Origin of the sequence: Streptomyces curacoi (assembly GCF_001513975.1) — a bacterium.
Taxonomy (GTDB): domain Bacteria; phylum Actinomycetota; class Actinomycetes; order Streptomycetales; family Streptomycetaceae; genus Streptomyces; species Streptomyces curacoi.
In genome coordinates, this window is record NZ_KQ947987.1 from 57,672 (window position 1) to 243,245 (window position 185,574).

The 185,574-nt window shown below is 71.0% G+C and carries 147 protein-coding genes, 6 pseudogenes and 1 riboswitch (1 of these 154 cut by a window edge); of the genes and pseudogenes, 77 read left to right on the forward strand and 76 right to left on the reverse strand.

Features of this window, described 5'->3' with window-relative positions:
* A protein-coding gene (locus tag AQI70_RS13855) for a trypsin-like serine peptidase (RefSeq protein ID WP_062148495.1) crosses the window boundary here: on the reverse strand, positions 1-1,149 show its 5' portion. The gene continues 72 nt to the left of window position 1, outside the view; only the first 1,149 of its 1,221 coding nucleotides appear in the window; the start codon lies at positions 1,147-1,149; its stop codon lies beyond the left edge, outside the window.
* A 354-nt stretch (positions 1,150-1,503) separates the two neighbouring features.
* Here AQI70_RS13855 and AQI70_RS13860 point away from each other — a divergent pair, with 354 nt between their 5' ends.
* The 4 genes from AQI70_RS13860 to AQI70_RS13875 all read left to right on the forward strand — a co-directional run bounded on the left by AQI70_RS13860 (position 1,504) and on the right by AQI70_RS13875 (position 9,024).
* A complete protein-coding gene (locus AQI70_RS13860) occupies positions 1,504-3,183 on the forward strand; it encodes a diaminobutyrate--2-oxoglutarate transaminase family protein (protein ID WP_062148503.1) in 1,680 nt (559 codons plus the stop codon).
* 536 nt (positions 3,184-3,719) lie between these two features.
* On the forward strand, positions 3,720-5,639 hold the full coding sequence (locus tag AQI70_RS13865) for an IucA/IucC family protein (RefSeq protein ID WP_062148506.1): 1,920 nt from the start codon (positions 3,720-3,722) through the stop codon (positions 5,637-5,639).
* Between the two features lie 38 nt (positions 5,640-5,677).
* Positions 5,678-6,499, forward strand: coding sequence for a GNAT family N-acetyltransferase (locus AQI70_RS13870; RefSeq protein WP_062148509.1), 822 nt, complete (start codon positions 5,678-5,680; stop codon positions 6,497-6,499).
* A 542-nt stretch (positions 6,500-7,041) separates the two neighbouring features.
* Entirely contained in the window at positions 7,042-9,024 is a 1,983-nt protein-coding gene (locus AQI70_RS13875) for an ATP-dependent DNA helicase (RefSeq protein ID WP_062148512.1), read from the forward strand.
* A 215-nt stretch (positions 9,025-9,239) separates the two neighbouring features.
* On the opposite strand, the gene lexA is transcribed toward AQI70_RS13875, so the two are convergent.
* Positions 9,240-10,019 carry a transcriptional repressor LexA gene (lexA, locus tag AQI70_RS13880; protein ID WP_003997358.1) on the reverse strand — a complete coding sequence of 260 codons (780 nt, stop codon included), beginning with the start codon at positions 10,017-10,019 and terminating at the stop codon, positions 9,240-9,242.
* 564 nt (positions 10,020-10,583) lie between these two features.
* Between lexA and nrdR the strand changes: the two genes are divergently transcribed.
* From nrdR to AQI70_RS38505, 6 genes are all read left to right on the forward strand, one after another.
* Positions 10,584-11,153 (forward strand): transcriptional regulator NrdR, encoded by a 570-nt coding sequence (gene nrdR, locus AQI70_RS13885; protein WP_003997357.1) that lies wholly within the window; start codon positions 10,584-10,586, stop codon positions 11,151-11,153.
* 164 nt (positions 11,154-11,317) lie between these two features.
* Positions 11,318-14,200 carry a vitamin B12-dependent ribonucleotide reductase gene (locus AQI70_RS13890; RefSeq protein WP_062148515.1) on the forward strand — a complete coding sequence of 961 codons (2,883 nt, stop codon included), beginning with the start codon at positions 11,318-11,320 and terminating at the stop codon, positions 14,198-14,200.
* 327 nt (positions 14,201-14,527) lie between these two features.
* On the forward strand, positions 14,528-14,671 hold the full coding sequence (locus AQI70_RS39615) for a hypothetical protein (RefSeq protein WP_167358901.1): 144 nt from the start codon (positions 14,528-14,530) through the stop codon (positions 14,669-14,671).
* A 138-nt stretch (positions 14,672-14,809) separates the two neighbouring features.
* On the forward strand, positions 14,810-15,898 hold the full coding sequence (locus AQI70_RS13895) for a tyrosine-type recombinase/integrase (protein ID WP_208607362.1): 1,089 nt from the start codon (positions 14,810-14,812) through the stop codon (positions 15,896-15,898).
* Positions 15,895-16,221 carry a helix-turn-helix domain-containing protein gene (locus tag AQI70_RS13900; protein WP_062148521.1) on the forward strand — a complete coding sequence of 109 codons (327 nt, stop codon included), beginning with the start codon at positions 15,895-15,897 and terminating at the stop codon, positions 16,219-16,221. The genes AQI70_RS13895 and AQI70_RS13900 overlap by 4 nt, the downstream gene beginning before the upstream one ends.
* Positions 16,218-18,542 carry a hypothetical protein gene (locus AQI70_RS38505; protein WP_062148525.1) on the forward strand — a complete coding sequence of 775 codons (2,325 nt, stop codon included), beginning with the start codon at positions 16,218-16,220 and terminating at the stop codon, positions 18,540-18,542. Before AQI70_RS13900 ends, AQI70_RS38505 begins: the two co-directional genes overlap by 4 nt.
* A gap of 146 nt (positions 18,543-18,688) precedes the next feature.
* Here AQI70_RS38505 and AQI70_RS13910 read toward each other — a convergent pair whose 3' ends face one another.
* Positions 18,689-19,219 carry a TerD family protein gene (locus tag AQI70_RS13910; protein ID WP_062148528.1) on the reverse strand — a complete coding sequence of 177 codons (531 nt, stop codon included), beginning with the start codon at positions 19,217-19,219 and terminating at the stop codon, positions 18,689-18,691.
* A 155-nt stretch (positions 19,220-19,374) separates the two neighbouring features.
* Here AQI70_RS13910 and AQI70_RS13915 point away from each other — a divergent pair, with 155 nt between their 5' ends.
* The 3 genes from AQI70_RS13915 (at position 19,375) to AQI70_RS13925 (ending at position 21,677) form a co-directional block, all read left to right on the forward strand.
* Positions 19,375-19,980 (forward strand): YdbC family protein, encoded by a 606-nt coding sequence (locus tag AQI70_RS13915; RefSeq protein WP_062148531.1) that lies wholly within the window; start codon positions 19,375-19,377, stop codon positions 19,978-19,980.
* Positions 19,981-20,099: 119 nt separating this feature from the next.
* On the forward strand, positions 20,100-20,759 hold the full coding sequence (locus tag AQI70_RS13920; RefSeq protein ID WP_037886324.1) for a histidine phosphatase family protein: 660 nt from the start codon (positions 20,100-20,102) through the stop codon (positions 20,757-20,759).
* A gap of 12 nt (positions 20,760-20,771) precedes the next feature.
* Entirely contained in the window at positions 20,772-21,677 is a 906-nt protein-coding gene (locus AQI70_RS13925; RefSeq protein WP_062148534.1) for an ADP-ribosylglycohydrolase family protein, read from the forward strand.
* A 369-nt stretch (positions 21,678-22,046) separates the two neighbouring features.
* On the opposite strand, the gene AQI70_RS13930 is transcribed toward AQI70_RS13925, so the two are convergent.
* Positions 22,047-23,594 (reverse strand): MFS transporter, encoded by a 1,548-nt coding sequence (locus tag AQI70_RS13930; RefSeq protein WP_062148537.1) that lies wholly within the window; start codon positions 23,592-23,594, stop codon positions 22,047-22,049.
* A 184-nt stretch (positions 23,595-23,778) separates the two neighbouring features.
* Between AQI70_RS13930 and AQI70_RS13935 the strand changes: the two genes are divergently transcribed.
* The 3 genes from AQI70_RS13935 (at position 23,779) to AQI70_RS13945 (ending at position 25,896) form a co-directional block, all read left to right on the forward strand.
* Positions 23,779-24,402: a TetR/AcrR family transcriptional regulator gene (locus AQI70_RS13935; protein ID WP_062148540.1), complete on the forward strand. Its 624-nt coding sequence runs from the start codon at positions 23,779-23,781 to the stop codon at positions 24,400-24,402.
* Between the two features lie 82 nt (positions 24,403-24,484).
* On the forward strand, positions 24,485-25,186 hold the full coding sequence (locus tag AQI70_RS13940; protein WP_062148543.1) for a ribonuclease HII: 702 nt from the start codon (positions 24,485-24,487) through the stop codon (positions 25,184-25,186).
* A gap of 68 nt (positions 25,187-25,254) precedes the next feature.
* Entirely contained in the window at positions 25,255-25,896 is a 642-nt protein-coding gene (locus tag AQI70_RS13945; protein WP_079051292.1) for a hypothetical protein, read from the forward strand.
* Positions 25,897-26,407: 511 nt separating this feature from the next.
* Here the strand turns inward: AQI70_RS13945 and AQI70_RS13950 are convergent.
* Together AQI70_RS13950 and AQI70_RS13955 are read right to left on the reverse strand one after the other, a co-directional pair.
* Positions 26,408-27,043 carry a hypothetical protein gene (locus AQI70_RS13950; protein WP_062148549.1) on the reverse strand — a complete coding sequence of 212 codons (636 nt, stop codon included), beginning with the start codon at positions 27,041-27,043 and terminating at the stop codon, positions 26,408-26,410.
* Positions 27,044-27,299: 256 nt separating this feature from the next.
* Complete coding sequence (locus AQI70_RS13955) at positions 27,300-29,465, reverse strand: RecQ family ATP-dependent DNA helicase (protein ID WP_062148552.1); 2,166 nt, start codon at positions 29,463-29,465, stop codon at positions 27,300-27,302.
* A gap of 268 nt (positions 29,466-29,733) precedes the next feature.
* Here AQI70_RS13955 and AQI70_RS13960 point away from each other — a divergent pair, with 268 nt between their 5' ends.
* The 7 genes from AQI70_RS13960 (at position 29,734) to AQI70_RS13990 (ending at position 41,302) form a co-directional block, all read left to right on the forward strand.
* On the forward strand, positions 29,734-31,479 hold the full coding sequence (locus AQI70_RS13960) for a DUF4192 domain-containing protein (protein WP_062148556.1): 1,746 nt from the start codon (positions 29,734-29,736) through the stop codon (positions 31,477-31,479).
* Between the two features lie 980 nt (positions 31,480-32,459).
* Positions 32,460-34,376 (forward strand): glycogen debranching N-terminal domain-containing protein, encoded by a 1,917-nt coding sequence (locus tag AQI70_RS13965; RefSeq protein ID WP_062148559.1) that lies wholly within the window; start codon positions 32,460-32,462, stop codon positions 34,374-34,376.
* A gap of 130 nt (positions 34,377-34,506) precedes the next feature.
* Positions 34,507-35,265: an NUDIX hydrolase gene (locus AQI70_RS13970; RefSeq protein ID WP_003997341.1), complete on the forward strand. Its 759-nt coding sequence runs from the start codon at positions 34,507-34,509 to the stop codon at positions 35,263-35,265.
* A 153-nt stretch (positions 35,266-35,418) separates the two neighbouring features.
* Positions 35,419-37,308, forward strand: a complete 1,890-nt coding sequence (locus AQI70_RS13975; RefSeq protein ID WP_062148561.1) for an ABC transporter ATP-binding protein — start codon at positions 35,419-35,421, stop codon at positions 37,306-37,308.
* A 164-nt stretch (positions 37,309-37,472) separates the two neighbouring features.
* The gene (locus tag AQI70_RS13980) at positions 37,473-38,360 is read left to right on the forward strand and encodes a FadR/GntR family transcriptional regulator (protein ID WP_079051293.1); all 888 of its coding nucleotides are present in this window, start codon (positions 37,473-37,475) and stop codon (positions 38,358-38,360) included.
* A gap of 419 nt (positions 38,361-38,779) precedes the next feature.
* The gene (locus AQI70_RS13985) at positions 38,780-40,309 is read left to right on the forward strand and encodes an RNA polymerase sigma factor (protein WP_062150012.1); all 1,530 of its coding nucleotides are present in this window, start codon (positions 38,780-38,782) and stop codon (positions 40,307-40,309) included.
* Between the two features lie 135 nt (positions 40,310-40,444).
* Positions 40,445-41,302: a serine protease gene (locus AQI70_RS13990; RefSeq protein WP_062148567.1), complete on the forward strand. Its 858-nt coding sequence runs from the start codon at positions 40,445-40,447 to the stop codon at positions 41,300-41,302.
* A 111-nt stretch (positions 41,303-41,413) separates the two neighbouring features.
* Here the strand turns inward: AQI70_RS13990 and AQI70_RS13995 are convergent, their stop codons facing one another.
* Complete coding sequence (locus AQI70_RS13995; protein ID WP_062148570.1) at positions 41,414-41,644, reverse strand: DUF7455 domain-containing protein; 231 nt, start codon at positions 41,642-41,644, stop codon at positions 41,414-41,416.
* A 444-nt stretch (positions 41,645-42,088) separates the two neighbouring features.
* Here AQI70_RS13995 and AQI70_RS14000 point away from each other — a divergent pair, with 444 nt between their 5' ends.
* The 3 genes from AQI70_RS14000 (at position 42,089) to AQI70_RS14010 (ending at position 46,612) form a co-directional block, all read left to right on the forward strand.
* Entirely contained in the window at positions 42,089-44,212 is a 2,124-nt protein-coding gene (locus AQI70_RS14000) for a DNA gyrase/topoisomerase IV subunit B (RefSeq protein ID WP_062148573.1), read from the forward strand.
* Between the two features lie 223 nt (positions 44,213-44,435).
* The gene (locus AQI70_RS14005; protein ID WP_062148576.1) at positions 44,436-44,897 is read left to right on the forward strand and encodes a DUF485 domain-containing protein; all 462 of its coding nucleotides are present in this window, start codon (positions 44,436-44,438) and stop codon (positions 44,895-44,897) included.
* Positions 44,894-46,612 carry a solute symporter family protein gene (locus tag AQI70_RS14010; protein WP_062148579.1) on the forward strand — a complete coding sequence of 573 codons (1,719 nt, stop codon included), beginning with the start codon at positions 44,894-44,896 and terminating at the stop codon, positions 46,610-46,612. Before AQI70_RS14005 ends, AQI70_RS14010 begins: the two co-directional genes overlap by 4 nt.
* A 169-nt stretch (positions 46,613-46,781) precedes the next feature.
* Here the strand turns inward: AQI70_RS14010 and AQI70_RS14015 are convergent, their stop codons facing one another.
* The 4 genes from AQI70_RS14015 to AQI70_RS14030 form a co-directional block, all read right to left on the reverse strand.
* Complete coding sequence (locus tag AQI70_RS14015; protein WP_062148582.1) at positions 46,782-47,462, reverse strand: response regulator; 681 nt, start codon at positions 47,460-47,462, stop codon at positions 46,782-46,784.
* Positions 47,459-49,135, reverse strand: a complete 1,677-nt coding sequence (locus tag AQI70_RS14020) for an ATP-binding protein (RefSeq protein ID WP_062148585.1) — start codon at positions 49,133-49,135, stop codon at positions 47,459-47,461. The genes AQI70_RS14015 and AQI70_RS14020 overlap by 4 nt, the downstream gene beginning before the upstream one ends.
* A 109-nt stretch (positions 49,136-49,244) precedes the next feature.
* A complete protein-coding gene (locus AQI70_RS14025; RefSeq protein WP_062148588.1) occupies positions 49,245-50,189 on the reverse strand; it encodes a sucrase ferredoxin in 945 nt (314 codons plus the stop codon).
* Positions 50,190-50,245: 56 nt separating this feature from the next.
* Positions 50,246-51,502 (reverse strand): citrate synthase, encoded by a 1,257-nt coding sequence (locus AQI70_RS14030; protein WP_062148591.1) that lies wholly within the window; start codon positions 51,500-51,502, stop codon positions 50,246-50,248.
* A 532-nt stretch (positions 51,503-52,034) separates the two neighbouring features.
* Here AQI70_RS14030 and AQI70_RS37390 point away from each other — a divergent pair.
* Together AQI70_RS37390 and AQI70_RS14035 are read left to right on the forward strand one after the other, a co-directional pair.
* A pseudogene (locus tag AQI70_RS37390) lies at positions 52,035-52,250 on the forward strand (citrate/2-methylcitrate synthase); the annotation flags it as partial.
* 58 nt (positions 52,251-52,308) lie between these two features.
* A pseudogene (locus AQI70_RS14035) lies at positions 52,309-52,512 on the forward strand (relaxase domain-containing protein); the annotation flags it as partial.
* A 55-nt stretch (positions 52,513-52,567) separates the two neighbouring features.
* On the opposite strand, the gene AQI70_RS14040 reads toward AQI70_RS14035, so the two are convergent.
* The 3 genes from AQI70_RS14040 to AQI70_RS14050 form a co-directional block, all read right to left on the reverse strand.
* Positions 52,568-53,236, reverse strand: coding sequence for an HNH endonuclease family protein (locus AQI70_RS14040; RefSeq protein WP_244181629.1), 669 nt, complete (start codon positions 53,234-53,236; stop codon positions 52,568-52,570).
* Between the two features lie 169 nt (positions 53,237-53,405).
* Positions 53,406-53,705, reverse strand: a complete 300-nt coding sequence (locus AQI70_RS14045) for a hypothetical protein (protein WP_062148597.1) — start codon at positions 53,703-53,705, stop codon at positions 53,406-53,408.
* Between the two features lie 205 nt (positions 53,706-53,910).
* Positions 53,911-55,152, reverse strand: a complete 1,242-nt coding sequence (locus AQI70_RS14050; protein WP_079051294.1) for a PucR family transcriptional regulator — start codon at positions 55,150-55,152, stop codon at positions 53,911-53,913.
* 436 nt (positions 55,153-55,588) lie between these two features.
* Here AQI70_RS14050 and AQI70_RS14055 point away from each other — a divergent pair, with 436 nt between their 5' ends.
* From AQI70_RS14055 to AQI70_RS37395, 4 genes and pseudogenes are all read left to right on the forward strand, one after another.
* Positions 55,589-56,893: a hypothetical protein gene (locus tag AQI70_RS14055; protein WP_062148604.1), complete on the forward strand. Its 1,305-nt coding sequence runs from the start codon at positions 55,589-55,591 to the stop codon at positions 56,891-56,893.
* Between the two features lie 287 nt (positions 56,894-57,180).
* A complete protein-coding gene (locus tag AQI70_RS14060) occupies positions 57,181-58,128 on the forward strand; it encodes a glycosyltransferase family 4 protein (RefSeq protein WP_244181630.1) in 948 nt (315 codons plus the stop codon).
* A 175-nt stretch (positions 58,129-58,303) separates the two neighbouring features.
* A complete protein-coding gene (locus tag AQI70_RS14065; RefSeq protein WP_062148606.1) occupies positions 58,304-58,858 on the forward strand; it encodes a class I SAM-dependent methyltransferase in 555 nt (184 codons plus the stop codon).
* 40 nt (positions 58,859-58,898) lie between these two features.
* Positions 58,899-59,293, forward strand: a pseudogene (locus AQI70_RS37395) (citrate/2-methylcitrate synthase); the annotation flags it as partial.
* A 175-nt stretch (positions 59,294-59,468) separates the two neighbouring features.
* Here AQI70_RS37395 and AQI70_RS14075 read toward each other — a convergent pair.
* Together AQI70_RS14075 and AQI70_RS14080 are read right to left on the reverse strand one after the other, a co-directional pair.
* On the reverse strand, positions 59,469-59,705 hold the full coding sequence (locus tag AQI70_RS14075; protein ID WP_086025935.1) for a hypothetical protein: 237 nt from the start codon (positions 59,703-59,705) through the stop codon (positions 59,469-59,471).
* Between the two features lie 151 nt (positions 59,706-59,856).
* Positions 59,857-60,336 (reverse strand): DUF6082 family protein, encoded by a 480-nt coding sequence (locus AQI70_RS14080; RefSeq protein ID WP_244181631.1) that lies wholly within the window; start codon positions 60,334-60,336, stop codon positions 59,857-59,859.
* A gap of 389 nt (positions 60,337-60,725) precedes the next feature.
* Here AQI70_RS14080 and AQI70_RS14085 point away from each other — a divergent pair, with 389 nt between their 5' ends.
* Entirely contained in the window at positions 60,726-61,802 is a 1,077-nt protein-coding gene (locus AQI70_RS14085; RefSeq protein ID WP_062148615.1) for a CobW family GTP-binding protein, read from the forward strand.
* On the opposite strand, the gene AQI70_RS14090 is transcribed toward AQI70_RS14085, so the two are convergent.
* The gene (locus AQI70_RS14090) at positions 61,799-64,255 is read right to left on the reverse strand and encodes a DNA gyrase/topoisomerase IV subunit A (protein ID WP_062148618.1); all 2,457 of its coding nucleotides are present in this window, start codon (positions 64,253-64,255) and stop codon (positions 61,799-61,801) included. The two genes, AQI70_RS14085 and AQI70_RS14090, sit on opposite strands and share 4 nt — an antisense overlap.
* A 1,039-nt stretch (positions 64,256-65,294) precedes the next feature.
* Here AQI70_RS14090 and AQI70_RS14095 point away from each other — a divergent pair.
* From AQI70_RS14095 to AQI70_RS14110, 4 genes are all read left to right on the forward strand, one after another.
* Complete coding sequence (locus AQI70_RS14095) at positions 65,295-66,671, forward strand: M16 family metallopeptidase (RefSeq protein ID WP_208607374.1); 1,377 nt, start codon at positions 65,295-65,297, stop codon at positions 66,669-66,671.
* Positions 66,668-68,056: a M16 family metallopeptidase gene (locus AQI70_RS14100; RefSeq protein WP_062148624.1), complete on the forward strand. Its 1,389-nt coding sequence runs from the start codon at positions 66,668-66,670 to the stop codon at positions 68,054-68,056. Before AQI70_RS14095 ends, AQI70_RS14100 begins: the two co-directional genes overlap by 4 nt.
* A 204-nt stretch (positions 68,057-68,260) precedes the next feature.
* Positions 68,261-68,427, forward strand: a riboswitch (cyclic di-AMP (ydaO/yuaA leader).
* Positions 68,428-68,439: 12 nt separating this feature from the next.
* A complete protein-coding gene (locus AQI70_RS14105; RefSeq protein ID WP_062148627.1) occupies positions 68,440-69,225 on the forward strand; it encodes a M23 family metallopeptidase in 786 nt (261 codons plus the stop codon).
* 200 nt (positions 69,226-69,425) lie between these two features.
* Entirely contained in the window at positions 69,426-70,121 is a 696-nt protein-coding gene (locus AQI70_RS14110) for a GntR family transcriptional regulator (RefSeq protein ID WP_062148631.1), read from the forward strand.
* 169 nt (positions 70,122-70,290) lie between these two features.
* Here AQI70_RS14110 and AQI70_RS14115 read toward each other — a convergent pair whose 3' ends face one another.
* Complete coding sequence (locus tag AQI70_RS14115) at positions 70,291-70,572, reverse strand: HPr family phosphocarrier protein (RefSeq protein WP_016432192.1); 282 nt, start codon at positions 70,570-70,572, stop codon at positions 70,291-70,293.
* Between the two features lie 178 nt (positions 70,573-70,750).
* On the opposite strand from AQI70_RS14115, the gene AQI70_RS14120 reads away from it, so the two are divergent.
* From AQI70_RS14120 to AQI70_RS14135, 4 genes are all read left to right on the forward strand, one after another.
* The gene (locus tag AQI70_RS14120) at positions 70,751-73,597 is read left to right on the forward strand and encodes a bifunctional acetate--CoA ligase family protein/GNAT family N-acetyltransferase (protein WP_062148634.1); all 2,847 of its coding nucleotides are present in this window, start codon (positions 70,751-70,753) and stop codon (positions 73,595-73,597) included.
* A 43-nt stretch (positions 73,598-73,640) separates the two neighbouring features.
* Positions 73,641-74,237: a DUF5998 family protein gene (locus AQI70_RS14125; protein WP_062148637.1), complete on the forward strand. Its 597-nt coding sequence runs from the start codon at positions 73,641-73,643 to the stop codon at positions 74,235-74,237.
* A 1-nt stretch (position 74,238) separates the two neighbouring features.
* Positions 74,239-75,432 carry an alkaline phosphatase family protein gene (locus AQI70_RS14130; RefSeq protein ID WP_062148639.1) on the forward strand — a complete coding sequence of 398 codons (1,194 nt, stop codon included), beginning with the start codon at positions 74,239-74,241 and terminating at the stop codon, positions 75,430-75,432.
* A gap of 66 nt (positions 75,433-75,498) precedes the next feature.
* The gene (locus AQI70_RS14135; RefSeq protein ID WP_003997313.1) at positions 75,499-76,146 is read left to right on the forward strand and encodes a thymidine kinase; all 648 of its coding nucleotides are present in this window, start codon (positions 75,499-75,501) and stop codon (positions 76,144-76,146) included.
* A 38-nt stretch (positions 76,147-76,184) separates the two neighbouring features.
* Here AQI70_RS14135 and AQI70_RS14140 read toward each other — a convergent pair whose 3' ends face one another.
* A complete protein-coding gene (locus AQI70_RS14140) occupies positions 76,185-76,985 on the reverse strand; it encodes a VOC family protein (RefSeq protein ID WP_062148641.1) in 801 nt (266 codons plus the stop codon).
* A 297-nt stretch (positions 76,986-77,282) separates the two neighbouring features.
* Here AQI70_RS14140 and AQI70_RS14145 point away from each other — a divergent pair, with 297 nt between their 5' ends.
* On the forward strand, positions 77,283-78,134 hold the full coding sequence (locus AQI70_RS14145; protein WP_107116985.1) for a sulfurtransferase: 852 nt from the start codon (positions 77,283-77,285) through the stop codon (positions 78,132-78,134).
* Positions 78,135-78,224: 90 nt separating this feature from the next.
* On the opposite strand, the gene sepH is transcribed toward AQI70_RS14145, so the two are convergent.
* From sepH to AQI70_RS14160, 3 genes are all read right to left on the reverse strand, one after another.
* Complete coding sequence (gene sepH, locus AQI70_RS14150; protein ID WP_062148647.1) at positions 78,225-79,262, reverse strand: septation protein SepH; 1,038 nt, start codon at positions 79,260-79,262, stop codon at positions 78,225-78,227.
* 424 nt (positions 79,263-79,686) lie between these two features.
* Complete coding sequence (locus AQI70_RS14155) at positions 79,687-81,006, reverse strand: D-arabinono-1,4-lactone oxidase (RefSeq protein WP_062148650.1); 1,320 nt, start codon at positions 81,004-81,006, stop codon at positions 79,687-79,689.
* Positions 80,966-82,204: an MFS transporter gene (locus tag AQI70_RS14160; RefSeq protein ID WP_062148653.1), complete on the reverse strand. Its 1,239-nt coding sequence runs from the start codon at positions 82,202-82,204 to the stop codon at positions 80,966-80,968. Before AQI70_RS14160 ends, AQI70_RS14155 begins: the two co-directional genes overlap by 41 nt.
* 205 nt (positions 82,205-82,409) lie before the next feature.
* Between AQI70_RS14160 and AQI70_RS14165 the strand changes: the two genes are divergently transcribed.
* Entirely contained in the window at positions 82,410-83,537 is a 1,128-nt protein-coding gene (locus tag AQI70_RS14165; RefSeq protein ID WP_062148657.1) for a ferrochelatase, read from the forward strand.
* A gap of 8 nt (positions 83,538-83,545) precedes the next feature.
* Entirely contained in the window at positions 83,546-84,370 is an 825-nt protein-coding gene (locus tag AQI70_RS14170) for an inositol monophosphatase family protein (RefSeq protein WP_062148660.1), read from the forward strand.
* 226 nt (positions 84,371-84,596) lie between these two features.
* Here AQI70_RS14170 and AQI70_RS39620 read toward each other — a convergent pair whose 3' ends face one another.
* Positions 84,597-84,770 (reverse strand): hypothetical protein, encoded by a 174-nt coding sequence (locus AQI70_RS39620; protein ID WP_167358903.1) that lies wholly within the window; start codon positions 84,768-84,770, stop codon positions 84,597-84,599.
* A gap of 416 nt (positions 84,771-85,186) precedes the next feature.
* Here AQI70_RS39620 and AQI70_RS14175 point away from each other — a divergent pair, with 416 nt between their 5' ends.
* The 4 genes from AQI70_RS14175 to AQI70_RS14190 all read left to right on the forward strand — a co-directional run bounded on the left by AQI70_RS14175 (position 85,187) and on the right by AQI70_RS14190 (position 88,772).
* Positions 85,187-85,840: a response regulator transcription factor gene (locus AQI70_RS14175; RefSeq protein WP_003997304.1), complete on the forward strand. Its 654-nt coding sequence runs from the start codon at positions 85,187-85,189 to the stop codon at positions 85,838-85,840.
* 6 nt (positions 85,841-85,846) lie between these two features.
* A complete protein-coding gene (locus AQI70_RS14180; protein WP_062148663.1) occupies positions 85,847-87,094 on the forward strand; it encodes a sensor histidine kinase in 1,248 nt (415 codons plus the stop codon).
* 405 nt (positions 87,095-87,499) lie between these two features.
* Positions 87,500-87,796, forward strand: coding sequence for a DUF4193 domain-containing protein (locus tag AQI70_RS14185; protein ID WP_003997302.1), 297 nt, complete (start codon positions 87,500-87,502; stop codon positions 87,794-87,796).
* A gap of 13 nt (positions 87,797-87,809) precedes the next feature.
* Positions 87,810-88,772, forward strand: a complete 963-nt coding sequence (locus tag AQI70_RS14190) for a hypothetical protein (protein WP_079051295.1) — start codon at positions 87,810-87,812, stop codon at positions 88,770-88,772.
* Between the two features lie 59 nt (positions 88,773-88,831).
* On the opposite strand, the gene AQI70_RS14195 is transcribed toward AQI70_RS14190, so the two are convergent.
* Positions 88,832-89,293: a DUF3093 domain-containing protein gene (locus AQI70_RS14195; RefSeq protein ID WP_062148668.1), complete on the reverse strand. Its 462-nt coding sequence runs from the start codon at positions 89,291-89,293 to the stop codon at positions 88,832-88,834.
* A gap of 58 nt (positions 89,294-89,351) precedes the next feature.
* On the opposite strand from AQI70_RS14195, the gene AQI70_RS14200 reads away from it, so the two are divergent.
* The 8 genes from AQI70_RS14200 (at position 89,352) to AQI70_RS14235 (ending at position 97,227) form a co-directional block, all read left to right on the forward strand.
* Positions 89,352-89,936, forward strand: coding sequence for a PaaI family thioesterase (locus tag AQI70_RS14200; RefSeq protein ID WP_062148671.1), 585 nt, complete (start codon positions 89,352-89,354; stop codon positions 89,934-89,936).
* Positions 89,933-90,484, forward strand: a complete 552-nt coding sequence (gene dut / locus AQI70_RS14205) for a dUTP diphosphatase (protein ID WP_062148674.1) — start codon at positions 89,933-89,935, stop codon at positions 90,482-90,484. The genes AQI70_RS14200 and dut overlap by 4 nt, the downstream gene beginning before the upstream one ends.
* Position 90,485: 1 nt before the next feature.
* Positions 90,486-91,244: a DUF3710 domain-containing protein gene (locus tag AQI70_RS14210; RefSeq protein ID WP_062148677.1), complete on the forward strand. Its 759-nt coding sequence runs from the start codon at positions 90,486-90,488 to the stop codon at positions 91,242-91,244.
* A 167-nt stretch (positions 91,245-91,411) separates the two neighbouring features.
* Entirely contained in the window at positions 91,412-92,623 is a 1,212-nt protein-coding gene (locus AQI70_RS14215; protein ID WP_062148679.1) for an alginate lyase family protein, read from the forward strand.
* 135 nt (positions 92,624-92,758) lie between these two features.
* Entirely contained in the window at positions 92,759-95,332 is a 2,574-nt protein-coding gene (locus AQI70_RS14220; protein ID WP_062148681.1) for a sensor histidine kinase, read from the forward strand.
* Complete coding sequence (locus tag AQI70_RS14225) at positions 95,329-96,012, forward strand: response regulator (protein ID WP_062148683.1); 684 nt, start codon at positions 95,329-95,331, stop codon at positions 96,010-96,012. The genes AQI70_RS14220 and AQI70_RS14225 overlap by 4 nt, the downstream gene beginning before the upstream one ends.
* Before the next feature lie 78 nt (positions 96,013-96,090).
* On the forward strand, positions 96,091-96,489 hold the full coding sequence (locus AQI70_RS14230) for an OB-fold nucleic acid binding domain-containing protein (protein WP_037642785.1): 399 nt from the start codon (positions 96,091-96,093) through the stop codon (positions 96,487-96,489).
* Between the two features lie 3 nt (positions 96,490-96,492).
* Positions 96,493-97,227: a DUF3159 domain-containing protein gene (locus AQI70_RS14235; protein WP_062148685.1), complete on the forward strand. Its 735-nt coding sequence runs from the start codon at positions 96,493-96,495 to the stop codon at positions 97,225-97,227.
* A 269-nt stretch (positions 97,228-97,496) separates the two neighbouring features.
* On the opposite strand, the gene AQI70_RS14240 is transcribed toward AQI70_RS14235, so the two are convergent.
* Both AQI70_RS14240 and AQI70_RS14245 read right to left on the reverse strand, forming a co-directional pair.
* The gene (locus AQI70_RS14240; RefSeq protein WP_062148687.1) at positions 97,497-98,174 is read right to left on the reverse strand and encodes a potassium channel family protein; all 678 of its coding nucleotides are present in this window, start codon (positions 98,172-98,174) and stop codon (positions 97,497-97,499) included.
* Positions 98,174-98,845, reverse strand: a complete 672-nt coding sequence (locus tag AQI70_RS14245) for a potassium channel family protein (RefSeq protein ID WP_062148689.1) — start codon at positions 98,843-98,845, stop codon at positions 98,174-98,176. The genes AQI70_RS14240 and AQI70_RS14245 overlap by 1 nt, the downstream gene beginning before the upstream one ends.
* 551 nt (positions 98,846-99,396) lie before the next feature.
* On the opposite strand from AQI70_RS14245, the gene AQI70_RS14250 reads away from it, so the two are divergent.
* Both AQI70_RS14250 and AQI70_RS14255 read left to right on the forward strand, forming a co-directional pair.
* Positions 99,397-101,445 (forward strand): APC family permease, encoded by a 2,049-nt coding sequence (locus AQI70_RS14250; protein ID WP_062148692.1) that lies wholly within the window; start codon positions 99,397-99,399, stop codon positions 101,443-101,445.
* 110 nt (positions 101,446-101,555) lie between these two features.
* Positions 101,556-102,884 (forward strand): class I SAM-dependent RNA methyltransferase, encoded by a 1,329-nt coding sequence (locus AQI70_RS14255; protein WP_062148694.1) that lies wholly within the window; start codon positions 101,556-101,558, stop codon positions 102,882-102,884.
* A gap of 24 nt (positions 102,885-102,908) precedes the next feature.
* Here the strand turns inward: AQI70_RS14255 and AQI70_RS14260 are convergent, their stop codons facing one another.
* Positions 102,909-103,460: a hypothetical protein gene (locus tag AQI70_RS14260; RefSeq protein WP_062148697.1), complete on the reverse strand. Its 552-nt coding sequence runs from the start codon at positions 103,458-103,460 to the stop codon at positions 102,909-102,911.
* Positions 103,461-103,729: 269 nt separating this feature from the next.
* Here AQI70_RS14260 and AQI70_RS14265 point away from each other — a divergent pair, with 269 nt between their 5' ends.
* On the forward strand, positions 103,730-104,452 hold the full coding sequence (locus AQI70_RS14265) for a dienelactone hydrolase family protein (RefSeq protein ID WP_062148700.1): 723 nt from the start codon (positions 103,730-103,732) through the stop codon (positions 104,450-104,452).
* Between the two features lie 170 nt (positions 104,453-104,622).
* Positions 104,623-105,282 (forward strand): phosphatase PAP2 family protein, encoded by a 660-nt coding sequence (locus AQI70_RS14270; protein ID WP_062148703.1) that lies wholly within the window; start codon positions 104,623-104,625, stop codon positions 105,280-105,282.
* Between the two features lie 52 nt (positions 105,283-105,334).
* Here AQI70_RS14270 and AQI70_RS14275 read toward each other — a convergent pair whose 3' ends face one another.
* The 22 genes and pseudogenes from AQI70_RS14275 to AQI70_RS14380 form a co-directional block, all read right to left on the reverse strand.
* Positions 105,335-106,666, reverse strand: coding sequence for a glutamate-1-semialdehyde 2,1-aminomutase (locus AQI70_RS14275; RefSeq protein ID WP_062148706.1), 1,332 nt, complete (start codon positions 106,664-106,666; stop codon positions 105,335-105,337).
* A gap of 7 nt (positions 106,667-106,673) precedes the next feature.
* A complete protein-coding gene (locus AQI70_RS14280; RefSeq protein WP_062148709.1) occupies positions 106,674-107,225 on the reverse strand; it encodes a dTDP-4-dehydrorhamnose 3,5-epimerase family protein in 552 nt (183 codons plus the stop codon).
* Positions 107,222-108,424 carry a polysaccharide pyruvyl transferase family protein gene (locus AQI70_RS14285; protein WP_062148711.1) on the reverse strand — a complete coding sequence of 401 codons (1,203 nt, stop codon included), beginning with the start codon at positions 108,422-108,424 and terminating at the stop codon, positions 107,222-107,224. The genes AQI70_RS14280 and AQI70_RS14285 overlap by 4 nt, the downstream gene beginning before the upstream one ends.
* Complete coding sequence (locus tag AQI70_RS14290) at positions 108,421-109,368, reverse strand: glycosyltransferase family 2 protein (protein WP_062148714.1); 948 nt, start codon at positions 109,366-109,368, stop codon at positions 108,421-108,423. Before AQI70_RS14290 ends, AQI70_RS14285 begins: the two co-directional genes overlap by 4 nt.
* Complete coding sequence (locus tag AQI70_RS14295; RefSeq protein ID WP_062148717.1) at positions 109,365-110,654, reverse strand: MATE family efflux transporter; 1,290 nt, start codon at positions 110,652-110,654, stop codon at positions 109,365-109,367. Before AQI70_RS14295 ends, AQI70_RS14290 begins: the two co-directional genes overlap by 4 nt.
* Positions 110,655-110,659: 5 nt before the next feature.
* Positions 110,660-111,967, reverse strand: a complete 1,308-nt coding sequence (locus AQI70_RS14300; protein ID WP_062148720.1) for a DUF4910 domain-containing protein — start codon at positions 111,965-111,967, stop codon at positions 110,660-110,662.
* Positions 111,955-112,980: an NAD-dependent epimerase/dehydratase family protein gene (locus AQI70_RS14305; RefSeq protein WP_062148724.1), complete on the reverse strand. Its 1,026-nt coding sequence runs from the start codon at positions 112,978-112,980 to the stop codon at positions 111,955-111,957. The genes AQI70_RS14300 and AQI70_RS14305 overlap by 13 nt, the downstream gene beginning before the upstream one ends.
* 3 nt (positions 112,981-112,983) lie before the next feature.
* Positions 112,984-113,631, reverse strand: coding sequence for a PIG-L deacetylase family protein (locus AQI70_RS14310; protein ID WP_003997149.1), 648 nt, complete (start codon positions 113,629-113,631; stop codon positions 112,984-112,986).
* Complete coding sequence (locus tag AQI70_RS14315) at positions 113,628-114,434, reverse strand: glycosyltransferase family protein (protein ID WP_062148727.1); 807 nt, start codon at positions 114,432-114,434, stop codon at positions 113,628-113,630. Before AQI70_RS14315 ends, AQI70_RS14310 begins: the two co-directional genes overlap by 4 nt.
* Entirely contained in the window at positions 114,431-115,666 is a 1,236-nt protein-coding gene (locus AQI70_RS14320) for a class I SAM-dependent methyltransferase (RefSeq protein ID WP_062148730.1), read from the reverse strand. Before AQI70_RS14320 ends, AQI70_RS14315 begins: the two co-directional genes overlap by 4 nt.
* Positions 115,663-116,874, reverse strand: coding sequence for a glycosyltransferase (locus tag AQI70_RS14325; protein ID WP_062148733.1), 1,212 nt, complete (start codon positions 116,872-116,874; stop codon positions 115,663-115,665). The genes AQI70_RS14320 and AQI70_RS14325 overlap by 4 nt, the downstream gene beginning before the upstream one ends.
* Before the next feature lie 2 nt (positions 116,875-116,876).
* The gene (locus AQI70_RS14330) at positions 116,877-118,184 is read right to left on the reverse strand and encodes a hypothetical protein (protein ID WP_062148736.1); all 1,308 of its coding nucleotides are present in this window, start codon (positions 118,182-118,184) and stop codon (positions 116,877-116,879) included.
* A 1-nt stretch (position 118,185) separates the two neighbouring features.
* Entirely contained in the window at positions 118,186-119,715 is a 1,530-nt protein-coding gene (locus AQI70_RS14335; protein WP_062148739.1) for a right-handed parallel beta-helix repeat-containing protein, read from the reverse strand.
* Between the two features lie 8 nt (positions 119,716-119,723).
* The gene (locus AQI70_RS14340) at positions 119,724-121,700 is read right to left on the reverse strand and encodes a heparinase II/III family protein (RefSeq protein WP_062148742.1); all 1,977 of its coding nucleotides are present in this window, start codon (positions 121,698-121,700) and stop codon (positions 119,724-119,726) included.
* Positions 121,697-123,868, reverse strand: a complete 2,172-nt coding sequence (locus AQI70_RS14345) for a bi-domain-containing oxidoreductase (RefSeq protein ID WP_062148744.1) — start codon at positions 123,866-123,868, stop codon at positions 121,697-121,699. The genes AQI70_RS14340 and AQI70_RS14345 overlap by 4 nt, the downstream gene beginning before the upstream one ends.
* Before the next feature lie 18 nt (positions 123,869-123,886).
* Positions 123,887-125,821: an asparagine synthase (glutamine-hydrolyzing) gene (gene asnB / locus AQI70_RS14350; RefSeq protein ID WP_062148747.1), complete on the reverse strand. Its 1,935-nt coding sequence runs from the start codon at positions 125,819-125,821 to the stop codon at positions 123,887-123,889.
* Between the two features lie 3 nt (positions 125,822-125,824).
* A complete protein-coding gene (locus AQI70_RS14355) occupies positions 125,825-127,354 on the reverse strand; it encodes a Wzz/FepE/Etk N-terminal domain-containing protein (protein ID WP_062148749.1) in 1,530 nt (509 codons plus the stop codon).
* Positions 127,351-128,748: a Wzz/FepE/Etk N-terminal domain-containing protein gene (locus AQI70_RS14360; protein WP_062148752.1), complete on the reverse strand. Its 1,398-nt coding sequence runs from the start codon at positions 128,746-128,748 to the stop codon at positions 127,351-127,353. Before AQI70_RS14360 ends, AQI70_RS14355 begins: the two co-directional genes overlap by 4 nt.
* Positions 128,745-129,968: a glycosyltransferase family 4 protein gene (locus tag AQI70_RS14365; RefSeq protein WP_425264615.1), complete on the reverse strand. Its 1,224-nt coding sequence runs from the start codon at positions 129,966-129,968 to the stop codon at positions 128,745-128,747. The genes AQI70_RS14360 and AQI70_RS14365 overlap by 4 nt, the downstream gene beginning before the upstream one ends.
* A gap of 70 nt (positions 129,969-130,038) precedes the next feature.
* On the reverse strand, positions 130,039-131,364 hold the full coding sequence (locus tag AQI70_RS14370; protein WP_062148755.1) for a nucleotide sugar dehydrogenase: 1,326 nt from the start codon (positions 131,362-131,364) through the stop codon (positions 130,039-130,041).
* A 133-nt stretch (positions 131,365-131,497) separates the two neighbouring features.
* Positions 131,498-132,976: a sugar transferase gene (locus tag AQI70_RS14375; protein ID WP_062148759.1), complete on the reverse strand. Its 1,479-nt coding sequence runs from the start codon at positions 132,974-132,976 to the stop codon at positions 131,498-131,500.
* Positions 132,977-134,148: 1,172 nt separating this feature from the next.
* Positions 134,149-134,710 (reverse strand): annotated as a pseudogene (locus AQI70_RS14380) (O-methyltransferase).
* A 283-nt stretch (positions 134,711-134,993) separates the two neighbouring features.
* Here AQI70_RS14380 and AQI70_RS40170 point away from each other — a divergent pair.
* Positions 134,994-135,191, forward strand: a pseudogene (locus AQI70_RS40170) (LacI family transcriptional regulator); the annotation flags it as partial.
* Between the two features lie 33 nt (positions 135,192-135,224).
* Here AQI70_RS40170 and AQI70_RS14385 read toward each other — a convergent pair.
* The 4 genes from AQI70_RS14385 to AQI70_RS14400 are packed head-to-tail and all read right to left on the reverse strand — an operon-like array spanning position 135,225 to position 140,153.
* On the reverse strand, positions 135,225-136,748 hold the full coding sequence (locus AQI70_RS14385) for an ABC transporter ATP-binding protein (protein WP_062148762.1): 1,524 nt from the start codon (positions 136,746-136,748) through the stop codon (positions 135,225-135,227).
* Positions 136,745-137,605 carry an ABC transporter permease gene (locus AQI70_RS14390; RefSeq protein ID WP_062148765.1) on the reverse strand — a complete coding sequence of 287 codons (861 nt, stop codon included), beginning with the start codon at positions 137,603-137,605 and terminating at the stop codon, positions 136,745-136,747. Before AQI70_RS14390 ends, AQI70_RS14385 begins: the two co-directional genes overlap by 4 nt.
* Positions 137,602-138,615, reverse strand: a complete 1,014-nt coding sequence (locus tag AQI70_RS14395; RefSeq protein ID WP_062148768.1) for an ABC transporter permease — start codon at positions 138,613-138,615, stop codon at positions 137,602-137,604. The genes AQI70_RS14390 and AQI70_RS14395 overlap by 4 nt, the downstream gene beginning before the upstream one ends.
* The gene (locus AQI70_RS14400) at positions 138,600-140,153 is read right to left on the reverse strand and encodes an ABC transporter substrate-binding protein (RefSeq protein ID WP_062148771.1); all 1,554 of its coding nucleotides are present in this window, start codon (positions 140,151-140,153) and stop codon (positions 138,600-138,602) included. The genes AQI70_RS14395 and AQI70_RS14400 overlap by 16 nt, the downstream gene beginning before the upstream one ends.
* Before the next feature lie 293 nt (positions 140,154-140,446).
* Between AQI70_RS14400 and AQI70_RS14405 the strand changes: the two genes are divergently transcribed.
* From AQI70_RS14405 to AQI70_RS14425, 5 genes are read left to right on the forward strand one after another with little or no spacing between them, the layout of a single operon-like run.
* A complete protein-coding gene (locus AQI70_RS14405) occupies positions 140,447-141,436 on the forward strand; it encodes a TauD/TfdA family dioxygenase (protein WP_062148774.1) in 990 nt (329 codons plus the stop codon).
* A 34-nt stretch (positions 141,437-141,470) separates the two neighbouring features.
* Positions 141,471-142,502 (forward strand): ornithine cyclodeaminase, encoded by a 1,032-nt coding sequence (locus AQI70_RS14410; RefSeq protein WP_063801588.1) that lies wholly within the window; start codon positions 141,471-141,473, stop codon positions 142,500-142,502.
* Positions 142,499-143,851: a Y4yA family PLP-dependent enzyme gene (locus tag AQI70_RS14415; RefSeq protein WP_107116986.1), complete on the forward strand. Its 1,353-nt coding sequence runs from the start codon at positions 142,499-142,501 to the stop codon at positions 143,849-143,851. The genes AQI70_RS14410 and AQI70_RS14415 overlap by 4 nt, the downstream gene beginning before the upstream one ends.
* Before the next feature lie 28 nt (positions 143,852-143,879).
* On the forward strand, positions 143,880-144,908 hold the full coding sequence (locus AQI70_RS14420; protein WP_062148780.1) for a cysteine synthase family protein: 1,029 nt from the start codon (positions 143,880-143,882) through the stop codon (positions 144,906-144,908).
* Positions 144,909-144,913: 5 nt separating this feature from the next.
* On the forward strand, positions 144,914-146,317 hold the full coding sequence (locus AQI70_RS14425; RefSeq protein ID WP_062148783.1) for an MATE family efflux transporter: 1,404 nt from the start codon (positions 144,914-144,916) through the stop codon (positions 146,315-146,317).
* Positions 146,318-146,647: 330 nt separating this feature from the next.
* Here the strand turns inward: AQI70_RS14425 and AQI70_RS14430 are convergent, their stop codons facing one another.
* The 4 genes from AQI70_RS14430 to AQI70_RS14445 are packed head-to-tail and all read right to left on the reverse strand — an operon-like array spanning position 146,648 to position 151,214.
* Positions 146,648-148,006 carry a GH1 family beta-glucosidase gene (locus AQI70_RS14430; protein ID WP_062148786.1) on the reverse strand — a complete coding sequence of 453 codons (1,359 nt, stop codon included), beginning with the start codon at positions 148,004-148,006 and terminating at the stop codon, positions 146,648-146,650.
* A gap of 29 nt (positions 148,007-148,035) precedes the next feature.
* Positions 148,036-148,875 carry a carbohydrate ABC transporter permease gene (locus AQI70_RS14435; protein WP_062148789.1) on the reverse strand — a complete coding sequence of 280 codons (840 nt, stop codon included), beginning with the start codon at positions 148,873-148,875 and terminating at the stop codon, positions 148,036-148,038.
* Positions 148,876-148,900: 25 nt separating this feature from the next.
* Complete coding sequence (locus tag AQI70_RS14440; RefSeq protein ID WP_062148793.1) at positions 148,901-149,893, reverse strand: carbohydrate ABC transporter permease; 993 nt, start codon at positions 149,891-149,893, stop codon at positions 148,901-148,903.
* A 4-nt stretch (positions 149,894-149,897) separates the two neighbouring features.
* Positions 149,898-151,214, reverse strand: a complete 1,317-nt coding sequence (locus AQI70_RS14445; RefSeq protein ID WP_062148796.1) for an ABC transporter substrate-binding protein — start codon at positions 151,212-151,214, stop codon at positions 149,898-149,900.
* Positions 151,215-151,379: 165 nt separating this feature from the next.
* Here AQI70_RS14445 and AQI70_RS14450 point away from each other — a divergent pair, with 165 nt between their 5' ends.
* Together AQI70_RS14450 and AQI70_RS14455 are read left to right on the forward strand one after the other, a co-directional pair.
* Positions 151,380-152,621, forward strand: coding sequence for an ROK family transcriptional regulator (locus AQI70_RS14450; RefSeq protein WP_062148799.1), 1,242 nt, complete (start codon positions 151,380-151,382; stop codon positions 152,619-152,621).
* 14 nt (positions 152,622-152,635) lie between these two features.
* The gene (locus AQI70_RS14455) at positions 152,636-152,830 is read left to right on the forward strand and encodes a hypothetical protein (protein ID WP_062148802.1); all 195 of its coding nucleotides are present in this window, start codon (positions 152,636-152,638) and stop codon (positions 152,828-152,830) included.
* 35 nt (positions 152,831-152,865) lie between these two features.
* On the opposite strand, the gene meaB is transcribed toward AQI70_RS14455, so the two are convergent.
* From meaB to AQI70_RS14470, 3 genes are read right to left on the reverse strand one after another with little or no spacing between them, the layout of a single operon-like run.
* Positions 152,866-153,873 carry a methylmalonyl Co-A mutase-associated GTPase MeaB gene (meaB, locus tag AQI70_RS14460; RefSeq protein WP_062148817.1) on the reverse strand — a complete coding sequence of 336 codons (1,008 nt, stop codon included), beginning with the start codon at positions 153,871-153,873 and terminating at the stop codon, positions 152,866-152,868.
* Positions 153,874-153,878: 5 nt separating this feature from the next.
* Entirely contained in the window at positions 153,879-156,053 is a 2,175-nt protein-coding gene (gene scpA, locus AQI70_RS14465; RefSeq protein WP_003997129.1) for a methylmalonyl-CoA mutase, read from the reverse strand.
* Entirely contained in the window at positions 156,053-157,861 is a 1,809-nt protein-coding gene (locus AQI70_RS14470) for a methylmalonyl-CoA mutase family protein (RefSeq protein ID WP_062148820.1), read from the reverse strand. The genes scpA and AQI70_RS14470 overlap by 1 nt, the downstream gene beginning before the upstream one ends.
* Before the next feature lie 180 nt (positions 157,862-158,041).
* Between AQI70_RS14470 and AQI70_RS14475 the strand changes: the two genes are divergently transcribed.
* Positions 158,042-158,608 (forward strand): DM13 domain-containing protein, encoded by a 567-nt coding sequence (locus tag AQI70_RS14475; protein ID WP_062148823.1) that lies wholly within the window; start codon positions 158,042-158,044, stop codon positions 158,606-158,608.
* A 13-nt stretch (positions 158,609-158,621) separates the two neighbouring features.
* On the opposite strand, the gene AQI70_RS14480 is transcribed toward AQI70_RS14475, so the two are convergent.
* The 4 genes from AQI70_RS14480 to AQI70_RS14495 all read right to left on the reverse strand — a co-directional run bounded on the left by AQI70_RS14480 (position 158,622) and on the right by AQI70_RS14495 (position 161,364).
* Positions 158,622-159,383 (reverse strand): cation efflux transmembrane domain-containing protein, encoded by a 762-nt coding sequence (locus AQI70_RS14480; RefSeq protein WP_062150027.1) that lies wholly within the window; start codon positions 159,381-159,383, stop codon positions 158,622-158,624.
* Positions 159,383-159,718: an ArsR/SmtB family transcription factor gene (locus tag AQI70_RS14485; protein WP_062148826.1), complete on the reverse strand. Its 336-nt coding sequence runs from the start codon at positions 159,716-159,718 to the stop codon at positions 159,383-159,385. The genes AQI70_RS14480 and AQI70_RS14485 overlap by 1 nt, the downstream gene beginning before the upstream one ends.
* Positions 159,719-159,822: 104 nt before the next feature.
* Positions 159,823-160,728, reverse strand: coding sequence for an arsenite methyltransferase (arsM, locus tag AQI70_RS14490; protein WP_062148829.1), 906 nt, complete (start codon positions 160,726-160,728; stop codon positions 159,823-159,825).
* Between the two features lie 93 nt (positions 160,729-160,821).
* Entirely contained in the window at positions 160,822-161,364 is a 543-nt protein-coding gene (locus AQI70_RS14495; RefSeq protein ID WP_062148832.1) for a DUF6174 domain-containing protein, read from the reverse strand.
* Between the two features lie 236 nt (positions 161,365-161,600).
* Here AQI70_RS14495 and AQI70_RS14500 point away from each other — a divergent pair, with 236 nt between their 5' ends.
* Positions 161,601-162,371 (forward strand): carbonic anhydrase, encoded by a 771-nt coding sequence (locus AQI70_RS14500; RefSeq protein WP_062148834.1) that lies wholly within the window; start codon positions 161,601-161,603, stop codon positions 162,369-162,371.
* Between the two features lie 79 nt (positions 162,372-162,450).
* Here AQI70_RS14500 and AQI70_RS14505 read toward each other — a convergent pair whose 3' ends face one another.
* Both AQI70_RS14505 and AQI70_RS14510 read right to left on the reverse strand, forming a co-directional pair.
* On the reverse strand, positions 162,451-165,588 hold the full coding sequence (locus AQI70_RS14505; protein WP_062148838.1) for an FAD-binding and (Fe-S)-binding domain-containing protein: 3,138 nt from the start codon (positions 165,586-165,588) through the stop codon (positions 162,451-162,453).
* 58 nt (positions 165,589-165,646) lie between these two features.
* On the reverse strand, positions 165,647-166,129 hold the full coding sequence (locus tag AQI70_RS14510; protein WP_062148842.1) for a MarR family winged helix-turn-helix transcriptional regulator: 483 nt from the start codon (positions 166,127-166,129) through the stop codon (positions 165,647-165,649).
* 114 nt (positions 166,130-166,243) lie between these two features.
* On the opposite strand from AQI70_RS14510, the gene AQI70_RS14515 reads away from it, so the two are divergent.
* The gene (locus tag AQI70_RS14515) at positions 166,244-166,762 is read left to right on the forward strand and encodes a YceI family protein (RefSeq protein ID WP_062148845.1); all 519 of its coding nucleotides are present in this window, start codon (positions 166,244-166,246) and stop codon (positions 166,760-166,762) included.
* Here AQI70_RS14515 and AQI70_RS14520 read toward each other — a convergent pair.
* Together AQI70_RS14520 and AQI70_RS14525 are read right to left on the reverse strand one after the other, a co-directional pair.
* The gene (locus tag AQI70_RS14520) at positions 166,740-168,443 is read right to left on the reverse strand and encodes a hypothetical protein (protein ID WP_107116987.1); all 1,704 of its coding nucleotides are present in this window, start codon (positions 168,441-168,443) and stop codon (positions 166,740-166,742) included. The two genes, AQI70_RS14515 and AQI70_RS14520, sit on opposite strands and share 23 nt — an antisense overlap.
* Positions 168,444-168,585: 142 nt before the next feature.
* Entirely contained in the window at positions 168,586-172,599 is a 4,014-nt protein-coding gene (locus AQI70_RS14525) for a bifunctional nitrate reductase/sulfite reductase flavoprotein subunit alpha (RefSeq protein WP_062148848.1), read from the reverse strand.
* A gap of 243 nt (positions 172,600-172,842) precedes the next feature.
* On the opposite strand from AQI70_RS14525, the gene AQI70_RS14530 reads away from it, so the two are divergent.
* From AQI70_RS14530 to AQI70_RS14545, 4 genes are all read left to right on the forward strand, one after another.
* Complete coding sequence (locus AQI70_RS14530) at positions 172,843-173,232, forward strand: cell division protein SepF (RefSeq protein WP_003997118.1); 390 nt, start codon at positions 172,843-172,845, stop codon at positions 173,230-173,232.
* Positions 173,233-173,323: 91 nt separating this feature from the next.
* The gene (locus AQI70_RS14535; protein WP_208607363.1) at positions 173,324-174,508 is read left to right on the forward strand and encodes an AAA family ATPase; all 1,185 of its coding nucleotides are present in this window, start codon (positions 173,324-173,326) and stop codon (positions 174,506-174,508) included.
* Positions 174,505-174,849: a nucleotide pyrophosphohydrolase gene (locus tag AQI70_RS14540; RefSeq protein ID WP_062148853.1), complete on the forward strand. Its 345-nt coding sequence runs from the start codon at positions 174,505-174,507 to the stop codon at positions 174,847-174,849. Before AQI70_RS14535 ends, AQI70_RS14540 begins: the two co-directional genes overlap by 4 nt.
* A gap of 221 nt (positions 174,850-175,070) precedes the next feature.
* The gene (locus AQI70_RS14545; RefSeq protein WP_062148856.1) at positions 175,071-175,541 is read left to right on the forward strand and encodes a DUF6099 family protein; all 471 of its coding nucleotides are present in this window, start codon (positions 175,071-175,073) and stop codon (positions 175,539-175,541) included.
* Positions 175,542-175,877: 336 nt separating this feature from the next.
* On the opposite strand, the gene AQI70_RS14550 is transcribed toward AQI70_RS14545, so the two are convergent.
* Positions 175,878-176,078, reverse strand: coding sequence for a hypothetical protein (locus tag AQI70_RS14550; protein ID WP_062148859.1), 201 nt, complete (start codon positions 176,076-176,078; stop codon positions 175,878-175,880).
* 239 nt (positions 176,079-176,317) lie between these two features.
* Here AQI70_RS14550 and AQI70_RS14555 point away from each other — a divergent pair, with 239 nt between their 5' ends.
* Positions 176,318-177,241, forward strand: a complete 924-nt coding sequence (locus AQI70_RS14555) for an LLM class F420-dependent oxidoreductase (protein ID WP_062148861.1) — start codon at positions 176,318-176,320, stop codon at positions 177,239-177,241.
* A 175-nt stretch (positions 177,242-177,416) separates the two neighbouring features.
* On the forward strand, positions 177,417-177,833 hold the full coding sequence (locus AQI70_RS14560) for a helix-turn-helix domain-containing protein (RefSeq protein ID WP_062148863.1): 417 nt from the start codon (positions 177,417-177,419) through the stop codon (positions 177,831-177,833).
* A gap of 39 nt (positions 177,834-177,872) precedes the next feature.
* Here AQI70_RS14560 and AQI70_RS14565 read toward each other — a convergent pair whose 3' ends face one another.
* From AQI70_RS14565 to AQI70_RS14595, 7 genes and pseudogenes are all read right to left on the reverse strand, one after another.
* The gene (locus AQI70_RS14565) at positions 177,873-179,102 is read right to left on the reverse strand and encodes a serine hydrolase domain-containing protein (protein ID WP_062148866.1); all 1,230 of its coding nucleotides are present in this window, start codon (positions 179,100-179,102) and stop codon (positions 177,873-177,875) included.
* Positions 179,103-179,312: 210 nt separating this feature from the next.
* Positions 179,313-179,810: pseudogene (locus AQI70_RS14570) on the reverse strand (DUF6624 domain-containing protein); the annotation flags it as partial.
* 122 nt (positions 179,811-179,932) lie between these two features.
* A complete protein-coding gene (locus AQI70_RS37415) occupies positions 179,933-181,330 on the reverse strand; it encodes a SagB family peptide dehydrogenase (RefSeq protein WP_062148869.1) in 1,398 nt (465 codons plus the stop codon).
* A complete protein-coding gene (locus AQI70_RS14580) occupies positions 181,327-182,415 on the reverse strand; it encodes a hypothetical protein (RefSeq protein WP_062148872.1) in 1,089 nt (362 codons plus the stop codon). Before AQI70_RS14580 ends, AQI70_RS37415 begins: the two co-directional genes overlap by 4 nt.
* Positions 182,412-183,275 (reverse strand): hypothetical protein, encoded by an 864-nt coding sequence (locus AQI70_RS14585; protein ID WP_062148875.1) that lies wholly within the window; start codon positions 183,273-183,275, stop codon positions 182,412-182,414. The genes AQI70_RS14580 and AQI70_RS14585 overlap by 4 nt, the downstream gene beginning before the upstream one ends.
* Positions 183,272-184,057 (reverse strand): DUF5944 family protein, encoded by a 786-nt coding sequence (locus AQI70_RS14590; protein ID WP_062148878.1) that lies wholly within the window; start codon positions 184,055-184,057, stop codon positions 183,272-183,274. Before AQI70_RS14590 ends, AQI70_RS14585 begins: the two co-directional genes overlap by 4 nt.
* Complete coding sequence (locus tag AQI70_RS14595) at positions 184,054-185,463, reverse strand: cytochrome P450 (RefSeq protein ID WP_062148882.1); 1,410 nt, start codon at positions 185,461-185,463, stop codon at positions 184,054-184,056. Before AQI70_RS14595 ends, AQI70_RS14590 begins: the two co-directional genes overlap by 4 nt.
* Positions 185,464-185,574 lie beyond the last annotated feature (111 nt).

Here is a 185,574-nt window from a genome sequence, read left to right on the forward strand (position 1 = left end):
CAGCCAGCCCGCGTCTACCGGCCCGATCGAGGTGTTGGACACGAGCGCCGGCTTGCCGTCCGAGCCCGTCGCGACCCAGCCACCGCCGGACGAACCGCCGGTCATGGTGCAGCCGATGCGGTACATCGTCGGATCCGAGGTGTTGAGCGACAGCCGACCCGGCTTGTCCTGGCACTGGTACAGCTTCTGACCGTCGTACGGCGCAGCCGCCGGGTAACCGATCGCCTTGATGCCGTCCACCTCGGGTACGGCCGGGGCGTTGAAGTCGACGGGCAGAGCCGAACCGACCGTCTCCTCAAGCGACTTGCCGTTGCTGCCCCCCTCCGGCGTCACATGGATGACGGCGAAGTCGTACGAGGCGCCGTCGCCGCCCGTGGCACCGCCCTGCTCGATCCACTGGTCCGAGGTCTGCGCCCCGTCCGCCCACCAGACGCCGTACGGAGTGACCTGCTCCTTGGGAGCGTTCTTCAACTGGGCCGCGGACATGCCCGAGTTGTTGTACGAGGGCACGAACGCGATGTTGCGGTACCAGCCGCCGCGCTTTCCGGCGTGCACACAGTGGCCGGCCGTCCACACCAGGTTGGACTTGCCGGGGTGGGCCGGGTCCTGCACGACCGTCGCCGAGCAGACCATCGTGCCTTCGGGGGAGTCGAAGAACACCTTGCCCGCCTCGGGGGCGTTGGCGTGATAGGCGGGCGGCACGGCCTGTGCCTGCACCGGCGCCGGCGTCGGGTCGGTCACGCCCTGGTCACCGGAGAGGTCACTCTCGTCGACAGCATGGTCCGGTTCCTCCGCCTCCCGCATCCGGTCCGGGTCCCAAAGGCCCTCGATGATCGGGTTGATGAAGTCCTGGGCCTCGCGCAGCCAGTCCTCCTTGTCCCACTGCTTCCAGGCGCCGCCCTTCCACTTGTCGACGTCGATCCCGTGCTCTTTGAGCTTGTCCTTGATGTCGTCCGGGATCGTGATCTTTCCTTCACCCCCGGCCGCAGCGGACGCGGTGGGCTCGCCGCCCGCCTCGGCGTCGCCCGACTCGCAGGCCGAGACGGTGAGGGCCAGCGCCGCGGCCAGTGCGATCACGGGCAGTGGGGAGGTTCTGCGGCGCGCGTTCCCTCCTCGGCGAGCGGTGAACGACGGCCGTATCGATCGCATGATCTGACTCCCCCTGGGGTGACGGTACTTGGCGCCGTGGCCGTGAACTCCCTGATCACTCGCTGGTCCCGCGTGCTGTTCACGGCGCGTTGGGACGGCACCACACACTATGCGGTCGCTGTGGGGGACTTCCGACGGAACGGCAACGGTTCCGTCACGGCAAGGATCTTGAAGCAACCCGTAACCCGGTGAACGGTCCGGGGTTGGTAGCGGTGGGGGGCCTGCTGTCTGTGTGCGGTCTCCTGTGCCCAGTTCCCCGGAGTTTCGAGTGGACGCTCGCGGGGCTTCGTATGTCGGGTCGGGCGAGGATGCGACAGACCTGCTCGCCCCTGGACAGCGGGAGGACAGGGAGCCATGGTCGTGACCGAATCTGTGCGCGGGGGGACGTCCGAGTCGACGGGGGCGCGCGCCGTCCACGAGGGAATCCTGCGGCGGCAGTCGGCGCGCGAGTCGGCGGCGCGCACCTACGCGCGTGCCCTGCCGATCGTGCCGGTGCGAGCGCGTGGGCTGACCATCGAGGGAGCGGACGGCCGCCGCTATCTGGACTGTCTCTCCGGCGCCGGGACATTGGCACTCGGCCACAACCATCCGGTGGTCCTGGAAGCCATCCGCAGGGTTCTCGACTCCGGTGCGCCACTGCACGTCCTCGACCTGGCGACCCCAGTGAAGGACGCCTTCATCACCGAGCTGTTCCACACCTTGCCGCCCGGCCTCGCCGACCACGCGCGCGTGCAGTTCTGCGGACCGGCCGGCACGGACGCGGTGGAGGCGGCCTTCAAGCTCGTCCGGGCCGCCACCGGGCGAACCGGAATCCTCGCGTTCAGCGGTGCCTACCACGGGATGACCGCCGGAGCGCTCGAAGCATCCGGGGGCGCCTTCGACGTACGGGTCGCGCGCCTGCCCTACCCCCAGGACTACCGCTGCCCCTTCGGCGTCGGCGGTGAACGCGGCGCCGAACTCGCCGCCCGCTGGACCGAGTCCGTCCTCGACGACCCCAAGTCGGGCGTACCGCGCCCCGCGGGGATGATCCTCGAACCCGTCCAGGGCGAGGGCGGAGTGATCCCGGCGCCGGATGCCTGGCTTCGGCGCATGCGGCAGATCACGGCCGAGCGTTCCATCCCGCTGATCGCCGACGAGGTCCAGACGGGGGTCGGACGCACCGGCTCCTTCTGGGCGGTGGAGCACAGCGGCATCACGCCCGACGTGATGGTTCTTTCCAAGGCCATCGGGGGCAGCCTGCCTCTCGCCGTCGTCGTCTACCGCGACGAACTCGACGCCTGGCAACCCGGCGCCCACGCCGGCACCTTCCGCGGCAACCAGCTCGCCATGGCCGCCGGCACGGCGACGCTCGCCTACGTCCGCGAGAACCGGCTCGCCGAGCGGGCCGCGGAACTGGGCTCCCGCATGCTGACCCAACTCCGGGCTCTGGCAGGGGATTTCGCGTTCATCGGGGATGTGCGGGGGAAGGGACTGATGATCGGGGTCGAGGTGGTCGAGCCAGAGGCGGATCCGGGGCCTGACGAAGGGCGACCGACGGCCCTGGCGGCGATTGACGGGGCAGGAGGGGTGCCGGCTGGGCGGGAGGAGAACGCGCGCGCTCATGGCAAGGCCGAGAAGGGCGCTTCGGCTGCGCTCGGTCTGCCTGGCAGCGCGGCAGGCGCTCCGACGGGTTACGACGCTGCCCGGACTGCGCGCGGCTCCTCGGCGGAGCTCGGTCTTCCCGGCCGAGGAGCAGGGGCGCCGGCAGTGCAGGACTCGGACCGCCACCCTCGTCCCGCTGCCCCCGAACTCGCGGTCGCCATTCAACGTGAGTGCCTGCGCCGGGGCCTGATCGTCGAACTCGGCGGTCGCCACTCCAGCGTCGTGCGGCTGCTTCCGCCACTGACCATCAGCGACGAGCAGGCGGCCGCGGTGCTGGACCGGCTGGCCGACGCGGTGGACGCGGTGTCCCGCGGTCACACAGGTCCCGACCGGATGCACCAGTCGCACCCCGGCCACGGGCGGCACGGCGACCGCGCCGACCGGGCGGGCTAACACGGCGGCCGAGGAGGGCGCGACCGTACCCAGCGCGCCCGGTGCCCTCGCGTCGGTGTCCGTCGACCGAGCCGATCCCGAGTGACGGCTCCTTCCCGAGCGCCACAGCACGCCCCAACGGAACCTCGTCTCCAACAGACACACCTCCTTCCCTCGCACCTTCGTAACGCGGGCCCCTTCAAGCCCACGCCCACCCTCACCGCAGTACGGCGCCCGTCGCCGGACGAGCCAGAACCACTTCAAGAGGACCAGCCTTGACCACCACCTCCGCTCCCGAAGGCCGTCCCGACACCCGCGCGCGAGGCACCTCCGACGCACACATCTCCCAACGGGAGCCATCTGCGTCGACGACCACGCCGACTCCCCGCGGACCGGAGCGTGCCCCAGCACCGGCTGACCCCTCCCCGCAGAAGGGGCGCTTGCTGCGGGAGGAGCCCGCGCTCCACGAAGGAAGTGAGGTGCAGGGAGGCGGTGCGCGGCAGCGGAACGCGTCGGCGCGGGGAGTTGCCGGTGCGCCGGTGCCCCTACGCGCGCCGATGCAGGCAGGCGCCCCGGACGCCGAGCAGCTGGGCGGTGCCGCCTTCGACCTCCTGGAGCATCCCGACCCGCACACCGCTGCCCAGGCCGCCGCCGTGGAGAACCTGCTCCGCTGCTGGGTGCGCGAGACCAACGCTCCCGCACCGGGCAACGGGATTCTCCGCGTCCCCTTGCCTGCCACCGGCACGGCCCTACTGGTCCCGGTTCACTACTGGTCCCCGACGGGGTGGCACCGCTTCGGCCTCCCGCGCCTGGCTGACGCGCCCGCCCAGTCCCCGCCGATCGACGCGGTCACTCTCGCCGCACTGATCACCAGGGAGACCTCCGGGTGCGGCACACCTGCCGCCGCGGCTTCGGCAGCCGACCCGTCGGCGGCTGGCAGCGCCGCCGTATCCCCTTCCTCCGCCACTCTGACGCCCGCAACTCCGACCGTCCCGGCAAGCTCTGCGGCATCCGACCTCGTCGCCCGCGTCGCCGACTCCCTCCGACGAACCGTCACTTTCATCAGCGAGCGTCGTGAACACCCCGCCGATGGCCCTGACCTCTTCCTCGCAGCCGAGCAGGCGCTCATGCTCGGACACCCGCTCCATCCGACGCCGAAGAGCCGCGAAGGTCTCTCCGAGGGCGAAGCGCGTTCGTACTCACCGGAGTTGCGCGGTTCCTTCTCCTTGCACTGGCTGGCTGTCGCTCCCTCCCTACTCGCCACTGACTCGGCATGGACCGAACGCGGCCGTGTCATCCCCGCCGACCGGCTCACCGCTCGCCTGGCCGGTCCTGAACTGCCGTTGCCCGACGGGTACGCCGCCCTTCCCCTGCATCCCTGGCAGCTGCGCGAGGTCCGGCACCGTCCCGAGACCGCTGCCCTGCTCGATGACGGACTGCTCCAGGACCTCGGTGCCCACGGCGTCCCTTGGCATCCCACCTCCTCCGTACGAACCGTCCACAGGCCCGACACCAATGTCATGCTCAAACTGTCGCTGGGCCTGCGCATCACCAACTCCCGGCGCGAGAATCTCCGCAAGGAGCTGCACCGCGGCGTCGAGGTCCACCGACTCCTGCGGAGTGGCCTCGCCACGCAGTGGCAGGACGCCCATCCGGGATTCGACATCGTTCGCGACCCGGCCTGGCTCGCCGTCGACGGGCCGGACGGCGCTCCGATGTCTGGCCTCGACGTGATGATCCGGCACAACCCGTTCCGGCCTGCCGACGATGTCTCCTGTGTAGCCGGACTCGTCTCGCCCCGCCCCCACGCCCGACCCGGCGCCGTCACGGGCCGGCCCCGGTTGGACAGGCAGCCCCTGTCGTCCCGTCTGGTCGAGTTGGTCACGGGTCTCGCCGCCCGAACGGGCCGCCCCCGGGGTGCGGTTGCCGCCGAGTGGTTCCTGCGCTACCTCGAACAGGTCGTCCGCCCAGTGCTGTGGCTGGATGCCGAGGCGGGAATCGCTTTGGAGGCACACCAGCAGAACACCTTGCTCCTGCTGGACGGCGACGGCTGGCCTTCGGGTGGTCGTTACCGTGACAACCAGGGCTATTACTTCCGTGAGTCCCGGCGCGCGGAACTCGACGCCCGACTGCCCGGCATCGGCGAGCGCAGCGACACCTTCGTCTCGGACGAGGTCGCCGACGAGCGCTTCGCCTACTACCTCGCGATCAACAACGTGCTCGGCCTCATCGGTGCGCTCGGCTCGCAGCGTCTCGCGGACGAACAACTGCTGCTTGCCGCCTTCCGCCGCTTCCTCCGCGATGTGGCCTGCGGCCCGGCCCGGCTGCGCACGCCGCTCCCTGCCTACCTGCTCGACTCACCGGTCCTGCGCTGCAAGGCCAATCTTCTGACCCGGCTGCACGGCCTCGATGAACTCGTCGGCCCGGTCGACACCCAGTCCGTCTACGTCACCATCGCCAACCCCCTTCATCTCTGAGGAACATGCCCCACACCGCCTCCTGAGAGGAGCGTCGCGTGCCTCCCACCGACGCGAGCGCCAACGCCCCCACCGCCCCCGCTGTCGAAATCGGCACTGGCACTCGCCCGCGTGCTCGTGAGAGCCGTATCGACCGGGTAGCCGGCGCGGGAACAGACAGCGAGGACACGCTGGACCTGCGCCTGCCCGACGAACTCGTCGCGCTCTTCGCGGAGGACGCCGATGCCGGTGGAGAGCGCAGTCCGGGCTCAGGCCCGGCCGCACCGGTATCCGCCCTTCCCATCTACGACGATCTGCTGGACCACGTCGCCGACTGGGGGCCGATCAGCACCGCTGCGGGAGTGCTTCACCTCGTCCCCGTGCGCATCGAACGAGACCTGCCGATCATCAGTCGCTGGATGAACGACCCCGCCGTCGCCGCGTTCTGGGGGCTCGCCGGACCCCGGACCGCGACCGAGGAGCACCTGCGGTCCCAGCTCACCGGTGACGGACGCAGCCTCCCCTGTCTGGGCCTGCTGGAGGGCGTGCCGATGAGCTACTGGGAGATCTACCGAGCCGACCTCGACCCACTGGCCCGGCACTATCCGGCTCGGCCCCATGACACAGGACTCCATCTCCTCATCGGGCCCGTCGGCGATCGTGGGCAAAGACTCGGTGGCACCCTTCTCCGAGCCGTCGCCGACCTCGCCCTCCACAAACGGCCCGCCTGCGCTCGCATCGTCGCCGAACCCGACATTCGCAACACCCCTTCTGTCGCTGCCTTCCTCAGCGCCGGATTCCGGTTCGCCGCTGAGATCGACCTGCCTGCCAAGCGGGCTGCTCTCATGCTCAGAGAGCGGAGCCTGCGCCATCTGCTGTGACGCCGTGTCGTAGCGTCGTCACTTTTGGTACACCGCTCGGGTCGATCCGGTTCCCACTTCCGATGGATGCGAATTCAGGCCCAGTCGATCTCTCTTCCGCCTCTCTTCCGTGACCGCGTCGATGGCTGGAGGTACATGGGTGAGCAGGGCCGATCCCAGCCGTCCCCGCACAACCGGCCCGCTGTCCGCACTCGGCGACCCGGTCCAGACCCGGGGCGCGCCCTTCGCATCGGAATGGCCACGGCCTAGTCCGAAGCCCTCAGGTCCCGACTGCCCACGGCCCCGTCGAAGCACGCACTCAAGTCCCCGAATCGCCACGGCCCCCTCAGAGGCACTCAAGCACCCGAACCCTCCGACCACGTCCGAACCGGGCCTCGACCCCACCCGAATCGCACCTGACCTCAAATCGACCGATCTCGCACGCACTCGCACGCACCCGACCCGAACCGATCCACACCCGAGGAACCCCAGGTCTTGATCCCACCCCTCCTCCCCACCGTGATCGCCCGTTTGTCAGTGCCGGGCCGTAGGGTGGTCGCGCTATGACAGAGCCCTCACTCCCCGAACTCCTGCATGCTGCCGTCACTGCCGTCGGCGGTACGGAGCGCCCCGGCCAGGTGACCATGGCCGAGTCCGTCGCAGAGGCGATCGACGGCGGCTCCCATCTGCTGGTCCAGGCCGGCACCGGCACCGGTAAGTCGCTGGGTTACCTCGTGCCCGCACTCGCGCACGGGGAGCGGGTCGTCGTGGCGACGGCCACCCTGGCCCTGCAGCGCCAGCTCGTGGAGCGTGACCTGCCGCGCACCGTCGAGGCACTGCACCCGCTGCTGCGCCGTCGCCCCGAGTTCGCGATGCTCAAGGGCAGGTCGAACTACTTGTGCCTGCACCGCTTGCACGAGGGCATGCCGCAGGACGAGGAGGAGGGCCTCTTCGACCAGTTCGAGGCGGCGGCTCCCACCAGCAAGCTGGGGCAGGACCTGCTGCGCCTGCGTGACTGGGCGGACGAGACGGAGACGGGCGATCGCGACGGCCTGACGCCCGGTGTGTCCGACCGGGCCTGGGCCCAGGTCTCGGTGTCGTCCCGGGAATGCCTGGGCGCTTCGAAGTGTGCGTACGGTGCCGAATGCTTCGCCGAGATGGCCCGTGAGCGGGCCAAGCTCGCGGAGGTCGTCGTCACCAACCACGCGCTGCTCGCGATCGACGCCATCGAGGGCGCCCCCGTCCTCCCGCAACACGAGGTCCTGATCGTCGACGAGGCGCACGAACTTGTCTCCCGGGTCACCGGAGTCGCCACCGGCGAGCTCACTCCCGGCCAGGTCAACCGCGCGGTGCGGCGCGCCGCGAAGCTCGTCAACGAGAAGGCCGCCGACCAGCTACAGACCGCCGCCGAGGGCTTTGAACGGCTGATGGAGCTGGCCCTGCCGGGCCGCCTGGAGGAGATCCCGGAGGATCTCTCCTACGCGCTGATGGCGCTGCGCGACGCCTGCCGGACGGTCATCTCCGCGATCGGCGCGACCCGCGACAAGTCCGTCCAGGACGAGGACGCGGTCCGCAAGCAGGCACTGGCCTCGGTTGAGACGGTGCACGACGTGGCGGAGCGGATCACGAACGGCTCCGAGTGGGACGTCGTCTGGTACGAGCGTCACGACCGTTTCGGCGCCTCCCTGCGCGTCGCCCCCATGTCCGTGTCGGGCCTCTTGAGGGAGAAGCTCTTCGCGGACCGCTCCGTCGTCCTGACCTCCGCGACCCTGAAGCTGGGGGGCGACTTCAATGGCGTCGGCGCGTCCCTGGGACTCGCCCCCGAGGGCACGGAGGGCGACGATCTCCCGCAGTGGAAGGGGGTGGATGTCGGCTCGCCTTTCGATTACCGCAAGCAGGGCATCCTGTACGTCGCCAAGCATCTGTCGCGCCCCGCGCGGGACGGCGACCGCGTGGACATGCTCGACGAGCTGACCGAACTGATCCAGGCGGCCGGCGGCCGAACGCTCGGCCTGTTCTCCTCGATGCGGGCCGCCCAGCTGGCCGCCGAGGAGCTGCGCTCCCGCATCCCCGAGTTCCCGATCCTCCTGCAGGGCGAGGAGACACTCGGTGAGTTGATCAAGAACTTCGCGGCCGACCCGAAGACCTGCCTGTTCGGCACGTTGTCTCTCTGGCAGGGCGTCGATGTGCCCGGTCCCAGCTGTCAGCTGGTCGTCATGGACAAGATCCCGTTCCCTCGCCCGGACGATCCACTGATGAGCGCCCGCCAGAAGGCGGTGGAGGAAGCCGGCGGCAACGGCTTCATGGCGGTCGCAGCCACCCACGCCGCGCTGCTGATGGCCCAGGGCGCTGGCCGCCTCGTACGGGCGTCGGGGGACCGTGGCGTGGTCGCCGTACTGGACCAGCGGCTGGCCACGGCCCGGTACGGGAGCTATCTGAAGGCGTCACTGCCCGACTTCTGGTACACGACGGACCGTAACCAGGTGCGTAAGTCGCTGGCCGCGATCGATGCGGTGGCGAAGAAGGCAGAAGCGGAGCAGCCGTAGTGATCGAGGGTCGGCCTGTCGCGGTGCCGCGACAGGCCAACCCCCGACCTGGAAAACGATGACGTCGGGTCCCGCGAGGACGTTATGCGCCGCGCAATGCGGGACCCAGAACGGCACAGGGCCGGACCCAGAACAGCACAGGGCCCCGGAACCGGCGCAGGGGTCCCGGGGCCCGGTCAGGGGGCGACGCCTTGCGGCTTCGCCCGCCGCAGCCGTCACACGCGCCGCAGCACTGCCACCACCTTGCCCAGGATGGTTGCGTCGTCGCCGGGGATCGGCTCGTACGCAGAGTTGTGCGGGAGGAGCCAGACGTGGCCGTCCTCGCGCTTGAAGCGCTTGACGGTGGCCTCGCCGTCGAGCATCGCGGCGACGATGTCGCCGTTCTCGGCGACCGGCTGGCGACGGACCGTGACCCAGTCGCCGTCGCAGATCGCGGCCTCGATCATCGAGTCACCGACGACCTTCAGCACGAAGAGCTCGCCGTCGCCGACCAGCTGCCGGGGGAGAGGGAAGACATCCTCGACCGACTCCTCCGCGAGGATCGGGCCACCGGCGGCGATGCGGCCGACCAGCGGAACGTACGACGCGGCGGGCTTGCCGGTGGTGTCCGTGGGCTGCACCGAGGCGGCCTGGTCGGACCCGCGCACCTCGTACGCGCGCGGGCGGTGGGGGTCGCGACGGAGGAAGCCCTTGCGCTCCAGTGCCATCAGCTGGTGTGCGACGGAGGAGGTGCTGGACAGGCCGACAGCCTGGCCGATCTCCCGCATCGACGGCGGATAGCCACGCCGCTGGACGGAATCCCTAATGACCTCGATCACGCGGCGCTGCCGGTCGGTCAGCCCTGAACTGTCCGCCCGGATGCCCGGAGGTCGGCCCGGCAGGGAGCGCTTGTGTCCCTCGGGATTCATGGCTTCGTTCATCGCATGCACCGGCTCGAGTCGGCCCTGGGAGCGGTCCTGGGCAGTGATGGTGGCACTGTCTGCGGTGGTGGTCACGTCGGCCCCTCTCGATGGTCTCCCTGCTGCACAACGGTAGTTGCTTTCGAAAGGTTGCGCCAAACACACGTTCGAGTGAAAAATCGCGAATCGCCTACCGCGATCATGTGTCTGGGTGTATGGCTAACGCGCTCTCCGGCGGGCAAAAGGGCCCATTGTTGTACTCTTCACCGCCGGAGTGACGACCTCGTGGGTTGTTGCCCCAGTCTGCCATCCGGCATCACCGCAACCGGGAACCGACCCCCACTCTGTGCGGGAGTCCCACGTCGCCTCCGTGCGGCGCTCACGGTATCTCCGTATGTGCCGTAGCGATACGGCTGTGCGTCCATGGGTGCGCGGCGCCGACGTACGCGTAGGGCGCACGCCGATACCTGCGCGACACGCGCGTAAGGCGTGCGTGTATGAGCCAATCCCCACATCTAGTGGTTGGATTGCGGCAGCAGCCCAGAAGTTGTGGTCCCCCCGGTCTTCGGACGCTCGGAGATCGCCTATGCTTGGGGCTGCTTCGAGGGGCCCGTGAGGCCCAGCGAGGCTGTTGAGTCTGCTGTGAGGAGGTTGGGAGTAATGCACTGCCCCTTCTGCAGGCACCCCGACAGTCGCGTCGTCGACAGCCGTACGACCGACGACGGCACGTCGATCCGCAGGCGCCGCCAGTGTCCGGACTGCTCCCGTCGTTTCACGACCGTGGAGACGTGCTCACTGATGGTGGTCAAGCGGTCCGGAGTCACCGAGCCGTTCAGCCGTACCAAGGTCATCAATGGCGTGCGCAAGGCATGCCAGGGACGGCCTGTCACCGAGGACGCGCTCGCCCAGCTCGGCCAACGGGTCGAGGAGGCGGTGCGGGCCACCGGAAGCGCCGAGCTGACCACCCACGACGTGGGGCTGGCCATACTCGGCCCGTTGCAGGAGCTCGACCTCGTCGCCTATCTGCGATTCGCCTCCGTCTACCGGGCGTTCGACTCGCTCGAGGACTTCGAGGCCGCGATCGCGGAGCTCAGGGAGACGACGGGACACCCCGCCGCGGACGACGACGACCGCGAGGACGACGCAGGCGCAGTCGCGGGGAGCCAGGAAGACGACCGCGGGTCCGGAGGGACTGCACAAGTCCCCGTGCCCGCCAGCGCCGCCGACTGAGGGCGGGCCGGAACCGGTCTTCGGACTGCGGATCCGGCCGAGGGCGGCGACAGAAGACCTGTTGCGGGTGGCGATCAGAGGGTGCCCGCAGCACCAGACAGAACACCGTGCCACGGGGAACATCGGGGCACTTCAGGGCGTTTTAGCCCGTACAGGGAGGCGGCATGACAGAGACGGCGAGCGGTCCGGCACGGAGTTCCCGCGCCAAGGGCACCAAGGCGGCCAAGGGACTGCGTATCGAGCGCATCCACACCACCCCCGGCGTACACCCGTATGACGAGGTGGCCTGGGAGCGCCGTGACGTCGTCATGACCAACTGGCGCGACGGCTCGGTCAACTTCGAGCAGCGCGGCGTGGAGTTCCCCGACTTCTGGTCGGTGAACGCGGTCAACATCGTCACCAGCAAGTACTTCCGCGGTGCCGTCGGCACCCCGCAGCGCGAGGTGAGCCTGAAGCAGCTCATCGACCGCATCGTGAAGACGTACCGGAAGGCCGGCGAGGACTACAAGTACTTCGCCTCGCCCGCCGACGCCGAGATCTTCGAGCACGAGCTGGCCTACGCCCTCCTGCACCAGATCTTCAGCTTCAACAGCCCTGTCTGGTTCAACGTCGGCACGCCCCAGCCGCAGCAGGTCTCCGCCTGCTTCATCCTGTCCGTCGACGACTCCATGGAGTCGATCCTCGACTGGTACAAGGAAGAGGGCATGATCTTCAAGGGCGGCTCCGGCGCCGGCCTGAACCTCTCCCGCATCCGCTCCTCCAAGGAGCTGCTGTCCTCCGGCGGCAACGCCTCCGGCCCCGTCTCCTTCATGCGCGGCGCCGACGCCTCCGCAGGGACGATCAAGTCCGGCGGCGCCACCCGCCGGGCCGCCAAGATGGTCATCCTCGACGTCGACCACCCCGACATCGAGGACTTCATCGAGACCAAGGTCAAGGAAGAGGAGAAGATCCGCGCCCTGCGCGACGCGGGCTTCGACATGGACCTCGGCGGCGAGGACATCACTTCCGTCCAGTACCAGAACGCCAACAACTCGGTCCGCGTGAACGACGAGTTCATGAAGGCGGTCGAGTCCGGCGGCAAGTTCGGCCTGCGCGCGCGGATGACCGGCGAGGTCATCGAGGAGGTCGACGCCAAGGCCCTGTTCCGCAAGATGGCCGAGGCCGCCTGGGCCTGCGCCGACCCCGGCATCCAGTACGACGACACCATCAACCACTGGCACACCTGCCCGGAGTCCGGCCGTATCAACGGCTCGAACCCCTGCAGCGAGTACATGCACCTGGACAACACGTCCTGCAACCTCGCCTCGCTGAACCTGATGAAGTTCCTGAAGGACGACAGCAAGGGCAACCAGTCCTTCGACGTCGAGCGCTTCGCGAAGGTCGTCGAGCTCGTCATCACCGCGATGGACATCTCCATCTGCTTCGCGGACTTCCCGACGCAGAAGATCGGTGAGAACACGCGCGCGTTCCGCCAGCTCGGCATCGGCTACGCCAACCTCGGCGCCCTGCTGATGGCGACCGGCCACGCGTACGACTCGGACGGCGGCCGTGCCCTCGCCGGTGCCATCACCTCCCTGATGACCGGCACGTCGTACCGCCGCTCCGCCGAACTCGCCGCGGTCGTCGGCCCGTACGACGGCTACGCCCGCAACGCGCAGCCGCACCTTCGTGTGATGAAGCAGCACGCCGACGCCAACGACAAGGCCGTCCGCATGGACGACCTGGACACGCCGGTCTGGGCCGCCGCCACGGAGGCCTGGCAGGACGTTCTGCGCCTCGGTGAGAAGAACGGTTTCCGTAACTCCCAGGCGTCCGTCATCGCCCCGACCGGCACCATCGGTCTCGCGATGTCCTGCGACACCACCGGCCTGGAGCCCGACCTCGCCCTGGTCAAGTTCAAGAAGCTGGTCGGCGGCGGCTCGATGCAGATCGTCAACGGCACCGTTCCGCAGGCCCTGCGCCGCCTGGGCTACCAGGAGGAGCAGATCGAGGCGATCGTCGCCCACATCGCCGAGCACGGCAATGTGATCGACGCCCCCGGCCTCAAGCACGAGCACTACGAGGTGTTCGACTGCGCCATGGGCGAGCGCGCCATCTCCCCGATGGGCCACGTCCGCATGATGGCCGCGATCCAGCCGTGGATCTCCGGCGCCCTGTCCAAGACGGTCAACATGCCGGAGTCGGCGACCGTCGAGGAGGTCGAGGAGATCTACTTCGAGGCCTGGAAGATGGGCGTCAAGGCGCTCGCCATCTACCGCGACAACTGCAAGGTCGGCCAGCCGCTCTCCGCCAAGACCAAGGAGAAGGAGAAGGCCGAGGAGCCTGCGGCCGTCGAGCCCAAGGTCGAGAAGGTCGTCGAGTACCGCCCGGTCCGCAAGCGCCTCCCGAAGGGCCGCCCCGGCATCACCACGTCCTTCACGGTCGGTGGCGCCGAGGGCTACATGACCGCCAACTCCTACCCGGACGACGGTCTCGGCGAGGTCTTCCTGAAGATGTCCAAGCAGGGCTCGACGCTCGCGGGCATGATGGACGCCTTCTCGATCGCCGTCTCGGTGGGTCTGCAGTACGGCGTGCCGCTGGAGACGTACGTCTCGAAGTTCACGAACATGCGCTTCGAGCCGGCCGGCATGACGGACGACCCGGACGTGCGGATGGCCCAGTCGATCGTCGACTACATCTTCCGCCGCCTGGCGCTCGACTTCCTGCCCTTCGAGACGCGCTCCGCGCTCGGCATCCACTCCGCCGAGGAGCGCCAGCGTCACCTGGAGACGGGTTCGTACGAGCCCGCCGAGGACGAGGTCGACGTAGAGGGCCTGGCCCAGTCGGCGCCGCGCGCCCAGGAGCTGAAGGCCGTCGCCACTCCGAAGGCCGAGGCCGAGGCTGCCAAGCCCGCTCCGCAGCAGGCCCACACCAGCGCCGAACTGGTGGAGATGCAGCTCGGCATCCAGGCCGACGCCCCGCTGTGCTTCTCCTGCGGCACGAAGATGCAGCGGGCCGGCTCCTGCTACATCTGCGAGGGCTGCGGCTCGACCAGCGGCTGCAGCTGATACCGGGCGGAATTGCGTCGGATGCAACACCCGACGTAGCTGAACCTGAAGCGTGATCTCTGTGAGGGAGGGGCGTCAGCCCTGGGCTGACGCCCTCCCTTTCCGCAGTTGGTACACCACGATTGCGTTCTGAGAACACGCATCGCGCCGAAGGCGCGAGAAGAGATCGTTCCGGGGGTGCAAGCCCCTGGAATGACGAACGCCCAGCCTTGTAGGGGGCCGGGCGGTCGTTGCAGTCAGGAACGTAATGTCCTGCGCGTGTAGGAACCTGCATGACATCACGTCCTGGTCTGCGGTGCAAAAGCAACCAGGAAGGGAGTGATGAACATGACGAACAAGCGTCAGACCAGCAAGAAGGTCGCCGCGAAGGCCAGCAAGCAGCTGACCAGCCCGAAGTCGACCCCGGCGCAGAAGTCTGTGGCGGCCAGCGCCTTGTCGCAGACGAAGACCGGCAAGACCAAGAAGAAGTGATACTGGCCGTCCCGGGCCTACACCCGGGGCGGCCAGCCTCGTTTCCGCTGGCCAGGCACGCCGCCGTAACCGATTCAACGATGTTGCGTTGAATGCATCGTGAGTCGAGGGGTGGATCTGCCAGGTGCCGCGCACCTGATGCTGGCCGACGGCGTCGTGCATCTGGAACCGGAGCCAGCGGTTTTCGAGGCGATGCTGGACGGCTGGGCCCGGCAGCAAAGGACCCGGTTCCTGGACGAGGTCGGGACGATCAAGCCGCGGCTGTCCGTGGTGCGGCGGTTCGCGGAGTTCACTAACCAGTACCCCTGGCAGTGGGAGCCTGCCGAAGTCGAGGCGTTCATCGACCACCTAAGGTCGCGGCGCAAGAAGTTCGCCGTGTCCACCGGGCGGAACTACCAGAACGCGCTCCGGATGTTCTGCGAGTACGCCACCGACGCTCGCTACGGCTGGCCCGTGCGCTGTCTGGAACGCTTCGGCCAGGCGCCCGTGCAGATCCTGCACGAGTGGAACACGGTCACCCACAGCAGCGAATACGAGGGCGACGCCGGTCGGCGCCCACTGACCTACGACGAGGTTCAGGCTCTGTTCGACGCGGCTGACGCACGGGTCGCCGAGATCCGGGCCCGGCGTCGCAAGGGCTCACTTGCTGCCCTTCGGGACGCGATCCTCCTCAAAACCGTCTACGCCTACGGGCTCCGCCGTCAGGAAGCCTGCGGGCTGGACCTGGCTGACCTACGGCGGAATCCGAAGATGCCGCAGTACGGCCGGTTTGGCGGCCTGTTCGTACGCTACGGAAAGTCCTCCAAGGGAGGCCCGCCCAAGCGCCGCACCGTCTTGACCGTCCCCGAACTGGACTGGAGCGTCGACCTCCTTGACCAGTACCTGGAGGAGGTCCGCCCGGCCTTCTCCCCAGGAAAGCACCCCGCCCTCTGGATCACCGAACGCCGGGGCCGGATGTCCACCCGCCGCCTGGACGAAGCCTTCGAGACCGCCCGCAAAGCTGCAGACCTGCCCGAAGAACTCGACTTGCACGGGCTTCGCCACAGCTACGTCACGCATCTCGTTGAGTTCGGCTACCCCGAGCGGTTCGTCCAGGACCAGGTCGGCCACGCCTACGCCAGCACCACCGCGATCTACACCGGCGTCTCGGACGAGTACCGCAACCGGTTGCTTCAGCGGATGTTGAAGGAACGGCACGCCGAGCTCTGGGAGGACGACGACACGTGATCAAGAAGATGGGCTACCAGTGGCACCTGCGGCAGATCATGGCCACCCGGCAGATGTTCCAGACAACTGATTTGGTCGGCCCACTCGCCGAGCGAGGCATCACCCTGTCCCGGGAACAGGTATTCCGCCTGGTCACCCAGCCCCCACAGCGGCTGTCGATGGACACCCTCGCGGCCCTCTGCGACATCCTCAGCTGCCAGCCCGGCGACCTCATCGAGGTCCGGGTCGTCAACGAGGAGATCCGCAAGACCGCGGACGAAGCACCGGTCCGGCCGCTGCCGGCCGCCCGCCGGACCACGATTCGTCGCCCCGAGGGACTATGACCAAGGCTCGCGACCGCCGTCGAGCCGAACAGCGACAGGCCGCCCTGGACCGCGTGATCACCGTGCTCACCGCCTCGCTGCCCCACCTCGACCGGGCGGAAGCCGTCCAGGCCGTCTCCGAGGCACATGCCGCCCGGGGCATCCCGCTCCGCGACCTCGACCAGCACCTCACCGACCACCCCACGGCCCTGATCTCCGGCGAAGCCCACTGCCCGCCTGTCGTCGTCCGCCTCGCCAAGATCCTGCATACTGCGGGACACACAGCCGTAGTCCGACCGGCCTGCACCGACTGCGGAAGATCCAACCTGGACCTCCCACGGCTCGGCCCCAACGGGCGCCTCTGCATCAACTGCTCGGCCCGCAGCAGCAAGGGCACCTGCGACCGGTGCGGTCGCACCGACACCCGGCTCGCCGCCCGCCGAGCCGAGGGCCTCATCTGCTACTCCTGCTACCGCGTCGACGCGGACGTCGTCGAGGAATGCGCCGTCTGCGGCCAACTCCGCATGCCGGTTACCCGCCGCCCGGACAACTCCCCGCTCTGCGTGTCCTGCTGGGTCGGCCCCCAGCACACCTGCGTGAGCTGCGGCACCGTTGGACCGGCCAAGTCGAACGGCCCGGACGGGGCGCTCTGCGCGTCCTGCCACCACCGGCAGCAGAAGCCGGTCCGGGAATGCGGCCGTTGCGGACAAGTCCGACGCATCGCTCGTCGGGCCACCGGCTCGCGGCCGGACATCTGCGAAGACTGCTACAGCGGGCCCGTCAAAACCTGCTCCATCTGCGGGAAAGCCTGCCCCTGCCACCGCGGGACGGACGGCGCCTGGGCCTGCCGAAGCTGTCGCCCGAGGCTGACCCAGGAATGCTGCCGCTGCGGTCGGACCCGCCGAGTCCACACCCGCTGGCCGATCGGCCCGGTCTGCTCGACCTGCTACACCGTCGTGCTGGATGCGCCCGCGACCTGCACCGGCTGCGGCCGCCACCAGCCGCTGATCGGCATCGCCGAGGACGGCACCAGGATTTGCGGAGCCTGCTCGGGCACCGCCTTCGACTACACCTGTCGCACCTGCGGGCTCGGCGGCCGAACCTACGCCGACGCCCAATGCGCCCGCTGCGTCCTCACCGCCCGCCTCCAGCAGCTGCTGGCTGGCCCCGCCGGGCACATCCCAGCACCGCTACAGCCGCTGCGGGAGACTCTCGCCCTGGCCGAGCGGCCCCGCGGCATCCTGCACTGGCTCACGCACAGCCCGAACGCCGCCCTCTTCGCCAGCTTGGCCGCCTCGGGCGAACCGATCACCCACCAGCGGCTCGATCAGCTCCCGCCCAGCCGACACCTGCACTACGTCCGCCACACCCTCGTGCACCTCGGCGCCCTCCCATGGCGAGATGAGGAACTCGACCGAATCCCCGCCTGGCTGGACACCGTCCTGGCTGACCGTCCCGCCGGCCACGTCCAGCTGGTCCGCCCCTACGCGCACTGGCACTTGCTGCGACGGGCCCGACGACGCGCCACCCAGCGTCGCCGCCCGGCGGAGCCGGGCTCGTTCCTCCGAACCCGGGTCCTGGTCGCTCTGGAGTTCCTCGCCTGGCTGGACGAACATGGCCTCGACCTGGGCGGACTTCGGCAAGACCACCTCGACCGATGGCTGGACGCGGGCAACACCCGCACCTACGCGATCCGCTACTTCCTGTCCTGGACCACCGGCCGCGGCCTCACCTGCAAGCTCACGGTCCCTTCCATTCCGCGTCAGCAGCCCAGCCGGCTGATGGACGAAGACGGCCGCTGGCAGCTGCTGAAACGGTGCCTGACCGACTCCGCCATGGCTCTGGACATCCGGGCCGCCGGCGCACTGATCCTGCTCTTCGGGCTGCACGCGTCCCACGTCCGGCACCTCACTGCGACCCAACTCACCCGCCGCAACGGCAACAGCTACCTCACCGTCGACCGGCACCCGATCCTGCTGCCGCCCCGGCTCGCCAGACTCCTCCACCAGCTGGCCGAAGCACCCCACACCCGGGCCGCCCTCACCCGCACCAACCGCGGCGAGCCATGGCTCTTCCCCGGCCTCGTCCCCGGCCGCCCCACATCGCAGACAGGCCTCAGCTCGAAGCTTCTGTCCCAAGGCATCGACACAAGGCCCGCTCGAAACGCAGCTCTGGTCGCACTCGCCGGCGACCTGCCCGCACCAGTCCTCGCGAGCATCCTCGGTCTCCACCCCAACACCGCAGTTCGCTGGGCGGGGTTCGCCAAGACCTCCTGGGCCGACTACCTCGCCGCCCGTGCTGCGAGCCTTCGCCAGGAGAGGAATACGACGCCGCAGAAATAAGTGGTCTGCGCCAGTACGCCGGGCGGGGCTTGGCCCCGCCCGCGGACAGGCCTTGAAGGGCCTGACGGAAGGTCCACAAGGAGGGGCGCCGACCACATGTCGGCGCCCCTCCTTGCTGTATGTCCCCGCGAGCGTACGGGCGGCTCTCAGGGCCGGCGGCGCCTGCCCATGGTGGCCGTGAACGTCGCCGGGTCGTCCTCGAAACCGTGGATTCCGGGGTGGAAGTCCCACGTGGACCCTTCGCGTATGAACTCCGCGACGGTCGCCGCCGTCGATCCGAGGACGGCACCGAAGTCGTCCTCGGCCAGGACGGTGTAACCCTCGCGGATGCGCAGCGCCGGCTTGACGACGCTGACGAAGGTCCGTTGCGCGGGGCGTTGCTGGATCACGACTCCGACCACCACGCGCGCGTACCGGCTGTCGAGCCGGTCGAGCTCCGCGGTCAGGACCTCGTCCCAGCCGAAGCCCTTGCCGTCCTTGCTGTCCCGGTTCAGATAGATGGTTCCGTCCGGGGAACGGCTGTCGAAGTGCACAACGTAGGCGGGATCGCCGTACGGATCGTCGGCCAGGTACGTCGCGGCGACGAGGTCCAGGTCGGTGGGTGGCTGACCGGCGGGACTCGGGTCCCACTTGACCGAGATTTCGACTTTCCGGATCCCCTTGTTGATGGCGTTCACCAGGCTCCCCTTCCCCGTTCCGCGAATGCCCTCAGCCCGAACTGCCCAGCAGGCGAGGCCGGTTGTCCATCCTGCCACGCGAGCCGGCGCGTACGCCGGGGAGCTCTGCAGCCGAGCGTGACCGGCGCCACGCTCCGTGGCCTTACCATGGCGCGGTGCTGGTCAAGTGGATTCGCTGCACCGTGGTGGACCGCCGCGGCTTCGAGCGGGGGCAGCGAAAGTGGGCGGGGCTTCTGGGGGAGCCGGGATTTCGGGGGCAGGGTGGTGGCTGGAGTCGGGGGCGGCAGGGGGTGGTGCACGTCTTCTCGTTCTGGGAGAGCCGCTCCTTCTACGACTCCTTCATGGCCCGCTCCCACGACAGACTGGCGGCGGCCCAGTCGGGCACCTACAAGGACATGCAGGTCAAACTCTTCGACTACCGCTTCGATGTGAAGACCGGCTTCGAGCCGCGCTTCACCGACGCGGACCTAGTCCGGGTGGCGCACTGTCGTGTCCATGAGGATCGCGCCGAACACTTCACTCTGATGCAGGAGAAGGTCTGGAACCCCGCGATGGCCGGCTCTCCCGGGATGATCCGCGGGCTGTTCGGTGAGGCACCGGGCCATGAGTTCCTGGTGCTGTCGATGTGGCGGTCGGCCGCGGAGCACGGCAAGTACCGCACGGAGCGCGTGGAGCGCTTGGCGCTGCGAGCCCAGACAGAGGCGGACATCGCGGCTCTTACGGGTGACATCGTGGAGCTCGAACCGACCTGGACGGTTTGAATTCCGGACCGCTGAATCGTGCGCCCTGGTGTGGCCGGTGGTGCAGGAAGTGTGTGACCTACGCCGTATGGGGCCCGTCCGAGTGCTCGATCAGCCGTCACTCGATCTAGGGTCTTGGCATGGCACGACCACGGCGCATCGTCCTTGTCCGGCACGGCGAGTCAACGGGCAATGTTGATGACACCGTGTACGAGCGTGAGCCCGACCATGCTCTGGCCCTGACCGAGCGGGGCTGGCGGCAGGCCGAGGAGACGGGCAAAGGGCTGCGCGAGCTGTTCGGCCGTGAGCGGGTCAGCGTGTACGTCTCCCCTTACCGCCGTACGCACGAGACGCTGCGCGCCTTCCATCTGGATCCCGAGCTCATACGGGTGCGCGAGGAGCCCCGGCTGCGCGAGCAGGACTGGGGGAACTGGCAGGACCGCGACGACGTACGGCTCCAGAAGTCCTACCGGGACGCCTACGGCCACTTCTTCTACCGCTTCGCGCAGGGCGAGTCCGGCGCCGACGTGTACGACCGGGTCGGCGGCTTCCTGGAGAGCCTGTTCCGCAGTTTCGAGGCGCCCGACCACCCGCCGAACGTGCTGCTGGTCACCCATGGTCTGGCGATGCGGCTGTTCTGCATGCGCTGGTTCCACTGGACGGTCGCGGAATTCGAGTCGCTGTCGAACCCGGGGAACGGCGAGGTGCGGATGCTCGTTCTCGGGGAGGACGGCAAGTACACACTTGACCGGCCGTTCGAACGCTGGCGGGATCCGGAACCGTACGGGATCACCGGATAGAGTGGCAGGGCGATGACCGCTGACTCCTCTCCTCAAGGGCGCCTGGAGCGCGCCCTCGCCAGCCTGCGCGGACTCGCGGTGGGGGATGCGCTGGGCTCGCAGTTCTTCGTACCGGTGAACTATCCGCTGCTGAAGCGACGCGAGGTGCCGTCCGGCCCCTGGCAGTGGACGGACGACACGGAGATGGCCTGCTCCGTGGTCGCCGTTCTGGCCGCCCACCACCGCATCGACCAGGACGCGCTGGCCCGCTCCTTCGCCGAGCACCATGACTTCGACCGGGGCTACGGCCCTGCGGTCAACCGGCTGCTGCGCCTGGTCCGGGAGGGTGGCGACTGGCGCGAGCTGTCGGCCGCGCTCTTCAACGGACAGGGCTCCTGGGGCAACGGCGCCGCGATGCGCATCGCGCCGCTGGGTGCCTGGTACGCGGACGACCCGGAGCAGGCGACCCACCAGGCCGAGATCTCGGCCTACCCCACACACCAGCATCGCGAGGCCGTGGTCGGCGCCATGGCCGTCGCCGCGGCTGCCGCGCTGGCCGCCGCCCCCGGCGGCCCGCCCAGCCCTCCATCGCTCCTCGACGACGTCATCGCCCTCGTCCCGAAGAGTGCGGTCGGCGCGGGCCTGCGACGCGCCCGGGACATGCTCGACTACGGCGATGCGGCCACCGTCGCGGCCGTCCTGGGCTGCGGCCGGCGGACCACGGCCCACGACACGGTTCCCTTCGCGCTCTGGTCGGCCGCTCGGGCCCTCGGTGACTACGAGGAGGCCTTCTGGACGACCGCGCAGGTCGGCGGTGACGTGGACACCACGTGCGCCATTGTGGGCGGGGTGATCGGCTCCGGGAAGGCGGGCACGGCGCCCGCCGAGTGGGTGGAGCGGACAGAGGCACTTCCGCAGTGGGTGCCGACGGCCGCGTAGCGCGGTTCGCTGCGCTGCCCGAGCCCTCAATAACTTTCTGTGCCCGCCGGGAACTCTGCGTGACCGCTGGTCCGTTGTCGTGGCACTTGGTGTGTGGCCGCCGGGGCCGCGCACAGTGACGCGAGGCGCCCAGGGGGTGGAGACGTGGGGTTCCTGTCAGTGCTGGGCATGTTGTCGGTGGCAGCGGCTGCCGCGTGGGGCGGGCTTCGGCTGTCATGCGTCACCCGGGCCCGCCCGGCGTCGGTCGCCACGGGGTCAGTGCGGATGGCCGGCTCGGCGTCCTCGCAGGCGGTCCTCCGCTCGGAGTCCTCGCCGGCGGTCCCCCGGACGCGATCCGGCCATCCGCGGCTCCTCCCGGTCCCGGCCGGGTCAGCCGGCCATGGGACCCGCCGTCCCGGCGAGGGCTTCCAGGTCGCTCTTGCGGACCCGGATCACCAACCATGCGGAGGCCAGGGCGAGTACGGCCATCGCGGTGGCCGCCACGAAGCCCATCGAGATGCCCTGGGTGAGCACTTCGTGACCCCAGGGGCCGGGCAGTTGCTGGGTCTTGGCGAACTCCGCCTTCTGCTCGGCCGACCCCTCCGCCATGAACTTCGGCACCTGCTTCTCCGCCTCGTCCCTGCTGGCCGAGCCGAACACCGTCGTCAGGATGGACAGGCCGAGCGAACCGCCCACCTGTTGCGTGACGTTGAGCAGCCCGGACGCGGCACCGGCCTCGTGCTGGGCGACACCGGAAACCGCGGTGATCGTCAGCGTCACGAAGTTCAGACCCATGCCGAAGCCGAACAGCAGCATCGGCCCGAGCACTCCGCCGGCATACGAGCTGTCGGCGCTGATGAGGGTCTGCCAGGCCAGCCCGACCGCCACCAGGGCCGAGCCCACGAGCATGAACGGCTTGGGCCCGAGCACCGGCAGAAAACGCTGCGACAGGCCCGCGCCGAGCGCGATCACGACCGTCACGGGCAGAAAGGCGAGACCGGCCTCGATCGGGCTGTACTGCAGCACGTTCTGCACGAAGAGCACGATGTAGAAGAACATGCCGAACATCGCCGCGGCCAGGCTGAGCATGATCACATACGTGCCCGAGCGGTTGCGGTCGGCGAACATCCGGAGCGGGGTGATGGGCTCCTTGGCCCGCGACTCGATGAACGCGAAGGCCAGCAGCAGGACCACCGCGGCGACGAAGGAGCCGATGGTCAGGCTGTCCCGCCAGCCCTCGTCCGCCGCGCGGATGAAGCCGTAGACCAGGGACGCCATGCCCGCGGTCGAGGTGAGTGCGCCCGCTATGTCGAAGCGGCCGGTGTGCCGTTCGGACTCGCTGATGTACAGCGGCGTGAGTACGGCGATCACGATGCCGATCGGCACGTTGACGAAGAGCACCCACCGCCAGTCGAGCCACTCGGTGAGCATGCCGCCCGCGAGCAGACCGATGGCACCACCGCCCGCGGAGACGGCGGCGAAGACACCGAACGCGCGGTTGCGCTCCGGGCCTTCGGGGAACGTGGTGGTGATGAGAGCCAGGGAAGTGGGCGAGGCGATCGCGCCCCCCACGCCCTGGAGTACGCGTGCGGCCAGCAACTGCCAGGGTTCCTGGGCGAGTCCGCCCAGCAGCGAGGCGAGCGTGAACAACAGGATGCCGGTCATGAAGACCCGGCGGCGGCCCAGGATGTCACCGGCGCGGCCGCCGAGAAGCAGCAGACCGCCGAAGGTGAGTGTGTAGGCGCTGACGACCCAGGTGAGGTCGGTGGTGCTGAACTTGAGCGCGTCTTGAATGTGCGGAAGCGCGATGTTCACAATCGTCGCGTCGAGTACCACCATGAGTTGGCAGGCCGCGATGACGGTGAGCGCGATGCCGGGACGCCCTTCCCGGCGGGCCGCACCTGGTTTCTGGTCCTTGATCAACTGAGAGGTTGTCACTATGGGTCCCCCACAAGAGCGTTAGTGAACGCTCGCGTTCACTGTCGCGTCAACCGTAGTGAGTCCCCGCTAGTGAACGCAAGCGTTCACTGACGTCCGCACCCCGCGGTGTGTCCCCCTAGTTGCCGCGTGGTGCTCCCGCATCCCCGCACCCCCGCTTCCCTTGTCAGTTGGAGACGCTCAGATGGTTACCTCGCGCTGGAAGGCCGCCTCCGCTCAGACGGCCTCCCCCCGCCGGCGCGGCGCAGTGCTCGAACGTGCGATCCTCGATGCCGCGCTGGAGCAGCTCAGTACGGTCGGCTGGAACGGCCTCACCATGGAGGGCGTCGCCGCCGGTGCCCAGACCGGCAAGGCGGCCGTCTATCGTCGCTGGCCGTCCAAGGAGGACCTCGTCGCCGAGGCGTTGCGGGCCGGACTGCCGCGCTTCGAGTCGGCTCCCGACCTGGGAAGCGTGCGCGAGGATCTGCTCGCGCTGTGCCGCCAGGCGCGGGAGGCGATGTATTCACGCCCCGGTTTCGCGCTGCGGTCGGTCATTCACGAATGCGACACCATCCAGGCCGAACGCTTTCATGGTGTGATCTTCGAGGGGGTCGTCGAGCCGACCATCAAGTTGCTCCGGGAGGTCATCACCCGCGGAATTGAGCGGGGAGAGGTGCGGGGCGATGCGGCGAACGGCTATGTCTTCGACGTCATTCCGGCGATGATGATGTACCGATCAAAGATGTGCGCGAGCGAATGGGATGATCGGGACCTTGAGGAGATGATCGACCAGCTGATGGTTCCCCTGCTCCGTCCGACGGGCGTCTGAGCGGTCCCCGTACGAGCCTGGAGGTTGCTTCGGTGAACCAGGGTGTCGAAGCGGGTTCCGGGCGGCGTACGCTAAGGGCGCCATGCCGTACCAGCCACCCACTCACACCGTCGAGCGCTCCCTTCGAGCCACGACCGGAGCGAAGATCATTGCCGGTGTCGACGAGGTGGGGCGCGGCGCGTGGGCCGGCCCCGTCACCGTCTGTGCGGCGATCACCGGACTGCGTCGGCCCCCCGAAGGGCTCACCGACTCCAAGCTGCTCACCGTCAAACGGCGCACAGAGCTCGCCGAGGAGTTGCGCAAGTGGGTGACGTCGTACGCCCTCGGGCACGCCTCTCCGGAGGAGATCGACGGGCTGGGGATGACGGCCGCCCTGCGGCTCGCCGCGGTGCGTGCCCTGGAGGCCCTGCCGGTCCGCCCCGAAGCGGTGATCCTCGACGGAAAGCACAACTATCTCGGGGATCCCTGGAAGGTCCGCACGGTGATCAAGGGCGACCAGTCGTGCGTGGCGGTCGCGGCGGCCTCGGTGATCGCCAAGGTTCAGCGCGACAAAATGATGGCCGAACTGGGTATCGACCATGCAGACTTCGGTTTTGCGGACAACGCCGGGTATCCGTCGCCCGTGCACAAGGCCGCACTGGCGGAGCGGGGACCCACCCCGTACCACCGGTTGTCGTGGGCGTATCTTGATGCGCTGCCCCAGTGGCGGCACCTCAAGAAGGTCCGCAGCTGGGTGGAAGGAAGCGTTCCGGTGATCGAGGGGCAGCTCGGCTTCGATTTCTGACGATTCCGCTCGCACTTGTGTGCCACCCGCCGACGCGAGCCGTACCAGCGTTTGATAAATATCAGCTCATGCCTCTCATTCCCGAGGAGCCTCAGATTCACGAGAGTGCCCAGGGTCCCCGCGCCACTCCGGCCAGCGGCCGCACCGCGCCGACCCCCCGCCCCGTACCCGGCCCCCGCCCCGCGGCTCCGTCGCGTCCCGGTCGACCCGGTCCCCAGCGGCCGACGCCGCCGGTGCAACGCACGCCGCGGGACGTGGCCGTGGCCAAGCCCGCGCCGTCGGGCCCGGCTGCCCCTGCGGCCTCCACTCCGGCTGCGGCGACTCCGCAGATCCAGCTGGTCCCGGCCTCGCCGGACGGTGCGCTCGACGCCGCCGAGGAAGCCGTCGACCTGCTCCTGGAGTCGGGTCGCGCCCCCGGTGACGTGCTGGTGATCACCACGGGCGAGCAGCACCCGTGGGCCGCCCACGAGCTGTCCTTCGGCGAAGCGTCCTACTGGGCGCAGCACGACGCGGGCGACGACGTGTTCTACGCCGACGCGTCCGTGGCCGAGCGTGCCGCCGCGCGACCCGTGATCGTCGTTGCCGTCAACGGCGGCCCCGACACCGCTGCGGCCGACGCCCTGCCACTGGCCCTCAGCCGGGCCGGCGCCCTGCTGATCGTGTGCGGAGACCCGCAGCGGATCAACTCGGTGCTCGGCGCCGGCGTCTGAGCCGGTTCCGGCTCGCCGGGGGACACTCCGCGGGACACCGGGGGACAGGACGCCGCTGCGGCGGCGTCTGCACGGCCGGGCTTCGCCGATGTTGCCAGGCTGCGGGCCTGGCTCAGCCGGGCCTTCGGCGTGCGCGGACGAGTGGGGAGCTCGCCGTCCGTGGACGAGAGGGAGGTTCGCCGTCTGTGGACGAGTGGGAGGTTCGCCGTCTGTGGACGAGCGGGGAGTTCGCCGAGCGCAGGCCACCGTCGGTTCGGGACTTGGACTCATGCCGTACGGCTGAGTCGTCGTGGGGGCTCCAGACGCGCGGGCAGGCCAGTTCGCCGGGTGCATGACGCTGCGACGGGCCCGGGCGGGAGTTCTCGAATCGGTTCACCGAGTCAGCTGAGCGGACCCGTCGGGCGGCCGCTCGGCGACGCTCGGGGCGACCTGGTCGTCGCATTGCGGGCGTCGTATCGCGTCGGCCCTACAGCGCGCTCGTGCCGCTGGTCGAGAACTCCCGCCGGAGTCCTCAGCGAGCCGCCGCGCGTCGCAGCACCTCCGAGGCCGCGCCGCCGGTGCGGGGCGCCGGGAGCGGTGACTCGGAGGTGGCGAAGGGCTCCGGCGGCGAGTCGGCGTTGGGACGGCGGCCGCCGCGCCCCTCGCCGAGGACCTGCCAGCCATCACGGGTCAGCGTGATGTACGCCCCGCAGCGCAGACCGTGCAGAGTGCACGCGTCACGCAGACCCCACATCCACGCGCCGTCCTCCTCCGTCCAACGGGCGTCGCCCTCACGGCAGTAGAGCAGCACAGCGGTGCGCACAGGGGTGCGGCGCCGTAGATCGTGCGGGATGACCCGGCGCAACTGGGCGAGCAGCGCGTTGCGGAACATCCAGCCGTCGGCCGGGGCCGGACGACGGGTGAATGAGGCGCTCGCACGCAGCCTCTCGTCCGGGTCGAGTACGGCCACGATCGCGGTCGCCGGTCTGGGGCGGTGCCGTGAGTGCAGACCGCTGACGACCTCGCGGGGGTTGCGCAGCAGGGGGATGCCCGCGGCGGCCCACTCCGCGGGTTCGAGCATGCGGGCCAGAGGGTTGGCGGATGCGGCGGACAGGTCGGCTGACGTCGACATGGATGCCGCGGAGGACGGAGCGAATCCGAAGGTCACGGTCCTCCCTTCGGCTACGCGCCCACACTGCGGGCGAGGTCGGATTCGGGGGAGCGCGCACCGCAGCAGAGCCCTACCGGATCACGGACGAGCCGTGCGGGGAGCGGACTTCAATTCTTCCTGTCGAACTTGAATGCGGCAACGAGCAATTGGGACCACCGACCGATATCTGATGGTGCGCGGGTTATATCCCTACCCCGAGCGTCACTGCGCGACGCACGGGTTGACCGTGCATCACGGGCCGCGTCGGCCGCGATCACCCCTGCACGGCCAGGACCAATGGCATCACCGCATGTGCACCGGCACGTCGGAGCATGCGTGCCGCGACCGCCAGCGTCCAACCGGTCTCGGTGAAGTCGTCCACCAGAAGCACGGGTCCTGGGGTCTCCGCGAGAGCCGAGGCGAGGGCGGGCGGCACGCTCAGCGCGCCGTCGAGCGCCTTCAGGCGCTGGGCGCTGTTGCTCCGCGAGGCCTGTGGTGCCTCCCCGTTGTACTCCAGGGAACCCAGTAGCGGGAGTCTGCCGACCTCCGCGATGCGCGCGCCCAGTGAGTGGATCAGTTGCGGACGGGTGCGTGAAGCGACCGTGACCACACCGACAGGGCGCGGTGGCGCGTCCTGGGCGCCGGAGGCCCAGCCGCTCGGGCCCTTGGCCCAGTCGACCAGTACGCCCACGACAGCCTTGGCCACGTCGTCGGGCACGGGCCCGTCCGGGGCGTGGGGCGCGAGCATCGGACGCAGCCGGTTGCCCCAGCCGATGTCCGACAGCCGCCCCAACGCCCGCCCCGATGCGGCTTGTTCACCGGCCGGGATGCGTCCCTTGAGCTCGACACCGATCGCCGGAAGCCCGGTCGGCCACATACGGCGCGGCTCCACTTCCACTCCCGCCCGGCCGAGGTCGACGCGGGCGGCGTCCAGCGCGGCCGTCGACGTGTCGGCGGTGAACCGGGCCCCCGCGCAGTTGTCGCAGCGACCGCAGGGCTTGGCACCCTCGTCGTCCAGCTGACGCTGCAGGAACTCCATCCGGCAGCCCGTCGTCGAGGCGTACTCGCGCATCGCCTGCTGCTCGGCCTTGCGCTGCCGGGCGACCCAGTCGTACCGCTCGGTCTCGTACGTCCACGGCTGCCCGGTCGCGATCCAGCCGCCCTTGACCCGGCGCACGGCGCCGTCCACATCGAGGACCTTGAGCATGGTTTCCAGGCGCGAGCGGCGCAGCTCCACCAAGGGCTCCAGCGCCGGCAGCGACAGCGGCCTGTCCGCGCGCGCGAGGACGTCGAGGGTGCGGCGCACCAGGTCCTCCGAGGGGAAGGCCAGTGAGGCGAAGTACTGCCAGATGGCCTCGTCCTCCTGGCCAGGAAGGAGGAGCACCTCGGCGTGCTCGACGCCGCGGCCGGCGCGGCCGACCTGCTGGTAGTAGGCGATGGGGGAGGAGGGCGAGCCGAGGTGCACCACGAAGCCAAGGTCGGGCTTGTCGAACCCCATGCCGAGCGCGGACGTGGCGACCAGGGCCTTGACCTTGTTGCCCAGCAGGTCGTCCTCGGCCTGCTGACGGTCGGCGTTCTCCGTCTTGCCGGTGTAGGAGGCGACCGCGTGTCCGCGATGCCGCAGGAAGGCCGTGACCTCCTCGGCGGCGGCCACGGTGAGTGTGTAGATGATCCCCGAGCCCGGCAGATCGTCGAGGTGGTCGGCGAGCCAGGCCATCCGGTGCGCGGCGTCCGGCAGACGCAGGACGCTCAGCCTCAGGCTGTCCCGGTCCAGTGGACCGCGCAGCACCAGGGCGTCCGATGTGCTCCCGGTGCCGAGTTGTTCGGCGACATCGGCGGTCACGCGCGCGTTGGCGGTGGCGGTCGTCGCGAGGACGGGCACTCCCGGCGGGAGATCGGACAGCATGGTGCGCAGCCGTCGGTAGTCCGGCCGGAAGTCGTGGCCCCAGTCCGAGATACAGTGCGCCTCGTCGACCACGAGCAGGCCGGTCGCCGCGGCCAGCTTGGGCAGCACCTGGTCGCGGAAGTCCGGGTTGTTGAGGCGTTCGGGGGAGACCAGCAGAACGTCGACGTCGCCCGCGGCGATCTCGTGCTGAATCGTCTCCCACTCCTCGGTGTTGGAGGAGTTAATGGTTCGGGCGTGGATGCCGGCCCGGGCCGCAGCCTCGACCTGGTTGCGCATCAGTGCGAGCAACGGGGAGACGATCACCGTGGGGCCGCTGCCGCGGGCGCGCAGCAGGGACGTGGCCACGAAGTAGACCGCGGACTTGCCCCAGCCCGTGCGCTGCACGACCAGAGCACGGCGTCTGTCGGCGACGAGTGCCTCGATCGCCCGCCACTGGTCCTCGCGCAGCCGGGCCCCTCCCGTGGCGTCCCCGACGAGACGGGCGAGGACCGCGTCGGCGGCCGCCCGGAGATCCGCGTTGCTCGTGTGCTCCATGAGTCCATACAACAGGACGGCACTGACATCCGGGGGCCGGGTGGGGTCGAGGCTCTGACCGGCGGTGGCTCTGACGGGAGGTGGCCCTGGCGAGCAAAAGTCCGGAGTACCAGTCCCCGCGTGACGGTGTCGCTGCCGGACCTGCCGGGCCCAGCTCGACCCGGGAGGAAAGGAGATCGACCCTCGCCAGCCCCCGAGTTGTCGTGTCCCTGGTCGGACTTATCCACAGGTCAAAGCGGAACCTCGCGATCCGCGAGATCGTCGGCGCATGACGAACCACGAAACGACCGGATCGCCCGAGAACGACGACACCGCGGGCAGCGAGCAGCACCTCGCCCCCGGGGCAACCGACCCGAACGACGCCCCTGAGGTACATAACGACGCCCCTGACGTACATGACATGCGGGGTGAGCAGGCCGAGAACCGAGGATGCCCGCAACACCCCGACCCACGCGACAGCACCACGCACGTAGGGCACCCGCCCGAGCACCAGGTCACCCTGCGCACCCCGGCCGAACTGGCCGACGCCCTGCCGTATCTCCTCGGGTACCGCCCGGAGGACAGCATCGTGCTCGTCGCCCTGCACGACAGGGATGGCCGCGGCCGCTTCGGCGGCCGGGCACGGCTCGGTATTCCCGCGAGTGCGGCCGACTGGGACTCCGCAGCCGGGCAGCTGGCCCACGGACTGGTGACGGGCAGCGAGCGCAGGGGAGCCCGGCCCGAGCAGATGGTCGCCTTCCTCTGCCAGGAACCGGCGAAGGGCGAGACAGGCCTACAAGTCATGGAACGCCTGCGCCCCCTGGCTCAGAAGATGCGCGTGGCGTGCGGAAGCCTGGACGTGCCGGTGATCGAGGCCCTGTGCATCTCGGAGGGCCGCTTCTGGTCGTACTGCTGCGACAGGGAAGAGTGCTGCCCGCCCGAGGGCCGACCGATGGGCCTGCCCGGTACGTCCGTGCTGGCTGCCGCGGCCACCTATGCCGGACTTCAGGTGCGCGGCACACTGCGCGAGTTGCGGGCCAGGCTGCTCCCCTGGGAGACCGCCGCCGCTCTGGAGCAGGAGATTGCCCTGGACACCGTCGGCATGGCGCTGGTCCCGAGGATCCTCGACGACGCGACCCGCGAGGGCGTGGCAGCGGAGACGCTGGAGCTGGCCGAACGGCTCATGAGCCGGTTCGCCGCGGCCCCGCCCGTGTCCGGGACGCTCACCGCGGATCTCCGCGACGACGAACTGCTCGGACATGACGAAGCCGCCAGACTCATTCTGGGCCTGCAGGACCGAACGACCCGCGACTACGCGGCCGAGTGGATGGAGGGCGACGAGGCCGGCCCCGCCCTACGGCTCTGGCGAGCACTGGCCCGCCGCTGTGTCGGACCGTACAGCGAGCACGCCGCGGCACCCCTCACTCTCGCCGGCTGGGTCGCCTGGTCCACCGGCGACGATCTGGAGGCCCGAGAGGCCCTCGCCATGGCACTGGGCGCCGACTCCGACTACCTCTTCGCGCGTCTGCTGCACCAGGCCTGCAACGAGGGTCTGGACCCCGAGTCGATCCGCCGCTGCCTGCGTGCGGAGCGTGGAGAACGCGAGAGGAAGGGCGCCGGGCGGCTCGCCGAGCCGGCGGACACCGAAGTGCCGGTACGAGGCGAGGCGGTGGAGTCCGCGCAGACGTCGGCGGCGGGTGATCGTCGCCGGTCTCGGCACCCTGAGGGTTCGGCCGGCAGGCTCCCTCGGGCCAATCGGGCCGCCGGGCGAGAGCAGGGGGCGAGCGCTTCCCGCCCGCGTACGGCGGGCGGCACGCATCCGGCTGCTCCGCGCCCGGGCGGCACGGCTCCGCGTAGCTCGAGGAGTACGCCTCCGCACAGCTCCAGGAGTACGGCGCCGCGCAGCTCCAGGACGACGGCTCCGCGTACGAAGAGTGCCGCTCCGCGCACCTCGAACAAGGCAACCGTGCGTCGGAGCGAGCCCCGACCGGGGGGCGTACGTCCCGGAAACGCGAGCACCGAGGGGGACGCGTGAGCCGTCGGGGGCGGAGCACTGACGGATGTCGTCGAAGTGACGGCCGTTTCAGGCAGCCCATGGATCGCTGCCGAGCAGGTGACAGTGCGGGAGGTGACGGCCGTCAAGGAGACGGTGGTCGCGGCGCGAGGCGTGCGGGCCGTCCAAGGAGCGGCGTCCCTTACGCGGGTCGCCACGACCAGTCCCGTGATCCGAGCCAGCACAAACAACAGCCGCCGGCCGAGTACCTGCGCATCGGCACCCCGGAGGGCAGCCTCAGCATGCCTGGCGAACGTCGTGAACGTGGTGACGGTGGTGACCGGGGTGAACGCGGTGGCCCCACGGCGGGGTTACCCCGTCACAGGCGTGACCCGGAGGAGTCCCTCCCCGTTCACCTGAGTGGCGGAACGCCTGGCCCGGCCGTGCCGCCGTACCGCCCCTGTCACTACGGAGCCCCCAGCCGACGCCGCACCCACCCGAGGCGTACCGAGCGCAGAGGAAGCCGCCCCATGCCACAGCCGACTCCGCCCTCCCCGGCCGCCCACGAGCGCTTGCCGGCTGGTGGGTCAGTCCCGTCCCCCAGGCTGGGCGCGGGGTCGTCCCCGGTCGGGGGCGCTGCGGGTCGGCGCGCACCCAACTTCCCGAGCGATCTCCCGCGCAGCTCCCCACCGACCGACCACGACTGGTCCACGCCGGTCTCGGCGGACCAGGAGCGCTCCTTTGCCCGATCAGTGGACCGGAGCCCACAGCATGACCGGCGGCCGATGGCAGGCCAAGAGGGTCGCCCCGGCCCGTCGGAGGGGCGGGCCGAGCACTCCTGGCAGCAGCCAAGGCCGACAAGCCAGAATCCCTCACCATCTTGGGACGTGAGCGAGGGCCCCACATCTACACCACTTGTCGGCCCGGCACGGCGCTCCCGCCCGCCTCATGACGCCCCCTCGTCCGCTCAGCCGCCCACCGCGCGTCGGCTCGCCGACCTGCCTCCCACTCACAACACCTTGATGTGCGTCGCCCTCCCGGGCCTCGTGATCTCCACGGAGCAGGGCCAGTTGACCGGCCGGGGACTCGAAGGCTTCTACCGCGCGGGTCGGCGTCTGCTCTCGCGTTGCCAGATCCGTGTGGCCGGACGCGAGCCGCTCGCCGTCCAGGCCCGGATGACCGCGGCCGACCGCGCCCGCTTCGTCGGCACGCTGCGCACCTCCCCGCAGGCCGGACCGGACCCGGACGTGGTTGTCGAGCGGACACGTCACGCTGACGGCACCGAGCGGATCACGCTGCACAGCGCGGCCGTCCGACCGCTGCGTGTACCGGTCGAGGTCGCTCTGGGCACGGATCTGGCCGACCTCGGTGCGATCGTGCACGGCACCACTGGACCGGAACTGCCCGCAAGCGTCCACGACTCCGGCCTGCGCTGGTCGTCCGCCAAGGGGTCCACGGCAGTGACGGCCGACCCGCCGCCCACCGACGCGCTGGCTTCCGCCGGTCTGCTGCGCTGGGAGCTCGCACTGCTCCCGGGCGGCAGCGCGAGCATCGAGTTGCGGGTGCGGCAGGACGGGGTGGGCCCCGTGCGCGCAGTGGGCCGAGCGGCGACCAGCCCGCTGGTCACCGCGCGGGCGGCCGGCGACGATCCCCGGGTGGCGGCGCTGCTGCGGACGAGCATCGAGGACCTCCAGGCCCTGCTGCTGCGCGACCCCGCACATCCCGCCGACACGCATCTGGCGGCTGGAGCGCCCTGGCGCTGCGGTCTGGCCCCTGCCGAGGCCCTCGCCGCGGCTCGGATGACCCTGCCCCTGGGCACCCGGCTCGCCGCCGGCACCCTGCGCACCCTCGCCCGGACCCAACTCCGCGCCCAGGGACCGCGGTCCGGCATGATCCCCGGGCCGAGACGGGACGCGGGCACGCATCTGCCCCCGGGCTGCACGGGCACGGAGGCCACGCTGCTCTTCCCCACGCTGCTCGCGGAAGCCCGGCGCTGGGGGCTGCCCGAGCCCGAGATCGAGGAACTCCTCCCGGCGGCCGAGCGGTGCCTGACCTGGCTGCGGAGCACTGTGGGCGACGGCTCGTATCTGTCCGACCCGCGCCCCGGTGGGCCTGTCCGCTGTGAGACCCAGGCTCATGCCCACCGTGCGGCACTGCTCGGCGCCGATCTGCTCGACGCCTGCGGCAGACCTGGCGGTGCCGAGCTGCGGCACTGGGCGGAGGCGCTGCGGACGGCGTTCCGCGCGGACTTCTGGATCGACGACCTGGGAGGCGGCCGGCCCGCGGCGGCCCGCGCCCCGGACGGACGCCTCGTGCCGCATCTTGGCGCTGCCGCCGTCCACCTTCTCGACACCGGCCTGCTGGGCGGAGGGGAACAGGCCCCCGGCCTGCTCGACAAGGTGCAGACCGAACAGCTCGCCCGGCTGCTCGGTGGACCGGCCATGGACTCGGGCTGGGGCCTTCGTGGACTGGGCGTGAAGGAGGCGGGCCACAACCCGTTCGGTCACCGCAGTGGTGCGGTCCGGGTCCATGAGACGGCGATCGCCGTCGCCGGCCTTGCCGCGGCGGACTACGAGAAGGAGGCGAGTGCGCTGCTGCGGGGCGTACTGGCGGCCGCGGAGGCGTTCGGCCATCGGCTGCCCGACATGTACGCGGGGGAGCAGCGCATCGACGGCAGTGCCCCCCTCCCGCACCCGGCGGCCTGCCGACCCGCGGCCACCGCGGCGGCGGCCGGGGTGCTGTTGCTGACCACGCTCGCGGGCATCCGCCCGGACGCCCCCGCGGAGACGGTGACGCTGCGGCCGATACGCAGTGCGCCGCTCGGCGAGATCGTCCTGACGGGCCTGCGAGTCGCCGGCGCCCCCTTCTCCGTACGCGTCAGCAGACTGGGCCTCGCCATGGTCGAGGAGGCGGCCGACGGGCTGCAACTGCGAGCGTGACCTCGTACGACGCCATTCGGCATGACCATGGGAGGAGATGCTGGGGCTCATACCGGGCCGAATTGGATCAGCTGCCGCCGGGGCCGACGAAGGGAGTGCTTATCGTCAGGCAGACGACTATGATCGCCGCATGCCCTACGACCCGTCAGCCTTTCCGCCCTTTGCCGTCACCGTGGACCTGGTCGTACTGACCGTGCGCCGCCATGCTCTGTGCGCGCTGGCGGTGCGCAGGGGCGAACCGCCGTTCCAGGGGCGCTGGGCACTGCCCGGTGGGTTCGTACGGGCCGACGAGGACCTGGCGCAGGCCGCCGCGCGCGAATTGGCCGAGGAGACCGGGCTGCGCGCCCACGACCCGGCCGCCCCGGCACAGGACAACGGCGCCCACCTGGAGCAGCTCGCGACCTACGGCGACCCCAAGCGGGATCCCCGGATGCGGGTGGTCAGCGTCGCCCACCTCGCGCTCGCCCCCGACCTGCCCGCACCGCGCGCGGGAGGCGACGCCAGCAATGCCCGCTGGGCCCCGGTCGACGAACTGCTGCAGCAGGGCGGCTACGGCCGCGACGGCGAGCCGGTGGCGCCGCTCGCCTTCGACCACGCGCAGATCCTGGCCGACGGTGTGGAACGCGCCCGCTCCAAGATCGAGTACTCGTCCCTGGCCACGGCGTTCTGCCCCACCGAGTTCACCGTCGGCGAGTTGCGCCGTGTCTACGAGGCGGTGTGGGGAGTGGCGCTCGACCCGCGCAACTTCCACCGCAAGGTGACCGGCACGCCGGGCTTCCTCGTCCCCACCGGCGGCACCACCACCCGTCAGGGCGGTCGCCCCGCCCAGCTCTTCCGGGCCGGCGGAGCCACGCTGCTCAACCCCCCGATGCTGCGCCCCGAGGTCTGACGCGAGAGCAGGACCGCGACGCCGGTCCGGACGTGAATCCGGCGGTCCGGACCCGCGAGTGGAGGCGAACAGGGGTCCGAGCGAAGCGAGTGCGCTTGCGAGCTGGCCTTGCGCTGCCCGAAAAAACGGACATAACGCGCTATCTTGCTACGGGTGATCGAGGCCATCGGATTGACCAGCAACCCTCGCAAGGAGCTTCCCCCCGCCGTCGACGACGTTTCCTTCGAGGCCCGCGCGGGCCATGTCACCGCGCTGCTCGGGGCGCCGGGAGCGGGCAAGACGACGGTGCTCAGACTCATGCTCGAGCTCCAACGCGGCTGTGGCATCACCTACTTCAGGGGCCGCCCCCTGCACCGCATCGCCCATCCCTCGCGCGAAGTCGGTGTGCTTCTGGGCGATGTCCCCGGGCACCCGGCCCGCACGGTCCGCGGCCATCTGCGCATGCTGTGCGCCGCCGCGGGCGTGCCGGCCCGGCGCGCCGACGAAGTCCTGGAGGTGGTGGGCCTCGTCAGCCTGGGCGAGGAACGCCTCGCCACCCTCTCGCGCGGCATGGACCGCCGCCTCGGTCTGGCCTGCGCCCTGCTCGCCGACCCGCACACACTCGTGCTCGACGATCCCGCGGGCGGGCTCTCGACCCGCGAGAGCCGCTGGCTCTACGGCATGCTGCGCGCACACGCGGCCCAGGGCGGCACGGTTCTGCTGACCACGGCCGACCCCAAGGAAGCCGCCCGCAACGCCGACCGGGTCGTCACGCTGGAGCGGGGCAGACTCGTCGCCGACCAGGAAGCCGCCGAATTCTCCCGCACCCGGCTGCGCCCCCGCGTCGCCGTCCGCACCCCCCACGCCCCCCGCCTCGCCGCCCTGCTCGCCAAGGAGGCGCGCACCGCACAACGCTCCGTCGAGGTCGTGCGCGAGGGTGGCAACCGCCTCTCCGTGTACGGCAGCACCTGCGCCGACGTCGGCGAGACCGCGTTCCGCCACGGCATCCTCGTACACCAACTCGCCGACGAGATCGGCGACATGGGGCCTGACGCCGCGGCGCGCCCGGCCGAGCCGCGAGCCGACAAGGCGGCGCGGACGCCCGACGCGGCATCGGCCGCGGCCCCGCAGAAGGCGTCCGCAGAGGCTCCCCGCGCAGCAGCGGGTGAGCCGCCGTCGGCCGGTGCGTCCGCAAGCGGTGACGGGTCTTCGTCCCAGGCCGCCGGTTCGCGCCCGTCGGCCGCCTCCGCCGATGGTCTGCCCGAGCTCCCTCCCCCGATCTCCGTCCGCCCCGCCCCCAGCCCCCTCCGCCCCCTCCGTTACGAGCTCCGTCGCGCCGCCGGCGTCGGCACGGGGTTCCTCACCGCGGCCGCCGTGCTCGTGGTGTCCGCCCTCACCGCCGTACTGCTGGCCCGGATCGGGCACACGCCGCAGCCGCGCCTGCTGGTCGCGTGGCCGCAGGAGCTCCCGCTGCCGCCCGCGGCGCTCGGAGCCGGGCTGCTCGGCGCGATCGCGTTCGGCGACGAGTTCCGTCACCCCGCCCTGGCCGCGGATCGCGGCACCGTCCCCCGCCGGCTGGGGCTGCTGGCCGCGAAACTTCTCGTCGCCTCCGCCGTCGCGCTGGCGCTGGCCGTGCTCACCGTGGGCTGCGACGCCGAAGTGCTCTACCTCGTATACGGACCGGAGCTGGCGAAGGTTCCCGCCGACTGGCTTTCGCTGAGCGCGAGTTGGATCGGGCTCGTGGTCGGCTGCGCCTGGGCCGGCGTGCTGGCCGCGGGTCTCTTCCGGTCCACCACGGCCGGGCTCGCGGCGGTGGTCGCCGTACCCGTCGCCGTCGTCCCCCTCGTGCAGAAGGCCCTGGAAGGGCCGTCCGTGCGGACGGCGGCCGGGTTTCCGCTGCGGCTGCGCGAGGTGGTCCTCTCCCAGTGGCCGTTCGGGGGAGAGCGCTATCTGGCCGCCGTCGCGCGCGTGGTCGCCCAACCCGTCGGCGGCGCACTGACGTTGTCGCTGACCGCCCTGCTCTGTGCCTATCTGCTCACAACCGTGCGTAGCAGGGTCCGATGACGACCGTCCGTGCTCTTCCCGGTTCTGTCGTGCGCACAACTCCCTGGGGGGAAGCCCATTTCTTTCCGATAAGGCGTCAATTGCGACGGGGTGAGCGATCACCCTTTCGTGTGCTTTTCACCAAAGACCTCAAGGGAGTTGAGAACGGCGCCGACAAAGGATCCGTGAGTACCCTTGCGCACACCATGATGACCGCCGCCCGCGCCACCGACTCCGGTCTCGTCGGCCCGGGCGAACTCGACCGCTACCCCTACGCCGAGGCCCCCGTCGCCGACCGCGTCGGAGCCTCCGCCTGGGACACCGCGGAGCCGGAGCTGGGCCGTGTCGGCCGACGCGCCGCGGGCAGCCGCGGACGCGGGCTGCACGGCCAACTCGTTCAGCAGCTGGGCCAGATGATCGTCTCCGGCGACCTGGGCGCAGACCGCCCGCTCGTGCCCGAGGAGATCGGCCAGCGCTTCGAGGTCTCCCGCACCGTCGTCCGCGAGTCGCTCCGGGTCCTGGAGGCCAAGGGCCTGGTCAGCGCCCGCCCGAACGTCGGCACGCGGGTGCGACCCGTCAGTGACTGGAACCTCCTGGACCCGGACATCATCGAGTGGCGGGCCTTCGGGCCGCAGCGCGACGATCAGCGCCGGGAGCTGAGCGAGCTGCGCTGGACGATCGAGCCGCTCGCCGCCCGCCTCGCCGCCGGGCACGGGCGCGACGACGTCCAGCAGCGGCTCGGCGACATGGTCGAGATCATGAGCCACGCGATGGGGCAGGGTGACGTCCTCACCTTCTCCCGCGCCGACACCGAGTTCCATACGCTGCTCATCCAGATCGCCGGCAACCGCATGCTGGAGCACCTGTCGGGCATCGTGTCGGCGGCGCTGCAGGTCTCCGGCGGCCCGGTCACGGGATGTGACCGGCCGAACGAGACGACGCTGGCGCACCACAGCCGGATCGTCGATGCCCTCGCCACCGGCGACGGCGCGGCTGCCGAGGTGGCCATGCGTCAGCTCCTCACCGTCCATCCCGAGGTGGAGCGCGTGGTGCCCGCGCCTCGCGAGCACTGACCGCGCACCCGGGTGGCGCGGCCGGGGTGCCTCCCCCTCCTGTGGCATCGCTCGGCCTGCGTCACCCCTCCCGTCGGACCCGCAGGATCCACCCCGGATCCTGCGGGTCCGACGGTGCGACGAGGTGACGGAATCGCCGTACAGTGCGTGGTCCAGGGTGCGGACGACCTCTTCTGTCCGCTTCTGCCAGCCTTTGATCGGTTACGGGATGTGACTCGGGCCACGCAGATTGGGCGTAACGCTCGGGGAAACAACGCGATGACCTAAGAGGTGACTGCCGAGGAGGGAATACGGACGCCGCTCAAGGCGCTGTGCATCTTCCCGGCCCCCGCACCGTCGGCCATCCCCAGGCCGGTGGTCGGCTCCTGTCCGCCGTGGACGGGGCCGGAAGCCGTTTTCAACGTTCCGAGAGGTTGTTCGTGTCGGCCAGCACATCCCGTACGCTCCCGCCGGAGATCGCCGAGTCCGTCTCTGTCATGGCTCTCATCGAGCGGGGAAAGGCTGAGGGGCAGATCGCCGGCGACGATGTGCGTCGGGCCTTCGAAGCTGACCAGATCCCGGCCACTCAGTGGAAGAACGTACTGCGCAGCCTCAACCAGATCCTCGAGGAAGAGGGTGTGACGCTGATGGTCAGTGCCGCGGAGCCCAAGCGCACCCGAAAGAGCGTCGCAGCGAAGAGTCCGGCCAAGCGCACCGCCACCAAGACGGTCGCGGCGAAGACGGTGACCACCAAGAAGGCCACCGCCACCGCCACGCCGACGGCGCCCGCCGCCGACTCCGCCGTCGAGGACGAGGCCACGGCCAAGAAGGCCGCTGCCAAGAAGACGACCGCCAAGAAGGCGGCCGCCAAGAAGACCGTCGCCAAGAAGACGGCGGCCAAGAAGACCACCGCCAAGAAGGACGACGTCGAGCTCATCGAGGAGGAGGTCCTCGAGGACGCCAAGCCCGGCGACGAGCCCGAGGGCGCCGAGAGCGCCGGCTTCGTGCTCTCCGACGAGGACGAGGACGACGCGCCCGCGCAGCAGGTCGCCGCGGCCGGTGCCACCGCCGACCCGGTCAAGGACTACCTCAAGCAGATCGGCAAGGTCCCCCTGCTCAACGCCGAGCAGGAGGTCGAGCTCGCCAAGCGCATCGAGGCCGGTCTCTTCGCCGAGGACAAGCTGTCCAACGCCGACAAGCTGGCCCCGAAGCTCAAGCGCGAGCTGGAGATCATCGCCGAGGACGGCCGCCGAGCCAAGAACCACCTCCTGGAGGCCAACCTCCGTCTGGTGGTCTCCCTGGCCAAGCGCTACACCGGCCGCGGCATGCTCTTCCTGGACCTCATCCAGGAGGGCAACCTCGGTCTGATCCGCGCGGTCGAGAAGTTCGACTACACCAAGGGCTACAAGTTCTCCACGTACGCCACCTGGTGGATCCGTCAGGCGATCACCCGCGCCATGGCCGACCAGGCCCGCACCATCCGTATCCCGGTGCACATGGTCGAGGTCATCAACAAGCTCGCGCGCGTGCAGCGCCAGATGCTCCAGGACCTGGGCCGCGAGCCCACCCCGGAGGAGCTGGCCAAGGAGCTCGACATGACCCCGGAGAAGGTCATCGAGGTCCAGAAGTACGGCCGCGAGCCCATCTCGCTGCACACCCCGCTGGGCGAGGACGGCGACAGCGAGTTCGGTGACCTCATCGAGGACTCCGAGGCCGTCGTCCCGGCCGACGCGGTCAGCTTCACGCTTCTGCAGGAGCAGCTGCACTCGGTCCTCGACACCCTGTCCGAGCGCGAGGCGGGCGTCGTCTCCATGCGCTTCGGTCTCACCGACGGTCAGCCGAAGACCCTCGACGAGATCGGCAAGGTGTACGGCGTCACGCGCGAGCGCATCCGCCAGATCGAGTCGAAGACGATGTCGAAGCTGCGCCACCCGTCCCGGTCCCAGGTGCTGCGCGACTACCTCGACTAGGTCGCATTTCCGTACGACCCGAAAGGTCCGGTCCCCCGAGTGAGGGCCGGGCCTTCGTGCTGTCGCGCGGGTGCGGGCCGCGGCGGACTGAATCACCCTGGGTGTTCCATGACCACCACAGAGTGAGGAGGGGGCATGCGTCGTTCCTTCACCCGTGCGCTGGCCCGGCCGCTGGTTCTGGCCGCCGCGGCGGCCGCCATACCCTTGGGGTCCGCCGCCCCTGCCGCCGCCGGCAGCGTCGTCGTCGGTGGGTTCCCGGTCGATGTGTCCGACAGTCCGTGGACCGTGGCGCTGTCCAGTCGTGACCGGTTCGGGGGTACGCGGTCAGGGCAGTTCTGCGTCGGTGTGGCAGTCGGCCGGTCCACGGTGCTCACCGCGGCCCACTGCTTGAGCAAGGAGGTCCTGGGCTCGGCCGCGGAGCGGATGACCGGCCTCAGGGTCATCGCAGGCCGTACGGATCTGCTGTCGTCTCAGGGGCAGGAGATCGGCGTCCGTGGCACCTGGGTGAATCCGGCCTACGACGCCGCCACCAACGCGGGGGACTTCGCCGTCGTCACCCTCGCCCAGCCCCTTCCCGCCAGTTCGGTCATCCGGATGGCGGCCGCCGGCGATCCCGCCTACGTGCCGGGCACGGAGGCCCTGGTCTACGGGTGGGGGGATCTCACAGGCGCAGGCGACTACGCGCGCAGCCTGCGGGCGGCACGCGTGCATGTCCTGCCCGACGTCCTGTGCAGGCAGGCGTATTCGGGCGGCGGGGACGGCAGCTACCTGGCCGACAGAATGGTCTGCGCCGGTGAGTGGGAGGGCGGCCAGGACGCCTGTCAGGGGGACAGCGGAGGGCCGCTGGTCGCCCAGGGGAAGCTGATCGGGCTCGTGTCCTGGGGGAGCGGCTGCGGGCGGGCGGGCAGCCCCGGCGTGTACACACGGGTGTCCGACGTCCTGCGGACGCTGGGGTGGCGCACCGCGACGCAGCAGCGCCCTGCGGGCGGCTGAGGGGGCCCGCAGGGCTCGCGGAGTATGCGCGCGGGCGGCCGTCCCTGCTGTCAGGGACGGCCGCCCGTCAACCGGCCTGTGCCGGAGCTGGCTCGTCGTGGACGCGAGGTGTCAGCGCTCTTCTTCGGAAGCGGTGGCCGGAATCGACGTCAGCCGCTCCGTCTCGTCCTGTATCTCAGCGGCGATCTTCTTGAGTTCCGGCTCGAACTTGCGGCCGTGGTGGGCGCAGAAGAGCAGCTCTCCGCCGCTGAGCAGGACGACACGCACGTATGCCTGTGCGCCGCAGCGGTCGCAGCGGTCAGCGGCCGTCAGCGGGCTCGCGGGGGTCAGAACAGTAGTCACGTCGCCTCTTCTCTAGCTCGACGAGCTGTCGTACCAGGGTCAACATCCAACCAGCCCCAAAACGTTCCCGCTCGTGGCTTCTCCCAGAGAGAAATTTTCTGCGGGCGGTCGGCTGCTGCCGGTTTGGCGGCGAATGTGCCGTATTGCGTATCTGTCGTGCTTACGGTTTCGCGCTGTCGGTCAAGGTCGGTCCTCCCGGCTGGCTTGCCGGTTTGTTCATGAGGACGTGCCCGGAGCCTAAATGGTTCATGCCTGGAAGGGAACGTGATATGTACTTCACCCCATCGAGGGATCGAACACGCATGCGACCCTGGACTAGTCTGTGTTTCGCACGAGGGTGGCGTTACAACGGCTCTACCAGGCCTCGGTACCCTCTTGACGGCGACCGAAGCCGCGCCCTTACCCACCAGGGCGCCACCTGAAATTCAGCGAGGAGCGAACCGCGTGACCGCCGAGACGTCCGTGCCGTCCACAGCGCTGCTGGCAGGAGCAGACCGGGACGGTTCCAACTACACCGCGCGGCACCTGCTCGTCCTCGAGGGCCTCGAGGCCGTGCGCAAGCGCCCGGGCATGTACATCGGCTCCACCGACAGCCGCGGTCTCATGCACTGCCTGTGGGAGATCATCGACAACTCCGTCGATGAAGCCCTCGGTGGTTACTGCGACCACATCGAAGTGGTCCTCCACGACGACGGCTCCGTGGAGGTCCGGGACAACGGCCGGGGCATCCCGGTCGACGTCGAGCCCAAGACCGGCCTGTCCGGCGTCGAGGTCGTGATGACCAAGCTGCACGCCGGCGGCAAGTTCGGCGGCGGTTCGTACGCCGCCTCCGGCGGTCTGCACGGCGTGGGTGCCTCCGTGGTGAACGCCCTGTCCGCGCGGCTGGACGTCGAGGTGGACCGTGGCGGCCACACCCACGCCATCAGCTTCCGGCGCGGCGTTCCCGGGGCCTTCGCCGCCGACGGGGCGAACGCCAAGTTCGAGGCCAAGGGCGGTCTGCGCAAGACCAAGAAGATCCCCAAGACCCGCACCGGCACGCGCGTGCGCTACTGGGCCGACCGCCAGATCTTCCTCAAGGACGCCAAGCTCTCCCTGGACACGCTGCACCAGCGGGCCCGCCAGACCGCGTTCCTGGTGCCCGGTCTGACCATCGTCGTCCGCGACGAGTTCGGTCTCGGCGAGGACGGCAGCAAGGGTGAGGAGTCCTTCCGCTTCGACGGCGGCATCAGCGAGTTCTGCGAGTTCCTGGCCACCGACAGGCCGGTCTGTGACGTCCTCCGCCTCTCCGGCCAGGGCACCTTCAGGGAGACGGTGCCGGTCCTGGACGAGCACGGCCAGATGACGCCCACCCAGGTCACCCGGGAACTCGACGTCGATGTCGCCATGCGCTGGGGCACGGGCTACGACACGACCGTGAAGTCGTTCGTGAACATCATCGCCACCCCCAAGGGCGGCACTCACGTCGCGGGCTTCGAGCAGGCCGTGACCAGCACGCTGAACGAGGTGCTGCGCGCCAAGAAGCTCCTGCGCGTCGCCGAGGACGACATCGTCAAGGACGACGCCCTGGAGGGGCTCACGGCGGTCGTGACCGTCCGTCTCGCCGAGCCGCAGTTCGAGGGACAGACCAAGGAGGTGCTCGGCACCTCGGCGGCCCGCCGCATCGTGAACGCCGTGATCTCCAAGGAGCTCAAGGCGTTCCTGACCTCCACCAAGCGCGACGCCGCCGCCCAGGCCCGGGTCGTCATGGAGAAGGCGGTCGCCGCCGCTCGCACGCGCATCGCGGCTCGTCAGCACAAGGACGCCCAGCGCCGGAAGACGGCCCTGGAGTCCTCGTCGCTGCCTGCCAAGCTCGCCGACTGCCGCAGCGACGACGTCGACCGCAGCGAGCTGTTCATCGTCGAGGGAGACTCCGCGCTCGGCACCGCCAAGCTCGCCCGGAACTCCGAGTTCCAGGCGCTGCTGCCGATCCGCGGCAAGATCCTCAACGTCCAGAAGTCGTCCGTGACCGACATGCTCAAGAACACCGAGTGTGGCGCGATCATCCAGGTCATAGGGGCGGGGTCCGGCCGGACCTTCGACATCGACGCGGCCCGCTACGGCAAGATCATCATGATGACCGACGCCGATGTGGACGGCTCCCACATCCGGACTCTGCTGCTGACGCTGTTCCAGCGCTACATGCGGCCGATGATCGAGGCGGGCCGGGTGTTCGCCGCGGTGCCGCCGCTGCACCGGATCGAGCTGATCCAGCCCAAGAAGGGGCAGGACAAGTACGTCTACACGTACTCCGACCGCGAACTGCGCGACAAGCTCATGGAGTTCCAGAGCAAGGGCATCCGCTACAAGGACTCCATCCAGCGGTACAAGGGTCTCGGTGAGATGGACGCCGACCAGCTGGCCGAGACGACGATGGACCCGCGCCATCGCACCCTGCGCCGGATCAACCTCGCCGATCTGGAGGCCGCCGAGCGGATCTTCGATCTGCTGATGGGCAACGACGTTGCCCCGCGCAAGGAGTTCATCTCGAGCTCGGCGGCGACGCTGGACCGGTCGCGTATCGACGCGTAGCCGCGGCGCTGGGCCTGGGGCCGCGTTTTGGCCCCAGGCTTCGCCTTCGGCCCCAGGCTTCTCTGGGGTCCCACCCGCATCGCCTGTGCGGCTTTCGCCGTCGGGTGGGGGTGGCCCCTGGGGGGCTTCTCGCCGTGGGCGGCTGTGCGGTGTCATCACCTGATGGGGTGAAGCGCCCGGAGAAGCAGAGTCGTAGATCTTTCCGTTCTGTCCATGCTTGGGCATGTACTCAAGCGATGGTCGTTCCCGCGACGCCAGAAGTGCGCGGTACGACGACCCCTGGTACGACGCCATTGCCTCCGGATGGGGCGAGTCGGACGGCACGGAGGTACCCGACGCCGCTGCGCCGAGCGCGGCCGACGTGTATCTCGAGGTGCAGCGCAGTGCGGCCTTTCAGGAGGTGCGTCGCCGGTATCGCAGGTTCGTCGTGCCCGCGGTCGCTCTGTTCCTCTCCTGGTACGTGGCGTACGTCGTGACCGCCACGACCGCGCCAGGGCTGATGGCCCGGCCCGTGGCGGGAGCCGTGAACGTGGCGATGCTCGCGGGGCTCGGGCAGTTCCTCACCACCTTCCTGCTCACCTGGGCCTACGCCCGGCACGCGCGGCTGCGCCGGGACCGGGCGGCGCTCGAACTGCGCTGGGACACGCAGGAGTTGACGCGCGTCACAAGGGGCGGTGCCTCATGACCGGCGACCATCAGACTCTGGCGCTGCTCCTGTTCAGCGTGTTCGTCGCGATCACCGTGGCGATCACCACCTGGGTGAGCCGCAACCGGCGTGGTTCGGCGGAGGAGTTCTACGCGGGCGGTCGGCTCTTCTCGCCCATGGAGAATGGTTTTGCCATCGCCGGCGACTACATGTCTGCCGCCTCCTTCCTCGGCATCTGCGGGCTCATCGCCCTCTTCGGCTACGACGGGCTGCTGTACTCGGTGGGATTCCTCGTGGCCTGGCTGGTGGTGCTCTTCCTGGTCGCCGAACTGGTGCGCAACTGCGGGCGGTTCACGCTCGCCGACGTGGTCGCCGCGCGGATGAGAGAGCGCCCCGTCCGGATCGCGGTGGGAACTTCCTCGGCCACCGTGTCCGTTCTGTATCTGGTGGCGCAGATGGTGGGCGCGGGCACCCTGGTCGCCCTGCTGCTCGGGGGTGAGAGCGAGGCGGCGCAGGCCTGGACCGTCATCGGCGTCGGCGCGCTCATGGTGGTCTATGTGGCGTGGGGAGGGATGCGGGCCACCACCTGGATCCAGATCGTCAAGTCGGTCCTGCTCCTAGGCGGCACCGTCGCGTTGACCGTGCTCGTCCTGACGCGCTTCCATGGCGACTTCGACCGGCTGCTGCTCACGGCGGCCGAGCACAGTGGTCACGGTGACGCGTTCCTGGCGCCCGGGCTGAAGTACGGCGGGGACTGGACGGCCCGGTTCGACTTCATCAGCCTGGGCCTGGCGCTGGTGCTGGGCACCGCCGGACTGCCGCACATCCTGTCCCGCTTCTACACCGTGCCCACCGCCCGCGCGGCACGGCGCTCGGTGGTCTGGGCGATCGGACTCATCGGCGGCTTCTATCTGATGACGATCGTCCTGGGCTTCGGCGCGGCCGCGATCGTCGGACCCGAGACCGTGCGCGGGTCGAACGCGGCCGGGAACACGGCGGTTGCGCTGCTCGCCCTCGATCTGGGCGGCGGTGCGGATTCCACCGGAGGAACGGTTCTCTTCGCCGTCGTCGCCGCCATCGCCTTCGCGACGATCCTCGCGGTGGTCGCCGGAATCACGCTCTCCGCGTCGGCCTCCGTAGCCCACGACCTGTATGCCTCACTGCGGCGCCGGCATACGGCGCCGCACGGCGAGGCGGCCGTGGCACGTGGTGAAGTGGCTGCAGCACGCGGTGAGGTGACCGTGGCACGCGGCGAGGCGGCCCTGGTACGTGGCGAGGTGGCCGTGGCACGCGGCGAGGCGGCCCTGGTACGTGGCGAGGCGGCCGTGGCACGCGTCGCCGCGGTCGGCATCGGCGTCGTCGCGATCGCCCTCGGCCTGCTCGCCCGCGACCTCAACGTCGCCTTCCTGGTGGGCCTGGCCTTCGCCGTGGCCGCGTCCGCCAATCTGCCGGCGCTGCTGTACTCGCTGTTCTGGCGGGACTTCACCACGCGCGGTGCGGTATGGGCCGTCTACGGCGGCCTGATCCCGGCCGTCGTGCTCGTGGTGCTGTCGCCGGTCGTGTCGGGCGGTCCCGCATCACTGTTCCCGGGCGTCGACTTCCAGTACTTCCCCCTGCAGAACCCCGGCCTCGTCTCCATCCCGCTGGGCTTCGTCGCGGGCTGGCTCGGCACGGTCACCTCGGCCGAGGTCCCGGACGGGGCCAAGTACGCGGAGACCGAGGTGCGGTCGCTGACGGGGGCGGGGGCCGTCTAGGCGGTGAGGGAGACAGCCCACCCACGCCCTCGCCGTCGTACGACTTGCCCGTCACCGCCCGACCGGAGCGATCCCAGGCACAACGCCGGGCCGTTGGCTGATATTCGGGCGGCCTGCATCCGTATGAAGAGAGGGCACGGTTCCTTCCCCCGCCCCTACGGGCCGTGCCTCAGGCGCGGGTCGCCCACACGTAACGGTGTTCCGGGCGACCCGCGTCGCCGTACTTGAGGGTGAGGCGGGCCCGTCCCGTGCGCTCCAGGAGCTTGAGATAGCGCTGGGCGGTCTGGCGGCTCACACCGGTCCGCTCGGCGATCTCCTGGGCCGACAGCGGGCCTTCGGCGTTCATCAGGGACTGGCGTACCAGCTCCGCGGTGGTGGGGGAGTGGCCCTTGGGCAGGTCGGGCTCCGACGGCGCGGACAGAGCGCCGAAGATGCGGTCCACCTCGGCCTGTTCCGCCTCGCCGCCGCCGTCTAGGGTGCGGCGCAGCTCCGCGTAGGCCTCCAGCTTGGCGCGCAGGCCCGCGAAGGCGAACGGCTTGACCAGGTACTGCAGCGCCCCGTGCCGCATCGCCGCCTGCACCGTCGACACGTCCCGCGCCGCCGTCACCATGATCACGTCGGTCTGGTGGCCGCGCCGGCGCATCTCCTGGACGACCGAGAGGCCCGTGTCGTCGGGCAGATAGTGGTCCATGAGGACGAGGTCCAGGCGAGGCAGCTCCTCCACGCGGCGCAGCGCCTCGGCCGCGCTGTGCGCCTCGCCGGCCACGTGGAAGCCCGGGACCTTCTCGACGTAGGCGGCGTTGACCCGCGCGACGCGGGTGTCGTCGTCCACGACCAGGACCTCGATCATCGCGACTCCTCCTCGGCGACGGTCTGCGGATCAGACGGCACGGTGAGGGCCGGTTCCAGCTCCGGCTCGGCCAGCGCCTCGGGCAGGACGACGGTGAACTCCGCGCCTCCGCCGGCCGCTTCTCCCACCGTCGCGCTGCCGCCCTGCCGTTCGGCGAGCCTGCGCACGAGCGAGAGCCCGATGCCACGCTCGCGGTGGGCCGGGGGCTGCTTCGTGGACCAGCCCTCGGTGAAGATCAACTCGCGGTGCTCCTCGGGGATTCCCGGCCCTGTGTCGCGCACCTTGAGCGTCGCGGTACGCCCCTCGGCCCGCAGTTCGACCTCCACGCGCGCGTGCGGCGTGCCCGCGACGGCGTCGAGCGCGTTGTCCACCAGGTTGCCGACGATCGTCACGAGCCCTCTGGGGTCGATCAGCCGGTCCGGGAGGCCGGTCCGGTCCGAGAGCCGCAGCGCGACGCCGCGCTCGGCCGCCACGGTCGCCTTGCCGACCAGCAGGGCGGCGAGCAGCGGGTCCTGGATCTTCTCGGCGACCTGCTCCGCGGTGGCCCGGTGATCGCCGACCACCTCTCCGACGAACTCCACGGCGTCGTCGTACATCTCCAGCTCCAGCAGCCCGAGGAGCGTGTGCATGCGGTTGGCGTGCTCGTGGTCCTGGGCGCGCAGGGCGTCGATCAGGCCGCGCGTGGAGTCGAGTTCCCGGCCGAGCTGCTCCAGTTCGGTACGGTCGCGCAGGGTGGCGACGGCGCCGCCGTCGTCGGTGGGCATGCGGTTGGCGACCAGGACGCGCTGCCCGCGGACCGTGAGCAGATCGGTGCCGGTCACCCGGCCGGCCAGCACGTCGGTCGTACGGCCCTCGCCGAGCGCCTCGTCGAGGGACCGGCCGACGGCCTCGTCACCGATGCCCAGCAGGCGCCGCGCCTCGTCGTTGAGGAGGCGGACGCGGCCGGTGCGGTCCAGGGCGACGACGCCCTCCCGGATGCCGTGCAGCATCGCCTCGCGCTCCGCGAGCAGTGCCGAGATGTCGGAGAAGGCGAGGTCACGGGTCTGCCGCTGGACCCGCCGGGAGATCAGCCAGGCGGCCAGCGCGCCGACCGCCAGGGCGCCGCCCGCGTACGCGAACAGCCCGGGGATCGCGTGCAGCAGCCGGGCCCGCACGCTGTCGTACGCGATGCCGACGGAGACCGCCCCGACGATCTTGCCGTCGCCGTCGCGCAACGGCACCTTGCCGCGGGCGGAGCGGCCCAGGGTGCCGCTGTCGATCTGCATGACCTCGTGGCCGGCCAGGGCCTGGCCCGGGTCGGTCGACACGGTCCTGCCGATCTCGCTCGGGGTGGGATGGGACCAGCGCACCCCGCGCCGGTCCATCACGACGATGTACTCGGCCTTCGTCGCCTGACGGATCCGCTCCGCCTCCCGTTGGACCGGGCCGTCCGCCGTCGCGGGCGTGCTCACCAGGTCCTCGGCGATCTGCGGCTGGGCGGCGGTGGTCTGGGCGATCGACAGGGCGCGGCGCATCGCCTGGTCGTCCAGCTGGTCGCTGAGCGGAGCGAGGAACAGCCCGGTCGCGAGCACCGCGACTCCCGCGGCGATCGCCACCTGCATCAGCAGCACCTGCGCGAACATCCGGCGGGGCAGACCGAGGCGCAGGCGACGTGCGGGGGGAGTGGGGCTCATACCCACGACGGTACGTGGGCGTACGGGGACTCCCGTAGAGGGGTGTGGCGTGGATCTCTTGATCAATGCCGGACAGCCGGTCCACCTGGGGGTGGCCCGGTGCACCTGGTCAGCTCGCGAGTGCCGTCGTCATGGTGAGTTCGCGCACCGCCACGACGTCCATCCGCGCGGGCGAGCCGAGCACCGACGTGCCACAGCTCTCGGGGCGGGGCGGCAGGGACGCGCCCTGGGCCACGACGACCCGCCAGTGGCGCCCGTCCACATGGGCGACCGTCACTTCCCACCTCGGGGCCGCGCCGTCGGTCCGTACGACGCTCAGGGCCTGCGCGGCGTCCTCGCCGGTAGCCGTGCGCACGGCCAGCTCGGCCGCCTGGCCCGGCCGCTCCCACGCCGAGTTCCCGCGGCACCCCTCGACGACGACCCGGCCCTCCCGGACGCCGTGCAGGACCTCCTTGACGGCGTGGGCCTGGGCCCGGCCGTACGCGTAGCCGTACGGCAGCACGAGCAGCGTCGGCGAGAACCGATGTCCGCCCAGATGGGTGACCTCCCAGACGCCCTCCACCCCGGAGGCGTTGAGCTCGGCCGCGAGAGGACGGCCGAGGAGGGCGCAGCAGCGGTCCCGCTTGCCGTTGGTGCAGACGAGTGCGAGCGGGTCGCCCGTGTGCGGCCGCCCCTGGAGCACCGTGTCGAAGGTGTGGGGGTCACCCGTGCCGAGGGCGGCGAAGTCCAGGTCGAGCAACTGCTGCGGGTCGCGCGTCGTGGCGGCGTGCAGCCATACGTTCCCGGGCACGGTGTGGGCCACGTAGACCCGGCGCTCGGCGAGGGCCCCGCAGTCGGCGTGCCGGCCGGGGCGGCGGATCAGCGCGACGCGTACGCCCGTGCCTTTCGCGGCCGCCTCCAGGGCGCGGCCCAGCGCGGGATCCAGGTGGCTCTGGGTGAGCGCCTTGGCACCCCACGGACCGGGCTGCTCCAGCAGCAGCCAGGTCGTCGCGGTCGCCGCGGTCCCCGCGATGGGCTCGTCGAAGTCCCGCGAGACGGTTGAGCACGTACTCACAGAGGTGAGCCTAACCTGACTTGAGTCGACGCGGCTTCCCGAGGGGGGCTTGCGCCCTACTCCGGCAGCGGCTGGGGCGGCTTCGGTCCCGTGTAGTGCCCGCTCGGCCGCATGCGCAGCGGTCGCTCCCCGTACTCCTCCAGGGCGTGGGCGATCCAGCCCGCCATACGGGCCACGGCGAAGATCGCCTCACCCGCTGTGGCGGGCATGCCGGAGGACGCCGTGAACACGGCCAGGGCCAGGTCGACGTTGGCGCGCAGCGGGGTGTACCGGGCGGCCGTGGCGGCGATGTCACGGGCCGCGGCGAGGGCGGGCTCGCAGCGCGGGATCTCCTCCAGGAGCTCGAAGAGGACACGCGCGCGTGGATCCTCGCCGGAGTAGAGCCGGTGACCGAGCCCCGGAACGCGCCGGCCGGCCCGCAGCTCCTCGGCGATGACCGGCCCCGCGTCTCCCTGGTCGAGCACCTCCAGGATCAGCTTGTGGGCGAGGCCGCTCGCCGCGCCGTGCAGCGGGCCCTCGATCACGCCGAGCCCGGCGGAGACGGCGGCGTAGGCGTGTGCGCGGGCGGACGCGGCGACCCGCACGGCGAGTGTCGAGGCGGCCAGGTCGTGATCGACCAGCAGGGCGAGTGCCGTGTCCAGTACCCGCAGGGCCGCCTCGTCGGCGGGTTGTCCGCTCAGCTGCTGCCAGAGACGGTGAGCGATCGGGCCCTCGTCGCGGTAGGCGAACCGGACGGGTGTGAGGGCGGCGACCAGGGTCGGGATGAGGACGCGTGCGGTGCCGAGCACGGCTTCCTCGGACAGGTCGAAGCGCAGCGGGTCCGCCACCGCGGCGGCGATCGCGGCGACCCGCAACCGGTCGGTGGGCCCGGCGTGTTCGGGCAGGGCGCCGACGGCGTGGCGGGCGGCGGTGACGGAGGCCTCGGGGGCGGTGAAGGTGACCCCCGGGCGCATGCGGCCGGTCCACAGCCACTCGGCGACTTCTTCGTAGGAGTGCCGGGCAGCCAGTTCGGTCGCGTCCACGCCCCGGAAGTAGTAGCGGTCGGCACCGATGAACGTGAGGCGGGTCCGGACGGACAGCTCGCCGCCGGAGCCCGAACCGCCCGCGCTCTCCCGCCTGTTGCGCCGGGCGAGGGTCTCCACCTCCTTGGCGTCGAAGGTGCTGCCCCGGCCGCCGGGGACCCGGCGGCTGCTGAGGTGACCGCGGCTCACATACGCGTACACGGTCTCGGGCTTCACGCCGAGCAGCTCGGCGGCCTCCTGGGTGGTCAGCCGCCGCTCCGCTGGGTCGGGGCCGGGTTCTTGATCGCGCATGGGATCACCGTATCCAGGACGCTGGGCATTGATCAGAACATTGATTCAATCAATATTGACAGAGATTGAGTCAATCATGGACAGTCGAATCAGGTCCAGGGAGGAATCATGTCCGTCAACAGGTCAGCAGCCGCACTCGTCGACGTGCCACGAGGACTGGCGGGAGTCGTCGTCACCGACACCGAGATCGGCGACGTCCGAGGGCTCGAGGGCTTCTAGCACTACCGCCAGTTCGCAGCCTTTGGTCTCCAGGAGCCTCGTATGCGCAGGTCAACGCCCTGATTGGAATGCCTTGGTGGGGGCGTGGGTCGAATCCGGGTCGAATTGGATTAGCGATTATTTGAGTATTCGGTAATTCGTCTTGCGGCTGGCTGGGCCCTTGTCTCGCTGCAGCCGCATCACCAACCCGACTGCGTCACCATGCACGCGCACGGTCTCGCGCGGTAGTCCACGCCCCTCCTCTCCGTAGGGAGGCATGCCGACCCAAGCATTAAATTGATTCAATCAATATTGACAACCCACCTAGTCAAGCATGGACAGTCGGATCAAGTTGAAGGAGGAAGACGTGTCGATCAACCCGGCCGCATCCACCCTTGTGCATGTGCCGCGAGGTCTGGCGGGTGTCGTCGTCGCCGACACCGCCCTGGGTGACGTCCGGGGCCGGGAGGGCTTCCATCACTATCGCCAATACTCCGCCGTCGATCTCGCGCAGACCCGCAGCTTCGAGGACGTGTGGCATCTGATGATCCACGGCACGCTGCCCGGCGCCGTGCAGCGTGCCGCGTTCGCCGCCCACACGGCGCAGCACCCTCTACACCCTCTACTTCATGGAGGAGGTGTCCGCCCGGCTCGGGTGGGCGTGGGAGCCCCGCGAGGTGACGCCCGGCCGCCGGCCCGGCATGGAGATCGCGGGCATCGATCAGCGGCTCATTGGCTGGCAGTCGACCCGCCGTCAGCAGATCGCGGACGCGATGCCTGTCCTCGTGGCCGACTACGAAGAGACGCACGGGACATGGGGAGGCTGGGCCCGCCGCTTTCCCCCGTAGCGGCGGGCCCGTGCCTTGTTCAGCGGGCGAGGGTGACCTCGATGGGGGCGTTCGGGCACTCGTCGAGGACGCTGGTCAGCGCGGTCTGCTCGGCATGGTCGATGGCCACGCCCCAGCGGGTCTTCATCGCCACCCAGTCGGTGGCGTAGGTGCAGCGGTAGCCGGCCGCGGGCGGCTGCCAGGTGGCCGGGTCCTGGTCCGCCTTCGAGCGGTTGGACGCGGCGGAGACGGCAATCAGTGCGCGGGCGTCGCCGAGGTCGTTGGCGTACGTCTCCCGCTCCTTCGCCGTCCAGGAGGAGGCGCCGGAGTCCCAGGCTCCGGCGAGCGGGACCAGGTGGTCGATGTCGAGGGCGCGGGTGCCGGTGAAGTAGGTGTCGTCGTACGGCGAGTACCAGGATCCACCGCTCAACTGGCAGCGGGCGCCCTGCTCGGGAGCGGTGACGGCTTCCTCCAGGAGGACCTCGTTGCGTGTGTTGCGGCCGTCGCGGTCGGCGTCGATCCAGTGGCGGAACTTGTCGCGGGTGTAGCCGGTGCGGTCCTCGTCCTGGACCGGCAGGGCCGCCAAGGCTTCGCGGACGGGCATCACGACGGTCTCGTCGGGGGCGGCGGCATGGGCGGTGGCGGGGGCGAGCAGGAGTGCGAGTGCGGACAGCGCGGCGGCCGCGGTCCGTACGACGGTGGAACGCACGAGACTCCCTTTCGAAGACCGGTGGAGGGCGCGTGATCTTCGTAGCGAGTCGGGTTTCCGGAGCGCCCGGGATCGGCGGTCGTCTCACTCCCAGGGGCGGATAGTCACACTGCAATGAGGTGGGCACCGGGTTGTCTCCGGGGCCCACCTGCATGTTGCGACGGTAGTACTACCCTTCGCCGCGGCCTGGCCTATCGGTCCGGTCTTCCTGCGGCTCGTGTGACTCCTCGCTCCGTTCGATCAGCATGGACCTGATAGAGACGCGCACGAGGTTCTTGGCATATTCCCACTTGTGGACCGCCAGGCGGTACACGGCCACGAAGCCTGCGGCTGCTGTCACGATCCATGACCAGTCGGCTTCGGGGAAGACAGCCAGCAGGGCTGCGACCACTGCCACTGTGCCGCCCACGGTGACCGGCAGCCACAGCAGGGTGGCGAGGCAGGGCAGCGGATGGCGCGCCCTCACCACCGACCCACTGCGCGACGAGTTCGCCTGGTGCGTGCGCTACCACCCCGACCACGGCCGCACCGTCCTGCTCGTGCGCGACGAAGACGCCAGCGAACACCACATCGAATGGCACGGCGGCTCGCTGCTCTTCCGCTCGGGCGGCTACTGGTGGGACGGCGCCACCTGGTATGGCCCGGCCAGAGAGTGCCTCCTCCGCGGTGCTCGATCAGCGGAGAAGGCGGGATGCTTCTGGTTGCAAGGCGAGGAGGAGCAGGGCGAGTTGGGCTCTGAGGCGGTGGAAGGGGTGGTGGAGGTCGAGCTGAGTGAGGTGCTGGATGCGACGTAGCCGGTCGGTGAGTGTGTGGCGGTGGATGTAGAGGCTTTTGGCGGTTTCGGTGACGCGGAGATTGTGATCTAAGTAGGCGCGGAGGGTGTGCAGCAGGTCGGTTTGGTTGTCACTGAGGTAGAGAGGGCCGAGGCAGGAAACGAGGAAGGTCTGCTGTGCTCTTGGGCTGCTTTGTGCCAGGGCCAGGACTGGGGCAAGCTCGTCGGCGTTGAGTTCACGAAGACGGTAGTAGTCAGCGATACGCGCCGCCAGGGAAGCTCGGTGGATGGCGTCCTCACGATCGGCATCGGTACTGGCTGTGCCGCAGGGGGGAAAGGTGTCCGGCAGTACCGGGACGTCGCGGCAGAAGGCAGCCAGGGTCGTGTGCTCGGTCGTCACATGGGCATAGGGGTTGGCGGCTTGCAAGAGCCGGGCTGCCTGGCCGGCCTCCTGGGCACCATCGGCGTGGGCGACCAGGCACCAGCGGGCACCGGCTCGTCCAGACGATGACAGCGAGCCGGGCAGAGGTGACAGGGGCGTGGCGACGGCTCTTGCATGCGGGATGCCGAGAGGATCGTGTTGGGCGTCACCGGCCAGCTGCGAGCCGTACACGGTGGTGATGGCGTGGGCGGCGATGGCGAGCACTTGACGGACCGCTGTGTGCATGGCGGTGGCCAGGAGAGTTTGCTCGCTTTGCGAGGCTTGGCTGGCGGTGCGGGTGAGGACTGCTTGTTGCAGGGCGGTGGCGCAGGCCTGCTGCAGCAGCACCGCCTCGGCCGCGGTGTGCTCATGGCGTCGGGCGCTGACGAGCCGGCGAAAGCCGTCGTGCAGCTGGTCTGCTTCTGCGCGGTCCAGAGCTGCGAGCCAGAGCGCGATGTCGTTGACAGGCGGGCGCGGTGAGGAAGGCGCCCCGGGGATGGCCTGAAGGAAGTGAGCGAGAGCGTGCTCGGCCAGCGAGACGCTCTCGGGCTGCATCTGATGAAGGGCATTGCGCACGGGAGCGGGCAGGTCCCCGGAGGAGTGGGGGTGACGCGACTGCGGCGGCACGGTCATGAGTGGCTCCTGACTAGCAGCTGCATTGAGTTCGGCAGGAATATCGAACAGGTTGTTGCATGCCGAACTGACAGACGCTGTGCGGTCCATTTCACCCTATGAGTTACGGATCATTCCGTGGAGGCCCAATCGGGGGATCCTTTAAGTATGATGATCTCCCCAGTAGGTAAGTCCTGGCGTATTCCACGGGCCTATGCCCCATTATTTTCCCGGAACTCCCGCTACTGGCAAAGTTCTCAGGTTCGCCATCGGCGTGAGCCCCTCCCGCCCCACCCCCCTCCGCGCTTCATCCCTGGTCATACGGCCTCTGCACACCGGTGTCTGATCCATGTCTGCGCCAAGAGAAGGACCGCACCGCTGGCGGTGTGGACATCTTGGCCAATGAGATGTGGCCACCTGGTCCGGTGTCAGTGCGGCGACTGGCGGACACCCTAGGAATATCAGTCGACTTCCTGTCCGCAGCAGTTCGTGAAAGTTGCTCGCGGCGCAGGATTCACGGGCTCATTCTCGGTGATTGGAGTGCCGCATGACATCCCCCGCGAATCAGCAGGGAAAACAGAGCAATAAGATCGGCCCGGGCGGGTGGGAGCTCTTGACCCTGGGCTACGCGAATCGCTTCCCGACATGGGATTCGGAGTTCCGGTACGACGGGCGACTTCGCGTTCCAATGGGCGCGAAGATCAAGGAGATCAAATACGCCGACGGCGGTGACGGTAATGCCGACAGGCGCGCCGGCGAGGTGCGGCGCGGCCAGATGGGGACCGGGGAGGAGTACGAGATCATCGACCGTGCCTTCCTCGACGACGCCGATCTCCTCACCTTCACTCTGCGCGGTGATGCAAACGGCAACGCGGACAGGCCCGGCATCTGGAAGATGCGCGTCGACGTACGACTCGACGACGGCTCGGTACTCACCGCCGAACCGGAAGTAGAGGTGATGCGGAGCGAGGGGTCGGACGCCACCAGGCCGTTCGTCCGCCTGCCGTATGACAACCACTGGGGCGGCAATCCCAACAGCCAGGCCGGGTTCGGCTACGTCGCGGACGACGGGATCATTCCCGGGGACAAGCTCATCATCGATCTGGTCGACCCGCTGGTGAGCAACGACACTCCCGGGTCCGTCTTCTACCAGCTCGTGCACGAGGACGGCACCCCTTCGGCCTACACCCCCGAACCCGAGCAGTTGCACGTCACCAGCCACAAGAGCAGCAGCACGGCCCACAGGACGACGCTGCCTCCTCTCAATCTGAGGCAGAAGGGCGACAAGCCGGGGTACTACCGCTTCCTGGTCTGGCCGCAGTCTGTGAATCCCAAGTACAGCGCGGACCCCAGCGACCCCGAGGCGGCGTCCCAGATCGGTAGCGTCTACTACCGCTACTCGGCATGTGGCGGTGCCCCCGCTTCCACCTTCACGGTGTCACCGGGCGGGCCGCCGGATGTGACGCTGACTCCCGGCGGCGGGGTCGGGTACCCGGGCGTGCGCCTCCAGGCGACGGCGGGTGAGACATTCCCGGAGCAGACCGTCCGTGTCAGCCTGCCCAGGGACAAAAAGCTCAAGTTCGTCGCGGAGAGGGGCTCCACATACCTGCTGACCGTCCAAAACTCTCAGGGGACGGTGCAGCACTATCCGGGCAGCCTGTCCGCAGACGGCCAGACCCTCACCTTCCAACGCGTCGGCCTCCTGCTGACCGGAGCAGGTATGGAAGCCAGCATGTGGGTGGCGGTGCAAGCCACCGGCTCCGCGCCGCAGGGGACCACGCGGTTGACCTTCCAGGTCGGCGGCCAGACCTCGCCGTCCTCCGCCATCCACGTCGTCCCCGCCGGGGCTTAAGAGACGGACAGAGTGGCTGCGGCCTTCTGACCGCACTGCCCTGTGACGCCACAAGCCGAGCACACGAGCGGCGCCGTTGTGCGGCATCCGGCCGCACGGCGGCGCCGCTTGAGCTCCTCGCACTTCTCGCAAGGTTCCCGCCCGATTGGAGACCCGCCTCGGTGAAGACAAAGCCGTTCCGAACCGCCCTGGCCACGCTGTCCGGCCCGCGGAGTCTGTCCATCATGGCCAGGGTGTACGGATACCCCCCCACCCACAACGCAGGGTCGGAATGGATGCTTCATTCCATGCTCCGTCCGCTGGTTACCCGCGGTCACCGCGTAACGGTCTGGCTCTCGCACCCCGGCAACATGAGGGAGAGTTACGACATCGACGGGGTGCGCGTCATCCCTTACCAAGAAGGCAGCAACTTTGCCTACGAGGCCCTGGCATCAGACGTCCTCCTGTCGCAGTTCGAGAACGTTCCCCTAGTTTCCGGTCTCGCCCGACCTCGCGGGATTCCCGTCGTCGTAATCTGTCACGACAACTTCAACCAGAGTTTCCGTGACGCAGCTGGCGCCGATCTCGTCGTCTACAACAGTGAATGGGTCAAACGCGACAGTGAAATCTTTTATGCGCACTATCCCACGGAGTGGCTTCCCAGGAACTCGATCGTCGTCCGCCCGCCAGTAATCGCTGTGGAGTACCGTACCCAACCGGGTCAGTGCGCGACTCTGGTCAACCTGAACCCGGATAAAGGCGGCGACATCTTCTGGCAGATCGCCGCATGGTCACCGGAGTGGCGCTTCCTTGGAGTCCGCGGAGCCTATGGAACTCAGCTAACACCGCCGACACCGCTGCCCAACTGCGAGGTCATCGACGGAGTGGACGGGAAAAACATGCGCACGCACGTGTACGCCCGCTCACGCGTGATGCTAATGCCCAGCATCTACGAATCGTGGGGCCGCGTAGCGGTCGAGGCATGCGCCTCCGGCATCCCTGTTATTGCCCACCCCACCCCGGGGCTGGTCGAATCGCTCGGCTCGGCCGGGATTTTTGCCTATCGCGACGACCTCAATGCCTGGACTCACGCCCTGCAGTCCCTGCGCGATCCGGATGCCTGGAAAGAGGCGTCTCGTCGCGCCAAAGCCCGCTCTGACGAATTGAGCGCGACGGCCGACCTGGACATCTGGTGCGACGCCATCGAGTCCCTGAGCTACGGAAAACGAAGAACTGCCGTTCGCTCGGTAATTTGAACAGAGCAGACCTTCACTGCGCGATATCCGTTGCGGATGTCACACAACGGTAGCCTGCCGCAGGCAGGCCGCCTGATGCGCTGTAAACCCACAATTGGCCCCGGTCGGCCCGAGGCCCCCCCGCACAGAACCTGACCACCAAAACCAAGGAGACTCGGCAGTGCCAATCCCAGTGATGAGTGACATCCTGAACGTAGAGCTGGCTCGCATGCGCGACGCCTGCCAGCGTAGTGCTCTCGACCTACTGGAAACCGGGTGCATCCGGAACACTGCCCCTGGACACCGCCTCGCTGACGGTTGGTCAACCCTGATCTTCGCAGAGCACGTCAAAGCGCACAGCGGAAGCACCACCTCAGTTGACCTGGACACCGCGCAAGCCAAAGCCGTGCTGGCTTCCGAGTGCCTAGCCGCTCAGGTGCAGTTTATCGAGGGCCACTCCGTTGAGATACTCGGCGCGCTACGGGAACAGGGGAAGACGTACGACATCGTCCTGCTTGACTCCGCGAACGACCCGGAACTCACCTTCAAGGAGTACCAGATCGCCGCCGACATGGTACGCAGACCTAACCTAGTAGTGGTTGACGACGTCAAATACTACTCGGATTCACACGGTGTCAAAGGAGACGTACTTCTCCCGTACCTTCAGTCAAAGGGAATCGAATTCCGAGTGAGGCGCAGATGGGGAGGTTCCGGCTGGATCGACGTTATTCTTTTCGAGTCTCCTACATGAGAGAGGCGACTCTCGTCACCAAGTGGTAAACTCGTCGCGGATCCGCGAACGCGTCCTCGCCGGCGACCGCATCATGGGCTTCGGTCACCCCGTCTACCGCACCGAGGACCCCCGCTCCCGGATGCTCCGCGAGATCGCCCAGGACTTCGGCGGCCCACGGGTCGAGTTCGCAGTGGAGGTCGAACGCCGTGTGGAGGCGATCCTCGCCGAGCTGAAGCCCGGCCGCGAACTGCACACGAACGTCGAGTTCTACGCGGGCGTGGTCATGGAGCTGTGTGGTCTGCCGCGCGAGATGTTCACGCCGACGTTCGCCGCGGCGCGGGTCGTGGGCTGGAGCGCCAACATCCTGGAACAGGCGGGGACTCGAAGATCATCAGGCCGGCGGCGCGGTATGTGGGGCCGGGAGCGCCGGTGCGGGTGCCGCAGGCGGCCTGAGAGACGCGTGTGGCCTGGTGCCGTTCTGGCGCCAGGCCTCATCGGTGGGGACCGAGCAGTGACGGGGTGCCGGCTGCTCGCCGGATCGCCGGCCGACTCGCTCAACGGTTGTGCGCGGCCGGGGGAGGGTGGTGACGGTACGGGTCTGGGGTGGACGCGTGCTCGTGCGGAGGTCTCAGGCGTCGGGGATGTCGGCCTTGGCGCGGATGAGCGTCTCCCGGCTGACGACGACGATGCGCTCGTAGTCGGCGCGGGCGGCATCGGCGGGCAGTTCCGACTCAAGCGCCTCGGTGGCCTCGGTGCCGATGACGGCGAAGTTGCCGTCGCTGAGTTCGAACACGTCCGGGCAGGTGGCTCCCGAACTACTGCCCCGGGCGCTGGGAGGCACACCGATGCGGCGCACGATCTTCAAAGGTACCGGTCCTTAGGAACAAAGAGCTGGGCATACTGGTGGGAGGCACGTTACTGGTGTTTCTCGGTCCCCCGGGGCTTGACGCCGAAAAGTCACCCACTCGCGCCCTCACTGTTCTGTCCGTTGACCGCCTCGGGCTCGCGCGCGCCGGTCAGTCGGTCGGCGGCTCGCCGACGACCCACCATTCGTCCGTGTCCGATTCGTCGAGGTCCCGGACGAGCCCGTCCACCATGTGCCCCAGCTGGGCCTCCACGGACGACTCGTCCAGGCTGGCCCGCATGTGCCGCGACGCCTCCCAGTACTCACGGAAGACCGGACTCTGGAAGAACTCCCGCAGACGTGTGTACAGCTCCTCCCGGTCCAGAAGTTCCGCCTGGTAGAGGTGGTAGAGGTGGACGTACCAGGCGTTGGCGTAGAAGAACTGGCGACGCCGCTCCGCCGGGATGCCCTGGTCGTAGGTGTCGATCACCGCGGCGAGGGAGGGATCGTCGATCGCCCTCGCCAGCAACTCCCAGTGCATGCGTTGCTGATGGGCCAGAGCCGTTCGCCGGATCGCCAGTTCCTCCAGCTCCAGCCGCCTCTCGTGCAGACGTGCCTTCTCCGACCGCCATTGATGCGCTGCCAGCGTCACGGTGGTGGCAGTCAGGAAAGTGAGCGTGGCGGAACCCAGCCTCCGTGCAAGGCGCTTCTGTGTGGCCATGTCAACCCCCGAATCAGGCGGCCGTCCGCCGGTCGTCGGGGTGCGGGTCGACGGGAGGGGACCGGCGAGCGGTGGGCGGCGCTTGCCGTCTCCCAGAGTGCCGAGCGGCTCTGATCGGCGGGGAGGCGGAGAGGAGGCGCACGGAGGGAAGCGAGGGTCGCACACTCCGGCGCCTTGCCCAACGTCTGCCCGGCAAGCGCTGCTAACAATCGTTCACTTCGCGGGGTTTCTTCCGGCTCGTATCCTGGGTCGGCATTCAACCCTCGTACGTGCGCCGAGCCGCGAGCCGGTGCACCCGTCGGCGTGAGAAAGGTCGCACGTTGAGTCAGCAGAGCCCCGGACCACAGCAGATTCCGGTCGTCGTGCTCGCCGGATTCCTCGGTTCCGGCAAGACGACGCTGCTGAACCATCTCCTCCACCGCAGCGGAGGCACCCGCATCGGCGCCGTCGTCAATGACTTCGGCGCCATCGAGATCGACGCCATGGCCGTCGCCGGAGCACTCGGCGACTCCACCGTCTCGCTCGGGAACGGCTGCCTGTGCTGCGCGGTCGACGCCAGTGAGCTGGACATCTACCTGGAGCGGCTCGCCCGGCCCGCCACCGGCATCGACGTCATCGTCATCGAGGCCAGCGGACTGGCCGAGCCCCAGGAGCTCGTGCGCATGGTGCTCGCCAGCGAGCACCCGGGCATCGTGTACGGCGGGCTCGTCGAGGTCGTCGACGCCGCCGAGTTCGACGACACGCGCGCGAAGCACCCCGAGATCGACCGGCACCTCGCCCTCGCCGACCTCGTCGTGGTCAACAAGCTCGACCGGGCGGCGAACGGTGAGCGCGTCCTCGGGCTGGTCCGCGACCTCGCCGACCGCGCCGCCGTCGTCCCCGCCACCTACGGCCGTATCGACCCCGAGTTCCTCTTCGACTGCCGGCCCAGCGAGGAGCGCATCGGGCAGCTGTCCTTCGACGACCTGCACGAGCACGACGAGGACCACACCGGCCATCTGCACACCGGCTACGACAGCCTGTCCTTCGCCTGCGAAGTCTCCCTCGACCCGCGCCGGTTGATGGAGTTCCTGGACAGCAGGCCCGAGGGCCTGTACCGCATCAAGGGGTACGTCGACTTCGGACCGTACGACGTCCACAACCGCTACGCCGTCCACGCCGTCGGCCGGTTCCTCCGCTTCTACCCGGAGCCCTGGCCGCCCGCCGACGCACGCCTCACCCAGCTCGTGCTCATCGGCTCCGGCATCGACGCGTCCGCTCTCGGCAAGGAGCTGGAGGCGTGCAAGAGCGACGCCCCACACGCCGACGAGCACGGCATGTGGGGCGTTCTGCGCTACGTACAGGACCCGGAGGAGTACGCACAGACCCCCGAGGAAGGGGCCTTCCCGGAGCCCTAGACCGCCCCGGCCACCACCGCCACCGTCTTCGGCAGCGACACGCCCGAGCCGTCGCGGCGCGGGTCGATGTCCGGGAGTTCGGCCGGGGAGCCGTTCTTCTGCGCGGCGCGTGCCGGGGCGGCGCCCGCCCAGGCCAGGGCCAGGCAGTCCTCGCCCTTCAGGAACCGCTGGCAGCGCACACCGCCCGTGGCGCGGCCCTTGCGGGGGTACTGGTCGAACGGGGTCAGCTTGGCCGTCGTCTGGACCGAGTCGTCCAGCGTGCCGCGCGAGCCCGCGACCGTGAACACCACCGCGTCGGCCGCCGGGTCCACCGCGGTGAAGGAGATGACCTTCGCGCCCTGAGCGAGCTTGATGCCCGTCATACCGCCGGCGGCACGGCCCTGCGGGCGGACCTGCGAGGCCTGGTAACGCAGCAGCTGAGCGTCGTCGGTGATGAAGACCAGGTCCTCCTCACCGGTGCGCAGCTCGACCGCGCCGACGATCCGGTCGCCCTCCTTGAGCGTGATGACCTCCAACTCCTCCTTGTTGGACGGATAGTCCGGCACCACACGCTTGACGACGCCCTGTTCCGTGCCGAGCGCCAGACCCGGGGACGACTCGTCCAGCGTGGTCAGACAGACCACGGTCTCGCCGTCCTCCAGGGTGACGAACTCCGACAGGGGCGCGCCGCCCGAGAGGTTCGGCCTCAACGCCGTCTCCGGTAGCTGCGGCAGATCGACGACGTTGATGCGCAGCAGGCGGCCCGCCGACGTCACCGCGCCCACCTCACCCCGGGCCGTGGCCGGCACCGCCGAGACGATCACGTCGTGCTTGGCGCGCTTGGCCTCGCCGTCCTCCGCGAAGGGATCGCCGTTCGCCGTACGGGCCAGCAGACCCGTCGAGGACAGCAGGACCCGGCACGGGTCGTCCGCCACCTGCAGCGGCACGGTGGCGGCCGGGGCGCCCGCGGACTCCAGCAGGACCGTGCGCCGCTCGGTGCCGAACTTCTTGGCCACCGCGGCCAGTTCGGAGGAGACCAGCTTGCGCAGTTCCGTGTCCGACTCCAGGATCCGGGTCAGCTCGGCGATCTCCTCGTTCAGCCGGTCCTTCTCCGCCTCCAGCTCGATGCGGTCGTACTTGGTGAGACGGCGCAGCGGCGTGTCGAGGATGTACTGGGTCTGGACCTCGCTCAGCGAGAAGCGCTCCATCAGGCGCTCCTTGGCCTGCGCGGAGTTCTCGCTGGACCGGATCAGACGGATGACCTCGTCGATGTCCAGCAGCGCCGTGAGCAGGCCCTCGACCAGGTGCAGGCGGTCGCGCCGCTTGCCGCGCCGGAACTCGCTGCGCCGCCGTACGACCTCGAAGCGGTGGTCGAGGTAGACCTCCAGGAGCTCCTTGAGGCCGAGGGTGAGGGGCTGGCCGTCGACCAGCGCGACGTTGTTGATGCCGAAGGACTCCTCCATCGGCGTCAGCTTGTAGAGCTGCTCCAGGACCGCCTCGGGCACGAAGCCGTTCTTGATCTCGATGACCAGACGCAGGCCGTGTGCGCGGTCGGTGAGGTCCTTGACGTCGGCGATGCCCTGCAGCTTCTTCGAGCCGACCAGGTCCTTGATCTTGGCGATCACCTTCTCCGGGCCGACCGTGAAGGGCAGTTCGGTGATCACGAGGCCCTTGCGGCGCGCCGTGACGTTCTCCACCGACACCGTGGCGCGGATCTTGAAGGTGCCGCGGCCCGTCTCGTACGCGTCCCGGATGCCGGACAGGCCGACGATCCGGCCCCCGGTGGGCAGGTCGGGGCCCGGGACGTGCTTCATCAGGGCGTCCAGATCCGCGTTCGGGTGGCGGATCAGATGGCGGGCGGCCGCGATGACCTCGGCGAGGTTGTGCGGCGGCATGTTCGTGGCCATGCCGACGGCGATGCCGGACGCGCCGTTGACGAGGAGGTTCGGGAAGGCGGCGGGCAGGGCCACCGGCTCCCGCTCCTGGCCGTCGTAGTTGGGGACGAAGTCGACCGTGTCCTCGTCGATCGACTCGGTCATCAGGCTCGTCGCCGCGGCCTGCCGGCACTCGGTGTACCGCATGGCGGCCGGCGGGTCGTCGTTGCCGAGCGAGCCGAAGTTGCCGTGGCCGTCGACGAGCGGGACGCGCATCGAGAAGGGCTGGGCCATGCGCACCAGGGCGTCGTAGATCGACGCGTCGCCGTGCGGGTGCAACTTACCCATGACCTCGCCGACGACGCGGGCGCACTTCACATAGCCGCGGTCGGGGCGCAGGCCCATCTCGTTCATCTGGTAGACGATGCGGCGGTGCACCGGCTTGAGGCCGTCGCGGGCGTCCGGCAGGGCCCGGGAGTAGATGACCGAGTACGCGTACTCGAGGAAGGAGCCCTGCATCTCGTCGACGACGTCGATGTCGAGGATCTTCTCCTCGTACGAGTCGTCGGGCGGTGGGGTCTTCGTGCTGCGGCGGGCCATCGCTGCCGGCTCCTTAAGTTTCTGGTCGCTCGAGCGTTTGACGGGTCTGACGCGGACCATTGTGGACCGTGGCACTGACAACCACCGACCAGGATCCGATGTCGGTCTCCCGCCGGCGTCCGAGAAGTGTCGCCGATGCCTGCCTCTCCCCGCACATGGCGTCGGCGGGTTCGGTACCGACCGCACCCACGGACACCGCTCGATCCACCGGCAGCCGACCGCCCGGTTCCCGTCGGAGCCGCGACGGCCGACCCGTGTTGATTGCCGTCGGAGCCGCGACGGCCGACCCGTGTTGGTTGCCGTCGGAGCCGCGACGGCCGACCGTGTTGGTTCCCCTCGGGGTCGTGATGGCCGACTCGTGTTGGTTGCCGTCGGGGTCGTGATGGCTAGCTCGTGTCGGTCCCGGTCGGGGTCGTGATGGCTAGCTCGTGTCGGTCCCGGTCGGGGTCGCGACGGCCGACCCGTGCCGATTCCCGTCGGAGTCGCGATGGCCAGCCCGTGCCGGTCCGCGTCCGCGCCGCGACGGCAAACCCCCGCCGACCCCGCCCGCGCCGCGACGGCAAACCCCCGTCGACCCCGTCCGCGCCGCGACGGCAAACCCCCGCCGACCCCGTCCGAGCCCCGACGGCAAACCCGCGCCGCCCCGCCCTTCACTCCCCGGAGTGATCGGCGGGCGCGAGGTCGCCGAGGCGTACCTGCCTTCACCGGTGCCGGTCGCCGCCCGCACGCTGCCGTACGACGGCACGCGCGCGTGCGATGCGGTCGGCCCGGCACCGACCGCCGACGCCGCAAAAGACAGGGTCATCGCAGGCGCGGCCGGAGCGCGCACGCCCCCCTCGGCGGGACCGCGGAGCGGTCCGGCGAGCCGGGCCGATGCCACGCCCCTGCGGCCGGCCCGCGACGCGCGACGACTGTCGGGCGGGCCGGGCGTTCTGACCGGGAACTTCGCCGACCCTTCGGACGCTGCATACAGTGGCAGGAGCTGAGCATGAACCACTCGACACAACGCAGCGCACGCGACCGGAAGGACACCTTGCCCATGGGTCACACGGCCACACCGGAGGCACAATCCGGCGGCCTCACCGCGACCGAGCACCGCCTGGCCAACGGCCTGCGCGTGGTGCTCTCCGAGGACCACCTCACGCCGGTCGCGGCGGTCTGCCTCTGGTACGACGTCGGCTCCCGTCACGAGGTCAAGGGCCGTACCGGACTCGCCCACCTCTTCGAGCACCTGATGTTCCAGGGCTCGGGGAGCGTGAAGGGCACGGGTCACTTCGAGCTCGTCCAGGGCGCGGGCGGCTCGCCGAACGGCACGACCAGCTTCGAGCGCACCAACTACTTCGAGACCATGCCCGCCCACCAGCTGGAGCTCGCCCTCTGGCTGGAGGCCGACCGCATGGGCAGCCTCCTGATGGCGCTCGACCAGGAGAACTTGGACAACCAGCGCGACGTCGTCAAGAACGAACGCCGCCAGCGCTACGACAACGTCCCGTACGGCACCGCCTTCGAGAAGCTGACCGCGCTGTCCTACCCGGACGGACACCCGTACCACCACACGCCGATCGGCTCGATGGCCGACCTGGACGCGGCCAGCCTGGAGGACGCCCGCGCGTTCTTCCGCACCTACTACGCGCCCAACAACGCCGTCCTGTCGATCGTCGGCGACATCGACCCGGAGCAGACGCTCGCCTGGGTCGAGAAGTACTTCGGCTCGATCCCGGCCCACGACGGCAAGCCCGAGCCGCGCGACGGCTCGCTGCCCGAGATCATCGGCGAGCAGTTGCGCGAGGTCGTCGAGGAGGCCGTCCCCGCGCGCGCGATGATGGCCGCCTACCGGCTCCCGAACGACGGCACGCGCGAGTGCGACGCCGCCGACCTGGCGCTCACCGTCCTCGGCGGCGGCGAGTCCTCCCGTCTGTACAACCGGCTCGTACGGCGCGACCGTACGGCCGTGGCGGCCGGGTTCGGCCTGCTGCGCCTGGCCGGGGCGCCCTCCCTGGGCTGGCTGGACGTGAAGACCTCCGGCGACGTCGAGGTCCCCGTCATCGAGGCGGCCGTCGACGAGGAGCTCGCCCGCTTCGCGGCGGAGGGCCCCACCGCCGAGGAGATGGAGCGCGCGCAGGCCCAGCTGGAGCGCGAGTGGCTGGACCGGCTCGGCACGGTCGCCGGCCGCGCCGACGAACTGTGCCGCTACGCCGTCCTGTTCGGCGACCCCCAGCTCGCGTTCACCGCCGTCCAGCGCGTCCTCGACGTCACCGCCGAGGAGGTCCAGGCGGTCGCCAAGTCCCGTCTGCGCCCCGACAACCGCGCGGTGCTCGTGTACGAGCCGGTCGCCGGCGAGGCCGACGATCCGGCAGCCGCCGAGGGCGCCGCACCCGCCGAGACCACCGACGAGAACGAGGAGTCGGCGCAGTGACCGAGCTCGCCAGCATGGAGTTCCACCCGCAGCCCCAGGCCGGCGAGGCCCGGCCCTGGGCGTTCCCGGCACCCGAGCGCGGCAAGCTGGACAACGGCCTGACGGTCCTGCGCTGCCACCGCCCCGGCCAGCAGGTCGTCGCCGTCGAGGTGCTCCTGGACACGCCCCTGGACGCCGAGCCGAAGGGCCTCGACGGCATCGCCACGATCATGGCGCGCGCCCTGTCCGAGGGCACCGACAAGCACACCGCCGAGGAGTTCGCCGCCGAACTGGAGCGCTGCGGCGCCACGCTCGACGCGTACGCCGACCACCCCGGTGTGCGCGTCAGCCTCGAAGTGCCCGTCTCCCGCCTGCCCAAGGCGCTGGGCCTGCTCGCCGACGCCCTCAGGGCGCCCGCGTTCGACGACGCCGAGGTCGAGCGCCTGGTCCACAACCGGCTCGACGAGATCCCGCACGAGCTGGCCAACCCCTCGCGCCGTGCCGCCAAGGAGCTCTCCAAGGAGCTGTTCCCGGCGACCTCGCGCATGTCCCGCCCGCGCCAGGGCACCGAGGACACGGTCGCCGGCATCGACTCCGCGGCCGTACGCGCCTTCTACGAGCGGCATGTGCGCCCCGCCACCTCCACCGCCGTGGTCGTCGGCGACCTCACCGGCGTCGACCTGGACGCCCTGCTCGGCGACACCCTCGGCGCCTGGACCGGCTCCGCGGCCGAGCCCCGGCCGGTCCCGCCGGTGACCGCCGACGACACCGGCCGCGTCGTCATCGTGGACCGCCCCGGGGCCGTCCAGACCCAGCTGCTGATCGGCCGCCTCGGCCCCGACCGGCACGACCGCGTGTGGCCCGCGCAGGTGCTCGGCACGTACTGCCTGGGCGGCACCCTCACCTCCCGCCTGGACAAGGTCCTGCGCGAGGAGAAGGGCTACACCTACGGCGTGCGCGCCTTCGCGCAGGTCCTGCGCTCGGCCCCGGACGGCACGGGCGCGGCGATGCTCGCCATCAGCGGCTCCGTCGACACCCCGAACACCGGCCCGGCGCTGGACGACCTCTGGAAGGTTCTGCGCGGGGTCGCCGCCGAGGGGCTCACCGACGCCGAGCGGGACTTCGCCGTGCAGAACCTCGTCGGGGTGGCACCGCTGAAGTACGAGACCGCCGCGGCCGTGGCGAGCACCCTGGCCGACCAGGTCGAGCAGCATCTGCCCGACGACTACCAGGCGACGCTGTACCAGCAGCTCGCCGCGACCGGCACCGTCGAGGCCACCGCGGCGGCCGTGAGCGCCTTCCCGGTGGACCGCCTGGTGACGATCCTCGTCGGCGACGCGTCGGCGATCCGGAAGCCCGTCGAGGCCCTCGGTATCGGCGAAGTCACCGTGGTGGCAGCCGAGTAGAAGGCCGTACCGCGGCACGCGCGCGCAGGGGCCCTGGTGACGACAGAGTCACCAGGGCCCCCTTTATGTCCGAATTGAGGGAGAGGTTACCTGTCTGCCCTGTGGGATGCGCTACAAAAGCCGTGACGCGTTTGGGGATTGAAAGTGGCCCCGTTTAGCGTCTTCCGGGCTGTCCGTCAGGCAGTGCGCCGCGCCCGCGGCACCGGACAGCCATCGCCGAGTCCCCGTACGGCGCGAGCCAGGGGAGCCGGGGACCCACACCAAGTCCCTGGGGTGAATCGGACGCCCGCGCGTGCAAGCGAGGGGGTCCGTAGGAGACCTTCCTGCTCCGAACCCGTCAGCTAACCCGGTAGGCGAGAGGGAAGGAAAGGACCAGCCACTACATGGCGTTCACCTGCGCCACCGGGAAGAAGCGCCCCACCGGGAAGCACCGTCGTCCCGGCCGCTTCGAGCGCACCACCGCCCGCGCGGCGGGCGTCGCCGCTCTCACCGCCACCGGCGTCATGGGCACCCTGGCAGCCCCGGCGCTCGCCGCCGAACCCGCTGCCGAGCAGACCGGCCTCATCCCCGTCATCGCCGCCGGCGACTCGATCGCCGAGCAGATCGACGCCCAGGCGGCCGCGCAGGAGCAGGCCGCCAAGGAGGCGGAGGCCAGGAGGAAGGCCGCCGAGGAGGCCGCGCGCAAGCGTGCGGCCGAGAAGGCCGAGAAGGAGCGCGAGGCCAAGGAGCGCGCCGCCCGCGAGGCCGAGCGCAAGCGCCTGATGTCCTACGTCGCCCCGATATCCGGCTCGTACGTCTCCACCGGCTACAAGGCCGGCGGCGCCGTCTGGTCCTCCGGCAGCCACACGGGCGTCGACTTCCATGCCGCCAGCGGCACCTCCGTCCACGCGGTCGGCGCCGGCACCGTCGTGGAAGCCGGCTGGGGCGGGGCGTACGGCAATCAAGTCGTGATCAAGTTGAACGACGGCACGTACACCCAGTACGGCCACCTGTCGTCCATCGGCGTCTCGGTGGGCCAGACCGTCACCCCCGGCCAGCAGATCGGCCTCTCCGGCGCCACCGGCAACGTCACCGGACCGCATCTGCACTTCGAGGTCCGCACGACCGCGGAGTACGGCTCCGACATCGACCCCGTCGCCTACCTCCGCTCGCACGGCGTGAACGTCTGACGCCCGCACCGCACCGACCGAAGCCCCGGCTCGTAGAGCCGGGGCTTTCGGCGTTTCAGTCGACCGGTTGACCAAGAGCGGCTGTCCAAAAAATATCCATGGATTCCGACCTGCCGTCGGAAATTCCGGCCGGTTGCCATAGAGTCACTGAACACACGTCATTCGTCGACGTTTCACGGGGATTAAGGCGGAGGTCGGTCATGCGTATTCCGGCGCACTCGGTATGCACGGCGATCCGGGACGACATCGTCGCAGGTGTCTACGAGCGCGGCAGCCGGCTCACCGAGGAACTCCTCGCGCGCCGCTACGGCGTCTCCCGCGTCCCCGTGCGGGAGGCCCTGCGCACCCTGGAGGCGGAGGGTTTCGTGGTGACCCGGCGGCACGCGGGCGCGTGCGTCGCCGAACCGACCGAGCAGGAGGCCGCCGACCTGCTGGAGATGCGCACGCTCCTGGAGCCGCTCGGCGCCTCCCGGGCCGCCCAGCGGCGCACCGAGGCCCACCTGAAGGTGCTGCGCGGCCTCGTCCGGCTGGGCCAGGAGCGGGCCAGGCGGGGCAACAGCGACGACCTGCGCTCCCTGGGCGGCTGGTTCCACGAGACGCTCGCCCAGGCCTCCGGCAGCCCCGCCCTGTCCTCGATGCTCACCCAGCTGCGCCACAAGATCGCCTGGATGTACGCCGTGGAGTCGCCGGCCGACCCCGTGGAGTCCTGGACCGAGCACGGCGCGATCGTCGACGCCGTGGCGCGCGGCGACGGCGAGCGCGCGCGGGCGATCACGACCCTGCACACCGAGCGCTCGCTCCCCGCGCACCGGCTGCGGTTCGGCTCCGGACAGGATCGCGCGGAGCGTGTGAGGAATTCGCAACATGCCGTAAACATGCCGAGCCTGCGACATTAACACGGGCGCCGTATACAAAGAGCAGATATTCGGTGGCCGGGAATTTCCGCTGCCCTTTTTCAGGTCTGCCGAGAATTCAAGTGGTCGCCCGTCCGAAAACAGCGAAGCCGCGTCGACCGAAAAGGCCGACGCGGCTTCACCGTTTGCCGCGGAGATCCGCGCAGGTCGTTCAGACCGTCTCGGGCAGCTCCTCAAGGCCCTCGGAGACCAGCTTCGCCAGACGGTCGAGGGCGGCGTCCGCACCCTCGGCGTCGGAGGCGAGGACGATCTCCTCGCCGCCCTGGGCGCCCAGGCCCAGGACGGCCAGCATGGAGGCCGCGTTGACGGGGTTGCCGTCAGCCTTGGCGATCGTCACCGGGATACCTGCGGCCGTGGCGGCCCGGACGAAGATGGAAGCGGGGCGGGCGTGAAGGCCCTCGGCCCAGCCGACGTTGACGCGGCGCTCAGCCATGTGTTGCTGCCCTTCGGTGTTCAGGGTTGTCTAGACCAGTTTCCCACACGCGTGAAGCATGCCGGGAGGGACAAAACGTCCCTCCTCAGGTGACCGTCGGGTCGCGGCCTCGACCCGACATACGTCCTCCACAGACTGCCCCGCGCCGTTGTCGGACGCGAGCCGTACTCTGGGGCCCATGCAGACCTCGTCGGACCGGCACGAGTACCCCGCCCACTGGGAAGCCGACGTGGTGCTGCGCGACGGCGGCACCGCACGCATCCGCCCCATCACCGTTGATGACGCCGAGCGCCTGGTCAGCTTCTACGAGCAGGTGTCGGACGAGTCGAAGTACTACCGCTTCTTCGCGCCCTACCCGCGTCTGTCCGCGAAGGACGTCCACCGCTTCACGCACCACGACTTTGTGGACCGGGTGGGACTCGCGGCCACGGTGGGCGGCGAGTTCATCGCAACCGTACGCTACGACCGAATCGGCGCCGACGGAATGCCCGCGTCGGCACCCGCCGACGAGGCCGAGGTCGCCTTCCTCGTCCAGGACGCCCACCAGGGCCGCGGCGTCGCCTCCGCGCTCCTGGAGCACATCGCCGCCGTCGCGCGCGAGCGCGGCATCCGGCGCTTCGCCGCCGAGGTGCTGCCCGCCAACACCAAGATGATCAAGGTGTTCACGGACGCCGGGTACACCCAGAAGCGCAGCTTCGAGGACGGCGTCGTACGCCTGGAGTTCGACCTGGAGCCGACCGACCGCTCGCTCGCCGTGCAGTACGCGCGCGAGCAGCGCGCCGAGGCGCGGTCCGTGCAGCGGCTTCTGGTGCCCGGCTCCGTCGCCGTCATCGGCACCGGCCGCAGCCCCGGCGGGGTGGGCCGCGGCGTCCTGGGCAACATCAGGGACGCCGGGTTCACCGGGCGGCTGTATGCCGTGAACAGGGCCTTCCCGGACGATCTCAAGGAGCTCGACGGAGTGCCGGCGCACCGCTCCGTGCGGGACATCGACGGGCCGGTCGACCTCGCGGTGGTCGCCGTGCCGGCCGCGTACGTCCCCGAGGTGGTCGCCGAGTGCGGCGAGCACGGTGTGCAGGGGCTGGTCGTGCTCTCCGCCGGGTACGCCGAGAGCGGGCCCGACGGGCGCGAGCGACAGCGGGCACTCGTACGGCAGGCGCGCGCGTACGGCATGCGCATCATCGGCCCGAACGCCTTCGGGATCATCAACACGAGTGCGAGCGTTCGCCTGAACGCCTCACTGGCGCCCGAGATGCCCCGCCCGGGCCGGATCGGCCTGTTCGCGCAGTCCGGCGCCATCGGCATCGCGCTCTTGTCCCGGCTGCACCGGCGGGGCGGCGGGGTCACCGGGGTCACGGGCGTGTCGACCTTCGTCTCGTCCGGCAACCGCGCCGACGTCTCCGGCAACGACGTCCTTCAGTACTGGTACGACGACCCGGACACCGATGTCGTACTGATGTATCTGGAGTCCATCGGCAACCCGCGCAAGTTCACCCGGCTCGCGCGGCGCACGGCGGCGGCGAAGCCGTTGGTCGTGGTGCAGGGCGCGCGGCACGGCGGCGCGGCGCCCCAGGGGCACGCGGTACGGGCCACACGGCTGCCGCACGCCACGGTGTCCGCGCTGCTGCGGCAGGCCGGGGTGATCCGGGTGGACACGATCACCGAGCTGGTGGACGCGGGGCTGCTGCTCGCGCGTCAGCCGCTGCCGGCCGGCCCGCGGGTGGCGATCCTGGGGAACTCCGAGTCGCTGGGGTTGCTGACGTACGACGCCTGCCTCTCCGAGGGGCTGCGGCCGTTGCCGCCGCTGGATCTGACGACGGGGGCGTCGGCGGCGGACTTCCACGCGGCGTTGTCGCGCGCGCTGGCCGACGAGACGTGCGACGCGGTGGTCGTCACGGCGATACCGGCGATCGGGGACGCCTCGACCGGCGACGCCGAGCTGGCGCAGGCCCTGAGGTCGGCGGCCGAGCGGGTGCCCGGGAAGCCGGTGCTGGTGGTGCACGTCGAGCTCGGAGGGCTCGCGGAGGCGCTGTCGGCCGCGGCGAGCACGGCACCACAGGCGGTCACGACGGCGCCCGGCCTCGCGAGCCGCGCCCACCCGTTCCGCCCCCTGGACTTCCCGGCCGACCCGCAGCCCGGACAGCCGGACCCCGCAGAGGACGCCCCCCGCCTCATCCCGGCCTACCCCGCCGCCGAGCGCGCCGTCCGCGCCCTCGCCGAAGCCGTGAACTACTCCCAGTGGCGCCGCGAGGCAGCCGACCCCGGCAAGGTGCCCGAGTACGAGGACATCGACGAGAGGGGGGCCGCCCGGCTGATCGACGGGCTGCTCGCGCGCGGGCAGGGGCTCACGCTCGGCACGGACGAGACCTGCGACCTGCTCGGGAAGTACGGCATCCAGGTGCACCGCGCCCTGCACGCGCCCACCCCCGACGCCGCCGCCGACGCCGCCCGCGCCCTCGGCTACCCGGTCGCCCTCAAGGCCACCGCCCCCCACCTGCGGCACCGCGCCGACCTCGGCGGGGTACGCCTCGATCTCGCGGACGAGGAGCAACTGCGCCGGGCGTACGCCGAGTTGACCGACCTGTTCGGCAAGCCGGAGGAGCTGCGGCCGGTCGTGCAGGGCATGGCACCGCGCGGCGTCGACACCGTCGTACGGGCCGTGATCGACCCGGCGGCCGGCGCCGTGCTGTCCTTCGGGCTGGCCGGAGCCGCCTCGCAGCTGCTCGGGGACATGGCGCACCGGCTGATCCCGGTCACCGACCGCGAGGCGACCTCGATCGTCCGCTCGATCCGGACGGCGCCGCTCCTCTTCGGCTGGCGCGGCTCCGCACCCGTCGACACCCCTGCCCTGGAGGAGCTGCTGCTGCGGATGTCGCGGCTGGTCGACGACCACCCGGAGGTCGTCGCGGTCACCCTGGAGCCGGTCGTCGTCGCCACCCACGGCCTGAGCGTGCTCGGCGCCTCCGTACGCCTCGCCCCGCCCCCCGCCCGCGACGACCTCGGCCCCCGGACCCTGCCGACGTACTGAGACCGCCGCGAGCGGTGCCTCGCAGTCAGTGGGCCCCCGTAGGATGGGCGTCATGGCCAAGACCAGTACGACGACCCAGGGGCTGCGTGCGGCGATCGAACGCAGCGGCTACTACCCGGCCCTCGTGGCCGAGGCGGTGGAGGCCGCCGTGGGCGGCGAGCCCATCCGGTCGTACCTGGTCCATCAGGAGACGACGTTCGACCAGAACGAGGTGCGACGGCACGTGACCGTGCTCGTCCTCACCGGCAACCGCTTCATCGTCAGCCACACCGACGAGCAGGCCGCCGACAACACCTCCCCGACGCCGTACGCCACGACGTCCACGGAGTCCGTGAAGCTCGGCCGGATCTCCTCAGTCGTCGTCAGCCGCGTCGTCGCCAACCCGGAGCAGTACACACCGGGCACCCTGCCCCGCGAGGTCGTGCTGACCATCGGCTGGGGCGCCGTCTCCCGCATCGACCTGGAGCCCGCCGCCTGCGGCGACCCCAACTGCGAGGCCGACCACGGCTACACGGGCAACTCCACGGCGGACGACCTCAGCCTGCGCGTCAGCGAAGCCGGTGACGGCCCGGAGACGGTGCGCCAGGCGCTCGCCTTCGCGCAGGCCCTCTCCGAGGCGACCGCGGACATCGCCCCCTGAGATGATCCAGTCCACCGCCTGGGACTCCCACCCGGAACCCCTCGCCGTCGCCTCCGCGCCCGCCCCCGAGTACGGCAGCGGCTCGCTCGCCGATCTGCTGCCCACGCTGGCCGCGGGCATGGCCGTACCGGACATGACCGCCGCGATCCCCGAGCTGACCGCCGCCGACCGGAACTGCGTGTTTTTGATCGACGGCCTCGGCTGGGAGCAGCTGAAGGCGCACCCCGAGGACGCGCCCTTCATGACCTCGCTCCTGAGCAGCTCGCGCGGCGGCACCGGACGCCCGATCACCGCCGGCTACCCGGCGACCACCGCGACCTCCCTCGCCTCCGTCGGCACCGGCCTGCCGCCGGGCGCGCACGGCCTGCCCGGCTACACCGTGCGCAACCCGGAGACCGGCGAGCTGATGAACCAGCTGCGCTGGCAGCCGTGGACGGCGCCGCGCGGCTGGCAGCCGTATCCCACCGTCTTCCAGCTGGCGCACCAGGCTGGCGTGCACGCCGCCCAGGTGTCGTCGCCCACCTTCGAGAACACCCCGCTGACCAAGGTCGCGCTCAGCGGCGGAACGTTCGTCGGGCGGCTGACCGGCGAGGACCGCATGGACCTCGCGGCCGAGCAACTGGCCGCGGGCGACCGCTCCCTCGTCTACACGTACTACGCCGAACTCGACGGCGCCGGTCACCGCTTCGGCGTCGACTCGGACACCTGGCGCGGCCAGCTCATGTACGTCGACCGGCTCGTCCAGCGCCTCGCCGAGCAACTGCCGCCGCGCAGCGCGCTCTACGTCACCGCCGACCACGGCATGCTCGACGTGCCCTTCGACGAGCAGCACCGCATCGACTTCGACGAGGACTGGGAGCTGCGCGCCGGCGTCGCCCTGCTCGGCGGCGAGGGCCGGGCGCGGCATGTGTACGCGGTGCCGGGCGCCGAGCAGGACGTCCTGACCTGCTGGCGGGAGGTGCTCGGCGAGCAGTTCTGGGTGGCCTCCCGGGACGAGGCGATCGCGGCGGGCTGGTTCGGGCCGCGGATCGACGAACGGGTGTACGGCCGGATCGGCGACGTGGTCGCGGCCGCGCGGGACGACGTTTTGATCATCGCGTCCGAGCGGGAGCCGAAGGAGTCGGCGATGGTCGGCAACCACGGTTCGATGACCCCCGCCGAGCAGCTGGTCCCCCTGCTCGAAGTACGCTCCTGACGCCTCGCACCTCACCGCCGAACCACCCCCTCGCCGATCTCTTCACCGAAAGGTGCTCAACTCGACATGCCCGAGCTGGTGTTCTTCTCCGGAACGATGGACTGCGGGAAGTCGACGCTGGCTCTCCAGATCGAGCACAACCGTTCGGCGCGTGGTCTGCAGGGCATGATCTTCACCCGTGACGACCGTGCGGGCGAGGGCAAGCTGTCCTCGCGGCTGGGCCTGGTCACCGACGCGGTGGAGGTCGAGGACGGCACCGACCTGTACGCGTATCTCGTCGACCACCTCTCCCAGGGCGGCCGCGCCGACTACGTCATCGCGGACGAGGCCCAGTTCCTCGCACCGGAGCAGATCGACCAACTCGCGCGCGTGGTCGACGACCTGGGCCTGGACGTCTACGCCTTCGGCATCACGACCGACTTCCGCAGCAAGCTGTTCCCCGGCTCCCAGCGTCTGGTGGAACTCGCCGACCGGGTCGAGGTACTCCAGGTCGAGGCCCTGTGCTGGTGCGGCGCCCGAGCCACCCACAACGCCCGCACGATAGGCGGTGAGATGGTCGTCGAGGGCGCCCAGGTGGTCGTCGGTGACGTCAACCAGGCGGACGCCGTCGGCTACGAGGTGCTCTGCCGCCGCCACCACCGGCGCCGGATGACGGCGGCCACGGCCCGGGCGGCGGCGCTGTCCCCGGACGTACTGCCGGTGCAGCCGGCCTGAGCCCGGACCGGCTTCGGCAGCCCGGCCTTCGAAAGCCGTCAGCGCGGACGCTGGAGCAGCGAGAACCGGGCTCCCTCCGGATCCGCCACCGTCGCCACCCGGCCGTGGGGGCTGTCGTGGGCCGGTTTGAGGACATGGCCGCCGAGGTCGACGATCCGGACCAGTGCCTCGTCCGTGTCGGCGACTTCGAAGTACGTCATCCAGTGCGGACCCCGGTCGCGGGGCAGGGCGTTGCCGACGCCGTGGACGGCGGCGACCGGGCGGCCGTCGATGTGCAGGGTGACGTGGTCCGGGTCGGCGGAGACGGGCTCCTCCTCGTAGGCGAACACCGTCTCGTAGAACTTGGCGATGTTGACGGTCTCGAACGTCAGCAGTTCGTTCCAGGCCGGCGTGCCGGGCACCCCCGTGACGGCCGTGCCGCGGTGTGCCGCCGTCTGCCAGATGCCGAAGACGGCGCCGGAGGGGTCGGAGCAGATCGCCAGCCGGCCGGCCTCGACGGCGTCCAGCGGGCCCACGCCGACCGTGCCGCCGCACAGCCGTACCGTCTCGGCGGTCAGGTCCACGTCGTTCGAGGCGAGATAAGGCGTCCAGGCGATGGGGAGATGACGGTCCGGGGGCAACTGCCCGATGCCGGCCACCTCACGGCCGTCGAGCAGCGCCCGCACATAGGGGCCGAGTTGCGGGGGGCCGGGCTGGAACTCCCAGCCGAACAGCGCTGCGTAGAAGTCCTGGATCGCGGCCAGTCCGTGCACCATCAGACTCACCCAGCAGGGCGTGCCGGGCGTGTGCCGAGCGTCTGCTTCGCCGATCGGGCCGGCCGACCCCCGTGCCTCGGTCATCGTCACTCTCTCCTCGGTCCCTCGCGGTGGCCGCGTCGCTTCCGCTGTCCGGAGCCCCGTGCCGATGCTCGCACCACCCGTGGCCAGGCGCGCTGCGGGCGCGCCGCCGCACGACGGCCGGTGCCCGGAGGAAGCCCGGTGTGCGATTTACCGCCCGTTCCCGTGCGATTGCCGACGGATGCTCGATCGGCTGTACAGCATGTGCCTGATCCCGTACGCCTCGTGATCGGGCCTGTCCGGCGGGCAGAGTAACCGGACAGCGACGATGCGGCCACCCCGTGCGCAAGGATGGTGGCCATGAACGCCATCATCTCCGCATCCGAACTCGCGAGCGAACTGACGGGCGAGAAGCCGCCGGTGCTGCTCGACGTCCGCTGGCAGCTGACCCTGGCGAAGGCCGCCGGTGAGCCGCCGTTCGACGGCCGGACCGCGTACGAAGCCGGACACATCCCCGGCGCGGTCTATATCGACCTGGACCGGGAACTGGCCGGTGCGCCCGGTGCGCGCGGCCGGCACCCGCTGCCGGACTTGGCCGAATTCGGTGCGGCGATGCGGCGGGCGGGCGTGTCGTCCGCGGCGCCGGTTGTCGTGTACGACGGCGGGCAGGGCTGGGGGGCGGCCCGGGCATGGTGGCTGCTGCGGTGGACGGGTCACCCGGACGTGCGGGTCCTCGACGGTGGGTTGCCGGCCTGGGAGGGGCCGCTGGAGACATCGGTGCCGACTCCGGCTGAGGGCGACTTCGAGCCGGCGCCGGGGGCGACGGGGCAGCTCGACGCCGAGGGCGCCGCGGCGCTCGCCCGGTCCGGGGTGCTGCTGGACGCGAGGGCGGGGGAGCGGTACCGCGGCGAGGTCGAGCCGATCGATCCGGTCGGCGGCCACATCCCGGGCGCCCTGTCCGCGCCCACCAACGAGAACGTGGGGCCGGACGGCCGCTTCCTGCCCGCCGAGGAACTCGGGGCGCGCTTCAAGGCGCTGGGGGCGTCCGAGGGGACGGAGGTCGGCGTGTACTGCGGCTCGGGCGTCTCCGCCGCGCACGAGGTGCTGGCGCTGGCGGTCGCGGGGATTCCGGCGGCGCTGTACGTCGGTTCCTGGTCGGAGTGGTCGTCGGATCCGTCGCGGCCGGTGGCCGTCGGGCCGGATCCTCAGTAGGACGGCCCACGGCCCGCACGGCATGAGGGCCACGCTGCGACCAGCGCGGCCCTCATCCTCCTACGGTCCGGGCCGCAGCCGTACGGCCGACTACTCCTGCTTCTTCCGGCGCGTCCCGAACACGATCTCGTCCCAGCTCGGTACGGCCGCCCGGCGGCCGGGGCGGACGCCGTCCGCTTCGGCCTGGCGGTCCGTGGCGCCGATGAGGCGATCGCGGTGGCTGCCGACGGAGCGGGGCATGAGGACGTCCGCGTAGGCGGAACCGGCCGAGGCGGCGGGGGCGGGAGGCTCCTCCGCGGCCGGTTCGTCGGCGGGTTCCTCCGTGTCCGGCTCCGCCGGGCGCTCCGGCACCACCAGGTCACCGCGGAAGCTGGGCACCGCCTCCAGCAGGCTGGTCAGCGAGTCCCGTTCCTCCGTGGTCTCCTCGGCGGGTTCGGAGGCCTGGGCCGGCAGGCTCGGCCGCGCGGTCTCGAGAGCACGGTCCATCGAACGCTCGCGCGGGAGCCGGGCGATACGCGGCACGAACGGGAAGCTGGGCTCCGGCGCGGCGAGGTCGTCGGACTCACCGATCAGCGAGCGCGCCTCGTCGTCGACGGCCTGGACGAGCCGCCGGGGCGGGTCGTACGTCCAGCTCGCCGAGTGCGGTTCGCCCGCCACCATGTAGACCAGCAGCACTTCCCAGGTGCCGTCGTCCCGGCGCCACGAGTCCCACTGGACGCTGTCCTTGTCGGCGCCGCGCAGCAGCAGCCGCTCCTGGACGGCCTCGCCGAGCTGCGGCCCGGCGGCGTTCTCGCCGGGGCGGCGGACGGGGGTCTTGCGGGCCCGTTCGGCCATGAAGGCGCGCTCGGCGAGGACGGGGCCCTCGAAGCGGCGTACGCGGTCGACGGGGATGCCGGCGAGTTGGGCGACCTCTTCCGCGGTCGCACCAGCGCGTATACGCGCCTGGATGTCGCGGGGGCGGAGATGGCTCTCCACCTCGATCTCGATCTGGCCGAGGCGGGGCCGGTCGCCGCGCACGGCGGCGCGCAGGCGTTCGTCGATCGGAAGCGTGTACTCCGTAGAGTCGGCAGCCTTGAGCACCAGCCGTGTGCCGTCATTGGAGACGGCCACGACACGCAGTTCGGGCATGGGGACCTCCCGGGTGGTGCCTGCCGACGTCACGTGCGTCGCTGCTTCCGCTAGTCGAGTGTGGCCTGCCCGGGTGCAGCCTGCCACAACCTTGCCGAGTTGCCCGGCGTGTCGGGCGCGGGCCCTGGATCGCCGTTATGGCACGGTTACCTATTCGCAACGCTAAGTGACCAACTCCGTCACCCTGTGCAACTAGCCCCCTCCCGGCGGTCCTTGAAGGCCACGGACGCCCTGGCGGGAGACCGGACCCAGGGCTCGCAACAGTACTCCATTTGGGCCACGTGCGTGGATTGGCACGCCGCCCAACTTCTGGCAAGAAGCGCGACTCGGCCGACGGTTGAGCGGTTTTGAGATCTTGAACGTGGCGTACTTCACGCAATCCGCAGAAACGGAACTAATGGATTTCGGCCGTTCGTCGCGCCGGCTACGCCCCCAACACCCGCCGCAGGTAGTCGTTCTGGAACCGGCGGTCGGGATCCAGCCGGTCCCGAAGCGCCGTGAACTCACCGAAGCGCGGGTACACCTCGGCGAAGTACTCGGCGTCCCGCGTGTGCACCTTGCCCCAGTGCGGCCGCCCCTCGTGCGCGGTGAAGATCCGCTCGGCGGCGGTGAAGTACCGCTGGAACGGCGTGCCCTTGACCATGTGGACGGCGACGTAGGCGCTGTCGCGGCCCGAGGCGGTGGACAGCGTGATGTCGTCGGCCGGCGCGGTGCGCACCTCGACCGGGAAACTGACTCTGAGGCCGGAGCGGTCGACCATGGCCCTCAGTTCGCGCAGCGTCTCGACGACGGCCTCGCGCGGAACGGCGTACTCCATCTCCACGAAGCGCACCCGGCGCGGTGATGTGAAGACCTTGTAGGGGATGTCGGTGTAAGACCGCGCGGACAGGGCCTTGCTGGAGACCTGGGCGATGGCGGGGATCGTCGCGGGCACCGCGCGGCCGACCCACTGGGCCACCTGGAAGACGCCGTTGGAGAGGAACTCGTCCTCGAACCAGCCCTGGAGCTGCGGCACCGGCTTCTCCGGGCCCGCGCTGCGGTTGTTGCGCTTGGTGTTGGTGTTGCCGGTGTGCGGGAACCAGTAGAACTCGAAGTGCTCGTTCTCCGTCCACAGTTCGTCGAAGTCCGCCAGCACCCTGTCGAACGGCATCGGCTCCTCGCGCGCGGTGAGCAGGAAGATCGGCTCCGCGGCGAAGGTGATCGCGGTGACCACGCCCAGGGCGCCGAGGCCGATGCGGGCGGCCGCGAAGATCTCCGGGTTCTCCTTCTCGGAACAGGTGAGCACCGAGCCGTCGGCCGTGACCAGCTCAAGGGCCTTGATCTGGGCGGCGATCGAGGCGGAGTCGCGGCCCGTGCCGTGGGTGCCGGTGCTGGTGGCGCCGGAGACCGTCTGCTCCATGATGTCGCCCATGTTCGTGAGCGACAGGCCCTCGCGCGCCAGGGCCATGTTGAGTCTCTTGAGCGGGGTACCGGCCTCCACGGTGACCGTCATGGCGTCGCGGTCGATATGGCGTATGCCGGTCAACAGTTGAGGACGTATCAACATGCCGTCGGTGGCGGCGATCGAGGTGAAGGAGTGCCCGCTGCCGACCGGCTTCACCTTCAGGCCGTCCTCGGCGGCCCGGCGTATCGCCGCGGACAGCTCCTCGACGGAGGCCGGAGTGACCTCCCGCGCGGGGCGGGCGGCCACGTTGCCGCCCCAGTTACGCCACGTGCCGTTCCTGCCGCTCGCTGTGCTGCTCAACGGTGCCTCCCCGACGCGGAGCCGGCCTGCTGAGCCGGCGGTACCCCAGGAAACCCACCGCGACCGCGACGGCCCCGGACACCGCCGGAACCCCGTACCCGGCGTCCGCACCGGCGGCGTCGATCACCCAGCCGGCCGCGGAGGAGCCGAGCGCGACCCCGACCGCGAGCCCGGTGCTCACCCAGGTCATGCCCTCGGTCAGTTGCGCGCGTGGTACGTGCTCTTCGATCAGGGACATGGTGGTGATCATCGTGGGAGCGACGGCCATGCCCGAGGCGAACAGCGCCACGGCCAGAAACGGCAAGTTCCCGACCAGTAGGAGGGGGATCATACTCACGGCCATGGCGCATATGCCCAGCAGCCAGCGAGGTTCCGGCGCCCCCTTGAAGCGCAACAGTCCGAAGACGAGCCCCGCCGCGCAGGAGCCCGCCGCGTACAGCGCGAGCACTACGCTCGCGGCGCCCTTGTGCCCCTGCTCATCGGCGAAGGCCACGGTGACCACGTCGACGGACCCGAAGATCGCTCCGGTCGCCACGAACGTGGCCACCAGGACCTGCAGCCCAGCGGAGCGCAGCGCCGTGCCGCCGCCGTGGCGCTCGCGCGGATGCGGCGCGGGCTCGGTGGCCCGCTGCGCGGTCAGCCAGAAGACACCCACCGCGAGGAAGCAGCCGGCGAGCAGCGGCCCCGCCTCCGGGAACCACGCCGTGGACAGGCCGATGGAGATGATCGGCCCGAAGATGAAACAGACCTCGTCCACCACGGACTCGAAGGAGTACGCGGTGTGCAGCTGAGGCGTCCCCCGGTACAGGGCGGCCCAGCGGGCGCGGATCATCGCCCCGACGCTCGGCACACAGCCGATGCCGACGCACGCCACGAACAGCACCCACTCCGGCCACCCGTAGTGCGCGGCGAACAGCAGCAGGGCCCCCGCCGCGAGCGAGATCAGCGTCGCCGGACGGAGCACCCGCCGCTGGCCGTACTGGTCGACCAGCCGTGAGACCTGCGGCCCCGCCACCGCCGCGGCGAGCGCGATGGTGGCCGACAGGGCGCCGGCGAGGCCGTAGCGCCCGGTCAGCTGGGAAATCATGGTCACCACGCCGATGCCCATCATCGACAGCGGCATCCGGCCGAGGAGACCGGCGGCGGAGAAGCCCTTGGTGCCGGGGGCGGCGAACAGGGCGCGGTAGGGGCTCGGCACGGGGGTCTCCGGTCAGGCGGAAGCAGCCGGGCTGCGGCGGCTCGGGGCGGTCAGCAAGGCGGGCGGCCGGCTCGGGTAAGGCGTGCCTGCAGCCGATACAGCTTACGAGTCAGGTGACCTGGACGCACCCGCCCGGACCAACGGGGAACCCGGGCGGTCACCCCGCCGTTTCCCGGCTGTCAGTACCGGATGACAGGATCGACCCATGCCAGACGCGCGCGATGCCAGCCCCTACGACGCCCTCCTCCTGCTCTCCTTCGGTGGCCCCGAGGGCCCGGACGACGTGATCCCGTTCCTGGAGAACGTCACCCGCGGGCGGGGCATCCCCAAGGAACGTCTGAAGGAAGTCGGCGAACACTACTTCCTGTTCGGCGGCGTCAGCCCCATCAACGACCAGAACCGCGCCCTGCTGGACGCCCTGCGCAAGGACTTCGCCGAGCACGGCCTGGACCTGCCGGTCTACTGGGGCAACCGCAACTGGGCGCCGTACCTGACGGACACCCTGCGCGAGATGGTCGCCGACGGCCGCCGCCGCATCCTCGTCCTCGCCACCAGCGCCTACGCCTCCTACTCGGGCTGCCGCCAGTACCGCGAGAACCTCGCCGACTCGCTCGCCGCCCTGGAGGCCGAGGGCCTCGAACTCCCCAGGATCGACAAGCTGCGGCACTACTTCAACCACCCCGGCTTCCTGGAGCCGATGATCGACGGCGTGCTCGACTCCCTCGCCGACCTCCCCGAGGACGTCCGCGACGGCGCCCACATCGCCTTCTCGACCCACTCGATCCCGACCGCCGCCGCCGACAGCTCCGGCCCGGTCGAGGACCACGGCGACGGCGGCGCCTACGTCAAGCAGCACCTGGACGTCGCGCAGCTGATCGCCGACGCCGTACGCGAGCGCACCGGCGTCGACCACCCCTGGCAGCTCGTCTACCAGTCCCGCTCCGGCGCCCCGCACATCCCGTGGCTGGAGCCCGACATCTGCGACCACCTGGAGGAGCGGCAGGCGGCCGGCGCCCCGGCGGTCGTCATCGCGCCGATCGGGTTCGTCTCCGACCACATGGAGGTCCTGTACGACCTCGACACGGAGGCCAAGGCCAAGGCCGAGGAACTGGGCCTGCCGATGCGCCGCTCGGCCACCGTCGGGGACGACCCGCGGTTCGCCGCCGCGATCCGCGACCTCGTCCTGGAGCGCGCCGCCGTGGAGCGCGCGGAAGAGGTCACGCCCTGCGCCCTCGGCGCGCTCGGCGCGAGCCACAACCTCTGCCCGGTGGGCTGCTGCCCGACCCGCGCGCCCAAGCCCGCCGCAGCGGGCGCCGACAGCCCCTACGCGTGAGGAGCCCAGTGACCGACGCCCTCGACCCTCTGCACACGGAACTGCTCACCCTGGCCCAGGAGGCCGCCCGCCGCGCGGGCGAGCTGCTGCGCGACGGCCGCCCGGCCGACCTCGCGGTCGCCGCGACCAAGTCGAGCCCGATCGACGTGGTCACGGAGATGGACATCGCCGCCGAGAAGCTGATCACCGACCTGATCTCCGAGCACCGCCCGGACGACGGCTTCCTCGGCGAGGAGGGCGCCTCCACCGACGGCACGAGCGGCGTCCGCTGGGTGATCGACCCCCTCGACGGCACGGTCAACTACCTGTACGGCCTGCCGACCTGGGCCGTCTCCATCGCCGCCGAGCAGGACGGCGAGCCGGTCGTCGGGGTGGTCGCGGTTCCGATGCGCGGCGAGACGTTCCACGCGGTGCGGGGCGGGGGCGCGTGGGCGACCGGGGCGTGGGACGGCGAGCGCAGGCTCGGGTGCCGGCCCGCGGCCCCTCTGGACCAGGCCCTGGTCTCGACCGGCTTCAACTACGTCACCGCGGTCCGCAGCCACCAGGCCGACGTGGCCCAGCAGCTGATCCCGCTGCTCCGCGACATCCGCCGCGGCGGCTCGGCCGCGATCGACCTGTGCGACCTGGCCGCGGGACGGCTGGACGGGTACTACGAGCGGGGCCTCAACGCCTGGGACCTCGCTGCGGGCGACCTCATCGCCCGGGAGGCGGGCGCCCTGACCGGTGGGCGGCCCGGAGAGCGGCCGTCACGTGACCTGGCGGTCGCCGCGACGCCGGGGGTGTTCGAGCCGCTGCAGCGGCTCCTGGAGGACTTCGGGGCCTGGCACGACTGACGCGGGCGGGGCTGCGGAAGCGGTCCGGTAGCCGGGGTGCCGAACATTTGGCTCGTTCGCCTACGGGGCGCCACATGCCCCTACGGCTCTCTCGCGGCCGGTGTCGTCGGCCCAGTGAGGTCGGTGGGCACTCGCCGTTGGCCGGGCAGGCAGGCAGACAGACCGGCACGCAGCAGGCCCCCGGCGCTGGATTCGCCGGGGGCCTGCTGTCGCGCTCACGAGCCGATCAGACGCTGGTCGCGCCGACTTCCACACCATGCTCGGCGGCGAGGCGGCGCAGGTCGTCGAGCTCGCCCTGCTCCACCTCGACGAGGAAGTCGTCGCCCTCGTCACGAGCCCGCGTCAGGTCGGACTCGGTCGCCCTTATGCGCTGCAGAAGTCCTGCGGTGAATGCGTCCATGCTGCGCCCCCTCGTCCTGGGTCGGTGGGTCGGTGGCACGGGGGTGTGCCGTTCGGAAGGGGCGATCACGTCTCCGGTAGGTGCCCAGCGCTGCCCTGCCGGGCGGCGACGGTGCCGGACACCCACGCCCACTCTGCGGAAAGCGGATCGCTTCGTACCGCATGGTGGTGCGGCACAAGCAGAGCGTGATCGCGGGGTGTACAAGCCGTCCTCCCCCCGCTCTCTTCCGCGGAAACCTCGACCGGACGAGAAAAATTCGCATTCCCCGGCTTCACACCTGTCCTTCATTGCCCGCTCACCGTCTTACCGCCGACTTATGGCGGAAAAGGGCAGGATGGAGGCTGAGGAACCCCGCCAACACCCTGCCCGCGCGCAAGATCAGCGCTACGCGGGTGGACACAGGAAGGACAAGCGACGTGCGCGTACTCGTCGTCGAGGACGAGCAACTGCTCGCCGATGCGGTGGCCACCGGACTGCGCCGGGAGGCCATGGCCGTCGACGTCGTGTACGACGGTGCGGCCGCCCTGGAGCGCATCGGCGTCAACGACTACGACGTGGTCGTCCTCGACCGCGACCTCCCCCTCGTGCACGGCGACGACGTCTGCCGCAAGATCGTCGAACTCGGCATGCCCACGCGCGTGCTGATGCTCACGGCGTCCGGAGACGTCAGCGATCGGGTCGAGGGCCTGGAGATCGGCGCCGACGACTATCTGCCCAAGCCCTTCGCCTTCAGCGAGCTGACCGCACGCGTGCGTGCCCTCGGCCGCCGTACGAGCCTCCCGCTGCCCCCCGTCCTGGAGCGCGCCGGCATCAAGCTGGACCCCAACCGCCGCGAGGTCTTCCGGGACGGCAAGGAGGTGCAGCTCGCGCCGAAGGAGTTCGCCGTGCTGGAGGTGCTGATGCGCAGCGAGGGCGCGGTCGTCTCCGCCGAGCAGCTCCTGGAGAAGGCCTGGGACGAGAACACCGACCCGTTCACGAACGTGGTGCGGGTGACCGTCATGACGCTGCGGCGCAAGCTGGGCGAGCCGCCCGTCATCGTCACCGTGCCCGGCTCCGGCTACCGGATCTGATTCCCCATGGCCGCGACGCCCGCGCCTCCCCAGGCGCCCCCGAAACCCACCTGGGACCCCCGCAGGCCGGAGCCCCCCTTCCCGTGGCTGCGCCCCACCATCCGGATACGGCTCACCCTGCTGTACGGCGGCATGTTCCTGATCGCCGGCATCCTGCTGCTGTCGATCATCTATCTGCTGGCCGCGCAGGCGATCAACACCGGCAACGAGCCGCTGTTCAAGATCGTCGGCGCCAGAGAGCTCCAGGTCACCAGCGACAACTGCCCGGCGATCAAGGCCGACAACCTGACCTTCTCGCAGTTCAACGAGTCGATCAGCGCCTGTATCGACGACCAGCGCCGGCACGCCCTGGACAACCTCCTCAGCCGCTCCCTGCTGGCGCTCCTCGGTCTGGCGATCATCGCCTTCGCCTTCGGTTACGCCATGGCCGGCCGGGTCCTGTCGCCACTCGGCCGGATCACCCGCACCGCCCGCGCGGTGGCAGGCTCGGACCTGTCCCGCCGTATCGAGCTGGACGGACCGGACGACGAGCTGAAGGAACTGGCCGACACCTTCGACGAGATGCTGGAGCGGCTGCAGCGGGCCTTCACCGCCCAGCAGCGGTTCGTCGGCAACGCCTCGCACGAGCTGCGCACCCCGCTCGCGATCAACCGCACGCTGTTGGAGGTGCACCTCTCCGACCCGGACGCACCGATGGAGCTGCAGCAGCTCGGCAAGACGCTGCTGGCCACCAACGAGCGCAGCGAGCAGCTCGTCGAGGGCCTGCTGCTGCTCGCCCGCAGCGACAACCAGATAGTCGAGCGCAAGCCGGTGGATCTCGCCGAGGTCGCCTCGCAGGCGATCGACCAGGTGCATGCGGAGGCCGAGGCCAAGGGCATCGTCATCCGGGGCGAGCAGAAGCCCGCGGTCGTCCAGGGCAACGGCGTGCTGCTGGAGCGGATCGCGCTGAACCTGGTGCAGAACGCCGTCCGCTACAACATCCCGGAGGGCGGCTGGGTCGAGGTCACCACCGAGGTCCAGCACGGGCAGGCGGTCCTCGTCGTCTCGAACACCGGGCCGGTGGTGCCGGCGTACGAGATCGACAACCTCTTCGAGCCGTTCAGACGGCTGCGTACGGAGCGTACGGGCAGCGACAAGGGGGTGGGCCTCGGCCTGTCCATCGTGCGGTCCGTGGCCCGGGCGCACGGCGGGCACATCTCGGCGCAGCCCCGCGAGGGCGGAGGACTCATGATGCGGGTCACCCTGCCCGTCTGAGATCATGTGCGCCGGCACCAGCCCAGCACTCGGGGATGTTCGCTTTGCGCGGAATTATTTGTGCGCTCCGCGAGCAGCCTCGTGTGTGATCGATCACAAGGGCGGTTTTCCAGCCATCTACTCTCAGTGATCATGTGACCTGTCGGAAAGCCGGGAAAATCCGGGTTTTCAGGGGTACTGATCACGGGAAGTACACGGTGAGACGCCTTTGAACTGCGGCATTAGGACCGTGTACGGTCCCGTTCGCCATCCAAGCCGATCACTCTTGAGGAGTCCGGTTGGGTGTCGATTGAGTAACAGACCTTGATGTGAGGCAAAATCTCCGCCTCGGGTCGGGCACAAGTCCGGCCTCTCACGCGTTACGTGCGCTGGAGACACCGCAGACACCCAGAGGGGGAGAGCGACATGGCAACGGATTACGACACCCCACGCAAGACCGACGACGACGTCGACTCGGACAGCCTTGAAGAGCTCAAGGCCCGGCGTAACGACAAGTCGACTTCCTCTGTGGATGTCGACGAATTCGAGGCCGCCGAGGGCCTTGAGCTGCCCGGCGCCGACCTCTCCAACGAGGAGTTGGCTGTCCGAGTGCTGCCCAAGCAGCAGGACGAGTTCACTTGCATGAGCTGCTTCCTGGTGCACCACCGCAGCCAGCTGGCCCGGGAGAAGAACGGTCAGCCGATCTGCCGCGACTGCGACTGAGGACGGGTCGGCCGTGACTGGCTCGACCCCTCCCCGGAAGCGCCGCTTCTCCCGACGGGGAGCGGACCAAGGGCCGTCCGACGGCCCGCAGGGCGCGCGTGACGACGAGCGGGGCTCGCCTGGTGAGGGAGCCTCGCTCGAACCGATGTCCGGAGCTGAACTCCCGGCATCGGTGGCGGATCCCGCGTCGGTCGCGAACACGGGGGTACCCCCTGCTCCGACGGCGTCGAGAGCGCGGGGGAGGGTCGCGGTGATCCGGGAGAAGGCCAGGGAAGGCGTCCGTAAGGGCGGCAGCCGGGCCAGGGCGGGTCTTGGGTACCTGGCCGACCGGATCATCGAGAACGCCCCGCGGATCCCCGTACGGGACCTCGCGACGCTCCGCCGGCAGTTCCCGGGCCTCGGACCCGAGCAGCTCGCGGACAAGCTCGTGGCAGGCGCGGCGAACGCGAGCTCGACGGTCGGCGCCGGAGTCGGCGCGGCGGCGATGCTGCCGGTGCCGCCCGCGATGCCGGCGGAACTGGCCGCCGAGATCACCGGTGTGGCCGCGATCGAGCTGAAGCTGATCGCCGAGCTGCACGAGGTGTACGGCCTACGCCCGCCCGGCAGTCTGAGAGAGCGCAGCGCCGCCTATCTGGCCTCGTGGTCCGAGGAGCGCGGCATCGACCCGGCCAAGCCGGCCACGATCAACGCCGCTCTCGGCGGGCAGATGAAACGTGAGCTGCGCCAGCAGATCATGAAGCGGATGGTGCGGAACCTGCCGAACCTGATGCCCTTCATGGTGGGTGCCGCCGTGGGCGCCGTCATGAACCGCCGGGACACCAAGAAGCTCGCGGCGCGGATCCGGGCGGACCTGCGCAAGAACCAGGTGGCGTGGGACGAACTGCCGGCCCTGCCGCCGCTGGAGCGCCCGGCGCAGCCGCTGGAGATGGGTGACGTCGCGCGGGACCCCGGGCACAAGGAACTCGGGGGCGGCTGAGACCGCGGCGAACGCGAGAACAAGTCCTGACCAGGCCGGTGAAGGCCCGTTCTGGTGTGCTACGCCTGTGCCTTCGCCGCCCTGATCGCCTCCGCCAGGCGTTCCGGCTCCCGGGTCGACAGATACAGGTACGGCGTCGGGTCCGCGGGGTCCGTGACCTCCACGCGCAGCGCCGTGGGGATGTAGGCGCGCAGCAGCAGGAAGGCCCGGGTGTCGGCCTTGTGGGTGCGCCAGGCGCGGGCCTCCTCCGCGTCCAGGACATGCGCCTCGCCCAGCACCCGCACCGGGATCTTCGCCTCCCCCGCGATCAGCGAGTCGCCCACCACGCGGATGCGGACCGAGCCGTACGAACTGGCCATGACGGCCGCCGCGGCGGTGCCGCCGACCAGGCCGGCGAGCATGGGCAGCGTGCCGAAGGGCAGGACGATCAGGGCCAGGGAGACCCCTGCCAGGAACGAGATCAGCCACCAGGAGCGGGGGGCGGTGAGACGTTCTTCGTACGGGGTGGCGGAGAGCTGCATGGAGCCAAGCTTGGCACGGTGTCCTGATACCGCCGACGCGCGGGTAAGGTCTGCGGCTGTGAGTGGTACTTCCGCAGCTCTCAAGCCTCCGGCCGACGCCGTGAAACCGGCCCGTCACCCTGATGCTCCCGCGCCCGGTGAGCTTCTCGGCGCGCACTACGGCGAGTGTTTCGGGTGTGGCGGCGAGCAGGCCCACGGACTGCATCTGGCGGCGCGCGCCGGGGGCGGCGTCGGCATCACCGCCGAGTTCACCGTGCAGCCCGCCCATCAGGGTGCTCCCGGCCTCGCGCACGGCGGCGTGCTCGCGACCGCCCTGGACGAGACCCTCGGCTCGCTGAACTGGCTGCTGCGCACGATCGCCGTGACCGGGCGGCTGGAGACCGACTTCGTGCGGCCGGTTCCGGTGGGCACCGTGCTGTTTTTGGAGGCCGAGGTCACGGCGGTGGCGGGCCGCAAGATCTACTCGACCGCCACCGGGCGGATCGGCGGTCCCGACGGGCCCGTCGCCGTCCGTGCCGACGCCCTCTTCATCGAGGTGAAGGTCGACCACTTCATCGACAACGGCCGCCCGGAGGAGATCCGGGCCGCCATGAACGACCCGGACCAGGTCCGGCGTGCCCGTGCCTTCGAGGTGAACCCGTGAGCCGTGAGCCCGTGAACGTGCTGATCCGGCGCGTCGACCCCGACGTACCGCTTCCGACGTACGCGCATCCCGGTGACGCGGGAGCCGATCTGCGCACCACCGAGAGCCGCGAACTCAAGCCGGGGGAGCGGGCCGTACTGCCCACCGGGGTGTCTGTCGCCCTGCCGGAGGGGTACGCGGCCTTCGTGCACCCGCGGTCCGGTCTCGCCGCCCGCTGCGGTGTCGCCCTCGTGAATGCCCCGGGGACGGTTGATGCCGGGTACCGTGGGGAGATCAAGGTGATCGTGGTGAATCTCGACCCGCATGAGAGCGTGCGGTTCGAGCGCTTCGACCGGATTGCCCAACTGGTTGTCCAGCAGGTCGAGAGGGTTCGCTTCCAGGAGGTCGCGGAGCTTCCCGATTCGGCGCGGGCCGAGGGGGGCTTCGGGTCCACCGGCGGCCATGCCGCGGTGGACGGCACAAGCGATACAAGCGGTCAGGCCGCCGATGGCGGCGCTACGGGTGGGAATCGATACGCTTCGGTCGTATCCGACCGGGAAGGACAGTGACGTGTTCGGACGTCGCAAGAAGAAGGGTGCCGCCGAGGACGCGGCCGGCGAGCCCGAGCAGGTCGTCGACATCGACACTGAGGCGGACGACGACGGCACGCGCGAGCGCGTACGGCTCGAGCCGGAACCGCGGCCCGACGGGCCCTGGGACAGCTCCGAGGTGCGTGATCCCGCCGAGGGCCGCGTCGACCTGGGCGGCCTGTTCGTGCCGGGCGTCGACGGCATGGAGCTGCGGGTGGAGGTCGCCGGGGACGCGATCGTCGCGGCGACCGTCGTGCTGCGCGACAGCGCCATCCAGCTGCAGGCCTTCGCCGCGCCCAAGCGCGAGGGCATCTGGGGCGAGGTACGCGAGGAGATCGGCACGGGTATCACCCAGCAGGGTGGCATCGTCGACGAGGTCGAGGGGCCCCTGGGCTGGGAGCTGCGGGCCCAGGTGCCGGTGCAGCTGCCGGACGGCACGGGCGGTTTCCAGGTCGTGCGGTTCGTCGGCGTGGACGGTCCCCGCTGGTTCCTGCGCGGGGTGATCTCGGGCCAGGGCGCGGTGCAGCCGCAGGCCGCCGGGCTGCTTGAGCAGATCTTCCGGGACACGGTCGTGGTCCGCGGCGAGGGCCCGATGGCGCCCCGCGACCCGATCGTCCTGAAGCTGCCGAACGACGCCCAGATGGTTCCCGAGGGCGTTCAGCAGGAGGAGGCGGGTTCGCGCTTCTCCGGCGGCATGGGCCAGCTCCAGCGCGGGCCGGAGATCACCGAGGTGCGATAGCGCTGCCACTGGGCAGAGCGGGCAAGGGCCGTATCCCCCCACGGGGTTGCGGCCCTTTCTCATGCGCCAACCCTTGACGGCTCATTGGTCTGTACCTAACGTCTGCGGCCATCGCGAGCGTTCAAAGAGACGCTCATTGTTCACGTACGAGAACGGATGGCCCCCGTATGTCACCTGCTCCCGCACGTCACCGCCGCAGAACCCGCGCCGTACTGTTCGCCGCGCTGACCGCGGCGCTGGTCTCCACCCTGCTGCTCCGGCCGCAGGCCCACCGGGCCGACGCCGCCCCCGCGGCCTTCGCCCACCCCGGAGTCACGGTCTCCAAGAGCCAGCTGGACTTCGTCCGCACCAAGGTCAACTCCGGCGCCCAGCCCTGGAAGGGCGCCTTCGACCAGATGATGGCGAGCACGTACGCCGACCTGAACCGCACGCCCAAGCCCCGGGCGATCGTCGAGTGCGGCTCGTACTCGAATCCGAACCACGGCTGCACGGACGAGCGTCAGGACGCGATCGCCGCCTACACCGACGCCCTCGCCTGGTACATCACCCGCGACGAGCGGTACGCCAGGAAGGCCATCGAGCTGATGGACGCCTGGTCCGCCGTCATCAAGGACCACACCAACAGCAACGCGCCCCTGCAGACCGGCTGGGCGGGCTCCTCCTGGCCCAGGGCCGCCGAGATCATCAAGCACACCTACACCGGCGGCTGGCCGAACGCCGGCCGCTTCGCGACGATGCTGCGCACCGTCTACCTGCCCGAGGTGATCAACGGCTCGAACTCCAACGGCAACTGGGAGCTCTCGATGATGGAGGCCGCCGTCGGCATCTCCGTCTTCCTGGAGGACAAGGCCTCCTACGACAAGGCCATGGCGAAGTTCCGCACCCGCACCGCCGCCTATGTCTACCTGGCCTCCGACGGCGAGCTGCCGAGGACCGTGCCGAGCCAGAACCTCGACACCCGGGAGAAGATCGTCAAGTACTGGCAGGGCCAGTCCACCTTCGTCACCGGCCTCACCCAGGAGACCTGCCGCGACCTCACGCACACCGGCTACGGCATCTCCGCGATCTCGCACATCGCCGAGACCAGCCGCATCCAGGGGCAGGACCTGTACGGCACCGACGTCGGCGAGCGGCTGCGGCAGGCGCTGGGGTTCCACGCGAAGTACGAGCTGGGTACGGCCGTCCCCGGCTGGCTGTGCGGCGGCTCGCTGAAGCTCGGGCTCGGCCCCGTCACCGAGGTGGGCTACAACGCCCTGCACAACCGTCTGGGCATGGCGATGACCAACACACAGACGCTGACCGAGCGGAACCGCCCAGCCGGCACCAACCATCTCTTCGTGGCCTGGGAGACCCTCACCCACGGCGACAACCTGGGCTGAGGCCCACCCGGCGGCGGGACCGTCAGAGTTGCGTCAAAGACGGCCCCGCCGCCGCACCCGGCACCTTTTGTCGCGATTATTGGCCGTAAGGTCGACGCTGCGCAGGCAACAGCGGGACCGGAAGACGATGAGGCCATGGGACGCGGCAAGCTTCGGATCTACCTCGGTGCGGCACCGGGCGTCGGCAAGACGTACGCGATGCTGTCCGAGGCGCACCGCCGGGTGGAGCGGGGCACCGACTGCGTGGTCGCGTTCGTGGAGCACCACGGGCGGCCGCGCACCGAGGTGATGCTGCACGGGCTGGAGCAGATCCGGCGCAAGGAGCTGGAGTACCGGGGCGCCTTCTTCACGGAGATGGACGTCGACGCCGTCCTGGCCCGCAGACCGCAGGTGGCGCTGGTGGACGAGCTGGCCCACACCAACGTCCCCGGCTCGCGCAACGCCAAGCGCTGGCAGGACGTGGCGGAACTGCTGGCGGCCGGGATCGACGTCATATCGACCGTCAACATCCAGCACCTGGAGTCACTGGGGGACGTCGTCGAGTCGATCACCGGTGTGCGGCAGCGGGAGACCGTGCCGGACGAGGTGGTGCGCCGCGCGGACCAGGTCGAACTGGTCGACATGTCGCCGCAGGCGCTGCGGCGGCGGATGGCACACGGCAACATCTACGAGCCGGACAAGGTGGATGCGGCCCTGTCGAACTATTTCCGGCCCGGGAACCTGACCGCGCTGCGCGAGCTGGCGCTGCTGTGGGTGGCCGACCGGGTCGACGAGTATCTGAAGCAGTACCGCAGCGATCACCGGGTGTCGACGATCTGGGGTTCCCGGGAGCGGATCGTGGTGGGGCTGACCGGCGGTCCGGAGGGACGGACGCTGATCCGCCGGGCGGCACGGCTCGCGGAGAAGGGCGCCGGCGGTGAGGTGCTGGCCGTGTACATCGCCCGCAGCGACGGCCTCACCTCCGCCTCACCCAAGGAACTGGCCGTACAGCGCACCCTGGTGGAGGACCTGGGCGGCACCTTCCACCACGTCCTCGGCGACGACATCCCGGCGGCGCTGCTGGCCTTCGCGCGCGGTGCCAACGCCACGCAGATAGTCCTCGGCTCCTCGCGCCGCAAGAGCTGGCAGTACGTCTTCGGACCGGGCGTCGGCGCGACGGTCGCCCGCGACTCCGGCCCCGACCTCGACGTGCACATCGTCACCCACGAGGAGGCCGCCAAGGGGCGCGGACTGCCCGTGGCCCGGGGCGCCCGCCTCGGCCGGTCCCGGATTCTGTGGGGCTGGCTCACCGGTGTCGGCGGTCCCCTGCTGCTCACCCTGCTGCTGACCCACACCGCGGTCGACCTCGGTCTCGCCAACGACATGCTGTTGTTCCTGACCCTGACGGTGGCCGCGGCCCTGCTCGGCGGGCGCTACCCCGCACTGGCCTCGGCGGCGGTCGGCTCGATGCTGCTCAACTGGTACTTCACGGCACCGGTGCACCACATCACGATCGCCGACCCGAAGAACCTGCTCGCGCTGGTGATCTTCGTCTTCGTGGCGGTGGCGGTGGCCTCCGTGGTGGACCTCGCGGCCCGCCGCACCCACCAGGCCGCCCGCCTGCGCGCCGAGTCGGAGATCCTGTCCTTCCTCGCCGGGAACGTGCTGCGCGGCGAGACCGGACTGGAGGAGCTGCTGGAACGGGTCCGGGAGACCTTCGGCATGCAGTCGGCGGCACTGCTGGAGCGGGAGAGCGACCTCGACCCGTGGACCTGCGCCGGCCGGGTCGGTACGGGGCACGCGCCGGCCCGGCCGGAGGACGCCGACGTCGATGTACCGGTCGGCGACCACATGGCGCTCGCGCTGACCGGCCGGGTGCTGCCCGCGGAGGACCGCCGGGTGCTGGCCGCCTTCGCCGCGCAGTCCGCCGTGGTCCTGGACCGCCAGCGCCTGCAGCGCGAGGCGGACCAGGCCAAGGAGCTGGCCGAGGGCAACCGGATCCGTACGGCGCTGCTGGCCGCCGTCAGCCATGACCTGCGTACGCCTCTCGCGGGCATCAAGGCGGCCGTCTCCTCGCTGCGCTCCGACGACGTGGCCTGGTCCGAGGAGGACGAGGCCGAGCTGCTGGAGGGCATCGAGGAGGGCGCCGACCGCCTGGACCACCTGGTCGGCAACCTGCTGGACATGTCCCGGCTGCAGACCGGCACGGTCACGCCCCTGATCCGCGAGATCGACCTCGACGAGGTGGTGCCGATGGCCCTGGGCGGGGTGCCGGAGGGCAGCGTGGAGCTGGACGTTCCGGAGAGCCTGCCCATGGTCGCCGTGGACCCGGGGCTGCTGGAGCGGTCGGTCGCCAACCTGGTCGAGAACGCCGTCAAGTACGGCCCCGGCGACAGCGCGGTCCTCGTGTCCGCCAGCGCCATCGCCGACCGCGTCGAGGTGCGGGTCGTCGACCGCGGGCGGGGCGTCCCCGACGAGGCCAAGGAGCGCATCTTCGAGCCCTTCCAGCGCTACGGCGACGCCCCGCGCGGCGCGGGGGTCGGGCTCGGCCTCGCGGTGGCACGCGGCTTCGCCGAGGCGATGGGCGGCACCCTCAACGCCGAGGACACGCCCGGCGGAGGTCTCACCATGGTGCTCACTCTCCGGGCGGCGGGACCGGGCCCGGAGCTTCAGGAGGGGGCCGCGTCGACGGACCGCCCCGTGGAACCCGAAAGGCAGGTCACCCCATGACCCGGGTGCTGGTGGTCGACGACGAGCCGCAGATCGTGCGCGCCCTCGTGATCAACCTCAAGGCCCGCAAGTACGAGGTCGACGCGGCCCACGACGGCGCGACCGCCCTCGAACTCGCCGCCGCCCGTCACCCCGACGTGGTCGTCCTCGACCTCGGTCTGCCCGACATGGACGGCGTCGAGGTGATCCGGGGGCTGCGCGGCTGGACCCGGGTGCCGATCCTGGTGCTGTCCGCCAGGCACTCCTCCGACGAGAAGGTGCAGGCGCTGGACGCGGGGGCCGACGACTACGTCACCAAGCCGTTCGGCATGGACGAACTGCTGGCCCGGCTGCGGGCCGCCGTCCGCCGCGCCGAACCCGCCGGGGGCGGCGAGCAGGACGTGATGGTGGAGACCGAGGAGTTCACCGTCGACCTCGCCGCGAAGAAGGTCAACCGGGGCGGGAGGGACGTACGGCTGACCCCGACGGAATGGCATCTGCTGGAGGTGCTGGTCCGCAACACGGGACGCCTCGTCAGCCAGAGGCAGCTGCTGCAGGAGGTGTGGGGGCCGTCGTACGGGACGGAGACGAACTATCTGCGGGTGTACATGGCCCAGCTGCGCAGAAAGCTGGAGGCGGACCCGTCGCATCCGAAGCACTTCATCACGGAGGCGGGGATGGGGTACCGGTTCGAGAAGTGAGCCGGTCGCAGGGGGGTCGGTTGGAGCGTCGGCCCCGGGGGTACGACCGTGTCGGTGCACCCCGGTAGGCTTCCAGACATGAGTGCTGTTCCTCGTTCCGAAAAGTCGGTGGGCCGGTTCCGGCGCATGCTCGACCGGCTCTCCTCGTCGCAGGAGGACCTGGAGTCCGAGGAGCTGCGTGAGGACGCCGAGACGGCCGGCTGTATCAAGATCGGTGACTGTCGTGACCGACAGATCGTGACGGTTACTGGTACCTTGCGCACGGTCACTCTGCGGCCACGCGCGGGAGTTCCGGCCCTGGAGGCCGAGCTGTTCGACGGCTCCGCCGCCCTGGACGTGGTGTGGCTCGGCAGGCGCTCCATAGTCGGGATAGAGCCGGGGCGCCGGCTGATCGCATCGGGCCGGATCTCCATGAGCCGGGGCCGCCGGGTGCTGTTCAACCCGAAATACGAACTGAGACCCCTCGGACGGGAGTAGCCGGTGACGTCGCTCGACAAGCCGACTGAAGACACCACCGCAGACGCCGAGCAGGAGGCCCGGGCGGTGACCGAGGCCGCGCTGTTCGAGGCCTTCGGCGGCATGCGCGGCATGATCGAGACGGTGCTGCCCGGTCTGCTCTTCGTCACCATCTACACGGTCAACAAGGACCTGCACCTGTCGGCCATCGCCGCGCTCGGGGTGTCCCTGTTGCTCGTGGTGGTGCGCCTGGTGATGCGGGACACCGTCAAGCACGCGTTCAGCGGTGTGTTCGGCGTTGCCTTCGGTGTCGTGTTCGCGATGATGACCGGCAACGCGAAGGACTTCTATCTGCCCGGCATGCTCTACACGCTGGGGCTGGGGCTCGCGTACATCATCACCACGCTGTGCGGGGTGCCGCTGATCGGGCTGATCCTCGGGCCGGTGTTCAAGGAGAACCTCTCCTGGCGTACGCGGAATCCCGGGCGCAAGAAGGCCTATGCGAAGGCCAGTTGGGCATGGGGGCTGATCCTGCTCGCCAAGTGCGCGATTCTGTTCCCGCTGTACTGGTGGGCGGACACGACGCAGCTGGGGTGGGTGCTGGTCGCGCTGAAGATCCCGCCGTTCCTGCTGGCTGTGTGGCTGACGTGGGTGTTCCTGGCGAAGGCGCCGGCGCCGATCGACGTGTTCGCGGAGATGGAGGCGGCGGAACGGGCCGAGCAGGCCGAGCGGGAGCGGAAGGCTGCGGCGGCCGAGTAGGTGCCGGGCGCCGGCCGCTGGGGTCGTGGGTTTTCTCGCCCCCGCCGCCCCTACCCGTCCCGTCCTCCAGGGGCTGCCGCCCCTTCGACCCCGCGTCCCCGGGGACCTGCGGCTCCCAGACCCCGCTGTCGGCCCTGAACGGGCCTCGTCCTCAATCGCCGGACGGGCTGATGGTGCGGACCGGCGCCGTAGCCCCGACGGGCTGAATTGCTGCGAAGGGCGCCCCGGGAACTCCCGGGGCGCCCTTCGTCGTCGTGGTCCGGAGTCGGTCAGCCCGACGTGTCCTCGCGTCGCACCGACAGGAGGTCCTCCAGCTGCTCCTCGCGCGCCTGCGCGGCCACGAAGAGGAGTTCGTCGCCCGCCTCCAGGGAGTCCTCTCGGGACGGGGTGAGGACTCGGGTGCCGCGGATGATGGTGACCAGGGACGTGTCCTCGGGCCACTCGACGTCGCCGACCTGGGTGCCGGCCAGGGCCGACTCCTCGGGGAGGGTCAGCTCGACGAGGTTGGCGTCGCCGTGGCTGAAGCGGAGGAGGCGGACCAGGTCGCCGACGCTCACCGCCTCCTCGACCAGGGCCGACATCAGACGGGGGGTGGAGACCGCCACGTCGACGCCCCAGGCCTCGTTGAACAGCCACTCGTTCTTGGGGTTGTTCACCCGGGCCACGACGCGCGGAACGCCGTACTCCGTCTTCGCCAGGAGCGAGACGACCAGGTTGACCTTGTCGTCTCCCGTCGCGGCGATCACCACGTTGCAGCGCTGCAGCGCCGCCTCGTCCAACGACGTGATCTCGCAGGCGTCGGCCAGCAGCCACTCCGCCTGCGGGACGCGCTCGACCGAGATGGCGGTCGGCGCCTTGTCGACGAGCAGGACCTCGTGGCCGTTCTCCAGCAGTTCGCCCGCGATGGAGCGGCCCACCGCTCCGGCGCCGGCAATGGCGACCCTCATCAGTGACCGCCCTCCTCTTCGGGACCCTTGGCGAACGCCGCCTCGACCTTGTCGACCTCGTCGGTGCGCATCATGACGTGCACCAGGTCGCCCTCCTGCAGCACCGTCTGCGATCTGGGCAGGATCGCCTCGCCGAGCCGGGTCAGGAACGCGACGCGGACGCCGGTCTCCTCCTGCAGCCTGCTGATCTTGTGGCCCACCCAGGCCGGGGACGTGTGCACCTCGGCGAGCTGGACGCCGCCGGTCGGGTCCCGCCACAGCGGCTCGGCGCCCGAGGGCAGCAGGCGGCGCAGCATCTGGTCGGCCGTCCAGCGGACCGTGGCCACGGTGGGGATGCCGAGGCGCTGGTAGACCTCGGCGCGGCGGGGGTCGTAGATACGGGCCGCGACGTTCTCCACGCCGAACATCTCGCGGGCCACGCGCGCGGAGATGATGTTCGAGTTGTCACCGCTGGAGACGGCGGCGAAGGCGCCCGCCTCCTCGATGCCCGCCTCGCGCAGGGTGTCCTGGTCGAAGCCGACGCCGGTGACCCGGCGGCCCCCGAACCCAGGGCCCAGCCGCCGGAACGCGGTGGGGTCCTGGTCGATCACGGCGACCGTGTGCCCTTGCTGCTCCAGGGTCTGGGCAAGAGCGGAGCCCACCCTTCCGCAACCCATGATGACGATGTGCACGGCCTTACCCCGCACTCCTCGTTAGGCGTCTGACTTGCGTGAACGTGGCGCTCATATCCTTCTCTCGGTTTGCCGGGCAACAGACGCGGGCCGGTCGCGGACCGCTGGGCAACATCATGCCGGGGAATCCCGTCGATGATCCCGCGCGGTTCGGATCGCGGGCTCGCGTGTGCCTCCGTCCACCGTAACGTCAGGGTCGGACACACCGACCAGGCACCACCTGGAGAGACGACCGGCGCCCTCAACGGCGGTTGCTGCTGCGGATGGACGGCGGCTGATGGTGCGGATCAGCGGCGGTTGATGCTGCGGACGCTGGCCAGTGCCAGGGCGGCGAGTCCGGCGAGCGCGACGAGGGCACCGACGAGCTGAGCGGTCGTCTGCGACATGAGGTCTCCCGGATGTGATGAGCGTACCGACGCAGGTCATGGAGGCACGCGGGCGGCGCCCCGATCGGCGCCCGGCGCGAGCGGGGGACGGAATTCACCCCCGCGCCGCGCGCGATTTCACCCGGATGTGCTCCGCTCCAGGCAGGGGGCCTACGATTCTCTGTTGTGTCCAAACTGACCGACGTGCCCAAACGGATTCTGATCGGGCGCGCGCTGCGCAGCGACCGGCTGGCGGAAACGCTCCTGCCCAAGCGCATCGCTCTGCCCGTCTTTGCCTCCGACCCGCTGTCATCCGTGGCGTACGCGCCCGGAGAGGTACTGCTGGTCCTCTCCATCGCGGGCCTGTCGGCATACCACTTCAGCCCCTGGATCGCACTCGCGGTCGTCGTGCTGATGTTCACGGTGGTCGCCTCCTACCGCCAGAACGTGCACGCCTACCCCAGCGGCGGCGGCGACTACGAGGTGGCCACCACCAACCTCGGCCCCAAGGCGGGCCTCACGGTCGCTAGCGCCCTGCTCGTCGACTACGTCCTGACCGTCGCCGTCTCCATCTCCTCCGGCATCGAGAACCTCGGCTCCGCCGTCCCGTTCGTCGTCGAGCACAAGGTCGAGTGCGCGGTCGGCGTGATCGTGCTGCTGACGCTGATGAACCTGCGCGGCGTCAAGGAGTCCGGCAGCCTCTTCGCGATCCCGACGTACGTCTTCGTCGCGGGCGTCTTCACGATGGTCGCCTGGGGCGCGTTCCGTGCGCTGGTCCTCGACGACACCATGCGGGCGCCCACGGCGTCGTACGAGATCAAGCCGGAGCACGAGGGCCTCGCCGGCTTCGCGCTCGTCTTCCTCCTCCTGCGCGCCTTCTCCTCCGGCTGTGCCGCGCTCACCGGTGTCGAGGCGATCTCCAACGGCGTCCCGGCCTTCCGCAAGCCCAAGTCGAAGAACGCGGCGACCACGCTCGCGGCGATGGGCCTGCTGGCCGTCACCATGTTCTGCGGCATCATCGTGCTCGCGCTGGTGACCAAGGTCCGCATGGCCGAGAACCCGGCCGTCGACCTGCTGAAGGACGGTGTCGCGGTCGGCGCCGACTATGTGCAGAACCCCGTGATCACCCAGGTCGCCGAGGCCGTCTTCGGCAAGGGCAGCTTCTTCTTCATCGTGCTCGCCGCGGCCACCGCCCTGGTGCTGTTCCTGGCGGCCAACACCGCCTACAACGGCTTCCCGGTGCTCGGCTCGATCCTCGCCCAGGACCGCTATCTGCCGCGCCAGCTGCACACCCGCGGTGACCGGCTCGCCTTCTCCAACGGCATCGTGCTGCTGGCGGGCGCGGCCATCCTCCTGGTGTGGATCTACAGTGCCGACTCCACCCGGCTGATCCAGCTGTACATCGTCGGCGTGTTCGTGTCCTTCACGCTCAGCCAGACCGGCATGGTCCGCCACTGGAACCGCCATCTGGCCACGGAGACCGACCAGGCCAAGCGCCGCCACATGATCCGCTCCCGCGCGATCAACACCTTCGGCGCCTTCTTCACCGGACTGGTCCTGGTCGTCGTCCTCGTCACCAAGTTCACGCACGGCGCCTGGGTGGCCCTGCTGGGCATGGTGATCTTCTACGGCACGATGACGGCGATCCGCCGCCACTACGACCATGTCTCCGAGGAACTCGCCGCCCCCGAGGGCCCGAGCGACGACAGCGTACGGCCGTCCCGCGTGCACTCCGTCGTCCTGGTCTCCAAGATCCACCGGCCCGCCCTGCGCGCCCTGGCCTACGCCAAGCTGCTGCGCTCGGACACCCTGGAGGCGCTCAGCGTCAACGTGGACCCGGCGGAGACCAAGGCACTGCGCGACGAGTGGGAGCGGCGCGGCATCGACGTACCGCTGAAGGTCCTCGACTCGCCCTACCGGGAGATCACGCGGCCGGTCATCGAGTACGTGAAGAGCCTGCGCAAGGAGTCCCCGCGCGACGCCGTGTCGGTCATCATCCCCGAGTACGTCGTCGGCCACTGGTACGAGCATCTGCTGCACAACCAGAGCGCGCTCCGGCTGAAGGGCCGGCTGCTGTTCACGCCGGGCATCATGGTGACCTCGGTGCCGTACCAGCTGCAGTCCTCCGAGGTGGCCAAGGCCCGGGCCCGCAAGCGGCAGGAGTGGAACGCGCCCGGCTCGGTGCGGCGGGGGCCCGCCCAGGAGCGGGCGAAGGAGGCCGACGCCCAGCGCTGACGCGGGCGGGGGGCGTGGCCGGGAGCACGTAGACTGGTGGGCTGTTGTCAGGCCCTCCGCAGACCTCTGGAGAGGGCCGTACCCCCTTCTCGATCTGGAGTCACCCCACCATGCAGGCAGAACCGAAGAAGTCGCTGGTGGGGGAGGAGTACGAGGTCGAGATCGGCCCCGTCGCCCACGGCGGGCACTGCATCGCCCGCACCGACGCCGGCCAGGTGCTGTTCGTCCGGCACACGCTGCCCGGTGAGCGGGTCGTGGCCCGGGTGACCGAGGGCGAGGAGGGCGACCGCTTCCTGCGCGCCGACGCGGTGGAGGTGCTGCAGCCGTCCAAGGACCGCATCGAGGCGCCCTGCCCCTTCGCCGGCCCCGGCCGCTGCGGCGGCTGCGACTGGCAGCACGCCAAGCCGGGAGCGCAGCGCCGGATGAAGGGCGAGGTCGTCGCCGAGCAGCTCAGGCGGCTCGCCGGGCTGACGCCGGAGGACGTCGGCTGGGACGGCACGGTGATGCCGGCGGAGGGCGACAAGCTGCCGGCCGGGCAGGTGCCGCAGTGGCGGACGCGGGTGCAGTACGCCGTGGACGCCGACGGCCATGCCGGACTGCGCCGGCACCGCTCGCACGAGGTGGAGCCGATCGACCACTGCATGATCGCCGCCGAGGGCGTCAGCGAGCTGGGCATCGAGAAGCGCGACTGGACGGGCATGGCGTCGGTGGAGGCGATCGCGGCGACCGGGTCGCAGGACCGCCAGGTGATCCTCACCCCGAAGCCGGGCGCGCGCCTGCCGATCGTCGAACTGGACCGGCCGGTGTCGGTGATGCGGGTCGGTGAGAAGGACGGCGGCGTCCACCGGGTCCACGGCCGCCCCTTCGTCCGCGAGCGCGCGGACGGGCGTACGTACCGGGTGGGCAGCGGCGGCTTCTGGCAGGTCCACCCGAAGGCCGCGGACACCCTGGTGACGGCCGTCATGCAGGGGCTGCTGCCGCGCAAGGGCGAGATGGCCCTCGACCTGTACTGCGGTGCGGGCCTGTTCGCGGGCGCGCTGGCCGACCGGCTCGGCGACCAGGGCGCGGTCCTCGGCATCGAGTCCGGCAAGCGCGCGGTGGAGGACGCCCGGCACAACCTGGCCGACTTCGACCGCGTCCGCATCGAGCAGGGCAAGGTCGAGAGCGTGCTGCCGCGTACGGGTATCACCGAGGTCGACCTCATCGTCCTGGACCCGCCGCGGGCCGGCGCGGGCCGGAAGACGGTGGCGCATCTGGCGTCGCTGGGGGCGCGGAGGATCGCGTATGTGGCGTGCGATCCGGCGGCGTTGGCGCGGGACTTGGGGTACTTCCGGGAGGGGGGGTATCGGGTGCGGATGTTGCGGGTGTTCGATCTGTTTCCGATGACTCATCATGTGGAATGCGTGGCGATTCTGGAGCCGATGGCCAAGGGCTCTTGATCTGCGGTTTTGTGTGCGCGGCCGTCAGGCTGTCCGGGGAGGGTTCACATCCCCTGCGCGGTTCACCAAGGCGCTTGCGTCGGTGCCCCGGGCTCTGACGGTGATCCGCGCGTAGTCGTACCCAGCAGGCTCAGGCGACGGGTTGTAGGTGATCGTGAACGTTCGCCGTACGTCGCCGAAGCGGTCGGAGTACGTCACCTTGGACGGGCCGGTGCGCTTGGGCTCGGCGGTGATGTCGTACGTGCGCAGGAAGTTTTCGACGCTTGAGTCCTGGCTGTTGCCCACCTCGTACCGGAGCACCGCGGTGCCGTTCTTCTCCACCTTGGCGTATGTCGGTATGTAGTAGCGCCCCGCGGGTTGATGCTGATCGTGGTGCATTCCCGCCTTGCGCTCCACTGCCTCCTCCGGGCCGTCACCGGCCGGCGTGAGCAGCGCGACGGCCGCCCAGGCGATCGCGCCGAGCGTCCACACGACGCACAAGGCCAGGAACCACACCGGCCGGCTGCGTCGGCGCGGCCTCGTGGGGCCGGTGCGCGTACTCATCCGTTCCATGTGCGTACCGCTCTGCCCGCCCATGTCGTACTCCTTGGCCTGACCCGACTGGTGGAGTGGCCATTCAATCCGGTGTGTCTGGTCCGCCGGTTGGAGTTGCGGGAGTCAGGGCCTCCGCGAAAACCCGTTGGCGGGCCAGGGCGACCACTGCTACTTTCCCGGAGGCCGTGCGAGAGAACGAGGAGGTGGTACCCGTGAACGCAGTATCGACATGGGTGCTCCCCTCCGGGGTCACGGTCGGGCGATAGGTCGTCCGGGAGCGCCGTTCAGGCGCACTCCCGAAAGGCACGACCATGCGATTCACTTCCGAACAGCGCCTCGACGACGGCGTCATCGAGCGCGAATTCACCCTCGGCGAGATCCCCGGCACCCTGTGGACGCCTGGATCCGCACCGGCCCCGCTGGTCCTGATGGCCCACAACAACGGCCTGCCCAAGGCGGAACCCCGGCTGGTGGCCCGGGCCCGGTACACCGCGGCGCGCGGCTACGCGGTGGCCACCATCGACGCCGCCGGGTGCGGTGACCGTCCCCGTTCCGCCGCCGACGAGCAGGCCCGTGCCGACCTCCGGCGGGCGATGCAGGTCGGCGAGCCGGTCGACGAGATCCTGGAGTCCTTCATCGGCCCGCTGGTCGAAAACGCGGTCCTGGAATGGCAGACCACTCTGGACGCCCTCCTTGAGCTGCCCGAGATCGGCGGTCCGGTCGGGTACTCCGGGGGGTGGGCCGCCCTCGGCATTCGGCTTGCGGTGGTCGAGCCGCGCATCGCGGCCGCAGGCTTCTTCGCCGGGGGGTACGTGCCCCGCGCCCAGCGCGAGGAGGCCCGGCAGGTCACCATTCCGCTGCTGTTCCTGCTGCAGTGGGACGACGAAGGGAACCCCCGGCAACGGGCCCTGGACCTGTTCGACGCCTTCGGCAGCAAGGAGAAGACGCTGCACGCCAATCCGGGAGGGCACACCGGCACCCCGTGGTTCGAGCTGGAGGACGGGTGCCGGTTCTTGGACCGGCACCTGAAGTGAGGCCGGGCCTGACATGATCCCGACTCGGCAGGATCGTGGCCTGCACCTGCGTCCCGTTCCGCGTCCCTGAGGCCAAGACGGCGGCCGCTGTGCCAGAGTGTTGACACGTGGACACGACGGGGGGCTCGTTGAGGGGGAGTTGGCGTCAGCGGACCGGACGCGGTGGGCGTGTGACCGGCCGGTCGGCGCCCGCGGTGCTGTCCCCGTCGCTGCGCGTGTGGCTCGGGGTGATCGCGGCCCTCGCCGCGCTGGTGGTCGTCGTGCTCGGGGTTCTGTATGCCGACGACAGCAGGCCCGGCCTGGTGGACGCGCGGATCTGGGCGGCGGTGGACGGTGTGGGGTCGCCGTGGCGGTACGTCGCTCTGGCCACGGACTTCTTGGGGGAGCCCTTGGGGGCGGCGACGCTGGTCGTGGCCGCCGTGGCGGGCTGCCTGCGGCTACGGAGTCCCCGCGCGGCGGTGCTCGTCGTTGCCGGCGCCGGCCTGACCGTGGGGACGACGAAGCTGATCAAGCCCCTGGTGGGACGCACCATCCACGGCGACGGCAACCTGTCCTACCCGAGCGGGCACACCGCCTTCCTCACCGCGTTCGCCCTCGTGGTGGCGCTGCTCGCGACCGGCCGGCTCGGCCTCGGCAGGACGGCCGGCACGTCACTCGTGCTCGCCGCGGCGCTGGTTGCCGGCGCCGCCATGGGCTGGGCGCAGGTCGCCCTGGGCGCGCACTACCCGACCGACGTCCTGGGCGGCTGGTGCACCGCGCTGGCGGTGACACCGGCGATTGCGTGGCTGGTCGACCGGATGGCTGACTGGCTGGTCGGGCAGCGCCGCTGACGTCACGTCACGTCACGTCATGGCACGGCGCGGCACGGCACACCACGTCCCGTCACGCCAAGCGGCGGAATACCGGCTTCACCGGTCGTCCGCCCAGCCACGGGGTGGGGTCCCCGGCGTCCAGTGCCTTCCGGTACACCGCACATGCCTGGGCCACCGCCTCGACGGTGTGGTCGATGTCGGCGTCGCTGAGCGCGCTGCTCACCACGAACGACGGGGCCAGCACCCCGCCCGCGAGGAGCCGGCGTAGGAACAGGGTGCGGTACTGCTGCGACGGCTGCCCCTTCTCGTCGAGGGTGGCGAAGACCAGGTTGCTGGCCCGGCCCCGGACGATGACGTGGTCGCCGACGCCCATACCGGCCGCGGCGTCACGGACACCGGCGGCCAACCGCTCGCCGAGGGCGTGCAGTTGCGCGGTGACGCCCTCCTCGACGTAGGTGGTCTGCACGGTCATCGCGGCCGCAAGGGAGTGCGTTTCCGCGCCGTGCGTGGTGGACAGCAGGAACACCCGGTCGTGGGAGTGGCGCAGCCCGCCCCGTTCCATCAGCTCGCGGCGCCCGGCGAGTGCGGAGACGGCGAATCCGTTGCCCAGCGCCTTGCCGAACGTGGAGAGGTCGGGGACGACGCCGTACAGGCCCTGGGCGCCCGCCTCGGACCAGCGGAAGCCGGTGATCATCTCGTCGAAGACCAGTACGCAGCCGTGCCGGTCGGCCAGTTCGCGCAGGCCGGCGAGGTAGCCGGGTGGCGGCTCGGTGTGGGTGGCGGGTTCGAGGATCAGGCAGGCGACCTCGTCCTGGTGGCGGGTGAGCAGTTCCTCCGTGGCGGCCAGGTCGCCGTAGGGGAACGCCACGGTGAGCTCGTTGGTCGACTCCGGGATGCCGGCGGACATCGGTGTGGTGCCGATGAACCAGTCGTCGACGGAGAAGAACGGATGGTCGGCGCAGATGGCCACCCGCGGGCGCCCGGTGACGGCGCGGGCCAGGCGCACCGCGGCGGTGGTGGCGTCGGAGCCGTTCTTCGCGAACTTCACCATCTCGGCGGTCGGCACCGTGGCCAGGAAGCGTTCGGCGGCCTCGACCTCCACGATGGACGGGCGCACGAAGTTGCTGCCGCGGTCGAGTTCCCGTCGCACCGCCTCGGTCACGCGCGGGTGGGCGTGGCCGAGGCTGACCGACCGCAGGCCGGAGCCGTACTCGATGTAGCGGTTGCCGTCGACGTCCCACACATGGGCACCGTGGCCGTGGCTGATGACCGGGGCCAGGTGCTCGGGGTACTGGTCGTCGCCCTTGGCGTAGGTGTGCGCACCGCCGGGGATCAGGGCGTGCAGCCGCTCGTTCGCCTGCTGCGACCGGGGGAGGAGGAACTCCTCGCCTGAGTTGTCCACGTCGACTTCAGCCTTCCTGTTGCTTCAGGACCTCGGCGAGGCTCGGCGCCTCCCGGTCCCGCTGGGACATCGATGTGACCGGCAGCGGCCAGGGAATGGCGAGCTCTGGGTCGTCGAAGGCGATCGTCACGTCCTCGGTCGGATCGTGCGGGCGGTCGATCCGGTACGAGGTGTCGGCGGTTTCGGTCAGCGCCTGGAAGCCGTGGGCGCATCCCGCCGGGATGTACAGGGTCGTCTGCGTCTCGCCGGACAGTTCGAAGAAGGCCCGGCCCAGGTACGTCGGCGAGTCCGGCCGCAGGTCCACGACGACGTCGAAGATCCGCCCGTACGAGCACCGCACCAGCTTGGCCTCGCCGGCGCCGGAGCGCAGGTGCAGGCCGCGCAGCACGCCCCGGACCGAGTGGGACACGCTGTCCTGGACGAAGGCGTTCGGGTCGAGGCCCACCGAGCGGACCACGTCGGCGTCGAAGGTGCGGCAGAAGAAGCCGCGTTCGTCGGCGTACGGCGTCGGCTCGAAGAGGAACGCGCCCGCGATCCCCGGGACTTCGGTCACTTTCATGCGGCCTCCTGGCGGGGTCGGTTGTTCGCGGGCAGCAGGGTCGCCGTCAACTCGTGGAACTGGTCGTCGAGTTGGCGGGTCGCGGCCAGGTTCCGCTCGGTCAGGGTCTGGCGCAGCTCCGCCGATCGCTTCTCCAGTTCCCGGAACTGTTCGAGCAACCGGTCGGCATCGACCTCGCGGGCCGGGTGGCAGTAGGCGGCGAGGCCCATCCGGTCCATGAGTGCGTCGCTCTTCGCCGCGTAGCTGAGCGCGAGAGTGGGGGCGCCGACCTTCAGCGCGCAGACCAGATTGTGATAGCGGGTCGCCACCACTGTGTCGGCGGCCGCCATCTCTTTCATCAGGTCGACGAGTGAGGCGACTTCGGGTGCGGTGACCAGGGGGGAGTCCACCGCGTCGAGGATCGCGGCCACGACCGGCGCGTCGCAGGCGTCGCCGGTGAGCAGCCGTACCCGCCTGCCGTCCTCGACCAGGGCGCGGACGAACCGTGTCGTCCCGTCCAGGTAGCGCCGGTGGATCTCCTCGGCCCGGGCACGGTCGTCGTTGCCGCCGTGGAAGTCCATGACGCCTACGCACACCGAGCCCGATGGTGCGCTCCCGCGCGGTGTCGGCAGCGCGAAGGCGAGGTCCGGGTAGACCTTGTCGCGCGCGGTGTTCACGCCCATCGCCCGCAGTGCGTCACGGGACAGGTCGTCGCGGTACGAGCGATACGTGGCGAGCCCGGCCGACCAGCGGACCAGGGCCCGCGTCGGGCGGTTGTGAATCGCATCCGCGCCGACACCGACCAGCGCGACCCGGGTGCGCAGCAGCCGGCCGCTCGCGCAGAGCAGGAACAGCGCGTACGGGAAACCCCACGGCCGCAGCGGCAGCGTGGCCTCCAGGACGCCCATGCCCGGCACGATCACCACGTCGTGCCGGCGCACCCAGGCGGCGGTGCGGACGGCGTCGACGACTTTGCCCAGCCCCTTCGCCGCGATCGCGCCCGCACGCGACGCGGTCCGGTACTCGCCGCGGTACCAGTGCAGCCGCGTCGCGGGGATCCCGTACCGGGCCGCGACGGCCTCGGGCCCGCCGCACAGCGCGTCCACGACCGCCTCCGGGTGCTCGGCGCGGAGGTAGGCGAGCACGGCCTCCAGCGACCCGTCGTTGCCGAGGTTGCCGGAGCCGAGCAGGCCGAACACCCCGACGCGCGCAGCGGTCACGCCCGCCTCCCCTCACGGCCGGCGACGAGGGTGTCGACGGAGACGGTGAGCCGGGCCGGGTCGACCGGGGCGCGGTCCTCGACCCGCTCGCCGGCGCCCGGCCGGACCCGGCTGGTCATCCAGGTGGCCAGGTGGCGGTAGCACGCGCGCCGGTCGGCCGGGGACAGCGGCGCCCGCCGGATCGCCGAGACGAAACCCAAGACGTACTCGGTGAGCAGCCGGGGCGTCGGGTGCAGCGGGCCTGCCCGGCGCGGGTCCAGGTTGGCGCACCGGGAGCGCTTGGAAGGGTTCGCCCGCTCGGCGCGCGTGGGGTGGTCGCGGCGGAAGTACAGCAGCTCCGGCACCTGGTGGAAGGGCCCGTGCAGGGTGATCTCGGCGACGAACGTGCGGTCCGCGTGGTGGTAGCTGTCGTGCGGCTTCACCCGGCGCAGCACGTCGGCCCGCATCACCCCGTAGAAGTCGTCGCCACCGGGCTCGAACAGCAGACTGCGGAAGCGCTCCGGCGCGTGCGGGGAGTCGGTGGCGAGCCCGTACTCGTACGGGACCTTCACCTGGCCGTCGCCGTCGATGACCGCCTGTCCGGAGTGCGCGAGGATCACCTCCGGCCGCTCGTCCAGCGCCTCCACGCAGCGCCGCAGCAGGTCGCGGGCGTAGAGGTCGTCGTGCGAGGCCCACTTGAACAGTTCGCCGCGGCACTCGGTGAACACGTGGTTGTGGTTCGGCGCGGCGCCGATGTTCCGGGGCAGCCGTATGTACCGGATGCGTGAGTCCCGCGCGGCGTACTCGCGGCAGATGTCCTGGGTGCCGTCGGTCGAGGCGTTGTCGGAGATGACCAGCTCGAAGTCCTCGTAGGTCTGGCCGAGCAGGGCGTCGAGCGCCTCGGCGAGGTACTCCTCGCCGTTGTACACGGGCAGGCCGATGCTCAGCCGGGGTCGGTCGGTCATGGCGTCCTCACTTCGGGGATGGGGTTCTGGTGGCGCTCGCACAGGGCGGAGCGCAGCTGCAGCCACCACACGGCCGAGCCGCAGACGGTCGCGGCGGCGACGCCCCAGGCCGAGCCGGCCGTGCCGCCCAGGGCCGCCCCGCCGAGTCCGCCGGCGACGTAGCAGGCGGAGCCGATCAGCTGGCTGCGCAGGCTGCGCCGGGCCGCGCCGAGCGCGCGCAGCCCGGCCGCCGCGCCGGTGCCGAGGCCGGCGCCCGCGACACCGAGCGTGACCGGCACGATGAGCTGCGAGGCCGAGCTCCAGACGCCGCCGAGCACGAGCTCGCCGCCCCGGTCCGGCACCAGCAGCAGCGCCCCGCCCCAGAGCAGCGCGGCGACGGCCTGCCCGCCGCCCAGCAGAAGGCAGAACGCGCCGAGGCGGTGCGGGGCCCGCCGCAGCACCCGGGCCGCCTCCGCGACGGTGACCAGGGACAGCCCCATCAGCACGGCGAGGAACGGGCCGAGCAGCAGTTCGGCGCCCCGGACCACCCCCACCGCGCCGACCCCGACGATCGCGCCGAGCCCGTACGCCCGCAGCTGGCTCGCGCCGCTGTTGCTGACGTTCTCGGCCAGGTACCGGTAGCCGAGGTCGCGGTGCTCGCGAAGCCACTCGCGCGCACCGGTCAACCGGGGCCGGATGCCGGACTGGAAGCAGCCGTACACCGCGGCCACCGCGGCGGCCCCGCCCCAGGCGAGCACGAAAGCGGCCACGCTGCCCACCCGGGCCGCGACCACCATGGCCGGGACGAGCACGACGCCCCACACGAGGTCGTTGACGAACGCCTTCCGCCCGGCGCCGGCGGCGAAGAACGCGAACCGCCATGCGTCCTGCAGCAGCAGCCCCGGCAGTACGGCGCCGAGGCAGGCGAAGGCGGGCCCCACGCGGCCGCCGAGCGCCAGGCCGGCCACCACCGACGCCGCGCCGAGGGCGGCACCGACGCCGAGCGCGGTACCCGACGACCGGACCACCGCCCCGCGCCAGGCCGCGTCCGACACGCCGCTGAAGCGCACCATGAGCGGGTCGGTGGCAAGGCCGCGGGAGACGTTGAGCGCCACGCCGTAGGTCACCCAGGCCAGGCTGAACACGCCGAACGCGGTCAGGCCCAGCGAGCGCGCCACGTAGATGCCCACCGCGAAGTTGGTGATGCTGGAGGCCGCCTGGTCGGCCAGTCCCCAGGACAGCCGGCCGACGATGCCCCGCCGGGCGGAGCCCGCCGGTGCCCTCGTCTTCTCCTTCTCGGTGGTCATCGGCGTCATGCCTTGATCAGCCCGGCGCCGTGCAGGGCGTCGGCCGCGTCGGCGACGGTGTCGAACGGCAGCCCGGACCGCTCGGCGACGTCCAGCAGGCTGTGCTCGCCGTCGGAGAGACTGAGCACCCAGAGCATGGCCATCTGGGCCTGCTTGGTGTCGCTGCGGCCGCCGAGCGCGTCGTACAACCCACGTCGGCCCAGCTGCGGTTCGCCGTAGGGGCTGAGGTTGAGGTACCGCCGGTTGCGGTCGAGGACGGCGAACGCCTCGCGGCAGACTGCGAGGGTGTCCGCCATCGCCTCGGGGGAGACGAAGTCCAGGTTGTCCGCCGAGGTGTGGTACTCGGGATAGCCCGCGTACGGGGTCCGGCTGAGCGAGCCCACGCCGAGATCGAACCCGGGGGAGCAGAACTGCCGCTCGTCGTAGCCGTACGGAGTGAACTCGTTGATCTGGTACGGGCGTTCGGAGGCGGCCAGCACGTGCCGCATCACCCGGTCGATCTCCGCGTCGCCGCGCCTGCTCTGCTTGTACGTCAGCCGGCCCGGGTCACCCGCGCAGGCGAGGACAAGCCCGTGCTTGACCCGTTCCACCCTCTCCTTGTTGCGGGCCAGCCAGGTGATCGCCCCGATGGTGCCGGGCGCGAACAGGAACCGGTAGGTGTAGTACGGCGTCCGCTCCGCCAGCGCCCGGGCCAGGAACGTCGCCACCGCGATGCCGGCCAGGTTGTCGTTGGCCAGCGACGGGTGGCAGACGTGACAGGAGACGATCACCTCGTCGGGGACCTGACCGGGGATCACGTGTTCGGCGTAGGTGAGGTGGCCATCGGCGAGTGTGGAGTCGATGCGCACCTCGTAGTCGCCGTCCGGCAGCGCGTCCAGGGTGTCCTGGGCCAGGCAGAACCCCCATTCCGGTTTGTAGTAGCTGGTGCGGTACGGCACCCAGGACGGGTGGTCCGGCAGGGTGTGCAGGTGCGCGCGCAGCTCGGACAGGGGCATGGTCCTCGACACCGGCACGCTGTAGCCGAGCACGTGCAGGCTGGACTCGGCGAAGTCGACGACCCGTTTGCCGGCGGGGTCGGCGATGTACGCGTCCCGGATGTTCCACTCCTGCGGCACCGTCCAGTCGAGCACCTGCGTCCCGGTCGGCACCTCGTGCACCTGGAGCGGGACGTACTCGCCGACGATGTCCAGGGTGGCGCGCACACCGTCGCCGGTGATGCTCCGGCACAGCGGGTACAGCCGCTCCACGAGTGCGTGCATCGCGTCGCCGGGCGGGGTCGTCGGCTGGTCGCCGGCCGCGGTCACCGGCGCCACCGCAGGGTGTCGTCGACGGTGCCCGCGTCGGACGCAGCGCGCAGCACGGCAAGGCGGGTGAAGCGCCGCTCGAAGTCCTCCCGGGTCAGCCCGTGTTCGCGGTAGGCGTCGGCGAGTTCGAGCGCGCCCCGCTTCACCGTCCACTCGCAGTCGAAGCCGGGTATCGCGGCGCGGAACCGGGAGAAGTCCACCCGGTACGACCGCGGATCGGCACCGGTCTCGCCGGTGATCACCACCTTGGCGCCGGACACCGCCTCGGCGACCTGCTCGGCGATCTCGGCGACCGTGACGTTGTTGGTCTCGCTGCCGATGTTGAACGCCCGGTCGTGCACCGCTGCCCGCGGCGCGGTCAGCGCGGCCGTGAAGGCCCGTGCGATGTCGGCGGCGTGGACGAGAGGGCGCCAGGGGGTGCCGTCGGAGAGCACCAGGACCTCGCCGGACAGCAGCGCGTGGCCCACCAGGTTGTTCAGCACGATGTCGGCGCGCAGCCGGGGCGAGTAGCCGAAGGCGGTGGCGTTGCGCATGAACACCGGGCTGAAGTCGCCGTCGGCCAGCGAGTGCAGGTCGTCCTCCACCCGCACCTTGGACTCCGCGTACGGCGTCACCGGGCGCAGCGGGGCGTCCTCGCCCACCAGGTCCTCGCCGCCGGCGGCGCCGTAGACCGAGCAGGTCGACGCGTACAGGAAGCGCTGCACCCCGGCGTCGCGGGCCAGCCGGGCCAGGCGTACGGACGCGTGGTGGTTGATGTCGTAGGTGAGCTCCGGCGCCAGCGAGCCCAGCGGGTCGTTGGACAGGGCGGCCAGGTGGATCACGGCGTCGAACCCGGCGACGTGTTCTGCCGTGACGTCGCGCAGGTCCACCCGGTGCCCCGACGGGTCCGCGGGCGGCGGGCCCAGGACGCAGTCGGCGAACAGGCCGGCGTCGAGGCCGACGGCCTCGTGCCCGGCGGCGGCGAGGACCGGGGCCATGACGGTGCCCAGGTATCCCTGGTGTCCGGTCAGTAGTACGCGCATGGTTCAACCCCCCAGGTTGAGCGTGAGTTTGGTGACGGCGAACGCCTCGGCGTAGCGCTCGTGGCATTCGATGCCGCGGATCCGCGCAAGACCGAGGAAGGCCTCCCGGTCGTACCAGGGCCGGTGTCGCTGCGAGGGGTAGTGCTCCTGCAGCAGCCGCACCTTCCGGTCGGCGATCTCCGGCGTCAGCGGCTGGTACGCCGCCGGACGGCCGAGATCGCCGTCCCATTTGACGATCTCGTAACCGAGCACGAGGTGGTCGCGGAACGCGGTGGGCACCAGCTTCGCCAGGCCGCGGTGATCCTGGTGCGCGTCATCGGTACGCGGGGCCAGCACCAGATCCGGCTCCGTCCGCTCGCGCAGCTCCTCGACCGCGGCCTTGGCCTCCTCCCAGTGCGCGGGCATACGGCCGTCCGGCAGCTTGAGCACGGTCAGCCGCAGGTCGGCGCCCGGGCAGAAGGCGGCGAGGGCGGCCTGCTCCTCCTGCTCCCGCTCGCTGCCGCCGCCGGAGAGCACCAGTGCGTCGACACGGATGCCCGGCCGGGCGAGGCACAGCGTCAGCAGCGTGCCGCCGGCGCCGATGGCGATGTCGTCGCAGTGCGCGCCCATGGCGACGATCCGCTCCGGGCGCCCGGCGCCGAGCCGGATCACGCGCTCGCTCCGGCGCCCGCTCCCGCACCGTCCCGTTCCCATACGGCCCACGGGCGGTCGCCCCGGGCGTAGGCGGTGTCGAGCGCGGCCCGCTCCTTCACGGTGTCGGTCGGTTTCCAGAAGCCGCGGTGCCGGTGCGCCACCAGCCGGCCGCGCTTGGCCAGTTGGGCGCATCCGTCGGCGACCAGGTCCCCGTTCTCCGGTATGTGGTCGAAGACCTCCTGACGGAGCACGAAGTAACCGCCGTTCTCCCACAGCGGCAGTTCGCTGACCGCGGTGATGCCCCCCACCAGGCCGTCCTCGCCCAACTCCACGCAGTGGAACGAGGACTGTGGCGGCACCACCATCATCGACGCTCCGGCGTCGCGCCGGGCGAACCGGTCGATCATCTCCGGCAGGGGGGCGTCGGTGAGCACGTCGGCGTAGTTGGCGAGGAACATCTCGTCGCCGTCCAGGTGGTGGCGCACCCGGCGCAGCCGCTCCCCGATCGGTGACTCGACGCCGGTCTGCGCGAACGTGATCGTCCAGTCGGCGATGTCGGTGGACAGCAGCTCGGTCCGACCGCCCCGGAGCACGAAGTCGTTGGACGTCGTCTCCTCGTAGGTGAGGAAGAAGTTCTTGATGTGGTGGGCCCCGTACCCGAGGCACAGGATGAACTCCGTGTGCCCGAAGTGCGCGTAGTAGCGCATGACATGCCAGATCAGCGGTCTCGGGCCGACCATCGCCATCGGCTTGGGTATGTCGTCTGCGGCACCGCTCCGCATCCGCATCCCGTAACCGCCGCAGAACAGAACGACCTTCATGACCCCACCTCGACAATGCTCAGTTCCGGGACGGGAAAGACCAGCCGGCCGCCCCAGTCGTGTACGAAGGACAGCTGCTCGGCCAGCTCGGCCCGCAGGTTCCACGGGAGGACGAGGACGTAGTCCGGTCGGTCGGCGGCTATCTGCTCGGGCGGCAGGATCGGGATGCGGGTGCCCGGGGTGAACCTGCCGTGCTTGTAGGGGTTGCGGTCGACCGTGTACGGGAGCAGGTCGGGCCGGATGCCGCAGTGGTTGAGCAGGGTGTTGCCCTTGCCCGGGGCGCCGTAGCCGACGACCGTCTCGCCGCGCTCGGCCGCCTCGATGAGGAACTTCAGGAGGTCCCGGCGCACCTTGGCCACCCTGGCGGAGAACTCGGTGTACCCGGACAGTTCCTGCAGCCCGGCGGCCTTCTCCCGGGCCAGCACGTCGGCCACCCGGGAGGCCGGATCACCGGCCACCTCGGCCGGCCGGGCCCACAGCCGGATGGAGCCGCCGTGCGTGGGCAGCAGCTCGACGTCCACGAGCGCGAGGCCACCGCTGGCCAGCGCCCGGATCGCGGAGGCGACCGTGTAGTACTGGAAGTGCTCGTGGTAGATCGTGTCGTACTGGTTCTGCTCGATCAGGGTCAGCAGGTGCTGCACCTCGATGGAGACCCAGCCGTCGTCGGCGACCAGGGCGCGCAGTCCCTGGGTGAACCCGACCACGTCGGGGATGTGCGCGTACACGTTGTTGGCCACCACCAGGTCCGCCGGGCCGTGTCCGGCGCGGACGGCGGTACCGGTGGCCGGGGTCAGGAACTCCGTGAGCGTGGGCACACCCGCCTCCCGCGCCGCGGCGCCGACGTTCACCGACGGCTCGATGCCCAGGCAGCGGATCCCCCGGTCCACCAGGTGCCTCAGCAGGTATCCGTCGTTGCTCGCGACCTCGACCACGAAGGCGTCGGTGCCGAGACCGAGGCGCTCCATGGCGTCGGTGACGAACGTGCGCGCGTGCTCCACCCAGGAGGTCGAGTAGGAGGAGAAGTACGCGTACTGCGTGAACGTCTCCTCCGGCGTGATCAGCGGCGGGATCTGCGCGAGCCAGCAGTCGGTGCAGACCCGCAGGTGCAGCGGGTACGCCGGTTCCGGCTGGTCCAGTTGGTCCGCGGCGAGAAAGCTCTCACACGGCGGCGTCGCCCCGAGGTCGACGACGCTCGCCATCGCTTCCGAGCCGCAGAGTCGGCATCGTGTCATCTACTGCCCCCCATTGATTCCGTCCGACCCGCGATCGCGGTGCGGTACTCCTCCACCAGGCGCTCAAGGCCGACGGCCGGGCTGAAACCCTGCTCGTAACGGCGCCGGGCCGCCTGGCCCATCTCCCGGCCCAGGGCCGGCTCGGCCGCGATCCGGCGTATGCAGGCCGCGAGCGAGCCGGGCTCGCCCGGCCGGTGCAGCAGCCCGGTGACCCCGTCCTCGACGAGTTCGACGAAGGCGCCATGACCGGCGGCGACGGCCGGGACCCCCGCCGCCATCGCCTCCACGACCACCAGCCCGAAGGTCTCCAGCCACGTCGACGGAGCCACCACGGCGACCGACCGCGCGACGGCCTTCCGGCTCTCCGCCGCGTCCAACAGGCCGACGTGGCGCACATCGTCCCGGCCCGCCGCCCAGGCGCTCACCTCCCGCTCCAGCGGCCCCGCCCCGGCGATCACGAGCGGCACGCCCACACCGCCGCTCGCTGCGATCTCGTCCCACGCGGCCATGAGCAGCCGCACGCCCTTGGCCTCCGCGAGCCGGCCGAGATGGAGCAGATGCTCGCCCGCCCCTGATCGGCGGTCGTCCGGGTCGGGCACGAAGTTGTGCTTCACCACCAGCCGCTCGGCCGGCATGCCGGCCCGCACCAGGACGTCGCGCTGCGCCGCGGAGATGCACAAGAACCGCTCCACGCCGGACCACCACCGCCGCCGGTTGACCGACATGCTGACCGCGAGCGGCACCGTCGCCAGGCGGGAGCCGCGGTAGCAGCCGTGCCGTACGGCGGGCAGCGGCGCCGCCGCCCCGACGCACTCGGTGCACGGCCGGCCGTCCCGCTGCAGCGTGCCGGGCGGGCAGACCTGGGTGTAGTTGTGCAGCGTGGCGACGGCGGGCACGCCGGCGTCGGCGCAGGCGGCGAGGACCGCGGGCGACAGGAGCGGGAAGACGTTGTGGACGTGGACGATGTCCGGCCGCTCGGTGCGCAGCCGGGCGGCGAGCTCCGTGCGGACCGCCGGGTTCCACGGCACGAGGAGCGGCACCGCGGCCTTGGAGAGGAGGGACCGGGCGGCGATGTCGTCGCTGCGCCGCTCGAACACCCCGACCCGGTGGCCGGCCGCGCGCAGCAGCTCCACCTCCTGGTCGACGACCTTGTTCTCCCCGCTCGGCTGCGCCGAGGCGTAGCGGTTGTGCACCACGAGGACATGCATGCTCAGGTCACCTCCGATCTCCGGGCCCAGCGCGGGATGTGCCGTTGCGGGACGTCGGGCGCCCCGAGGGGTGTGGCGGCCTCGGCAGGTGTCGCCAACAGCGAGGCGGCCAGCGCCAGATGCAGCAGATACGGCGAGGCGTCACCCAGACCGGCCTCGGTGTACGACGCGATCGCGCAGTAGCTGATCAGGAAGATCGCGCAGGCCCGCTGCAGCGACGGTGGCCGCAGCAACGCCACGCCGCCCAGCACGATGATGATCGCCGCCACCAGGGCGACGCCGACCAGCCCCTGTTCCTGGTAGACGGCCAGCCAGCTGTTGTCGATCGGCAGCCCGCCGAACGACTTGTCGCCCAGGCCCATGCCGAACACCTTCTCCGCGGTCGTGCGCGGCGCTGCCAGCAGGGCGTCCCAGACCTTGGCCCGGCCGGTGAGGTCGGAGAAGTTCTCCTTGCTCTGTCCGCGCAGGAACCACGCCTGCAGCGCGGAGGCGAACCCCACCGCGGCCACCGCGGCGCACAGCACCGCCCAGGTGAAGAACCGGCGGGCGGCGGCGCTGGTCAGGATGAGCGAGCCGATCGCCAACGTCAGCCCGATCAGCAGGCCGAGCGTGGCCGTCCGGGTGTGGGTCAGCGCGAGCAGGACGAGTGACGGCACGATGACCACCGCCGCGCTCGCCCTGTCGGTCCGGCGGCCCAGGACGAGCAGCACGGTGAGCCCGACGATCACCGCGGCGTACTGCCCGATCTGCGGCGGGGTGAGCGGCCACAACGCGCCGACAAGCCGGCCGCCGTAGAGGTCGGGCAGGGCCGCGCCCGGTGAGATGACCAGGCCGGCGGCCACCGATCCGAGCACCGCGAAGTACATCCGGATGTGGTGCCGGACGAACGTCACGCTGCCGTCCCACCAGCGGCTGAGCAGCCACAGCGTGCCGACGAAGAGAGCCAGCCGGGCGCAGCGGAACAGCGCGCCGAACCCGGACTCCAGGCTCACGCTGGAGATCACGCTCGGCACCAGCAGCAGGGTGAGCAGGAACACGAAGGCGCTCGGTCGGATGCGCGGCCGGAGATTGACGGCGAGCGCCAGCGCGAACGCGGCGACCAGCGCGCCCATGGTGACCATCTGGATGAGGGAGCGGGGCAGCGGGACGATGGTCTTCGCCCCGGTGGAGCCGAGGGTGTTGAGGACCAGCAGCCCCCAGACGATCCCGACGATCTTCGGTGTGCCGTCAGGACGCGGTTCGGCGCCGGGCTGCGTGCCCGCCGTGTCCGGTCCGCCCGACAGCCCACCGCGCCGCAGGTCGGCGCCCATCTCAACCACCGGCCCGTGCGCGGAAGGTGCTGCCCGCGTCCTGCTGGTACGGCGTGCCCTGCCACTTCCCGAAGGTGAGCACCCGGCTCGGGTCGTGGGCGACGAACTTCCACGGTCCGACGTAGGCGTTGTCGTGCCAGCGGTTGTCCTGCTTGCGGGTGATCGCCTCAGCCACCTTCTCGCCCTGGTACGGCGACCAGTCCGGGTAGGTGCCGTAGTTGGCCAGTACCGCCATGCGGTCGCACTTCGCCGTGCACTTGACGACGGCCTTGTCCAGCACGAAGCGGTTGTCGTGGATGTCCACCCGCTGGGTCTTCCACCGGCAGTCGGCGTAGAGCGGTGGCCTGGCGATCGCCGGCTTCGCGCAGCGGTCGGTGTCCCGCACCAGCAAGGTGCAGTCACCGGAGGAGGTGTTGGCCGGGCTGTTGCAGAACCGGTCGGCGTTCTCCCACAGGGTGATCCCGGACCAGTTGTTCTCCAGCACGTTCCGGTAGATCTCGATCTTGTCGGTGCGGGCCTTGATCCGTGGTTCGCCGCCGGACTCGGACAGGTAGACGGTCGCGAACGGGAAGTTGTCGCCGCGGGAGGCCTCCCTGCGGCCCTCGACCCAGTTGTTCCGCCGGATCGTGTTCTTCCGGATGACCGCGTTGTAGCTGGTCTCGTAGATCAGGGCGGCGCCGTCGTTGGCCTCGATCACGTTGTTCTCGATGCGGAAGTCGTTGTTGTTGGTGTCGGCCCACAACCCTGTTCCGCGGTTGTCGTGCACCCAGTTGCCGCGCACGTCGGCGCCGTCGACGGCCCAGAACTTGATGCCTCCGGTGCAGCCGCAGCCCTCCCGCCGCCGCTCCCAGTCACCGGTGTTGTTGCCCGTGATCTCGTTGCCCTCGACCACCAGACCGCTGATACGACCGCCGGCCTTGTACGCGTTCATGCCGTACTGGCCGTTGCCGCGCAGGCAGCTGGCGCGGACCCGCTGGCGGGCGCCGGCCATCAGCCCGGCACCGGAGTTGTCCTGGATCGTCGCGTGCTCGATCACCCACCCGTCGGCCGAGTCATGGTTGACCACGCCCTCGTCGTGCGGCGCGACGAAACGCTGCACGGTGAGGTGGCGGATGGTGACGTCGCGGGCACTGCCGCCGAACGCGTACTGGTTCTTCTTCCGGCCGTCGAGCACCGCGCCCGGCGCACCGAGGTAGCGGTTCCCCGCCTTGGGGATGACCTGGGCGTAGCGGTCCGGGTCGAGCCGGTGCTTGCCCGGTCGAAGCCAGAACGTGGTGTTCGGGGGGTTGCTCCGGGTCTTCGCCGCCAGGTCGCCGACCACCGCGGGGTCGACGGTCACCGCGCCCGCCGGCGCCTTCGCCGGCCCGCCCGCGGGCTTGGCGCACACCCGGGCCACGGGCGTGGACGACGGCGCAGCGGTCGGCTTGGCCCCCGTGTCCGACGTGCTCGTGCTGTCACAGCCGGTCGCCGCCAGCAGGGCCAGCGCCAGCGGTGCCGCCGCCAACGCCGAGTGCCGCATCTTGATCCCCACGCGCCCGCCTAGCCGTGGAACCCGAGCACGGTGGTGAAGCCCTCCGCGCCGTCGCTGAAGCCGGTGCCGACCAGCGTGGTGGCGGGTTCCTTGCGTCCGAAGCCGGCGGAGTACCAGCCCAGCGGCGGGCCGGTCTCGCCGCGATGCGCCCGCCAGGACAGCTGCCCGGGCAGGTCGAGCACCGCGGAGCGGTCCTCGCCGTCCCGGGTCCAGGTGAGCACGGCCCGGTTTCCCACCAGGTCCGCGGCGATCGCCGGGCCCAGGTGGAACGCCAGCCGCACGGCCCGGCGCGGGCCGCGCACCTCGTCCACCACCCTCAGCTCCCGGCTCGCGGCCGTCAGCTCCACCCGGCGGCGGTGCACGGAGCCCTGGTAACCGTCGTGCTCGGCGCACCAGCGGGCAGTCCCCCCGTCGGAGGCGCCGGAGGTGTCCGCGACCAGGACGCGGCTCTTGGCATGCCGGGTCCACAGGAACGGGCCGCCGGAGACGGACTGGTCACCGCCGTCCAGCTGCAGGGTGTTGTGGCCGAGGGTCGACCGGAAGTACCGGCGCCACTCGGGCTGCCCGTGGTAGCAGTACGTCCCCGGGTCGGCGAGCACGTCGACCCCGTCGTGCCGGACCTCCACGGACAGCGCGTCCGCGTGGGCGTGCGCGGCGATGGACAGGAAGCCGTGCGGACCACCGTCGCAGCGGCACCAGATCTCTCCCGTCCCTTCCGGTCCGCGCAGGACGGTCATGCCCGCGTCGGCGAAATGAGCGGGTCGGCTTGCCGGGCGGGTCACGGACAGTGCGGTTCCGCTTTTCGCGTACGGCTTGATGAGCGCGGCCAGCAGCGGGGTGCGCACATCGGTGCCGGTCACCGCCGGCCACCAGGCGAGCCGGCCGAACACGGCGTCCCCGGTGGCCAGCAGGGAGGCCCAGCGGTCGGTGCCCGGGCCGTCGACGACCAGACCGTGCCCGTCGTCCGCGTCGCCCTGGCGCGGGGGCCGTAACCGGCTGTCCACGACGGCCGCGAGCGCGTCGGTCATCCGCAGCAGTACCAGCCGGACGGACGCGGGGACCGGCACGTCGGCGGCATCCGCCTCGGCCACCGCGGCCAGGCCGAGTTCCAGCACGAGGCCGTGATACTCGGTGGCCAGCTCGCGGTTGAGGCCGGAGGGGAAGGTGTTGCCGCGCAGGTGCCGCTCCAGCGACCGCAGCGCGTCGGCCCGCCAGCGCGCCGAGGCGGGGAACCACCCGAACGCACAGGCCGCTGCGAACTGCCCGGCGGCCTCGGCGATGACGTGGTTGTTCGCCGAAGACCCCCGGCTGGGGAAGGCGGCCAGCCAGCGCTGGTGGTGCCAGATCTGATTCAGCGCCACCGGGTTGTCCTCGAACAGCCCGGCCGCGCCCGGCCAGCCGTCGAGCAGCCGGCGGATCCACACCCAGGACAGCAGCCGGATGCCCAGCTCGATGCCGCTGATCCAGTGCACTCCGTGCAGCGGTGCGTTCGCCGCCCACCACGACCGCAGGTGCTCGGCCACGCGTTCGGCGTACCGCTCGTTGCCGGTGATCGCGTAGGCGGCGGCGAGCACGGTGAGGTACTGATGCCGGGACAGCTCCCAGATCTGCTTGATGTCCCCGACCGCGTCCTCGTTCCGGTACGGCACGTCGAAGGCGTAGCCCCACGGGGCCCGGCGCCCGGTCTTCGGGTCGTACCACCAGTCCGGGTCGGTCAGGTCGTCGCGGACCACCCCGAAGTACTCGGCGTGCCCGTACATCAGCCGGTCCGCCTCGGCGATGAGACGTTTCGCGGCGTCCGGAGGTATGGCTGCGATCGTCCCGGCGGGCAGGACCGCGGTGAACCGGGCGCCGGTCACGCTCGGGCAGTCGGGCCGCGCCGACCGCCACCGCCGCCTGCGCACGGCGTCGCCCACCCGGCCCGCGACCTCCTGCGGCCCCATCCGGGACAGCCGCCGCAGGTACCAGCCCGCGCTCATGGTCATCGCGCCCCCGCCAACGTCACCGGGGCACCGGCCGCCAGGCCGGTCTGTACGGCGAGGGTGGCCGCCGTGGTGGCGACCAGCGACTGAAGCGGCACCGGCATCGGCCCGCCGGTCCGCACGGCCTTGACGAACGCGGCCAGCTCGGCGTTCTGGCCCTTGTCCCGAGCCTTGGGCAGCCGCGAACTGACCCACCGCTTACGGCCATAGACCGAGGCACGGACGAAGTCGTCGAGCCGCAGCGCCTTGCCGTCCGCGACCAGGTCCAGCGTCTCCTTGGGGAAGCCGGCCGGGCCGGTGGTGACGTAGCTGATGGTGGCGGTGGACCCGTCCGGGTAGCGCAGTACGACCTGCAGGTCCTCGTTGCCGGACGTGGCGACCGCGTACACCGACACCGGGTCGGCGTCGAGCAGCCAGCTCGCCGTGTCGATGAAGTGTCCGCCCTCGCCGGCGAAGCGCGAGCCCTCGGTGCCCTGTTGGAGGTACCAGCTGCCGTGCTGCAGTCGGCCCGCGTTGACCAGGTAGCGCAGGTTCGCCGGACCGGTCCGGGCGCCGAACCGCTCCCTGACCTCCTGAAGCAGCGGCGCGAACCGGCGGTTGAAGCCCACCTGCAGCCGGTCGTTGCCGGACTCCTCCACCGCAGCGAGTACGCCGGCCAGTTCGTCCTCGGTGAGCGCCAGGGGCTTTTCCACGAAGACGGTCTTGCCGGCCAGCAGTGCCTTCCGGGTCAGTTCGGCGTGCGAGCTGTGCCGGGTGACGACGAACACCGCGTCGATGGACCTGTCGCCGAGCACGGCGTCGAGATCGGTGGTCGCCGCGGCGAAGCCGAACTTCCGCTTCGCGTTGGCCGCGGACAGCGCCGTCGTGGTGACGACGGTGGACAGCTCGACGCCGTCGCGCTGTGTCAGGTGCGGCAGCAGCATCGACGTCGCGTAGTTCCCCGCGCCGACGAACGCGAGGCGCACCGGCGTCTTGGCGGCCCGGACCGGACCCCGCTTCACGTTCACGGCGGGCACGGCCACCTGCGGGGCCGCCGCCTCCACCGCCTGTTCGGGGTATCGGAACAGCACCGCCACGGCCTTCAGGTCGCCGTCCTTCAGGCTCCGGTACGTCTCGACGGCGTCATCGAAGTCGGCGATGTGGGAGATCAGGGGCCCCACGTCGACGCTGCCGCGGGCGAGGAGATCGAGGAAGCACGCCAGGTTGCGGCGCTCGGTCCAGCGCACGTAGCCGATCGGGTAGTCCCGCCCCTCCAGCTCGTACTCCGGGTCGTAGCGCCCGGGGCCGTAACTGCGGGAGAAGCGGACGTCGAGCTCCTTCTCGTAGTACGCGTTCCACGGCAGGTCCAGGCGGCACTTGCCGATGTCGACGACCCGGCCGCGGTCCCGGCAGAGCCGGGCGGCCAGCTCGACGGGCTGGTTGCTGCCGCCGCCGGCGGCCAGGTACACCTGGTCCACGCCGTGACCGCCGGTGAGCTCGGCGACGGCGGCTTCCACGGCCGCGGACCCGGGATCGCCGCAGGCCGCGGCGCCCAGGCGCTCGGCGAGCTCGCAGCGCACCGGGTCGGGGTCGACGCCGACGACGCGGACTCCCGAGGCGGCGAGGAGCTGCACCACCAGCTGCCCGATCAGCCCGAGGCCGATGACCAGTGCCACTTCGCCGAGCTGCGGCTCGCCCTGGCGGACGCCCTGCAACGCGATCGACCCTACGGTGCCGAAGGCCGCGTGCCTGGGCGCGAGGCCGTCCGGCACCGGGGTGTAGAGGTTCTTCGGCACCCAGTTCAGCTCGGCGTGCAACGCGTGCTCGTTGCCGGCGCAGGCCACGAGGTCGCCGACCTTCACATCGTCGATCCCGGCGCCGACCTGCTCGACCACCCCGCACAGCGAGTAGCCGAGCGGAGTGTAGGAGTCCAGCTTGCCCATCACCTTGCGGTAGGTGGCGGGCACCCCGTTGGTGGCCACGCTCTGCATGACCTTGGCCACCTGGTCCGGGCGGGAGCGGGCCTTGCCCAGCATCGACATGCCGGCCTCGGACACCTTCATGAGCTCGGTCCCGGTGGAGATCAGCGAGTAGGCGCTGCGGACCAGCACACCGCCCGGCTTGCACCCCGGCACCGGCACGTCGAGCACCGCCAGCTCGCCGCTCTTGTAGTTCTGTACAACCTGCTTCACCCGAACTCCTCTGATTTCCTAAGCTGTTGACCGAGTGCTCTGGCCGGACCCAGAGGTCGCGTCGCGATACCAGTACTCGAGGGTCAGCACATGCCACAGATGCTTGGAGTGGTCCCGCTGCCCGGCGGCGTCCTCGGCGACGAGCCGCCGAAGCGCGTCGCGGCGCAGGAACCCGGAGCGGACGAGCTCGCCGTCGTTGACCACCTCGCGCACCAGCGGTGCCAGATCCCGGCTCATCCAGGCGCGCAGCGGGGCGCTGAACAGGCCCTTGGGCCGGTACACGATCTCCCGGGGCAGGACCGAGACGGCCGCCTCCTTGAGGACGGCCTTGCCCTGCCGTCCGACGATCTTGCGATCGCCGGGTACGGCGAACGCCGCCCTGACCACTTCGACGTCCACGTACGGCACCCGCACCTCGGTCGACGCGGCCATGCTGGAGCGGTCCGTGTACGTGAGGTTCAGGCCCGGCAGGAACATCCGGGCGTCGGTCAGGCACATGCGGTTGACGAAGTCGTCGAGGTCGTTGTCCGCGTAGGTGTCCGCGTGCTCGGTCAGCACGTCGTCGACCGTCCCGGCCAGGTCCGGATCGAGCAGGGCGAGCAGCTCGTCCTGGTCGTACATGGTGTAGCTGCGCCGGAACGCGGTCTCCTCGGGCAGCTCGGCGAAGGAGAGGAACCGCTTCGCGAAGCGCACCGACCGGTACCCGCGACGGGCCGTGGCGACCGGTAGCCGGTCCACGGCCGCGGTCACCCCGCGCCGCAGGGGCCGCGGAACGCGCTGGTAGCGCAGCGCGAGCAGGTTGGCCAGGTGCTTGCGGTACCCGGCGAACAGCTCGTCGGCGCCCATCCCCGAGAGCATCACCTTGACCCCGGCCTCCCGGGCGGCCGAGCAGATCAGGAACGTGTTGATCGCGGCGGGGTCGCCGATCGGCTCGTCCAGGTGGTACGTCATCCGCGGCAGCAGGTCGAGCACATTCGGGGCGATCTCGATCTCATGCAGGTCGACGCCGAACCGCTCGGCCACCTGCCGGGCGTAGCGCAGGTCGTCCGGCATCGCCTCGAACTTGGCGTCCTCGGCGCGGAATCCGATCGTGTAGGCCGAGATCCCGGGTCGGTGGCGGGCCGCCAGCGCGGTCAGGTAGCTGGAGTCCAGCCCGCCGGAGAGGAAGGTCGCCACGGGTACGTCGGAGACCAGGTGCCGCCGGGTCGACTCCTCGACGATGGCGGCCAGGTCCGGCTGCTCACCGCTGCGGGCCCGCTCCCGCCCCTCGGCGGCGACGTCCTTCAGGTTCCAGAACCGGCCGCGCTCCACCCGGCCGTCGGGCCGGTACCTCAGCCAGCTCCCCGGCGGCAGCTTCTCCGCCTCGCGGAACGCGCACCGTGAGTCCGGCACCCAGTAGTACAGCAGGGAGGCCACCAGCGCCGCATGGTCCACCTCCAGGGACCCGCCGGTCGCGGCGGCGAGCGCCTTCAGCTCGGAGGCGAACGCGAGGCCCTCGCCGCGCCGGAGCAGGAACAGCGGCTTGATGCCCAACTGGTCGCGGGCGAGCACCAGTTCACCGGTGCGCTCGTCGAAGACCGCGAACGCGAACATGCCGCGCAGCCGGGGCAGGCAGTCCGTGCCCCAGCGCCGCCAGGCCTCAAGGAGCACCTCGGTGTCGGAGGTACCGCGGAAGCGCACCCCGGCGGCCGCCAGCTCGGCACGCAGCTCGGGCGCGTTGTACAGCTCGCCGTTGTACGTCAGGGCGAGGCCGTCCGAGACCATCGGCTGGGCGCCGGTCTCGGACAGGTCGATGATGGCGAGCCGGCGGTGCCCGAGGTGCACTTCGCCGTCACCGACGGGGTGGCCGTACCGGCCCGCCCCGTCCGGACCGCGGTGGGCGAGGGTTTCGGTGAGCCGGTCGGTGACCAGCTTCCCGTCCGGCCATCGGTACGTACCTGCGATGCCACACATGTCCTACCGCGCCTCCTGGTCGTTGTCCGGGACCCGTGCGGCCCACATCGGCTGCCGCTCCGTCGGCAGCCGGCCCGTCCCGTTCCGCCGGGCCGTCCGCTCGCTCCGGCCGCGCAGCGCGGTGTGCAGCCCGTCCCAGAGCGTGCCGTCGGTGCGGTCACGCGGATCGGGGTCGATCAGCACCACACCGAGCACCGCGATGCGCTGGTCCGCGAGCTGCCGTGCCACGGTGTGCAGCCATGCGGCGCTGCCGTGCCCGGCACGCACGACGAGCACGGTCCGGGTGCCGAGGTACTGGAGGTCGGTCCACGCCGTGCCGGGCGCCACCGAGCCGACGCCGAGCCGGCTCTCCTGATGCGACATGGCAGCGGCACGCTCGCCGCTGACCACGGTCGGGTCTCCTGGCTTCCGACGGCGGCCGGCGGCGAGCTGCGGGCCGGGCAGCTCGTCGACGACGACCACTGGGCCGTCCGCCGCCAGTGCCCGGGCGACGTCCAGGGCGATCGCGCTCGTGCTGCGCGCACAGCCCAGTTCCAGCAGCGCCACCGGTTCCGCGGAGCCGCGCACCGTGCGGGCAAGGGCCGTGGTGAGGCGCTCGCGTGCGGCCCGGGCCCGTCGGCGCTGCCACAGCCTGCCCGACCGGCGGGGCAGCTCCGCGATGACCGAGGCGCCCAGGTTCGCCGCGATGTCCCGGCGCAACACGGGGCGGTCCGCCACCACCGTGCCGACGGCGGCCACCGCGAGCCCGAGGACGAGCCCGAGGACGAGCCCGATCGCGGAGTTGGTGACGGCGGCCTTGGGCAGGGAGTGTCGCACCGCGCGCGGGGCGTCCACGATCTGCGTGCCTGCGACGACCTCGGGCGTGCCGGTGCGCGCCTCCGCGGCGCGTTGGTCGAAATCGGCGATCCGCGAGGTGAGTTCGGCCCGGCGGACGAAGAGCGACTCGATGCTCGCGGCCGCTGTCGGGTCGCTCTCCGTTTCCGGCGATCGGTCTCCGATGTCCTTGTTGACCTGGGTGAGCTCGTCGCGCATACGGTCACGCTGGTCGAGCAGGGCCTTGGCCTCGGCCTTCGCGGTTTCCTGCATCCGCCGCACATGGTCCGCGACGAACGCGTCCGCCAGCGCCCTGGCCCGGGCCACCGCTTCGGCGTCGCTGTCCCCGGTCACATCGATCCGCAGCAGGTTGTTGGTCAGGCCCGTACCGCGGTAGTCCCGCATGAACTCCTCAGGGTTTTCCGGGGACTTGAGCGCCCGCAGCGCTTTGTCGGCGATCCGCGTGGTCTGCAGCAGCTCGACGTCGGTACGGATCAGCGTTCCGGTGTCGTTCGGCTGGTCCTCCTTGTGCGCGACCAGCACCTTGGTCACCGCGCTCGGCGCCGGCGGCATCAGGACCGCCACCGCCGCCCCGACCAGCAGGCCCAGCAACGCCATGGCGCACCAGAGGCGGCGGCGCCTGCGTACCGCGACCACCAGCGCCTGCAGGTCGAGGAGCGGAGCGGCGGCCGACGACTCCGAAGTCGTGCTCGTCGTCACGCTGAACCCCCCGTACCCTCGCCGCGAACCGCGAGCGCCGGAGTGGCGTTGTCCGCAGGACGGCCGGCAGACCGGGTCGGACGGTCGCGGACCGGACCGGCGACGACGACGCCGACGACCCCGTGCCCGCCGTCCGCACACGCCTCGGTGATGCCGGCGAGCTCCTCCGCGGTCCAGCGGCCCGCGCTGAGCACGACCAGGGCACCGGACTCGGTGTCACGGTCCGGCACTGTCGGCCGGTCCACGGACACCGTCACCACCCGCAGCATGGGGTATCCCCTGCCCGGAGAGCTTGGGGAAGGATCGGTCTCGGCCTCGGCGACGAGCTGTTCGGCGGCCCGGCGGGCGATCTCGTCGCCGTCCGGTACGACGGCCAGCAGCCGCCGGGGCGCGGGCAGTTGCTCCCGGAGGCGGGAGCACACCCGCCGGTAGCGGATCCGCCTGTCGGCCTCGTCGACGGAGCCCAGCGGGGTCGGTGTGTCCCACCGGGTGTCGATGCCGAGGAGTCGGCGGATCCGGGCCCATGGCCCGCCGTCTTCCGGCCGGTGCGCGCGCCGGTCATCAGGCACGTCGACGGTGCCGAGCAGCGCCGAGCCCAGCGCCGCGGCGATCTCCGGTTCGGTGCGCAGCCGGCGATCCATCCGTGCGGCGACGAGATGGCCGATGACCGCGAGCAGGAAGAACAGCAGCGCCCCGGCGACGGTGAGCTGCATCCTCGTCGGCGGTGCCTCGCCGGTCGGCCGGGCGGCCGGCCCCATGACGACCATGCCGGCCTTGTCGGTCGCCGGGTCGGCCTCGTCCAGCTTCGTCATGGCCTCCTCCAGCGAGGTGCGCAGCTTCTCCAGCGCGGTGCGGGCCTGCACGCTCTCCACGGTCCGTCCCGGATCGGCCGCGTTGGCCAGGTCGGTGATGCGGCGGTTGGTCTCCTCGACCTTCTTCCGCAGTGCCTCGGGCCCCGTGGCCGCTTCGGAGTCGGTGCTGCCGCCCGCGATCCGCGCGGCGAACGCGACGAACCGCTGGGCCACTTGGTCGGAGAGCCGCTGCGCGCGCCCCGGGGTGTCGGCCGTGCCCGAGATCTTGATGATGTTCCCGTCGGCGGCCTCGGCGGTCACCCGCTCCCGCAGCTCGGCGCCGCTGACGTCCGTCCAGCCGAGCTTGGCGGCCGCGCGGTCGACCACCGTCGAACTGGTCGCGATGTCCACCTGGGTCAGCAGCTCGCGTTCCTCCCACTGCCCCGGCAGCAGTACCGATGCCGAGGCCGTGTAGCGCGGCGGGAACACCACCGAGGTGCCGTAGCCGACGAGTGCGCCCACCACGGCGAGGAAGGCGAGCAGCCGCCACCTCCGCCGGAGAATCCGCCCGATGGTGACCAGGCGGATCGTGTCATCGCTCAACGGCGCGGCCTCTTCCCTGCGCGGACTGCGCGGACCGGGTCGCCCGCCGACACCGGAGTGCGGCCACGGCACGCGGCGGCATAGGCGGCGAGCAGCGACGCCTGCGAGTTCCGCCAGGAAAGCTGCCCGCTGATCCGCTCCTGGCCGATCTTGCCCATCCGGGCCCGCTTCTCCGGATCGTCCAGCAACACCGCGATGAGCTCGGCGAATTCGGCTTCGTCGTTGGCGGGCGCGTAGACGGCGGCGTCACCGGCGGAGACGCGCGCCTCCTTCAGGTCGAACGACACGATCGGCCGGCCCATCGCCATGTACTCCAGGACCTTGTTCATGGTCGACACGTCGTTGAGCGGATTGCGCGGGTCGGGGGAGAGGCAGACGTCCGCGGTGGACAGGTAGCGCACCAGGTCGGCGTCCGGGATGCGCCCGGTGAACTGCACCTGCTCTGTGAGCCCGAGCCGCCGGGACAGCTCCACCATCGCGTCGAAGGCGTCGCCGGCGCCGACGAACACCGCGTGCCAGTCGGTCCGCCCGAACTCGTCGCGCAGCTTCGCGAGGGCCCGCAAGGCGTAGTCGACGCCGTCCTGCGGGCCCATGACGCCGAGGTAGCACAGCAGATGAGGTTGGCCGCGCTTCAACTCCGGCTCGGGCGGCACCGGCTGGAACCGCTCGATCGCGGGCGCGCTGCGCACCACGAAGACGTCCTCCGGCCGCCGACCGCCACGGCGCATCGCGACGTCCCGGTAGCTCTCGTTCGTGGCGAGTACGACGTCCGCGGCCCGGTAGGTACGCCGTTCCAGCGCGCACACGGCGCGGTAGAGCAGATCCTTGCCGCGGTCGAACCGGGAGAGGTACAGCTCGGGTACCAGGTCGTGCTGGTCGAAGACGAACCGCGCGCCGCGCCGCTTCAGCCACAGGGCCGGCAGGAACAGCAGGTCGGGCGGGTTGCAGGCGTGGACCACGTCGACCGGGCCGACCTTGCGGGCCAGCCGGGCCGTGTGCCACAGCGCCGAGCCGTACTCCCGCAGGTAGCCGGCCGGTCCTCCGGTGGCCGCGCGCAACGGGTAGCGGTGGATCCGCACCCCGTCGATCTCCGCCTCCGGTTCCGTGTCCCGCTTCTCCCCCCGGGGACAGATGACGTGCACCTCCCAGCCCGCGTCGCGCAGCGTCGTGCACTCCTGCCACACCCGCCGGTCGAACGGCACCGACAGGTTCTCCACCAGGATCAGCGCGCGCCGGTCCGGCCGGTCACCGCCGGCTGTGTCACCAAAAGATCTGTCACCAAAAGATCTGTCACCAAGCAAGGCCCACGTACCCCGGTTCGGCCCGGCGCGCCTCGGCGTCGGGAAGGCGGATGAGGTCGACGATCACCGGGCCGCCGCCATGGGGCAGCGCCGCCAGCACGGCCGGATCCCTGGTCCCGACCAGGCACACCTCGGCGTGTTCGAGCACCTCGTCGACGGAGTCCGCGAGCAGCTGCGCGAGGTGCGGCAGCCGGGTCTCGATGTACTCGCGGTTCGCGCCGATCAGCCGGGACAGGCTCACGTTGGCGTCGTGGATCCGCAGGTCGTACCCCTTGCCGTGGAGCCTTTCCGCCAGCTCGACCAGCGGGCTCTCGCGGAGGTCGTCGGTGCCGGGTTTGAAGGACAGCCCGAACAGGCCCACCCGGCGCTTGCCGGTGCGCTCGACCAGCTCCACCGCGCGCTGCAGATGGTCGGAGTTGGAGGGCAGCACGTGGGCGAGGATGGGCACCGAGACGTCGGCCCGCCGCGCCGCGTGGACCAGGCTGCGCAGGTCCTTGGGCAGGCAGGAGCCGCCGAAGGCGAAGCCGGGCCGCAGGTAGGCGGGGCTGATGTTCAGCTTGCGGTCGGCCAGGAACACGTCCATCACCTGGTGCGAGTCCACCCCGAGCGCCTGGCACACCGCGCCCAGCTCGTTCGCGAAGCCGATCTTGAGGCCATGGAACGCGTTGTCCGCGTACTTGATCGCCTCGGCCGTCGGGACCGGCACCCGGAACACCTCGCCGGGCAGACCGTCGTACAACGCCGTCACCGCGTCGCCGCTTGCCGGGTCGAGCTCGCCGATGACGGTCTTGGGCGGGTCGAAGAAGTCCCGCACGCTCGTGCCCTCGCGCAGGAACTCCGGGTTGACCGCGACCCCGATGTCCACCCCGGCCGTGCCGCCGACGTACTTCTCCAGGATCGGTACGAGCAGGTTCAGGCAGGTGCCCGGGAGCATGGTGCTGCGGAACACGACGGTGTGCCGGCCCCCCTGCTTGGCCCCCTCGGCCAGCGCGGCGCCGATCTCCTCGGTGACCCGCTCCAAGTACGTGGTGCACAGGCTGCCGTTGGGCTCCGACGGCGTGCCCACGCAGACCAGCGATATCTCGCTGCCCATGATCGCCTCGCGGACGTCGCCGGTGGCGCGTAACGCTCCGGTCCGTACGACCTCGGCGATGAGCTCGCCGATCCGCTCCTCGACGACCGGGGCCTTGCCGTCGTTGACCAGGTCGACCTTCACCTGGTTCACGTCCACCCCGATGACCTCGTGCCCCATGCTGGCCAGGCACGCGGCCGACACACAGCCCACGTAGCCGAGGCCGAAAACGCTGACTCTCATGACGCGTTCCTCCCCCCAGACAGGCCCAGGTGGCCTGCGGTCCCCCAACGCAGGCCCACGTGGCCTGCGGTCCCCGAATGCAGGCCCTTGTGCCCTGCGGTCCGCGCACCGGCCGGACGGCGGCCCCCGCGCATCAATAGGCCCCCTGCCCGTGGATCACCGCACGCAGCGTCTTCCACAAGATCACCGCGTCCAGGGCGAGCGACCAGTCCTCCACGTACCGCAGGTCGAGGCGGACCGCCTCCTCCCACGGCAGGTCGCTGCGTCCGCTGATCTGCCACAGGCCGGTGAGCCCGGGCTTGACCAGCAGCCGCCGCCGGATGTCCGGGCCGTAGGCGGCGGACTCCTCCGGCAGCGGAGGCCGCGGACCGACGAGCGACATCGATCCGGTGAGCACGTTGAAAAGCTGCGGGAGCTCATCGATCGAGTACCGGCGCAGCACCGCTCCCACCCGGGTCACCCGCGGATCCCGGCGGAGCTTGAACAGCAGCCCTGCGCCCTCGTTGCGGTCGGCGAGCTCGGCACGTGCCCCGTGGGCCCCGGCGACCATGGTGCGGAACTTGAGAATGGTGAACTCGCGGCCGTCCTTGCCGACCCTGCGCTGGCGGTAGAACGCCCCACCCCGGCTGTCCACCAGCACGAGCAGCGCGACGAACACCATCAGCGGCGCGAACAGCATCAGCAGAAACGTTGCGCCTACTCGGTCGACGACCCCTTTGACCGCCCGGCGGCCCCCGGTGAAGGTCGGCATGCTGACCCGCAGCAGCGGGATCCCGAGCACCGCGTCGACGTGCAGCCGCGGGCCGGCCACCTCCATCAGCACGGGGGCCACGACCATCTCGGCGTCGCTGCCTTCGAGGTTCCAGGCCAGCCGCTGCAGCCGGTCCGGTGACCAGTGCGGGTCCGGGGTGACCGCGACGACACGGTAGCCGTCGTGGCGGACGTGCTTGGCGACGTCCTCCAGCTGCCCGACGACCGGCACCCCGTCCAGATGGTCACCGTCGAGCCCGAGTCCGTCCGTCGTGCACACCGCATCCACCCGCCAGCCGAGGTGCGGGAACTTGCGGGTCCGGGTGATCAGGTCGCGCACGGTGTCCGGGCTCCCGGCGGCGAGCACCGGTCTCAGGCACCGCCCTTCCTTGCGCTGTTTGTGCAGCGAGAGACGGAGCAGATACCGCGCGGTCATGGTGACGAGCGCGATCGCGGGGATCGCGACGAAGATCCAGAGCTTGATGTTGCGCGAGGTCAGGGCGATGCCGCCGAGTGCCAGTACGACGGTCGCCGCGAACAGTGAGCGTCCGAGCCGGCGGAATTCCTCAGCGCCCTGGCCGAGCACGGCCGGAGCCCACGACCGGCTCACCGCGAGTGCCCCCAGCACCAGCAGTTCGGTGCCGAATGCGAGAATTCCCCATTTCTCGTGCCAGTTGGCCGCGTCCCGGGCCCCGAAGAAGTTGCCGATCGCCGCCACCACGAAGGCGGTGGCCGCGGTGTCGCTGATGATCACAGCACGGCGGTACCGCTGCTCCCAGTCGATCGCGGGCCGGCTGATTGCCCCGTTCGCCAGACGCCCGCGTGCCGACGGAAACGGGTCGACTAATTCCCCCTGTTGCACAGGACCCCCCAGGTCGCCAGTGGTTCGACGTGTTCGCCTCACACTGTTTCTCCCCCGGGAGGCACCCCCGCCCCCCGCGTCGCGCTGTTCCTCCCATGGGAGGCCCCCACCCCCCTGCGCATGACATCCCGGCTATTTCAGCGGTACTTGAACAACCCACATCGGCGGCAGCGGACTCGCATGTCCTGCCAGACTCTCGAGGTGCGCGGGACCCGTCGAAACCTCGGGTGCTCCCCGCACCCAAGGCCCCCTTCGCGGAGGCCCCCTTCGCGGGCTCCAGGAATTGATCACTCCCGCGTCTGGCGCCGGGGACGCGACGGCTGGCTTTCCGTAGCGCTCGACCTATAGATCATTACTGGTCGCCCCGTGCTCCAACAGCTGAAGCACGGTCAATCTAGACCATCGGGGCCCAGTATGTAGAGGGGATGTGTGTAATTTGTGTTCAAGCTTTGAGTCTGAATTCAACGATCGATGACCGCCTACGGGCGCCCTGCCACCACCGCGCGCTCCGGCGGCTCGCCCGGCCACCGGGCGCCGCTTCTGCGCGGTACTGATCAGCGAGCTGCAGCGGGCCTGCTGCGGCGCCCGGTTCGGCAACGACTTCCCGGTGTTCGTGCACTACGGCGTGCCGCTGTGGGGCCGAGGTGGGCGGGGTGATCGAACCGGGCAGCGAGGCGCACGACTTGTGGGGCGAGATTGGCCTGAATCTGCGCCGCTCATCGACTCGTAGGGCCTGGCTGAAAGGCTCCAAAACAGACCCTGACCTGGGGGCTTATCCGGCAGGGATCAATGGCGCATCTTCCCGATGACTCATCAGGTGGAGTGCGTGGTGATTCTGGAGCCGGCGGCCAAGGGTTCCTGGCCGGCGGTTTTGCGCGTGCGCATTATGTGCGGTGTGGGTGTTACGGGCGATAGCTTGACGCGGAAGTGACGCTGCTGGCGCCCCTGCTGAACGCCTGCCAGGTGCTCCGAGGCGCAGCTGATGAGTCGTGCCGCGGTCCATCAGGGCGGCGACGGGCGAGAGCGCTCGCTCATCGCTCCGGGAAACGGGCCGGGACCTGACGTGCTCTAGTGGATAAGTGTCCAGCAGGCCCGGGTGGCTGGAGAGCCGTTGGGAGGATGAGCACCCTGAGGGCATCCGTTGGGGCGGCAGACCGGCCCTCGCGGCGTGATCAGGAACCCTCCAAGCCTTCCTGCCAGAGGCGTCGTGCTCCAACAACCGCTGAGCTGGCAGGCGTTGTGAGTATTTCAGTGGCATTACAAGACTGGATGAGTGAGGTAGAACAGGCGGAGCTCATCCACTTCGCCGCCGAAACGAGGCGGCCAATGGGGCGATGGAGTGAAGTCGTCCAGGATGAGAAGGCCACCGGGAGCGAGTAGATCAATGACCCCCTGGGGGTCATCACGCTTGCCTCCACCGTCTCAGAAGAAGACGTCGAAGGGGGCGAGCTGCTCAATCAGCCGCCAGTCTCCGGCGAGGGCGCTGACGCGGTCGTCGTCCGCGAAGACACCGGCCACTCGACGGGCCAGCTCCTCGTCACGCTCTACGGTAACCAGGCGTGCGGCGTCCAGCCCACTGTGCAGCCAGGCGGTACCCACGCCCGAGCTGGTGCCGCTCTCCGCGATGACTCCGTCGGGTTTCGCAGCAGCGGCCAGCTTGAGCAATCTGCCCACCTCTGGGATGCAACTCTTCTTGAAACCCGCCTGGGAGGCGACACGCTCCGCGGCCACCACACGAGGCGGGACCGCACGCTCTGCCAGGGTCGCCAGTCCCCCTTCGCCGTGAACATGACGCCATCCGCCAGCAGAGGCGTCCGCACGGAGCTTCCCTGCCCAGCCCCGGCAAGCCTTCCCGGTCACTGCACTAGCCGCTCTGAGCAGCGCTGTGAGTCTGCCGTGTACGGAGGGTTTCTGGTCGGGCCTTGCAGTCTGGTGGGCTGGTCAGTTGGCGGTTAACACCGTGTCGTACGTGGGGAGACGGACTAGCGCAGGCCCCCGACCGAGGGCAAGCTCGGGGTACGAGCTGGACACAGGTGAGCTCGTGCGCTGTCCCCCCAAGGACGACAGCTACCGCACCATCGACGCGATGGACTGGCTGTCGGCCCTGGTCTTCGACCACATCGCCCGTACGAAGCCGACGCCGTGCCCCTGCCATGGCAGGACGTACGTGTTCCGCGGACAGGGTGCGGCCCGAACCGGCGGCCACCCGGGGGCGCTCGTGGCGGGCTCGTGCTCTGCCCCAGGCTCATCAGCCGCCCAGTGGAATTCCGGTCGCCAGCGCAGCCGTCACCGGATGTGCAGGTGAGCTGAACAGCCGTGCTGTGGAACCTGACTCGACCACGCGCCCTTCTGACATCACGACCAGCGAGTCTGTCCGGTCGGCGACGAGGCGTAGATCGTGGCTGACGAGGACCAGGGACAGGTCGCGCAGGTCGCGCAGGTCGGTCAGCAGGTCCATGACGGCGACGGCGGTGTCCGCGTCGAGGGCGGAGGTGATCTCGTCGCAGAACAGCACGTCCGGGTCGGACGCCAGGGCGCGGGCGATGGCGGCGCGCTGCCGCTGGCCGCCGGACAGTTCGTGCGGGTAGCGGTCGGCGAAGGCGGCCGGCAGGCCGACGCTCTCCAGCAGCTCCAGGACGCGCTCGGGCGCCTGCGCCCGGTCAGCCCTGCGGTGCAGCAGAAGGGGGCGGCGCAGCGTGGCGCCGATCGTGCGGCTCGGGTTGAGCGTGGCCAGCGGGTCCTGCGGGACGAGCTGCAGGCGGCGGCGCTGTTCCCGGGACCGGCCGTGCGCGGCGGGCGCGAGCCGGGTGCCGTCCAGGGCGACGGTGCCCGCGGTGGGGCGGTGGAGGCCGACCAGGGTGCGCAGCAGGGTCGTCTTCCCGGAGCCGGACGCGCCGACGACGCCGACGCTGCCCCCGGCGGTGACGGTGAGGTCGACGCCGTGCAGGACGGGAGTGCGACGGCCCCGGTGGCCGTGCGCCGCGTGCAACCCGGACACGGTGAGCACGGCCGGGCCGCAGGCGACAGCGCGGGACGCGGGGTCCCGCACCGGCAGGGTACGGCGGCCGCCGCTCAGGTCCACGACGTCGTCGGCGAGCCGGTCGACCAGGTCGGGGTCGTGGCAGGAGAGCGCGACGGCGAGCCGGTGGTTCTCGGCGAGGTGCCGCAGCAGGTCGGCGATCTCGTCGCGCAGCGCCGGGTCGAGTCCGGCGGTGGGCTCGTCGAGGAGGAGGACAGCGGGGCGGCGGGCCAGGGCCCGGGCGAGTCCCACGCGCCGCTGCTGGCCCCCGGACAACGCGCCGATACGGCGGTCCGCGAGACCCCCGTCGACGGGCAGCCGTACTTCGGTGAGCAGGGCCTGTATCGCTTCGGCCGTGCGGTCGACGGCGACTTCGGCGAGTAGTCGACGCACCTTCATCCGCGGGTTCAGGCCGGTGCCGGGGTCCTGGCCGACGTAGGCGAGGTGCCGGCGGCGCAGGGTGCGCAGGTCTGCCGGCGGCAGGGTGAGGGGGTCCCGGCCGAGGACGGTGACTGTTCCGGCGGTGTGGCGGGCCCCGGGCGGCAGGGCGCCCGCCACGGCCCGCAGCAGGGTCGTCTTGCCACAGCCGGACGGCCCGGTCACGGCGGTGACGCGGCCGGGGCGTATCTCAAGGTCGGCGCCGTCCACCAGGAGGCGGCCGTCCGGTGCGGCGACGGTCAGGCCGGAGACCAGGACGGCGTGTTCCCCGTCCGCTGCCTGGCCCTTCGGGTACCAGTGGGGCATGTGGTTCACAGCGTGGGCACCGCCTTCCGGCCGGTTGCGGGGACGAGGGCGGCGGCTGCCAGGTTGACGCTCATGGCGAGCAGGCCGATGGCGATGCTGGGGGCGAGAACGGCCCAGGGGTTGAGGAGGATGCCGCCGGAGTTCTCCCGGATCATCAGCGCCCAGTCGGCGGCCGGCGGTTGGGGCCCGACCTGGAGGAAACCGGCGGTGGCGACGAGGTAGACGGCGGCGACGAACCGCAGCCCGAACAGCGCGAGCAGCGTCGCCCGCAGGTTGGGCAGCACCTCCCGTACGACGAGGTACCACAGCCGTTCACCACCGACGGCCGCCGCCTCGACGTACCCCGAAGCGGCCACCGGCGCGGCCGCACCCGCGACCAGCCGCACCGCGTACGGCACGCCGAGGACGACCGCCGCGGTGACGACGGCGAGCCGTCCGCCGTCCGGCCAGGACAGGGTGACCAGCAGGATGCCGAGCACGGCGGGCAGCAACATGAGGACGTCCGCGGCGCGTTCGACGATCCGTCCGACGGCCGGGCGCAGGGCGCTGACCGCGCCGAGCAGGGCGGCGATTTTGGTGACGAGGACGGCCACGAGCAGGGAGGTGACGACGAGTTCACGCCCGCCGGCGAGGACGCGGCTGAGCACGTCCCGGCCCAGCTGGTCGCCGCCGAAGGGGGCGTCGCCGCCGGGTTCGGCGTAGGGAGCGGCGACCGGGGTGTCGATGGCGTGCGGGGCGAGCCAGGGTCCGGCCAGGGCAAGGGCGGTGAGCAGCAGGGCCGGGAGCACCCGCAAGGCCAGTCGGCGGCGTATGGGAAAGCGGCGCGCGGGAGTGGCGGGACGCTCGGTGGATTTGGCTATGGTCATGTCCGGCCTCCGGAGGCCCAGGCGCGTACGAGGTCGGCGAGCAGCAGGACTCCGGTGATGACGGCTCCGGTCACGGCGACGACGCCGGCGATGAGCGGGCTGTCCCGGTCGGTGACCGCTCCGGCGAGCACCGAGCCGATGCCGGGGTAGTTGAAGATGGTCTCCACGACGACCGCGCCCCCCAGCAGCATGCCCGTCGAGGTGGCGATCCCGGCCGCGATGGTCGGCAGCGCGCCCGGCAGCAGATGGTGGGTGAAGATCCGGTGCCGGGGCAGCCCGTCGAGTATGGCGGTCTCGATGTGCGGCGCCTTGGACTCGTCGGCGAGCGCGGCCCGTACGATCCGGACGTTCCAGCCGATCTGCGGGATCGCCAGCGCGAGCACGGGCAGGACGAGCATCTTCCAGGAGGCGGGCGAGCCGTCCGCGTCGGTGAGGGTGACGGCGGGCAGCCAGTCGGTCCACAGGGCGAACACCAGCACCAGGGCCACTGCGACGACGAACTCCGGCAGCGCGAGCACACCGGTGGCACTCGCCGACACGGCCCGGTCGGCCTTTCCGCCGGGCCGGGCCGCCGCCCAGCAGCCGAGCGCGACGGAGGCGACCAGGGTCACCAGCAGCGCGAGCCCGCCGAGCAGCAGGGTGTTGGGGAAGGGGCGGCCGAGCAGATCGGCGACGGGTTCGCCGCGCGCGGAGGTGCCGAGGTCGCCGGTGGGCAGGCCGGTCATCCACTCCCAGAAGCGCTCCAGCACCGGTCGGTCCAGGCCGAGCAGATGGCGCCGCTCGGCGAGGTCGGCGGCGGTTTCCCCGCGCTCGGAGGTGGCGGTGGCCGCGTCGCCCGGCAGCAGCTCCACGGCGGCGAAGACGAACGCGAGCAGTACGGCGAGCAGCAGGGCCCGGCGCGTGAGCACCCCGGCCACTTGCAGGAGGAGACGTACGACGGCCGGGGCCGGCCGGGGCTCGCTGTCCCCGGCCGGCCCGCGCCGCGCCGTCTCGGTCAGCGAGCCAGCCATGCCGTCTCGAGCTGGACGCGTCCGTAGCCGGGCAGGGTGGGCAGGTCACGCACCGCGGCGGCGGCGAGGTCGATGCCGTCGGCCATGCCCCACAGCAGGTAGCCGGACTGGTCGTACTCGATCTGCTGGAGCTCGTGCAGCACCTTGGCACGCTCCGCCGCGTCCTTGGTCGCCATCGCCTTCTTGTACGCGGCGTCGAACTCCTTGTTCTTCCAGCCGGCCTCGTTCTGGCCGGAGTCGGACACCATGGTCTTGCTGGCGAAGAACACCACCGAGTCGTTCGTGCCCCAATAGGTGGTGTACAGGTCGCCCTTGAGCCAGGTCTTCTCCCAGAAGGTGGCCGACTCCTGCTTGACCACCTCGACCTTCACGCCGGCCTCACGGACCTGGGAGGCGAAGAGGGTCGCGGCCTCGGCGAGGCCCGAGATGTCCTCGGTGGTCAGCAGCTTGTAGGTCTTCGACAGGTCGAAACCGGCCTCCTTCAGCAGCGACTTGGCCTTGGCCAGATCGCGCTTGCGCTGCGGGATGTCCTTGGCGTAGGCGGGGTCACCGGTGCCGAGGATGTCGTTGGCGACAGTGCCGTAGCCGGACAGGACCTGCTTGACCATGGCCTCGCGGTCCACGGCCAGCCGCAGCGCCTCCCGCACCTTCGCGTCCGCGAACGGCCCGTCGGCGGTACGCATGACGATCGGCATCGCCATGTCGTTGGGCCGCCGCACGATCTGGACGTCCCCGCGCTTCTCGGCCGTACGGGCCGCCACCGCGCCGACGTTGGTGGCGACGTCGATCTGGCCGGCGAGCAGCGCGTTGGCCATCGCCTGCGGGCTCTCGAAGATCTTGACCTCGATGGCGTCGAGGAGCACGTCGCCGCCGTACCAGTCCTCGTTGCGCACCAGGCGGGCGTTGCCGGAGCGGAACCAGTCCAGCTTGAACGGGCCCGTGCCCGGGGCCTTGCCGAGGTCCTTCTCCGCCGTGTCCTTCTGCAGCACGAAGGTCGTCAGACGGGTCAGCTGCGGCAGTTCGGCGTTGGCGTAGTCGGACACCAGCACCACGGTGTCGTCACCCTCGGCCTTGATGTTCTCCGGCTTGATGCCCGGCAGACGGGACGCGCCCGCAGGAGTGTTGCGCAGCCGCTTCAGCGACCAGACGACGTCCTCGGCGGTGACCGGGGTGCCGTCGTGGAACTTCGCTCCCTTGGCAAGAGTGAAGGTCCAGGTCTTCAGATCGTCGGACGCCTTCCAGGAAGCCGCCAACCGGGGCACGGTGTTGGGCTTGGCGCCCGGGACCGTGAGCGTGTCGTGGACGAGGGAGATGATCAGGTAGTCGCTCTCGTTGGCCTGAGTGCCGTGCGGATCACGGGTGATGGCCGAGGCACGGCCGAGCGCGCCCACCCGCAAGGTGCCGCCCTTGCGGGGCTTCTCGCTCTCCTTCGCCGGCGACTTGGACGAGGTCTCGTCTCCGCCGCCGCACGCGGCCAGAAGGGCGGCCGCCCCTATCCCGCCGCCGGCCCACAGCACTTGGCGCCTGTTCCAGTTCACGTACGACCTCGTTCCACTCACATGGGGCAGATTGCTTAGGTGTGCCTACCCTAAGAAGATCCTTGGCGCAAGCTGTGGGGGGCATTTCTGTGTGGCTGTCGGGGCGTCAAATCCGCGCACAGGAGCACGCGGTGGTGTGACGGGTGCGACGTCGACTCACTGGGGCACACGGCTCTGGTAAGGATTGCCTTACCTAAGCCATGCTGATACCTTTTCGGCCGCCGAGGCACAGCAAGTTCACAGGAACGCGTTTCTTCCGCACCCTCACCCGCACCCGAACGGATGACTCCGCCATGCCCACGGGAGCCGCACCCATACGGCAGCTCGACGCGCACGCCGTCGACGAGCTGACCGAGACCGCCCAGAAGATCCTCGCCGACTTCGGCAGTTCGGCCGCCCGGCCTGAACTGCTCCGCCGGGTGGCGGCGTCCGCCACCCGCCTTGGCGAAACGATTCGCCACCACTGCCGCCCGGTGGACACGGACGACGGCCTGTTCGTCCTGCGCGGCCTGCCCGTCGACGACGCCGGAATCGGCCCCACCCCCGCGAGTTGGGCCACGGCCGGCGACCGCGCGGCCGAGTGGGACGTGATCCTGCTGCTGCTCGCCACCGCCATGGGCCACCCGATCGCCTGGGAGGGACAGCAGGAGGGCCGGTTCGTGCACAACATCGTGCCCTCGCCCGGCCACGAGGAGGAGCAGACCGGCGCGAGCAGCACCGTCCTGCTCAGCCCGCACACCGAGGACGCCTTCCATCCCGGCCGCGCCCACCTGCTGCTGCTCGCCTGCATGCGTAACCACGACGCCGTCGCCACCACCGCCGCGAGCGTCCGCAAGGTCCGGCTCGGCGCGGACGATGTCGCGCTGCTGTCCCGGCCCCTGCTGCCGATCCTCCCCGACGACGCCTACGCCGAGGCGCAGTCGTTCGCGGGAGAGCCGCCGAAGGTCCCCGTCCTGTGGCAGACCGAGGCCGGTCCGACCCTGCGCTACGACCCCGCCTACACCCCGCTCGACGAGGCGCCCGCCGACTACCGTGCCGCCTACGACCGGCTGACCGCCGAGCTGGAACGCGTGTCGGTCGCCGTCGCCCTGGAGCCCGGTGACGTCCTGGTCGTCGACAACGACCAGGTCGTACACGGCCGGGTGCCGTTCAAGGCCCGCTACGACGGCACCGACCGCTGGCTCAAGCGCGCCTCCGTGCGCGTGCCCGGCCGCCGCAGCCGCCCGCTGGCCGAGGCCGACGAACACGGCTACGGCCAGGCCGCGCTCGTCGCCCATCTCTGATCCCCGTCATCCCCCTCGTACGAAGGGACCAGCCGTGACCGGCACCCCCGCACGCACGGACGACCACCCGTCCGACATACCCGCGGACGACAAGACCCTGCGCATCCTCAGCACCAGCGACGTCGCGGGCCTGGACATCTCCCTCGCCGACGTCGTCGGCGTGGTCGAGCAGGCGTACCGCACCCTGGCCGACGGCAAGTCGGCCAACCCCCGCAAACTCACCGTGAAGCCCGAGGACGGCCACTCCGTCTCGTACGCCATGCTCGGCCGCGACGGCGTCCGCGAGGTCGTCGCCATCAAGACGTCGTACAAGCACGGCCTGGACAAGTCGCGCGACGAGCAGCACTACTACACGACCCTCACCATCTACGACGACGTCACCGGCCTGCCGGTCGCGATGATGGACTGCGGCCGCATCGGCTCGCTGCGCACGCCGGCCGTCTCCGCACTCCTCGCCCGTGAGCTGGCGGCGCCCGGCAGCCGCAGCGCGCTGGTCATCGGCACCGGGACCCAGGGCCGGCTGGCGCTGCCGTTCCTGCTCACCACCCTGCCGGACCTGGACCGGCTCATGGTCTACGGCACCCACCCCGACGGTCTCGCGGCGGTCCGCGCACAACTGCACCACTACTTCCCCGGCCGGGAGGTGGAGGTCGTCGACGACGCCCGGGCAGCCGCGGCCGACGCCGACGTGGTGGTCGCCACCGCCGGCCAGCACACGCCCGCGGCGGTGGAGGCGGCCGACCTGAAGCCGGGCGCCCTGTCGATCCTGGTCGGCCATGGCATCGCCCCCTCCACGCTGCACGAGGCGCACCGGGTCATCGCCACCAGCGAGGCGCAGATGAAGGTCACCGGCACCGACATGGCCGACGCCGACGGCAACTTCCCGCCCGTGGACGCGGAGTTCCCCGAGGTCGTGGCGGGCCGGGCGGAGGGCCGGCGCTCGGCCGACGAGCGGATCTTCGCCTACAACAGTGGCCTCGTCGTCACCGACATCGCCCTCGGGCACCGGTTCGCGCAGCTGGCCGTCGAACAGGGCTTGGGGACGCGGGTGTCGCTGTGGAAGTGACGCACACCGCCACGGCCGCCCCGCCGCTGCCCGCCCACCCGGACCCGAAGCTCGATGCGATCCTGGGCAGCGGGCTGCCGCACGAGCTGTCGTACGCGCTCGGCGGCCCGTTCCACCTGCTCCTGCCCGACCGCTTCGACGCCAACGTGGCTTCCTTCGAAGAGGCGTTGCGCGAGGCCGGTGTCGAGGGCCGCGTGTACTACGCGAAGAAGGCCAACAAGGCCGCCGTCTGGATGGACCGCTGTGCCCTTTCCGGCACCGGCGTGGACGTGGCCAGCCTCGGTGAGCTGCGGGACGCGCTCGGGCACGGCGTGCGCGGCGAGCACGTCGTCGTCACCGGGCCCGCCAAGGCCGAGGACCTGCTGCGGGTGGCCGTCCTGCAGGGCTGTCTGGTTGCCGTGGACGCGCTCGACGAGCTGGAGCGCGTCCTGGCACTGGCACGGGCCGTCGCCCGCCCGGCGCGCGTGCTGCTGCGGCGGCTGCCGCCGGCCCAGCCGCACAGCCGCTTCGGGCTGGACGACGGGGAGCTGGAGGCGGCCCTCGCCCGGTGCGCGCAGGCCACGGATGCCGTCGTGATGGAGGGCTTCTCCTTCCATCTGTCCGGCTACGCCACCGAGCCGCGCGCCCAACTGGCAGTGCAACTCCTTGAGTTGTGCCTCAAGGCGCGGGCTCTGGGGCTGCGGGCGGACCGTATCAGCATCGGCGGCGGATTCGCCGTCGACTACACCGACGCCGGGCACTGGGAACGCTTCCTGGCCGAGCAGCGGCCCGAGCACTACCACGCGGGGAAGTCCTTCGCGGCGGCGGACTTCTACCCGTACCACTCGCCCGTGGCGGGCGCGGACGCCCTGCGGGCCGTCCTCCGGACACACCGTCTGGCCGAGCGGCTGAGCGAGGCCGGGGTGAAGCTCCTGCTGGAACCCGGGCGGGCGTTGTTGGACCGGGCCGGGTGCACGGTGTTCCGGGTGCAGGGCGTGAAGGACCGGAACGGCTACGGCATCGTCACCGTGGACGGCACCAGCCTCAGCCTGTCCGAGCAGTGGTTCAACAGTGAGTACCTGCCGGATCCGGTGCTGCTGCCCGCGACTCCTCGATCGGTGGGGGACGAGCCGTACGCCGCCTGCGTCGGCGGCACCACCTGCCTGGAGTCCGACATGGTCACCTGGCGCAAGGTGCGCCTCCCCATCCGCCCGGCCATCGGCGACCTGCTCGTCTACCCCAACACCGCCGGATACCAGATGGACTCCAACGAGTCCCCGTTCCACGAACTGCCGCTTCCTCCGAAGGTCGTCCTCGACACCGCGGGCGGCACGACCCGCTGGCGGTTCGACCGCCATCCACTCGCCTGACTCTCTCCCCGAAACCTGGAGCCATCCGATGGACAAGGCGCTTTCGCGTCCCGCTGTGGTCAGCCGTGTCTCCGACCTCATAGGCCACACCCCGCTGTTCGAGCTGTGCCGTACCGACACCGGCAGCCGACTGCTGCTCAAACTCGAGCAGTTCAACCCGACCGGCACGGCGAAGATCCGCATGGCCCGGCAGATGGTCCTCGACGCCGAGGAACGCGGACTGCTGCGCCCCGGTGGCCGGATCGTCGAGTCGACCTCCGGCAACACCGGCCTCGGCCTGGCCGTGATCGCGGCCGAGCGCGGCTACACCTTCACCGCGGTGGTGGACCATCACGCCGCCGCCGACAAACTGCGCGGCATGAAGGCCCTCGGTGCCGAACTCATCTACGTCGCCGAGGAAGGAGACGAGGAGCTGGCCACGGCCGCCCGCGAGGAGTTCGCCGAGAAACTGGCCGCCGAGAGCGACAACGCCTACTTCACCGAGCAGCACAACAACCCGGCCAATGGGGACGGCTACCGGCCCGTGGCGCATGAACTCGACGCCGCCCTGGACGGCCGTATCGACATACTGATAGGCGCCGTGGGAACCGGCGGCGGGCTGTTCGGAACCGGCGGCGAACTGCGCAAGACCGTGCCGACGGTGCGGATCGTCGGGGTCGAGCCCAAGGGGTCGATCGCCTTCGGGCCGCCCGCCCACGACTACTACCAGTCCGGCACCGGCACCCCCGAGGGCGCCACCATCGGCGCCATGGTCGACTACGACCTGCTGGACGAGGGCGCCAAGGTCGGCGACGTCGAGGCGTTCGCCGCCGCACGAGTACTGGCCCGCCGTCTCGGCCTCCTCATCGGCGGCTCCGCGGGCGGCGTCGTCTACGAGGCGCTGACCCGCATGTCCTCCCTGGAACCGGGCACGACTATGGTCGCCCTGGTCAACGACGGAGGCGAGAAGTACATGGACACCGTGTTCAACGACGACTGGATGAACGAGCGCAACCTCATAGACCCGGCCGTCGAGCGCGAGATCGACGAGCTGCTGACCAAACTCCGTGAGAACTGACACCGATGCCGACACCGCTCACCACCCTCCTCCGCGACAGCCGCGCCCTGGCGACCCTGGCCGTCCCGCTCGCCCTGACCCAGCTCGCCCAGGTCGCCCTGACCACCACCGACACGGTGATGATGGGCCTGATGGGCGCCGAGGCCCTGGCAGGCGGCGGCCTGGCGCTGGTCATCTTCAACCAGCTGCGCACCATGGGCGTCGGCATGGTCACCGCGGTCGGCAACCAGGTCTCCGCCGCCTCCGCCCGGGCCGACGAGGACGACGAACTCACCGACGCGGCGACCGAGGAGGTCCGCGACGTCGTCCGCGCCGCCCTCGCGCTGGCCACCCTGTCCGGCATCCTCGGCGCGATCGTCATCCTGATCCTGGGGCAGGCCGTCGCCTTCCTCGGCCAGGACCCCGAGGTCGTCGACACGGCCTGGCCGGTCCTGCTCGCGCTCGCCCCCGGCCTGATTCCCTGCCTGTGGTTCCAGGCGATCCGCCAGTTCACGGTCGGTATGCGCCGACCGCAGGCCCTGCTGCAGATCACCATCGCCTCGGTCGCCGTCAACGCGGCCCTCAACTGGGGTCTGATCCATGGCACCTGGATCCTGCCGGAACTGGGCCTGCCCGGCATCGGCGTCTCCACCTCGCTCGTGTACGCCGTGACCTGCCTGGCCCTGTACGCCTCTGCGCGCCGTGACCCCCGGCTCGCCCCGCTGCTGGACATCCGCATCTGGAAGGCCCGCCCGGTCACCGTGCGCAAGCTCACCGGCCTGGGCCTGCCCATCGCCGCGACCTACGGCTCCGAAGCCGGCTTCTTCTCCGTCGTCGCCCTGCTGATCGGCACCTTCGGCAGCGCCGCCCTGGCCGCGCACACGGCCGTCAACCAACTCATCTACATCGTCTTCCAGATCGCCGTCGGCCTGTCCCACGCAGCGTCCCTCAACGTCAGCCGCGAACTCGCCCTGGACCGGATCGCCGCGGCCCGCCGCATCAAGAACACGGCACTGGCATGCGCGGCTGCCGTGATGGCGGTGGTCGGCGTCGTCTACCTGACCCTGCCGGGCCTGGTCCTGCGTCCCTTCCTCGACCCGTCGGACCACGACGGGGCGAGCGCGACGAGCATCGCCACGAACCTCCTCCTGGTCGCGGCCGTCCTGCAGTTCTTCGACTGCGCCCAGAACATCGGCGTCGGCCTGCTACGCGGACTCGACGACACCAGGAGCGGCTTCCGCATCACCCTCATCGGCTACTGGCTGATCGGCCTGCCCGCCGCCTGGCTGCTCGGCCACCTCGCCGACCTGGAGACCGTCGGCGTCTGGCTCGGCCTCCTCACCGGCCTCGCCGCCACCGCCCTGCTCCTGCTGCGCCGCTACAACCACTCCCTGACCCATCGCACGGCCGAACAGCCGGCCATCGCCTGATCCCTTCCATGAGCACGGGCAAGCCGGCGACTGGGCACGCCAGTCGCCGGAGCACGGCGGGGGCGACGAACGGATCGCCCTCCCCGGATCAGGAAGGTCGATGATCCGGTGAACCGGCGCTTTGGGTTCCTGAGCGTCGGTGATCGCGGCGGCGCGCTCGTAGGCCTCGACCCAGTGGCCCGAGGACACCCAGTGGCCGGAGAACCAGTGCATGGCCTCGGCGACCTCGGCGACCCGGGTGTGCTCGCCGTTCTCCGCGGCCTCGCGGAAGGCCGCGAGCCAGTTGTCGCTCTCCGCCTTGAGCCGGCGCATCGCCTCGGCCGCACGTACTCAGGCGGCCCTGCGTCCGCTGTCCGCGTGCGCCCGGATGATGTCCGCGTACCGGTGGCCGGTGCCCTTGATGGTGCGCTGCTGTGTCCCGTAGTCGACGTGGACCAGGCCGAAGCGCTTGTCGTAGCCGTACGCCCACTCGAAGTTGTCCAGGAGGGACCAGGCGAAGTAGCCGGCCAGGGGAGCGCCCCGGCGGGCGGCGGACGCGCATGCCGCCAGGTGGCCGGTCAGGTACTCCTGGCGTGCCGGGTCGTCCACCGTCCCGTCGGGGCGTACGACATCGGGGTAGGCGGAGCCGTTCTCGGTGACGTACAGCTTGCGGGCGCCGTACTCGTGCGTCAGCCGGAGCAGGAGGGTCTCGATGCCGGAGGCGTCGACCTCCCAGCCCATGCCGGTGCGGGGCACACCGGGGCGGCGGACCTCGCGGGCCCGGGGGGCCGGCCCGGTGGGGTCGTCGGCCACGGTGATCGGCATGTAGTAGTTGAGGCCCAGCCAGTCCAGGGGCTGCGCGACGGTCTCCGGGTCGCCGGGCCTTTCCGGGAGCTCGACGCCGTAGACCTCGCGCATGTCCTCGGGGAAGCCGCGGCCGTGGACCGGGTCCAGCCACCAGCGGTTGGTGTGCCCGTCCATGCGGCGGACGGCGTCGACGTCTTCCGGCCTGTCGGTGGCGGCGTGGACCGTCGAGAGGTTGTTGACGATGCCGACCTCGGCTCCCGGCGCCGCCGCCCGGAGGGCCTGCGTGGCCAGGCCGTGGCCGAGCAGAAGGTGGTAGGAGGCGCGCACGGCGGCCGTGAGGTCGGTGAGGCCGGGGGCCATCCTGCCCTCCAGGTGGCCGATCCACGCCGAGCACAGCGGCTCGTTGAGGGTGGCCCAGTGCCGGACACGGTCGCCGAGGCGTGCGGCGACGACCGCCGCGTACGCCGCGAAGTGGTGGGCCGTGTCGCGGACCGGCCAGCCGCCCCGGTCCTGGAGTGCCTGCGGCAGGTCCCAGTGGTAGAGGGTGACCGACGGGGTGATGCCCGCCTCCAGCAGGGCGTCGGTCAACTCGTCGTAGAAGTCGAGGCCCCTGGCGTTGACCGGCCCGTCGCCGCCGGGTACGACGCGCGGCCAGGCGATCGACAACCGGTAGGCGTTGGTGCCCAGTTGGCGCATCAGGCCGATGTCCTCGCGCCAGCGGTGGTAGTGGTCGCAGGCGGTGTCCCCGTGGTCGTCGTTGTCGATCTTGCCTGGAGTGTGCGAGAACGTGTCCCAGATCGAGGGGGAGCGGCCGTCCTCGGCGACGGCTCCCTCGATCTGATAGGCCGATGTGGCCGTGCCCCACAGGAAGTCCTCGGGGAGGGCGGCAAGGTCGATGGTCACGTGATTCCCTTCGGCGACAGGAGAGTCGGTCACTTGACGGCTCCGGCCGTCAGCCCCGCCACGAGATAGCGCTGGAGCAGCAGGAATCCGGCGACCACGGGGACGCTGACGACGAGCGAGGCGGCCATGATCTGGTTCCAGTAGACGTTGTTGAGCGTGGAGTAGCCCTGGAGGCCGACGGCGAGGGTGCGGGTGGTGTCGTTGGTCATCACCGAGGCGAAGAGCACTTCGCCCCAGGCGGTCATGAAGGCGTAGACGGCGACGGCGACGATGCCGGGGATCGCGGCGGGGACCACCACCCGCAACAGCGCGCCGAGCGGGCCGCAGCCGTCGACCAGCGCCGCCTCGTCCAGTTCGCGGGGCACCGAGTCGAAGTACCCGATCAGCATCCAGATCGAGAACGGCAGCGAGAAGGTGAGATACGTCAGGATCAGGCCGCCGCGCGAGCCGAACAGGGCGATGCCGGTGGCCTGGCCGATGTTGACGTAGATGAGGAACAGCGGCAGCAGGAAGAGGATGCCGGGGAACATCTGCGTGGACAGCACGGTCACCGTGAAGACGCGTCTGCCCCGGAAGTCGTGGCGGCTCACCGCGTACGCGGCGAACACCGCGATCACCACCGAACAGACCGTCGCCGCACCCGCCACGATCAGCGAGTTCACGAAGTAGCGCGCGAGTGGGATCGTCGACCAGATGTCGATGTACGGGCGGATGGTCAGCTCGCTCGGCAGCCAGCGGAACTCACCCGTGACGTCGGCCAGGGGCTTCAGCGAGCTGGAGACCATGACGTGGACCGGCAGCAGCACGAACCCCGTGAGCAGGGTGAGGAAGATCCGCCGGGACCAGAAGAAGGACCGGGGCGGGGCCATCGGCGAGCGAGGCGCCCGGGCGGTGCTAGACATCGGCCGGTTTCCTTCCTCGGGAGGTCAGCAGGAGGTAGCCGCCCGTCACCACGAGCAGGAAGAGCAGCAGCAGGACGGACATGGCGGAGCCGGTGCCGAAGTTCCAGGTGACGAAGGACGCCTGGTAGATGTGGACCGAGATGAGGTCCGCGGCCTCGGGGGCGGACTTGCCGAACAGGACGTACGGCGTGTTGAAGTCGTTGAACGTCCACAGGAACAGCACCAGGAGCAGCACCTGGTTGACCGGGCGCAGCGACGGGAGCGTGATGCGGCGGATCTGCTGCCACATCCCGGCGCCGTCCAGCGCGGCGGCCTCGTACTGCTCCTTCGGGATGTTCTGCAGCCCGGCCATGACGATGAGGAAGGCGAACGGCCAGCCCTTCCACACCGACACGACGAGCAGCGCGACGAAGCTGTTGTCGCCGATGAGCCAGAAGGACGGCTTGTCGGTGAGACCGAGCTGGTCGTGCAGGACGTGGTTCACCAGGCCGTTGTCGTGCTGGAACATGAACACCCAGGTGATGACGGCCGCGTAGACCGGCAGCGCGTACGGGACGAGGAACAGCGCCCTGAGCAGTCCGCGACCACGGAAGGTGTCCTGGAGGTAGAGCGCGGCCGCGGTGCCGATCAGCCAGCACAGGCCGACCGACAGCAGGGTGAAGGCGACCGTGATGAAGAAGGAGCGCAGCAGCGCCTCGCCGACCGGGGCGTCGAAGTCGACCGACACCTGGTAGTTGTCGAGGCCGGACCAGGGCGCGTCGCCCCAGTCGCGGATGTGGAACTGGGTGAGCTCCTTGAAGCTCATCGCGATGCCGATGACCATCGGCACGAGATGGACGAGGAGTTCGAGGACGAGGGCGGGCAGGAGCAGCAGATACGGCAGTCCGATACGGCGGATCCTTCCGGGGCGGCGCCGGGGCGACCGCCCCGCCGCCCCGGAGGGTCTCTTGGCCACGGCGGCCTCGGCCGGTGCGGTGGTCGTCATCTGCTCACTTCGCCGGCATCTGCTGCTGGGCCTTCGACAGCGCCGCCTTCACCGAGTCCGTGGTGACCGCGCGTCCGGCGGCGGCGTCGGCGAACAGTTCCTTGACCGCCGTACCGACCGCTGTCTCGAACTGTGACTCGTCGGCGACCTGCGGCATCGCGGCGGCGCTCTTGGCGAGGGTGTCCTTGAGGACCGCGTTGGCCCCGGTGGTGAAGGCGGCGTCCGCCTGGGCGGCCTTGACCGGCGGGATCGAACTGTAGGCCGTGTTGAGGATCTTCTGCTCGGCGTCGCTGGTCATGAACTTCACGAACTTCCTGGCGCCGTCGAGGTTGTCGGTGTTCTTGAACACGGCCAGATTGATGCCGGCGACCATCGAGTTGACCTGGGTGCCGGCGCCCGGCGTGCCGGACTGCACGGGGACCGGCGCGACGCCGAACTTGTCCTCGCTCATGCCCTGGGACCTGAGGTTGGCGGCCGCGTTCTGCCACAGCAGCATCGCGGTCCTGCCCTTGGCGAAGTCGCTCACCGACTGGTTCTGGGCGTACTCGGCGTTGCCCGGCGCGATGATCTTGTCCTTGGCCATCAGGTCGACGTACTGCTTCACCGCGGCGACCACGCCGTCGCCGGTGAAGTCCGGCTTGCCGTCGGCGGTGAAGAAGTCGGCGCCGTGCTGCTTGGCGAAGACGAAGACGTGGTGGATGTTCTCCGACGGGTTCGCCCCCTCGGCACCCAGCGCGGACCCGCCCTTCGCCTGGATCTTCCTGCCGTCGGCGATCAGCTCGTCCCAGGTGGCCGGGGGCCTGGTGATGCCGGCGTCGGCGAAGATCTCCCTGTTGTAGTAGAGCGCGTAGGACATCGAGTACAGCGGGACCGCCGCCGGGTCCTGGCCCTCGGCGCCGGTCGAGCCGAGCGCGGAGTCGACGAAGCGGTCCCTGCCGCCGATCGCGTCGAAGTTCTTCGCGTCCCAGGGCAGCAGCGCGCCGGTGGCCTGCAGGGAGGCGCTCCAGGTGTTGCCGATGTTGAGGACGTCGGGGCCCTGGCCGGAGGTGGCCGCGGTGAGGATCCGGTTCAGCAGGTCCGACCAGGGGATGACCTCCAGCTCCACCTTGATCCCGGTCTGCTTCTCGAACTTGTCGAGCTCGGGCCGGAGGACCTTCTTGTCGGCCTCGATACTGGCGCCCTGGTTGGAGGCCCAGTAGGTGAGGGTCCTCGGCGCGTCGTTGGACCCGCCGCTCGTCGACGAGCCGCCGCCGCAGGCGGTCAGGGCGGTCAGCAGGGAAACGGTGACGGCACCGGCGGTCGCGGCTCGGGTTCTGCGCATGGCTCTGGCGTCCCTTCCGGGGGAGACCCACGAGTGAGTGTGTTCGCGTCCCGAACCACACTCCGCGAGTTAATTTAGGGCGTGATTTAAGCCGCGAAAGAAAGTCGCGTCAAGGGAGGGGGCAGCGGTATCTTGCAGGTCGGGGCGGAGCCGGAAGGGAGCCACATGGCGGTGCGGAGCGGGCGGACAGTGCGTGACCTGCGACGGGGCAATCGCACCGCCGTACTGCAACGCCTGTATTTCGACGGCCCGATGAGCCGCTTCGAGCTGGCCCCGGCCACCGGTCTGAGCGGCGGCTCCATCAGCAACGTGGTCGCGGAACTGGTCGAGGACGGCCTCGTCGAGGAGGCCGGCACCGTCGAGTCCGACGGCGGGCGCCCCCGCACGCTGCTGCGCGTCACCCCGGCCGGCGGCCACATGATCGGCGTCGACGTCGGCGAGACCCGCGTACGCGTCGAACTCTTCGACCTCACCCTCACCGAACTCGCCCGCACCGAACGCCCCCTGGAGCATCACGGCTACGACGTCGAGGTCGTCGTCGGCCACATCCGCGACGGCATCGCCGAGGTCCTCGCCGAGACGGACATCGCCCCCGAGCGGCTCCTGGGCGTCGGTATCGGCGTCCCCGGCATCGTGGACCGCACCCCCGCGCAGGGCGCCGTGGTCCACGGCCAGACGATCGGCTGGGACGCCGTCCCGCTCGAATCCCTGCTCCGCTCGACGTGTGAACTCCCCGAGTCCGTCCCGTACTTCATCGACAACGGCGCCCGCACCCTCGGTCAGGCAGAGCTGTGGTTCGGGGCCGGCCGGGGCTCCCGCAACGCGATCGTGGTCCTCTTCGGCTCGGGCATCGGCGCCTGCCTCGTCACCGAGGAGGCCGAGTACGGCCGCCCCCTGGAATGGGGGCATGTGACCGTACGGGTCGGGGGGCGCCGCTGCCGCTGCGGCGCCCTGGGCTGCCTTGAGGCGTACGCGGGCGCGGGGGCGCTCCTCGACCGCTGGCGCGAGGAGGGCGGACGCCCGCCGGAGGGTGCCGACGAGGAGACCGCGCTGGCCGCGCTGCTCGCCGCCGCCCACCCGGCCGAGGGCGCCGACGCCGACCCGGTGGCAGCCGCCGTCCTGGAGGAGGCCGCAGAGTACGTGGGCGCCGGCCTGTCCGACCTGATCAACCTCTTCCAGCCCGAGCGCATCCTCATCGGCGGCTGGGCAGGACTCCAGCTCGGCACCCGCTTCCTGCCCGCCGTACGCCACCACGCCGCCGCATACGCCCTGCGGCACCCGGCCGAACGCGTCTCCATCGCCCTCGGCGAACTCGGCCCGGACGCGGTCACGGTCGGCGCGGCAAGCCTGCCACTCGCCGACTTCTTCGCACGGGGCGGGGTGCGCGGGGCGCGCAGCCGGGGTTAGGCCCTGTCGTTTTGGTGTTCCTGAGCACCTTCAGGGCCGACCGCGAGGCCTTCACCGCACGCCACCCGAAGATCACCGCGGACGCCGACGGCGCGCGCATCCTCCGCAGCGTCCTGATGAAGCCGGAATCCGAGCACCACGTGGAGCGCATCCACGACCGGGTCGAACAGCTCACCCGGTCACACCGGCCGGGAGCACTTCGGGTCTGACGGAGGGGAGACGGTCCAGGGCGCTGCGAAGCGGTTCACCCCGCCCGGTGGCCGGAACCCTCCATCCCGCCGAAAACCTCCAGGATGCGGTCGGCCGCCAGCGTGGCCGTCAGTTCGCCGTCCTTGACCTGCTGTTCCAGGGTGGGTGCGAGGGAGCGTACGGCGGGGTCGCGGCGCAGGCGGTCGAGGAGTTCGTCGTGGACCATGCTCCAGGTCCAGTCGACCTGCTGCGCACGCCTTTTGGCGGTGAGCCGGCCGGTGGAGTCGAGCAGGGTCCGATGCTGTTCGAGGCGTTCCCAGACGGTGTCCAGGCCGGCCGACTCCCGGGCGCTGCAGCTGAGCACCGGCGGAGTCCAGAACGCGTCCTTGCCGCGCATGAGCCGCAGGGCGCCCGACAACTCCCTTGCCGCCGCCCGGGCGTCGCGTTCGTGCGGGCCGTCCGCCTTGTTGACGGCGATCACGTCGGCCAGCTCCAGGACGCCCTTCTTGATGCCCTGGAGCTGATCACCGGTGCGGGCCAGGGTGAGGAGCAGGAAGGAGTCGACCATGTTCGCGACCGTGGTCTCCGACTGGCCGACGCCCACCGTCTCCACCAGGATCACGTCATAGCCCGCCGCCTCCATCACGACCATGGATTCCCTGGTGGCCTTGGCGACCCCGCCCAGCGTGCCGGCGCTGGGGGAGGGGCGTACGAAGGCCGCCGGGTCCACGGACAGACGTTCCATGCGTGTCTTGTCGCCCAGGATCGACCCGCCCGTCCGGGTGGAGGACGGGTCGACGGCGAGCACGGCGACCCGGTGCCCGAGCGAGGTCAGCATGGTGCCGAACGCGTCGATGAAGGTCGACTTGCCCACGCCGGGCACACCGCTGACGCCGATCCGCCGGGCCCGGCCGCTGTGCGGGAGCAGTTCGGTCAGCAACCGCTGTGCCAGCGCCCGGTGTTGCGGGCGGGTGGACTCGACGAGGGTGATGGCGCGGGCCACCAGGGCCCGCCTGCCGTCGAGAACACCTTTCACATACGTGTCGAGATCGATCGCTGCCATGGGGCTCAGAGGTCGTGGCCGAGGTCGGCCGACAGCCGCTGCACCAGGTCGTACGCCGCGTCCGGGATCACCGTCCCGGGCGGGAAGACGGCTGCCGCCCCCATCTCCAGCAGGGTCGGCACGTCCTGCGGCGGGATCACGCCGCCGACCACGATCATGATGTCCTCGCGGCCCTCCTCGGCGAGTTGCTCCTTCAGCGCCGGTACGAGGGTGAGGTGACCGGCGGCCAGCGAGGACACCCCGATGATGTGCACGTCCGCCTCGACGGCCTGGCGGGCCACCTCGGCCGGGGTCTGGAACAGCGGGCCGACGTCGACGTCGAAGCCGAGGTCGGCGAAGGCGGTGGCGATGACCTTCTGGCCGCGGTCGTGGCCGTCCTGGCCCATCTTGGCGACCAGGATGCGCGGGCGGCGGCCCTCCGCCTCGGCGAACGCGTCCACGAGCGCACGGGTGCGGTCCACGGACGGGGACTGGCCTGCTTCGTTGCGGTACACGCCGGAGATCGTACGGATCTGGCTCGCGTGCCGGCCGTACACCTTCTCCAGGGCGTCGGAGATCTCCCCGACGGTCGCCTTGGCGCGGGCCGCGTGCACGGCCAGCTCCAGCAGGTTGCCCTCACCCGCGGCGGCCCGGGTCAGCGCGTCGAGCGCGTCCCGGCAGGCGGTCTCGTCCCGCTCCGCGCGCAGCCGCCGCAGCTTCTCGATCTGCTGGGCGCGCACGGAGGAGTTGTCGACCTTGAGGACCTCGATCTGCTCGTCGCTGTCCACCCGGTACTTGTTGACGCCGATGACCGGCTGACGGCCGGAGTCGATCCGGGCCTGGGTGCGGGCGGCGGCCTCCTCCACCCGCAGCTTGGGAATGCCGGCGTCGATGGCCTGCGCCATGCCGCCCGCCTGCTCGACCTCCTGGATGTGCTGCCAGGCGCGGCGGGCGAGGTCGTACGTCAGCTTCTCGACGTACGCGCTGCCGCCCCATGGGTCGATGACCCGGGTGGTGCCGGACTCCTGCTGGATCAGCAGCTGGGTGTTGCGGGCGATGCGCGCGGAGAAGTCGGTGGGCAGCGCGAGGGCCTCGTCCAGGGCGTTGGTGTGCAGCGACTGGGTGTGGCCCTGGGTGGCCGCCATCGCCTCGACGCAGGTACGCGTGACGTTGTTGAACACGTCCTGTGCGGTCAGCGACCAGCCGGAGGTCTGGGAATGGGTACGCAGGGACAGGGACTTGGTGTTCTTCGGGTCGAACTGCTTCACCAGCTTCGCCCACAGCAGCCGCGCCGCCCGCAGCTTGGCGATCTCCATGAAGAAGTTCATGCCGATCGCCCAGAAGAAGGAGAGCCGGGGCGCGAACGCGTCCACGTCCAGGCCCGCTTCCCGCCCCGCACGGATGTACTCCACACCGTCCGCCAGCGTGTACGCCAGCTCCAGATCGGCCGTCGCGCCCGCCTCCTGGATGTGGTAGCCGGAGATGGAGATGGAGTTGTAGCGCGGCATCCGCTGCGAGGTGAAGGCGAAGATGTCGGAGATGATCCGCATCGACGGCTTCGGCGGGTAGATGTAGGTGTTGCGGACCATGAACTCCTTGAGGATGTCGTTCTGAATGGTCCCGGCCAGCTTCTCGGGCGGTACGCCCTGTTCCTCGGCGGCGACGATGTACAGCGCGAGCACCGGCAGCACGGCGCCGTTCATCGTCATCGACACCGTCATCCTGTCCAGCGGAATGCCGTCGAACAGCTGACGCATGTCGTAGATGGAGTCGATCGCCACGCCCGCCATGCCGACGTCACCGGTCACCCGCGGGTGGTCGCTGTCGTAGCCGCGGTGCGTGGGCAGGTCGAAGGCGACGGACAGGCCCTTCTGGCCGGCCGCCAGATTGCGCCGGTAGAAGGCGTTGGACTCCTCGGCGGTGGAGAAGCCCGCGTACTGGCGGATCGTCCAGGGCTGGTTGACGTACATCGTGGGGTACGGGCCGCGCAGATACGGCGCGATGCCCGGGTAGGTGCCCAGGAAGTCCAGGCCCTCCAGGTCCCGCCCCGTGTACAGCGGCTTGACCCCGATGCCCTCCGGGGTCTCCCACACCGGCTCCTCGCCCCCGGTGGCCCGCTTGACGGCCGTACGCCATTCCTCGGCACCGCCGTCGGCGACGGGGGTCCCCAGCTCGATGCCGGAGAAGTCGGGGATTCCCATCAGGACACTCCCATGCGGTCGAGAGTCGCGGACAGCACGGCGATGGCGTCGCAGCCCGCGAAGACGTACGAGTCGATGCCCGCGTACTCGGCCGGGCGGCCCGCCAGGAACACCTGCCGGGCACCGGACGCGCGCAGCGACTCGGCGGCCTGCTCGGCCTGTTCGGCGTAGAGCGCGTCGCTGGAGCACAGCACGGCCTCGGTGGCGCCGCTGTCCTCGAAGCGGCCCTCGGTGACCGGCTCGATGCCGCCCGCCTGGAACAGGTTGGCGGCGAAGGCCGAGCGCGCGGTGTACTCGGCGGGCGAGCCGAGGGTGGCCAGGAAGATCCGGGGCCGGGATCCGGTCGCCGCCAGGTGGGCGTCGGAGCGGGCGCGCAGCTCCTCGTACGCCTCGTCGCGGCGTACCCGCGGCAGACCGCCGGACGGCGGCTCGGGTGCGGGCCGGCGCTCCACCGGCTTCTCGGAGAGCAGCGGGAACTCGCTGACCCCGGTGATGGGTTCGCGGCGCCTGGTGAGCCGCTTGCTGCGCTCCGCCCAGGTCGTCGCCAGGTCCGTACGCAGCCGGCCGGAGCGCAGGACGGCCGCCTGGCCGCCGTCCCGCTCGATCGACCGGAAGAACTCCCAGGCGGCCCCGGCGAGTTCGTCGGTCAGCCGCTCGACGTACCAGGAGCCTCCCGCCGGGTCGATCACCCGGGCCAGGTGCGACTCCTCGATGAGGATCGTCGAGGTGTTGCGGGCGATGCGCCGGGCGAAGGCGTCCGGCAGGCCGAGGGCGTGGTCGAAGGGCAGCACGGTGACCGCGTCGGCGCCGCCCACTCCGGCGGCCAGGGTCGCGATCGTGGTGCGGAGCATGTTCACCCACGGGTCGCGGCGGGTCATCATCACCGGCGAGGTCACCACGTGCTGCACCTGCGCACCCGCGCCCGGTGCCCCGCACACCTCGGCGACCCGGGCCCACAGCCTGCGGGCGGCGCGCAGTTTGGCGACCGTCAGGAACTGGTCGGCGGTGGCCGCGTAGCGGAACTCCAGCTGGGCACAGGCCTGTTCGACCGACAGCCCGGCCTCGGTCAGCTCGCGCAGATAGGCGACACCGGTCGCCAGGGACGCGCCCAGTTCCTGCGCGGCGGAACCGCCGGCCTCGTGGTACGGCAGCGCGTCCACGGTCAGCGCGCGCAGCCCCGGGTACTCCTCGGCGCACCGCCGGGCGAGCTCCGCCGCCGGGGCGAAGCCGAAGGGCCGTCCGGTACGGGCCTCAAGTCCGAGCGGGTCCGCGCCGAGGTTGCCGCGGGCCGCATCCTTCGCCACGCCCCGCGCCGCGTACAGCCGCAGCAGCTCGCGCGCGGCGGGCTCGGTGGCAGCGCCGGCCTCCAGGATGACCGGCGCCAGGTCGAGGTAGACGCCGTCGAGCACCCGCTCCAGCGACGGCACCGGGATGGTGTCGTCGCCGACGGCCAGCCAGAGCGAGGTGACGCCGTTCTCCAGGTCGGCGAGGACCGCGGGGCCGTCGACGGTCGAGTGCCGCTGCCGTACGTCCCAGCCGCCGACCGTGTTCCCCTCGGGGCGGCCGCTCCGGACGAAGGGGGCGAAACCGGGGAGGCCGGCGTCGGGCGCGGTGTCGTGCGCGGTGTACAGAGGGCGGGTGCGCAGCCCGTCCTCCAGCGCGGTGGACAGGGCATCCTCGGCGGCCGCACCCGAGACGTCCTTGCCCGCTTTGCGTAGTACGCCCTCCACCAGGCGTTGCCACTGCTCATGGGGCGCGTCAGGGAACTCGGCGGCCAGCGAAAGCCCGTCGTCAGGCAGGACCGTCATACCCGGATGCTAGGACAGGTGGCCTGAGCAGCAGCAGAGGGTGCGGTTGTGACCTTGTTCTCCCCGGACTTGTGACGTGGATCGCGGACGTAAGGATTTCGTCATCCGCCAGGCAGCCCCGGACGGCCGCCGCGCCCGTTGAATGGGAGGGAGAGACAGGACTCCCAGGAGGTGGGCGGTATGGGGCGGGAACGACGCGCGCGGGTCAGGCCGTGGCTGGCCGGCGTTGTGGTGGTGGCGGTCGCCGGGGCCGGCTTCGGGCTGTACTGGTTCCAGCCGTGGAAACTGTGGCAGGACGAGACGGTCCAGGAGGCGCTGCCCGGGCCCGTGGCCGCCTCGACGGCACCTGCCGGCGCGCCGTCCGGTGCGTCCGCCGCGCCGGCCCCCGTCGGACCGGTGACGCTGGCGAGCGGCGAGCTGATCAGCCACGAGCACGCGACGTCCGGCACGGTGCGGCTGGTACGGCTGGCCGACGGCTCCCATGTGGTGCGCCTGGAGCAACTCGACACCAGCAACGGCCCCGACCTGCGCGTGTGGCTGACCGACGCCCCGGTGAAGAAGGGGCGCGCCGGCTGGAACGTCTTCGACGACGGGAAGTACGTCAGCCTCGGCAAGCTCAAGGGCAACAAAGGCAGCCAGAACTACGCCGTGCCCGAAGGTGTCGACCCGGCCGGGTTCAGCAGCGTCAGCATCTGGTGCGACCGCTTCGACGTCTCCTTCGGCGCCGCGGAGCTCGCCCGTGGCTGATCCGCCCGAAGGGTCAGTTCCGGCAGCCGGGACTGCTCTGCGCACCGCGGCACCCGCACCCCGCACCACAGCCGCACCCGTCCCGCTCGGCCCGCTGGTCCCCGTCGGCCCGTTCGGCCCGCGCGCCGGCGTCGAACGGCACCGCGCAGCAGCTGTCACCCCGCCAGGCCTCCCGTCCCTCCTTGACCGCGACCGCGGCGATCACCAGGGCGGCGATCGGGTCGGCCCAGGCCCAGCCGACCAGTGAGTTGGCGGCCAGTCCGGCCAGGACGACGGCGGACAGATAGGTGCACAGCAGCGTCTGTTTGGAGTCCGCGACCGCCGAGGCGGAGCCCAGTGCGCGCCCGGCCCGACGCTGCGCCGCCGACAGGAACGGCATCACCAGCAGGGACAGCGCGGCCAGCACGATCCCGGGCGTGGAGTGCCGGGCCTCGCCGGTGCCGGTCAGGGCGCGGACCGAGTCCACGGTGACGTAGGCGGCGAGCGCGAAGAACGACACCGCGATGATCCGCAGTGCGGTCCTCTCCCGCGCCTCGCGCAGGGCGTGGTCGGCGGCCGAGAACTGCCACGCGACGGCCGCGGCCGAGGAGACCTCGATGACCGAGTCGAGGCCGAAGCCGATCAGGGCGGTGGAGGAGGCGAGCGTGCCCGCGGTGATCGCCACGATCGCCTCGATCACGTTGTAGATGATGGTGGCGGCGACCAGCAGCCGTATTCGGCGGGCCAGTTGAGCGCGGCGCTGCGGGGACGGGCCCAGGGACAGCGTGGCGCTCATCAGCAGCACCCCTCCTCGTCGTCCTCGGCGCAGGTGCGGTCGGCCTCGACCGCGAGGACCGCACCGCGCAGGTCGTCCAGGGCGTGGCCCAGGCGGGCGTCGGCCAGCTCGTAGCGCACGCGCCGGCCCTCGGGGACGGCGACGACGATGCCGCAGTCGCGCAGGCAGGCGAGATGGTTCGACAGCCGGGTGCGGGAGATGCCCAGCTTCTCGGCCAGGTCGGCCGGGTGGGCGGGGGCCTCGCGCAGGGCGAGCAGGATGCGGCAGCGGATCGGGTCGGCGAGCGCGCGCCCGAAGCGGGCCAGGGCGTCGATGTCGGAGGCGAGGGTCAGCACACCACGACGGTACACGGATTCCTGGATTCAGGAAATCCTGAATGGTCGCGCGGAGGGTCGCCGGGGAGCCGATCGCGCCCTGGTCCTGCGTGGTGTCTCGCGCGTCAGTCGACGCAGCCGCACCCCGACGCGGCCTTCGCCTGCGTGACCGTGCGGGCCGGGTCGGCGGAGGTCTCCGCCGGGGTGCAGCAGGCGCTGACGCCGCAGCACACGCCGGCCGACTCCGCCTGCTCGGAGGCTTGGCCGTGAGGGGCGTCGGCCGCGACCGGCTTGACGGCGCGGACGATCGCGGAGTGCATGCCGTCGGCGACCGGGTGGGTCGGGGTGATCTCGACCTCCTGGAAGCCCGCGGCCTCCAGGCCGGCCCGGTACTCCGCGAAGGACAGCGCCCCGGCGATGCAGCCGACGTAGTCGCCGCGCTCGGCCCGTTGTTCGGCCGTGAGGCTGTCGTCGGCCACGACGTCGGAGACGCCGATCCGGCCGCCGGGCTTCAGGACGCGGAAGGTCTCGGCGAAGACGGCGGGCTTGTCGACGGACAGGTTGATGACGCAGTTGGAGATGACCACGTCGATCGTGCGGGCGGGCAGCGGGATCGCCTCGATGGTGCCCTTGAGGAACTCCACGTTCGTCGCGCCCGCCTTCGCCGCGTTGGCCAGGGCCAGGGCGAGCATCTCGTCGGTCATGTCCAGTCCGTACGCCTTGCCCGACGGCCCGACGCGACGGGCCGAGAGCAGGACGTCGATGCCGCCGCCGGAGCCGAGGTCGAGCACGCGCTCGCCCTCGCGCAGTTCCGCCACGGCGATGGGGTTGCCGCAGCCGAGGGAGGCGGCGACGGCCTCGGCGGGCAGGGTGTCGCGCTCGTCCGCGGCGTACAGGGTGGAGCCGAAGCTCTCGTCGACCTCGACCGGCTCGGGCCCGCAACAGGCGGTGCCGCCCTCGGTGACCTTCACGGCTGCCGCCGCATAGCGCCGGCGGACGGATTCGCGTAGGTCGCTGGACTGCTCGTTCATGGCTTCACTCCTGGGTGACGAGGGGCTCGCACCCCCCGGAACGGCCTGTATCGAAGTTCGTTGATGCAAGAGTGCGCCTTGGATTGAAAAACGTCAACATAGAGGAGTGTCGAAACAGGGTGAGGGGCGGGCGACCTGGCCGTCGGCCGGCTCATAGGCGCTGATGACGTAGACGGCTTCGTCGTCGATCGCGCTCTCCTCCCAGTCCAGGGAGATCCGCACCGGATGCCCGTCGGCCGCGTACTGCGCCTCGGCCGTGTCCGCGCCGTCCCGCCGTGCCTGCGCCAGCTCGTCGAGGAGCTCCCCGATGGTGGGCACCGCGTCGGCGAAGCCCTCGACCACGCGGCGGCCGCTGTCGTCGAGGCCCACCGCCTCGGCCACCGCGCCGTCGCGGACCGTTATCCGGAAGGCGCCGATCAGGGCCCGCTCTCCTTCGCTCGACCGGAGCGTGTAGGTGTACGCGGCGGGCTCCTGCCACGCGGCCCGGCTCTGTGCCGGCGCGCTCTTCGCGCCGGTTCCCTCGGCGGACGCCGAGGAGGCCGAAGTCCCGGTCCCGCAGCCCGCGATCGCGCAGAGCAGCCCTCCGATCAGTGCGACGGTGGACACGGCGCGGGCGCTGAGTGGCGCGGCGGTCATGGCGGCAGTCCCTTCGACGACGGTCACCGCTATGACGCCGGTCGCCCGAAGAACGTTCGGCCGGCCTTCCCGAGCCGATCCGCCCTGCCCTGCCCGGAGGAACCGGCGCGCGACTCTCCGTGATTTGGACGCGCGCTTCTTCTGCCCTTGATCAGCGCTGTACGGACGTTAACTGCCCTTTCGCAACAGTGGCATCACCCGCCTCACCAGGGAAGACATCAGAAGGGATGAGTGCCATGGGCAGTGTCTCGCTCCCGCAGCGCAGAGCCATTCTCACCGGAGGGCTGGTGGCCACCGCGGCCGTGATGACCGGCTGTTCGACGAAGACGGAGAACACGGCGGCGCCCAAGGCGGCGGCCGTGGTGGCGGCGACTCCCTCGACGTCCGCGGACGTACCCCCGCAGACCCCTCGGGCGGTCTTCGACCGGCTCTTGGAGGGCAACGAGCGTTGGGTCGCCGAAACGCTTCAGCGCCCCAACCAGAATGTCGACCGGCGCAAGTCCGTCGCCGCGGAGCAGAAGCCGTACGGCGTCATGGTCTCCTGCATCGACTCCCGGGTGCCGCCGGAGCTCGTCTTCGACACCGGGATCGGCGACCTGTTCGTGATACGCACCGGCGGGCAGGTGGTCGCGCCGGTGGTCACCGGTTCCGTCGAGTACGGGCCGCTGACCGCGGGGAGCCCGCTGATCGTCGTGCTCGGCCACCAGAGTTGCGGTGCGGTCAAGGCGTCGTACAAGGCGCTGAAGGAGGGCAAGCCGCTGGGGGGCAACCTGCAGTCGATCGTCGAGGCCCTGCGCCCGGCGTACGAGGCGATCTCCAAGGAGAAGCACGCCGACCCGGTCGACGCCATGATCCGGGTCCACACCAAGCTGACGTCCGCGGCCCTGCGGTCCAACGCCAGTCTCGCTCCGCTGGTGAAGAAGCGTGAGCTGGCCGTCGTCAGCGCCTACTACTCGCTCGACACCGGCCGCGTGGAGGTCCTCGACGGCAGGCCTTCCGCCGCCTGACGCGGCGCCCTTCCCGGGGTGGAGGACGGGAGCGGGAGGCTGCCCGCAGCCGGCTCCCGTCCACCGCCGCGGTCTTCGCTCAGCCCCGCATCCCCCGCACCAGACGCACCATTCCGGCGGACAGGCCGCCCACCGCCGCCCCCGCCGAAGCGAGCGCCAGAGCCCGCGCCCGGCGTCCCGGGGGAGCCGGCCCGACGCCCGGAGCAACCCCATACGCGCTCCCCGTCACCTCGGAGCCGGGCAGCGCCGACGCCAGCAGTTCCGACACGTGGACGGCCTCGTGGCCGCCGCTGTCGAGCTCGTGGATCTGCGTACGGCAGCTGAAGCCGTCCGCGAGGACCACCGTGCCCGCGTCCTCCGCCCGCAGCCGGGGCAGCAGGACGCGTTCCGCGCAGGCCCGGCTGACGTCCAAGTGGCCGCGCTCGAAGCCGAAGTTGCCCGCGAGTCCGCAGCATCCGGACGTCAGCTGCTCGACGTCGACCCCGGCGCGGCGCAGCAGCTCCTCGTCGGCGTCCCAGCCCAGTACGGCGTGCTGGTGGCAGTGCACCTGGGCCAGCGCGCGGGCCGTGCGGTCGGGTACCCGCGGGGGCTCGTAGCCCGGGCTGTGCCCGGTGAGCAACTCGGCCAGGGTCACCGTCTGTTCCGCCAGCCTGCGCACGTCCCGGTCGCCGGGGAACAGCTCGCCCGCGTCCGACCGGAACACGGCCGTACAGCTCGGCTCCAGGCCGACCACCAGCCCACCCTTCCGGAGATGACCGGCCAGGTGGCGGACGGTCCGGCTCAGGACGCGTTCGGCGATGCCCAGTTGCCCGGTGGAGATCCAGGTCAGCCCGCAGCACAGCGGCTCGCTGGGCATGGTCACGCGCCAGCCCGCGTGCTCCAGCAGCTCCACCGCCGCCTGCCCGATGCGCGGGTGGAAGAAGGCGGTGAACGTGTCCGGCCACAGCAGCACCGTCCCGCGCTCCCCGGAACCGGAGGAGCCGTGCGGCGCGCGGCGGGCGAACCACCGCTGCAGCGACTCCCGGGCGAACAGCGGCACTTCCCGGTCCTCGACCCCCGCCACCGCGACCGCCGCCCGGGACAGCGGCGGCGTGTGGGTGAGCGCGTTGACCACCGGAGCGAGCCGGCCGCGCCCCACCGCCTGGGCGAGGACCGGCAGCCAGCCCATCGACAGATCGGAGCGGGGCCTGAGCCAGGGCCGCCCCGCGTAGTGGTGGGACAGGAACTCCGCCTTGTACGTGGCCATGTCGACGTCGGCCGGGCAGTCGCTCTTGCAGCCCTTGCAGGCCAGGCACAAGTCCAGCGCGTCCTTGACCGCCCGCGAGCGCCAGCCGTCGCGGATCGCGCTGTCGCCGTGCCCGTCGAGCATCTCGAACAGCAGCCGGGACCGGCCCCGAGTGGAGTGCTCCTCCTCCTGGGTGACCTGGTAGGACGGGCACATCACCGAGCCGCCCTCGGTGTCGAGCCGACGGCACTTGCCCACGCCCACACACCGGTTGGCGGCCTCGGCGAAGGACCCGCCGTCGTGCGGGAAGCGGAAGTGCAGGTCGCGCGGGTCGGACGGGGCCCAGTCGCCGCCGATGCGCAGGTTCTCGTCCAGCTTGTACGGCGCCACCACCTTCCCGGGGTTCATCCGGTCGGCCGGGTCGAAGATCTCCTTGAGCCGGCCGAAGGCCGCCACCAGCTCCTGCCCGAACATCCGCGGCAGCAGCTCGCCCCGGCTCTGCCCGTCCCCGTGCTCACCGGAGAAGGAGCCGCCGAACTCGACCACGAGATCGGCCGCCCGCTCCATGAACCGCCGGTAGTCGGCCACCCCCTCGGCGCTGTACAGATCGAAGGGGATCCGGGTGTGCACGCACCCCTGTCCGAAGTGGCCGTAGAGGCTGGGCCCGGTGTCGCTCTGGTACCCGAACTCCTCGAACAGGCCGCGCAGCCGCCGCAGATACTCGCCGAGCCGCTCCGGCGGCACCGCCGAGTCCTCCCAGCCCTCCCAGGTGTCGGGGTGGCCGGGGATGTGCGCGGTGGCGCCGAGACCGGCCTCGCGGACCTGCCAGAGCTGCTCCTCGTGCGCGGGGTCGTCCAGGAAGGCGACCTCGGCGTCGTGCTCGGACTCGTGCAGCCCGTCCAGCATCCGGTGCGCCCGCTCGTCGGCCTCCTCGACGCTCTCGCCGCCGAACTGCGCCATCAGGAAGGCGTTCCCTTCGGGCAGTTGGGTGAGGGCCTCCTCGGTGAGGTGCTTGAGCCGCTCGTCGTGGACCAGGTGGCGGTCGACGCCCTCCAGCGCCATCGGCTCGTACGGCAGGATCGCCGGTACGGCGTCCGCGGCGCGCATGATGTCCGGGAACCCCAGCACCACCAGCGAGCGTTCCTTCACCACCGGCACCAGCTCCAGCTCCGCCCGCAGGACCGTGACCAGGGTCGACTCGCTGCCGACCAGCAGCCCGGCGACGTCGAAGCCGTGCTCGGGGAGGAGCGAGTCCAGGTTGTAGCCGGAGACCCGGCGGGGGATCCGCGGAAAGCGGCGGCGGACGGCGTCGGCGTAGGTGTCGCGCAGGGCGCGCAACTGACGGTAGACGGCCGCCCGCAGATCGCCGTGCCGCTCGATCTCGGCGTACTCCTCGTCGCTGGTCTCCCCGCACCAGAAGCGGGTGCCGTCGTAGAGGAGCACCTCCAGGCGGGCGACGTTGTCGACGACCTTGCCGTGGGCCTGCGCGGTGGCGCCGCACGAGTTGTTGCCGATCATGCCGCCGATCGTGCAGTTGGCGTGGGTGGCGGGTTCGGGGCCGAAGCGTAGCCCGGTCGGGGCGAGTTGGCGGTTGAGCTCGTCGAGGACGATCCCCGGCTGGACGACGCAGGTACGGGCCTCGACGTCGACCGACTCCAGGACGGTGCAGTACTTCGACCAGTCGATGACGACCGCCGTGTTGGTGCACTGCCCGGCCAGACTGGTCCCGCCGCCCCGGGAGAGCACAGGCGCGTCGTGCTCCCGGGCGACGGCCACCGCCTCCGCGGCCGCCTCGGGGGTGCGCGGTACCACCACGCCTATCGGCGTATGACGGAAGTTCGAGGCGTCGGTGGAGTACGCGGCCCGGCTCCCGGCGTCGAAGCGGACCTCCCCGTCGACGCGTTCGCGCAACGCGGCCTCCAGGGCGGCCGGGTCGGGTGGCGGTGCGGTTGCGCGGCGGACGACGGGAGCGGGCAGGTCCGAGATGCCCATGAACCCCTCCTCGGTGTCGGTGCGGGCCCCGCCCGGGTACCCGCAACCGCACCGGCGACTACTCCGGCGCCGCCTCCCCGGCGAAGTCGGGCATCAGCGCGCACATCGCCTGGCGCTGAGCGGGACCCATGAACCGGGCCAGCGCCTCCTTGACCGTCTCCGCGAGGACCCCGGAGGCCTCCTTGAGCAGGCCGCGTGCCTTCTCGGTGAGGGCGACCTCGACGCCGCGCCTGTCGTCGCGGACCGACTTGCGGGTGACCAGACCGGCGTGCTGGAGGCAGGCGATCTGGTAGGTGAGGCGGGTCTTGGGGCGGCCCAGGAGCTCGGCGATCCGCGTCATGCGCAGGGCCTCCCCGGGGTCCGCCGCGAGCAGGCACAGGATCAGGAACTCGTCGTGGGAGACGTCCAGCCGTTCCTTGACGACGGTGCGCAGCTCCTGCTCGACGGCTCCCGTCGCGGCCAGCATCAGCATCCAGGCGTGCAGCTCGACGGGCAGGAGTCCGTCGCCGGAGGCGGAGGGGCAGTCGGAGAGGTCGGCCATGAATTCGAGTGTAGCTGTTGTTCAAATTTGGAGTATCAGCTAGCGTGGCGGCCGTCATCCAAATTTGGACTATCCCATGCGGACCCCCCGGTCCCGATGATCAGGAGAGAGACCATGACCGTCGCCGTCGAAACCGGAACCTGGCAGCTCGACCCCGCCGCCTCCACCGCCGCCGTCCGGCACCGGACGTTCTGGGGCCTGGTCACCGTGAAGGGCGTCTTCGCCGCCGTCACCGGCAACGGCGAGGTACGGCCCGACGGCTCCGCCGTCGGCACGATCACCCTGGACGTCGCCTCCCTCGACACCGGCAACGCCAAGCGGGACAAGCACCTGCGCGACGCCGACTTCTTCGACGCCGCCAACCACCCCGAGATCACCTTCGCGGTCCGCAGCGCCGAGCTCCGCGACGGCGACGACGTGCAGGTCGTCGGTCAGCTCACCGTGCGCGGCATCAGCCGCCCCAAGACCTTCACCGCACGCCTCGTCGGCGCCGACGCCCGGTCGCTCACCCTGGACGCCGAGTTCACCGTGGACCGCGAACAGTTCGGCATGGACTGGAACCAGCTCGGCATGATGCGCGGCCTCACCACCGTCTCCACCACGCTTCGCTTCACCCGGACCGCGGCCGTCTGACGTCGGCACTCGACAGGGTCTGCGGTACGGCCGTGAAGGCCCGCAGCCGGATCCGTACACCCGGCCGGGGAAGGACGAACCTCCCCTTGGGCGGCCGGAGTTCATAGCGCGCCGACGCATGGGCGGGCAGCTCGGCCGGACCCCGTACGACCGTCCAGTACGGGTTCATGCCCTGGCCCGTGGTGAGCGTGAAGTGCGGTACGACAGCGGCGGCGCCGGTGTTGGTGACCTCGACGTCCAGGCGGGTCAGCGCGGTGGGCGGCGCCGCCCACCAAGTGCTCGACTCCGCCCGGGCAGGGGGGAGCGCCCGCACCGACGTCACCCGCATGTCCAGCGGCGGCGTCCCGCTCGCCGCCCAGGCCGCGCTCGCCAGGGCCGGGACCAGCAGGAGCGCGGCCACCGCGATCCGCGCCGGGCGGCGGGCCAGGACGCGCAGGCGCGGCTGCCACGCCGTCGCGAACTCCGACGCCGGCGCGGTGACCGCCGCCGCCAGCCACAGCGGCGTCATCATCAGGTAGTAGCCGTCCTGGGAACGGGTCGCCAGAAAGAACGCGCACCACGGCAGGACGGTCGCCGCGGGCCCCAGCCGCCGTACGAACAGCACGAACAGCGCCAGCAGCCCCGCCGCCAGCAGCATGCTCGCGTGGGAGTACCAGTCGAGCCGGTCGCTGCCGTCGGTGAAGTACAGGGAGATGCCGACCACGCCCTGCCCGTGGATCACCGCGCCCTGCGTCAGCGGCAGCGCGATGCCCCGGACCCAGGTGCCCGGCTCGCTCACGATGAAGTACGTGTTGACCAGCAGCCACACCACCCCGGCGGCCCCGGCGAACCGCGCCACCACCAGCGCCGCCCCCCGCGCGCCCAGCTCGCCGCGCCGCACGGCGTAGATCCCCGCCAGCAGGAACGGCGCCACGAACCAGGGCAGTTGCTGCGCCGCGCACGCCGCCCCCAGACACGCCGCCCGCGCCAGCCCGGCACCTGAGAGGCGCCCGCCCCGCCCGAGCCGCGGCCACCGCACCACCACCGGCACCAGCAGGGCCAGCGCCACGATCGCCGGATAGCCGAGCCGGGCGTAGGACGGCAGGAACCCGAAGCCGAGGCACACCATGGTCGCCGCCGACCGCCACGGCGTCGGCAGCATCCGCCACAGCGTGACGGTGCCGGCGACGAGGGCGGCCGTGCTCACCGCCGTCGCGGGCGTACCGCCGTGCCCCAGCCACAGCAGCGGCGCGGTCAGCAGCGGGGCCAGGGGCGGATAGCCGTACGTGAAGTCGTAGCCGCCCGTCACCGTCGGGGTGAGCGCGACGCCGTGGCCGAAGAGCCAGGGCCAGGGCTGCCCGTAGACGGGGTGCCCGGCGACCAGCTCATGGGCGGCCTGGGTGGTGAGGACGGCCTCGTCGCTGCCCTGGTGGTTCATCGCCCAGGCACAGAGCGTCAGCGCCACGGCGGTCACCAGGACGCACAGATCCAGCCGCGCCAGCGACCGCGCCCGCCGCACCACCAGCGCCAGCACCCCGCACACCAGGATCGAGGCGTAGCACGCCGAGATGGCCGCCGCCACGACGAACCGGTGACTGGCCGCCTGCGTCCAGACCGAACGGGTGCCGATGAAGAGGCTGATGTCGGCGAGGAGGGTGAGGACGCGGTGCCACTGGGCCGGGGGTTCCGTGAGGGCGGCCACCGACGACCGTGTCCGCGGGGCCGGTGTCACCAGCCGCTGTTCTGCCAACTGCACGCACCGAACCGTAATCAGAGCTGGTGAGCGCGGTGCCGACGGAGGTGAAGAGTCCGGTGTGAGGCAGGTGAGAAGATCGCCGGGGCGGTCAGTAGACGTCCCGGACGTAACGCTTCGCCGCCGCCAGCTGCTTCACGTACGCCGCCGCCTCGGCCTCCTCCAGCCCGCCGTGCGCGACCGCGATGTCCCTGAGCGCCTGGTCCACGTCCTTGGCCATGCGTGAGGCGTCACCGCAGACGTAGAAGTGGGCGCCGTCCTGGAGCCAGCGCCACAGCTCCGGGCCGTGCTCGCGCATCCGGTCCTGGACGTACACCTTGTTGCGCTGGTCGCGGGAGAAGGCGGTGTCGAGGCGGGCGAGGGTGCCCTCGTCGAGCAGCGCGGTCAGCTCCTCCTCGTAGTAGAAGTCGGTGGCCCGGTGCTGCTCGCCGAAGAACAGCCAGTTGGGCGCCTTGTGCCCGAGCGCGCGCCGCTCCTGGAGGAAGCCGACGAAGGGCGCGACCCCCGTGCCCGGGCCGACCATCACCATCGGCGTCGAGGGATCCGCGGGCGGCCGGAAGTGCGGGGAGCGCTGCACGAAGACCGGCACCTCGGTGCCGGGCCCGGCGTCGGCGAGGAAGGGCGAGCAGACGCCGCCGCGCGGCCGGCCGTGCAGGTTCTCGTACCGCACGACGGAGACGGTCAGCGAGACGCTGTGCGGGTCGGTGAGCGGGCTGGACGATATGGAGTACAGGCGAGGCTGGAGCTTCTTCAGCACCCCGGCCCACTCCTCGGCGCCCGCCCGCACCGGGTGCTCGGCGATGACGTCCACGGCCTGCCGCCCCCAGCTCCACTGCGCCAGCCCGTCCTTGTTGTCGGGCCGCAGCAGCCTGCGCAGCTCCCGGTCGTCGCGGACGCGTTCGGCGACGAAGCGGAGCAGGTCGGGGGTGATCCTCGTGATGTCGAGGTGGCGGTGCAGGGCCTCGGCGAAGGGGACCTCGCCGACACCGTCCAGCCGCACGGCGGCTGCCCCGTCGACCCCGGTCACCGCCAGCCACTCCGCCACCAGCGCCGACGAGTTGACCGGCCGGACGCCGAGCGCGTCGCCCGCCTCGTACGTCAGCGGGGTCCCGCTGGTGTCGAAGGTGAAGCGCCGCACCTCCTTGCCCGCGCCGGGCCGGCTGAGCAGCCGGTTGCCGACCAGGCGGGCCGTGGTGGGGGCGGGCTTGGTCCCGGCCTTCGGCTGCTCGACGGCGGGGGCGTCCGCGCCGCCCAGCGCGGTGAGGACCTGGTCGAGCCACGCCCCGGCGGACGGCTCGTAGTCCGGCTCGCAGTCCGTACGGGGGGCCAGGCGCACCGCGCCCAGTTCGTCCAGCCGGGCGTCGAGCCGACGCCCGTGCCCGCAGAAGTCGTCGTACGACGAGTCGCCGAAGGCCAGCACGGCGTACCGCACGCCGTCCAGCCGTGGAGCGCCCGCGTCGGACAGGGTGTCCCAGAAGCCGGACCCGTTGTCGGGCGCGTCACCGTCGCCGAACGTGCTGGTGATGAAGAGCAGGTCGGCCGTGCGGGCGAGGGCGCGGACGTCGGCCTCGTCCATGCCGACCAGGGTGGTCCGGTGCCCGGCGGCGCCCAGCCGCTCGGCGGTGGCGGTGGCGAACCCCTCGGCGTTGCCGGTCTGCGAGGCCCACAGCACGACGACCTCACGGCCCGGCCGCGTCCGCGGCCCGGCCGCCGTGCGCGAGTACATGCCGGCCAGGACGCCGTTCACCCACAGCGCGTGCTCGGGGCTGAAGGGCGCGTCCGGCGGGAGCACCGGGACACCCGGCGCGCCGGAGTCGATCCCGGCGAGAAACCCGGTGAGGTAGAGGCGTTCCTGTGCGGACAGCACGGGCGGCGGCGCGGGCTCCAGCCCGAAGGGGTCGGCCGTGCCGGGGGTGACCGCTGTAGGCGTCAGCGCCTCGACCGGCCTGCCCGGCACGGGAGCCGCCACCTTCGCCAGGGAAACGGCACACACCTTGAACTCGGGCTGGAAGGAGATCGGATCCACCGCGTCGCTGGTCACCGCGTTGACGCTCAGATACTCCCCGAACAGGTCGTTCCAGTGGAACGGCGCGAAACAGCACCCCGGCCGCACCCGCTCGGTCACCACCGCCGGCAGCACCGCCCGCCCCCGACGAGAGGCGACCTCCACCTGGTCCCCGTCGGCGATCCCCAGCTCAGCCGCGTCCTGCGGATGCACCTCCACGAACGGCCCCGGGTTCAGCTTGTTGAGCTTGGCGACCTTCCCCGTCTTCGTCAGCGTGTGCCACTGGTGCTGCACCCGCCCGGTGTTCAGCACGAAGGGGTAGTCGTCGTCCGGCAGCTCGGCGGGCGGCAGGTGCGGCCGGGCGTGGAAGGCGGCTCGCCCGCTCGCGGTCGGGAACCGCAGCCCGCCGTCCGGGTCGACGTACCGGATCGGATTGCGCTCCGGCCCCTCCGCGTCGGCGGCCGGCCACTGCACGGGCGTGGCCCGCAGCCGCTCGTACGTCACCCCGCGCAGATCCCACCCCGTCACCGGGTTCCAGGCCCGCCGTATCTCCTCGAAGACCTCCTCGGCACTCTCGTACGAGAACCCCTTCTCGTACCCCATGGCACAGGCGACGGCCGCGATGATTCGCCAGTCGGCCATCGCCTCGCCCGGCGGGTCGGCCACCGGCTGGGTCAGGGTGAGATTGCGCTCGCTGTTGACGAAGACGCCCTCGCCCTCGGTCCACATCGCGCCGGGCAGGACCACATCGGCGTACGCGTTGGTCTCGGTCTCGGCGAAGACGTCCTGGGCGACGACGAACTCCGCGGCTTCCAGGCCCTCGATGACCGTACGGCGGTTGGCGACCGAGGCGACGGGGTTGGTGCAGATGATCCAGCAGGCCTTGATCTCGCCGTCGGCCATCTTCTGGAACATCTCGATCGTGCCCTTGCCGACGCCGTCGGCGCGCAGGGTGCCCGGCGGCAGCTCCCACAGCTCCTCGACGAAGGCCCGCTCGGCGTCCACGGCGACGGACCGCTGCCCCGGCAGCCCCGGCCCCATGTACCCCATCTCACGCCCGCCCATCGCGTTGGGCTGCCCGGTGAGGGAGAAGGGCCCGCTGCCGGGACGGCAGATGGCTCCCGTGGCCAGATGCAGGTTGACCAGGGCGTTCGTGTTCCAGGTGCCGTGCGTGGACTGGTTGAGCCCCATCGTCCAGCAGCTCATCCACTCGCCCGCCTCGCCGATCAGCCGGGCGGCCGTGCGCAGGTCCTCCTCGGCGATCCCGGTGATCTCCGCGACGGCGTCCGGCGTGTAGTCGCCGAGAAACTCCGCCATCGCCTCCCAGCCCTCGGTGTGGGCGGCGATGAAGCCGGGGTCGGTGTGGCCGTTCTCGACGAGCAGGTGCAGGAGGCCGTTGAGGAGGGCGAGGTCGGTGCCCGGCTTGAGCTGCAGGTAGAGGTCGGCCTTGGCGGCGGTGGCGGTGCGTCGCGGGTCGACCACGATGAGTTTCGCGCCCGCCTTGACCCGTTCCATCATGCGCAGGAAGAGGATGGGGTGGCAGTCGGCCATGTTCGAGCCGATGACCAGGAAGACGTCCGCCTTGTCGAAGTCCTCGTACGACCCGGGCGGCCCGTCCGCGCCGAGGGACAGCTTGTAGCCCATGCCCGCGCTGGCCATGCACAGCCGGGAGTTCGACTCGATCTGGTTGGTACGGACGAAGCCCTTGGCCAGCTTGTTCGCCAGGTACTGGGCCTCCAGGCTCATCTGCCCCGAGACATAGAAGGCGACGGCGTCCGGCCCGTGCTCGTCGATGATCGCGCGCAGCCGGCGGGCCGTCTCGGCGATCGCGTCGGCCGTCGGGGAGGGTATCGGCTCCTCGCCCGGGTCGTCCCTGACCAGCGCGGTGGTCAGCCGGCCGGGCGCGGCGAGCATCTCGGCCGTGGTCGCGCCCTTCGTGCACAGCCGGCCCGCGTTCGCCGGGTGCGCCTTGTCCCCGGACGCCTTCAGCACCGTACGCCGCCCGTCGGGTCCCATCCCGACGTCCAGCAGGATTCCGCAGCCCACCCCGCAGTACGTGCAGACCGTCCGGACCTGAGTCGTGGAGGTGGTCGAGGTCACGTGCTGCCCTTCTCCGGCGGTACGAGGTGATGTCTGGAGCGTACGAATTGCCCGTTACGTCGATGTCACATCCCTTGATCATGAGGAGTTACGTCGGCCACACAGCCGCCCGTGGCGCGATGTGAGGGGTGCGGGACGGCGCGGTGCGGTCGCGCATCGTGTCGCTGTTGGGCCGAACGGGTGACATGGCGTAAGAATTGGCTGGTGCAGGCATTGAAGGCGAGTCAGGTCGGGGGGGAGCCGGTGAACAGCCACGACGTCACCGATGAACAGTGGGAAGGGCTCGCCCAGGTCGTGCCGTTGCGCGGCCGTGACGCCTGGCCGTCCGCGGTCGACCATCGTGTCGCCCCGGAGGCGGAGACGGAGCCGCGGCGCCGGTTCGTCGTCCTGCGGGTCAATGTGTTCGCGGACGCCCGTGAGGTCGCCGAGACGCTGATGGCGGGCATTCCGGTGCTGCTGGACCTGACCGGGGCGGAGACCGAGGTCGCCAAACGGGTCCTCGACTTCAGTACGGGCGTCGTCTTCGGGCTGGCGAGCGGGATGCATCGGGTCGACCGGAACGTGTTTCTGCTCACGCCGCCCGGGACCGAGGTGAGCGGCTTGATGGAGGGGGCCGGGGTTCCCGGCACCTGAGCGGGCCCGGCGGACGGGTCGGTCGCTCGATCGTAGGAAGAGCCTCGGGGTGGAACGGTTCGTCTGACGACCGGGGCCCTACGGTCCGGACATGGCCGTGCCGTCTTCCTCTGCTGCCGCTTCCGTCCCGTCTGTCGCACCTTCCGGGGGCGTCGGGACACACCCCGACCGGCCACGCGTCACCGAACTGCGGTTGTCGGCCTTCGCGGGGCACCGGCGTGCCGGGTTTCCCCTCGGCACGCTCACGCTTCTCGCCGGGCCCAGCGGGTGCGGGAAGACGAGCGCGCTGCGGGCGTACGAGGCCCTGGCCCGGCTCGGCGGTGGGGACGCGGTCGGTGCGGTGTTCCCCGATCCGGGCGCGTGTGTACCCGAGCGTGCGCGGCCCGATGCCCAGCGCCGGCGTGGCTTCCGGATCGGCTGCACGGCGGACGGACCCGAGGGCCCGGTCCGGCTCGACGTCGCCGTGCAGGCCGAGCCCGAACTGCGCATCGTGGGGGAGCGGCTGAGCGCGGGCGGTGTCGTTCTGCTGGAGACGGCCCTGCGGGATCCGAGCCGGCCCTGGGTGCAGGCCGCCTGGCACACGGCCGGTCAGTCCCCGGTGACCCGCGGGCCGCTGCCCGACGACCGGCTGGGCACCGCTCTGCTGCCGCTGCGGGTGGCGGGCAGGACGGCCGGACAGCGGCGGGTGCTCGCCGCCGCGGAGCAGATGGTGGTGGCGCTGCGGTCGGTCTTCGCCTGCGATCCGCGGCCCGGGCGGATGCGGGCGCCTGTGCCGACCGGTTCCGGGCGGCTGCTCGGTGGCTGCGACAACCTCGCCGATGTGCTGTGGCGTACGCGGGCGGAGTGCGGGCGGCGGCATCAGCAGTTCGTCGCGGCGGTGCGGGCGGGGTGTGCGGGGGCGGTGGCGGACGTGCTGGCGGAGGCGCTGCCCGGCGGGGTGGTGCGGGGCGTGGTCGAGCGGGGGGACGGGTTCCGTACGGAGCTCGGGCGGCTGGGCGACGGTGAGCTGCGGTATCTCGCGCTCTGCCTGGTGCTGCTGACCGGGCCCGGGGTGCTGGAGGTCGATCCGGCCGGTGAGGTGCCCGCGGCCATGCAGACGCTGACTGTGCTGGCCGACGGGTTCGACCGGGGGCTGGATCCGGGGCAGCGGGGGGAGTTGGTGCGGCTGGCGGCCCGGATGTGCGGGCGGGGGCATATCCGGGTGGTCGGGGCGGTGAGCGACGCGTCGTGGGTCGAGGGGGTGGACGGGGTGACGGTGGTAGACCTGAGTCCGTGACTGGAGAGCCTGGAGAGTCCCGACCGCTCGATCTGGCGGCGCTGCAGCGAAGGCTGGCCGAGTTCGCCGCCGCGCGCGACTGGCAGCCGTATCACACGCCGAAGAACCTCGTCGCGGCGCTGAGCGTGGAGGCGTCCGAACTGGTCGAGATCTTCCAGTGGTTGACGCCGGAGGAGTCCGCGCGGGTCATGGACGACGCCGAGACCGCGGGGCGGGTGACCGATGAGGTCGCCGATGTGCTGGCGTATCTGTTGCAACTGTGCGAGGTGCTCGGGATCGATCCGTTGGCGGCGCTGGACGCGAAGATCGACCGGAACGAGCGGAGGTTTCCGGCGCCGTAGGGGGCGTACGGGAGGGCGTGGGAGGGGCGTCGGGAGGGGGAGGCGCGAGGTCCGCTTTCACTCTCTGTGTTCGTTCGGAGGGTTGTAGCCGAAAAGTTGTCCGCAGATTTCCGTCTTCCTCTGGCTTTTCGTCTCAGGGGCCTTCACTCTGGGTAGTGGATAAGGGAGTTCGGGTTCTGGTGGACGCGTGGGCAGCGCGTCGGGACAGACGGGGACAGCGGATGGACGCGGTGCGGCTCATCGGGACGAGCAGGCGGGCGCTGGCCGGGAGCAGGCGGGTGCCCGAGATCATGACCGAGGTGTGGCAGGCGCAGGCCCTGGCTCAGGCGATCGGCAGCCGGCTCGCGGTGTTCGGTCCACCTGAACTGCGGGGCGAGGCGCTGGGGTTGACGGAGTTGGCGGGGCGTGGCTGCGGGGTGCTGGACACGCCGGAGCTGGCGGATGGGGACTTGCGTGCGGCTCAGCTCACGGAGCTGGGTGATGCCCGGCAGGCGCTGATGAGTCTGGGGAGTCTGCTGGGGGAGGTCGGGATCGCCCTTGTCGGTATGGCCAGTGCCTCGGATGACGAGGGGACGTACTGGCAGTGCATGGAAGCGATCGACGCGGCGGACGAGTCCCGGGACCGGGTGCTGGAGATGCTGCGAAGACTGGCGGATCGGGAGCAGGTGCTGCCGGAGAGGGAGGCGGGGTAGTGGGGGTGCGCGTGCGAATGCCTGCGGCGGCCTGTGGCGGTTGGGTGGGGGTTCGCGTAGCGCCTGCGGTGCGGTTGTGGGTCGGGGCCGCGCCGGGGGTGTCCGTCCTCGGACCGGCGGCTGGGGCGGGCCAGGAGGTGCCGCGTGTTGACGCCGGCCACTGCGGGCGGACACCCCCCGACACGTCCCCTTCCCGCCGTGGGCGACTGCGGCGCCGCGGGGGTACGCGCCATCGCCGCGCCTTTTCGCTGCCGGTAGCCGGTCCCGAGTTTGAGGACGAGGCCCCTTCATGGCCGAAGCAGGCACCCAGCAGGGTCCGTGCCGACGCCGAGGATCTCAGCCGACGCCGTCACCCCGCGGCGCCTGGTGGCCCGGTCCGGTCGGCGCAGGGCGCCCTGCGCCTCCGGTCGACTGCAGATCCGCGTCCAGGGCCGACAGGTCCGCGTTCAGCGCTGCCATCAGTTCCTCCATCTGCTGCAGCAGCCCCTTCTGCGGGCCGGGGCCGCCGGCCTGCTGCGGTGTGAGTTCCTCGGACATGACGGCCTCCTCGGCCTGCGGCCCCGTGGGTAGTGGGCCGACCAGGTGACGCTCCGGCGTCAGCGGCCGGGGCGGGCGCCGGGCGGTCCGGCTCCGAGGGAGCCAACGATCACCGTCGGGGGCGGTCACTGGTACGGGCAGGGGGCGGCTTCGGCGTTGACGGAATTCACCCGACCGGGGACTCGCGGGCAGGGGGGACCGGTGCCGTTGACCGGTGGCGTGGTGTGCAGGATGGAGTCATGGATCTTCGCATCTTCACCGAGCCCCAGCAGGGGGCCACCTACGAGACCTTGCTCAGCGTGGCGAAGGCCACCGAGGACCTTGGGTTCGACGCGTTCTTCCGCTCCGACCACTATGTGAAGATGGGCTCCGGGGACGGACTGCCCGGACCCACCGACGCCTGGATCACGCTGGCCGGTCTCGCGCGCGAGACCAAGCGGATTCGCCTCGGCACCTTGATGACCGCCGGCACCTTCCGGCTGCCCGGCGTGCTCGCCATCCAGGTCGCCCAGGTCGACCAGATGTCCGGCGGGCGTGTCGAACTCGGCCTGGGGGCCGGCTGGTTCGAGGAGGAGCACAAGGCGTACGGCATCCCCTTCCCGAAGGAGAAGTTCGGGCGGCTGGAGGAGCAGCTCGCCATCGTCACCGGGCTGTGGGCGACCGAGGTCGGGGACACCTTCGACTTCCACGGGACGTACTACGACCTCACCGATTCCCCCGCCCTGCCCAAGCCCGCCCAGGACCGCATTCCGGTTCTGATCGGCGGGCACGGCGCCACCCGTACGCCGCGGCTGGCCGGCAGGTACGCCGACGAGTTCAACATGCCGTTCGCCTCGGTCGAGGACAGCGAGCGGCAGTTCGGGCGGGTGCGGGTCGCCGCCGAGGAGGCCGGACGCAAGGGGGACGACCTCGTCTACTCCAACGCGCTGGTGGTGTGTGTGGGGAAGGACGATCAGGAGGTCGCCCGCCGTGCCGCCGCGATCGGGCGTCAGGTCGACGAGCTGAAGCTCAACGGGCTCGCCGGCTCCCCGGACGAGGTCGTCGACAAGATCGGCCGGTACCAGGAGATCGGTTCGGCGCGGATCTACCTCCAGGTCCTCGATCTGGACGACCTGGACCACCTGGAGCTCATCTCCTCCCAGGTCCAGTCGCAGCTGTCGTAGGGCGGGAGGTACAGATCCGGCCATATGCTGCTTTCCCCCGGGAACTCCGGAGTGCCTGCAATGGGTGATGCGTTATCAAGGAGACGGGTCAACACCGATTGAGGTGGTTGACCGTCTTGTTGCCGCGACTCGCAAGCTGCAAGGAACCCGGGGGGCTTCAGCTGTGTTCTCACGCATGTTGTTGAATCTGGAACAGCAAACCGAAGGCCGCGGCGTCGGCGCCGTCCGGCTGGGAGTGCCGGTCCACTCCCGTCGGTGCGTCCTGCGCCAACAGATCGGCGCCTTCATCGAACACCGGCTGGGGGACCCGGAGCTGACCCCGGCGGCGATCGCCGAGGCCCACCACATCTCGGTGCGCTATCTGTACCAGGTCTTCGACACCCACCAGATGACCGTCGCCGCCTGGATCCGGCACTGCCGACTGGAGCACTGCCACCGCGATCTGGCGGATCCACGGCTGCGTACGCGGTCCATCCGGGCGATCGCCTCCCGCTGGGGCTTCTCGGATGCGGCGCACTTCAGCCGGGCCTTCAGGGCCGCGTACGGGATGTCTCCCAGCGACCATCGCCAACTGGCCCTCGGGCACGGTTAGGGGCGTGGGTCCAGGGTCTACGGGGGCGCCCGGCCGGTGTCAGTCGTCGATCGCCTGGTAGACCGTGGTCCAGAAGTCGTGGATGAGCCGCGCCGAATCCGGCGTGGACATCCCGACCTGGGTCAGCAGGATGCCGGTGAGCTGCTTGTCCGGGTCGGCGTAGGCCGTGGTGCCGGTTCCGCCGTCCCAGCCGAACTGGCCTACGGACGCGTAGTCACCGCGATGGGTGCGCACCGCCATCCCGAGGCCCCAGCCGCCGTGCAGCCCCTGGCCGAACGACACATGGACGTTGTTGCGGGCCAGGGCGTCCCGGGCGGCCTGCTGCTCGGGCGTGAGGCGGTTGGTGGTCATCAGCTGGACGGCGGGCCGGGACAGGATCCGTTCGGTCCCGTGCATCCCGTGACGCAGCAACATCCGGAAATAGGCGTGGTAGTCGTCGACGGTGGAGACCAGCCCACCGCCGCCTGACGGGAACGCCGGAGGCCGGCTGTACCGTCCGCCTGCCGCCTCGTCCCACACGAGGAACTCTCCGGTCTTCGGGTCCGGGGCGTAGCTGGGCGGCAGCCGGTCGATGTCGTCGGCGGGCACGTGGAAGCCGGTGTCCTTCATCCCCAAGGGAGCGAGGACGCGCTCGCGCAGGAACGTCTCGAACGGCCGGCCCGTGACCCTCGCGACGAGCACGGCGAGCACATCGTGGCTGACGTGGTACTGCCAGTGCTCTCCGGGCTGCCGCATCAGCGGAAGCGTGCCCAGGCGGCGCATCCACTCGTCCGGCTCGGGCGTCGGCTCCGCCCCCTGGGTGTAGACGCCCCGCTCGAAGATCGCGGACATGATCGGAGAGCTCGGCGCGGTCAGATCTATGCCGATCCCGAACGTGGAGGTCACCAGGTCCCGTACGGTGACCGGCCGCTGTGCCGGCACGGTGTCGTCCAGCGGGCCGTCGATCCGCGTCAGCACCCGGCGGTCGGCGAGTTCGGGCAGCCACGGCTCCACCGGGTCGTCCAGCCGCAGCCTGCACTCGTCGAGAAGGGCCATCACCGGCGCCATCGCGACCGGCTTGGACGTGGACGCCATCCGGAAGATCGTGTCCCGGCGCATCGGCGCGCCACCGTCATGGCGCATCGTCCCTAATGCTTCGACGTGCGTCTCACCGCCGCGGTCGACCAGCGCGACGAGTCCGGGAATCCTCCCGGACTCGACGTGCCGTGCCAGTACGTCGCGCACTCTGCGCAGGCCTGCCGCGGAGAAGCCGCCCTTGCCCGTTCCCATCATGAGTCTCCCTGCATGCAATGTTTGGGAATTGCTGAACGCTCACGACGCTATATTGCGTTCAGTGATTCGTCAACGATGGGTTGGGGGCGCAATTTGCTTGTTGGTGAGCCAGGTTGGGTGGGTGCGTTGCAATGAGTGTGACGCTGAACGCAATGGGTGGCCTGGGGCGGGTATTGCGATGGAGTCTGCCTTACTCCTGGGGGGCGGTGCGAACTTGGCGACGTACTCGTCGAAGGGCTCGATGCCGACTTCCGCGCGCAGTTCGTCCATGCGCTCGGGCTCTTCGCAGGGCCACGGAACCGGTGCTCCGTCCTTCACGCCGGCGATCTGCGTGCCGTAGATCTGCTTGCGGCCCTCGTTGACGAGCGTACGGTCGCGCAGGAAGGCGAGTTCGCGTGCGCCGGGCGCGCCTGCCGATACCGCCTGCTGCATCAGTTGCAGGGCGCGTCGCTGGATGTGGAGCTGTCGGTCGGCGTGTTGGGCGATCAGCCACGCGGAGCGAGCGGCCTCCTCGCCGACGAGTTCCGCCGTGGGCCAGCCGTACTCGTCCATGATCTCGCCGAGCCGGTCGCCGTGCCGTGCGGTCAGCCGGCGCCACGCCAGCTGTTCGGCCGGGTCGTCGCTGTTCGCGTGAACGGAGGACCGCTGGTCGCTCGCGGCCATGGCCTTGAGTACCTCCGCCAGTGCGGCAACGTCGTGCGCCACTCTCAACTCCCAGGATCGGTCGACGTGTTGTGTGCGTCATCGGCAACCCTAGGGGGCATATCGGGCGTAAAGATCATTCCGGGGAACGGTGACAGGCACCTCGGCGAGCGGCGATAATGGATCTACGCCCCGGAGCCGGCCGGCGTGAGCGGGCGGCCGACGGCCAGCAGATACAGGGCCTGGGTCTCGCCCTGGGCCGGGAGTCCCAGTACGTCGTTGACGGTGTCGTCGACGAAGCCGGTCACCCCGCACACCCGCAAGCGCCGGGCGGTCGCGACGAGTTGCAGGTTCTGCGCGATGTGCCCGGCCTCCATCAGCGTGATCCGGTAGCCCCGTTCGAGGTATTTCGCCTGTGTCCGGCCGAAGGACGCGGCGAGCAGCACGATCGCCGCGGCGTCGTCGAGTACCTCACGATGCGCCGAGTGGGCCGACAGCCGCTCGCCGGCATCAGCCGGACGCCCGGTCGCGACGAGGGCGTGCGCGAGGGGGTCGTACCGGAAGAGGCCCCGCGGCAGGCCCGACACCCGGCGCAGATACGTGTACACGTCGATCGGGTACAGCGCACCGCCCGACGGCGCCGCGCGCAGCGGGATCCGGCCGCCGTCCGTGGTCCTGCCCCAGCCGGTGACGCCGGAGGAGTAGTGCAGCAGGGCGGAGAGGTCGGCCGGGTCCAGGGCGGACGGTCCGAAACGGCGGCGGGAACGGCGGCGGGTGATCGCCTCCTCCAGCGGCAGCGACCGTATGCCCTGGACGTCGGGCAGGCGATGCACCGGGGACGGTCGCTGATCGGCGGGCTCGGCGGTGGCGTGGGCGCTGTCGATCGCGTCCCGTTCCCGGAAGTGCTCGTGCAGCTTGCTGTTCTCGTGCAGGATCCGGGAGAGGCGGGGCAGGCCGCTCGGCGCGCCGCAGGACGGGCAGTCCGGGTCCCTGGGCGCCCGCCACGACTCCCGTAGCAGCCGTCCGTCGGCCTGGACGCGCACCGACAGGACACGGCCCCACACCGACCGGTCGGGGCTGTCCCGCAGCCCGGTGCGCAGGGTGCCGAGCGCCTCTTGGAGACCGGCCGCGACCAGGTCGTCCGGTTTGGTCGTCGGCTCGTTGCGGTCGTCGGTGACGGCGGGCCGGGGCAGCGCGTCGAGTCGGAAGCCGTCCGGGGCGGGGAGCAGGTCCCGGGCGAAACAGGCCAGGCAGGGTGTGGTGTGCGGCCGGACCCAGGGGCCGATGCGCAGGGTGCGGTCATCGGTCACGACACAGGGCACGAGGGGGGAGCCCGCGGCGAGCACGGTCTCGTTGAGTTCCTGCCGCAGCCGTACCGCCTCCGGCGCGCGGTCGGCGTCCAGGACGGCCACGACACAGCCGGTCCGGCCCGCCGCCGCGAGGTCCGCGAGGCGGTCGCGCAGTGCGTCGAGGGTCGTCAGGACGGGGCTCGCGGTGCCGGTGAAGGGGCCGAGCCCGGGGCGGTCGGCGGGGGCCAGGCCCAGCGGGTCGAAGCCGACGAGGGTGTACGAGGCGGTGGTCATACGGCCTCCCGGGCGGTGCGGTGGATGTGCCGGGCGTACGCGTCGAGGAAGGTGTCGCGGTACCGGGCGAGGTCGTCGACGGTGCAGTCGAGCACCGGGCGGGCGAGATCGGCGGGCCGCGCGCTGAAGCCGTTGAGACGCGCCAGCACCGGCAGCCAGGCCCGCCGGGGCGGGAAGTCCAGTACGGCGGCCAGGTCGTCGAGTACGGCGACTCGGCCCTCGGCGAGCACCGTGCGCAGGTCGGCGTCGTCGAGGCCGGCGATCAGGCCGACCGTGCGGGCGCCGAGCGTGGCGGCGAACTCGGCCGGGCCGATGGCGGGTTGGGTGACGCAGGCGATGAACGTGCGCCGCCGCCACGGGAAGTCGAACAGCTTCAGGGTGTAGAGGGGACGCGGGCCTTCCCGCAGCCCGCGGAAGAGGGGGGAGCGGTAGGCGGAGAGTCCCGCGAGGAAGACCGAGCCCGCCCCGCAGTACTGCTCCAACGGGCCGCCGTCCAGGAACAGTTCCGGTGGGGTGCCACAGGTCCTGCGGCGTACGGCGGCCAGCGCCTCGGCGTGCTCCTGGCGGGGGTCCGCGGGGCCGGGGTCGGGAGCCGTCGTACCGTACGGGTGCGGTGGTGCGGCGGGGTCGACGAGTTCCCTCAGCCGGTCCGTGAGGTAGGGCTGCCGCTCCAGCCGGGGCCGGGGTTCCGTCCGACGCCATGCGTCCAGGAACTCGGCGAGCGACGCCGGGAGCCGTCCCGCGGTGCGCAGCGGGGGCGGCAGGATCGCGTCCTCCACGGCGAGGACGCGCCGCTCCTGCTCGAAGTCCTGCCGGGCCGTCTCCCGCAGGTCCACCAGCTGCCGGACGTCGAACGCGGCCGGTCCGGCCGTGGCGGTGAGGAAGCGTACGGTGATCAGGTCCCGGCGCAGATGACCGGTCAGGGCGCTCAGGCCGGGGAGCCGGCCCAGCTCCCGTCCGAGGAGGTGCTCGGCGAGGTGGGCGACGGGGAAGACGGGCAGCCAGGTCGGATGGTGCGGGGTGGTGACCGTCAGGACCGTCCGCTCCAGGCCGCGCAGCTCGGCGAGGTGCCCCACGTCGGTCATCCCCGTGCCGCCGCCGTCGAGTGCCGCGCCGACTCCAGCAGGGCCAGGGACGCCATCATGGTGGCGTGCCGGGCCTGGCGGGCGTCGACGCGCGGGTGCGTCCAGTCGCCCTCCGGGCGCTGCGAGCCGTGCAGCGCCGCGATGAGCAGGCGGAAGTCCTCGTCGCGTGCCGCGCACAGGGAGAGGGACAGCGCCGCCTCGGCGCACAGGTCCGCCCAGCCGTACCGGGCGAAGGCGGGGGCGTGCCGGCGCAGGAAGCGAACGCTGCCCGCGAGCGGCGCGGGGTCCGCGTCGGGCCTGCGGAAGGTGCCGAAGGCGAACAGCACCACATGGGTGTGGAAGTAGGCCTGGGTCAGCAGCCGTTCGGCACCGGTGAGGCCCGCTGCCGCCTGATCGGCGTCCCGCGGCGGGCGCAGGGCGCCGGCCAGGTCGTGTTCGCCGAGCTCGTGCAGGTTGTGCGCCAGGCACAGGGCGTGCAAGGGCGGCAGGGAGGCCGTCCTCAGGCGCGGGGCGAGCCGCTCGACCAGGTGCCGGGCGGCCTTGTCGCCGGGAGCCCGGACGTGCAGCAGGTGGGCGAGCATCGCGGTGCCCAGCAGGTCGTCCGCCTCGGCGGCGGGGTGCTGCCGGGCGGCGGGCGGAGCCGGCTGCCGCGCCGTGTCCAGCAGGGCGTTCAGAGTGCCTTCCCAGGCCGGTACGTCGGCGGGACAGAGGGTGGAGAAACGTTCGAGCAGCATGGCGTGGAACCACGCCTCGTCGGCGAGCGGCAGGGCGGGCGCGTCCCGCCGGTCGATCGGGTGCCGGTGCAACCAGTGCAGCGCCGTGGCCGCCGCGTGCCGGTCGTGCCCGGCGGGTGCGCTCATGCCGTCGCTCCGCGCGGTCCGCCCATGGGGGCCACCCGGACGATGCCGTTGACGAGCATGCGGTCCTCGGCGTCGGTCGCTCCGATCACCCACTCGCCCGGCAGCAGCTCGGGGTTGTTCTCCAGCAGCAGGTCCGAGACGACCACCGGATCGGCGGGACCGGCCTCGAAACGGCGTACCTCCTGGATGCCCAGGGTGTTGTAGCCGACCTTCACCACGGCCGGACCGGTCAGCTCCTCCAGCTCCAGCACGAGCCGCAGCACCCGGTGGCCCCGCTCGTCGACCGCCTCGCCCAGCTCGGCCTTGCCCAGGGACAGCGGGGAGGTGAACTTGTCCGGGATCACCGGCACATAGGGGCGGACCTCGCCGCGGCGGTCGTAGGTGAGCACCGAGGAGTAGAGCATGTAGCCCTCGTCGTCGTGCACGGCGACGTTGACGTAGCTCTTGGCCCCGTCCTTGAGCGCGACCAGGATCTCGCTGGTGCCGGCGGGCGTCTCGGGGCGCAGCACCAGCCCCGACTCCCGCACCTCGTCCAGCAGCGGGAAGGTGTACGTGTGCTTGAGCGCGAAGGGCTCGGTGAGCCCGTCCAGCCGGGTGGTGCAGCGCAGCTCCACCACGCCCGGCGCGGCGAGCCGGCCGGTGACCGAGCAGTGCACGGCGGCCGTACGGGCGGCCAGGGTGGGCGAGATGACGTACCGCGCCATGGCCTCCTCCAGCGTCCGGCCGGAGAACTCCTCCTTGCGCATCAGCCCCGCGACCAGCGCGGTCGTCGCATGCCTCATCGTGATTCCTTTCGGTGTCCGGCGGGTTCCGGTTGCCTGGGGGTCGCCCGCAGCCGGGTGCCGGGACGGGGACGCAGGATGATGTCCACGGCGGCCCGGAGCGGGTCGCCGACGGGTGCCAGGGAGAAGCCCTGCAGCACCCGGGTGAGCACCACGCCCCCGGTGACCAGGGCCAGTTGACGGCCGGGGCAGGAGCGGCGGCCGCCCCCGAAGGGGAAGAACGTGTACTTCGGATCACCGTTTCGCCCGCCGCCCAGCCAGCGCTCCGGCCGGAACTCGTCGGGCCCCTCGAACCAGCGCTCCGAGCGCTGCACGCCGTAGGGAGAGACCAGCAGGACCGCCCCGGCCGGGATGCGTACGCCGCCGACCACGCTGGGCCGGCCGGTGGCCCGCATGATCGTCCAGGCGGGCGGGTACAGCCGCAGCGCCTCCAGGAAGACCGCCCGCAGCAGCGGCATACGGGCCAGGTCCGCGTCCTCGGGGGCCCGGTCGCCGACGGCCGTGTCGATCTCCGTGCGCACCCGCTCGGTCACCGCCGGATCACCGGCGAGCAGCAGCAGCGCCCAGGCGAGCGAGGTGGCCGTGGACTCGTGCCCGGCGATGAGGTGGGCGAGGACCTCGTCGCACACCTGCCGCACTGTCAGCGGCTCCCCGGGGGCGTCGGTGAGCAGGCCGATCAAGTCGTCCCGGCCGCCGGGATGATGGGCCACGAGATTCAGTACGGAGGTCCTGAGCTCGGTTGCGGCACGGCTGAACTCCCTGCGGACGTCGTCGTGTTCGGCCGGGGCGGCGGGCGCGGACTCCAGGGCGTGGATGCACTCCATCACCGTGCGCAGATGGTGCGAGAAAGCGCGCAGGTCGAAGTCGGCGTCGGTGCCGCACAGCTGGCGCAGGGTCGCCGCGAGGGTGAGCGACCGCATCTCCTCGTGGATGTCGAGCGGGTCCGTGCCCGTCCAGTGGCGCAGCCGCTCGTCGGCGGCCCCGGCGACGATCCGGGCGGCGCGCCGGACGTACCGCGCCCCGGTGATGCGGACGCTCCGGCGCCGTGAACTCGCCCAGTCGGGGCCCTCGCTGGTGAGCACGTTCTCGCCGAGCACGCGCTTCCACAGCTCCATCTTCGGTTTGAAGAAGACGGCGTCGCGGTCGGCGAGCACGACGTCGATGGCCGCCGGGTCGTTCACCACGAGACAGGCGCCGGGGCCCGCGTCCAGCCGGGCCAGACCGTGCGTGCCCTCGTGTGCCGCGCGGCGCAGCAGGTCCAGCGGTGCGGTGCGCAGCTCGCGCAGATGGCGGCCCGGCGGCTCGTCGCCGGGACCGGGGCCCGGGCCGGGGCCGGCGGGCCGGCCGGGTGGATGTGCCGGGCAGGCCGCCGCGCCGCTCACCAGGGGAATGGCCTTCCAGTTCATCGCGGGCACCTCGGGGCGTCGGTCACGGCAGGGCGCGGTCGGGGCGGGCGTGCGGATCGGGGTCGTGGTCGGGGCGGGGGGTGCGGATCGGGGTCGTGGTCGGGGCGGGGG

Coding starts and splice junctions, on each gene's coding strand:
- AQI70_RS13860 (WP_062148503.1), top strand. CDS start 1,504: ATGGTCGTGACCGAATCTGTGCGCGGGGGGACGTCCGAGTCGACGGGG.
- AQI70_RS13865 (WP_062148506.1), top strand. CDS start 3,720: ATGCAGGCAGGCGCCCCGGACGCCGAGCAGCTGGGCGGTGCCGCCTTC.
- AQI70_RS13875 (WP_062148512.1), top strand. CDS start 7,042: ATGACAGAGCCCTCACTCCCCGAACTCCTGCATGCTGCCGTCACTGCC.
- nrdR (WP_003997357.1), top strand. CDS start 10,584: ATGCACTGCCCCTTCTGCAGGCACCCCGACAGTCGCGTCGTCGACAGC.
- AQI70_RS13890 (WP_062148515.1), top strand. CDS start 11,318: ATGACAGAGACGGCGAGCGGTCCGGCACGGAGTTCCCGCGCCAAGGGC.
- AQI70_RS39615 (WP_167358901.1), top strand. CDS start 14,528: ATGACGAACAAGCGTCAGACCAGCAAGAAGGTCGCCGCGAAGGCCAGC.
- AQI70_RS13895 (WP_208607362.1), top strand. CDS start 14,810: ATGCTGGCCGACGGCGTCGTGCATCTGGAACCGGAGCCAGCGGTTTTC.
- AQI70_RS38505 (WP_062148525.1), top strand. CDS start 16,218: ATGACCAAGGCTCGCGACCGCCGTCGAGCCGAACAGCGACAGGCCGCC.
- AQI70_RS13920 (WP_037886324.1), top strand. CDS start 20,100: ATGGCACGACCACGGCGCATCGTCCTTGTCCGGCACGGCGAGTCAACG.
- AQI70_RS13925 (WP_062148534.1), top strand. CDS start 20,772: ATGACCGCTGACTCCTCTCCTCAAGGGCGCCTGGAGCGCGCCCTCGCC.
- AQI70_RS13935 (WP_062148540.1), top strand. CDS start 23,779: ATGGTTACCTCGCGCTGGAAGGCCGCCTCCGCTCAGACGGCCTCCCCC.
- AQI70_RS13940 (WP_062148543.1), top strand. CDS start 24,485: ATGCCGTACCAGCCACCCACTCACACCGTCGAGCGCTCCCTTCGAGCC.
- AQI70_RS13945 (WP_079051292.1), top strand. CDS start 25,255: ATGCCTCTCATTCCCGAGGAGCCTCAGATTCACGAGAGTGCCCAGGGT.
- AQI70_RS13955 (WP_062148552.1), bottom strand. CDS start 29,465: ATGGAGCACACGAGCAACGCGGATCTCCGGGCGGCCGCCGACGCGGTC.
- AQI70_RS13960 (WP_062148556.1), top strand. CDS start 29,734: ATGACGAACCACGAAACGACCGGATCGCCCGAGAACGACGACACCGCG.
- AQI70_RS13965 (WP_062148559.1), top strand. CDS start 32,460: ATGTGCGTCGCCCTCCCGGGCCTCGTGATCTCCACGGAGCAGGGCCAG.
- AQI70_RS13970 (WP_003997341.1), top strand. CDS start 34,507: ATGCCCTACGACCCGTCAGCCTTTCCGCCCTTTGCCGTCACCGTGGAC.
- AQI70_RS13990 (WP_062148567.1), top strand. CDS start 40,445: ATGCGTCGTTCCTTCACCCGTGCGCTGGCCCGGCCGCTGGTTCTGGCC.
- AQI70_RS14005 (WP_062148576.1), top strand. CDS start 44,436: ATGTACTCAAGCGATGGTCGTTCCCGCGACGCCAGAAGTGCGCGGTAC.
- AQI70_RS14010 (WP_062148579.1), top strand. CDS start 44,894: ATGACCGGCGACCATCAGACTCTGGCGCTGCTCCTGTTCAGCGTGTTC.
- AQI70_RS14015 (WP_062148582.1), bottom strand. CDS start 47,462: ATGATCGAGGTCCTGGTCGTGGACGACGACACCCGCGTCGCGCGGGTC.
- AQI70_RS14020 (WP_062148585.1), bottom strand. CDS start 49,135: ATGAGCCCCACTCCCCCCGCACGTCGCCTGCGCCTCGGTCTGCCCCGC.
- AQI70_RS14030 (WP_062148591.1), bottom strand. CDS start 51,502: ATGCGCGATCAAGAACCCGGCCCCGACCCAGCGGAGCGGCGGCTGACC.
- AQI70_RS14050 (WP_079051294.1), bottom strand. CDS start 55,152: ATGGACCGCACAGCGTCTGTCAGTTCGGCATGCAACAACCTGTTCGAT.
- AQI70_RS14055 (WP_062148604.1), top strand. CDS start 55,589: ATGACATCCCCCGCGAATCAGCAGGGAAAACAGAGCAATAAGATCGGC.
- AQI70_RS14060 (WP_244181630.1), top strand. CDS start 57,181: ATGCTCCGTCCGCTGGTTACCCGCGGTCACCGCGTAACGGTCTGGCTC.
- AQI70_RS14065 (WP_062148606.1), top strand. CDS start 58,304: ATGAGTGACATCCTGAACGTAGAGCTGGCTCGCATGCGCGACGCCTGC.
- AQI70_RS14090 (WP_062148618.1), bottom strand. CDS start 64,255: ATGGCCCGCCGCAGCACGAAGACCCCACCGCCCGACGACTCGTACGAG.
- AQI70_RS14095 (WP_208607374.1), top strand. CDS start 65,295: ATGGGTCACACGGCCACACCGGAGGCACAATCCGGCGGCCTCACCGCG.
- AQI70_RS14105 (WP_062148627.1), top strand. CDS start 68,440: ATGGCGTTCACCTGCGCCACCGGGAAGAAGCGCCCCACCGGGAAGCAC.
- AQI70_RS14110 (WP_062148631.1), top strand. CDS start 69,426: ATGCGTATTCCGGCGCACTCGGTATGCACGGCGATCCGGGACGACATC.
- AQI70_RS14115 (WP_016432192.1), bottom strand. CDS start 70,572: ATGGCTGAGCGCCGCGTCAACGTCGGCTGGGCCGAGGGCCTTCACGCC.
- AQI70_RS14120 (WP_062148634.1), top strand. CDS start 70,751: ATGCAGACCTCGTCGGACCGGCACGAGTACCCCGCCCACTGGGAAGCC.
- AQI70_RS14125 (WP_062148637.1), top strand. CDS start 73,641: ATGGGCGTCATGGCCAAGACCAGTACGACGACCCAGGGGCTGCGTGCG.
- AQI70_RS14130 (WP_062148639.1), top strand. CDS start 74,239: ATGATCCAGTCCACCGCCTGGGACTCCCACCCGGAACCCCTCGCCGTC.
- AQI70_RS14135 (WP_003997313.1), top strand. CDS start 75,499: ATGCCCGAGCTGGTGTTCTTCTCCGGAACGATGGACTGCGGGAAGTCG.
- AQI70_RS14140 (WP_062148641.1), bottom strand. CDS start 76,985: ATGACCGAGGCACGGGGGTCGGCCGGCCCGATCGGCGAAGCAGACGCT.
- AQI70_RS14145 (WP_107116985.1), top strand. CDS start 77,283: ATGAACGCCATCATCTCCGCATCCGAACTCGCGAGCGAACTGACGGGC.
- sepH (WP_062148647.1), bottom strand. CDS start 79,262: ATGCCCGAACTGCGTGTCGTGGCCGTCTCCAATGACGGCACACGGCTG.
- AQI70_RS14165 (WP_062148657.1), top strand. CDS start 82,410: ATGCCAGACGCGCGCGATGCCAGCCCCTACGACGCCCTCCTCCTGCTC.
- AQI70_RS39620 (WP_167358903.1), bottom strand. CDS start 84,770: ATGGACGCATTCACCGCAGGACTTCTGCAGCGCATAAGGGCGACCGAG.
- AQI70_RS14180 (WP_062148663.1), top strand. CDS start 85,847: ATGGCCGCGACGCCCGCGCCTCCCCAGGCGCCCCCGAAACCCACCTGG.
- AQI70_RS14185 (WP_003997302.1), top strand. CDS start 87,500: ATGGCAACGGATTACGACACCCCACGCAAGACCGACGACGACGTCGAC.
- AQI70_RS14195 (WP_062148668.1), bottom strand. CDS start 89,293: ATGCAGCTCTCCGCCACCCCGTACGAAGAACGTCTCACCGCCCCCCGC.
- AQI70_RS14215 (WP_062148679.1), top strand. CDS start 91,412: ATGTCACCTGCTCCCGCACGTCACCGCCGCAGAACCCGCGCCGTACTG.
- AQI70_RS14220 (WP_062148681.1), top strand. CDS start 92,759: ATGGGACGCGGCAAGCTTCGGATCTACCTCGGTGCGGCACCGGGCGTC.
- AQI70_RS14225 (WP_062148683.1), top strand. CDS start 95,329: ATGACCCGGGTGCTGGTGGTCGACGACGAGCCGCAGATCGTGCGCGCC.
- AQI70_RS14230 (WP_037642785.1), top strand. CDS start 96,091: ATGAGTGCTGTTCCTCGTTCCGAAAAGTCGGTGGGCCGGTTCCGGCGC.
- AQI70_RS14240 (WP_062148687.1), bottom strand. CDS start 98,174: ATGAGGGTCGCCATTGCCGGCGCCGGAGCGGTGGGCCGCTCCATCGCG.
- AQI70_RS14255 (WP_062148694.1), top strand. CDS start 101,556: ATGCAGGCAGAACCGAAGAAGTCGCTGGTGGGGGAGGAGTACGAGGTC.
- AQI70_RS14260 (WP_062148697.1), bottom strand. CDS start 103,460: ATGGGCGGGCAGAGCGGTACGCACATGGAACGGATGAGTACGCGCACC.
- AQI70_RS14265 (WP_062148700.1), top strand. CDS start 103,730: ATGCGATTCACTTCCGAACAGCGCCTCGACGACGGCGTCATCGAGCGC.
- AQI70_RS14280 (WP_062148709.1), bottom strand. CDS start 107,225: ATGAAAGTGACCGAAGTCCCGGGGATCGCGGGCGCGTTCCTCTTCGAG.
- AQI70_RS14290 (WP_062148714.1), bottom strand. CDS start 109,368: ATGACCGACCGACCCCGGCTGAGCATCGGCCTGCCCGTGTACAACGGC.
- AQI70_RS14295 (WP_062148717.1), bottom strand. CDS start 110,654: ATGACCACCGAGAAGGAGAAGACGAGGGCACCGGCGGGCTCCGCCCGG.
- AQI70_RS14305 (WP_062148724.1), bottom strand. CDS start 112,980: ATGCGCGTACTACTGACCGGACACCAGGGATACCTGGGCACCGTCATG.
- AQI70_RS14315 (WP_062148727.1), bottom strand. CDS start 114,434: ATGAAGGTCGTTCTGTTCTGCGGCGGTTACGGGATGCGGATGCGGAGC.
- AQI70_RS14320 (WP_062148730.1), bottom strand. CDS start 115,666: ATGACACGATGCCGACTCTGCGGCTCGGAAGCGATGGCGAGCGTCGTC.
- AQI70_RS14325 (WP_062148733.1), bottom strand. CDS start 116,874: ATGCATGTCCTCGTGGTGCACAACCGCTACGCCTCGGCGCAGCCGAGC.
- AQI70_RS14330 (WP_062148736.1), bottom strand. CDS start 118,184: ATGGGCGCCGACCTGCGGCGCGGTGGGCTGTCGGGCGGACCGGACACG.
- AQI70_RS14340 (WP_062148742.1), bottom strand. CDS start 121,700: ATGACCATGAGCGCGGGCTGGTACCTGCGGCGGCTGTCCCGGATGGGG.
- asnB (WP_062148747.1), bottom strand. CDS start 125,821: ATGTGTGGCATCGCAGGTACGTACCGATGGCCGGACGGGAAGCTGGTC.
- AQI70_RS14370 (WP_062148755.1), bottom strand. CDS start 131,364: ATGAGAGTCAGCGTTTTCGGCCTCGGCTACGTGGGCTGTGTGTCGGCC.
- AQI70_RS14390 (WP_062148765.1), bottom strand. CDS start 137,605: ATGACCATAGCCAAATCCACCGAGCGTCCCGCCACTCCCGCGCGCCGC.
- AQI70_RS14395 (WP_062148768.1), bottom strand. CDS start 138,615: ATGGCTGGCTCGCTGACCGAGACGGCGCGGCGCGGGCCGGCCGGGGAC.
- AQI70_RS14405 (WP_062148774.1), top strand. CDS start 140,447: ATGCCCACGGGAGCCGCACCCATACGGCAGCTCGACGCGCACGCCGTC.
- AQI70_RS14420 (WP_062148780.1), top strand. CDS start 143,880: ATGGACAAGGCGCTTTCGCGTCCCGCTGTGGTCAGCCGTGTCTCCGAC.
- AQI70_RS14425 (WP_062148783.1), top strand. CDS start 144,914: ATGCCGACACCGCTCACCACCCTCCTCCGCGACAGCCGCGCCCTGGCG.
- AQI70_RS14435 (WP_062148789.1), bottom strand. CDS start 148,875: ATGGCCCCGCCCCGGTCCTTCTTCTGGTCCCGGCGGATCTTCCTCACC.
- AQI70_RS14440 (WP_062148793.1), bottom strand. CDS start 149,893: ATGACGACCACCGCACCGGCCGAGGCCGCCGTGGCCAAGAGACCCTCC.
- AQI70_RS14445 (WP_062148796.1), bottom strand. CDS start 151,214: ATGCGCAGAACCCGAGCCGCGACCGCCGGTGCCGTCACCGTTTCCCTG.
- AQI70_RS14450 (WP_062148799.1), top strand. CDS start 151,380: ATGGCGGTGCGGAGCGGGCGGACAGTGCGTGACCTGCGACGGGGCAAT.
- meaB (WP_062148817.1), bottom strand. CDS start 153,873: ATGGCAGCGATCGATCTCGACACGTATGTGAAAGGTGTTCTCGACGGC.
- scpA (WP_003997129.1), bottom strand. CDS start 156,053: ATGGGAATCCCCGACTTCTCCGGCATCGAGCTGGGGACCCCCGTCGCC.
- AQI70_RS14470 (WP_062148820.1), bottom strand. CDS start 157,861: ATGACGGTCCTGCCTGACGACGGGCTTTCGCTGGCCGCCGAGTTCCCT.
- AQI70_RS14475 (WP_062148823.1), top strand. CDS start 158,042: ATGGGGCGGGAACGACGCGCGCGGGTCAGGCCGTGGCTGGCCGGCGTT.
- AQI70_RS14480 (WP_062150027.1), bottom strand. CDS start 159,383: ATGAGCGCCACGCTGTCCCTGGGCCCGTCCCCGCAGCGCCGCGCTCAA.
- arsM (WP_062148829.1), bottom strand. CDS start 160,728: ATGAACGAGCAGTCCAGCGACCTACGCGAATCCGTCCGCCGGCGCTAT.
- AQI70_RS14495 (WP_062148832.1), bottom strand. CDS start 161,364: ATGACCGCCGCGCCACTCAGCGCCCGCGCCGTGTCCACCGTCGCACTG.
- AQI70_RS14500 (WP_062148834.1), top strand. CDS start 161,601: ATGGGCAGTGTCTCGCTCCCGCAGCGCAGAGCCATTCTCACCGGAGGG.
- AQI70_RS14505 (WP_062148838.1), bottom strand. CDS start 165,588: ATGGGCATCTCGGACCTGCCCGCTCCCGTCGTCCGCCGCGCAACCGCA.
- AQI70_RS14510 (WP_062148842.1), bottom strand. CDS start 166,129: ATGGCCGACCTCTCCGACTGCCCCTCCGCCTCCGGCGACGGACTCCTG.
- AQI70_RS14515 (WP_062148845.1), top strand. CDS start 166,244: ATGACCGTCGCCGTCGAAACCGGAACCTGGCAGCTCGACCCCGCCGCC.
- AQI70_RS14535 (WP_208607363.1), top strand. CDS start 173,324: ATGGCCGTGCCGTCTTCCTCTGCTGCCGCTTCCGTCCCGTCTGTCGCA.
- AQI70_RS14545 (WP_062148856.1), top strand. CDS start 175,071: ATGGACGCGGTGCGGCTCATCGGGACGAGCAGGCGGGCGCTGGCCGGG.
- AQI70_RS14550 (WP_062148859.1), bottom strand. CDS start 176,078: ATGTCCGAGGAACTCACACCGCAGCAGGCCGGCGGCCCCGGCCCGCAG.
- AQI70_RS14555 (WP_062148861.1), top strand. CDS start 176,318: ATGGATCTTCGCATCTTCACCGAGCCCCAGCAGGGGGCCACCTACGAG.
- AQI70_RS14560 (WP_062148863.1), top strand. CDS start 177,417: ATGTTGTTGAATCTGGAACAGCAAACCGAAGGCCGCGGCGTCGGCGCC.
- AQI70_RS14565 (WP_062148866.1), bottom strand. CDS start 179,102: ATGGGAACGGGCAAGGGCGGCTTCTCCGCGGCAGGCCTGCGCAGAGTG.
- AQI70_RS37415 (WP_062148869.1), bottom strand. CDS start 181,330: ATGACCACCGCCTCGTACACCCTCGTCGGCTTCGACCCGCTGGGCCTG.
- AQI70_RS14580 (WP_062148872.1), bottom strand. CDS start 182,415: ATGACCGACGTGGGGCACCTCGCCGAGCTGCGCGGCCTGGAGCGGACG.
- AQI70_RS14585 (WP_062148875.1), bottom strand. CDS start 183,275: ATGAGCGCACCCGCCGGGCACGACCGGCACGCGGCGGCCACGGCGCTG.
- AQI70_RS14590 (WP_062148878.1), bottom strand. CDS start 184,057: ATGAGGCATGCGACGACCGCGCTGGTCGCGGGGCTGATGCGCAAGGAG.
- AQI70_RS14595 (WP_062148882.1), bottom strand. CDS start 185,463: ATGAACTGGAAGGCCATTCCCCTGGTGAGCGGCGCGGCGGCCTGCCCG.